Below are 226,414 nucleotides of genomic sequence, written 5' to 3' on the forward strand. Positions count from 1 at the left end.
GGCCAACCCGCGCGCGTATCAGGCGATGCAGGACAGGTTCCGCGCGTTGTTGGACGCGGGCCTTTGGAACACCCGCCGCAACTCGATCCGGGCCGATCTGGAGGGGCTGGGATGAGCGCCCCGGTCGTTCAGGGTTGGTGCCCCGGCGCGCATCGGCCGATGATGTCGGGCGATGGTCTGGTGGTTCGGGTGCGCCCGCGTCTGGCCCGTTTGAGCGCCGAACAAACACGTGGTCTTTGTGAGTTGGCCGAGCAATTTGGCAATGGCACTATCGACCTGACCAACCGCGCCAATTTACAGCTGCGCGGGGTAAAAGAAGACGATCATCAGGCATTGCTGGCCGAACTGGCCGCGCTGAACCTTTTGGATGCTGAGCCCGGTATTGAAATGCGCCGCAATATACTGGTGTCGCCCCTATACAAATCAGGTGATCGAACCGCACGGCTGACACAGGAACTGATCGATCGGTTGGAGGAATTGCCGACTCTGCCCGCCAAATTCGGCTTTGCCATCGACACTGGCCCCAAGCGCCTGTTGACGGCGGATTCGGCCGATATCCGGGTCGAAGCAGGCACTGATGGCCTCATCCTGCACGCCGACGGGGCCAAGACTGGCTGCCGGGTCACAGAAACCAACGCAATTGACCGGCTTATCGCCTTGGCCGGATGGTTTTCCGAACGTTTCACGCCAGAAACCCGCCGCATGGCGCGGGTGGCCGCGACGCAGGATTTGCCAGCGGAGTGGCAAGGCAGCGCGCCTGGTGACATCGGCGCACCGCCACAACCCGGCGCCTGCGATCTGGGTACTCTGTATGGCGCGGCGTTCGGACAATTGCCGGCGCGACAACTCTCTGACCTCATTGCAGACAGCGGGGCGTCTGCCTTGCGGGTCACCCCATGGCGGCTGATTCTGCTGGAAGGCGGGGCGGCGATACAAACACCCGACTTTGTCATAGATGGCAACGACCCGCTGATGACAACCGACGCCTGCCCCGGCGCACCATTCTGCCCGCAAGCACAAGTGGAAACCCGTAGGGTTGCGCGCGAATTGGCGGCGCGGGTTGCAGGCAGCCTACACGTATCCGGTTGCGCCAAAGGCTGCGCCCGAATGGGGACGGCAAATGTCACACTGGTCGGCAATGACGGACGATTTGATCTTGTCAAAAACGGTCGCGCGGGGGATGAGCCGTCCCAACGCGGGCTGACACCTGAAACACTTATGACTATGGACCTCTCCTGATGCCCTATGAATACGAAACCGATGGCGCAGCGATCTATAAGCAAAGCTTTGCCACGATCCGGTCTGAGGCCGATCTGGCGCGCTTTGACGCTGATGAAGAGCAGGTTGCGGTTCGCATGATCCACGCCGCCGGAATGGTCGGTCTGGAAGAATTCGTACATTTTTCGCCCGGTTTCGTGCCAGCCGCAAGGACCGCGTTAGAGAATGGCGCACCTATACTGTGCGATGCGCGAATGGTCAGCGAGGGTGTGACCCGCTTCCGCCTGCCGGCCGATAATGAGGTGATCTGCACTCTGCATGACGAACGCGTGCGCCCACTGGCGGCTGAGATGAGCAACACCCGATCCGCTGCTGCTCTGGAGCTGTGGCGTCCGCATCTGGAAGGCGCTCTGGTCGCGATCGGTAATGCGCCGACCGCTCTGTTCCACCTACTGAATATGCTGGAAGACCCCGATTGCCCACGCCCGGCCGCCATCATCGGGTGCCCGGTGGGCTTTGTCGGTGCCGTCGAATCCAAGGACGCATTGTGGGAGGCGCAGCCCGTGCCCTCTTGCATCATCAAGGGCCGTCTGGGCGGAAGCGCCATCACCGTCGCCGCAATCAACGCCATTGCGAGCCGCGCCGAATGAGTGGCGGCAAGATATACGGCGTGGGCCTTGGCCCCGGTGATCCGGACCTGATGAGCGTGCGGGCCGACCGCCTGCTCCGCAATGCACGTCACGTCGCGTTCTTTCGCAAGCCTGGTCGCAGCGGTCAGGCACGCAAGATCGTCAATGGGATGATCCCGGACAGCGCAGTTGAGTTTCCCATGGAATACCCTGTCACTACGGAAATTCCGCTGGCTGATCCGCGCTATAACGAACTGCTCTCGGCCTTTTACAAAGACTGCGCCGCGCATCTCAAAGCCCTATCGGATCAGGGTGAGGATGTGGTGGTTCTGTGTGAGGGTGATCCGTTTTTCTATGGGTCTTTCATGCATCTTTACAGCCGCTTGCGCGATCAGGCTGATGTAGAGGTCGTGCCAGCCATTACCGGCATGTCCGGCGCATGGACAGCAACGGGTAACCCGATCACCTGGGGCGATGATGTGCTGACAGTACTGGTCGGCACCCTGCCCGAAGAAGATCTGGCAATTCGCATGGCGCAGACCGACGCGTTGGTTGTCATGAAAATCGGACGCAATATCGACAAGGTGAAGCGCGCGCTAAAAACAGCCGGTCTGTATGACCGCGCATGGATCGTCGAGTTTGCACAGATGCCGAACCAGGTGGTGACGAAACTGTCCGAGGCATGCGAAAAGGTGACGCCCTATTTCTCGATCATCATCGTGCATGGTCAGGGACGGCGGCCATGAGTGGTTGGGTCAAGATTGCGGGCTTGGGGCCTGGTAATGAAGATCTCGTAACCCCCGAGGTTTCAGCTGCGTTGACGGATGCCACGGACGTGGTCGGGTACATCCCCTATGTCGCGCGCGTGGCCGAGCGCCCTGGTCTGACGTTGCACGCCAGCGACAACCGGGTCGAGATCGACCGATCCCAACACGCGTTGCAGATGGCGGCGGAAGGCAAACGCGTGGTCGTTGTCTCCTCGGGCGATCCCGGTGTGTTCGCCATGGCGGCTGCGGTGTTCGAAGCCTTGGAAAACGGTCCAGCCGAGTGGCGTAACGTCCACATAGACGTCCTTCCCGGCATAACCGCGATGCTGGCGGCATCCGCGCGGGCCGGGGCGCCGCTGGGTCATGATTTCTGCGCCATCAACCTCAGCGACAACTTGAAACCCTGGTCGCTGGTTGAAAAACGTCTTCGCCTAGCAGCGCAGGCGGATTTCGCGATGGCGTTTTATAACCCGCGCTCGAAATCCCGCCCGGAAGGCTTTGTAAAAACACTGGAAATCCTACGCGAAGAATGCGAGCCCGAGCGCCTGATCCTGTTCGCGCGTGCCGTATCCCGCGCGGATGAGGCGATCCGGATTTCAACACTGGCCGAGGCGACGCCTGACATGGCTGACATGCAAACCGTCGTCATTGTCGGGTCATCCCTGACGCGCGTCATCAACCGTGACAGCGCGCCGATCGTCTATACCCCGAGGTTCACCCCGGAATGAGCCAACCAGTCCAGAACCTGCATCACGTTCGACAATTCGGTCCTTTGCGGAAGGGTCGGCCTGTCGATCATCAGCACCGGTACGCCCAGGGCGCGCGCGGCATCCAGCTTGGCGCGCGCACCGGTGCCGCCAGAGTTCTTGGACACAACCAGTTCAATGCCATGCTGCAGCATCAGCGCCCGGTCCCCTGCTTCGGTGAAAGGTCCGCGCGACACGATCGCCTCGCAATCGGGCAGCGGCAGTGCATCCGGTTCATCCACCAGCCTCAGCAAGAAGTGATGTTGGGGCTGAGCCGCGAAATCTTCAAGATGCAGGCGGCCAACGGCCAGAAAAACGCGCCGTTTAGGACCGCTCAAAGCGGCAACCGCCGCGCCTATATCAGAAACGTGCTGCCAACGATCTCCGTCCTGCGCGCGCCATGCCGGGCGCGTCAAAGCGGCCATGGGCACCCCGGCCTCGCGACACGCGGCAATGGCGTTTGTGCTCATTTGCGCGGCAAAGGGATGGGTGGCATCAACTACATGAGTGATCGCGTAGTCCGTCAGGTAACGGGTCAGGCCTTCGACGCCGCCGAACCCTCCAACGCGCACCGGCAGGGGCTGCGGTCTTGGATTGTCCACCCGACCGGCATAGGAATAGGTCGCCGGGATGCCCTGATCGGCCAAGGTTTTGGCCAGTGCATTTGCCTCGGTCGTGCCACCAAGGATCAGGAGGTTGGTCATGCATGAAGCTCCGTGGCTAAGCGTTTTGGGCTTGGGCGAAGATGGACTGGATGGCCTGTCACCCGCAAGTCGTCAAGTACTGGAGCGTGCCGAAATCATCATGGGCCCGCCGCGCCATTTGTCACTGATCCCCGACACAGGCGCACAGCGCGTAGATTGGCCCGTGCCTTTTTCCGACGGCCTGCCGATCCTGACCGGGTTTCGCGGACGCCCAACAGTTGTTCTGGCCTCGGGCGATCCGTTCTGGTTCGGCGCGGGCTCGGTAATCGCGCGCAACTTCGACGCCGGAGAATGGACAGCCCATCCGGGTCAGTCCACGTTCTCGCTGGCTGCGGCACGTCTGGGCTGGCCGTTGGAAAGCACGCAGACATTCGGTCTGCACGCCGCCCCGCTGACTCGTCTGCGCCCGCATCTTTCGCCTGGATTGCGCGCCATCCTGCTGCTGCGCAACGGCGCTGCGGTGGCCGAGCTTGCGACATATCTGAACGAAACTGGGTTTGCCGATACGCAATTGCATGTCATGGAAGCCCTTGGCGGCCCCCGCGAGCGGTCGCGCAGCGTGTCGCTGACCGAAGCCCTGCTGGGCGGGTTCGACCATCCGGTCTGCGTTGGGCTTGAAGTTGCGGGTGAAGGACAGGCGCTGCCCAAGGCCTCGGGTAAGCCGGATGATATCTTCGAGAATGATGGCCAGATCACCAAACGCCCCGTGCGGGCGCTGACCCTGTCGGCGCTGGCCCCCAAGCGCGGCGAGCATCTGTGGGATATCGGCGGCGGCACCGGCTCGATCAGCATCGAGTGGCTGATGTGCGACCCGACCCTGACCGCAACCACGATCGAACCCCGCAAGGATCGCGCGGACCGCATTCGTCGAAATGCCGACACGTTAGGGCAAGACCGGCTGCAAGTTGTGCATGGCACAGCGCCGACCGCACTGGACGGCCTTGGGTTTCCGGATGTGGTCTTCATCGGTGGCGGCCTGAGTACCGAATTGCTGAGTTGGCTACACGCCGCCCTGCCCGCCGGCACCAGGTTGGTCGCCAATGCAGTGACGCTGGAAAGCGAAGCCTTACTGGCGCAATGGCACGAAAAACTAGGCGGAGAACTTTTGCGCATCGAACTGGCGCAGGCTTCGGCACTGGGACCTCGGCGCGGCTGGAAATCCGCATATCCGGTGGTGCAGTGGAGCGTAATCTTATGATCATCGCAGGTTTGGGGTTTTCATCAACGGCGACCGTGGACAGCCTGCGCGCCGTATTTAAGCGGGCCAGCGTTGGGCAAAACGTCGACGCGCTGGCCACTGTTGCCGACAAGGAAGGTCACGCCGCGCTGTCGGAGTTTGCTGCAGAGACCGCCCTGCCCCTGCATTTCATCGCTGCTGCCGATCTGGCGGGACAGCGCACTCTCACCTGCTCGAACCGCAGCCGTGCCACCTATGGCACCGGCAGCGTAGCTGAAGCATCCGCCCTTGCCGCCGCTGGAACAGGTGCGCGGCTGACCTCACCCAGACAGATTTCGGACGACCGGCTTGCAACCTGCGCCGTCGCCATCGGAGGACAAACATGACCGTTCATTTCATCGGCGCCGGACCCGGCGCTGCCGACCTTCTGACCCTGCGGGGGCGTGATATCATCGCGTCGTGCCCGGTGTGCCTGTATGCAGGATCGCTGGTGCCCGAAGAAATTCTGGCCCACTGCCCCGAGGGCGCAAAGATCATCAACACCGCGCCAATGGATCTGGATCAGATCATGGCCGAGATCGAGGCAGCGCATAAGGCTGGCCATGACATTGCACGTCTGCATTCCGGCGACCTGTCGGTTTGGTCGGCGATGGGCGAACAGATCCGGCGGTTGAAAGAGATGGGCATTCCGGTCAGCGTGACGCCCGGTGTACCGTCGTTCGCCGCAGCGGCTGCTTCGCTGGGAACGGAACTGACCTTGCCCGGATTGGCGCAATCTGTGGTCCTGACCCGGACGCCCGGCCGCGCATCTTCAATGCCCGAAGGCGAAACGCTTGAGAACTTTGCCCGGACCGGCGCGACGCTGGCCATTCACCTGTCGATCGGAAATCTGGACAACGTGATCGCGGACCTTACCCCGGCCTATGGAGCAGACTGCCCGGTGGCAGTGGTATATCGCGCCAGCTGGCCGGACGAACGGATCATTCGCGCCACGTTGGCGACCCTGAAAGACGCACTGGACGAGAGTATCTCTCGCACCGCTCTGATCATGGTTGGCCCGGCACTTGCGGGCGAAGGCTTTGACGAAAGCTGTCTCTATTCAAAAGATTACGACCGCCGGTACCGCCCGCAAAGCGCGGACAGTCCATGGTCAAGCTGGAGCCCCGAGAATGAATGACGGGATGACCAACCCTCCGGGATTACTGATTTCTGCGCCGTCTTCCGGGACAGGCAAAACCACCGTCATGCTGGGTCTTCTGCGTGCGCTTGCCGAGGACGGCCTGACGGTGCAACCGTTCAAGAGCGGACCGGACTATATCGATCCAGCCTTTCACCGTGCCGCAGCCGGACGCGCCTCGTTCAACCTGGACAGCTGGGCGATGGCCGATCCGCTGCTGAACGCGATTTCTGCCCAGGCCGAGGGCGCTGATATCGTCGTGGCCGAAGGTTCGATGGGCCTGTTCGACGGCGTTGCCAAGCCCGGAGAGCTTGGGCACGGATCAAGCGCCGAAACCGCACAGCGTATGGGATGGCCTGTGGTTCTGGTGCTGGATGTGGGCGGTCAGGCGCAATCCGCGGCGGCCACTGCGCTGGGGTTTCGGATGTACAATCCAGACCTGCCCTTTGCCGGGGTGATCCTGAACCGCTGCGCCAGCCCGCGTCACGAACGCCTCACCCGTTTGGGAATGGAGCGCGCGGGCCTGCCGGTACTGGGCGTGTTGCCCCGGCGTGGAGATCTGACCCTGCCCGAGCGGCATCTTGGGTTGATACAGGCGGTCGAGCACCCAGATCTGGAAAGCGCGATTGCCGGATACGCCACATTCCTGCGCGAGCATGTGGATCTTGAGGCGATCAAGGCAGCGGCTTCCTCAGGCCCCAAGGGACCATCGTCAGCCGCGCTGCCGCGGCCTCCGGCACAGCGGATCGCGCTGGCACGGGATGCGGCGTTTTCGTTCACTTATCCACATTTGCTGGAAGGCTGGCGCGCAGCAGGAGCGGAAATCACGCCGTTTTCACCGCTGGCCAACGAAGCCCCGGCTGCGGATGCCGATCTGGTCTGGTTGCCCGGTGGATATCCTGAACTGCACGCGGGCACTTTGGCCGCTGCCGACACATTCCTGAACGGTCTACGCAAACACGCCGAGACAAAGCCCGTTCATGGCGAGTGCGGAGGGTATATGGCCTTGGGAGAAGCGCTGGTCGACAAAGAAGGGGTCCGGCATCAGATGGCGGGTCTGCTTGGGCTTGTGACGTCCTATGAGAAGCGCAAGTTCAATCTTGGGTATCGAAAGGCGCAATTGTTGGCCCCTATGCCGGGTTTTGCTGCCGATGCGACATTGCGAGGCCATGAGTTCCACTATTCCTCGATCTTGGAACAACCCGACGCGCCTTTGGCCCGGGTGTTCGATGCCGAAGGGGTCGAGGGGCCGCAAACCGGATCGGTTCGTGGCAACGTGACCGGAACATTCTTTCATCTGATTGCAGAGGCGCAGGCATGAGCGGTTTCGTTTCGTTCATCGGCTCGGGACCCGGAGACCCGGAGTTGTTAACGCTTAAGGCCGTTGACCGGATGCAAAAGGCGAATGCGGTGCTGTTTGACGACCTCAGCAGTGGTCCGATTCTGGGCCATGCGCATCAGGACGCAGATCTTGTCGGGGTAGGCAAACGCGCCGGGCGACCATCACCAAAACAGGACCACGTCAGCCGCTTGTTGGTGGATTACGCAAAAACTGGCGCGCGCGTGGTTCGACTGAAATCCGGCGATGGCGGTCTGTTTGGACGTCTGGAAGAAGAACTGGTGGCGCTACGCGAGGCCGGGATCGAATATGAGATCATTCCGGGTATCCCGTCTGCGGTCGCGGCTGCGGCAGCAGCTGGCATTCCGCTGACGCGGCGCCTCACAGCGCGTCGCGTACAATTTGTCACCGGCCATGACGTCAGCGGCAAACTGCCCGAAGATCTGAACCTTGCCGCGCTTGCCGATCCAGATGCCACCACGGTTGTGTTCATGGGCAAGCGCACATTCCCTTTGCTGGTAAAGACATTGAACGAACACGGATTGCCGCTGGATACACCGGCGCTGATGGCCGAAGCCGTCTCGACCCCGGATCAGGTGTTGCACCGATCCACGGTCGGTGAGTTGGCGGACAAGCTGGGTGCTGAGATCGGCACGGCCCCCGCCTTGATCCTTTACGGCCCGCTTGCAGAGACTGACGATGTTTGACCTGACCCTGATCGGTATTGGCACCGGCAATCCGGACCACCTGACGTTTCAAGGCGCTAGTGCCATTCGGGACGCAGACCTGATCCTGATCCCACGAAAAGGCGAAAACAAGGCCGATCTGGCCGGTTTGCGGGAAGAGATTATCGCGCAGGTGACCGACACCGCGCCACAGATCGCATATTTTGATATTCCCAAACGACGCGCCGTTGATGGCTATCTGCGCGGTGTTGATGAATGGCACGACGCCATCGCTCTGCGGTGGCAAGAGGCGATCGCGGCGCACCCTGATGCAAAGCGGGTAGCTCTTTTGATCTGGGGCGATCCGTCGCTTTATGACAGTTCGCTGCGCATCGCCTCACGACTGAAGCCCCAACCGGAAACACGTGTGATCCCCGGCATCACTGCGCTGCAGGCATTGACGGCGGCGCATGCGATACCGATCAACGATCTGGGCGCGCCGTATGTCGTGACCACAGGTCGGCGCATTCGGGATGAAGGCTGGCCGCTAAATGCCTCAAAAGTGGCTGTTATGCTGGACGGCGAGTGTTCGTTTCAAAGCCTTGAGATAGCCGACTACGAAATTTGGTGGGGCGCTTATGTGGGGATGAAGGAAGAAATCCTGATCCACGGTCCTTTGGCTGATTTGGCGTCGCAGATTATCGAAACACGGGCAAAAGCGCGGGCGGATCATGGTTGGATCATGGACATTTATCTGCTGAAATGGCGCCTGGCCTGATCCGAAAGCATCCACTGCGGCTGCTACCCACGGGATTGTGACTGCGCGAAATACGAGTTTCTGGCATCAACTTCGCACCCGTACCCATGAGGACAGCGCAATGAAGGCTATTTCGACCGTACTGTGTTTGCTGGCCCTTCCCGCGCTGGCGCAAGAGGCACTGCCAGGCTGGGCCGTTCATTCGACCGCCAAAAGCTATCAAGCGTTGGTCGCGGATACGAAGGCCGCGGTCAAAGAAAACGGTCTGATTGTTGTAACGCAGGCCGGGCCCACCAAGGCGGCAGCGGCTCGTGGCATCATCATTCCCGGAAACTTAGTGATCGGTGCCTTTAACAACGACTATGCAGTTCGGGTTCTGGAAACCTCGGTCAACGCAATGATCGAAGCGCCCATCCGGTTCTACGTGACCGAAAATGCGGACGGCACGGCGACTTTGTCCTACAAAACCCCAAGCCACGTCTTTGCCCCCTATGCCCAGCAAGGCGGTGAGCCACTGCAAGAAATTGCGGCGGAACTGGATGAAAAGTTTCAGGCCGTGGCGGAATCCGCAGTCAATTAGTCACACTGCCGTGAACCTGCTTGCGTCCGGACGCGTCCTCCGCAATCTGCAATGACGTATTATTTCGGAGCATAACTAATGCAGGACCTTTCGCCCCGCGCCGCGGACCTTTTGGCCCAAAGACTTTACGAGGCCGGATGCCGCCATGCCTTTGGTATGCCCGGTGGCGAGGTTCTGACGTTGGTGGATGCGCTGGAACAGGCGGGGATCACCTTTCACCTGACCAAGCACGAAAACGCCGCCGGGTTCATGGCCGAAGCCGTGCATCACCGCGACGGTGCACCTGCCATTCTGGTGGCGACGCTTGGCCCCGGTGCGATGAACGGGATCAACGTGGTCGCCAACGCCTTGCAGGACCGGGTGCCGATGATCGTGCTGACCGGTTGCGTCGATGCGGATGAAGCGCTGACTTATACCCATCAGGTTATGGATCACGCACAGGTCTATCGCTCGATCACCAAAGGAACCTTTAAACTGACGGCACAGGGCGCGGATATCGTGGCAGACAAGGCCGTATCGCTGGCCAACCAGCCGCGCCCCGGACCCGTGCATATCGATGTTCCGATCTCGGTTGCGGATATGCGCGTATCCAGCGTCAAGAAGCGGCGACTGGTCAAGGCTGCCGCCGTCGCGCCCGAGGGCAATTGCCTTGAGAAAGCGCGCCGTTGGGTGGCTGACGCGGAACGTCCCATTGCGATTGTGGGGCTGGACGTGCTGTATGACGGATCGCGCAATGTTGTGCAGGCGTTTCTGGAACATTTCGGCATCCCCTTTGTAACCACCTACAAAGCCAAGGGAGTTGTGCCCGAAGATCACCCCCTGTGCCTTGGCGGGGCCGGATTGTCACCGCTGGCCGACAAACACCTTTTGCCGCTGGTTGAACAGGCCGATCTGGTCTTGTGCCTTGGCTACGACCCGATCGAGATGCGCCCCGGCTGGCGCGAGGTCTGGGACCCTGAAGAAAAGCGAGTCATCGACATCTCGGCTGTGGTCAATGACCACTATATGCATCAGGCCAACCTGAATATGGTCGCCGATACGGGTGCCACGTTGGAGGCCATGGCAAAGGGCAACCCTGCCCGCGATACGTGGCCGGGCGGTGAACCCGCGCAGGTCAAAGCCGCGCTGGCGCAGGCCTTTCCAACGGACGAAGATTGGGGGCCCGCCGCCGTCATCGCCGAAACCCGTGCGACCCTACCTGCCGAAACACTGGCTACAGCCGACAGTGGCGCGCATCGTATCTTGCTGAGTCAGATGTGGGATTGTTCCGAGGAACGCGGACTGATCCAGTCCTCGGCGCTGTGTACCATGGGCTGCGCCGTGCCAATGGCGATTGGCCTGAAACTGGCCGAACCGGACCGCCCAGTCATCAGTTTTTCGGGCGACGCCGGGTTCCTGATGGTAGCCGGAGAGCTGTCAACCGCCGCCGAAATGGGCGGAAACCCGATCTTTCTGGTCTTTGTCGATGCAAGCCTCGCGTTGATCGAGCTGAAACAGCGCCAGCGCCAAATGGGCAACAGGGGCGTGGATTTCGACCATCACGACTTTGCAGCCATGGGCCGGGCGTTTGGCGGCAAAGGTCACACCGTTCGCAACCGCGAGGAACTGCGCAATGCCCTGAATGAGGCGATGAAAGCCAATTCATTCACCGTGATTGCCGCAGAAATTGACCGTGGGGGCTATGATGGCCGGATCTGAAGGACCGCTGAAGGGCGTCAAAGTACTGGACCTCAGTCGCATTTTGGCCGGACCGACCTGCACGCAGTTGCTGGGCGATCTGGGGGCCAGCGTGATCAAGATCGAAAACCCCGCGACCGGCGGGGATGACACCCGCCAATGGGGCCCTCCTTACGTCGAAGATGCGCAAGGCAACCGGTCCGATCTAAGCGCTTATTTCATGTCGGCCAACCGCAACAAGAAATCCGTGGCTATCGACATCACCACGACCGAGGGGCAATCTGAAATCAAACGGTTGGCCTCGCATGCGGACATTCTGATCGAGAACTTCAAACCCGGCGGATTGGCGAAATACGGTCTGGACTACGCCACGTTGTCGCAAGACTTTCCCAGCCTCGTCTATTGCTCGATATCGGGTTACGGCCAGACCGGGCCAAATGCGTCCAAGCCGGGCTATGACCTGATGGCACAGGGGTACGGCGGGATCATGTCGCTGACAGGCGAACCCGATGGCGCGCCGATGAAGGTGGGCGTGGGCATCGCCGATGTGATGTGCGGAATGTACGCAAGTGTCGGCATTCTAGCCGCCCTGCGCCACCGCGATCAGACCGGCGAAGGCCAGCAGATTGATCTGGCGCTGGTAGATGCGCAGATCGCGTGGCTAATCAACGAAGGTGCGAACTATCTAACCTCGGGCACCGTGCCCCAACGGCGCGGCAACGGGCATCCGAACATCGTGCCCTATGACGTTTATGAAACCGCCGATAGCCACGTCATTCTGGCCGTCGGAAATGACAGTCAGTTCCGCCGGTTCTGCGAATTCATCGATCACCCCGTTCTGGCGGATGACCCGCGTTTCGCCACCAACCCAGCCCGGTTGGAAAATCGTGACGCGTTAAACGCCGTGCTGCGTCCGGTGGTGAAGACCCATGCTTCAGAGACTATGATTGCGCAGCTCGAAGCCCGCAAGGTTCCGGTTGGTCCAGTACAGACTTTGGATCAGGTTTTTTCAACCGATCAGGTCGAAGCCCGCCAGATGCAGATCGCGATGCAGGCAGCACCGGGTGACGTTCAACTGATCGGGAATCCGCTGAAACTGTCGCGCACACCTGTAACATATCGGGCTGCTCCGCCCGTCTTTGGGGCCGATACGCAGGCCGTTTTGCGCGCTGAACACCCCTTTGACGATTGAAACACTCTGCCCATTTCGGCGGCATGTTGCTGAAACATGCCATTGAATCGGCGGTTTTTTTCAATTTTTGCCCACACGGCATTTCACCAATTCGAGAGCAGGGCCGATACTGATACGACCCTCCCAGAGTCTCTGCTACATCATTTGTTGTAGATATTCTCGATTGGATCGGAACATGAACATGAAGCAAGACGTTTTCGGACAGATGAACACCCTGAGCCATCCGGCAAGTGCCGAGGCCTGGGATGGTGTTCTGCTTGGGTTCATGGCCCATGCCGCCGTTACGCCGCAGCATCTTGGCAAAGTTCTTGAGCTTGAGCCCGATTTTGCCCTGGGTCATGCAATCAAAGGTCTGTTCATGGTCCTGCTGGGCCGTCGCGAGATGATGCCAGTCGCCGTGGAGGCATTGGCCGCCGCCAACAGCTCCATGGAGCGTCAGCCGGTTTCAGCACGCGAACGGCTATATGTCGAAGCATTGGGTTTGTATCTGGCAGACCTGCCTACACAAGCCATCCAAAAGTTCGAAGAGATTCTGCGCGCCCATCCGCAAGACTCGCTGGCAATGAAGCTGAGCCACGCGACGCGCTTTGTACTTGGCGACTCGCACGGGATGCGCCGGTCGATTGAACGCGTCCTGCCCGCCTATGAGCCCGATCACGCGGGCCGCGGCTATTTGCTGGGATGCCATTCCTTCGCACTGGAAGAAACCGGCGCTTATGAAAAGGCCGAGATCGCGGGACGGCAGGCGCTGTGGATGGTGTCGGACGATGCCTGGGGTTTGCACGCCGTAGCACACGTGCATGAGATGACAGGCAACGCGCAGCTGGGCCTTGATTGGCTGGCTGGACGCGAAGAGGCTTGGACCCACTGCAACAACTTCCGCTATCACGTCTGGTGGCACAAGGCGCTGATGCATCTGGATCTGGGTCAGGTCGATCAGGTGATGGAGCTGTATGACAATTACATCCGTCAGGACAAAACCGACGACTACCGCGATATCTCGAACGCCACGTCCCTGCTGTCACGGCTAGAGCTTGAGGGCGTCGAAGTCGGGAACCGCTGGGAGGAGCTGGCTGATCTCAGCGCCGCGCGGACCGAAGATGGCTGTCTGATCTTTGCCGACCTTCACTATCTTTTGGCGCTGACCGGTGACAACCGCACTGAAGCGACCGGCAAGATGTTGCAGCGTATTCAGAAAGATGCGCAGCGCAATCAGGGGGACACCCCGATCCGCATGTCCGATCCGGGCATTGCAGCCGCCAAAGGGCTTGAGGCCTTTGGCGAAGGCCTTTACGGCGACGCCTTCGACTTTTTATCGAACGCCCGGGCAGGTATGCAACTGGCAGGTGGAAGCCACGCCCAACGTGATGTCTTCGAGCGCATCACAATTGATTCCGGCCTGCGCGCCGGCCGTCTGGATGCTGTCGAGCGCATCTTGGATGACCGTCGCGCCAAAAGAGCCGGGGGCGAAGACAATTACGCTCATGCGCGCCGCACATTGATCGATGCGGCACGCGACAACGGAGACGCACAAAGCGTCCCGGCTGAATAACAAAAACTAAGACCAAGAAGGACAGAATACGTATGGCGACAGTTTCGCCCGCTTCTGATTTTGCGCCGGTGGCTGCCTCTGCGGCGGCCCCTGCCCGCACGCGCGACCCGCGCCTGGATTTCTATCGCGGCATCGCGATGTTCATCATCCTGATCGCCCATATCCCGAACGATCCATGGGCTAAGTGGATTCCCGCGCGGTTCGGATTTTCGGACGCGACCGAGATTTTCGTGTTCTGCTCGGGCATGGCGTCGGCGATTGCCTTTGGCGGAGCGTTCCTGCGCAAGGGGTGGTGGATGGGAACGGCCCGCGTGTCGTTCCGTATCTGGCAGGTCTACTGGGCGCATATCTGTCTGTTCTTCTTTGTCGCCATGTCAATGGCGGCGCTGGATCAATCGGGGCTGTTTGAAAAGACCTACGTTTCGTCTTTGAACCTGCAGCACTTCTTCAACGATCCTGCGCCTCAGATCGTGGGTTTGTTCACGCTGACCTATGTTCCGAACTATTTCGACATCCTGCCGATGTATCTGGTGGTTCTGGCAATGATGCCCATGTTTATGGGCCTCTACCGGTTCGGTTTCTGGGCCGTCGCTGCGACATCCGTCGCGATCTGGCTGGTCGCACAGACCGACATTCTGGACCTCCCAGCCGAACCGTGGTCTGAGCGGCAGTGGTTCTTCAACCCCTTTGGCTGGCAACTGCTGTTCTTTACCGGTTTCGCCTTCATGCGCGGCTGGATACCTGCCCCCCCGGTATCGAAAACCTTGATCTGGGCGGCAGCACTGTTCCTGATCTTCTCGATGCCCTTTGGTTCGTGGAAGGTATTCACATGGATCAACGCGGCGGCCCCCGATCTGGCTGACGAAATCCGCAAGGTCTGGCCCGTGACGAAAGAGTTCCGCGACAAAACCGATTTCGGCCTGTTCCGCTATCTGCATTTCCTGTCACTCGCGTATCTGGGCTGGGTTGTCGCCGGGGAACATGGGCATCGCCTGATTGCAACCGGTCAGGGTACCGCGGCCAAAGTCTGGCAGTTCCTGCTGACCGTCATCACCAAAGTTGGGCAACAATCATTGGCCGTGTTCGTATTTTCGATGGCTGCAGCACGACTTATCGGCGTCGGTCTGGACCTGAGTGGGCGAGATGTTGCCAGTGTTTTCGTCGCCAACATGATTGGCTTTGCGATGATCATCGGCGTGGCATACATGGCCGCTTGGTTTAAGTCACAACCTTGGAAGTCTAAGAAATGAATTTTACACGTCGCGCATTTCTGGTCTCAACGTCGGCGCTTGCATTTGCGCCCGCGACCTTCGCCACCGGCGGTGAGGTCCCATTTGACCGCAATGTCGTCATTGAGATGGCCCGCGATCTGGCCAGCCGGCCTTATGCGGAACGCGAGATGGTGCCGCAGGAATGGCAGGATCTGACATATCAGCAATACCGCTCGATCCGGTTCCGGCTGGACCGCGCGCTGTGGTACGAAACCGAAACACCCTTTAACGTCGATTTCTTTACGCCTGGCCTGTACTTCCCGCGCACTGTTAAAGTCGAAACCGTCGAAAACGGGATGACCACTCCGGTCGCATTCGATCTGGAGATGTTCGACAAATCCGAGGATGTCCCGGAACTGCCGATAGACGACACGCTGGGCTTTTCCGGCCTGCGTCTGCGCACCGAAATGCACCGTCCCGGCAAGACCGACGAGTTCTGCGTCTGGCAAGGTGCCAGCTATTTCCGCGCTATTGGCCTGCATGAGGTTTATGGCCTTTCGGCCCGTGGTCTGGCACTCAAAACCGGCGACCCGGATGGAGAGGAATTCCCTGAATTCATCCGCTTCTGGCTGGAGCGCCCAAAACCCGGCCAGCGCAACATGGTCGTCCATGCGCTGATGGACAGCCCCAGCGTGACCGGTGCGTATCGGTTCAATATCACCGCCGGTGCGGACTGCGTGATGGATATCGAAGCCACGCTGTTCCCACGCGAAGAGCTGACGCATGTGGGTATCGCCCCCGGCACGTCGATGTTCCTGTTCGATCAGACCAACCACAGCCGGTTCGACGACTTCCGCCCTGCCGTACACGACAGCGATGGTCTGTTGGTGCGCAACGGTGCTGGAGAGGTTCTGTGGCGGCCATTGGCGAACCCAACCCGCCTGCAGATTTCGTCGTTCGTCGACACCAACCCGCGCGGCTTTGGCCTGTTGCAGCGCAAGCGTGAATTCTCGGATTACGCGGATCTTGAGGCGAATTACCACAAGCGCCCCAGCCTGTGGGTCGAACCCGGTGCGGATTGGGGCAAAGGTGCCGTCACGCTGGTTGAAATTCCGGCGGATCAGGAAATCTACGATAACATCGTTGCCTACTGGCGCCCTGCCGAACCCTATACGGCTGGCAGCCAGGTCGACCTGTCCTATCGCCTGATCTGGGGGGATGAGCCCCAGCGCACACCGATGGCGCGCGTGATCAACACCGCGATGGGTGACAACACGTTTGGTGAAGGGCGTCTGGCCGTCATCGATTTTGAAGAAAGCGTGCTGTTCGACGACCCAGAGGCGATGACCATTTTCGTGGACTCGCCGCATGCCGAAACATCCGAAGGTGTGCTGCAACGCAACCCCGACACAGGCGGTTTGCGGCTGGCGTTTTCGTTCGAGCCCGGCGACCGCGACCATGTCGAATTGCGCGCGCAGTTGCTGAAAGACAAACAGCCAGCCTCTGAGGTCTGGCTTTACCGTTGGACCTCATGAGCAGCGACCTTCATATCATGCCGCCTGATACGCCTCTGGCCATGCCTGCGCAGGATTTCAGCGCAGGGTTTCGGGATGCACAGGTTCCTGATGCCAAACGTCCCTCGGCCGGGTTCTGGCGTGCGCTGGCGTTTTCGCCCGCAATGGTGGCGACGCTGGGACTGTTATGGGTGATGACGGACTGGTTCGACGCCGAAGGCATCAACCTGATCGAGGCCATCCTTCTGGCACTGATTTCATTCAACTTCTTCTGGATCTCCTTCACGGTCTGCACTGTGTTGCTGGGCATGGTCTCCCTGTCCCGGCAGGAACGCCCAGTGCGTCGGGGTCGCGCCCAACCCCTGCGTGTCGCCCTGTTGACGCCAGTGTACAACGAGGTGCCCTGGAACGTACTCGGCAATGCCCGCACTATGCTTGAAGATTTGCAGGCGCGCGGTGGGCAGCATCACTATGCCATGTTCATCCTCTCGGACACGCGGGACCCCGAGATCGCCGCACAGGAGCAAGCCAGTGTCGAGGCGCTGCGTACCACCCTCGCCCCCGGGCTGGAACTGTATTATCGCCGTCGCGAACAAAACACCGACCGCAAGGTTGGCAACATCGCCGACTGGGTCAGCCGCTGGGGTGCCGAGTGGGATGCGATGCTGGTTTTGGATGCCGACAGTCTGATGACCGGTCGCGCCATCGCCCGATTGACCGATGCGTTGGCGCGCGATCCGGGCGCAGGATTGATCCAAAGCTACCCTCAGCTGATCGGTGCACAATCGGTCTTTGCGCGAATGCAGCAATTCGCCAATGGCGTTTATGGCATCGCCTTCGCCGAGGGGCTCGCGCGCTGGTACGGTCAGGAAGGCAACTATTGGGGCCATAACGCCATTATCCGTACCAAGGCCTTCGCAAATTGCGCGGGGCTGCCAAAGCTTCGAGCCCTGAATGGTCAGGAAAAACTGATCATGAGCCATGACTTCGTCGAGGCCGGTCTGATGCGTCGGGCCGGTTGGGGCGTGCGGTTCCTGCCCCGCATTCGCGGGTCTTATGAAGAAACACCGCCGACACTGATTGATCACGCCCTGCGCGATCGGCGCTGGTGTCAGGGCAATTTGCAGCACCTGAAACTGTTGGGCTCAGCCGGGTTCCAGTCGGTGTCACGGTTCCACATGTTCCACGGCGCAGTCGGATATCTGATGTCGCCGCTTTGGTTTGCGCTGCTGGTGATGTGGGCGCTGATCGGTCAGGGTGAGGATGCCTCGGTCCTGCACTATTTCAGCCCAGACAATCCACTGTTCCCGCAATGGCCTGAGATGACGGAAACCCGCCATGTGCTGATCATTCTGGTCATGTATGCGATGCTGCTTGCGCCAAAGGTCTTGGGTGTTCTGGCCCTGCCACTCAGCGGAGTGCGCTATGCCGAATTCGGTGGCGGGCGCAAATTCCTGACCTCATTCCTGGCCGAGGTTGTTCTGTCGATCCTCTACGCCCCTATTCTGATGGTGCAACAGATGATCGCCGTCATTCGCACCACCTTTGGTATCCAAAAGGGCTGGTCCCCGCAGGCGCGGGATGGCGGCAGCTATGGTCTGCGCACGCTGATCTTCTGCCACACGGTCGAAACGATCAGCGGCGTGGCCCTTAGCGTCGGTATCTTGTCCGGTCTTGTATCAGTCTGGTTGGCCCCGATTGCGATCAGTCTTGCCTTTGCGATTCCTTTGTCCGCGCTCAGTGGCGTATCGGCCGGAGCAGCCCGCCGTATGGTTGGCATGAAAGAGGACTATAACGAGCCCGCAATCACACGCTCGGCCCGTCGCTACAGGGATGAGCTTAAGAAGGTGATCGAAGGCAAGGGCGTAATGACTCCTGCCGAGTGATCACCCACCCGCCAAACCTTCGTACCAATCGATCATCATATCGGCCCAGCCTTTGGGAACCGTATGACCACCGGGAAACAGCGCAAATTCCAGCGCGCTGCCGTCGTCACATCCGCTCCAATATCGGCGCATGAAAGAGCCGGTGGTCGAGAACCCGCTGGGCTTGGTATCGACACATCCATTTGCAACGCGCCAAATCTCAAGTCCGGCAAAGATATCGCCCTGATGAAATCGGCCACCGCCCAACAAGCGCCCTTCCAGCGGCACCACGTTGTCCGTCCAGCCATGAGTGTGGAACATCCGAACCGGGCCATCGCAAGATTCAGGATCAGGGCGCCAGAACCCACCTGAAACGGGCACATAGGCCGAGAACGTATCGGGCGCGGCGCAGGCAAGGTAGTAGACCATGAACGCCCCCGCCGAGAACCCGCCCAGAACGACCCGGTCCGTATCCACGCCAAACCGATCCGCGGCATCCTCAACCGCCTCGGTCAAAAAGGCGGTTTCATCGCGTCCTTCCCAACCCGGAAAGAAGTTCCAGCTTTGTCGCCCGTTGCGCTCCGACCCTTCTGGCGCCATTACAGCGTAGCCGCGCGCTAGCAGCGGTTCCACCATGCCACGGTTTTTCAAAGTACCGGTGGCGGTGCCACCATAGCCGTGCAGAAACACCACCAGCGGAGGGTTCTCATCCTCGGGCAATTCGATATGGTATCCGCCTGAGGCGGTTTCGCACATACCCTCCAGATCGGCACAGGCGGCCAGCCCCGGCTGCCCGACCAGCGCCAAACCCGTTGCCAGTGTTAATTCGCGGATCATACTGCACTCCTGTCGTAGTCGCGAACCGGCAATCCGGCGCGCACCCATCCCGGCCCAGCGGCCGACCCCAACATGCCTTCGGGCACATCAATAATGTTCGTAAATCCTGCCTCGCTCAGCCAGTTGCTTAACCGCGCCGAGCGCACACCCCGCGCACAGATCAACGCAATTGCCGCGCCCTTGTCACCATTGACGAGCTGCGTCAGAGCGGGAATGAAATCATCACGGCGCATATCCAAAGATTGGGCGCCCTCTCCGACCCCGGTGGACTGCCATTCCTTCGGGGTACGAATGTCCAGCAACAATACGTCTCCGGCCACGGCCTGCCTATGCGCATCCTGCACGCTAAGTTGCCGTCCCGCATAGTCAGGCGGAATAAGCCGGTATTCGCGTATCGCAAATCCCCCCGCCACTGCGGCACAGCCTCCAATCAAGATCCACCTGCGGGATCGGTTTAAGTTTCGGGCCACGTCGCACCCTCCTGACCTGACACCGGGTTTCTATCACAGCGCAGATTTGGAATCCGCGCCGAATTTATCCTGGCAGTTCAAGTTCACGTCATTTTTGCAGGCAAAAGCCGCAGCCTCGCTGTGTTGGCGCGCGGCAAATGAGTTGTATTAGCTGGACAGTAAGAAAATTATCCTTACAAAATCAGTACTACTTGACCGCCCAGAACGGAGTATCGCACTTGTCCCTATTCCTCATCGCGGCCCTTCCTTTTCTCGGCGCTGTTTTTCCAGCTCTTCTGATCAGGGCAGGACGAAATGCAGCTGCTTCTGCTGCTGGGTTGACCACATTTCTGGCGCTGATGGGTCTGTTGATCCACATCCCGTCTGTGATGCGAGGCGATGTTGTGACCGCCCGGTTCGAGTGGATACCAGCCCTTGGATTGAACGCAAATTTTATGCTGGATGGCTTGGGATTTTTGTTTGCCTTGCTGATCCTTGGTATCGGGTTACTGATCATCCTCTACGCACGGTTTTACCTGTCGCGCGAGGACCCTATGGGGCAGTTCTACACCTATCTGCTGCTGTTTCAGGGTGCTATGGTTGGGATCGTTCTATCCGACAACATACTGCTTTTGCTCATCTTTTGGGAACTCACATCGCTTAGTTCCTTCCTGCTGATCGGATATTGGAAACACCTGCCCGAAGGACGTCAAGGTGCGCGGATGGCGCTTGCAGTGACCGGCTCTGGCGGGTTGGCGATGATCGCCGGGATGCTGATCCTGGGCAATATCGTCGGGTCTTATGACCTAAGCGTAATTTTGCAGAACAAAGAGCTGATCCAGGCGTCACCCTATTACCTGCCCGCGTTGATCCTGATCCTGCTAGGTTGCTTTACCAAGTCGGCGCAATTCCCATTCCATTTCTGGCTGCCCCACGCCATGGCGGCCCCGACACCGGTTTCTGCCTACCTGCACTCGGCCACCATGGTGAAGGCCGGGTTGTTCCTGATGGCCCGGATGTGGCCCGTTTTGGCCGGCACCGACGCTTGGTTCTACATTGTTGCCACAACTGGACTTATCACCATGCTGATGGGCGCGGTGATCGCTCTGTTCAAGGATGACCTCAAGGCCCTTCTGGCGTTTTCGACCGTGTCGCATCTGGGGTTGGTCACCATGCTGCTGGGCTTTGGCACAAAGATCGCCGCCGTAGCCGCGATATTTCACATCATCAACCACGCCACGTTCAAGGCTGCGCTGTTCATGACCGCAGGGATCGTGGATCACGAAACCGGTACGCGGGATATCAAGCGGCTGGGCGGTCTGCGTCATCTGATGCCGATCACCTTTACGATTGGCACAATCGCTGCGCTGTCGATGGCGGGCATACCACCCCTGAACGGGTTCCTGTCCAAGGAAATGATGCTGGAAGAGGCTGTGCACACGACGTGGCTGCACTCTCATTACCTGGTCCCGGGGCTGGCCTTGCTGGCCGCGCTGTTCTCTGCGGCCTATTCATTCCGCTTTGTCAGCCACGTGTTCATGGGCCCCGAGCGTCATGATTATCCAGCCCACCCGCATGACCCGCCTGTCGGGTTGTGGCTGGCCCCTGCCTTCCTCGTAGTCTTGGTGGTGCTGATCGGATTGAACTCTGCCGCCATCGTGGGCCCACTGGTTGCCGTCGTATCCAGCGCGGTCATCGGCGGTGAAAAGCTGCCGTATTATTCGCTAAAACTGTGGCACGGTTTCACGCCTGCTCTGTACATGTCCGTGGTCGCGACGCTTGGCGGTCTGTTCCTGCTGAGCTTGCACAAGCATGAAGAAAAGCTGTGGAATGCACTTCCACGACCCGAGGCAAAGGTGATCTTTGACGCGGTGATAGCGGCACTGACAAAGATCAGCCAAGTGGTCACCGACACGCTTCATAATGGCGTCCTCAGCCGCTATGCAGTCATCATGATCGCCTTCACTATCGGCCTTGGGTACTACGCTTATACGAGCGGCACGATTGGTCCCGAGACACGTGAGGCGCTGCCCATCCAGATCATTCCGCTGATCGGGTGGATCTGCCTTGTCGGTGCGACACTGGCAATCATGTGGTTCCACCGTAATCGCCTGTTGTCGCTGGTGCTGATCGGTGTTGTGGGTCTGATCGTCTCAATGGCCTTCAACTATCTGTCCGCCCCGGATCTGGCGCTGACGCAGATCTCGGTCGAAGTGGTCACGATGATCCTGCTGCTGTTGTCACTGAACTTCCTGCCCACGGATACGCCCTGGGACAGCAGCGCCGCGCGCCGCTGGCGCGACGCTGCAATCTCAGTCGTGGCAGGCATTGGTTCGGGCGCGCTGATCTATGCGCTGCTGCTGCGGGATTTTGCCTTTCCGACAATTTCCGAATTCCATCTGGCGAATTCATACAAAGGTGGTGGCGGTACCAATGTTGTCAACGTCATCCTCGTGGACTTCCGGGGTTTTGATACCTTCGGCGAAATCATCGTTCTGGGCATCGCTGCGCTGATCATTTTTGCCCTGACCGAGTCGGTGCTGGGCACGAATGTCCGCAGCTACTTGCTGAACCGGAAACCGCATTGGCCGCAGTCCGGAGACTCGCACCCGTTGATGATGGTGGTCGTCACCCGGATGATGATGCCAATCGCGCTGATGGTCGGGGCTTACATCTTTTTCCGGGGCCACAATCAGCCGGGGGGCGGCTTTATCGCGGGTCTTGTCGTCGCCATTGCCTTCCTGATGCAATACATGGCCAGCGGCTATACCTGGGCCATCGAACGTCAGAGGTTCTACTACCACGGGTCTATCGGTTGGGGTGTGCTTATCGCTGCCGCCACCGGGCTGGGTGCTTGGTTTAACGAGCGTCCGTTCCTTACCAGCGATTTTGGCTATATCCATTGGCCACCATTGGAAGAGTTCGAATGGGCCACCGCCATCCTGTTCGACACCGGCGTCTTCCTGGCTGTACTGGGGGCCGTAATGCTGGCGCTAGACAGCCTGTCCCGATTTGCGTGGCAACCGGGTATGGCGCAAGAATTCCCGATGGATATCAACCCATTGCGGGACAATCCGCCGCAAGAAGAAGAAAACAAGGAGCAGGCCTGATGGAAGCGCTCGTAGCCTCTGCCGTTGGCGTCATGACTGCTGCCGGGATATTCCTGATCCTGCGCCGCCGGACCTTCCCTGTCATTCTGGGCCTGTCTCTGCTGACTTACGCGGTGAACGTGTTCTTGTTCGCAACGGGCCGGTTGGCTTTGGACGCGCCTGCCGTTTTGAACAAATACAAAGAGGTACCCTATACCGATCCGCTGCCGCAGGCTTTGGTGCTGACGGCCATCGTGATCTCGTTCGGAATGACCGCTGTGATCGTGATGATCGCGCTCAGCGCCTACCTGTCCTCGAAGGATGACCATATCGACATGAACGCCAATGACAGCGTCGACGCGCCGGGAGAAGACGCATGAACCATTGGATCGTTGCGCCAATCGTCCTGCCCGCGATCCTGGCCCCGTTCATCATCATGGTTCTGCGCTTTCACCTGGACCTGCAGCGCATCTTTTCGGTTGCCGGTGTGGTGGCCCTAATTGGTATTGCCCTGACCATCACCGCACAGGCCGCGGGTGGCGACATTCAGGTCTATGAACTGGGCAACTGGCCTGCGCCCTTTGGCATCGTTCTGGTGTTGGACCGGCTATCGGCCATGATGGTGCTTCTGACTGCACTGTTGGCTTTGCCGATCGTGCTTTATGCTATCGCCTCAGGCTGGGACGACCGGGGCAAACATTTTCACGCCCTGTTCCACTTTCAACTGATGGGCGTCTGCGGCGCATTCCTGACCGGCGATGCCTTTAACCTGTTCGTGTTCTTCGAAGTTCTGTTGATCGCCTCCTATGGCCTGATGACGCATGGGGGCGGTGCAGTACGGCTGAAAGCCGGGGTGCAATATGTGGCCTATAACCTGCTGGGCTCCACCCTGTTCCTGTTTGCTTTAGGCACGCTGTATGCTGTGACCGGAACGTTGAACATGGCCGACTTGGCCGTGCGGGTGGCCGAATTGCCAGCGGATGACACCGCCCTGCTGCGGGTTGGTGCGGTTTTGCTGCTGCTGGTGTTTTGCATCAAAGCCGCTGTCTTGCCGCTGCACTTCTGGCTACCGGCGAGCTACGCCAGTGCACCCATGCCAGTGGCCGCCCTGTTTGCGATCATGACCAAGGTCGGCGCCTACTCGATCCTGCGGATGTACACACTGGGCTTTGGCCCAGAGGTTGAGGCAACGCAGGGCCTTGTTGGCGCTTGGTTGCAACCCGCCGCTTTGGTGACGCTGGCCGTTGGTGCCATCGGCATTCTGGGCACACAACATATTGCGCGTATGGTGGCGTTCTGCGCCATCACCTCGATGGGAACGTTGCTGATTGCGATCTCGCTGTTCACGGAAACGGCCACAGCGGCGGCACTGTATTACGTGTATCATTCCACCTTGGCCACTGCGCTTATGTTCCTGGTTGCCGATCTGGTGATGGAACGCCGGGGCGGCGCGATTGCCCCAACTGCACCAATGCCGCAAATGGGTCTGATATCGGCTCTGTTCTTTGTGGGTGCCATTGCACTGGCGGGTATGCCGCCGCTATCGGGTTTTGTCGGCAAGCTGCTGGTGCTGGACGCCGCACGGGACGCACCGGATGCAAACGCCATCTGGGCCGTAATCCTGATCGGTTCCTTCGTGACTATTGTTGGCCTTGCCCGAGCGGGCTCGTTGATATTCTGGAAAAGCCATGATGCCCAGTACAACACGGAAATGGTCCCTGAAAACGAAGAAGAAACCCCGCTCGCGCCTGCGCCCGAGCCCAACCCCGGGCTGGCTTTCACCGCCGTATGCGCAATGGCGATCGGCCTTGTGCTGCTGACTCTGTTTGCGGGACCTGCGCTGGAGTATACCAATAAAACGGCCGAGCAATTGTTCACACCTGAGAACTACATCGCAGCCGTATTGGGAGGCGACACATGATCAGACTTCTGCACCGAATATTTCCGCACCCGCATCTGACATTCCTGCTGACCATCGTATGGGTCCTGCTGGCCAATAACTTGACGCTGAATTCGCTGGTTTTTGGCCTGATCCTGGGCATCATCATTCCCTTCATCACACAGCCCTACTGGCCTGATCGCCCTAAGCTGCGCAACTGGCCCATGGTCGTTGAATACATCCTGGTTGTGCTTTGGGACATCGTGATCGCGAACATCACCGTTGCCCGGATTATCCTGTTTAAACGCGACGCAGATCGTCAGCCGGCCTGGATCTCGATCCCGCTGGAATTGCGCACACCTGAAGCTATCACAGTGCTGGCGGGTACGATCACCATGACCCCCGGAACCGTCAGCAGCGATCTGTCCGCACAGGGGCATAACCTGCTGGTGCATTGTCTAGATGCCCCCGATCCTGATGCAGTGCGCGACCAGATCAAAAGCCGCTATGAGCGTCGCCTGAAGGAGATTTTCGAATGATCGACATTGCAATCGCCTTTGCATTCGCCTGCTTTGGCGCGGCCATCATGATGTGCCTTTGGCGGATCATCACCGCAGACGGCGTCGGCACCCGCGTTCTGGCTCTGGATACGATGGTCATCAACACGATCGCGCTGTTGATCCTCTATGGTCTGACTCTGGGAACCGAAGTGTTCTTCGAATCCGCCATGATCATCGCCATGCTGGGCTTTGTCTCAACGGTTGCCTACGCGCGCTTCATGCTGCGTGGCAATATCATCGAGTGAGGGTGGTATGAGTTTCATCATAGAACTTCTGATCGCCTTCTTCCTAGTTGTTTCAGGTATCTTCGGCTTTGTCGGGTCCTACGGCATGATCAAGTTGAAAGACCCGATGTCCCGCCTGCACGCACCCACCAAGGCGACGACCCTGGGCGTGGGAGGCGTGTTGCTGGCATCGATCTGCCACTCGGTTCTGATCGAACAGCACCTGTCACTGCACGAGCTTCTGATCACACTGTTCTTGTTCCTGACGGCTCCGATCACGGCCCTGTTCATTGCCAAATGGCACATTCACCGCCATGAAAAACCCAGCGATCTGCCAGATGCGGGCGAGGATGAACTTTGGGCCACGCACGCGGTTGAGCAAGTCGAAGACGTCCCTGATCACAGCAAGTCCTGAGTTTGATGCACCACCCACCGCTGCCCCTAACCCGCGATCTGGTTCTAATCGGCGGCGGTCACACCCATGCATTGTTGCTGCGCAAGTGGGGCATGAACCCCCTGCCCGGCGCGCGGGTGACGGTGATCAACCCCGGTCCCACGGCGCCATATTCGGGGATGCTGCCGGGCTTTGTCGCCGGGCACTACGCACGTCAGGACCTGAATATAGATCTGGTCAAACTAGCCCGCTTTGCCGGCGCGCGGATCATTCTGGGCGCGGTTTCCGGCATCGACCCAGACCGGCGCGAGGTTCATGTGCCAGACCGTCCTCCGGTGGCGTTTGATGTAGCATCGGTCAATGTTGGAATTACATCGGACATGCCAGCCCTGCCCGGCTTTGACCAGCATGCCGTTCCCGCCAAACCGCTGGGTCCGTTTGCTGCCAGATGGGCAGAGTACCTGGAAGGATCAGGTGATGCTGCGGTCGCGGTGATTGGCGGTGGGGTCGCCGGGGCTGAGCTTATCATGGCTATGGCCTTTGCCTTGCGCACCAACGGGCGCACCGCGCATCTGACCCTGATTGACAACGCACATGCCCTGTCGGCGACCCATCCCAAGTCCGCGCAGACCATTCGCAAGGCAATAGCTGATCTGGGTATCGATGTGGTCGAACAGGCATCTGTTTCGCACATCGCCAAGGATCACGTCGCATTGCAAGATGGCCGCCAAATCGCAGCCAGCTTTGTGACCGGTGCGGCCGGTGCAAAACCCTATGACTGGATCGCGAATACAGGGCTGGACCTTCAGGACGGCTTCATCCGCGTCGACGGGCACCTGCAGTCCAGCGATACTGCGATTTTTGCGGCGGGCGACTGCGCACATCTGAGCGAAAATCCCCGCCCCAAAGCCGGAGTTTACGCGGTGCGCGAAGCCCCCGTACTATTCCAAAACTTAAGGGCCGCCTTGGGGTCAGGTGCCATGCGGCGGTATGAGCCGCAAAAGGATTACCTCAAGCTCATATCACTAGGCGGCAAGTCTGCATTGGGAGAACGGCTGGGGACCTCATTCAGCGGGCCGTTGATGTGGAAATGGAAGAACCACATCGATCAAAGCTTTATGGACAAGTTTCGCAACCTGCCGCAGATGAAGCCTCCGCCCTTGCCCCGCCATCACGCGGCCGGTTTGACTGAAGCCTTGGGCGACAAACCCATGTGCGGGGGCTGCGGTGCCAAGGTCGGGCGCGGCGCGTTGCAATCCGCGCTTGCCGATCTGCCAGCCCCAGTTCGTGCGGATGTGACACCACTGCCCGGCGATGATGCTGCCCTGTTACAGACCGGGGGTGCCCGGCAGGTCATGACCTCGGACCATCTGCGCGGCTTCGTGGACGATCCCGCCTTGATGACGCGCATTGCAGCGGTTCACGCGCTCGGGGATATCTGGGCTATGGGAGCCCGCCCACAAGCCGCTACGGCAACGATCATCCTGCCCCGCATGTCGCCAACCCTTCAGCGTCGCACCATGGCCGAGATTATGACCACGGCCAGCGACGTCATCCGTACCGCCGGGGCCGAAATAGTAGGCGGCCACAGCTCGATGGGTGACGAGATGACGATCGGGTTCACCCTGACCGGTCTGTGCGACGCCGACCCGATCACACTGACCGGCGCCAGACTCGGGGATGCCCTGATCCTGACCAAACCGTTGGGCAGCGGCGTTCTGATGGCGGCAGAGATGGCGGGCGCAGCAAAAGGCGAATGGGTTGCGGCGGGCGTTGCACACATGGTGCAGCCACAAGGCCGGGCTTCGGAAGTATTGGCAGATGCACATGCGATGACCGATGTAACGGGATTTGGTCTGGCGGGGCACCTGCTGGGTATGACCGAGGCCTCGGGTTGTGGTGCCACCCTGGATTTGGAGGCAGTTCCGGTAATGGATGGCGCGCGGGAACTGGCCGCGCAGGGCATCCGGTCAACCATATTCGAAGACAATCGCGCGATTACGCCCGAACTACCGACGGGCGGCAAAGCTGACCTGCTGTATGATCCTCAGACGGCCGGAGGCTTGCTGGCCGCGGTACCAGCGGATCAAGGACAGATGATCTGCGAAGCTTTGCGCGAAGCGGGATATTCTGCCGTAATCATTGGGCACATGACCGATGCACCGGGGCTTCGGGTTCAAACCTGATCCAGGATGGCTTCGATCTGCGCTGCTGTTGCAGACAAGCCAGCATGATCCAACGCCGACGCATGGATATTCGCGATAACGTCTGAACTGCGCACTCGTGCAGATTTGGCATATGCAGGATCATAGTGCTGCTCGATCAACGCCTGAGTCAGTGCGCGTTTGTCACCAGCGTCAATCATGTCCAGCCAACCGTCCACCACGTCATGCCCGCGGTGAAACCGCAGCGGGGAAAGGCGGTCGCGCAGGCGGTCAGAGTCCGACAAAACGTCATCATAGGCGGATACCAAGTAGTCCGAACGCGCCTGAACGGAGGCTGTGATCTGGATGCGAGGGGCTTGACGCAAGGCCGCCCAAAGCGTCGGCGGCAAGATCAGAGACCCGATTTTGGACGACTCCGCCTCGACCACCACAGGGCGCGACATGTCCAGACGACATAGCACAGCGGACAGGGTGGACTCGAACGCCTTTTGGCTGGGTTGGCCACCGGGCATATCACCCAGCAAGGACCCACGGTGGTTGGCCAGCCCCTCTAGATCCAGAACCTGAACGCCGCGAGCCGCAAGATGCACTAAAAGTTCGGTCTTCGCCGTGCCGGTATATCCGTCCAGCGCAATCAGGTGATGCGGCAGCGGATCATCATAGAGATACCGTTTCACCAACCGGCGATAGGTGCGATAGCCACCCTCGACCACTTCGGCCCGCCAGCCGATCTGTTGTAGCATCCATGTGAACGAACCCGATCTTTGCCCGCCACGCCAGCAATAAACCAGCGGCCGCCACCCGCCTTCGTGATGAGACAGGCTGTTCTCGATGTGATTGGCCGCATTCCGAAACACCAGCGCGGCCCCCAGTTTGCGCGCCAAAAATGGGCTTTCCTGAACATAGATCGTGCCGACACGGGCGCGTTCCTCGTTGTCGAGAACAGGCAGGCTGATGGCGCCGGGAAGGTGGTCTTCGTCAAATTCCGCCGGGCTGCGCACGTCGATTACCGTGTCGAATTCATGCGCATATAGATCGGGCAAACTGTCGAATTTTAGAACCATGTCAGAGGTCTATCCCGCAAGGCTGCGAATGAAAAGGCAGCGCTAAGTTTCGATCGGTTCAATCAATTCCGGCCCGCTGGCGCGGTTCGAATTCACGGTCGGGTCGACGCGGTGATAGCTGAGGACATCTTCGGCCCCCGGTCGCATCAGACGCGCGGCCCCTTTGCCCGCCTCGCCCAGCCAAAGGGGCCAGTCATCAGGTTCCAAGATCAGAGGCATGCGGTGATGGATTGCGCTGAGGTGACGGTTGGCCAGTGTCGTGACGATGGCGCAGGTGCCCTGTCGCGCATCTTCAGGCCCCCAATCCTGCCAAACACCGGCAAAGGCAATCGGTGCGTTGTCCTGACGGAAAATGTACCACGGCAACCGGTCGCCTTGTTCTGTCTTGGTCCATTCATAGAACCCCGTCGCGGCGATCAGGCAGCGGCGTTCCCGGCATGCAGCGCGAAAGGCGGGCTTTTCGGCAAGCGTTTCCGCCCGCGCGTTGATCAACAGAGGTCCTGCGTTTTCCGCCTTGTACCAATGGGGCAAAAACCCCCAGCGCAGCGGATCAAGCGTGCGCCCAGTTTCCCCGGCGCGCACCACATGCACCTGATTGGTCGGGCAGACGTTGAAATTCGGCACCGCAGGCAAAGTGTTAGCCGGGCGCGCCGAAAAAAGCTGCGCCATTGCATCGTTGGGAAGTGTGACGGCAAACCGTCCGCACATAGGCCTTGTCCCTTTTTCAGAAATTGTAGGTTAATGTCGCCCGCGCCGATACCGAGTGGAACACCATCAAGCCGTTTCTGACCATAAGACTGAAAAGGCCGCGTCAAACGCGGCCTTTTGGTTTGTTCATCGAAGCAGATTTACTTCTGCTTGATCCGCCCATCCAGATAAGGCGTGTAAGGCGCGTTTTCGGCCAGGTATTCCGCGGTTACATCGGCCAGATCAGGGCCAAAGTCATAGGCGTTCTTGTCGTCGCCCGAGAACATCTTGTAGCCGTCGCCGCCATTGCGGACGTAGTTGTTGGTGACCACCAGATAAGTCGCGGCCGGATCGATGGGAACAAACCCGTCTCCGTCGGCAACCATGACCTCAGCGATACGCCCTTCGTTCGGCGCAACGGCCGGGTCCCAGGTGAAGGTCAGGCCAGCAACCTGCGGAAAGCGGCCTTTGACCTCTTCCACCTGGCTGACGCCGTTTTCCAGCGCATCGATGACGCCCTGGCCGCTGATCTCAAAGGTCGACAGCGTGTTCTGGAACGGCAGAACGGTCAGCACTTCGCCCATGGTCACGTCGCCCGGATCGATCGAAGCCCGCAGACCGCCCGAGTTGGCAATCGCAATCTTAACGCCCTGATCCGCGACGCGTGCTAACATTGCGTCGGCCACAAGGTTGCCCATCTGGCATTCCTGAACACGGCAAATAGCGCGGTCGCCTTCGATGGCATCGGCAGAGTTTGCAACCACTTTGTTGCGGATTTCATCCAATGGCACGGCCAGCTCGGCAATACGATCCAGAGCGGCCTGATCCTCGGTAACTGAGTTATCCATGATCAGCGGCTCGCCAGCAGCCTCGACCACGTTGCCGTCATCGTCAAAGGTCACATTCAGCTCACCCAGGAATTTGCCGTAGGCATAGGCCTGAACGATCTGCACGCCGTTTACCACGGTCGGGTACGGGCCGGCGGCCTTGTCCGAGGTGTTCGACAGGTATGTGTTCGAGTGGCCACCTACGATCACGTCAACTCCGGTGGTTTCCTGCGCAACGCGCTGATCCACACCGTAGCCCGAGTGGCTGAGAACGATGATCTTGTTGACGCCTTCACCGGTCAGCTTATCCACCTCAGCCTGAACCGCAGGCACCGGGTCCGAGAACGAGATATTCGGACCGGGCGAGGCAAGCTCATCAGTGTCGATAGGTGTCAGGCCGATCAGGCCGATCTTTTCGCCGCCAACTTCAATCACGGTCGATTTCTTGATCTTATCGGTCAGCAACTCTTCGTCCTCAATATCCGCATTGGACATTAGAACCGGGAAATCGACCGAGTCGATAAAGCCGCGCAGAACCTCGGGGCCGTCGTCGAATTCGTGGTTACCCACCGTCATCGCGTTGTAGCCCAGCTTGTTCATGAACTCGGCCGCGACCTTGCCCTTGTAATAAGTATAGAACAGCGATCCCTGAAACTGGTCTCCGCCATCAACCAGAATCGAGTTTTCGGCACGGCCACGTGCCTCCTCGACCGCAGTGACCAAGCGCGCGGAACCGCCAAAGCACTTGCCTTCGGCATTGTCTTCATCACCGCAACCGCTGTCGTATTTGTTGATCGGCTCAAAACGCGAGTGGAAATCGTTGGTGTGCAGAATCGTCAGTTTGTACTCGGCAAATGCCATGCCTGCGGTCAGGCTGAGCACCGCGGCAGATGTCAAAAGACGGGTGAGCATAGTTTAACTCCCTATTGTTAATTGCGGAGATGTTGCGACGCGCGACGCCGAGAGTCAAAGGGGGAAATCCGGCTTGATTCTACCCGTGGCCCGGTGCATCACGACCGCATGCTGATTTACAAAATTTTTAGGGCCGACGAATGGGCCACGTTACAGGCGCAAGGTGCATCGGATGGCGCGCCAATTGATGTCACTGACGGATATGTCCATTTCTCAACCGCCGAACAGGCCGCAGAAACAGCCGCCAAACATTTCGCCGGTGTCGAAGGTTTGACCCTGCTGGCTTGTGACGTTGATGCGATGGGCGACGACCTGAAATGGGAAGTCTCACGCGGTGACGCGTTGTTCCCGCATCTCTACCGGCAGATTCGTATGACCGATATCGTTTGGTCGCACCCCCTCCCTTTTGATGGAACGGTTCACCAATTTCCGAAGGAAATGAAATGACCGATTTTGTCGATCCGGAGCGTGCCCAATTTGAGGCCTTCAAGGACCTCGATCGAAACCACCCGATCGAAATGCTGAACCTTGTTAAGTTTCGTACCGATGCCGCGTATCCCGCAGGGCACGAACTTGCCGACGCCGGCCTGTCCGGCGCGCAGGCCTATCGCAACTACGGCTCGGAAACAGCACCGATCATTGCCCGCCTTGGTGCCTCGATCCTATGGCGCGGCGAGTTTGAAACGACGCTGATCGGCCCGCGGAACGAAGACTGGGACGCAGTTTTCATCGCCCGTTATCCCTCTGCGAACGCGTTCTTGGAAATGGTGACGGACACTGCATATCAAAAAGCTGTCGTGCACCGGCAAGCCGCGGTTATGACCTCTCGGCTAATAAGATGCACCCCTGCCCAAGTCGGAGAGGCATTCGGATGAAACTGACCGAAAAACTGGGCCTGGCTGCTCTGCACCGCTTGGATCCTGAGACCGCACACAGCCTGTCGATCAAAGCGCTAAAAGCCGGTTTGGCTCCTGCCCCGGGGCCAGTGACGTCGCCTCGGCTGCGCACTCAAGTTGCGGGATTGGATTTGCCAAACCCTGTTGGACTGGCCGCAGGGTTTGATAAGAACGGCGAGGTACTTACGCCCCTGTCTCGCGCCGGGTTTGGGTTTATCGAGGTTGGCGCCGTGACACCGCGCCCGCAGCCCGGCAATCCAAAACCCCGCCTGTTCCGCCTGACCGAAGACATGGCCGCCATCAACCGGTTCGGTTTCAATAACGAAGGCATGGAGGTCATGGCCCGCCGTTTGGCTGACCGTCCAAAGGACGCGGTGATCGGCCTGAACCTGGGTGCCAACAAGGACAGTGATGACCGCGCAGGTGATTTCGCAAAAGTTCTGGCTCATTGCGCCGCGCATTTGGATTTTGCAACGGTCAATGTCTCATCCCCGAATACGGAAAAGCTGCGGGATCTGCAGGGCAAGGCGGCACTTTCTGCCCTGTTAAGCGGCGTGATTGAAACCCGCAACGCTCTGCCCCGTCCGCTGCCGATCTTTCTGAAGATTGCCCCCGACCTGACCGAGACCGAATTGCAGGATATCGCCAAAGTGGCCCGCGAAACCGGCGTCGATGCAGTGATTGCAACCAACACCACCCTGTCACGAGATGGCCTGCGAAGTGCCCATAAGGGCCAAGCGGGCGGGCTGTCCGGCGCACCGTTATTCCAGAAATCGACCCGCGTTCTGGCACGACTTAGCCAGTTGACCGACGGGCAAATCCCATTGATTGGCGTTGGCGGGATCGGGACGGCAAAGCAGGCTTACGCCAAGATCTGCGCCGGGGCTTCGGCTGTGCAGTTCTATACGGCCATGGTCTATGGCGGCATTTCACTGGCCGCAGAAATAGCCGAAGGTCTGGATGAACTGCTGGCGCAAGACTGTTTCACTTCGGTCGCAGAGGCGGTCGGCAGCAAAAGAAAGGACTGGCTGTGATTGAATATTGGCATAATCCGCGCTGTTCAAAATCACGCGCAGGTCTGGCGTTGCTGGAAGAAAAAGGTGCGACCGTCAAGATTCGCAAATATCTGGAGGATGCGCCGTCGGCTGATGAGCTGCGCGCGGTGTTGTCCCAATTGGGAATTCCGGCCATCGAGATGATGCGGACAGGCGAAAAGCGGTTCAAGGAACTGGGCCTGTCAAAAACAACGCCCGATGATGACCTGATCCAGGCTATGGCGGAAAACCCCATCCTGATCGAGCGTCCTTTGGCCATTGCCGGCGACAAGGCCGCGATTGGTCGTCCGCCCGAAAACCTGCTGTCGCTGCTTTAAGCGATCTGCGCTTCCAGCTTAGGGTATCGCCATCCCAACGTGACCCCGCGCACGATGTTCAGGACCATCAGCGCGGCCCAAAGCCCATGGTTGCCGAACGTCGGCACCAACAGGAATAGGGCCACTACATATATCGCGACGGACTGGATCATCGCCTGCCGCATGGCGCGGGTCCAGGTCGCCCCGATATAGATACCGTCGAACATCCAGCTGGCTACGCCGATCACCGGCGCAAGGGCCGCCCAGAGCAGAAACTCCCGCGCGGCAATCCGCACTTCGGGTGAGGTTGACATCAGATCAATCAGGGTTGGTCCGGTCAGAAAAAACACAAGACCCAGGGCAAACGCACCTCCGACGCCCCATTGCGAGGCCATGATCGACGCGCGCCGTACCTGGGCCCGATCACGCGCGCCTACCGCACTGCCCACCAGCGCCTCGGCTGAGAATGCGAAACCGTCCAAGGCAAAAGCCGTGATCTCAAGAAATTGCAGCAGCACCTGATTTGCCGCCAGATTGACGTCCCCCAGATCTGAACCAACAAACAAAAAAGTGGTAAACGCGCCGGTCAAAAGCACCGAACGCACCATGATGTCGCCGTTCACCTGCATCATTCGGCGCAGACGCGCTGGGTCAAAGATCCTGGGCCAGTCGCGCCACTGATTTCCAGCGAAAGCGTCGTGGCACAACCAGAGACCAAGCGCCAACCCGGTCCATTCGGCGATCAGCGTCGCGATGGCGACACCTTCGACGCCCCAGCCAAGGCCAAGAACAAACCAGAGATCCAGAACGATGTTCAGCCCGTTCATCCAGATCTGCAAAACAAACACACCCTTGGTGCGCTCTACCGCGATCAGCCAACCTGTCACGGCAAAAAGCGCAATCGTCGCCGGGGCACCCCAGATACGGATCTCCAGATACGCACGGGTCAGCGACTCGACCTCGGGACTGGCTGGCGACAGGGCGAACGCCCCCCAGAACAACCAAACTTGTGTCAGGATAAAGAACAAACCTGCCGCGCCGCCCAACAATAGCCCGCGCATCAGCAAGGCTCCGGTTTCCGCCGTGTCCCCTGCACCACGTGCCTGGGCAGCAAGACCGGTTGTCCCCATACGCAGGAACCCGAACACCCAGTAGATGGTCGCGAGGATAACGGCTCCCATGCCGACAGCGCCTATCGGGGCCGCCTGCCCCAACTGCCCCACAACACCAGTATCCACCGCCCCTAGTATTGGCACCGTCGCATTGGACAATACGATCGGCGCTGCAATCCGGAGCACCCGCTTATGCGTAATGGGTGCCGAAGCGTCCTGCATAGCGTTCTATTTTCCGTCAGTAGTGGGCTGTGGCATCAGGAAATGCCCCGAAGCCTGTGCAAAGAGCTTCGCGTGATTGTCCTGCCAGGCCTCGACCCGGACAGAGGCATAGCGACGCCCGGCCCGACTGATGAACGCGCGCGCATAAGCATCACGCGGCAGGCCTGACCGCAGATAGTCGACGGTGAAATCGACGGTCTTTGGAAAACGTACTTTTTCGTAGTCGGCGATATCACTGGCATTCAGTTCCCCGCTTTCGATCTTGGGCAGCAAGAACTCCCAACTCAGCGTGATGACGGCCGTGACTTCTAGAAACGCCGCCGTGACGCCGCCATGCAATGCGGGCAGTAACGGATTACCGATCAGTTTCTGGTCGAAGTTCAAAACACCAGTCAGTTCATCACCGCGGCGATCAAAGCCGATGTCGAGGAACCGAATATAGGGCACACCATCGACAATCGCGTTCAGCGCCGCATCCCGGCGTTGTTTTACGACCTGGACGGGTTCCGGGCGAGTACGCGCCATTACAGACCCTCCACCGTGAATGACCCTGCCGCTGTGGCCACCGGAAGACCATCGTCTTCGTCCATCGCCGTCGCGCGCACAAAGGCGACGTTCCGCGTGATGTGGTAGCATGTCGCCTGGGTCGTTATCGTCTGTCCCGGTGTTGCCGCCCGCATATAGTCGATCCTCAGGTCAATTGTCGCCGTACCCCCTGGGGCCGACGGATGGCTCATGACGGCGGCACCACAACAGGTATCCAATGCGGCAAAAACAGCGCCGCCATGAATCACCCCGGTGCGCGGATCGCCAACAAGTTCTTTGCTGTACGGCATTGTAATACCCGCTTCGCCATTTCCGATTGAGGTCAGCTTCAGACCCAACGCCCTTGCATGCGGGATCGCCTCGATGAACTGGCGCGCAATTGCGGCTTTGTCGACCATGTACTTGAATCCGTTCTTTTGGTTTATCCCTTTATGAGCCCGTGTCCGCCAAAAGAGCAAGCCCGTCGGTTGCGCTTGCCGCTGACAGAACATAGGCTGCGCCAGAGGAGATCAGGAATGTCCGACAACCGTTTGTCATTCAAAGAGATGTGCGCCGAGTACGATGTGACTCCACGTACCCTGCGCTACTATGAGTACATCGAATTGCTGCAACCCGATCGGGAAGGCAGATCGCGATATTATGGCCCGCGGGAATGCGCACGCATGACTTTGATCCTTCGCGGCCGCAAATATGGGTTTTCGCTGGAAGATATCCGGCAGTGGCTGCTGATCTATGAAAATGAAGGCAACGAGATCCAAATGCGTGCTTTTGTCAACGTCGCGGACAAGCAGATCGTCGAACTGAACCAGCAAAAACAGCAATTGGACGAGGCAATTGATGCCCTGACCGAGATGCGCGACCAGACTGCCAAATCGCTCGAGTGATTCCGTTGGCGCACCATCGCGCACTCAAAAAATGAAGCGACTCTCGCACACTTCGGCCATGCCTTAAGGTGTGTTGGGTCGCTCTGCGGGAAATGGCACCCACAAATTCCGTTACGTTAATTCCGAAAAAGTCGGAAATCCGCGACTTGACGCGCGCGGAAGTTACGTAAACTTCTGTTGTGACGCAGCGTTCACATTACGTGAACGTCATCTACATGTTGTAACGTGCGCATCGACTGCGCAACTGACTTTCATTGACGCCAGTGACGAGAGTGCTGAAACCATGACCGAAGATCTGATGACCATCCGAGAAATGTGCGAGACATATGATGTCACGCCCCGCACGTTGCGGTTTTACGAGGCCAAAGAGCTTTTGTTTCCGATCCGTGAAGGTCAGAAACGGCTGTTCACCAAAAGTGATCGTGCCCGCCTGAAACTCATCCTGCGCGGCAAGCGCTTTGGGTTCAGCCTTGAAGAAATTCGCCAGCTTCTGGACCTTTACCATGTCGGCGACCAACAGATGACTCAGATATCGCGCACCTATGAAATTGCGTGCGAGCGTCTGGAAGACATGGAAGCGCGCCGTGAGGAACTGACCCAGGCGATCGACGACCTGAAAGAACAGTTGCGCTGGGGCGAGAAAGTCATCGCCTCGGTCAAACAAGACAAAAAGGCTGCCGAGTAACCCCCTCGCCTGCCTACCACCCGGACATATGAATTAAAGGGAGCTTCACATGCCCGTCTACAACGCGCCAACCAAAGATACGCAGTTCATTCTGCACGACGTACTGAAAATCTCGGACTCCGACGTTCCGGGGTACAACGAGCTTGAAGCCGAATTCACAGGCGCCGTTCTGGAAGAAGCAGGCAAAGTGGCCACCAATGTTCTGCACCCACTGAACGTGGTTGGGGACACCGAAGGATGCCGGTTGGAAAACGGTATCGTATACACGCCCACCGGGTTCAAAGACGCCTTTGAGCAGATGAAAGAAGGTGGCTGGACTGGCCTCGACATGCCGGAAGAGTATGGCGGTCAGAATATGCCATACGTCCTGGGCACCGCCGTTGGCGAGATGTTCTCGGCTGCGAACCAGGCATTCGTGATGTATCAGGGCCTGACGCACGGCGCGGCGTCAGCGATCCTGGCGCACGGAACCGACGAACAGAAAGACAAATACCTGCCCAATATGGTCAGCTGCGAATGGACCGGCACCATGAACCTGACGGAACCGCATTGCGGCACCGATCTGGGCCTGATGCGCACCAAGGCAGAACCGCAGGGCGACGGCAGCTATAAGATTTCGGGCCAGAAGATATTTATCTCGTCCGGCGATCACGACATGGCTGACAACATCATCCACCTGGTGTTGGCCAAGATCCCCGGCGGTCCCGAAGGCATCAAGGGCGTCTCCCTGTTCATCGTGCCCAAGTTCATCGTCAATGAAGATGGTACGCCGGGCGAGCGTAACGGAGTTTCGGTCGGCAAGATCGAGGAGAAGATGGGTATCCACGGCAACTCGACCTGCGTCATGAACTATGACGAAGCCACCGGCTGGCTGCTGGGCGAAGAGCACAAAGGCATGCGTGCCATGTTCACCATGATGAACGAAGCGCGTCTGGGTGTGGGCATGCAAGGTCTGTCTCAGGCAGAGGCCGCGTACCAGAATGCCGTCGAATACGCCAAAGACCGCCTGCAGGGCCGTGACGTGACCGGTGTAAAGAACCCGGACGGCCCAGCTGATCCGCTGATCGTGCACCCGGACATCCGCCGCAACCTGATGGATCAGAAAAGCTTCACCGAAGGTGCGCGTGCGTTCATCCTGTGGGGCGCGACCATGATCGACAAGGCGCATCGGTCTGACGACAAAGATGCGGACGGACTGATCTCGCTGCTGACACCGGTCATCAAAGGCTTTTTGACCGATCAGGGCTATGACATGACTGTTCAGGCACAGCAGGTCTATGGCGGTCATGGCTACATCGAAGAATGGGGCATGTCGCAATACACCCGCGACGCACGCATCGCGATGATCTACGAAGGCGCCAACGGCGTTCAGGCGTTGGACCTTGTCGGTCGTAAGCTGGCGCAAGACGGCGGCAAGCACGTCATGGCGTTCTTCGACATGGTCAAGACCTTCTGCAAAGACAACGCTGGTAAAGACGAAGCCTATGACAAGGCCTTCATCGAACCGCTGAAGGCGGCGTCCAAAGACCTGCAGGCCGCTGGCATGTACTTCATGCAGGAAGGCATGAAGAACCCCAACAATGCTCTGTCCGGTTCTTATGACTTCATGCACATGTTCGGACATGTTTGCCTGGGCCTGATGTGGGCGCAGATGGCCAAAGCCGCGCAAGATGCGCTGGATGGCGGCGCGTCGGACGAGGAGTTCTACGAGACCAAGATCAACACCGGGCGCTTCTACATGGCGCGCCGCCTGCCTGCTACAGGTATGCATCTGGCACGCATCCAGACGGGTGGGGACACAGTGATGGCTCTGGACGCGGCGAACTTCTGATCACAGTCTGGGTCCGGGCGATATTGCCCGGACCCAGCTTACCGGAGGAACCACATGCCAAAGCGTTTTCGACTAACCCGCCGCTTTCCCGTCGCAATGACCGAAGACGGGTATCGCAAGCTCAAAGCGTTCGCGCGTGATGCTGGATTGGACGAAGGAGAGGCGCTGTCGTTTCTATTCGAGAATTTCAACAGCGTGATCAACGAGGACAACCTGACCCATCGTCTGCGAATCTTCAATTCCGAGTTGGATGACCGCAAGCGTTAAACACTACAGCCACCTTCACTTAGGTGGGCGTGTTTTCAGCAAGACAATGCCCTTTGGCGCTCAGCTAAGCGGATTGTTTTTCTCGAAACACGCGAGTTTCGACTTCGCACCGTACGCCTTGGGAGGGGCGATCGCATGACAATCGAACTTCATTGCTTCGGAGAAAGCGGAAATAGCTACAAGGCCGCCTTGGCCCTGGAAATGTCCGGGCTGGACTGGGAGCCGGTTTTTGTAGACTTCTTCAAAGGCGTGACACGTACTCCCGAATACCGCGCCGAAGTCAATGAAATGGGCGAAGCGCCCGTGCTGGTCGATGGCGATTTCCGGACCAGCCAATCGGGCGCCATTCAGGCCTATGTGACTGAGAAATCCGGCAAGTTCGGCGGCAAGAACCGGGATGAGAACTACGACGTTCTGCGCTGGGTGCTGTGGGACAATCACAAGCTTAGCTCAATGGCTGGCTTGACCCGTTTCTTGATCAACTTTCTGCCGGAACAGCACCGAAATCTTGATGTCATTGCCTTCAATCAAGGTCGCCTCAAAGCGGCTTATGACGTTCTGAATACTCATCTTGAAGGCCGCAATTGGATTGTTGGTGATGACGTCACGAATGCTGATCTCAGCTGCTGCAGCTATCTGTATTACCCTGAACCATTCGGCTTTGACCGCGCCGACTGGCCGCATATCGACGCCTGGCTGACCCGCTTGTCGGAACTGCCCGGCTGGAAACACCCCTATGACCTGATGCCCGGCAAACCGTCGGATCGAGCTTAAGGAGAGACCCCATGACCGAAGCTTATATTTATGACGCCCTGCGCACACCGCGCGGCAAGGGCCGCAAGGATGGCAGCCTGCACGAGGTAACCTCGGTACGCCTGTCCGCCCTGACCCTGAATGCGATGAAAGAGCGCAACAATCTGGAAGGCCACGCCGTTGAGGACGTGATCTGGGGCAACGTCACGCAGGTGATGGAACAAGGCGGCTGTCTGGCACGCTCGGCTGTTCTGGCCTCGGATCTTGACCAGTCGATCCCCGGTCTGGCGATCAACCGTTTCTGTGCGTCCGGCATGGAAGCTGTGAACCTGGCGGCAAACCAGGTCAAGGGCGGCGCTGGCCAAGCGTACATCGCAGGTGGCGTGGAAATGATGGGACGCGTTGCCATGGGCAGCGACGGCGCAGCGATTGCTGTTGATCCCTCGCTGGCGATGGACACCTATTTCGTGCCACAGGGAATCTCGGCCGATATCATCGCGACCGAATATGGCTTTAGCCGTGATGACGCAGACGCGTTGGCGATGGAATCGCAACGCCGAGCCGCGGAAGCATGGGCAGACAACCGCTTTGAGAAATCGGTTATCACCATCAAGGACCAGAACGGCCTGACCATTCTTGACCGCGACGAATACATGCGCCCCGGCACTGACATGCAAAGCCTTGGCGGCCTGAACCCGGCCTTCCAGATGATGGGCGAACAGATGCCCGGCTTTGATAAGGTGGCGATGCTGAAATACCCGCATCTGGAAAAGATCAACCACATCCACCACGCGGGCAACAGCTCGGGCATCGTGGACGGTGCTGCCGCGGTTCTGATTGGCAACAAGGAATTCGGCGAGAAGTACGGCCTCAAGCCACGTGCCCGCATCAAAGCGACGGCCAAGGTTGGCACCGACCCGACCATCATGCTGACTGGCCCGGTACCGGTGACCGAGAAGATTCTGGCCGACAACGGAATGAAAATCAGCGATCTGGACCTGTTCGAAGTGAACGAAGCTTTTGCCTCAGTCGTTCTGCGGTTCCAGCAGGCGTTTGATGTCGACCCCGGTTTGGTCAACGTCAACGGCGGTTCGATCGCCATGGGCCACCCGCTGGGCGCAACCGGTGCGATGATCATCGGCACTCTGCTGGATGAACTGGAGCGTCAGGACAAGGAAACCGGTCTGGCCACGCTCTGCATTGCATCCGGCATGGGTGCAGCGACGATCATCGAGCGCGTCTGATGCCCAAGCTGGATCTCTCTCAGATCCCGTTTCAGGGTGGCTCGGCCTATCCCGGCAAACTGGCCGAGGCGACCGCAGGTCGTTTCGTCCAGCGTGTGGGCGATGCAGGCGGGCTGTCCCAATACGGGGTCAACATCGTACGGTTGGAACCGCAAGGCATGTCTTCGCTGCGCCATTACCACATGGAGCAGGACGAATTTGCCATCATGCTCAGCGGCACCTGCGTGCTGATCGATGACGATGGTGAGCATGAGATGCAGCCCGGCGATTGCGCCGCTTGGCCCGCAGGTGAGGCCAATGGCCACCACCTTGTGAACAAAACCGATGCGCCCGCGACCTTTCTGGTAGTGGGCACACGGACCCCGACCGAGACCGGCTATTACAGCGACATAGACATGATGGTGAAGGATGACGAGAACGGATTCGCCTTCACCCGCAAGGATGGCAGCCCGCTGACGGCTGACCAGATTGGAGATGACAATGACTGATTTCACTCTGAGCAAAGACGCAGACGGCGTCGCCATTATTACCTGGGACGTGCCCGGGAAAACCATGAACGTGATGTCCTTTGACGGGCTGGCGCAACTGAGCGATCTGGTCGATCAGGCGTTGGCTGATGACGACGTCAAAGGGATCGTTATCACATCCGGTAAAGAAGGCTCCTTTGCAGGCGGCATGGACCTGAACCTGCTGGCCGTGATGAAGGAACAGGCGGGCGACAACCCGGCAAAAGGCTTGTTCGAGGGCACGATGCAGATGCACGCCCTGCTGCGCAAGATTGAACTGGCGGGCATGGACCCCAAGACCAAGAAGGGCGGCAAGCCGATTGCTACCGTTCTGCCCGGCACTGCCGCAGGCATTGGCATGGAGCTGCCGCTGTCTACGCATCGCATTTTTGCGGCCGAAAACCCCAAGGCCAAATATGGCCTGCCCGAGATCATGGTCGGCATCTTCCCCGGCGCGGGCGGCACCACCCGGATGGTCCGCAAGGTTGGCGCGATTGCCGCGGCACCGCTGCTGCTGGAAGGAAAAATGCTGGACGTCAAGAAAGCCAAGGGCGCGGGTTATATTGACGAGATCGCAGCCGAGCCAATGGCCGCAGCCAAGGAATGGGTGCTGAACGCCAAGGACGCGGATATCGTCAAACCCTGGGATGCGAAGGGCTATAAGATGCCCGGCGGTGCCCCCTACCACCCTGCTGGTTTCATGAACTTTGTCGGCGCGTCGGCGATGGTGAACGGCAAAACTCAAGGCGCCTTCCCTGCGGCCAAGGCTCTGCTGAGCGCCGTCTACGAGGGTGCTCTGGTCGATTTCGACACCGCGCTGAAGATTGAAGCGCGCTGGTTTACGTCTGTTCTGATGAACCCGTCTTCGGGCGCAATGATCCGTTCGTTGTTCCTGAACAAGGAAGCGCTGGAAAAAGGTGCCGTTCGCCCCGCGGGCGTACCCGATCAGCGGGTCAAGAAGATCGGTGTTCTGGGCGCAGGCATGATGGGTGCCGGTATCGCGCTGGTCTCAGCTCAGGCCGGTATGGAAGTGGTTCTGATCGACCGTGACCAAGAGGCCGCGGATAAAGGCAAGGCCTACACCGAGAGCTACCTGGACAAGGGTATGAAGCGCGGCAAGGTCACCGCTGAAAAGAAAGAGGCCATGCTGGGTCGCATCACTGCGACGCCGGATCTGGACAACCTCAAGGGCTGCGACCTGATCATCGAAGCCGTGTTTGAAGACGTCGGCGTAAAGGCCGAGATGACCAAGAAGGTCGAGGCGATCATCCCTGAGGATTGCATCTTTGCCTCGAACACCTCGACCCTGCCGATCTCCGATCTGGCCAAGGCGAGCGTGCGCCCAGATCAGTTCATCGGGATTCACTTCTTCTCACCGGTCGAGAAGATGTTCCTGGTCGAGATCATCAAGGGCAAGGAAACCGGTGATCGCGCGGTGGCCAAGGCGCTGGATTACGTGCGCCAGATCCGCAAGACGCCCATCGTGGTCAACGATGCGCGCTTCTTCTATGCCAACCGCTGCATCATTCCTTACATCAACGAAGGTCTGCGGATGATCACCGAGGGCGTCAGCCCCGTGCTGATCGACAACGCCGCGCGTCAGCTGGGCTTCCCCGTTGGGCCGATCCAGTTGAACGACGAGACCTCGATTGATCTGGGTGCCAAGATTGCGCGGGCGACCAAGGCCGCGATGGGCAATGCCTATCCCGAAAGTCCGGGTGACGATCTGATCTTCTGGATGGAAGAACAGGGGCGTCTGGGCCGCAAGGCGAACGCGGGCTTTTTCGACTATGATGAAAAGGGCAAGCGCACCGAATATTGGAAGGGTCTGGCCGACAAATACCCGCATGCCGAAGATCAGCCCGACCTTATTGAGGTGCAGGAACGTCTGATGTTCGCTCAGGTACTGGAAGCGGTCCGCGCGTTGGAAGAAGGTGTTCTGGAAGACATCCGCGAAGGCGACGTAGGTGCGATCCTTGGCTGGGGCTTTGCGCCATGGTCGGGTGGTCCGCTCAGCTGGCTGGACATCATCGGCACGCCCTACGCCGCCGAGCGTTGCGACCAGTTGACGGCACAGTATGGCGAACGTTTCGCCTGCCCGCCGCTGCTGCGTGAGATGGCTGAGAAAGGCCAAAGCTTCTATGGTCGCTTTGACCCCGAAGCAAAAGCTGCCTAAAAAATTGACGCTGGTGCGGGTTACCGCGCCAGCGTCATTTTTAATCAATAGCTTTAAAAAAATTAGAATATCGGAGCAGGCCGCCCCGGCCGCCCAGGACGTCGCGCACCCATGACTGGCCGCGCCGGAAATATCGGGTTCTGCATGATCGGAGCCGGTAATGCGCCCAGTGAATTCGCAAGAACAGCAATGTCCCTGCTATGCGCGACCATGTCGATCAGGTCTTCGGTCCGATCAGCATCGACCACCTTGTATGAGGCGTTCGCGGGCCGGCTGTTCGACCCAAAGCGGCCCGCAGGGCAAAAGGCGCGCAAACCACCCTCGATATAGATCACTTCGTCTTGCTCAAAGAACAACGAACAAACCTCAAACAGCAATGAGGGCGCGCTGGACGAAAGTCGAAACGTTCCACTGAGAACCCGCGCAGGCACCACAGGCATGCTGATCGGCAGCGTGATCGGACCCTGGCTCAGCTTGGTGTTGTCCAACGCCACGCCCTGCTCTGGCATCAACCAGACCGGATCGCCGTTATACAAAGTGTTCGATGGCACACGGACAGGTAAGTTTTCCGACCTGGACTCGCTGGCAGCGATTGCTATGCAATCCGTCGCAACCCGCGAGACTGCCCTGAACCCGTTGTCCATCGTGCGGATCAGATCGCCTGCTTGCAGTCCTTCAACAGGCTGCCAACCGCGATCCGTCGCAATCTTAGTTCCGTGGACAAAACCACCCCGACGCGCGTTCAGCGAAATCGCAGGATTGTCCTGCACTTCCCGGTTCGGAACGGCGTCATAACTCAAAACACTCTGTACATTTAACACGTGTCGCACCCATTTCTGACACAAAAACAACTACTCATAACGACTAGCACGACTTAACCATGGGCGACTTAATTCAGACACATTGCCGCCCAATTTGCGCTCTTAAAGCCGTGAAAAACAACAATTCTTTGAACAACACTGCGCAATTGGTAAAAATTGGCAGGTTTTTGGAAACTATAATTAACACCAGCGGTCATCCGTGCCGCCGAATCTGTCTGAGCCCGTCGGCTGAAATCGCGCGGGTCATGTGACACCCATCGGTATCCGGTCTGAATGATCCCCGCTTGCCCACCCAAAACAAATGGCTGGCCTCAGGATACGGCTAAACCGGTTCTGGCCGGGCAGCCTCGCGCCCTGCACGCCATCCCAACAGGGCACCAGCGATTGCAATCAAACCAATCCCAGCAATCTGCATCGGCCCGATTGCCTGCCCGAAGGCCGCAAAAGCAAAGAGCGGACCAAAGATCATGACCGAGTACTCAAAGACCGCGACATAGGACGGCTCGCCCACCTGATAGGCCTTGATCAACATGAAGACGGCAATCGTGGAACCAACCGCCTGTATTGCGATCCACGGCAATGCAGGTTGCATCTGCCAGACCCAACCCCGCGCGGCGAAGCCGTCGGGACCATCCGGCGCGGCCACCGGAAACAGCTCAAGTACCAGAAGGCCAATCGCCCCGGCCGATCCCAGCGTGATGATCATCGCAGCCAGCAGCGCCACGGTGCTTTCATCGGAACAATGGCTGCGCGTGATAACGGCACTCAGCGCGTAGAACAGACCCCCGGCGACCGGCAACAGGCTGCGAGTATCGAAATCGTAGGGGTCAAGCTGCAGCGCGCACAGAATTCCCGCAAACCCCAGTAGAACCGCAACAATACGCCAAGGGCCAATCCGCTGCTTCATTGCCAGGGCCGAGATCAAAAGGACAAAAATCGGCGATGTGAACAACCCGGCCAGCGCCTGCGCAATCGGCATGACCGCAAGCGATGCGAAATAGAACAACATGGCCAGGGTGATCAGTACGCTGCGCAGAATCACCGGGCCAAATCGTTTCGGGCGCATACTGCCCAGCCCCAATAGCGATAGACCGAAGATCAGCGGCAACATTAGCAAAGCGCGGCTCAGGTGGAATTGCCACAGGCCAACCGTTTCCGCCAACAGGATCACCACATTGTCGATCACCCCGATGATCGCCATGGCGCTGATCATCAGCACCGATGCCAGTATCGGTGAGGTCTGAGTGTCCGCCTGCATCTTTCGCCTCGGTAAAATGGTGGGGCACGACAGGACAACCCTGCACGTGTCGTTGTATCCAGCACATTTATCGCAGATGGCGCAACTGGTTTGCGCCCTTTGAATTTACCATGTTAAGCTGGGGCAAAATAATAACGAGCAAACCTCACCTTGATGACGGCTCTGAAACAGTACCAACGGATCGAAGCCACCGGTCTGTGGCGCCCCTCGCCCGACGTGCAGCGGCGCGAGGTTGTGGTGTCGATTGGCGAAGCAACGCTGACGATTTCTGATTTCAACGATCGGGCATTGACGCATTGGTCATTGGCTGCGCTGGAGCGACAGAACCCAGGACTTTATCCCGCAATCTTCAACCCGGACGGAGACCCCGACGAAACGCTGGAGCTGGAGGAAACCGAGACGACGATGATCGCGGCGATCGACCGTTTGCAAAAGGCTATTGATCGGTCGCGCCCGCATCCCGGACGGTTGCGCTGGCTTAGTGTTGCGGGTGTGGTTGCTACAGTTGCCGCGCTATTGCTGCTTTGGGTTCCGGCCGCGCTGCAAAACCACGTCGTTTCTGTTGTCCCCGAGATCAAGCGATACGATATCGGAGATGCGATCCTGCACCGGATTGAACGGGTTTCGGGTGTTTCGTGCACCTCAGAGGATGCGCAGGCTGCGTTGGACCAACTGGCAGCCCGAACCGGAGTGCGAGAGGTCGTTATTCTGCCCGCCGGGGTGCAAACAAGCCTCGGCCTGCCTGGTGGGATCATTCTGTTGAACCGCTCATTGGTTGAAGATCACGAGGACCCATCCATCGCCGCCGGCTACATCATCGCCGAACGCGCGCGGGCCGCCGCACAGGATCCCTTGGACGAGGTACTGGACCGAACTGGCCCAACCACGGCATTCCGCCTGCTAACAACCGGAGAGCTGACGCCGGAGATCGTTGACGCCTATACCGAACAGGTCCTGTCAGACCCGCGCCCAACTGTGTCCGATCAAGCTTTGCTAGAAGTATTCGCCCAGGCAGCGCTGCCTTCAACGCCATATGCCTATGCTGTGGATGTCACGGGGGAAGACACTCTGGGCTTGATCGAGGCTGACCCGATGGCCGGGCGTCCCTTGCCGCAAGTGCTGCCGGACCGCGATTGGGTCCGACTGCAGAATATCTGTGGCGAGTAAGCCGGTTACTTGGTGCCGAACATCCGGTCGCCGGCATCGCCCAACCCAGGCATGATATACCCTTTTGAGTTCAACTCGCGATCCAGCGACGCCGTGACGATGTTCACGTCAGGATGCGCCTCTTTCATGCGGGCGACGCCTTCGGGCGCGGCCAACAGGCAGAGGAAACGGATATCGGTCGCCCCGGCTTCTTTCAGCAAATCAATCGCTGCGGTCGAGCTGTTGCCGGTGGCCAGCATTGGGTCAACGGCAATGACAAGACGGTCTTTTAAGCCTTCGGGCGCTTTGAAGTAATACTGAACCGGTTTCAGCGTTTCTTCGTCGCGATACAACCCGACAAACCCGACACGGGCCGAGGGGACCAGTTCCAGCACCCCGTCCAGCATCCCATTTCCCGCCCGCAGGATCGACACCAAGGCCAGCTTTTTACCGGCCAGAATGGGGGCGTCCATTTCCTCCATTGGGGTTTCGATGTGCCGGGTGGTCAGCTTCAGTTCACGCGTGACCTCATAGGCCAGCAGCAGGGTGATTTCGCGCAGCAGCTGTCGGAAAACAGCGGTCGAGGTGCCCTTGTCCCGCATGAGCGTCAGTTTGTGCTGCACCAGCGGGTGGTCAACGACGGTCAGGTGTTCGCTCATGTTCTCTCCAGTCTTTTCTTGACCCGTTCGCGGGTGTCATCATCGCAGAAAGCCGCATTCAGGGCTGTGTCGTTCAGGGCCGCAAAATCCTCGGCGTCCCAGCCAAAGGCCTGATGCAGCATCTCATATTCGCGCCGCATGGTGGTATGGAAAAACGGCGGATCGTCGGTGGAAACTGTGACGTTCACGCCCTGATCGCGCAACCGGGCAATAGGATGTTCCGCAAAATCGGGGAACAGGCCCAGAACCACGTTGGAACCGGGGCAGACTTCAAGTGTGACTTCGCGGTCGACAAGTTCCCGGATCAGATCGTCGTCCTCGATGGCCCGCACGCCGTGGCCGACCCGTTCGACACCGAGGTCCCGAACAGCATCGCGTACGCTTTCGGGCCCGCCGAACTCTCCGGCATGGGTGGTCAGGCGCAACCCAGCTTCGCGGGCGCATTCAAAGGCCCATTTGTAATCGCCCTGCGTCCCGACGCCCTCATTACCGCCCATGCCAAACCCGGTGATCCAGTCACCGGCGGTTTCTGCTGCGCAATAGGCGCTTTGTTTCGCCTGTTCGGGTCCGAAATGCCGGACGCACGTGACAACGCCGCGCAAGGTGATATCGAACTTGCGCTCAGCCTCGTCCGCCGCGTCCTGAATGGCGTTCAGATAGTCACGCCAGGCGTGCACATCCCCGCCGCCGCAGAAATCAGGGCTGAGGAAAGTTTCTGAATAGACCACCCCATTCGCCGCACTTTCCTCCAGAATGGCCAAGGTCAGGCGACGGAAATCCTCGGGTGATTTAAGCACCTCGCAGGCGGCCTCGTAGACACTGAGAAAGTGGGCGAAGTCGCGGAAGTCATAACTTCCGTCTGATTTAAAGATACCGCTCAGGTCTATGCGTTTTTCATGCGCAAGTTGACGGATGAATTCAGGCGGTGCTGCCCCTTCATGGTGCAGGTGTAACTCGATTTTGGGTAGGTCTGCGACGGTCATAGAAAACTCTTCCCCAGCCCTTGGGCCGGAATGTTCAGATGGTGGGCGATACTTGCAGCGACATCGGCGAAATCGACTGCCCCGATTTGGCCCGTGCCCTGCCCCGCGATCAGAACGGGCACCTGTTCGCGCGTGTGGTCGGTTCCGATCCAACTGGGGTCATTGCCGTGATCGGCGGTCAAAAGCATGAGATCGCCCGGGCGCAGCTTATTCAGGATCTTTCCAATTTCACGGTCGAACCATTCTAGCGCGCGTGCATAGCCGCTGATATCGCGGCGGTGGCCATACAGGCTGTCGAATTCAACAAAATTGGCGAAGGTCAGGCTGCCTTCTTCGGCCTGATCGACCAAATCGGACAAGTGGCCCATCAACTCGGCATCCGACCCTTTGCGTAGCGTGTCGATCCCCTGCATCGAGAAGATGTCACCGATCTTGCCCACCGCATGGACGCGGCGTCCTGCATCCTGCACCCAATTGGTCAAAACCGGCGCCGGCGGCAGAATGGCAAAATCCTTTCGGTTGGTGGTGCGGGTAAAGCCCTGATCGGGTGAGCCTGTGAAAGGTCGCGCGATGACGCGACCCACTTTCATCTCATGCAACCGCGGGGCAAGCGCCTTGCACATGTCCAGCAGGCGGTCGAGGCCAAAGCTCTCTTCATGTGCCGCGATCTGGAAAACGCTGTCAGCGGAGGTGTAGCAGATCGGCCGACCCGTCCGCATATGCTCGGCCCCTAGTTCGGCGATAATGGTCGTGCCCGAGGCGTGACAATCACCCAGAATACCGTCTGTTCCAGCCGCCTGGGCCGCAGCCTGGCTTAAGTCGGCGGGGAAGGTTGGCGTGGTATCCGGGAAATAATGCCAATCCCACGGCACCGGCAGACCGGCCAGCTCCCAGTGGCCAGAAGGCGTATCCTTGCCCAGTGAATGCTCTCTCGCGCACCCCCAGCGCCCAGACGGATCGACCTCCAACCCCGGCGTTTCCGACCCCGATGCCAACCGCGTTGCGGCCCCCAGTCCCAGCGCATCCAAGTTTGGCAGGTACAGTGGACCTGAGCGCCCGTCATCAGCCCGCCCTTCGGCGCAGGCCTGTGAAATATGGGCCAGTGTGTTTGCACCCGTGTCCGACACATTGCCATTAAAGAACCGATCAGCATCCGGCGCGCCGCCGATGCCAACCGAGTCCATCACCACAAGAAACGCGCGGGTCACGGCGTAATCCTTTCGTGGACAAGAGTGGGCTCTGCCGGGGCATCGGCACCTATCGTGATCGCGCTGAGAACGCTCTGGGCGGCCCGCCGCGCGGCATCCTCCCGCGAAGCGTGGATTACCGCCAAAGGCGCGCCCTTCTCGACTTTGTCGCCCAGCCGGACGATGTCAGACAGACCCACGGCCGGGTTGATGACGTCGTCTTCAACCTGCCGTCCGCCGCCCAGTGCAACAACTGTCAGGCCCAGCGCCTCACCGTTAATGGCAGTGATGTGTCCGTTCGTCGGTGCCGGAACCTCAAGGATCACGCTGGCCTCTGGCAAGTACCGGGACCAGTTTTCAACAAACTGCAGCGGCGCGCCCACGGCTGCCATCATACGCCCAAAGCGATCCGCCGCGCGACCGTCGCAGATGACATCCGTGATCTTGTCGCGCCCTTCATCAGCCGTTGCGAACATCCCGGCATCGGCCAGCAGAACCCCGCCCAACTCGGCCGAGATTTCGGCCAGCGGGGCATAGGGGTCTTGTGTCATGACCTTCATCACCTCGGCCACTTCCAACGCATTGCCCAGCGCAGGCGCCAAAGGTTGGTGCATATCGGTGATGACCGCCGAGGTCCGGCAACCTGCTGCATTCGCAGTTTCCGACAGGGCCTTTGCCAGTTTGCGCGCATCCTCCAGCGTCTTCATAAACGCGCCGCTGCCGACCTTGACGTCCAGCACCAAAGCCTCGGGGCTGGCAGCCAGTTTCTTGGACAGGATCGACGCTGTGATCAGGTCCAGGCTTTCAACGGTCGCCGTCACATCACGGATCGCATAAAGGCGTTTGTCTGCCGGGGCGATCTGCCCCGTGGCCCCGACAATGGCCGCGCCGGTATCCCGCAAAATCTGCGTCAGACGGTCCTGACCGATCTGGGTGCTGACACCGGGAATGGCCTCAAGCTTGTCCAGGGTACCGCCAGTATGACCCAGACCCCGCCCCGAGATCATGGGGACATAAGCCCCCATCTCAGCCAGTGCAGGGGCGAGCACGAGGCTTACGCTGTCTCCCACCCCACCGGTCGAGTGTTTGTCAATTACCGGGCCATCGAAATCCCAGCTGAGCACATCACCGCTGTCGCGCATGGCGATCGTCAGATCGGCGCGCCCTTTGGTGCCCAATCCGCCCATACAGACGGCCATGGCAAAAGCGCCCGCTTGAGCGTCGCTGACACCACCATCGGCCAAACCTTGCGCGAACCAGTTCAGCTCATCTCCGGTCGGCACCTCATTCCGGCGCAGTTTTGCAATGATCGAACGGGCGTCCATGGGGTCACACGTCCTCCATGTGCGAGGCGTCGAAAGCGCCCGGCAGCAATTGTCCAATCGTAGTTACAAACTCGGCTCCATCCATGGTCGCCAGCGTCACCTTGACGTCCCGCTTGCCAAATTCGGCCAGCTTTTGCCGGCAACCGCCACACGGCGGAACCGGTTGCGGGCTTGAGGCAACAATATAGACCTCGGACAGTTCCTGTTCGCCCGCAGCGACCATCGCGGCAATAGCTCCGGCCTCGGCACAGGTGCCCTCGGGATACGCCACATTTTCCACGTTACAGCCGGAATAGACCTCACCGCTGGCTGACCGGATTGCAGCCCCAACTTTGAAGTTGGAATAAGGCGCATAGGCTTTTTCCCGGACAGACAACGCTGCATCTTTCAAAGTCATGGCGATTCCCCATTTTTGATCAACTGGTCAGAAAATCACACCCTAAAGGAAACTGCCCGGGGAGTTGAACCCCCGAGTACAAGATTCCCAGGCAAATTCTCACCTAGCCCAGATCGGTATTGAAGACTCCTGGAAGGGTGACTTCAAGCAATTCGACATCATCGGAAGGTTCGGACAGTTTGGTGCGCATACCGGGCGGGATCACGAACGCATCCCCTTGTTCCAGACGGTAAGGGGCGCGCCCTTCACCTTCCAGAGTTACCTCACCCGTCATGACGAAGGTAAAATGGATATCCGTGTCATGCGTCGCCCAGACCGGTTCACCCTGCCCTTTTCGTACGACCTGGACGCCTGCAACACCCTTGGTATTCTCGGCAATCGTCGTGTCGCGACAGATATATCCTGGCAGGCGAAATGGTCCCCACTTTGAATTCTCGGCTTTGTTATAAACAAAACGCTGCCCTTGCCATTCGCGGTCCGGTCGGAAATTCGGCGTAGGCAGGTCCATTTCGTGGTCTATTTCGGTGACATGTTCGGCGGGAACACCGATTTCGATCACCTGAACATTATCGGAAGCTTCAAGAACGCGGTGGCGGATTTCTGGGGGTTGGATAAAGCAATCCCCGGCTGTCAGGCGCATTTTGTCGCCCTGATCCTCGTAAACGACATCGACCCAACCATGGATGCAGAAAATCAGTTGGAACCCGACCTTGTGGAAATGCACCATATCCGGCACCGGGCCGCCATCGGGGATACGGATATGGCTGGCGATGATCGACCCACCCAGCCGATCTGGCACCAGATCGCGGTAATGCATCCCCGCCCGCCCGATGATCCAGGGCGCCTGATCTTTGAGCCTGCGAACCACAAAGGAATGCACCGTTTCGGGCATCACCATCGGCGGGTTCAGTTCATCAATCTCAACCCGTGTACCATTTGGCGCGACCAGAGTCCGCTGTCCGCCCGCAAAACCGTCAGGATCGTCTGTCAGGATGCGGATCGTGCCTGCCGCTTCAGGCGCGTCCCTCTCAACCCGAAGGCGCAACCCGTGGCCTGAAAACACGGCAACACTCGGATCGTCAGCGGGATAGATCATATCCATCCTCATTCCGAGGGTCTTTGTGAAAAACGGGATATCGTCGCGCAGCTCGCTGGTGGGCAGTCGGATTTCAGCGCGCGTCTGGCTGTTGTTCAAGGTCGAGGTCATTCAGCGTCTCTTCGGCATCGGATTTTGGCCATCCGATCAGAACAGAGGCCAAAATGCCAATCGAAAAGAACATCTCAAGCGTTTCTTCCAGCACAAAGAGCCGCGCTGTCATAAGTGTGGACAGATCTGCCTGGTAAATTCCGGAAACTTCCTCGAGCAGCTGAGCGGTTACCGCCAGCAATCCCGCCAGCACGAAAATTACGAAAAAAGGCGCCCGTCGCTTTGCCGCCCGCCATGCCGTCGGGGCTCCGTGCCAAAGGGCACCTCCGATCACGATGACGGACAGAGCAATCCGGACCGACGTCATATCAAGGACACTGTCCAAACCGTTAAGGACCCAATATGGCAGGCTGCCGACTGGATAGATTTCCGCCTCAAGCTCTCTTTCCGCCAGCAACAGACAGACCAGCGCAATATAAAGACGGGTGACGCCGGGATAGCGCCAGAGCGCGGCCAGACCTGAGGCAAAAAGCGCTGCGGCCGAGATCGTTTCGAACAATCCCCCCTCTTCGTTCAGAGCAAGGGCTTGAACCGGCCAGATACTGACGGCGGCAAGGATAAGGATGGCGATCAGCAAAACCGATACGTAAGCGGCGCGATCCGGACCAACCACAACTTCTTCCGCCGGGAAGGCAATCCCGGCCTGAATTTCGTCTTTATAGCTCATTTATGGCTTTCAGTGCTCGACAGGTCTAAGTTGGCTCCAAAGTTGCCCGAATGTAAAAGCAATGCGACGCTTTTCAACGGGATGTCGGTGAACTTTAGCAAAACTGTTGCAAAATGACGTAGCGTAGCCAAAGCCGGGGAAATAGTTTAACACTAAATCAAATTTTCTGAGGAGTTGAGTCGCCGATGTCGGACACACCCAGCCTGCGGCAGGCCGCGCTAGAATATCACGCCCATCCAAAGCCCGGTAAGCTTGAAATCAAAGCGACAAAACCGATGGCGAACGGCCGCGATCTGGCACGCGCCTATTCGCCCGGTGTGGCAGAGGCCAGCCTGGAAATCAAAGCGGATCCTGCCAACGCCGAGCTGTATACCGCACGCGGGAACCTGGTAGCGGTCGTCTCAAACGGGACAGCTGTTCTGGGGCTGGGAAACATCGGCGCGCTTGCCTCTAAACCTGTGATGGAAGGCAAGGCCGTCCTGTTCAAGAAATTCGCCGGGATCGATTGCTTTGACATCGAGCTCGATCAACCCGACCCCGAGAAACTGGCGGATATCGTTTGCGCATTGGAACCGACCTTTGGCGCGATCAACCTTGAAGACATCAAGGCGCCGGACTGTTTTATTGTCGAAAAGCTGTGCCGGGAACGGATGAACATCCCGGTCTTTCACGACGACCAGCACGGCACCGCGATTGTCGTGGGTGCCGCGGCCAAGAATGCGCTGCACGTCGCCGGTAAAAATTTTAAAGACGTCAAGGTTGTCTCAACCGGTGGCGGCGCGGCTGGAATTGCCTGCCTGATGATGCTGGTCAAACTGGGCGTCAAACGCGAGAATATCTGGCTGTGCGACATTCACGGGCTTGTCTATGAAGGCCGTGAAGAGGACATGAACCCGCACAAGGATCAATTCGCTCAAAAAACGGATTTGCGCACGCTGGACGATGTAATCGGCCATGCAGACCTGTTCCTTGGCCTTAGCGGGCCGAACGTTCTGAAGCCCGAGATGGTTGAGAAGATGGCCAAGCGCCCGATCATCTTCGCGCTGGCCAATCCAAGCCCGGAAATTTTGCCACAAGCCGCACGCGAAGTCGCGCCGGACGCGATCATTGCCACGGGCCGCAGCGACTTTCCCAATCAGGTCAACAACGTTCTGTGTTTCCCCTTCATCTTCCGGGGCGCGCTGGATGTGGGCGCGACCGAAATCAACGACGAAATGCAGATCGCCTGCGTGGACGGGATCGCCGAGATGGCACGCGCCACGACCAGCGCCGAGGCGGCTGCGGCCTATAAAGGTGAGCAACTGACTTTTGGCCCCGATTATCTGATCCCCAAACCCTTTGACCCGCGCCTTGTCGGCGTCGTGTCCTCGGCCGTTGCCAAAGCCGCGATGGAAAGCGGTGTGGCCAAGCGCCCGATCGACGACTTCGAGGCATACAAAGAACGGTTGAATCAGTCCGTCTTCAAGTCTGCCCTGCTGATGCGCCCGGTCTTTGAGGCCGCGGCCGTGGCCTCGCGCCGGATCGTATTTGCCGAGGGCGAGGACGAGCGTGTTCTGCGCGCAGCTCAGGCCATTCTCGAAGAAACAACCGAAACCCCAATCCTGATCGGCCGCCCCGAAGTGATCAATGCACGATGCGAGCGGTTGGGGCTGACGGTCCGTCCCGGCAAAGACTTCCAGATTGTGAACCCGCAAGACGACCCGCGATATTATGATTACTGGAACTCCTATCACGAGATTATGCAGCGCCGCGGTGTCACGCCGGACCTGGCAAAGGCGATCATGCGGACGAACAACACCGCCATTGCGGCCATCATGGTGCAACGTGGTGAGGCAGACAGCATGATCTGCGGCACCTTTGGCGAGTATCGTTGGCACCTGAACTACGTCGAACAGGTTCTGGGCGATGTCGATCTGCACCCGCATGGCGCACTGTCACTGATGATCCTCGAGGACGGACCGCTGTTCATTGCCGATACCCATGTTCGGCAGCTACCAACCCCAGAAGAGCTGGCCGAGTCGACCATTGGCGCCGCGCGTCATGTTCGGCGTTTCGGGATCGAGCCTAAAATCGCCTTCTGTTCTCAGTCGCAGTTTGGCAATCAGGCTGAAGGATCGGGCAAAAGGTTGCGGGCGGCACTGGATATCCTCGACGCCGAGCCGCGCGATTTCACATATGAAGGTGAAATGAATCTGGATCTGGCCCTCGACCCTGAACTGCGTTCGCGGATCTTCCCGAACTCACGCCTGAAAGGAACAGCAAACGTTCTGATCTTTGCCCATGCGGATGCGGCGAGCGGAGTGCGCAATATCCTGAAAATGAAGGCCGATGGCTTGGAGGTCGGCCCGATCCTGATGGGCATGGGCAACAAGGCGCATATCGTGACACCGTCGATCACAGCGCGCGGATTGCTGAATATGGCGGCGATCGCGGGTACACCCGTAGCGCATTACGGTTAATAAACCTGAGCACAGTATTCAGGGCGCCAGTATCGGCGCCCTGTTTGATTCACAGCAGGCAATAATTTGCACGCCAAAATATTCAACTTTGCAAAAGTGCATTATTGATCGCAAAAAGTCAGCAAAAAGGCGATGATTTGCAACAATTTGCAGGCCAGCCTGCGGATTCCTGCAAATTTTTTGCGATAAAGTGACGCTCCGTCACAGCGCTCGCTTGTGCGGTGCCCCCTGGCCACATAACACATTTCTCAAGGAGATTTAGGAGGAGTTCACTGTGGCATATCAGGACATTTACGAAGGTTGGAAATCGGATCCAGAGGCTTTTTGGATGAACGCTGCAAAGGCAATTGATTGGGTTCAACCGCCGACCAAAGCCCTGTTTGACGATAACGCCCCTTTGTATGAGTGGTTCAGCGATGCCAAAGTGAACACCTGCTGGAACGCGGTCGACCGGCATGTCGAAAATGGTCGCGGCGAACAGGCCGCAATCATCTATGACAGCCCGATCACGCACACCAAGCGCGAGATTTCATATGTCGAACTGCGCAATCGCGTGGCCAATCTGGCCGGGGCATTGCGTGCCAAGGGCGTCGAAAAGGGCGACCGTGTCATCATCTATATGCCAATGATCCCCGAAGCGCTGGAGGCCATGCTCGCCTGCGCCCGTCTGGGGGCCGTGCACTCGGTGGTGTTCGGCGGCTTTGCCAGCAATGAACTGGCTGTCCGGATCGACGACGCCAAGCCCAAGGCGATCATCGCCGCATCCTGCGGGATGGAACCAGGTCGCGTCGTGCATTACAAACCCCTGCTGGACGGGGCCATCGACATGGCTAACCACAAGCCCAAATTCTGTGTGGTCTTCCAGCGCGAGCAGGAAGTGGCGCAATTAATTGAAGGGCGCGACTACAACTGGCACGGCTTCCAGTACGGAGTCGAACCGGCCGAATGCGTTCCGGTCGATGGCAATGATCCGGCATACATCCTGTACACCTCGGGTACGACCGGCGCGCCCAAGGGCGTTGTGCGTCCGACCGCAGGCCATTTGGTGGCGCTGAACTGGACGATGAAAAATATCTACGATGTCGATCCGGGCGATGTGTTCTGGGCAGCGTCGGATGTGGGCTGGGTCGTAGGACACTCCTACATTTGTTATGCTCCGTTGATTCACGGCAACACGACGATTGTGTTTGAAGGCAAGCCCGTTGGCACGCCCGACGCAGGCACGTTCTGGCGGGTGATTTCCGAGCATAAGGTCAAAAGCTTTTTCACCGCCCCAACCGCCATCCGCGCCGTCAAACGCGAAGACCCCAAGGGCGAGATGTTGGCGAAGTATGACCTCTCCTGCCTGCGCGCGTTGTATCTGGCGGGCGAGCGGGCTGATCCAGATACGATCGAATGGGCGCAGGACGCGTTGAAAGTGCCGGTGATCGATCACTGGTGGCAGACCGAAACCGGCTGGCCCATCGCCGGCAACCCACTGGGGATCGAGGAACTGCCGGTCAAGCTGGGTTCACCCGCCAAACCGATGCCGGGCTATGACGTGCAGATATTGGACGAAGGTGGTCATCCGATGAAACCCGGTGAGCTGGGCGCAATTGCGGTCAAGCTTCCCCTGCCCCCCGGCACTCTCCCGACGCTTTGGAATGCCGAGGAACGATTCAAAAGTTCGTACCTGAACCAGTTCCCGGGATTTTACGAAACCGGCGACGCAGGCATGATTGATGAGGATGGCTATCTCTACATCATGGCGCGGACGGATGACGTGATCAACGTCGCTGGCCACCGCTTGTCGACCGGCGGAATGGAAGAGGTTCTGGCCGCCCACCCCGACGTTGCTGAATGTGCAGTGATTGGCGTGACGGACCAGTTGAAAGGTCAAATGCCGGTGGGCTTCCTCTGTCTGAACGCGGGCTGTGACCGCGACCATGGCGAGGTGGTTCAAGACGTCGTCAAACTGGTGCGCGAAAAAATTGGGCCGGTCGCTGCGTTCAAACTAGCCGTGGTGGTAGACCGCCTTCCCAAGACCCGCTCGGGCAAGATCCTGCGTGGAACGATGGTGTCGATTGCGGACGGCAAGGACTACAAGATGCCTGCCACCATTGATGACCCCGCCATTCTGGATGAAATCACTGACGCGTTGAAATCTATTGGCTACGCGCAATAACAGATCAGCGGGCGACGATCCGTCGCCCGCCGCCTGTCTTTCCCTTGCAACCTGAAACAAGCCCCCTACTGTCGTCCCAAGACAGCGAGGGCCCATGACACAAACCGATATCTGGCGTCTGAACGCCACCGACCTGACCGCCTTGACCCGCAGCGGTGAGTTGAGCGCGTTGGAGGTCACTCATAATGCAGTCGACCGAATGCATCAGGCCAACCCAGACCTGAACGCGGTGGTCGAAGACCTGAGCACCGAGGCGTTGGAGCGTGCGCGTGAACTGGATGCGGCCGTGGCAGGCGGTGCACCCGCGGGGCCGTTGCATGGCGTTCCCGTCACTATCAAAATTAACGTCGATCAAAAGGGGCACGCGACCTCAAACGGTGTGGTGGCCCTGAAAGACGTAATCGCACCCGACGACGCGCCTGTTGTGCGCAATCTGCAGAATGCCGGAGCCATCGTGATCGGACGGACGAACACGCCCGAATTCTCATTCCGCGCCGATACAGACAACCCACTGCATGGCCGGACACACAACCCTTGGGGCCGCCATATCTCGCCCGGCGGGTCCTCGGGCGGGGCCGGTGCAGGTGTGATGGCAGGGATCGGTGCGCTGGCGCATGGCAACGACATTGGCGGCAGTCTGCGGTTTCCCGCGGCGGCCAATGGCGCGGTCACAGTCAAACCAGGGCTGGGGCGCGTCCCCGCGTGGAACCCCAGCCAACAGGTCGAACGCGGAATTCTGGCACAATCCATGTCGGTCCAGGGGCTGATCACCCGCTCTGCCGCCGACTTGCATCTGTCCATGCCCAGCTTGGTCGCCGCCGACCCGCGCGATCCGTTTCACGTTTCAATGCCGTGGCGCGGGGAAGCCTTGGAAGGCCCCATAAAAGTGGCCTTCACCAAAAACACCTTCGGCTATGCGCTGCACCCCGAGGTCGACAAGGCGCTGGACACGGCCCGCGATGCGTTGGTCGACGCTGGCTATCTGGTGGAAGAGATCGACCCGCCGGATGTATTCGAGTGTGGTCGGTCAGGGTATCGCGCCTTGATGGGCGAAGTTCTGACTCTGATGCAAAGCGACATCAAGGCAGCAGGATCTGAAACCATCCGCGAAATCTTTGATGTCTATTTCCAAGAGTTCCCACCCATCGTGGACACCGACCTAATCCGGATGCTGGCCAAGCGCAGCCACTACGCCCGCGAGTGGTCACTGTTTATGGAAGACTATGCTTTGGTCTTGTCGCCCTTCCTGCCGCAACCATTCTTCAAGCCGGATCGGGACACCGAAGGTGCCGAAGGGGTGCACGAGGTTCTTGGCTGCGCCGTTTATTCCTATGCGATGAACTTCCTTGGCCTGCCCGCCGCTTGCGTTCCGTCCCGGCTGGCGGATTTGCCCAGCGGCCCGCAGCCGATCAATGTCCAGATCGCTGCCCGCCGCTGGCGCGAAGATATGGCCGTGGATGCCGCCGCTGCAATTGAGGCGCGCGTCGGTCAGATGTGCTTGCCGTTGTGGGAGAAGATGGGCACGTAGTGCGACCCAAAACGAAAATAAACCCCGGGTTTTTGTGCCCGGGGTCCGCTTACTAAAATAAGCCCAGATATCATTAACGAGCGTAGCACCACCTACCCTCGCCAGCGCGTAAACTGCGCTATCGTTCGAAAACGTCGTTTGGTGGCCACTCACTCCCACCGAGACGTGTTCTCCGGGCAAGATCAGATTAGCGGAAAGTTAATGAAGCTCATGTGAACTGCTTCACACAACTTCTAAAAAATTCGTAAGTCCCAAAATTTAGGTGAATTGCTCGGATATCAGGCGCTCTTCTAACCCATGCCCTGGGTCGAATAAAATGCGGTGCTGGATTGCAGGTTCAGAGCGGATCTCGACCCAGTCGATATCAGCGAAAGACACCGAATCTGCATCCGCCATGACCGGGCGCTTGTCCGCATCCAGCACATCAAAACGCACCTTGGCGATCTTGGGCAACAGCGCGCCGCGCCACCGGCGTGGCCTGAATGCAGCAATAGCCGTCAGAGCAAGAACATCTGATCCAATTGGCAGAATCGGGCCGTGAGCCGAGTAGTTGTAGGCGGTCGATCCGGCGGGCGTGGACAGCAGTGCACCATCGCAGACCAGCTCATCCATACGAACACGGCCATCGACGCTTATCCTGAGGCGCGCAGCCTGTGGTCCGGCGCGCAGCAGCGACACCTCGTTGATCGCCAGCGCCTCGTGCATCTTACCTGACTGATCCATCGCACGCATGGCCAGTGGGTTGATGACTTCTTCCTCGGCTTCGCTCAGACGGGCCATAAGGTCCCCTTCGTGGAATTCGTTCATCAGAAAGCCGATTGTGCCGCGATTCATGCCATAAACCGGTGTATCCAGGTGCTGCATGCTGTGCAGCGTATGGAGCATGAACCCGTCACCGCCCAGTGCAACGACCACATCGGCATCCCGCGGTGCCGCGTTTCCATAACGTTTCACCAGCACGTCGCGGGCTGTTTGGGCCACTTTGACGTCGCTGGCGAGGAAAGCGATTCTCTGGATCATTTGTTGCGGTTTCCGGTCTTGCACATTTGGTTCCGAAACAACCATACCTTTCCCCGATAAGCCAGACTTGACGCCGCAGCGGGCCAATTCGTCGCTTTAAAGCTTTTGCGCATGTACCGTTTCCGATAGGAAATCCGCAAGATTCTTACCCAGCCATGTGGAGCCCCCATGAACGCCAATCTCCGTGATACCGGATTTTTCACCCAGTCCCTATCTGACCGTGATCCCGAGCTGTTCGGCTCGATCACATCCGAGCTGGGTCGTCAGCGCGACGAGATCGAGTTGATTGCATCCGAAAACATCGTCTCTGCCGCCGTGATGGAAGCACAAGGCTCGGTGATGACCAACAAATACGCCGAAGGGTATCCCGGACGGCGTTACTATGGCGGCTGCCAATACGTGGACATCGCCGAAAATCTGGCCATCGACCGCGCCAAAGAGCTGTTTGGCTGCGGCTTTGCCAACGTTCAGCCGAACTCGGGCTCTCAGGCCAATCAGGGCGTGTTCCAGGCATTGATCCAACCCGGCGACACCATTCTGGGCATGAGCCTGGACGCAGGCGGTCACCTGACACACGGCGCGCGCCCCAACCAATCGGGCAAGTGGTTCAATGCGGTGCAGTATGGTGTCCGCAAAGAAGACAACATGCTGGACTATGATCAGGTCGAGGCGCTGGCAAAAGAACACCAGCCCAAGCTGATCATCGCCGGTGGTTCCGCGATTCCGCGACAGATCGACTTTGCCCGCATGCGCGAGATCGCCGACATGGTCGGCGCTTATCTGCACGTGGACATGGCGCACTTCGCCGGTCTGGTGGCAGCGGGTGAGCACCCCAGCCCCTTCCCGCATGCGCATGTGGCGACCACCACCACGCACAAAACCCTGCGCGGCCCGCGTGGCGGCATGATCCTGACCAATGATGAAGATATCGCTAAGAAAGTGAATTCGGCCATCTTCCCCGGCATTCAGGGCGGCCCGCTGATGCACGTGATCGCGGCCAAGGCCGTGGCCTTTGGTGAGGCGTTGCAGCCTGCGTTCAAGGATTACATCAAGCAGGTCATCGTGAACGCACAGGCCTTGTCGGACCAGTTGATCAAGGGCGGTCTGGACACGGTGACCCACGGCACCGACACCCATGTGGTGCTGGTCGATCTGCGACCCAAAGGCGTGACCGGCAACATTGTCGACAAGGCTCTGGGCCGGGCGCATATCACCTGCAACAAGAACGGCGTGCCGTTTGATCCGGAAAAACCGACCATTACGTCGGGCATCCGTCTGGGCTCCCCCGCCGGCACCACCCGCGGCTTTGGCGAGATCGAATTCCGCCAGATCGCCGACTGGATCATCGAAGTCGTCGACGGTCTGGCCGCCAACGGCGAAGACGGCAATGGCGCGGTTGAAGCCAAGGTCAAAGCCGAGGTTGCAGAGCTTTGCGCTAAATTCCCGATCTATCCAAACCTGTAATCCACACAGGGATCACAAATCAGAACGGCGTCCGATGGGCGCCGTTTTTTTGTTGGAAATGCAGTCAGATGTAACCGCGCCAGCGCAGAACAAACACGGCCAAAGCCGCCAGCGCCAGAAATCCCAAAGCAAGAGCCCCCAGAAAGTTCAGAAACCAGCCCCAGCGGCGATCGGCCAGGTTTATACCGCTCAGATGGGTCTGAACCTCTTCCGATGCCTTGGCCAATTTCTGAGTGTCCAGCACCAACCGCAGTTTAGGGTGCGAGGCCATCTGCTCCGCACCGGCCAGCATCATGGCCTGCTTGTATACGCGGCGCGGCAATCGGCGCTTGGCCTTGCGGACAGAAGCCGTCAGCGTCTGGTCCTTTACACCCAGCTTTTCACGCAGCAATTGTACCGTCTGCGCGATCTGGCTTTGGATATCTGTGGTTTGCGACATGACGTGGCCTCCTGCCTGCGCAATCTAACCTCAGCCCGCAGGGGCGACAATGGGGGCTGGTCGTTTCAAACGCACGCAGGTATCAAACCAGAATGCTGAACACGATCATTCACGGTGAACCGACCTCGAACCCTCCTCTGTTGATTGCGCATGGTTTGTATGGATCTGCCCGAAACTGGGGGGTTATTGCGCGCCGACTATGTGACGAAAGGCAGGTCGTTGCAGTCGATATGCGCAACCACGCCTACAGTGAATGGACCAATGAGCACGGTTATCCCGATTTGGCCGAAGATCTGGCCGAGGTGATCCTGCACCTTGGCGGCAAAGCGGATGTTGTCGGGCATTCGATGGGTGGTAAGGCTGCGATGATGCTGGCGCTGAGCCACGGAGAATTGGTGCACAAGCTGGTTGTGGCGGACATTGCGCCCGTTACTTATACGCACAGCCAAATCCAATTCATCGAAGCCATGCGCGCCGTGGATTTTTCAACGATTGAAAGACGCTCGGACGCCGAGGGACAGTTGGCAGCGCAGGGCGTCGAAAAAGCTTTGCAGAGCTTTTTCACGCAATCTCTGGACGTCAAGGGGAAGCGTTGGCTTCTGAACCTCGACACGCTGGCGGCCGAGATGCCCGAAATCATGGGCTTTCCGGAAACTGATGCATCCTGGGACGGCCCGGCCCTGTTTTTGTCCGGTGGCGATTCCGATTACGTCCTGCCCGAACATCGCAGCACCATCCGCGCGCATTTTCCCGCCGCACGATTTGCGAAAATCCCCGGCGCAGGCCATTGGCTGCACGCCGAGAAACCTCGTGAGTTTGAAGCCGCGGTCAGGACCTACCTGAACGCCTGATCAGGCTGCATTCTGGTACAGTTTCTTCGCCACCAACCAGGACACTGGCAAGGCAGCCACACAGCCAGCTGCGGCTGCTGAAACGATTGCAACCGTAGACACCAATCCCGCGGACAGGACGGCAATAACGCCTGATCCCGCCAGAGCGGTTGCGATCAAAGTATACAGGATAGAGGCAAGGCGTAGCATCATCAGTTGTCCTTTTGTCAGAAGCCCGATTATCGCTTTAGACAACTGGTATGCTATACGCCTTGATCTGCGTCAGATTTCAACGGACAGAGGTTAGAAATCAGGTCACTTCGCCGCCACCGTTGACCCAGTCCGGCAACCCACCGATGTTGTAGACCTTTTCATACCCCATATCTTTCAACAGCTTGCCCGCCAGTGCCGCACGACCACCAGCCGCGCAATACAGCACGATTGCGCGGTCTTTGCGCAGCTCGGGGTCATGAGATTTCAGGGTGTCGTCAGCGCGGAATTCCAGCATACCGCGCGGGATATGATGCGCACCTTGCGCACGGCCGGTTTGCTGCAGCTCTACCGCGTCTCGCACGTCCAGCAACAAAGCACCCTGCCCGATCAGTTCCTTTGCTTTGATTGTGTCAATCCGTTCAACGGCAGCGTTTGCTGCCTCCATCATCTGGCCTACGGTCAATGGCATAAAGCGTCCCCTCTGGTGCATCTCACCAGAGGCTAACACGGCAAACCGGGAAAGAGCAGGTCTATAGAGTGATCAGTGCTCGCGGAAGGCGCGCGACATACTGTCTGTCACAGGCTTTGCAATATAGGCCGCAAAGGTGCGTTCCTCGGTCTGGATCATGATCTCGGCGGGCATTCCGGGTGTGGGAACAAACCCACGCACGCGGTCCATCTCATCGGGTTCCAGCGAGATGCGCGCCAGATAAACCTCTTGCGGAATTCCTCCAGAATCTTCCACTAGCGCGTCCGCCGAGACATAGTAGACCTCGCCGCTCAGCACAGGAGTGGTACGCTGGTTAAGCCCGACCAGTCGAACCGTTGCTTGCTGTCCCATCACGACGCTGTCGATTTCCGTTCGGGGGATCTGCGCCTCGATAATCAGGGGCGCATCCGAAGGCAGGATTTCCGCGATTGGTTCACCGGTTTCGATAACACCGCCAGCCGTATGATAGTGCAATCGCACTACGGTTCCCGTGACCGGAGCGCGCACAACCGCACGGTCCAGAACGCTTCGGGCCTGCCGGGATTTTTCGCGTACGCTTTCCAGATCAGCTGAAATCACGCTCAATTCATCCAACGCAGCCTCGCGATAGGCCGATCGCGTGCGGGAAATCTGTTCTTCGTATTTCAGAAGCATCTGGTTGATTTCAGCCGTTTCAGCCGTCAACCGCGCCAGTTGGCCCTCGGCCTCGGCCTGCACGCGGCGGATCGTGTTGATGTCGCCCTTACGCACCAGCCCTTTTTTGAACAGTACTTGTTTGGTTTCGAACTCTTCCTGCAAAATTTCCGAACGCCGAACCATACTTTCCAACTGCGCCTCAAACCCGCTTGAGCGAATTTTCAGCGCTTCCATGTTGCGTTCCAGCAAAGCGATGTCGTTCAGCAACGTCTTACGGGATACATCGAAGCTGATTTTTTGCCCGTCAAGGATCGCCATCACCTCGACATCATTCGACGCTTCAATCAATTCCGGCGAGAACTCAAGCCGATCACGCTCGTTGTTTTCAGCCGACAAGCGCTGGGACATGGCTTGCAAGCGGATTTTGCGGATGAACAGTTCGCGTTCATTTGACTCGGCCGAGGTCTGGTCGAGGGTCATAAGAACTTGTCCTTTGATAACGGATTGACCCTCGATGACTTTGATATCTTCGATGATCCCACCTTCGAGGTGCTGAACAATCTTATTGCGGCCTGTGGCAACAAAGCTGCCCTGCGCAATGACCGCCGCGGCCAATGGCGCACTAAAGGACCAGATGCCAAACCCGCCAAAGCAGACAACCAGCAAGATCACACCGATGGTAACAAAGCGGTGGATCGACCGCGGCACCTCGGCATACCAAACGGCTGGATCCTTGGGGTCATTGTTTACGGGTACAACTTCGTTCATTTTGGGCCCCCCTGCTGCGACTGAATGCCTGGTTTATTTCCACGCGAGGCGTTCAACTGTTGCAGCACCTGTTCACGGTGACCAAACAGCGCCACACGACCATCTGTCAGCAGCATGATTTTGTCGACAACGCTCAACAGCGTCGGTTTCTGAGTGATCACCACGACGGTAATCTTGCTTTCCTTGGCCTGTTCAATCGCCCGCGACAGCGCCTGATCACCGGCAACGTCCAGGTTCGAGTTCGGCTCGTCCAGAACCACCATGCGCGGATTGCCAAAGAAAGCGCGCGCCAGTGCTATCCGCTGTTTTTGCCCGCCCGACAGCGGAGATCCATCGGCGGAAACTACAGTTTCATATCCTTGCGGCAAAGTGGCGATCATGTTGTGGACGTCAGCCAGAACAGCGGCGTCGTGGATTTGTTCATCTGTCGCGTCGGCACGCATCCGGCCGATATTGTCTTTGATCGTCCCGGGGAACAACTGAACGTCCTGCGGCAGATAACCGATGCTCTCACCAAACTGACGTGGGTCCCAGTTGCGGATATCCATCAGATCCAGACGAACACTGCCGGAGGTCGGCAGGATCGACCCAACCAGCGTTTTGCCCAACGTGGTTTTTCCCGCCCCAGAATTGCCGATAACGGCAAGTGTTTCGCCGGGATTAAGCGAAAAACTGATGCCGTTCAGGACAACACGTTTGGTGCCACCCGGAACATAAAGAAGGCGCTCCACATCCATGCGCCCCTCGGGACGCGGCAGGCGCAACTTTTCAAATTGCAGGGCCGAATTGGACAAAAGGTTCTTGATGCGCCCAAAAGCGGCACGTGTCAGCAGGAATGCATTCCAGCCTTCGATCGACCCTTCGATAGGTGCAAATGCGCGCCCGGCGATAATCGAAGCAGCGATGACCATACCGCCAGTGATCTCGCCCTGCAGCGCCAGATAAGCGCCCCAGCCCAGAATGGCAATTTGTGTCAGCAGGCGTATCGCACGCGAGATGGCCGCGAAAATCACGTTCCGGTCCTGCGCCCGTACTTGCCATGTCAGAGATTGTGCCGTGTCGCGACCCCAGATGCGTACCGCCTCGGGGATCATCGCCAGAGCGTTGATGATCTGGCTGTTACGGGCCATCGAGTCGAGGTGCAGGTTTGCCATTGATTGGGATCTGTTCGCCTCGGCAAATGGCTTGGCAGTCATTTTCTGGTTAATCACCGCGATAATCATCAGCAGCATCGCGGTTACGATAACGATTGATCCCAGCTGCGGATGCACCAGGAAAATCATCAGGATGAACAGCGGTGCGAATGGAACGTCAAGGAATGAAATCAACGTCCCCGACACCAAAAAACCGCGCACTTGCTGCAGATCGCCCAGCGTCTGGTATTCCCGGCCGTTGCCGTGCAGCGACGCATGTGCTGCCGCACTCAGAACGGGCGCGCCCAATCGCGCGGCCACCTCGACCGCTGTACGCATCAGAATAAAACGGCGCACCGCGTCAAATGCCGCCTGAAAAATCACAGCCCCCGCAACAATGGCGGTCAGCATGATCAGTGTATCCAAAGACCTGCTGGTCAGCACCCGATCACTGATTTGAAACAGGTAGATCGGGATCGCAAGGATCAGGATGTTGGTTGCGCAGGTCAGAACCAGGACAAATGCGAGATTGCGCCAGATCGCCTTTAGAGAGGTGCGCAGAGTATTTTGGAAATCCTCAGGAGGTGTGCGTTTGTGGAAAGTCTGGGGTGGCCCGCTGCCGTCTCCTCCGCCCGTTTGTCGGAGTTTCATCGGCTCGTTCGCCTTAGCCTCGATAGTGGCACCTATGCGTTCACCGCCATTCGAGCGCGTTTGGGGGGTCATCCGCGCAGTCGTTTCAGCGGCGGTGGTAGGATCGGGGCCTTGGGCTTCTTCGGCCACCCCAGCGTCGCTGCCCTGAGCATTCTGATCTTGATCGGGCTGCGACTGGTCGTGCCGCGGTGAAGCTGCGGCACGATTTGGTGGTTTCGATCTGGGTTTGGTCGCCTGCTCTTTGGGCTTCACAGCTTTTTCGGCAACCGCATCGTCCTTTTTCGCAGTCATCTTGGGACTGTCCTTTGGATCTGGTACACGCATTTCTTTGTTCAAACGCAAACTTGGCGTCTTAGCTGCTTTAAGTGGGGATTCATCGCTGCCATGCGGCTGCGTGGGCGTAGCAACGCCCTCAAAATCAAGGGGGCGGGCATCAGAAGAACGACGCGACGAAAAAACAAACGACATTTTAAAACTTTCGGAACACTCGTAAAAAATACAGTCTTTACGCTAACACGGATTGACCAAATCAAGTGGAAATTTTACGCCAGCATCGTTTGCATCGCATCGTCGGTGCTAGCATTTCCAGAAGGCGTAAGGTTCGATTGTGCCTGTGCGATAGCGTTATCGCCAATCGCCGCAGTCTCTTCCATTATTATGGCAATGGCTTCATTGGCCAACTCTGAAGCGTCTGGCACTTCGGGGATGTCAATCAGTGCAGCTTGATGCAACAGCAGGTCCGAATATTCGCCGCCAGCTGCCATAATGGTTGAATCGACACCAGTCTTTGTGATGTTGGCTGCATTCAACAGGGCGTTTCCGGCTCCGTTCAGCGCGGCATCAACAGCAGCCGCTGCTTCAAGCGAAATATCGTCCTGATCCTGCAGCAATGTGACTTGTTCAACCGAATTGACCTGCAAAAGATCGCCGTCGATCTTCAGTACGCGAAGCAACTCCATGCCGGCATAGTCCGGATTGGAAGTCAAAGCGTCCTCAAAGGCCTCGCGATCAATCTGCTGCAACGGCATGGCCTCGGCATGGGCCACATCCAGCTCTTCCACGTTGTCTTCGCCGGTGGTCGTTACCGACGCTTGGTTCATGACCAGATTGTCGTCACCCTCAGCTGGCTTGCTGCCGAAGCCGTAGATGTCATCATCCAAAAGCGCGATGGTCTGATGCAGCATATCGACCGAAATCATGTTTCCGCCAATCATGATCAAATCATAGAAGTTACCCAACTGAACGATATTGGTGACGTTACTCAAAACGTTGTCGCCCAACGTGAACAAGCTGGTCGAAGCTGAGATTTCAGTGCTGATCTTGTCGATATCTGTGGCGTCGATCACCTGCTTGATGAAGTTCGTGACCCACAAATCGCCTTGTATCCAAGTGACCGAGACAATCGGCTCCGCACCTGGCTCGGCTACATTGTCGTCCTGCCACCACTCTTCGCTGGCTTCGGTCCCGATAAATGACGCCTGAACCACATTTGTGTCGCTTTGCACGCCGGGTTCACCCTGGTCGATGTCAGACACCACCGCCACCTGACTAACCACAGTCAAGCTAACGGCTTTTCCGCCCACTGCGATGACCGGCGCGTCAACCCAGGCCACAGTGATGTTAACCTCGTTAATCGCAAGGTTTCCGCCCGCGATAACCGTATGGCCCTCGCCGAACTCATCATCATCCGAGCGGTCCCATTCGTCCGGGGTCATGTCTGGCGTATCGTCTTCTTCTTCCTCGTCTTCTGTCTGATGATGCGCGGGCAGAAGATCGTTCCAATCCGGAATTTCTTCGACCACTTCGCCATTCACAATAACGCCCAGCGCGTCCTCGCCGTGGAACTGGTAAATGGTCACGCCTTCGATTTGGGATATCATTGGCGACTGCATCTGCTCAGCCAGGCTTTCGAGGTATTCCAGCGACTTATAGTCTTCAATGTTCAGAGATGGCGTTGCAATGGCGTGCATCGACAACGCGACATCCAGCATCTGCTCGCCTTGCGCAATCTGGATTTCGATATCGCGAAAATCGCCATGACCGATGACATCGTTGTCGTTCAGGACAATCGCCTGGAACGTGTAGGTTACGGCCGAGCCGATGATGAGTGGTGGGACTTGTGGATCTAGAATTAATACTGCCGTCTGCGCCGTCCCCAACTGAACATCCGGAATATAGGGATCGGGTCCGAAGCTGGGACCGACAAATATCTCGGACAACGCAAGCGGCCCATCGGGCACGGGCGGCAACGGAAGATCGGCAGGAGGAGGCAGAAGTTTATAAGGGAGTGGATCATATTCGCCTGGTGGGAGATCTAATTCGGCAGCGATCTGTATGGATATCGGATCGTCGAGTTCATCCAGTTCCACTTTGCGCCGAAGCGCCGTAAATTCTTCGTACTGATCTCTCAGCCGGGCCTGTTCAATCGTAAGCTCAAAGGTTCCAATAAAATGCGCTATCGTTTCTGTAATACTGTCGAGAGACATATCGGTTTCCTTTTCCCCGCCCCGGCCTAAAATTTCCGCTTTGGGTTTGTTGTGCCGAGGCCACTTGTCGCGGCCTCGGCGGTTTCGTCAGAAAGGTCGGGGCCCGATAATTCGGGCCCTGACTGCGACTTATACGTCGGTGTCGTCGCTGTTGTGGGTCGCGGTCATCGAACCGCCAACCATTGTCGTATCGACCGAGTTGCCAAGAACGTTGGCACCCATGACGATCGACTGGTTGAATGCCGATGTATCGACCACGGCAGCTGCCGAAGCATAGGACTCGCCGTTAACGATTCCGTCACCGCCGTTGCCTGAACCCCACGATCCAGCATTGCCGCCAGCTCCGCCAGCACCCGAATAGGCGCCCGACGCATCGCCACCGTCGACGTTTGCACCGTTGGTGTCACCAAGCGTCGCCATACCGGAAGCGTCACCAGAGGTTCCGCCGTATCCGGCACCGGCACCGCCGCCGCCGCCAACGCCCGACGTTGCTGTGCCAGTGGCACTGCCCGCTGCGGTCGAGGTTGCGTCGTTGTCCGACATAGCGTCGCCGCCATATCCAGCGATGGCCTCTGCCATGCTGTCTGCCGAACCATCGGTTTCCGCTGTCGAGAAGACCTCGGACAATCCGCCGTCGCCTGCGTTGTTGGTCGCGTCAGCAGAACCTTCACCGGTTCCTGTGGATGCAGCGTCTTGCTGAACGGCTCCGCCGCCACCGCCGACGCCGTCAGCCATCGCGGTCCCGGTTCCGGTACCCGTCGCTGAACCATCAACGTCATTGGTCCCACCAGCACCGCCATTGACTTGGGCATCCTGGTTATTGTCGGCTTCGCCGGTCACGTCACCCGGAGCTTGAGTGACCGCTGGACCCGTAGCGTCCTGATCACCTACACCTTGAGCATCGGCAGCCGCGTCAGCTGTACCACCATTACCGGATGCACCATTGCCGTCACCGCCGGGGCCGTTGCCGCTGTCGGCGTTGCCACCGTCACCGTCGCCACCGTCACCGCCGGCACCTGCAGCACCCATGCCGTCACCGCCAGGGCCGTTGCCGCTGTCAGCGTTGCCGCCGTCACCGTCACCGCCACCAGCACCTTCGCCACGAGCACCGTTGCCGTCACCGCCGTCACCGCCGTTCCGGTTGCCGCCGTCGCCACCAGTACCGTCGCCACCAGTGCCGTCGCCGCCGTCACCGCCAGGGCCGTTGCCAGCATCTGCGTTGCCGCTGTCGCCGTTACCGCCATCGCCGTCACCGCCGTTACCGCCGTCACCGTCACCACCAGGGCCGTTACCGCCATCTGCGTTGCCGCTGTCGCCGTCGCCGCCATCGCCGTCACCACCGGTGCCGTCTGCATCCGCGCCAGCCAGACCTGCTGCAAGACCTAGTCCGATGTTGCCACCAGATGTCGCGTCATTGGCTTCGGTGTCGCTGTCACTCTCGTTTGCAGCGAGACCAAGGTTACCAGCCAGACCGCCGCCGCCGTTTGCATCGTCGGATTCGGAATCGTTGTCGGTATCAACGTCTACGTCGTTGTCGGCGTCCGAGTCGTTGTCGCCGCCGGCCGATTCACCGTCATTGCTGGCATCCGACGAGCCAAAGCCCAGACCTAGGCCGATGGAACCGGCATTTCCGCCATCACCACCGTCACTATCGCCATCCGAGTCGGCACTACCGTCATTGTCAGCATCGGAGTCGCTATCGGCGTCACCGCCGTCACCAGCACTGCTGCTGCCATTCGATTCAGCGTTAGAATGCCCAACGCCCAGACCGAAGTTGGTTGCCTCGCCGGAATCTCCGCCGTCTCCGCCTTCGCCGTCACCGTTGGCATCACCGGAATCTCCTCCAGCGGCATCAGCCCAACCACCTTCTGTGTCACCGCGAGCATCGCCGCCCACTGTTCTGCCACCATTTCCAGAATCGCCGCCATCCGCATTCGCGCCGATACCTTCTGAAGCATTTGCGGTTCCGCCATAGGCGTCACCCTTCTGCTCGAAGGTGCCGTCATTGGAAACTTCGGCACTTTCCAGAATGTCGTTGTCTTCCAGTGTAGCAACCTGATTGTTGATTGCTGCCATAGCGGTCGTTGTGCCGCTCATGTCAATATCCAGGTTCATGTCATCGCCGGGATCATAGTCAATGTCGCCACCAGCAGTGATGACGTCACCTACGCTCGCATCGTCGCCCAGATCCAGATCGACCTGATCGTCATCGCGCGGAATCCACTCGCCGCCACCAAAATCGATGTGAACTGAGTTGGAATTGTCGTTGCTGTCATCGCCACCATTGTGGTTCTGCTGGTTCTGATCCTGACCCTGATCCTGGTCCTGACCTTGGTCCTGATCTTGGCCCTGATCCTGGTCCTGACCTTGGTCCTGATCTTGGCCCTGATCGTTATCTACGCTGTTGTCGTTGGTTTGCTCTTGCTCATTCAGATTTGCGTCAATCTGAGCTTCTTCGACTGTAATATCGGCATCGATATCAACATGGGCCTCTTCGACCCCAACTTCACCGATTGCAGTAATGTCGTTGTACGGTTGGTTGCGTCTACTCATAATAGTTCTCCACTTAAGAAGCGCGCTGACCGTCACTCATCTCTAAAACGGTTACTGGCGCAGTTGAAAAATAGGAGCCGCACCCATGCGAAAACGCGCGTGTGCGGTTTCGTCCAGTGAATTTTACCCACCCTCCTTTCTCGGCTTAGCCGACACCGTGTCTGCGGAAGTAGCTCGCGGTAATGCGCGATTCGCGGACACATCAGGAATTAAGGCTTCAAAATAGAAGCAAGATCATGGTTACAGGCGGAGCGCTTCGTGAATAGCTACCTTAAAGGACTAGAACGTCCAGAGCTTTGATTTCATTGCTGTAATGCTTGTGTGATCGAATAGCAGTTGCAGCAACGGCCAATCGCGCGGCTCAAAACTCACAGTTTGGGAAACCCATTGTTTTCCTCCACTTACGCGAGAGGAAGTACTGCCCACCTAAACGAAAGCATTAGAACTGAATTTTCGGAACGGCGCACATAATTGAAAAAACTTGTACTTTCAGCTATAGTAATGCCTCAATAGCAAAAGTTTCTTTAATTCTGTTCTACAAGTACTGGTTACAATTTCGCCGCTATTTTTCGCGGCTTGGGTTAATTAATAAGAGGGGCGTGGCTATGGGCATTCCAATTCAGGAAGATGCTGTTCAAAACGATTACAATCCCGAAGAATTCTCGATCAATTTCGTCGGCAAAGAACTCTTCTATTCAGATCAAACAATCGATGATGTCCAATCCGAATTCGGCGTGGTCACGCGCCGGATCGAAACAATTGACGTGCTGCCTGCACCAAGCCGCTTGGACGTTGGAGCGGGAAAGGTGGTCGTCGTCGACCAGATGATGCTGGACGATCTGTTGAACCGACCGCAGACCTATATGGAAATCGCGGGATCAGGCAGCTTGGCCTTTGCTTATCGCAAGGAAGAAGCTGCCCGGCTCGCATTCGAAAAGTGGGATCGCAGCAAATTCGGCGACATCGGATACCTGCCGATGAACGTCGCGCCGGATGTATGGCGGTCTATTTTACGCCTGCTGTTACATGAAGAGCTGTACCTGCCGTGTTTTCTTGCGGATTGCGTGGCGCATGCACCGACGCCGTCAAACCGCGCGCCGGTAGCGACATCAAGGCCCAGCGATCTCCACCCGACATATTCAAAGCTGACGCACCGGGAAAAGCAGGTGCTCAAACTGGTGTCAAAAGGTCAAAGCAACAAGATCATCGCATCGAACCTGGGTATCACCGAACACACGGTCAAACTTCATATGCACAACGTGGCGGGTAAGATCGGTGTCAGTAACCGAACTGCAGCCGCGCAGTTTTTTTTCGAGGTTGCGCCGGACGAAGCGAGAGAACTGCCCGTTGACTGACGATTTCGAAGCCCGGTTTGACCGCCTGATCCTGCTAGTCGGAAAGTTGAACTACATGTGGACCAACACGGAAAGCCTGTTGATTCACCTGATCGCCGGGTTGACCCGCACCAACAAGGATATCTCGGTCATCATCTTTCTGACGCTGAACACGACCCGCGCCAGAATTGATCTGGTCGAGCGGCTGGCCAAGATGGAAGGCCGTCCGCCTGACATCCGTGACCCAATCCTTAAGCACACACAGCGTCTCAGCAAGCTTTCGGGAATTCGGAACAGATACAACCATTGCATCTATTCCTTCGATCCCGACAGCGGCAATCCAAAGACCATCCTGATGCGCATTGCGGACCGGAAGACAGACATCAAACTGGGCCGCCAGGATACGGTTGATGAGGGTGCGATGAAAGAAATCGAAAAGGTGGTCGACCAGCTTTCTGTGGCGAATCGGGATTTGTGGAAGCTGATTAACGATCTTGGGTTTCCGGCTTAACAATGCACTGGTGCGGGCGGTGTAAACCACAGAAACAATTTTCTTCAACAACTTAACAGGCACAATGCGTAATATTACTCGGCGCAAATGGCCCTAATTCGCTAGGTATTCAATGATTTTACGGTAATTATAAGCCCATACCTGCCGTTCCAGAGCTATTTGATCGCTGTGTCTGCGTTCGTCAGGTTGGAGTTCACTACAGACATTTGAAGCCATTTTTTTGAGCAACCTCCGCTTGCGCCAGTAACACATGGGATAGGACGACGATCCGAAGTGAGTTTCACTATTGTGCCCTAAGATTAACTGGAATTTGTGAATACATCCTTCAACCTAACAAAATTCCGCTGGCTGTTTTTGGAAAGTTGGAGTTTCGCTGGCTAAGATTGCCGAAGCGATGATAGCAAGTTTGTCCGACGATAGACGTTGCCGACCACTAAAGTGGATGCCGGGTCCAAGACAAATATAGAATTGGTTTTTCGACATTGGCTTCGAAGTCGCACAAGTCAAATAGCGAAAAAGGCTTCAAAATATTGTGGATCGGGTATCTATATGTTGTTCGACACACCAGTATTCCTTCTGTGCTCGCAATGCCGACATCTTAGTAGGGAGAGTTCAATGTCCATGACGGCCCGCCGTGCAAACACTGCTGCGCATTCCATCCAGAAAGTCGAAGCCTTCTTTACAACCTACAATGCTGCGGTGAAGGAAACGCCAGCTGTCGCGGATTTCACATTTGGCAATCCCCACGAAATGCCTTTGCCCAGTGTCGTCGATGCGCTGAAGACCCACGCCGAACCTCAGAGTGTGGATTGGTTCGCGTATAAAACCAACGAAGCGGATCCGTGCGCGTTTCTGGCTGACGCCCTATCTGAGGAGTTGGGACTTCCATTCGAGGCAGATGACATTGCGCTGACCAAAGGCGCTTTTGGGGCCATCAAGATGTGTTTCACCATGCTTCTTGAACCCGGAGACGAATGCATCGTGCCGCTGCCCGGCTGGTTCTGCTACGGGCCGATGCTAGCCGCTGCCGATGCAAAAGAGGTGCAGGTGCCTTTGGATCCAGACAATTTTGACCTTGATATGGAGGCCATTGCCCGTGCCATTACCCCGCGCACCAAGATCGTGGTTGTTAATACGCCGCACAACCCGACGGGTCGCATATACTCGCGTTCTGATCTGCAACAGCTTGCCGTCCTGCTCGAGGCTAAGTCAGCTGAGATCGGTCATCGAATTTGGATATTGTCTGACGAACCCTACCGCCGCATACGGTTCGACGACATTGGCTTTACGACACCAGCAGCCGTCTATCCGCACACATTGGTCGACTATTCTTACGGGAAAATTCTCCTCGCGCCCGGCCTGCGCCTTGGCTACCTTGCGATCTCACCAACCTTGCCGGCAGCGGAACGAAAAGAACTTCAGACTCTGCGGTTTGCCGTGCAGATGGCGGATGGTTGGAATGTCCCGGATGCTCCATTGATCTATGCGCTGCCGGACCTTGAAAACGTCTCAATCGACATTGCCGCCCTGGCTCGCCGGCGCGAACGTATGCTTGATGCTTTGGGTCAGTGGGGATACAGGATGACAAGGCCAGAAGGCACCTTTTATCTATGGGGGAGAGCCCCGGGCGGTGACAGCGATGCCTTTGCTGAATGTCTTCAAAAGCAAGGCGTTTATGTGATGCCAGGAACAGTTTTCGACCGCCAAACGGATTTTCGTATTTGCCTTACCGCTACTGACGAAATGATAGAAAACGCAATGCCTGCATTTCAGGCGACCGCAAACCAAATGCTGAAATGAAAACTGGCGTCAGATCGAATTAAAGGCATCTCGATTGTGTGACAGCATTGTTGCGCATATCCGAAACCAAACGATCCTCAGTGTTGACCTTTGAAGGACCTCTCTGAGACCTTTGCAGACATTGGGCACCTTTTGGCGTCTGGTCCGTGTCGCAATCCAAAAGCCCCACAAAGCTGACATGGTCGGTTCGCTCCTCGCTCGGGGGGCCGACATTCGATGCGAGTATAGCAAAGGTCTGCTGTGCGGCCAACCCAATCGGCTAGGCCTGATCTTTTTTGGGATCGATGCGCAAGCCCAACTCGTCTCTCGATCCGTAAGTTTTGCGTAAACAAGGAAAAACCATATCAAATGGCCTTTTTGGGGGGGCGATTCACCTAAGTCATTGTCTTTTGCTATAAAAACAACCTATTGTTAGGTGTGGTGCGGGCGGTGGGACTCGAACCCACACGGGCGTACGCCCTTCAGATTTTAAGTCTGATATGTCTACCATTCCATCACGCCCGCTCAGCGTGCCAAGCCTCTGTTGGGCCTCAGGAACTCAGTAAGGCCAACAGATCACGAATTCAATGCGTTTCACCTGAGAAACTTCGGCGTCAAAACGTCCGGGTATCCCCTTCATTACCCATGCCGTTCCATCACCGCGATGCATCAATCACTTTCTCTTGGGTTGCATGACTCTTGCTTAACCTCCACTTGGAGTTAGGCTACGCTGCAAAGCAGAAAAGCAATTGAGTTACATCGTGAGCACTGAGCAAAAATCCTTTGATGATCGTATCGCGCAGATAAATAAACGCACAAAAGAAACGGCAAGTAGGAATCCCAAACCCAATACTGATAGCATATGGAAACGCCTCGCCTATCCAGGCGCGTTCATTGGGGCTTTTGTGCTTGGCTCCATAGTGGTTTTCCTGACCCGTTTTATTCAGTTTCAAATGGTAGGTGTGCCGGAAGCTGGCAAAGTAAACACACAGGATTTTATCGGTATCGCGATGGCCAGTATGGCGGGTATGGTCATTTCGATGTTTCTCAGGGACAAGCAAAAGGAGTTCGCAAGCGCCAGTACAGTTGGCGTCTTGTTAACTACTTTCACGTTCCACAATCTGGTTTGGGCCTATCCCGTTCAATTCGAACGGATGTATAGTGAGGACTGGGTTGAGTTCATGCAAAAGATTACCGAGCCCTCCAGCCTTTACGTCTTTGGTATCACTATCGGCTTAACCTGAACATCAAGCGCCGATAAGGTCGCCTTTTTTGGCGAACTGCTCCTGCAAGAACTCAAAGCTCGATACATTTACTTTGCCGCGCATCCATCGTTATCTTGGGAGGTTTGGTGAACCCGGAAAACCTATGTACCGAGGGCAGACGGATCGATGCTAACTTCTGTGGCTAAGCGTGTCGCGTCCCATTCGAAGTGGAATTTTGTTTCACCGTATCAACCGCCAACCAGAATCTAGGGCATGCGCGCTGACGGCGCCCCAATCCGAATGGGACAGATTCGATCTGTTCACACGGTCGTTCTGGCAAGCTATAGAGATTTAGTGGTGCCCCCACACCGCGATGAATACTTGTGTCTTAGTGGTTCGCCATATACCGTATTCTCTTTAATATAATCACCTTACCTAATATTAGCTGTATCAAAACGTCTCATCTTAGGTCATATTAATCCACATATAGTGGGTGGACAGAAGGGTGGATAGATGCCACGGACTATCAACCGCCTTACCTCGCTGACCGTGAATGCTGCCAAGCCTGGAAAGTACAATGATGGCGCTGGTTTGTGGTTGCACAAGCGGCGTGACGGTGGAGGACAATGGTTCCTGCGGTTCACCCATCATGGCCGTCGTCGTGAGATGGGACTAGGGGCGCTCCAGCATGTCACCTTGAAAGAGGCTCGGGAAGCTGCTGACCAAGCACGATCTTTGGTGCGGCAGGGTATCGACCCAATCAAAGATAGGCAAAACAGAGAGCGTGAAGCAATCAAGAACATGCATTGCCTACGCGACGTGGCACTTGATGCATTGGAAAGCCGCAAAGCAGAACTCAAAGATGAGGGAAAGGCGGGCCGGTGGCTTAGCCCTCTTGAACTTCATGTTCTGCCGAAGCTCGGAAAGATGCCAATCGCCGAGATAGATCAGATCGACATTCGCGATACCTTGCGACCTATTTGGCACAAGAAAGCGGATACTGCACGCAAGGCTCTCAACCGGCTTTCAATCAGTTTTCGTCACGCAGCAGCATTGGGTTTGGACGTTGACCTTCAGGCTCCCGAAAAGGCTAAGGCTTTACTTGGCAAACAGATGCACACGCCCACGCACGTTCCGTCCCTGCCCTGGCAAGATGTACCTGCTTTCTACGCCTCTATTGATGACGGTTCGGTTACACATCTCGCGCTGCGACTGCTTATCTTGACGGGCGTCAGGACTAAGCCCCTGCGCTTCATGCGCTACGAACACATTTCTGATGACATATGGACAATACCTGCTGAATTGATGAAGGGACGAAAGGGAAGTACTTCGGCGTTTCGCGTACCCTTGTCCGATGCCGCATTGGCCGTACTCGATCAGGTCAGTCCATTCGAGCGGGATGGCTATGTTTTTCCAAGTGTGCGAAAGGGCGTGATTTCCGATGCGACGATGTCTCGCCTGATGGAGCGTCGCCAAATGATCGCTCGTCCGCATGGTTTTCGTTCGAGCTTTCGAGATTGGATCGCCGAGACGACTGATACGCCCTACGAAGTCGCAGAGACCTGCCTTGGGCACGTTATCGGCGGGCGAGTTGAAAGGTCGTATCGCAGAACTGACTATTTGGATAGTAGGCGAACCGTACACGATCTGTGGTCGGACTATGTCACAAGCTTTCAAGCGACTGGAACAAAGCAGTGATCGTCAAGGTACATCATCAAAAGCATGAACCAACTAGCTCGTCCGAAATATCCAAACTGGAAAAATCGTACCAAAACGGCGATGTCGTTGCCTTGCTGCAAATCATTAGGTTGGGACGAGAAGGTGTTTGCGACCTACCTGAGTGGGCGTACATACCAATTGAGAATGTTTTCTTTGATATCCTGACAAAAGATACCTTGGGAAAAGTGGGAAAGGGTAACGGACCCTTTGGAGATTTCCGCAAACATCTGAAGAAGACTGTCAGGGCATCCGCTTACAGCTATATCAGGGCGTGGCAAAGCGACCCTACTCGTTACTCAAACATGCCACGTCATACAATCCAGCTTTGGTTCGATGGTGTGATTAACTGGCCTATCCCAGGTTACCTCGAAGCACTCAGGCTCGCAAACAACGCTCTCAAAGGAACGAAGTACCAGGCTCATTCAACAACTATCCGGAAAGCCTCAATAGGTATGCAAATCGAGGCCACTCAGAGCCGCCAATCAATAGAATTCGAACTGGGTTTGAGAGGTCCAATCGGCATTTTTGGCCCTCCATCAGATCGCCTGCCAAAACACGTGGCAGAATTGCTGTCAAAACATCAGGCACCCTCCAAGCAGTAAACGGGTGCACCAATCTCAGTGAATGAACTTAGTTCACTAAAAAATGTACCGTTTAACATAGGGTTTTGAGGACCAGCATTCGAATTAGCTTTGTGATGTTCTTGCTCCAACACGCACTAAGGAGCACCATCATGAAGTATCTTTCTTTTAGACAATTGCGCCAAAATCTCGGTGGCCGCAGCAGGTCATCCATCTATCGCGATATCAAATCCGGGCGGCTTCCAATGCCAATGAAAGTCGGTAGCCGCCTATACTGGGACGAGGCGGAGGTTCGGGCTGCGATTGAATTGCATCGCCTGCCACAAGTCTGACACTGGCAAAGTCCGTCAAAATTGCATGCTCCTCGCCTGTTCCCGCAATTGTACGTAAGTTCACTGAACTCGAGCGCGATCATTTCTCAACTGCCACATTCACTAGGTTGCTCCAATGAGCTGTTACTTCAAATCCCATCAGTGCAATGCTTTTCAAGACCAGCTCGGATACAAGCTTCCCGTTCACGCAAACGAGCTTGGACAGTTGAATGATCAAGTCTCTCGTGCAAAGAAAGCGAAAAAACGCGCAAAAAAACTTCTCGCCCGCGTATTGAAACATGCGTCTGAAGGCGGTGTGAAATATCGAAAGGCGTGTCGAGAATACCTCGGTTCTTTCGCCGCCCGTCTCACCGCAGTTATTGATGTGAACATCTCAAGACCGTTTCGCCACCGCCTCAGCTTATATCAGTGCTTTGTCATCGCAGAGGGATTGGACCTATCCGGTAAACTCATCGACACTGCTAAGATCAGTCGCAGAAAACGGTCTACTCCAGGCAAATTCCGGTTCGTTTGGGCCTTCGGCATCAGGTCGGCGGCAGCTCAGAAATTGCTCGCTGATTGTATCCGAGCTCTTGTGCCGCAAAAGGTCGATCAACCGAACTGGTTATTCACGGATCGCGGCGTGCCGAAAGCAATTTGTCGGCTACTGCACATCATCGAACAAGGAAACACTTGGGTAGCAGAAATCGACATCAGCGAATTCTTTCCAAGCGTATCCCAAAAGGCTCTCCTGCCATTGTTGCCGACACCTCAATCGGTAACAAAGGAAGTGGCATTCGCCACGAACGTGCACCTCATCTACCCCGATGGGAAGCCTATCATTGGTAAGCACGTATCATCAATCCGTCAGGGAGTGCCCCAAGGGGCCCGGACCTCTGCGGCGATCGCGCTATGGATTATGACATTCCTCGAACCCGAGTTGTCTGATCAGGTGCATCTGATCGTCTATGCGGACAACCTGTTCTTGGTTGGTCCGACACGGCAGGAGGTAGAGGCTGCGGCGAAGCCCTTGGCCGAGGCGGTAGCCTCGCTCCCTGGCGGAACTTACTCGACGAAGCAACCCGTTGTGTCGAGCGCGGAGAAGAGCATCTACGCGCTCGGGCACGAAATTCGTCTTTGCAATGGGCAAGTTTATGACTGGCCCAATCAATCAAACCAGCAGGCATACGAAACGACCATCGCTCGGGGATTAAAGAGAGCCACCGACCTCTACGCGAAACACGTCGAAACCGGGGAGGATAGTTGGCTTGCCTACGTTCTTGCCGAACTGGCAGGCCTCCGGCGGTACGTGAATATGTGGATTAAATTGTTTAAGGACAGTCCTTATGACGGCCTTCTTGAGCTCATGGACCCGGCTCACGACATCTCCATTTTTATGACCCAGCGCGGCATCAACGACTTTGACCTCAAGGGTTGGGAAAACGGCAAAGTCAAAGTGCTCCACAACCCGTCAAATCGGCTGCTGGAATGGTCGCAGTGAACGTCAGCACCGGAGCCGCCAACCTATTGGTTTTGGGAGAAAAGCGTTAGCGACTGGCCCAAAACCAACCCAAGTTCACCGGACCAAACTGCAAGTGCCTTTGAAGGCAGAAAAATCCACAAATTTCGGTGAACTTGAGTTCATTTATTCTGCCCAAACGTGGTCCAACTTGGCTTGCATGTCGCGCAGGAAATTGCGTTCCCACTAAGTCAGTTTGGACGAAACTAAGGCCAGTTCTATTTGCGCCACTGCGCTTCGACGGAGTTAGTGAACTTGAGTTCACTAATTGCAAATCAGTGCTGTCCGCGTGGATTGTCGCGCGCATGCGGTAGCAGTTCGTAGCTTTCCAGTTTCGCCATATCCAAAAAGTACTGTGGTTTCCGTCGAGGGGCGGACCGAAGCCATTCTGCCAGTTCAGACTGCGCCAGCTTTAACCACTCAGGAAACTCCTCGGGGCTGGCGTGATCGCCACGAATAAATCCGTAAAGCGCTTCGATGTATATCACTCGCCCAACCCAAGGAACCTTGTACACCTCTTCGCCGCGTTTCTGGTTCAAGCGCTCTTCCAGCAGTTTGCAGGCAGCTTCGAGCAGTTTCTCATCTCCAGGAAACCGTTCATCGGCAAGGAACCAGTTGGCTATTTCCCCACGCCGGTCGTTGTTGTCCTTTCCGTGATACGCTCCAAGACCCATGTTGCAAATCGTGCAGCACGGCACCAAAAGGCACTCTCCAAATTGGTTCCGGATTGCTTTCTTGGTGACTAAACCACCATCTGCAAATCGATGGAGTACATACACAGGCGGCTGGTGGTCATACTTGTTGTCATTTGGTATGCCGCAGTAGATGCAGCGATTTCCATCTACCGTCTGGTAAACCCGAGCAAACCGTTTTTCCGCTTTGTAACGGTTGTATTTCTCCTTTACGCGCGCCATTGGCTATCCAAGTCAATCGCTTGGGGAAACTCTCTGCTTAATTCTAACTCGACACATCACTTACGATTTGAATGCGGTTTGATTATGGCACCAAAGCCTGCTGACTAAACTCAGTGAATTCAAAGTGTGTATCTGGTGCACTCAAGTTCACTGACCTACGCCAAAGCCCACTTGCAATCCATCGGCACAGCGCTTACGCGCCCTCAGATTGGCGGGGCGGCGCGTTCCGTAATCAACTTTCGGGCTGTGACCCTTTCGCGATGGATCATGTAAAGCCCCGCGCCAATGATGATCGCTATGCCGGTCAGGGTCAGAGTGTTAGGGAAATCGCGAAAGACCAGATAGCCCAACAAGGTGGCCACCGGCAATTCGAGATATTGCAGTGGCGCTAGCGTGGCCGAGGGCGCAATCGATAACGCATAAGTCATCATCATATGGCTCAGAGTGGCGAAAAATCCGACCCCTAAAAGCCATAGCCACGCGATGCCTTCAGGCCAAACCGGATCAAGCAGCTCAGACCCTGTACCTTGGGCCAGCAGCAAAGCGGGCAGACAGAACAGGCTGGCGATCAGGCCGGTGTAAAACTGAAGAGTGACAGGATGCAACCGCCGCGACAGCCCACGTGTTACGAGAATGTAGAACGCGAAGCCAACCGCGGTGCCCAGCGGGAACAGCGCCACAGCGCCAAAGACTTCAAAACTAGGCTGGATCACGAACAAGACGCCGACGAAGCCCACGATCGCCGCTCCGACGCGGCGAGGACCAACATCTTCGCCCAGGTAAAACTTGCCGACCAGTAGCACGATGAATGGGGCGACGAATACGATAGCCAGCGCATCGGCCAGCGGCATTACGCGGATCGCGGCAATGAAGCAAAAAGTCGAGACGAGTAAAAGCAACGCGCGAAATAGAAGCGCCAGCCATTGCCCTTTTGCGATCCGCATAGAGAGCCCCATGATCCAGACAAACGGCGCCATCAGTACGCATTGAACGACAAAGCGCGCAGCCGTGACCTGTCCGACCGGAACGCTGCTCGATGCCAGCTTGGCCGCCACATCGAGCAAGGGGGCCGTCACGCAAAACCCCAGCATCAACGCAACACCGGCAAGGATGCGGTCGTTGGAGGGGGTGGAAGAGTTCACGCTTGTCATAAGCCCCGCATAAGTGCCGTAGCCTGCACGCGTCTATTCTCTTTGCGACGCATGTTTCAGCGTCATAGAATTCAACCAGTTGTCTCGGGCTGAATTTGGTGCACTCAAGTTCACTCGGCTTGTATACTGCCACTTTTGTATTTCGCGACAAGTCGCTTAATCCTATCCGCCATCATCTTTTCATAGTGCTCTACTTGTTGACGCCCTTTATCAGTCGACTTCCAATACTCGAAGAGTTCATCGTGTGTTGTTCCACGCGCCATCGGTCTGCGTTTTTCGTGAGGATTGTCAGCGAGAAATGCATCAATGATCGCATCGTCCCTCTGGATATCTTTGTCTGCGTCGAATAGGGCAGCGGCAGGTTCGTGCGGCGTCATTGTCTGCTGGGTTTCTGACTTTGTCCCAAGTGCATCTCTGGCCGCTTTCAATGACAGTGTTATCTCGTTGAGTGGGGTTGGGTCAGTCCACTTAGCCCAGGCTCGGTCTTCCTGACGACGTACCGCGGATAGGTAAAGGCTTCGAGGAATTGCAAGACGCTTGCGAAGCTGCGCTAAGCGGGCCCTACCAGCGTTAGCCATCAAGTAACTCCACGCGGCTCTGTAGTTCATCGAGTTCTCGATGCAGTTCTTCAGTTTCAAATGCCTTTCGAGCAGCCTCCACCGTTCGTAGCAGTGCATCTGCCTCGTCAGTGGTGATATTGCCGCTCGAAACGGCTTTGAGGACAGCATTCACAGCATTCAATATGTCGCCAGGCTCTTCGATCTTCGGGAAGGTAACGTTCAGTGGGCGACATTTACGCGGAGGCAGAACACGGTCCAGGCAGAGCCGGATCGCCGTCATATCCCCTGCCTTCGCCAATTCGATAGCCTTTTTGGTGATGGCCGCAGCGTCGTTATCCATCAAAGCCTCGGCAGCGAGAGTGGCCTTGTTGCGCGCGCCTTTTGGCCGCCCTTTAGGATTTCCGCTTTTCCCTTTAAGGAATTTGCCAGCCTGAGAAGGCGGCGCCTGTTTCGAACCTGTTTTATCAGGCTGCGGTTCTAATTTCGGTACGGTCACAGCTAACGGCTTTCATTACAGATAAAGGTCAGCTTAGTTTACCTAAAATTAGTCAAATCGTATAGCTGAAATTGACCTTGAGACATCAATCATTCGAATTTCTTGAATGGCAGTATTTGGCAAGAGCCGTTGCGTCTGCCAATGCGCTTTGAGCACTCGTCAGTGAACTTGAGTTCACTCACCCCGATGCGCTTGCATTGATCACAGCATTAAAAGCAGCCATTCATCCAACCCGCAGCGAATTACCGCTTCGAGCCCAGAACAGACAGCCAGATTGGATCGTACTCTTAAAAGATCAAGTAGCTTGACCCGCAGCGAGTTTGCAATCAGGGTCACCGGAAATTCGGAAACGTTCAGATGGGGCGGAAATTATGCTCAACTTCAGAAAGGCCATTGCAACAGTTTGGTTGGCATTCACCGCTTTGCTTTCCTTGGGCAATTTCACCATCGCTCAGACCGCAACAGAGGGAACGTCCACAAGCAAACCTGTCTTTGTTATGGTTCATGGGACGTTTCAGTGGGCCGGTCAGTATGAACCTTTAAGCATATTGCTTAGGGATGAGGGCTTTGAGGTGGTCGAGTTGACCCTGACGGGTCTTGGCGAGAGAGAGCACCTTCTTTCAAAAGAAACGGGTTTGTCTACGCACGTGCATGATGTTGCAAACGTGCTTAGCTGGCGGGACCTCGAGAACGTAATCCTCGTCGGCCACAGCTATGGGGGAACTGTTATCACCGGTACCGCAGCAGAACAGCCGGATCGTATCAAACATTTGGTGTATCTGGATACTGTGCCTGCGGATGACGGTGAAAGCCTGATGACCAGTTTTTTCGACGAGGCCACAAGAGACGAAGTGTATGCTATGGTTGAGAAAGACGGGGATGGATGGCTTATTCCAAAGGATGGATTGCGCGAAGCCCTGCCAACTATGAGGCCGCATCCCTTCAAGTCCTATACTGATCGGTTGGCGCTGCCCGACGGTACGCCGGACTTTGAGGGCACAATCATTGTGGCCAACGACAGCAACCCGTTCTTTCAATACATGCGCGAAGTCGAGGCACCTGCTCGTGTCGAAAAACGCGGCTGGAACCTGATCACGGTCGAAGGCCCGCATCAGTTAATGGAAGTGAGCCCGGCGAAAGAAGCTGTAGCCGAAATTTTGCTGGGGATTGCCAGAAACTAAGGACACGGCGAGTGTCTGCTTCGTCCGCTCAGCGGACCTAGCTACTGGAAAATTCAATGTCCGCATTGGCGAATATGTTGCAGGTGAGTAACCGCCGAAACTGTGGATTGACCTTGAAATGGATCAAACGTGCTTCGACTGTAATCGCTCTGCAGCGTATTGCAGCCATATTGCGAAAGCATTCAATATCCGTGCGATGCTGCTCCGAAGGAACCTGGCTCTTTGTTGGTGCTTGAGCTGACGTGCCGTTTTGGCTTCCAGCGCCAGAGTGCGGCGGCGGTCCGCAAGGTATGCATCCTGAGCGACCTCGAAGCGGCTTCTGGTTAAAGTTTGTCGACGCATCTCAGAAACATTAGTGTTCAGATCGAATACCATAGCGTGCTCTTGTGTTTGAATTATCGGTTCTACTTGTATCCTGCTGCCTTTCAAAAAGTTTCGTAATCCACTAAAAATGCAATGGACTGTTCCATAATTCAAAACGGTTATTGAAATGAACAAGCTCAATGCGATCAAGGTTAGCCGTGAAGTGGCACGGCAAGGTGGCTTTGCGGCCGCAGGACGACGCTTAAACATTTCCACCCCTAGTGTAAGTCGTCTTGTTTCTGAACTGGAAGATTACCTAGGCGTGCGACTGTTTCTACGCTCAACGCGTCAGATTAGCCTGACCGAAGAGGGCGATGAATTCTTAAATCGCGCCTGTAATCTGGTTGACGAGCTCGACGCCATCAGCGCTGATATCAAAGATCGTCGTTCGGCCCCACGCGGACACCTAGTCGTTAGTAGCGTCGTCGCCTTCGGACAGGAAATGATTGCGCCCGCCATTCCGGGATTTCTGGCCAAGTACCCTGATGTAACAATCGACTTGCGTCTCGAAAACCGTCACACCGACCTAATCCAGGAGAACGTTGACCTCGCAATAAGGGTCGGAGGTAGCGACGGACTGAAAATCTCGGAGTTGAAGTCGCGGTTACTATTCTCACAAAAGTTAATCTTTGTCGCGACGCCTGAGTTTGTCGAACGGTATGGCGCACCAGAGAAATTGGAGGATATTGCGGACCGTCCCACCGTGAAGCAGATGACCGGCAATTGGGGCGTGGTAAATCGGCTGAGCAGCGGCGGCAAGCTTATCGACTTTAGGATGCCGGATACATTTGTGGTGAACTCGCCAAATGCAGCAATCAATGCCGTGAAATCAGGGCACGTCATGGGATTGGTCGGTGACTATCTTGTGCAAGACATGCTGGCACAGGGTAAACTCCAAAGGCTTTTGCCAAGCTATGAGACAGAGGAGCAACCTGTGTATGCGGTTTTCGTTCATCGCAATTATATGCCTGCGAAACTAAGGGCTTTTATTGACCATTTGGTCGAAGTCCTCAGGTGAACTGCAATTACGCGCGCACAGTATCCGCTTACGGAGAGAGCGGTTTCATGGGGCACTGGTCGTCTTACGCGGCGAACGGGCACGGAGGCAACCGATTGCTTGTAAATCGACCAAGAGTAAACTTCTTCGTTTCAATCTTGGAGGTTGCATCGCCTGACATGTCGGCGTCGGACATAATCCACCGAGAAGGCGCTTGGAAAGTTAAGCTCGGCAGTCGGTCGCATGGCTTGAATGCAAACTAGGCATCTGTTGGAAAGCGGTCGTTCGTGCAAGGCTCAGCGAGTTACCGCTTTGAGCCCAATGCGGACGGAGATGTTGGTTTCTCAGGAGCCCTATTTTTCTTTGATTTTTCGTCGAAACGCGTCCGGAGACATACCTGTCCAAGTCTTAAATGAACGTGAAAACACTGACGGATTAGGAAGTCCAATTGCTGCACCTATTTCAGATGCGGAAAGGTCGGTTGTTTGCAGTAGCTGGGCGGCTCGTTCTAGCTTGCAATTGGCAAGTTCCGTTCTGAAATTGGTACCCTTATCGGCGAGTTCAGACTGAAGAAATCTTGGCGTCACGGCAAATACACTGGCAACCTCGGTTAGCGTCAATGAGGGATCGGAAAGCCTTCTGTTAAGTTCTGCGCGAACGCCTTCAATCAAATCGAAACCGGGTACGGCATCCACAGCAACGTTTCTGTTTTCGCGCCCGCCTTTTCCAATCAACAGCCAAGGTGCAGGAAAACGAAAGAGCATTCCGGTAGATCGTCCCGTTACGATCGGTACTATGGCTCGAACGCTACTTGGTAACACGGCGGCATCTTTAAGTGAAATCTGGAACTGGCCGGCAGCCCAATCTGAACCCTGTGTTTCATTCAATAGTTTCACAATAAATCCAGCGAAAAACCCTTCGGCTTGCTTAGGATGCCTGGCAGGTCTGAAATTGCGTGTTTGCCGAAGCAAGGCATACTGGCTGTCATGAGACAAATCATAAGTCGCTTGGTTCGTCAGTCGCGCCGCATCCACCACGAGTTTTGAAAGCCGTTCACCCAGTGTGATTTCCGTTGGCTCAAGAACCGACAGGTTAGGCATCTTGGGTGATGGTGTCTCGATGCCGATACTGTATCCCAGTGTGGTATCCTTCGCAGCCTCAGAAGCGTATTCCAAAAAATCCCACGCCTTTGCTGCCGGAATGAATTGTCGCTCCAGATCTTCAAAGCTTAAACGCGCTGCCGCCATGATCGGATCAGCATCCAATCCCCGGTCCTCAAGTTCTGCAAGGATCGGTGCTGTCATCCTGCTATAAACCATTGCTATGGAGGAGGCATTTTTCATCGTTCAAGCTCACCATAGATCGCGACGGTTTCGTAGAATATCATCTCGGGACTTTGCATTTTACGCGACAAATCAACAAGCAAAACGGAAAACATCAAGGACGCCTCGCGTGCCCTGTGCAACATTTGACGAAGGACCGATAGCCGACTTGCTCGAAAGGGAGCCAATATAATGAAACGTCTGATTATTCTTTTGGTAGCAGTTTTGTTCCCGGGAGCAGTCAGTGCGCAGGATTGCGACCTGGCTATCTTGAACGGTCGCGTCATGGATCCGGAAAGCGGTTATGATGCGATCGCCAATGTTTGTGTGGTTTCAGATCGCATTGTCACGATTACTTCAGATGACATATCCGGCTCCGAAACACTTGATGCGACGGATCACGCGGTCGTCCCGGGCTTCATCAACACGCACTCGCATTCGTTTGCACCATTTGAACAAGCCATGATGGCACGGGATGGCACAACAACTCTGCTCGACATCGAAGTTGGTGTGGCAAACGTTCCATTCTTTTATGACCGCTACGACGGTAATTCGCTGCTGAATTATGGTGTTGGTGTCAGCCATGAGGAAGTACGCCGCGTGATTATGGATGGCCTGAGCCCGGAGGACACGTCTGACCCGACCTACGTATTGAACTCTCGGGCTTGGGCTGAAGAACTGGCCCGACGCATTGGTGGCGCTTCCAAGTGGGCGGTCGAGGTGCCAACGGACGAACAGCACAAAGAGATACTCCGCATGTTCGAACAGGGCATCCGTGATGGGGCTGTCTCAGTCAACACGACTGTTGGCTACATGGGGTATGGAACACCGACGTATGAAATTTTTGACCTGCAGAAACTTGCCAAGAAATACGACCGGATCTTTGGCGCCCATACTCGATTTGGTCCAACTGAAAGCCTGCCCACTGACTACACAATCGGTGTCAGGGAAGTTGTTGCAAACATGGTTGTACTGGATGGCGCAGCCGTGATGTCGCACATGCAAAATTCCGAATGGCAGGAAACGTATGAGATATGTCAGCGCCTTCAGGAAAAAGGCTACACCATCTTCTGTGAATACTATCCTTCGGTGTTCGGTAATCCGAACATTGCGACACCGCAATTGATGTCACCGGAGCTACGCGCCGCAAACAATATGGATCCCACCACGACCATCTTTAATCCATTGACCGGAAAACCCTTCGCGTCAGAGGAAGAATTCGAGGCCATGCAAGCCGACGACCCGGGAATGGGCGTCTTCGTGTTGGTGCGCGAAGAGGAATGGCTCAATCAATGGCCGTTTATGAAGGATGTGGCCATCGCAAACGACGTGATCACTTACTTCGACGAAAACGGCGAGGTTCTGCCCGAGGGTGCCGATACGGAGCTTTATGGCGGACACCCGCGAAATGCGCGTTCGTACAGCTACGTGTTCCGGCTATCGCGTGAACTCGGTATTCCTTTGATGCATACTGTGAATAATGCGTCTTACACCCCCGCGAAATACTTGTCCCGACTTGGTCTTGAGGCCATGCAGGAACGTGGCCGGATGCAAGAGGGCATGATCGCAGACATCACGATCTTCAATCCGGACACCATCGCAGACAATGCGGACATGAAAATTGGAAACAGAGCGACGCCGCCAACAGGCATCCCGCACGTTATCGTCTCAGGGCAGTTTGTAGTTCGTGATGGTAATTCACTATTGGGTGCGCGTCCGGGCAAACCCGTGCGCTATGAACTGATTTCGAACGGAGACATTGTGATCGATTTTGATGACAAACGGTATCAATGGCATGCTGATCTGCCCGATTTTGAAGACCCGCGTCGGGACAACTAGTTTGCAATTGTGTCTCTTCGTTTCACGTCTGACCTGTACGATTGCCCTGACTGCCTGTGCGGTGTCAGCCTTCGCAGACACCTCTGTCGCAAACCGATTGGAGGCCACAGCGCAAGCATCGATCGGCGGGCCGGGTTCCGCTCCTGCGCAGCTCGAAGAAGATCGGCTGCGGCGATTGGAAGACAGTCGCTCGCCAGGATTGGACCGATGGTTTGATCCCATCGAAGCGGCTCGCGAACGGCTCAGAGACAGCACGGGTTTGAACCTGAGCTTTGACTATCAGGCGCTCTATCAGAAATCTTCCGACAGTCTGAGTGGCACCGACGAGGCCGCATCGGGACAGTTCCGCATTTTAGGGAACTGGGACCTCCTGAACCGCGGCGGCGACAACACCGGCAGCTTGGTCTTCATCTTGGAGAACCGTCACCGCCTTGGACAACCTATTGCGCCGTCTGGGCTTGCAGGCGAAATCGGTTACGTCGGCGCCACCGGTGTTACCTTCTCAGCCACGGAAACCACACTCTCCGTGGCTTATTGGGCGCAGGCACTAGCTGGTGGGCGCGCCGGTTTCGTAGCTGGTCGCATTGACCCTGGCGACTACAGCGACATTCTCGGCTATGTGAACCCGCGTACAACGTTTTCCAACTTTTCGATCCTATTCAGCCCGGTCCTTCCAATCCCTGACCCTGGGTTCGGTATCGCGGGAGGCGGCTTTCTGACGGATCAGATTTATGCGCTTGGCCTCGTCAGTGACGCCAATGGATCGCTGACAGATATTGACTGGTTCCCGGGCGGCTCTGAGTTCTTCACCTACGGCGAGATAGGATGGACGCCCGAGCCCTCAAAGCGATACCTGACCAACCTGCATCTCGGTCTTTTTCATGTCGATGAGCGCAGTGACGCCGGAGTTCCCTCTGCCAAAGGAGCGATGCTGTCGGCCAATCACACGTTTGAGAATGACCTAATGGTCTTTGGGCGATTGGGCTGGTCGGACGGCACCGCACCTATCGCCAACCGCGCGGTCAATGCGGGTGTGCTATGGCGACCCGGTTTTTATGACGACCTCATTGGCCTTGGCGTTACGATCGCCGACCCGAGCGACAGTGCGTTGGACACACAAACGACGGTCGAGGCATTCTACCGCTTCGACGTGTCCGACAACATTGCCATCACAGGTGACCTTCAGCACATCAACAATCCCGGTTTCAGTAATGAAGATCCTTGGGTCATCGGGTTGCGTGTGCGGATTAACTTGTAGCTTTGTAATCTCGCTGTCAGGCAAAACAATCGAATTGCGTCGAAAGTACTTTTGCCCGGTCGTCAGTTGATTTCGGAGGGCTGGTTTGTCCGCATAGCAGTCGTTCATTCCAGGCGATACGAAGGTCCGCATTTTCTTCAGCCAGAATGTGAAGTCGGTGAACTTGAGTTCACTTCACCTGGTTGAGCTGAACTAGTTTTGCGTCAAGTCGTTCGCTAGGCGAGCTCTGCACTCGTCTTCGTGGATAGAATGCGGTAGACAGAGGCTCGCCCAATCCCAAGTCTTTTGGCTATCTCCGTGGCTCCCGCGCCCGCTCTATGCAGTTCTAAAACTTCCTTAGACCGAGCCATGGCAGTTGGCTTCCGTCCTTTGTATTTTCCGGCGGCCTTCGCTTTGGCGATACCCTCTCGTTGCCGCTCCAACATAATCTCACGTTCGAACTCGGCGATACCGCCCAAGACTGTCAGCATCAGCTTACCAGTAGGTGTGCCCGTATCAATGCCCATACCCAGGATGCGGAGTGTAGCGCCCTTGGTTGTGAGCTTGTCCAGTATCTTCAAGAGGTGCGGCACTGATCGCGCTAGCCGGTCCAGCCGCGTAACGATGAGCGTATCGCCTTCGCGCACGTAATCTAACGCTTCAGCGAGCCTTTCGCGCGCTCTTACATCGACAGATGATACCTGCTCCTCAAACAACTTTTCGCAACCAGCCGTCTCAAGTTCGCCACGTTGCGCTTCCAGACCGGCTTTTTGGTCTAGTGTCGAAGTTCGGGCATAGCCGATAAGCATTTTGGCGCTCCTGTCTCACACGGTTCTCAAACCATATGAGGCATTGTGTCTCAAAAATCAATACCTAGTCTAATGAGACATCCCTTCCACAGATCATTCCTGTCTCACTAGGGCAAGCCCTATTGGAAAACCATTGAAAGGGCAAAGCGGACGTTCGTACAAGACGCAGCTAATGGCGGTTTCGAGCCCAGAGCGGACTTGATCCTGTAACCTTAGTGCTGCAAGCGCATCAGGCCGCACTCAGCCCGAAGCGGACACGCTCATTTGTAGCGTTGTTTGAAAAGCTGACAATCACTTTCACTTTCAATTGTTACCGGTCTTGAGCTGGATTTTCTTTTGTCCTGCGCTCACGAAACCATTCCCGAATTTGCAGGTCTTTTTTGTTGGCGGCGATTTTTGGTATACCAAACACCAAATACCTGATACATCATCCTCGTGAGATTGCGAATCGGCCCGTTGGGAGAGGTCGGTTCGGTACCCTGAGGAGGATCAGAATGAAGAAGTTTCTCGCCACCGTATCCGTGGCGGCAATGGCCCTGACAGGCGCTGTGGCCAATGCTGACGAATACCCGTCCAAGACCATTGAAGTCGTGACCCACGCCGGCAATGGCGGCGGCACGGACGTCACCACCCGGATGATGATGCTCCGCGCCCGCCGTGAGCTGAAAACCGACATGGTCGTGGTCAACAAGAAAGGTGGCGGTGGCGCCGTTGCCATGGACCACTATCTCGAAGTTCCTGCCGACGGTTACACCATCCTGACCTTCACCATCGGCCACGCGGCCACCGTGGCCAAGGGCAAGACTAAGATGACGCTGGACGATATCCGTCCGATCGCCCGCGGCACCGACGACCCGCAGATCCTGATGGTCCGCTGTGGCGCCTATGACAACGCCGAAGCCTTTGTCGCGGCTCAGAAAGAAGCGCCGATTTCCTACGGTACCACCCACCTGGGCAATATCGACGACGTCTCGGCCTTCATGTTCACCAAGAAGGGCGGCATGCAGACCCCGAAGATCGTTCCGTTTGACGGCGGCGGTGAACTGGCAACCCAGTTGGTGGCCGGTGCGGTTGACGCAGCCGTGCTGAACCTGGCCGAGGCCGGGTCTCAGATCGACGCAGGCGATGTCTGCCCGATCGTGGTTCTGGCCGATGAGCGCATGTCCGGCCTGCCGGATACCGCCACCGCCAAGGAACTGGGCATCGATGTCAGCTTCTCGACCGTGCGCGGCTTTGTGGTTCACAAGGACACGCCCGATGATGTTGCCGCCATGATCGAGGACGCACTGATGAATTCGATGAACCACGGTGTCTACCAGGGCTTCCTGGACAGCGTTGGGCTCGACAGCACTTCGGTCGTCGGATCGGAGGCCTGGGGCAACCAGATCACCACTATGGTCACCGACATGGAAGCGGCTCTGAAAGAGCTCGGCTTCATCGAGTAACCTGACCATTTGCGGCGCGGCGGTTCCGGTCGCTGCGCCCTCTTTCCCTTTCGAGATCTGACATGCAGACCCCCACCGAAAACCCCGTTTCGCAGCGCCGCGCGATCTCGCGCATGGCGATTCCGCTGGGCATCATCGCGTTCTGCGCCTGGGCCTGGTGGCTGAGCACCCAGTTCGAGCGGGTTCCCCCGATCCTGAAACGCGGGATGCAGCCATCTGATTTCCCGCAATTGGTGCTCGGCCTGATCATCTTTCTGTCGATCTGGCTGCTGTTCCGCGACCGTTCCGAAGCGCCTGAACGCCTCACCAAGATGGTGCAGATGACGATGGGCCTGCTGATCGGTTTCGTGCTGGTGGGCGAGATCGACCTGTTCCTGGCCCTTAGCCTTTTCGCCGCCTCGCTGGCCGCCCTCTGGGGCGAACGCCGGATCTGGGCGATCGTGCTGGTCGGCCTCATCGCCCCCACCGCCGTGTTCTTCCTGTTCGACGGCATTTTCGAAGTCCGCTTTCCGCGCGGTCTGCTGACCAACTTCTGGTATGAGTAACTGACCCATGGACGCAGCTATCCTCAACGGCCTGATGGCCCTCGCCGATCCGCAGCTCCTGGTGCTGATCTTTGCCGCGACCCTGGGCGGTGTTCTGGTGGGCGCCCTGCCGGGCCTGAACGCCACCACAGGCGTCGCCCTGCTCTTGCCCTTTACCATCACGATGGACCCGATCCCGGCCATCGCGATCCTGACCACGATCTATTGCGCCGCGACCTTTGCCGGGGCAATCACCGCCATTCTCATCAACACGCCGGGGACATCGGCCAGTGCCACCACTTGCCTAGACGGCTATCCCCTGGCCCAAAGGGGAGAGGCAGGCCGCGCGCTGGGGATGGCGGCGGTCTCCTCGACCATCGGCGGCATCATCTCGGTCGTAGCCCTAATGGCGGCCGCCCCGCTGATGGCGCGGGCCGCCTATAACTTTGCCCCGCCGGAATATTTCGCGCTCACCGTGTTCGGCCTGTCGATGCTGGCCACCATCGGGGACGGATCTCCGGTCAAGAATATCGTCTCGGGTGCCTTCGGCGTGCTGCTGGCTACGGTCGGCATCGACCTGCTGACCTCGATCGAACGTTTCACCTTCGGCATGAATGAACTCAGCGAAGGCATTCCGTTTGTGCCGGTGATGATCGGCGTGTTCGGCATCTCGGAACTGCTGATCCAGGCCGACAACCTGCATGTGGAACGCAAGCAGGTGATCATGAAGGCGATCAAGCTACCGAGCCGTGAAGATTACGCCCGTGTCTGGAAGACCATCCTGCGCTCGTCCGGCATCGGCACTTTCATCGGCATACTGCCGGCAGAGGGCGCCACCGTGGCCTCGATGATCGGCTATAACGAGGCCAAACGCTGGTCCAAGAAGCCCGAGGAATTCGGCAAGGGATCACTGGAAGGCATCGCAGGCTCCGAAGCCGCCAACAACTCGGCCACCGGCGGTGCCATGGTGCCAACCCTGGCACTGGGGATCCCCGGCAGCCCAACGGCGGCAGTGATCCTGGCCGGCCTGATGGTCCATGGTTTGCGCCCCGGCCCCACCATGTTCACCGAACAGGCCGATTTCGCATTCGCCATCTTCTGGTCGATGATGCTGGTCAACGTGATCTTCTTCTTCATCGGTCTCTGGGGCGCCAAGATCTTTGCCCGCGTCACCCTGATCCCGATCCAGATCCTGTGGCCCATCGTGTTCATTTTCTCGATCGTTGGCGCCTATGCGCTGGAACAGTCGATGATGGATGTGTGGATTGCCATCGGCTCGGGCATCGTCGGCTTCTTCATGCGCCGCCACGGCTTCTCGGTGGTGCCCATGGCCATCGGCCTGATCCTGGGCGGCATGCTGGAAACCCGCCTGGGCCAGTCCATGGTGATGTTGGACGAACAGTGGTGGCTGATGTTCACCCGTCCGCTGGCCCTCTTCTTTTTTGTCCTGACCGGACTGGCCCTGTTCGGCCCGATGGTCTGGGGACTGCTCTTCAAACAACGCTCGCCCGTCGAGTCGACCGGAGAATAAGCAATGACAAGAGTAAAATCCGTCCGCACGCGCGTCTGGAACTGGAAAGGCAAGACTGTTCCTCCGCAAGGCAATTTCTGCACCAATGCCAGTGATCTGCTGTGGGAGAAAGGCGATGCGATGTCGTCCTTCCGCTTCCACCAGTGGCTGACCTGCGAGATTGAGACCGAAGACGGAACCATCGGGATCGGCAATGCAGCCCTTGCGCCGAGCGTGGTGAAACAGGCGATTGACGAGTGGTTTGCACCTATGGTGATCGGCGAAGATCCGTTTGATTACGCCTATCTCTGGGAAAAGATGTACCGCCGGTCACACGCCTGGGGCCGCAAGGGCATCGGCATGACCGCGATCTCGGCGGTGGACCTCGCGATCTGGGACTTGATGGGCAAGCTGACCGGCAAGCCCGTTTTCAAACTGCTCGGCGGCCGCACCAAGGAAAAGATCCCGGTCTATTACTCCAAGCTCTATTCCGGGCCCATCGAGTCCATGCAGGCCGAGGCCGAAGAAGCCAGCAAGAACAACTACCAGGGATACAAGATGCGCTTTGGCTGGGGCCCCAAGGATGGGCCGGCAGGAATGCGCGAAAATCTCAAGCGGGTCGAAGCGGTGCGCGAAGTCATTGGCTATGACGTGGATCTGATGCTGGAATGCTATCAGGGCTGGAATGTCGATTACACCAAGCGCATGCTGCCCAGGCTGGCCAGATATGAACCCCGCTGGCTGGAAGAGCCGGTGATTGCTGACGACGTCGAAGGCTATCGTGAACTGAACGCCATGAACATCGTGCCCATTTCGGGCGGCGAGCATGAGTTTTCCGTGATCGGCTGCAAAGACCTAATCGAGAAAAAGGCCGTCAGCGTCCTGCAATATGACACCAACCGCGTGGGCGGCATCACCGCGGCGCAGAAAATCAACGCCATTGCCGAAGCCTTTCAGGTGCCGGTCATTCCGCATGCCGGGCAGATGCACAATTACCATCTGACCATGGCCAATGCGAATTGCATGATTTCGGAGTATTTCCCGGTCTTCGATGTCGAAGTAGGTAACGAGCTGTTCTATTACATCTTCGATGGCGACCCGGATGCAGTGGACGGGTTCCTTGATCTGGATGACAACAAGCCTGGTCTGGGGATCGAGATCACCGACAAGTACCTGAGCGATTTCGAGGTGACGGAATGAGCGGCCCCTACACCGGCATCTGGCCCGTTGCGCCAACCCCGTTCAACGAAGACGGCTCACTTGACCTCGAAGGAATGAAAAGGGCATTGGATTGCCTGATCGATCAGGGCGCAGATGGCATCTGTGTGCTGGCCAATTTCTCCGAACAGTTCCTGATTTCGGATGCTGAACGCGAGGTTCTGGCGCGCCTGTCGGTGGAACACGTAGCGGGCCGCGTCCCGGTGATTGTCACCATCAGCCACTACGCGACGCAGATCGCAGTGGAACGCGCACAATTCGCCAAGGATCTGGGTGCCGATGTCGTCATGATGATGCCGCCCTATCACGGCGCGTTGCTCAAAGGCACGCCCGAGCAGAGTTTCGAGCAGTTCGCGGCGGTGGGCGAGGTCGGCATCCCAATCATGGTGCAGGATGCGCCGCTCTCCGGCGTGGACCTGCCGATTTCGCTTCTGGTGCGCATGGCCAGAGAAATCGAGGCGGTCAAGCTGTTCAAGATTGAATGCCCCCGCGCCGCAAACAAGATCCGCGCACTGATCGAACAGGGGGGCGACGCCATCGAAGCCCCCTTTGACGGGGAAGAAGCCATCACGCTGCTGGCCGACCTGGACGCGGGCGCAACCGGATCCATGACCTCGGGCATGATCGTCGATCAGATCAAGCCCGTCCTCAACCACCACCATGCGGGTCGCATCGAAGAGGCGACCGCCGCATATGGTCGCGTGGCCATGGCAATCAACCACGAAAACCGGCAATGTGGCTGGCAGTCATGCAAGGCGGCCATGGTCGAGGGCGGCGTGATCAAATCTGATTTCTGCCGCCACCCGATCCCGCCCTTGCACCCGGCAATCCGCGCCCGCCTGATAGACCTGCTGAGGCCGCTGGATCCGCTGGTTTTGAATTGGGGAAAGTAAATTGAGCGACGCCTGGCTGGATACATTGAAACAGGAAGGCGGGGTGCGCCCCCGCCGGACCCTTGCCGAGGAAGCTGCGGACAATCTGCGTGAGTTCATTCTGCTTGGAAAACTGGCGCCGGGTACCGCGATTCCCGAGCGTGATCTAGCCGAGGCGTTGGGTGTGTCACGCACGCCCTTGCGCGAGGCGCTGCGCCTGCTCGAAATCGAAGGGCTGGTGGAATATTCCGCCACCCGCCGCCCGCGTGTGGCCGATCCGTCGCTGCACGAACTGACACAGTATATCTCGGTTCTTGGCGCGCTTGAGGCGCTGGCAGGCGAAACCGCCTGCCGCGAGGCCACCATGGCCGAAATTGCTGATATCGTACGGCTGGCCGCACGGATGGCTGAAGGGTCAGACACGCTCAAACCCCTGGACTTTTTTCGCCTCGACATGCAGTTCCACGCCGCCATTGTCGAGGCCAGCCGGAACGAGCCGCTGATCGAAACCCACCGGCAATACAACGCCCGCCTCTGGCGTGCCCGGTTCCTGTCGTCACAACAGGTGGACCGGCGCGACAACACCCTGTCTCAACATGCAGAAATCACCGACGCCCTGCAAAAACGCGACGCCAAGGCCACACGCCGTGCATTGCGAGACCATCTGAAAAGCACGATCGAGAATATCGCCCGTATCCGCTCACAGGACAACGAAGAAGCCCCAGAGGACTGAACATGAAACCCAAAATAGGCATTATCCCCGGTGACCCCAGCGGCATCGGGCCGGAACTGATTGCGCGTCTGCTGGCTGACGAAGGCGTGGCCGAGGCCGCAGATATCCTTCTGATCGGCGATGCGCATGTGTTCCAAGCCGGACAGGCCGTGGCCGGGCAGGACTTCGACATGACTGCAGTTGATGCTGAAACATCGGACTGGACCGAGGTCGAAGCGTTTGCCTTTCACGCCATGGACACGATTTCGGCGGACAAGGTGCAGGTCGCCGAAGTGACCGAGGCCGGGGGCGCATCGGTTCTTCGCACGCTGGATCAGGCACTCGAGTTCGCGCAAACCGGCGTGATCGATGCGATCGTCTTTGGCCCGTTCAACAAGGCGTCCATGCATCTGGCCGGTCTGGGGTATGATGACGAGTTGCATTACATGGCCGAAAAGTTGGGCGTGACCAACTACATATCGGAGCTCAACACGCTGGACGGCATGTGGACCAGCCGCGTCACCAGCCATATCCCGCTACGCGACGTGGCCGACACGATCTCCGAAGAGCGCGTGGCCGAAGCGGTACACCTGATCCACAACACCCTGCGCCGCTCGGGCCTTGAACGCCCCCGGATTTCGGTGGCCGCGATCAACCCGCATGCAGGCGATGGCGGCAATTTCGGCACCGAAGAGATCGACATTCTCGAACCGACTGTGCGCAAACTTGCCCAGGGCCAGATGGCCGTCGATGGCCCGTGGCCCTCTGACACCGTGTTCCTCAAGGCGGTGGCCAAGGAAATCGACGCGGTGGTCACCATGTATCACGACCAGGGCCAGATCGCCCTCAAACTGCTGGGCTTTGATCGCGGCGTCACCGTGCAGGGCGGCTTGCCGATCCCGGTCTCCACCCCCGCACACGGCACCGCCTTTGACATCGCCGGACAGGGCCGCGCTGATGTTGGCGCCACACGTGCCGCTTTCGACATTGCGTGCAACATGGTTACACACTGGGACAAGTAAGATGACATTCACACCACACGGAAAACACCTGATTGCCGGGAACTGGGTCGCCGGAGATGCCACCTTCACCTCTGATCCCGCCCACGGACCCGCGCATGACTTCTCGGTCGGCACGCCTGGCCATGTGGATGCCGCCGTCGAGGCCGCCGAAGAGGCGTTCTGGTCCTTTGGTTATTCCACCCGCGAGGACCGCGCTGCCTTTCTCCACACCATTGCCGACGAGATCGAAGCCCGCGCTGAGGCGATCACCGAGATTGGCACCCAGGAAACCGGCCTGCCCGAGGCGCGCCTGCAGGGCGAGCGCGGCCGCACCACCGGGCAACTGCGCCTCTTCGCCTCGCATATCCTTGCTGGCGACTATCTCGATCAGCGCCATGACGAAGCCTTGCCGGATCGCGCGCCCCTGCCACGCCCGGACCTGAAGATGATCCAGCGCCCCATCGGCCCGGTCGCGGTGTTCGGTGCCTCCAACTTCCCGCTGGCCTTCTCCACAGCCGGCGGCGACACCGCCGCCGCGCTGGCCGCAGGCTGCCCGGTGGTGGTCAAGGGCCACTCCGCCCATCCCGGCACCGGCGAGATCATCGCCGAGGCAATCCATACTGCTATCGCCAAATGTGGCGTGCATCCCGGCGTGTTCTCCCTTGTGCAGGGCGGCAAGCGCGATGTGGGCACCCGCCTAGTGCAGCATCCACTGATCAAGGCGGTCGGATTCACCGGCAGCCTCGCCGGAGGCCGGGCGCTGTTCGACCTCTGCGCGCAGCGCCCCGAGCCGATCCCGTTTTTTGGCGAGCTGGGCTCGGTCAACCCGATGTTCCTGCTGCCCGCCGCCATGGAGGCGCGGGGGGGTGAGATTGGCACCGGCTGGGCCGGATCTCTGACCATGGGCGCGGGGCAGTTCTGCACCAATCCCGGCATTGCCGTGGTGCTGAAAGAGCAGGCCGAGACGCTCGCCGACAGCGCCAGCGCCGCGCTGAAAGAGACCGGCGCCCAGACCATGCTGACCGACGGTATCGCGGCGGCCTATCGCGACGGGCAGGCCCGTGTGTCCAAAGGCACCGGCGTGCGCGAGGTGCTGACCACTATGTGCGACCAGCGCGACACCAAGCCTTTTCTCTACCGGGTCTCCGCTGCCGACTGGCTGGCGGATGAGGCGCTGAGCGAGGAAGTGTTCGGCCCCCTCGGCCTGATCGTCGAGGCCGACGACCTCGACCAGATGCGTGCCGTTGCGACTGCCCTTGAGGGCCAACTCACCTGCACGCTGCACATGGACGACGCCGACCTTAAGGCGGCACAATCGCTAGTGCCGATCCTCGAACGCAAGGCGGGACGCATCCTCGCCAACGGCTTCCCTACCGGGGTCGAGGTCTCCGATACCATGGTCCACGGCGGCCCCTACCCAGCCTCCACCAATTTCGGCGCCACCTCGGTCGGGACTCTGTCGATCAGACGCTTCCTGCGCCCCGTCTGCTACCAGAATATGGCCGACGCCTTGCTGCCTACCGCCTGATCCGGCGTGGTCCGGGCGCTCAGTTTGACACCGATCTCCCAAATCTGCCACTGTATCCTGCGGGAATAGATGGCGGCTTTGGGCGACTCGTGGGACTTTGCAAAGACCGCTTTATGCGCCTTCCAGAAATTCGGAACTGACCAAGCTGCAGGTGCAGCGAACGGTGACTTCGTTGTCCGCAAAGCAATCATACGAACAAATAGCAGCGAATGACTGCATGGGGCCACAAATCTACCAATTGCTGCGCAACGATCAAATGGCTGGTTCTGCGCCATTCCGCCTCTGAACGGTCTCAGGGCAAAGGCGCAACATTTTAGGCACCCGGGGTGCTGACTATCTGCATCTGCGCTTACTGATATTGCCTCGTGCCAACTATAACACCATGAATCCGGCAACAGTCTTTGATTTTTACCCGTCGAGCATCGCGAGCACGGCGTCGCGTTCGGACAGGACCAACAGCAAGGCAAGATCACCCGGTTCCAGCTTTTCCAATATCATCGAGGCAGCTAGAGAGGGCGAAGATGCTCTCAGGACTTGTTGCGCGTCATATCCCTGTTCTAAGGCGGATTTTTTGATCAGGTCCGGGATTTCTCCCAATTCGCGACCTCTTAAATACCCTTCCAGTTCGGCTGCGACGACTACGTCGGGCTGGAAATTTAACGCCGTCGCGGTAACGTCTCGGATATCCTGATTCGACCGATCGCCAGCATGGCTGAGCATAATGAAACGCCGTTTCGCCGGTAGGCTTGACAGCGCATCGCAAACGGCCGAAATCGAGTGCGGGTTATGCGCAAAATCCACAAAAACACGCGCATTATTGTAACTAAACTCGTTGCAGCGTCCGGGGTTGTCCTTGGCGTCGGGTTTGAACCCGGCCAACCCATCCCGAACCCCCTGAACGGGCAAGTCCAGTGCCAAGGCAAGGCACAGGGCCGCCAGCGCGTTCAGGATATTGTATTTCGCAGCGCCGTCCATGGTCAGGGGAACATCGGAAACTGCAATAACTACCTGTTCGGCCGCACCGTCGAAAAAGACGATATCTCCCTCCTGCACATAGGCGCAGCACTTGCCCGCATCACGCGCCTGACGGACAAGGTTGTTCTGCACATCCAGCGAGAACCACCAGATATTTGCGGATGTATTTTCCGCTTCTGCGCGGACATACAAGTCATCGGCATTCAGTGCCAGCACGCCCCCCTCGGCCAGCGTGCGATGCACGGCGAATTTGGCCTGAGCCAGTTCCGGCACCGTGTTGACCCCGTATTGCCCCAGATGGTCGTTTGCCACATTGGTGACCGCCGCTGCCGTTGCGGCGCGGGTCGGCAGACCCCGGCGCAGGATACCTCCGCGCGCGACTTCCAGACAGGCGACCTCCAGCCTTTTGTCACGCAACAGCATTCGCCCGCCGCCGGGGCCGGAATAATCGCCACGGTCGAGAATGTCGTCTCCCACCCGCACAAATTCGGTCGAGGTCAGCCCGGCAACCTTGCCTGAAGCGCGCGCGATCGCCTCAAGTAAACGGGTTGTGGTTGTTTTGCCGTTGGTTCCGGTAATGAAGGCCACCGGGATATTGTGCAGAGCCGACCAGTCCAAGTCATCGGGGGTAGGCAGCGCATCGACCGGCCAGGTCTGACTGCCAGTACCGTACCCGATCGACACTTCGTCATCATCGCACAGGATATCCACACCATACGCTTCTGCTGCCGCAATCAGGGCGATCAGCGCGGGATTGGCTTCCTTCTCCATGACGCTTTTGACATCCGCAACCATCTGATCGAAATCGCCGGGCTCGGATGCCAACAGTTCGGCAGCACAGAAATGCCAGACGGTTTGCACCGCGAAGATCGCGGAATAGAGCTGATCCATCGGTGCTGAAATCGCCAGATTGACGCCACCGGTGAAACTGCGGTGGGTTACGTCCTGATCCTGCCAGCCAAGTGCGTCCAGCACGCGGCGCGCGTGTTTTTCCCACAAAGCAGTGACCTGCGCGGTGCCGGTATCGGTGAAAAACACATCCATCACCGCGCCGGGGCGGTTCCACAACAGTCCCGGCCCGGTCAAGCGTCGGGCATCGTCTACCCGGATATGATCGGCGTACGCGCTTTCAATTGTCAGCGCGTTTTCAAGCTCTTCGATCCGGTCCATTCCGGTACCCCCGCTTAATCCGCGTCTTCGCTGATGTCGCGGGCCAGGCGCACGCCGCGCGCATCCCGGATCAGGTTCTGGTCGCTTTCGAACATGTCCTCGAACGAGGTGTCGATGGGGCTTGCCACCGGCGCAGCCTCTGTGACTGGCGCTTCGCTATCGGAGTTGAAATAGATGATCTGCTTCCAGCAGCGCGTTGTGTCATCACCGAAAATCACCAGCAGATCGCCCGGTGCGGCCTGTTCCAACGCTGCAGTCACCGCTTCGACCTCATCCGGGATGATCGTGATCGCGGCATCATCGACGCCGTTGTCGATCAGGGCCTGCCGCATCATTTGCGGTACTTCGTCGTGTCCACGGCCCCGGCGGCGGTCATCTGCCTTGCAGATGAAATGATCAAAATGCCCGGCCAATGCGGCGGCCCCGTCGATGATATCCTCATCGCGCCGGTCGCCGGGCATCGCAACAACGCACAGCCTTCGGCCCTTGACCTCCAACTGATCGGCCAGCGCCGCCATCGCCTTGAGCGCGGCAGGGTTGTGGCCATAGTCGAGGATCACCTTGAAGGGATGCTCGTCATAGACATTCATCCGCCCGGGTGCTTGGAAATAGCTGGTGTCGAAGGTGCGCAGCCCATGGCGGATATTGTCCAGGTCCACTCCGAAACTATAGGCCATCGCGGCGGCGAACATCGCGTTCTGGACGTTGAAAATGGCCTTACCTTCCAATGCCGCCGGGATCAGATGCGACCACAGCACCGGGATATGAAGACCGTTGTCATAAATGGTCAGCATGTCACCATTCATGCCCTTTTCAAGCACAATTGCCTTGCCGCCTGCCTTGATATGTTCCTTGACCAGGCTGTGCCCCGGATTGGTGGTGACATAAAAGATCTGATCCGCAGTGGCATAGTCGGCCATTTTCAAACAGTTGATGTCATCGGCATTCAGAACTGCCGTGTCGGTGGCGCTTTCCACCACCACGCGTTTGACAACGGCCAGTTCCTCAACCGTGTTGATGCCGCCAAGACCCAGATGATCTGCCGAGACGTTCAGGCAGGCCGCTACGTTCGAGCGCTGATAGCCCAGACCCGAGCGCACAAGTCCGCCGCGTGCGGTTTCCATCACCGCAAAATCGACAGCCGGGTCGCGCAGAACGATCTGTGCCGACTTAGGTCCCGTCATGTCGCCCTTGACGCTCAGCTTGCCGTCAACATAAACGCCATCGGTCGAGGTCATGCCAACGGTCTTGCCGCTGGTTTTCATGATGTGCCCCAGCATCCTTGAAGTGGTCGTCTTGCCGTTGGTTCCGGTGATTGCCGCGATGGGAATGCGGGTTTCCTCGGTGGCCGGAAACAGCATGTCGATCACTTTGCCCGCCACGTCGCGCGGCTGACCTTCGGACGGTGCCACGTGCATCCGGAAACCAGGGGCGGCGTTCACCTCGACAATCGCGCCGCCGATATCCTTGTAGGATTTGGTGATGTCGTCGATCAGGAAATCGACGCCGCCCACATCCAGCCCGACGGCCATGATGGCACGCTCGGCCATGTCACGGTTGTCAGGGTGCACCACATCCGTCAGATCAATGGCCGTGCCGCCAGTCGACAGGTTCGCGGTTGATCGCAGATAGAAGACCTCGCCGTCAGGCAGCACAGTTTCTTCCGTCACGCCCGCATTTTCCATCAGGCGGTTGGCCTGATTGTCGATCTCCAGCATGGTCAGCACTTTTTCATGCCCGATGCCACGGCGCGGATCCTCGTTCACGATATCGACCAGTTCGGCAATCGTGTGCGTGCCATCGCCTACCACATGGCCCGGCACGCGCTTGGCTACAGCGACCAGCTTGTTGTTCACCACCAGCATCCGGTGATCGAACCCGGTGATGAAGCTTTCCACCAGAATGGCGCGGCTGCGGGAATGTTCCTTGGCTTCGGCAAAGCCTGCCTCGACCTCTTCATCCGAGTTCAGGTTGATCGAAACACCACGCCCATGATTGGCATCGAGCGGTTTGACCACCACCGGGTGCCCGATCCGTGCGGCGGCGCGCACGGCTTCACGCGCGGAATAGACCATGCGTTGCTGCGGCACAGGCAGGCCCAGATCGTTCAGCAGATTGTGGGTGTCTTCCTTGTCGCAGGAAATCTCGACCGAGATATGCTTGGTCTCAGAGGTTATGGTTGCCTGAATGCGTTTCTGGTATTTGCCGTGCCCGAACTGAACCAGTGACCCAGAATTCAGCCTGATCCAAGGGATGTCACGCTCTTGCGCGGCCTTAACCAATGAGCCGGTTGAGGGACCAAACTCCTTGCGCTGCGCCCGCAGCACAAAGCTACGCAACTCGTCATCCCAGTTGAATTCCGGGTCGAAGTCGTAGTCCACCTGTTCCTTGAGGGATTGCGGCAATAGATGCATCAGCAGCCGCATTGCCAGCTTGCCTGCGTCCAGACCAACATCGCGCTGGCGGTATTCGTAAACCATGTTGTATTGGCCGGGTTTGCCTGTGCCGCGCGTGCGGCCAAAGGTTACATCCGAACCGGCCACGTTCTGCACTTCGATGGCACAATGTTCCAAAACATGACCAAGCCAAGTACCTTCATCTTCGCGCAATCGGCGGATGAAACCACCGGGTTCGCGGTAGGAACAGCCATGTTCCGCCAGACCGGGAAGGGCCTGGGTCAATGCATCAATAAACTCGGAACCAATTTTGGCCGAAGGCCAATCTTCCAGAACGCCCAGATCAATGACGTGGCGAATGACCGGAAAACTTGCCCAGACATTCGGGCCGACAAAGACATTGGTCGAGATTATTTTCATGAGGCTCCCCGTTGGTTAGCTTATTGTTTCCCCCCGCTGGCGGCCTCATCCTCGGACAGATCCGGCAATGTGCAGAACGCCATATGCTCATCCGGCGGAAAAGCCTGGCGAGCCGTCAGATCATAACGGCACCCTTCACCCAGAACGTCAAGCCGAAGTCCAAGAAGGCTGAGTGCTTCGCCGCGACGGGCATCCCACATCGAAGAATGGGTCAAATGGCTGGCATCCACCACGGTAACCGTTCCGCTGCCGATTACTTCAAAGACGTTATCAGGCCCAATGAAGGCCGCCGTGTCTTCGTCAACGCCCAACCCGATTAGAAAAGGGTTAAAAGATGAAGCGGTTAGCAATCGACCCAGGCGGTTGCGTTGGGTGAAATGCTGATCAATGATGACGGCGTTGGTCAGACCCATACCGGGAGCCAGCGTTATGTTACCTTCGGCTGGACCAGAGTTACTGCTGCCGCCTGCTACCATATGCTCCGACATGATCGAAGCACCAGCCGAGGTTCCTGCAACCGGCACACCTGCCGCGTTTCGGCGCCGGATTTTCTGGGCGACCAGAGTGCCTCCAAGAATCGCTGACAGGCGCAACTGGTTCCCACCGGTCATAAAAATTCCGGTAGCACGATCCAGCATCCCCGCATAATCCGGGTTGTCGCAATCGGCGCGGCGCGAGATAGGCAGGAATTCAACCTTGCCCGCACCAAGCTCGGAAAAGATGCGGTTATAATCCGGCCCGGTCTCTTCCAGCATCGAGGCTGTTGGGATCACGACGATATCAGCGTCGGCACCGCCTGACAGTTCTACGAACTTTCGGTGAATCTGCATTTCCTTGACGCGGTCTTCACCGCCGCCGATCGGAATTATAAACCCGCGCGGGGTTTCTGCATCAACGGGTGCAGGGCACATAACTTAACTACCTTCCGGTGCTATAGCGGGCAGCCACCGGGGACCGCGCGGACGCTCAAACCTGTTCATACATGCCGCGTTGGGCTATCTGACCATCGCGGACATGCCATTCCCCCCGGGCCATCACATGCCGCACAGCAGTGTTTTCGTCAAGAACCACCAAATCCGCGTCCATACCCACGTTCAGACGACCTTTTCGGTGTAGCTTCAGCAAGTCGGCGACATTTGAGGTCAGCGGAGCCAGCGCTTCGGGCATCGGTACCCCTCTATTGGTTAGTTCGCGCAGCGTTTCCGGCAAAGTGTCCGACAAACCAACACCGAACCGTGTCAGATTACCTTCATGGTCAAAGGCGGGCAGGCAGCCACCACCGTCAGAGCTGATGGTGAACCGGTCCGCGTGACCGCCCAAGTCGCGGAATTGAATGTAGGCCTCAGCCGCAGAGATGCCAGGCTCGATATGCCCGCAGGGGAATGCGGTAGCGTCAATAAAACACCCGTGCCGGGCCAGTGCGATGGCCTGTTCAAAGAGTGGCTTGTTACGATTGACATGGGTTGGATTGAAGACACGCGCGGGGATTTCGCAGGTCGCGATAGCTTGTTCCAACATTGACAGCCCTCGCTCGCCATCTCCCATATGGCAATGCACAATCCCCGCCTTGCCAGTCATCAGGCCTGCGACATGCGCTTCGCTTGCGATCCGCAGAAACTCGTCCAATGTCGGTTGGCTCGACCGGTGATCACTGATCGCCAGTTCCCCAACCCCGATGACCGGATCAAGGAACACAATGTCTCCACGGGCTGAACCGGTGAGGGTGGTCAGTGGGACGTGATAGCCACCGGTGTGACACCAGGCTGAAAGTCCTTCTTCGCGCAACCCATAGGCCTGTTGCACCAGCGTCTGCGTGTTGCGGGTCAGATCGTCCGTCCCCAATACTCCAACGACTGAAGTGACACCGGCACGCGTGAAAGAGGACAGGACAAGCGGCGGCACCCGACTGGCTGGTCCGGTTTCACCGCCACCGCCAGTTATATGCGCATGCCCATCAATAAAACCCGGAACAACCGCTGCACCTTCGACGTCAATGATCTCTGCCTGAAGCTGGTCAGGCAATTCGGGTTTTTTGCTGCCGAGGTAAACGATGCGTTCACCCGCGGTGAGAATATGGCCCAAACCAACAGGTTCAGGTGAATAGAGGCGCGCATTCTTGATGAGCTTCAACACATTTCATTTCCGTCAGTAGGAGCGAAGACATTTTTTCTTGCACTAAAAACCAGCAGAAGAACCATCCCCTACAGCGGAAAAAGCACAGATGCCAGACTCAAGCACTAGCGGATGGTGAGAAAAGGAAGCGGATGGAAAATTTGTCCGCTTGGCTGACGTTACCGTACACCCTAGCGCATGTTCACCTTCTGCCGATCAAATTGGAACGCAGCAAAACCACAGCGATAGTTTAAGGGTGGGCTAAAAGGTGGATAGAATCGAAGCATTTTCGATTAAGAAACTGATATATTTTTATTTTTTAAAGATTTAGTGGTGCCCCCACACGGACTCGAACCGCGGACCTACTGATTACAAATCAGTTGCTCTACCAGCTGAGCTATAGGGGCGCTGGGTGTCGATTACTTTCTCTTTTAACGGACTGCAAGCCTCAATTTTCATCCAAACTCAGGGATTTTGGATTTTCGTTGTGATGCGACCGATCACCTTTAAGTGGGGGCTGTGGATTTGACTGTCCTTGGCACAGACTGTAACTCGACAGGCAGGTTCAGGGATGCAAGGACAAGAACCAAACATGCAGGTTGCTATCCACGCAGGCGCGACTTTTACAGATGAAGGGCGACTGCTCAGGTCGTTGCAAGCCAATGGAGACTTACTGGCTCGAAATGGTGCGACTTTCTTTGGTCCTCGTCGTTACCGGCAAGTGTTCAAACCCGCATTTCAGGCCTTGAATACGCGCCCTCCATTACCGGATGAGATTGAAAGGATGCGGGGCAGTCTTCCAATCCACCCTGAGGTAAAGCGCGCCATTTTCACCAGTGACGAATTCATTGGCGAGAAAGACGTGGTTCTTGCCGATGGGCAATTCTATCCTTCCGCGGGCAAACGCTTATCTGTTCTGGAAGAGTCCTTTAGCGATTGTCAGTTGGAATTGTATCTGGCGCTCAGGAACCCCGGTAGTTTTATCCCAAAACACCTGATGTCATTACCGGAACAGGCGCGCGAGGACGTGATCCGCAACAATGATCTAAGTCACCTCAGCTGGGTTGAGATGATCGAAGATGTTCGCGACTTTGCCCCCGCAGTGCAGATCACCCTGTGGTGCAATGAGGACATCCCGCTGCTATGGGGGGACGTTGTGCGCAGCGTCGGCGGGCTTGCTGCGGACGCTGCGATCCAAGATGAGTATGACCTGCTGATCTCTTTGCTGACCGAAGAAGGTCAATCACAAGCGCAGGCGATTCTGGACCAGGTTTCGACGCTTTCACAGGCTGAAACCCGAGACATTCTTGCAGACATTCTGGCAAACCATGCTCAGCCGGACAAAATGGAAGAAGAGCTGGACCTGCCCGGCTGGAGCGATGAGATCATCGACGCATTTTCCGAACTGTACGAGCAGGATCTGACCAGGTTGGAAACGATGGCCGGGGTGAAGGTTCTGAAACCCTGACCCCAGGCGCGGCTCACATGCCCAACGCTTCCTTATACATTTCGAGTACCGCCTCTTCTTCGGCGATATCGTCCTTGTCGCGTTTGCGCAGCGCGATGACCTTGCGCATCACTTTTGTGTCGTAACCGCGGGCTTTGGCTTCGGCCATGACCTCTTTCTGTTGTTCCGCCAGATCCTTTTTTTCGGCATCCAGGCGTTCAATCCGCTCCACGAACTGACGCAGCTCGCCCGCTGTCACACGGTAGTTGGCGGCGGCCTGATCTTCGGTCACGTCTTCCATATTTATCTCTCCAAAAGGCTGCGATCTGATGCATTAGCAACGGCAGTTAGCCGGATACATTGCCGCCGCGTGAGCTGCAAGCATCCAATCCTCGATGGGCTTGTGCGCGGTCGGTCGATCCGCTAAGCGCAACCAGGATTTGCGGAAAAATGTGGGGAACCATGTTCGAAATCATCACCTGGGGCGGTGCCGCCCTGTCACTTGCAGGCCTGCTGGGTCTGGTTTGGTGTATCCTGCGTGTGATGAAAGCGCGCAAATCCGGCCTGTCGGACGATGAATTGCGCGCCGCTGTTCAAGGCGTCCTGCCGTGGAATCTGGCGTCGCTTTTTCTTTCGGTGATTGGCCTGATGCTGGTGATCTTGGGAATCTCGTTCAGCTGACACTTCGCCTCAGACCGGCATATTGTCGAACTGCGCCTCGATGACATCTTCGCACAAAGCCGCATCCAGGTGTCGCAGGCGCGATGGCACGTGCATGCCTTCCTGACGCATCCGATCAATCACTTTGGTTACACTGGGCTGAAGCGCAAGCCGGGTCTCAAAACAGGCATTCTGCAGCTTTTGCTCCAGGTGTTCGGCTTCGGAATACAAACTTTTTGCAGACATTTTATTCCTCCCAATTTCTATCACTGTCGCCGATATAGGTAACGGTTTTAAGACCTGGTTATCGTGACGAACAAACGCGCGGAAATCTGCCTGTCGCCCACCCGGTATCGGCAACCTAAGGCAGAATGATTAAATTCTAATCGGATTTGGATTAACTTGCCTTGACACGCATCAAATCAAAGAATGCCGGTTGCATCATATTCTGAAAAACATATATGATAAACTGCGCGCAGACGGAGAGCCAGATGACACCAATTGTGAAAGCGTTTTTCGACCCTGAAACCAATACGGTCTCATACCTTGTGCAAGAACCCGAAGGAACGGCCTGCGCAATCGTCGACAGTGTTCTGGACTTCGATCACGCCTCAGGGCGAACGAAAACCAGCTCGGCGGATCAGATCGTCGCTTATGTTCGCGACAATGAGCTAAGGGTCGAGTGGATTCTGGAAAGCCATGTGCATGCCGACCACCTTTCAGCGGCACCCTATCTGCAGCAGGAACTGGGCGGAAAAATCGGCATCGGTGAACAGATCGTAACGATACAGGAAACCTTCGGGAAAATCTTCAATGAAGGGACCGAGTTTCAGCGCGACGGCAGTCAGTTCGATGCTTTGTTCCGTGATGGCGGCAGCTTCCATGTTGGGCAGATGCGTGGCGATGTTTTCCACACGCCCGGCCATACGCCCGCCTGCATGACATATGTGATCGGAGACGCGGCTTTTGTGGGTGACACGCTGTTCATGCCGGATTTCGGCACCGCGCGGTGCGATTTTCCCGGCGGGTCTTCGGAAATGCTGTTCGAGTCGATCCAGAAGATCCTGGCACTGCCGGATGAGACACGCATCTTTGTTGGCCATGACTACAAAGCTCCGGGGCGTGATAAATTTGCCTGGGAGACCACTGTCGGAGAGCAAAAAGCCCTGAACGTCCATATCGGACAAGGCAAATCAATCGAGGAATTTGTCGAGATGCGTGATGCCCGCGATGCGACCCTGCCCATGCCGCGCCTGATCCTGCCGTCCCTGCAGGTCAATATGCGAGCCGGGCAGATGCCGCCTGCTGACGAACAGGGCGACGTATTCCTGAAGGTGCCGATCAACAAGTTGTGACGCAGACCCATCAGGCGAACTGAGGATAACGAATGTACATTGAATGGATTTGGGGGCTTGCCGGTGGCCTGCTGATCGGCCTGGGCGCCGCAGTCTACCTTCTGGGCAATGGGCGCATCATGGGCGCCAGTGGGATTCTAGGCGGGCTGGTTGATGGCAGTGACCGCACGTTAGAACGCCTAAGCTTCATCGCAGGCGTCATCGCGACACCGCTTGTTTTGAGCCCCCTGCTCTCTTCTGCGCCCATGACACATCTGACCGACAATTTCGCAGTGATCGTCATCGCCGGCCTTTTGGTTGGCGCAGGAACGCGCATTGCCAATGGATGCACCTCGGGGCACGGGGTATGTGGTATTTCTCGATTCTCCGTCAGGGGCATCATCGCGACGTTGATCTATATCGGCGCAGGTGGGGCAACAATTGCGCTGATGCGCCATGTATGGGGGCTGATTTGATGCGGGTTCTCGTATCAATGCTGGCTGGATCTCTGTTTGGCGCCGGCCTTTTGATCTCGGGCATGACCGATACCACCAAGGTTCAGGGGTGGCTGGATGTGTTCGGGAACTGGGATCCCACCCTGGCATTTGTGATGGGCGGCGCGATCCTGCCGATGCTCATCGCGTGGAGAATGACGGCCCACCGCAGGCCGCTGACCGGTGGTCAGTTTCCTAAGATGAGCCCGCCCGAGTTGGACCGTCGCCTGATTATCGGTTCCGTGATGTTTGGCATGGGCTGGGGCTTGTCCGGGCTTTGTCCAGGACCTGCCATCGCGTCCATCACCTATGGCGGCCTTGGAGGCCTCGTGTTTCTGGCTGCGATGATCGCGGGAATGTTTGCGGCGCCCGGGCTTGGTGCACAACTGGACAGATCCGCAAACGCGGCCTAAGCAATTGCCATGGAGATTCGACCAATAACCCCCCGCTATGCCGTCTCGCCCCAAATCACGGTCGAGGACGTCCCAGCCATCGCCGCAGCAGGTTTCGTTAAGGTCATCTGCAACCGTCCCAATACGGAAGTTCCACCAACCATGCAGTCGGATGCAATCGGACAGGCCGTCCGGGCAGCCGGGATGGAATATGAGGTTCTGGAACTGACCCACCAGACCATGACACCCGGCAATGTTGCCCTGCAACGAGAATTGGCTGAAAGCTGCTCTGGCCCCGTTTTGGCCTATTGCGCATCGGGCACCCGCTGCTCAGTGGTTTGGGCTTTGGGTCAGTGCGACCACATGAGCGCGGATGAGATCCTCGAGGCCACAACCAAAGCCGGTTATATGCTGGACAACCTGCGCCCCGCGCTTGAGCATATGCGCGGTTCTGACGGCTAAGGACCTTTGGCGCTCAGGTCAGGTTGGATCGGGAACGTCGTCCAATCCCGTCAGACCTGCCAGTTGCGAAATCTCGGCCGCCATCTGATCCGGGCTGCCAAAGCCTAGATCGCCCTCCAATTCGTTCAATGCCACTGCATCTATTGGCATGACCTCATGTGAGGGATCGATTGGCATCGGATCTTTCAGAGTGTCCGGCACTGGCGCGCGGCTTCGCGCCTCCAGAAACTCGGGCATTTCAGCTTGCTCCAGCGCCGCAGCCGAAGCACATTCGTTCAACCGTACTGCGCGCATCCCACCGCATTGCCCCAAACGTCCAATTGCAGCCCGCGTTCGACCAATTGTCAGGATTTCCGCGCGGTCCAGCCGTGATCCGGTCAACGGTAGAACGTCCCCAACTGACAGCCCGGACAGGGTTGCCAATGGCACTGACATCCTGCCGATCACCGTATTCAATTCGGCCCGGACAACCCCCGACGCTTGCTCAAGCTTCGGGCCGGCGGCAACTTGAATTTCATCATCGGCCCCCTGCTCTGTCGGTGTATCGGGCAACAGAACTGTGATCTGCCCCTGTCGCAACCCACCGCCAAGTTCTACCGTCAAGTCAAACACGCGATATGCGTCTTCGACCATGGCCAGCGACAAAGAGCGCAGATCTGCCAACCGCGCCCGGAATTCATAACCGGCAAGACTGGATTGATCGGCGGCTGTATCGACCAGCGCGACAGCCCTGGCCAAAGCGTCTTCGAACAGCGGCGCCACCAATGCGGCATCCGTATCTGTGTACTCCCGTGCCGTTGGCGGGTTCGGCATAACTTCACCAATTGTCTGCACTTGCACGATCGCTGACACGACCCCCATATCCAAGCAAATCGCAGCTGACATCCCATCCGCGTTGCCAAGGCGCAGCAGCATCCAGTCCGCATCAACCACCTCAGCCAGCGTGTCCTGAGCTTTGAGAGACTGCCTTGCACCGATCACCGATAGCGGCAGCTGGAACTGATCCCCTGCCGTTCGCGCAAAGGCCAGTCGAAGGGCACGAAGAACGGAACGCGGCTTTTCACCTTGTTCCTCTTGCCCTGCCGAAAGTTTGCGCGCCAAAGCTGTGCTGACAGACTGCGTCATGCCCGATACCGATTTGAGTTTCTGAACCTGGTATCCGGTCTAACCCGAGGCGGGTTACCAATGTCTTTATGCTCGTATCATTGCGCAGCTTGCCGGTGCGCCAGCGGAAGGCGGACGCGAAAGGCCGCACCGCCCTGCCCAGGAAGATAACTGATCTCGCCGCCCAGACGCTGCATGATCTCGCGACAGATCGCCAGCCCCAAACCAGCGCCACCCGCCTTGTCCCCACCGACACGGGCAAACTTTTCGAACACCATCGATTGCGCTTCGGGTGGGATGCCACTGCCGTTATCGGTGAAATCAATGACGAGCTGCCCCCCGACATCATGGGCCGAAATGGTCAGAACGGGTTCATCCGCGTCGCAATATTTCTGCGCGTTCGAAATCAGATTGATAAAGACCTGCCCCAACCGATCGAGATCAGTGTTCAGCGGAATACGCTCGGACGACCGCGCGCGCCGAATCCTGAGTTTTGGATGTGACCCCGCCAATGCGCTTGAGACCGCCCGATCCAGGATCGAACCAAGGGTATCCCCACCCATATTCAGGCTCACACGACCGCTTTCCAGAACGCTCAGGTCCAGCAAATCGTCCAGCAGGCGCGTCAGCCGCAGGGCCTCATCATGGATAATCGCGGCATAGCGCGTTTGCTCTTCGGCACTCAGACCGTCCGTATCGCGCATGATCTCGGAAAAGGCTCGGATTGAGGTCATCGGCGTCCGAAGTTCATGGCTGACCTGACTAAGGAACCCGTCTTTTTGTTCGGAGATCTGCGTCAGCTTGGTATTCGCCTCCCGCAATTGGCGCGCGGTACGGCTGAGCTCGGCGGATTTGGCCTCAAGCTGGCTGGAATATTCCAACAGTTCCGCCGACTCGTCAGCCACCGCAAGCAAGTCCTCGACCGAAACGGACGATCCACCGACAATCTGCCCGATCATCGCATGGGCCGTGGCCGCGCCGACCGAGCCGCTGAGTTCACGTTCCAGTCTTTCCAAAAACCCCGGCGTGGGTTCCGGCAGGCTTGTCCGTCCGCCCTGCGCTTCGGCCTCGTGCTGAAAGAACTCCTGCGCCGGGCCAGAGCCCAGAATGCGCTGTGTCATGATCATCAGGTCTTCGCTTTGCGCCACCGACCCGGTCCAGCCGGCCGGTGAGACCGAGTGGTCAAAAACATTGACGAACTGCGCACCCTGAAGACGCTCCAACGGGCTGGGAAAGCTCAGCAGGGACGCGGCGCAGAATGCAGCCGTGTTCAACGCCAATGACCACATAACCGAGTGGACCATGGGGTCCATTCCTTCGATCCCGAACAGGGCCCGTGGACGCAGCCAGCCCCAACCGAAGGGGCCGTTTTGCAATACCGAGTCGGGCATTATTGCGCCGCCCATCCCCGGTAGTAACAAGGTGTAAATCCACAGCACAAAACCAACCGTCAGCCCAACCAACGCCCCGGTTCTCGTGGCCCCACGCCAAAACAGTCCACCGACCAGCGCTGGCAGGATCTGAGAAATGCCCGCAAAGGCCACCAGCCCGATCGACGCCAGCGCCGCCCCACCGCCCGACAAGCGGTAGTAGTAGTAACCCAGCGCCATGATGACTGCGATGGACACGCGCCGCGCCATCAGCACCACGTTTCGCACGTCACCCGAGACAGATCCCGCCCCCCCTTGCGTGCTTAGCCAGATTGGCATGACCAGATGGTTCGACACCATGGTCGACAACGCCATTGCCGTCACGATGACCATAGACGTGGCCGAGGAAAACCCGCCGATAAACGACAGCATCGCCAGCCAGTCGTTCCCCTGCGACAAGGGCACCGTCAGCACAAACAGGTCGGGATTCGAGCCTTCGGGCATCAAATCCAGCCCCACGACGGCGATGGGCACGACAAACAGGCTCATCAACAGCAGATATAGCGGGAAAGCCCAGGCCGCGGTTCTCAGATGCCCCTCATCCGCATTTTCAACGACCATCACCTGAAACATCCGCGGTAAACAGATGAAAGCGGCGGCCGAGAGGAAGATGAAGGTCGTCCAACGTCCGGCATCCACGTTCCATTGCCCGATTTCTGAGGCATCGATGCGAGCCATCATCGGGCCAATCCCACCCGCAACGCCCCAAACAACAAAGACACCAACCGCAAGCAAGGCGAACAGTTTGACGACCGATTCCAACGCAATGGCGGTGACCACGCCGTGGTGACGCTCATTCGCGTCAAGATTTCGAGTGCCAAATAGGATTGCAAATACCGCTAGACCCGCAGCCACCCAGAACACGCTGGAACCTTCTCGGTAGAGACCCGAGGGATCAGCCTCGGCAAAGATGGAAAAAGACAGTGTAATGGATTGCAGCTGCAACGCGATGTACGGCGTTCCACCCAAAACGGCCAGAATGGTCACGCAAATGGCCAGCGTGTTGGATTTTCCGTATCGCGAGGAAATCAAGTCTGCGATGGATGTTACGCGCTGGGTGCGTCCGACCCGAACGAGCTTGCGCAGACCCCACCACCAGCTGAGCATCACCAGCGTTGGCCCAAGGTAGATCGTAACAAATTCCAACCCGGACCGCGCAGCATTTCCGACCGCGCCGTAAAAGGTCCAAGCCGTGCAATAAATCGACAGCGACAAGGTATAAATTAGCGGAGACCGCAACCACGCCCCTCGGCCAGCGGCCGCCATCCGGTCAGCGGCAAAAGCCACCCCGAACAACAGAACGACATAGCCGAGGCAAACCAGGATCAGAACGTTTAGTGTGGCCATCAATCCGACTCTGCCTCGGCATCGTCACTTACAACCATTCGTCTGGCTGCAAATCCAAAGATCAGACTGATTATGATCAGCAAAGCCCAGCACGTGAAGATATACAGAATTGCTGAAGACAGCGGCACGCCATCATCAGATGAGCCTTGGCTTGGCCAGAGCAGCGGAATGGCAACAAGAGCCGCCCCCAGAATGGGCAAAAGACGCGCGGCATCCATCAACCTGCGGCGGCGATAACTTTGACGCTCGAGAAATAGCGAAGGCCGGACCCCTTGGGGTTTGCGATCTTCGCCCGAGTTCATGACCGCGTTGCCTGCGCGTGCAGGTCTCGCACCGCTGTCAGCACTTCGGCGTTGGAAAACGGTTTGGTCATAAAGCGGCTGACCCCGGCATTTTCAGCCATTTCACGGTCGCGCGATTGCCCGCGCGCGGTCAGCATCAAAACGGGCAAATGCTGCATGCCCTCAAGCTCTCGCAGGTTGCGCAAAATCTCCATCCCGCTTTTGCCGGGCAGCATAACGTCCAGAATGACCAGATCAGGGTTTGCGCCCTGAATGACTTCTATCGCATCCGACCCTTCTGCGTGCGTTTCAACCTGCCATCCCTCGCGGGTCAGCAAAAATCGAATGGCCTCAGCGATGTTGGGCTCATCCTCAATTAACAGAACCTTACGGCTCATATGTTCCATTCCTCCCCATGACAGGTTCTGTCCGTGAACCTGTCGGCGTCAGCTTAAGCCTTCTGTCAGGAAACTGTCAAAAACCTTCGCTCAAAATCGACGGCTCACGGCGCGATGCACAGGCGTCATTCGGGCAAACCCGGCAGCTTGGGCCGACCCGGGTCACGGATTGCGCGCTCGGAGCCCCCTCTTCCACCGCTCGGACAAGCATGACTGAATGATAGGCCGGCGCATCGTCATATCCTGAAACCGCCTGCGGCCACGCGTAGGCATAGCAGTCGAACTCGGCCGCCGTTCGCCCCAATTGCACAACACGTTTACGGATCGGAACCAAAGGTCTGTTCAGCGCCTGAAAGATCGGCCAGAACGGGCAGGCTTCGCCAAAGCGTGGCATGGCGAAACCCGGCACGGATTTACTGAACAAGATACTGCCGGATGCGTCACAGACCACCAACCCGGTCGGCCGCCCCAGATATCCTTCGGGCAATGTCGCCAGCCGCCGCAGGACTGTCGGGATATCTACTGAAAACCGTGCCGCCAGAGCCAGCGGATCAGGCTCGGCCTCGGTCAGAGCCTTCTGCACGTCGTCCAGAGGCATGGCTCTGACATCTGCGGCGTAGGTATCCAGATATCCCTTGGTCACAGTCCGCGCTGCCGCCGATTCAATCGCGCTCAGGTCAATGTCCGCACCGCTTCCGCCTGCTTCGATCTGCGGGAAATGGTGGCTGTTGGCCTGAAAAAAAGCCTCAGCATCCTCCGAGGGAACACCGCGGCGGTCATCGGCCGCCTCAGAATCATCCAAATATGCCACCAGAGACTTGGAACTGTCAGCTAGCCTTTCAGCATCCTGGTGCAGATTGCGGTGAAACCGATCGCGCCACTCGGGCTCGATTTCCTGCGTGTCGGCCAGAATCGCTGCCGTTGAACGAATGGCAGCGGCCGTTGACAGCACCTCGTGCATCGACGCGGCAAGATGTGGATCATGCGTCAACCGATCGGACAGGGTTTCAACCGTGCGCTCAAGCGAGACGACCCGGCGATGCATCTGCGCCAGAACTCCGGCCCATCCGGGAAACCGGCCTGCGAACTCTTCCAGCGCGTCCACTTCGGCCTGCTGTCCGACCGCATCTGCAGCAGCCTCGCGCAGCGCCGAAATCAGCGTAGCCTCAATCCCTTGGGTGAGCAGCGAAGGCTCAACAGACAGGGCATTGGCGATGTCCACCAGCAGCTTGCCCCCGATCCGACGGCGATTGTGTTCGATTAGATTTAAGTAAGACGCCGAGATCCCAACTTGACGCGCAAGCTCGGCCTGCCGCAGACCTGAGATTTGGCGTCGCTCGCGAATGCGGCTACCCGTCAGCGTGTTGCGCATGTTACATCACCCAATTCGATCGATTCTTTTCAAAACTCCTATTAAATTTCTAATGCTTAACGGCCAATTTTCATAGCCAATTTACAGCATTCACAACTGCGATTACGGATGGCCCGTACCTTCCACCCCAGCAATCGGTGCCCAATCTGCCAAATCTGCATCCACCCTCTTCTAATTTTCCCGAATTCCTTGCACGATAGCCAGATGAGCGACCCAGCTTTCGAATATGCCCCCATCGGATTGGTCGAGTTGGAAAACCGCATCATCCGACGCTGCAATCTGCAATTTGCCCGCACCTTTGGCGGCGAGGAGGCAGAGTACCGCAATATGCCTCTGCTGCATCTCTACCCGTCGGTCGCGGACTGGGAGAGGATCGGGCAGCGCGGCCTGAAAGCGATGCAGGACACAGGATATTATACTGACGAACGAGTTATGCGCCGTCGCGACGGTGACCTGTTTTGGTGCCGTGCACGCGGACGATCCCTGACGCCGGACGACCCGTTTCGCCATGGCATCTGGAGCTTTTCTGATATCTCCGAAGACCGCCCGCTGGTCGAACTGACAACCCGCGAACGCGAAGTTGCAATCATGTCCTGCCGTGGTCTGTCCGCCAAGGAAATCGGCGTCGAGTTGGGGCTGAGCTATCGCACAATCGAGGCTTACCGCGCCCGTTTGCTAGAGAAGTTCGGCGCGCGCAAACTACCTGAACTTGTGGCAAAACTCTCAGGCATGCCCCTTTAATCCGTTTCCCCCCGAAATATTGGGCAAAACCCCCATCTGACATGCCGAGACTGCGCTTTTCATGACCGTCCGCATAGCTTATAACGCTGCGTAATCAGACCAAAGCCCGCGAGAACAGACGGGCCAAAGGGGAACCGTCGAGGACACTCATGACAGATACCAAACACGAAGCGGATGTGGCATTCATCAAGGCACTGGCCGAACTGCTGCGCGAAAATGACCTGACCGAACTGGAAGTCATGCGCGAATATGGTGACGACGACAGTTTGAATGTCCGCGTCAGCCGCATGTCGCAGGTCGCGCCCGCCCCTGTTCAGGTGGCCGTACCATCTGCCCCTGCGGCTGCACCCGCAGCAGCCGCTGCACCTGTCGAGGCCCCCGCTGCTCAGGAAGATCCGGCCAACCACCCGGGTGCCGTCACTTCGCCCATGGTTGGAACCGTGTATATGCAGCCCGAACCGGGCGCACCTTCCTTCATCAGCGTCGGTGCATCGGTGTCCGAAGGCGACACTCTGCTGATTGTCGAAGCGATGAAAACCATGAACCACATTCACGCGCCCAAATCCGGAACCATCAAACGCATTCTGGTCGGTGACGGTGATGCGGTGGAATTCGGCACCCCTCTGGTCATCGTTGAGTAAGGCGGTCCCATGTTCGACAAGATCCTGATTGCCAACCGAGGCGAGATCGCCCTGCGGGTCATCCGCGCTGCCCGCGAGATGGGGATTAAGACGGTCGCCGTCCATTCCACCGCCGATAGCGACGCGATGCATGTGCGCATGGCGGACGAATCGGTCTGCATCGGCCCTCCGCCCAGCCCGCAAAGCTACTTGTCGGTGCCCGCGATCATCTCGGCTTGTGAAATCACTGGGGCACAAGCGATCCACCCCGGCTATGGCTTCCTGTCCGAGAATGCCGAATTCGTGCAGATCGTCGAAGATCACGGCATCACCTTTATCGGCCCCACTGCCGAGCACATCCGTGTCATGGGCGACAAGATCACCGCCAAGGACACGATGAAAGCACTGGGTGTGCCTTGCGTTCCAGGTTCCGACGGCGGCGTGCCCGATCTGGAGGCGGCCAAGAAAATCGGCGAGGAATTTGGTTATCCCGTCATCATCAAAGCCACCGCCGGCGGCGGCGGTCGCGGTATGAAAGTCGCGATGAGCGCGGATGAGATGGAAAGCGCATTTATGACCGCACGTGCCGAGGGCAAAGCCGCCTTTGGCAATGACGAGGTCTATATCGAGAAATACCTGACCACGCCCCGCCATATCGAGATCCAGGTCTTTGGTGACGGCAAGGGCAAGGCTGTGCATCTGGGCGAACGCGACTGCTCGCTGCAGCGCCGCCACCAGAAGGTGTTTGAAGAGGCCCCCGGCCCCAGCATCAGCCCGGAAGAGCGCGCCAAGATCGGTAAAGTCTGCGCAGACGCCGTGGCCAAGATCAACTATATTGGCGCCGGAACCATCGAGTTCTTGTATGAGAACGGCGAGTTCTACTTCATCGAGATGAACACCCGCCTGCAGGTGGAACACCCGGTGACCGAAGGCATCTTTGGCGTCGATCTGGTGCGCGAACAAATTCTCGTCGCAGCTGGCGAACCGATGTCGTTTGGTCAGGACGATCTTGTGATCAACGGCCATGCCATCGAGGTCCGGATCAATGCAGAAAAGCTGCCGAACTTCTCACCCTGCCCAGGCAGAATCTCTGCCTTTCATGCCCCCGGCGGTCTGGGTGTGCGGATGGATTCGGCGCTGTATGATGGGTATTCGATTCCACCATATTACGACTCGCTGATTGCCAAGCTGATCGTACACGGCCGCGACCGGGCCGAGGCGCTGGCACGACTAGATCGCGCATTGGGCGAACTGATCGTAGACGGTATTGATACAACTGTGCCGCTGTTTCATGCATTGCTGCAAGAGCCGGAAATCCACAACGGTGATTACAACATTCACTGGCTGGAACACTGGCTTGCGACGAATATGGCCCAATAAAACCAAGGGACCAGAGGGCGCTTGCGCTCTGGTCCCCAGGTATCGCGCATGAGCCTGACCCCGGAACTTTTGCTACACGGCTATTCCATTGGAATTTTCCCGATGGCCGAGCACCGCGATGACCCGGAATTGTTCTGGGTCGATCCCAAGTTTCGTGGCGTTTTTCCGTTAGATGGCTTTCATATCTCGCGCAGCCTTGCACGCCGCATTCGAAAGTCCGGTTATGCTATCAGCATCAACCGAGATTTTGCCGGAGTGGTCGACGGCTGCGCCGATCGGGCAGACACCTGGATCAATGCCGAGTTGCGCCGCCTTTATCAACAACTCCACCTCTCGGGTCGGGCCCATTCACTAGAGGTTTGGGAAGAAGATGTACTGGTCGGCGGCGTCTACGGCGTTTCGCTAGGTGCGGCGTTTTTCGGCGAAAGCATGTTTTCCCGCCGAAAGGATGCCTCGAAAATCGCGCTGGCCTATCTTGTGGACCGCCTGCGCCAAACCGGATTTCGGCTGTTTGATACGCAATTTCTGACCGCTCATCTGGCGTCTCTGGGGGCGATCGAAATTCCGCGCACGCAATATCGGAATACGCTTGAAGAGGCGATCAATGCCAGTGCGGATTTCGAGGCAGCAGTGCCTCAGTCACCGGACGCAGTGATACAGCGCATCACCCAGACGTCATAACGCGCATGGTCCAGCGCGTTCAGCGCGGGCGACGTGGCAATCATCCAGCCGTCAAACAGTTGATCTGTCCCGCCTTTTTCCCAGATCGTCAGGTAGGCAAACGCATCACCGGTCGGGTTGTCCGCTGGATAGCGGCAATCGCCCAAGGCCACATCCAACCCAAAAACCGGCAGTGTCTGACCATTCCGCATTTCAACATCGACGGTCTGACCGCTGACCTTGTCCAGACCACGCAGCATTGCGCCAGGACCGGATTGGGCTTTTTGCTGGGCCGTGGCCCCCGTCGCGACCAGCAACGCTACAATCAGGGCAAATCGCTTCATTCGCTTCCGTCCCCGGCCACAAACTTGACCAGCAGGGAAATCAGACTGACGGCACCTTGCGTATCTTCGACTTGATCGCCCGCTTCAAAGTAGAAAGGCGAACCACCCGGCATAACCTCGACAAAGTTGCCGCCCAACAGCCCTTCGGATGAGATGACAATCGCGCTGTCGTCCGGCACCAGAATTCCGTCAGAGATCGAGAAGGTGGTATCGGCGCGATAGGTTTCGGGATTCAGGTCTACACCGGTTACAGTGCCGATCTTGACACCAGCAAGGCGTACGTCAGTGCCGACGCCTACCCCTTCTAAGGAACGGAAAGAGGCGCCCAGTTCATAGCCGCCACTGCTTTGCGACAGGCCGGTGGATTGGCTGGCGTAAACGCCAAATGCGACGGCACAGGCTAAGACGACCCCACCGACCAGAACTTCGGTTGCATTATAACTCGACATTGCTCGCCTCGTGTTATTCCGGGCTCCAGGCCTCGTAGTCCTTACGCTCGACCGGGTCCGGGCGGCGCAAAGAACCTGCTGGTGCATAAGCCAAAGCAGAGCCTGTCAGATTTTCCTGATGCGGTTTTTCCCAGGATTTGTGTTTCAGCGGTTTGTCCGTCGGCGGCTCATCCCAGGTGCGGTGCAGCCAGCCATGCCAATCGGGGTCAACTCGGCTTGCCTCGGCCTCACCATTGAAAATAACCCAGCGTCTGCTGTCGTCGGCATTGTGATAGAACACGTTGCCTTCGTCGTCTTCACCGACCTTGATACCCTTACGCGATGTGTAAATCTGCGTGTTCAATGTGGATCCGTTCCACCAGGTCACGGCCCGCAAAAGACTGTTTAGGATTCCCATCAGCTGCCTCCGGCATTTCTGTACCCGCAGATATGGACCAAAGGCGGGCTAAGGTCCAGTGTCACAAAAACCGCACCCTCTATTGCGGCAGAGCCGCGGTCACTTCGATTTCGATGCGGTCCTCGGGTGTTATGAGATTGCATTCGATCACCGTCGCTGCCGGTGGGTTGTCACCAAAAGCTTCTACCAACAACGGCCAGCAAAGTTCGAACTCATTCATGTCCGGCAAATAGTAATTGACCCGAACTACGTCCGCAAAACCGACTCCAGCCTCGGCCAGCGCTTTTCCAATCGCCTCCAAGGACGACTTGCACTGCCCTACAATGTCCTCCGGCACGTTGTCACCTTGGGCGCAAGTCCCGGCGACAAAGACGAAACCATTTGCAACCACAGCACGACAATAGCCGATTTTGGCCTCGAATTCTCCGCCAGATGAAATGCGCCTGATTTTCATGCTTCCCTCCAAATGAAAACGGCGCGGTCAATGCCGCGCCGTCTTGGTAATTCTTGTTGTGCCTTATCCTGCCGAAGCTGATTCCGCGGCATCTGCGTAGATGATCAGGGGCTGCTTGTCAGACGACACCGCCTCTTCGTTCACCACCACTTCGGTTACGTTCTTCATGCCCGGAAGTTCGAACATGGTGTCCAGAAGGATATCTTCCAAAATCGAGCGCAACCCGCGCGCGCCGGTTTTGCGTTCAATGGCCTTCTTGGCGATCGACTTGAGCGCATCATCGGTAAAGGCCAGCTCGGCATCTTCCAGTTCGAACAGACGCTGATACTGCTTGACCAGAGCGTTCTTGGGCTTTGTCAGGATGGTCACCAGTGCATCTTCGTCCAGATCTTCCAGCGTAGCCAGAACCGGCAGACGTCCAACGAATTCCGGAATAAGGCCGAACCGCAAAAGATCCTCGGGCTCGAGATCCTTGAAAATCTCCCCCACGCCGCGTTCATCATTGTCTCGCACGTCCGCGCCAAAGCCCATGGCCGAGCCTTTACCGCGCTGTGCGATGATCTTATCCAGACCTGCAAAAGCACCACCGCAGATGAACAGAATGTTCGTGGTGTCCACTTGCAGGAATTCCTGCTGCGGATGCTTGCGTCCGCCCTGCGGCGGCACACTGGCCACGGTGCCTTCCATCAGCTTAAGCAGCGCCTGCTGCACACCCTCACCCGATACATCGCGCGTGATGGACGGGTTTTCGGATTTGCGGGTGATCTTGTCGACCTCGTCGATATAGACGATGCCGCGCTGCGCGCGTTCGACATTGTATTCGCTGGACTGCAGCAGCTTGAGGATGATGTTTTCAACATCCTCACCCACATACCCGGCTTCGGTCAGTGTGGTTGCGTCTGCCATGGTGAACGGCACATCCAGAATGCGCGCCAGCGTCTGCGCCAGCAGCGTCTTACCGCAGCCGGTCGGACCGATAAGCAGAATGTTGGACTTGGCCAGCTCAATATCGCTGCCGGCCTTTTGGGCGTGGTTCAGACGCTTGTAGTGGTTGTGCACAGCAACCGACAGAACCCGCTTGGCGGTGGCCTGACCGATAACGTAGTCGTCCAGCACCTCACAAATGTCTTTGGGCGTCGGAACGCCATCGCTGGACTTCAGGCCGCTGGCCTTCGTCTCTTCGCGGATGATGTCCATACACAGTTCGACGCATTCATCGCAGATGAAAACGGTCGGGCCGGCAATCAATTTGCGCACCTCATGCTGGCTCTTGCCGCAGAAGCTGCAGTAGAGCGTGTTTTTGCCGTCACCGCCTGAATTCGTCGCCATGTTCTACCTTTCGGGCTTCGTCCCTGCGGTCCGTGTGGAACCGCGCATGCCACATGTTGGTGCAGCTTAGGCCACCACCGGGGCGGCTACAATCTCAAAAATGGCCCCCACGCCTGGGACGTGGGGAGATATTCTTAGGCCTCGTCACCGTCCATTTTGGCGCGGTTTTCGACGATTTCGTCGATGTGACCCCAGTCTTTCGCCTCTTCCGGGCTCATGAAATTGTCACGGTCCAGCGCTTTTTCAACCGCCTTTTTGGTCTGACCTGTATGACGCACGTATATGTCATAAAGGCGATCCTTCAGCTTTTGCGTCTCGGCCGCGTGAATCATGATGTCGCTGGCCTGGCCCTGATAGCCACCGCTGGGCTGGTGCACCATGATCCGGCTGTTGGGCAGCGAGAAACGCATTCCCTTCTCGCCACCGGCCAGCAAAACCGACCCCATCGAGGCTGCCTGACCGATTACCAATGTCGAACATTTGGGCTTGATATACTGCATTGTATCGTAAATCGACAAACCGCTGGTAACCACGCCGCCAGGCGAATTGATGTAGATCGAGATTTCTTTGTTTGGATTTTCGGCCTCGAGGTGCAGCAATTGCGCGACGATCAGGTGGCTCATCCCATCGTGGATCGGACCGTTGATGAAAATGATCCGCTCTTTCAGAAGGCGCGAGAAAATATCATACGCGCGTTCACCCCGGCTGGTCTGCTCGACGACCATGGGAACGAGCGTATTCATATAGGTGTCAACGGGATCGAACATGAGAACCTGCCTGTTTTGCTATGGATCGGGACATTACCCGAAGAAACGTTACCCGAGTCTTAGTGTCGCCACGGGGGGGCTGCAAGGGGGGCTCAACAGATCGCACTCCAACCGTCCAAAATAGGTGGATAGTCTGATGTCGAACGCACCGAGGCCGCCGATGTCAATGCGCGGTTTGATGCTTTAAACAATAAGTTCCCCTTTTCCCATCACGGCATTTTGATCCATGCATATGGAAATTCATGCACAGAACGTGTAGCAATGCGAACCGCTTTAGCGAACCACTCACAAAAGTGCCCACTCACAAAAGTGCCCACTCACAAAAGTGCCCACTCACAAAAGTGCCCCCACACCAGGGCCCAAAAGGAAAACACCAATGGCATTGCCTCAGATTTCACAGAATATGACGTCTGACGATTTCGACCGGATGGCGGGAAATGCGACCCGCGCATCGAATTTCCTCAAGGCGATCAGTCACGAAGGCCGATTGATGATCTTGTGCCATCTAGTCTCTGGCGAAAAATCCGTGACCGAGCTTGAGGATCTACTGTCCGCACGACAGGCTGCTGTTTCGCAGCAGCTGTCCCGCCTTCGTCTGGAAGGCCTTGTGATTCCCCGACGCGAAGGCAAAGCAATTTACTACCGTCTTGCTGATGACAGACCGCGCCGTATGCTTGAAGTGGTGTACGAACTGTTCTGCGCGGGCGATAAGGACTGATTTCGTTCATCTTTCCACCGCACCCGACGCGTAAGTCCAATCTTTTCGATCGGAACGATCCGTCGTCGATGCGGCCACGCCCCACCTTCACAATCCATGCGGTCAATTGGCTCGGCAGCTTCGTGTTTCTACGCCCGTTGCAAGCACGGTAAAATACTGGTTCCAGCAAATAAAAGCTGCTACGCCATGTATAGAAAATCAAATGGAGGTACTGATGATCCGAGCAATTCTAGTAGGGCTGGCAGTGTTTACCCTTGCAGCGTGCGAGACGACCAAGGGTGCAGGCAAAGATATCGAAAAAGCAGGCGATGCCATCCAAGAAGCCGCGACTGACGTTCAGCAAAATATCTGACGCAATTCAGGATGTTGTGAAGGCGCAACTTCCTCATACAAGATATGGTTGAAGATTGCAGCCAACCAAGGTACACTCCTTGGCACAGGTGCATAGACGCGGCATTGCATATCTGACACTTCGGGGTTCTTGTGCATCCACAAGAACCCCGTTCCCGTTTTGCGGGGGGTGACAGAGTGGTAGCCTGGATAGACCTGAGAAAAGGAAAAGGCGTCAGGTGCGCAGACGCGGTCCATGCATGTACCCTCACGGATACTCCTGACGCCTTGCCGGGTCGATGCGCCCGAGGGACGCCCCGATCCAGTTGCCCCGACCCTGTTACAGGCCACGGCCGCTGCACGGCACCCTAAGATGCTTAACAGCACGCATCGACCTTCTGAGAGTCTGATCATCTGACCCGGGTCTGACACCCAATTCAGCTAACCATCCACCGGTAAGCCTTTGCATATAAAAGCCAATCCTAAGACTTGCCTTTATTGCCTCGACCCCCTTTGGCCTTTGCGTCCCACCCTGGTTCCTAAGAACCGTTGCGGTGATAGAACTGTTACATCCGGATCATGTTCCGACAAGGAAATAGCACTGCAGCATGAGAATTAGACGGGGATAAAGTGTTGATATCCGCTGGGAGAAAATTGTGGATAACTCCGGAAATTGAAACACCGTGCGGTCTTGGCAATGGAAAACGCTGAATTCGACGAAATGACGCGATTTTCCCGGTTTTCTGCACCTGCAAAAGCCATTTTGCTGCCAATTGTGGATATTCACAGCCTCAGAGCATCGAATCAGGCGTATCTTGTGATTGCCCAGCCAGAGATGACCAGAGAATCCGGGGCCGGACGGCCCTCAGACCACAAGCAAAGCCGCGCTGAAGGTTCGCGAGAGCCTAAACCACAGGTGCCAGGGAACGCCGCAATCCGGCGCCGTGTGTTCAGGACCTTGTCACTTGCAGCCAAGATGCCGCCCGACCCGTCCCCCCTGAGGAGACGCTGTGTCCGTTTATGAGAAGCGTTCCGACCCGACCGAGATTACCTACTACGCGCTGCAACACGGTGCAGCCAGTACCCCCTACGGCCGGCCGGGCCGGAGACGCTTCAGTTCACCTGACGTTCGAGTACAACGCTGTACGTTGTCCCGCGACGCAGGCTACGGAAATCCGCGAAAATCTTGCCATCCTGATAGCGCGCATCCACCAGCGCATTCACACCCACCTGCGGATCGGCCGAGCTTTCAACGATGCCGATGGTGCCTGACCCATCCAGACTGATGGTGCCGGTGGCGTCAAACACGCGCCAATCTGTGCCAGCATCCGGCCGCCACATGCTGGGCCCCCAGAACAAGTTGTCCTGCTGCTGCTGGATATCCAACACCCACTCTCCCTGATGAAAGCGCGGCGCATCGCCGGTGGTCACCCGAGACGGCGAGACCTTGGTATAAGTGCCTGTCCAGGCACCACGCAGATCGGGTGTGGTCTCGGCCATCGAGGCCGTGGCAAGGCTGAGGCTTGTCGCCAGAGCGGCTGCTCCGGCAGTCATATATCTGGTCATGGGCTCTCCTCCAAAGTTCAGGGCCGTTGCTGGCCTGTTGAACAGATTGGAAGGGAGTGCGCGGGTTGCAACTTACCTAAGGGAAACTTCACAAACCGGTAATGTTTGCCTCAGGCCCAGGCCAGCGCGGTGCCGAGGATGACCAGACCAATGCCTGCCGCCTCGCGATACGAGAAGTTCTCGCCGAACAGAAAGAATGAGGCGATGGCGATCAGAACAACCTCGGCCCCCAGAATGCCGGTATAGATGATGCCCAACCGTTCTTCGCGCAGCGCGGCGAGTTCGAGCGTTGCGCCAGCCAGCAGGGTCGCGACGATCAGCAGGCCAAGACCCACACCGGGGAGTTTCCACCAGAACTTCATCGCGATCATGGCCACGGAATAGAGACCCGCTGACCCGAGGGCGATAAGGGGGATCATGGATGTGGACATCTGCGCCTCCTGCAGAGGGTTCCGTTCGGTCAAGTCTAGCAGGAGGGTGCGGTTGGGGCTGTGAGGTGGGTCACAGGTGTTAGGTGGACGACCGATAAACCACTGATACGATACTATTTAAACGTTCGAATTAGATAAAATGCTATGTGAAACATGCTGTAGAATCCCCAGCCACCAACAATGAGAAACAGTTCCCAACCGGGGTTAAATTCCTGCTGATCAAAGGCGCGGAAAGTGTGGTCCGCAATGCTTTGCAAAACAAAGTAGGAAAGAAATGTCAGGCCAATCGTCGCGACGGGCCAACGCTCCAAGATAGTTCGATAGTTCATTGTCATAACGACAACCTAATGAGGTGATCTGTCGGCGACTAGTCAAAGATATCCAAGTGATGATGGTCGCGACCGACCCGAGGGGAGGCCCAACGCGCCGCCCGGTTTTTGGAAGGTAAACCCTGAGGTTAAAGCAGGAAGGTCATCCCAAAGGCAGGCACTCGTGTTTTTACGTCACTGACGGACCTCACTTTAGGCCCACAAAACGAGAACACTTGTTTTTCGCTTCAAAGGTTTACTTTCCATCGCTTCAACAGTTTAACGAAAACTTCGCGTGTAATGTAGCTAAAGGGTTTCGAGGAAAAGTACTGTGTCTTCCAACTTCCATCCTTCAGATTATGACGATCTCTTGTCCTCAGCACAGTGGAACGAAAACCTGCGCGATCTCAATCAGTATGTCGCACATTCGCTTGAACAAGTGGGTGAACCACCTGCGCTGAATGGCAATCTGTTCTACGAACACCGCGCGACGGGTTTTCAAACACAGCCATTTATTGAAAGATTCGAACCCAAACGAAGAAATTTCTTTGATTTGGCCCGACATTCAACATGTCTGTTCGAAATAGGCGTGAATGCGGGCCACAGCATGTTGTTGGCGCTCATGGCCAACCCTGAACTCAAATGCGTCGGCGTGGATGTTTGCCAGAGATTGAACCGCCGGTGGGCCCACGTGGACATTTACGTGCCGGCAGCATTCAACTGGCTAAGGTACAAGTTTCCTGACCGGGTTGAGCTGATAAAAGGAAACTCTCTGATCGAAGCTCCGGCATACGCCCTGAGGCACCCTGATGCAAAAATCGATTTCCTGCACCTGGACGGGGCCAAGGACACGCACCTCAGAGAGGTTCTGGCGCTCCACGCTCTAATGCCGTCCGGTGCATTCATCGTGCATGACGATTCCAACCTCAGACCGGTTCGAATTGCAGACAGACAGTTGAGGCGCCTGAACTTTTCCAGGCCGATTGACTACAGCGAATTCGGCCTGACGGACTGCGAATTCCATTTGGTTCGAGCCGCCACCTGATCAGGAGGCATCAAGCTCGAACCCAAAAGCAAGCCTGTCAGTGACTGTTCAAAACGGACAGCCTTAGCTGTCCATCTTCAACGCTGAAATAAACGCTTCCTGCGGGATATCTACCTTCCCGAACTGGCGCATCTTCTTCTTACCCGCCTTCTGCTTATCCAGCAGTTTGCGTTTCCGAGTGGCGTCGCCGCCGTAGCATTTGGCGGTCACGTCCTTGCGCAGGGCCGAGAGGGTCTCGCGGGCGATGACCTTGCCTCCGATGGCGGCCTGGATCGGGATTTTGAACATGTGGCGCGGGATCAGGTCCTTGAGCTTTTCGCACATCGCCCGGCCCCGCATCTCGGCCCGGTCGCGGTGAACCATGGTCGACAGCGCATCGACGGGTTCGTCGTTCACCAGCACCGACATCTTGACCAGATTATCCTCGGTATAGCCGGTCATCTGATAATCGAACGAGGCATAGCCTTTGGTCACCGATTTCAGGCGGTCGTAGAAGTCAAAGACGACCTCGTTCAGCGGCAGGTCATAGACGACCATGGCGCGGCTGCCCGCATAGGTCAGGTCCAGCTGGATGCCGCGGCGGTCCTGACACAGTTTCAGCACGTCGCCGAGGAATTCGTCCGGAACCAAGATGGTCGCCTTGATGCGCGGTTCCTCAATATGGTCGACTTTGGAGGGGTCGGGCATGTCAGCAGGGTTGTGCAGCTCGATCATCACGCCGTCTTTCATGTAGACGTGATAGATCACCGACGGCGCGGTGGTGATCAGCTCGATATCGTATTCACGCTCGATGCGGTCGCGGATGACCTCAAGGTGCAGCAGGCCCAGGAAGCCGCAACGGAAGCCAAAACCCAGCGCGGCCGAGGTTTCCATTTCAAAGCTGAACGAGGCGTCGTTCAGGGCCAGCTTGTCGATCGCATCGCGCAGGTCTTCGAATTCGGAACTGTCGACGGGGAAGAGGCCACAGAACACCACCGGCTGCGCGGGTTTGAAGCCTGTCAGAGCCTCTTCGGTGCCGTTGCGGTCATTGGTGATCGTGTCACCTACGCGAGTGTCGCGGACCTGTTTGATCGAGGCGGTGAGAAAGCCGATCTCACCGGGGCCGAGGCTGTCGACCATCTCCATCTCAGGTCGGAATACGCCGACGCGATCGACATGGTGCAGGGTGTTGTTCGACATGAACTTGACCCGCATTCCCTTTTTCAGCGTGCCGTCCATGATGCGGACCAGCACGATGACGCCGAGATAGGCGTCGTACCAACTGTCGACCAGCATCGCCTTGAGCGGCGCGTCGAGCGTGCCTTTAGGCGCAGGCAGATGGGTGACGATGGACTCCAGTGTCTCGTGGATGCCCTGCCCGGTTTTGGCGCTTACCTGAATGGCCTCAGACGCGTCAATGCCGATCACATCCTCGATCTGTTCGGCCACGCGATCACAGTCGGACGCAGGCAGGTCGATCTTGTTCAGCACCGGAACGATCTCATGATCGGCGTCGATGGCCTGGTAGACATTCGCCAGCGTCTGCGCCTCGACGCCCTGCGTCGAGTCCACAACCAGCAGCGATCCTTCGACCGCGCGCATCGACCGCGAGACCTCATAGGCAAAGTCCACGTGGCCCGGGGTGTCGATCAGGTTCAGCACGTACTGCTCGCCATTGTCGGCGGTATAATCGATGCGAACCGTGTTGGCCTTGATGGTGATGCCACGCTCGCGCTCGATATCCATGCTGTCGAGCAGCTGTTCCTTCATGTCACGATCCTTGACTGTCCCGGTCTCTTGGATGAGCCGGTCAGCAAGGGTGGATTTGCCATGGTCGATATGCGCGACGATGGAGAAATTGCGGATATGAGCGAGGTCTGTCATGGGTTGGGATATGTCCGGAGATTGGGGCCTCGTCAAGCCGTGAAGCGTTGCAGAAAAGGCTGCTATGGTGTCTTTCTGCTCTGACGCATTTACCCAAAATCAGCCAGTGGGTAGGATCGTGGCGCTGAATGGCCGGCGCACCAACAAGAAAGCAGAGTAGTCTTTGGCCAATTATTCGATATTCGTGCTGGGTGAAAGCCAGCTTTCCATCTCTGTTTCGCAGGGGTTGGATGGTTTGGACCAGGGTACAGGTATACACCTTATCGGACAGACCATCACGATTGACACGCGAACCGCTACCGAGGTCTTCATCAGCGATGGCGGTAGCGACACGAATTTTGCCGACAATGATACCAATCAGCTCCTTGACGGTGATCAAACTATCGACGGCGTCAACTTCAACGACGGTACTCGGGTTGAGGCCGAATACGGTATCACGTTGACGGATGGTACAAACACGTGGCAGGCCATCGCGTTCAACGTGAACAACTCGTCCCCATCCTATGCGACGGTGGAAGGGATCGCCTTCATCGGTGGCCCGGGGGAGTTTCCTCCAGCAGGCGTTACACTGACGGTTGTTGACACCCAGGAAGGTCCAAGCTTTGCGGTTGCGGACTACGTCACGCCGATCTGTTATGGCAGTGGCACATTGATAGAAACCCAAAATGGCTATGCCCGTGTCGAAACATTGCGCCCCGGCGACAAGGTTTGGACGCAGGACAATGGCTATCAATCGGTGAAATGGGTCGGATCGCAGGATGTCATAGCGGCAGGACGTTTCAGGTTGGTCGAGGTTCCGGCCGGAATAATACTTAACTTCTCGCCACTAAAGGTTTCGCAACAGCACAGGTTGGTAATCGTGCATCCAGTAGCGGAACTGTTGTTCGCAGCACCCGAGGTGTTTGTGCCAGCGATCAGTTTCGTAGATGCAGGCGTTGCCACCCTATCCAACGAAAAAACCGCCCGCTATCACCACCTACTGCTGGACGACCACAGTGTCATCCGCGCCAATGGCGCCGCATCCGAGAGCCTTCTGTCAACGCCAACGACCCAATGTGATGACCCCGACAGATTGTTCTTTCGTGACCTCGCAGGGTACGCGGCAGGCCCAATGGAAACTGCCCGACCGGCTTTGACCCGAACCGAGGCGGCGCTGTTGCTGCGAAACATCTTGGCCATTGATCACAATTCCAGTTTGATTCATACTCCGCCGCAGACCGAGAGGGGCATCAGACCCGTCCGGGCAGGAAAATACGAGGCATGAGCATGAAAAAGTTCCTCTTAATCGCATTCTGTGCCACGTCGATGGTGGCGGTAGCTCCGGTCGCAGACGCGGCGCAGATCAAACGGGCGTGTCTGGCGTCTGACCGGTCGGCGGCGACGCGGGATCGGTGCAGTTGCATTCAGCGGGTGGCCAATCAGGCGTTGACTCGCAGCGATCAGAAGACCGTTGCCAAGTGGTTCCGCGACCCGCATCAGGCGCAAGAACTCAAGATGTCGAAGACCCAGCGCGACGATGCGCTGTGGGATCGGTATCGGAACTTTGGCCAGATGGCGCAGGCGATCTGCAACTAGGCTGATCAATCCTTGACCTGACCCGAACTGAGCCCCAGAAAGGCGCAGCGAAAGGGATATCTGATGGTTATGAAAGGGCTGACGCTGCGCGGCCTCGAAGTGTTCGAGGCATTGGCGCGGACCGGATCGGTGGCGCAGGCTGCCGAGATCACGGGGCTTAGCCAGCCGTCAGTGTCACAACAGTTGCGCAATCTGGAAAAGGCTGTGGGCACCGATTTGGTGGATCACGCACGACGTCCGATGCGCCTGACCCAGGCTGGGCGCAGCTTTCTGGCCCGCGCGCAGGCTGTTCTGGCCGAACTCCAGATGGCCCAAAGCGAGCTGACTGTGATGGACCTGGGGCACCTTGCAACCCTGTCTGTCGGCCTGATTGACGATTTCGACAATGACCTGACCCCGCGACTGGCCACTCTGTTGGCCGAAAGTCTGACGCGGTCAAAGTTCAAACTGATCACACTGCCCAGTCTTGACCTGTTCGAAGAACTTGAGGCGCAGCGCCTTCAGCTTGTGGTGTCAGCCCATAGCGGCGAGGTGCTGGAAGGCGTGGTCGAGTACCCGCTGGTGCGCGATCCCTTCATTCTGGTGACGCCCAAAGGGGTCGAAAACGCCATGCAGGATCTGCCCTTCCTACGCTATGCCCGCGAGCAGTTGATCAGCCGCCAGATTGAGGCCCATCTGGCGCGCCAGCAGCTGGAATTTGAAGAACGGTTCGAAATCGGTTCTCATCTGGCGTTGATGGCAATGGTCGCGCGCGGCCTCGGCTGGGCGATCACGACGCCGCTGGGCTACATGCGGGCGGCGCGATTCCATGACGGGCTTGAGGCGCACCCTGCCCCGATCGGAGATGTGTCGCGGACGATTTCCTTGTTCACCCGCACCGACTGGTCAGGTCAGGTTCCGCAAGAAGTCGCAGGCATGATGCGCCGCCTAATGGGCAGCCAGATTGTTGACCCGGCCCTTGCGCAATTGCCATGGCTGAACAACCGCCTAAAGTTGATGAACTAGCCGCGTAGATGCGTGTCGAGACCTTCGACCGCTGCCTCGATTAGATCCAATGCTCCATCGAAGTCACGGGTATAGTATGGGTCCGGGACGTGGTCTGTGCCGATATGTGGCGCAAAATCCGTCAGCAGACGCACTGGGGTTTCGTTCCCGGCTGGTCGCAGTGCCTCGATATTCGCGATGTTGTCGGCATCCATCCCGATGATCAGATCGAACCTGTCGAAATCCCTGGCCGTGAATTGCCGCGCCCGTAAATCATCCAGTTTAATGCCGCGCGACTGAGCTGCCTTTTGCATCGGCCCATAAGGTGGGTCACCGATGTGCCAACCCGACGTCCCCGCACTATCGGTGGTGTGATGCGGCGCGCGGGTGCGAAAAACACCTTCGGCGGCGGGAGAACGGCAGATATTGCCCAGACAGACGAACAAGATACGGTGGGTCATGAACCACGGTGTAACGCGAAGGGCCAAGATGGAAAAGATCGTCATTCTGACAGGGGCCGGTATTTCCGCCGAAAGCGGGTTGGGCACATTCCGCGACGAGGGCGGTTTGTGGGCCCAGCACCGGATCGAGGACGTTGCCACGCCCGAAGGGTTCGCGCGTGATCCCGCGCTGGTGCACGGGTTTTATAATGCCCGCCGCGCACAGGCCGCCGAGGCGCAACCTAACGCGGCCCACGATGCACTTTCCCGACTACAGCGGGACTGGCCCGGCGAGGTTGTGATCGTCACACAAAACGTCGACAGCCTGCACGAGGCCGGTGGCGCGCAAGGCGTGATCCACATGCACGGAACGCTGGCCGGGGCGCTTTGCGCGGCCTGTGGCCACCGCTGGGCGGCACCGCCCGAAATGGCCGTGGGCGAGCCCTGCCCTGCCTGCGCAGCCCCCACCGCGCGCCCGGATGTGGTGTGGTTTGGTGAGATGCCTTATCACATGGACGCCATCTATGATCATCTGGCAGACGCAAGTATCTTCGCCGCCATTGGCACTTCGGGTCAGGTCTATCCCGCCGCGGCCTTCGTGCACGAGGCCATGATGTCCGGAGCAAAAACTGTCGAACTGAACCTCGAGCCGTCGACCGGCGCATCCAGTTTCGACGAAGTCATACTTGGCCCCGCAACAGAAACCATTCCGCGCTGGGTCGATCAGATCCTAAAATCGCAATAGGGCGAAACCCGCAGACAAGAGGCGAATTTCCTTGCTATACTAGTGCCCTAACAACCCGAGAGGTCCCCATGACAGACCCAAAAAACCAACAAGGTGAAATCCTTGATGATGACAGCCTCGACACGCGTGGCGCCCTTGGTGATCAGCTAACGGACCTGTGGTGGACATTCTTGCTGCGCGGACTCCTGGCCGGTGCGCTCGGGATCGCAGCGCTATTCTGGCCGACGGGCAGCATCTCTTTGCTGATCCGTCTGGTGGGCCTGCTGCTGGTCCTCGATGGTGGCCTGACGCTGCTGGGGTTTGGTCGACGTGGCCTGATTGGCGGTTTCGGCATCGGGGCGCTTCTGATCGGACTGATCCTGCTGATCTGGCCGGAAGGCGTCGCGCGCCTCGCGTTCTTCCTGCTGGGAGCCTGGGCATTGATTGTCGGGATAGGCTCGCTGATGGCGTGGCGGCAATTGCCCGATGCACATCCGGACGCATCCACCATGCGCAACTCCGGCATTGTCGCGCTGTTGATCGGCCTTGTTTTGTTGTTCTGGCCGGGCAGCGGCATGGTGGCGCTCGGCTGGGCGATTGCTTTCTCGGCGCTGGCCTTTGCCGCAGTAATGCTCTGGCTGGCCATGCGCTTCAAACGCGCCCATGACCGCGTGGCGATGCGGGTGGTCAACCGCTGAGCCTTTTCCACAACGACAACAGGCCGGGAATATCCCGGCCTGACGCATAGATGACGGTCGCAGCGCGGCCCGAATTCAGGCGCAGCTCTAGTTCGAATGCGAACCGTGACCGCCGGTGTCCTTACGCTCCAAATCCACCGGAATTTCGATCTCGACTTCGCCTGCTGTCTCGAAGATCAGCGTAACGGGAACCATTGCATCCTGCTCAAACGGGGCTGTCAGGCCCATGAACATCACGTGGTCGCCACCGCGCTTCAGCATGTGCGTTTCACCCGCCGGGATGGCAATGCCCTCTTCGACATGGGTCATTTTGGCAACGCCATTTTCGTCGACAATATGGGTGTGCAGCTCGACCCGAGCCGCAGCGTCGGATTCCACGCCGATCAAACGGTCATCGGTCGCGCCGGTGTTCTGGATCATCATGAAGGCCGCGCCAGCTTTGGCCGTTTTACCCGATGATCGGGCATAAGCGTCATCGACGGTGATCGTGTCCTGCGCAAAAGCAGCCGTAGCAATAGTTGCGGCGGCAAGGGTGGTCAGCAGTCTGGATGTGAGGGACATAGCGCCTCTCCTGTAGTTTGGTGTTTGATAAGAATTGTTAATGAATCAAACACTTGCAGGAGGTGCCCGGGCTGGCTGAAACGGTATAGGCAGAGCGATCAGATTCTCCGCGATACGCGATGGCATGGGTCGATCGGTGTCCGGGGCAACTGCCAGGGACGGTTCGTCAATGCTCACCGCGCCCAACAGGTTCAACGCATAATCCGGACAGAAGTGCGGGGCCTTTGTCGGCTGCCCTTCGGCATCCATATAGACCACGACCGGACCAGATCCGGTACACAGCACCATATGCCCCACCGCCCGGTCCACACCGCGCGATGCAGCAACGCCCTGCCCGGTCAAAACGACCAGCAGCGACAGCACAAACGGCAGAATTTTGTTCAGAACGGGTTTCATCCTGTCCCCGATATAGGCCAGAGACAAAACGGGCTTCAAGCGCAATCAGACACGCCTGAAGCCCAGGGCCGGGAGGACAATGTCAGCGGTCCAGTTCCGGGCGCTTGACGGACCCTTTTGTCAGGCTCGTATGCAGCCGATTCACCCGACGCTGCATCCGCAGACATGCCCCAAACGTTTTGCCGAAAAAGTCGGCCAGTAGGGAGAAAGAAGGTAATGATTTGAACGACATGAGGTTGAACTCCGCCAGATGAATATGCCTAAACATAATACGGGTAGAGCAAACGGTATGTGAACAATTTCACCCAACGCGGAAATTTAATTCCAAATTGAGAACAGCACTCTGCACAAAACGAAAAAACCCTGCACCAAAAGGTACAGGGCCAGAATTCTTGTAGGAAAAAGGTCTTAGGCCGAAGCTTGCGCCTTGGCGATTTCCTTTTTCACTTTCAATGCGTTGTTGGACAGCTCATCGTCCTTGGCTTTCGCCAGGAACGCGTCCAGACCACCGCGGTGGTCCACCGAACGCAGGGCAGCCGCCGAGATGCGCAGCTTGACGCCACGTCCCAGCGTTTCCGACTGCAACGTAACATCGTTCAGGTTTGGCAGAAAACGACGACGAGTTCTGTTTTTGGCATGACTGACATTGTTGCCAGTCATCGGGCCTTTTCCGGTCAGTTCGCAACGGCGCGACATGGTTTCTTCCTTTGTTTCTGGAGGCCAGGCATTACACCCTCGGCCAAATCACAAGGGGCACAACCCGAAGTCGCGCCCGAAAACTGGTTGGATGCATGTAGTGGGAATCACAGACGGGGTCAAGCCATATGCCAAGGATTCACAGCACCAAGTTTTCATTTAATTCTCCCAGCCGTTTCAGGGCGTGATTTTCCAATTCAGGACGACCTGATTTTGCCGCTGCAGCCGCCAGACGCGCCCAGCAGCGGGGGCTTTTCAGTCGTGCTGCACGATGCAAATGCGCATACCCCGCCTGTATGAAAGTTGCCGCTGACCGGGGTTCCGAAGACTGTCCCGGTTCAGAAACCCGGTGGCGAAAGGTGACATACAAGCGAGGCTGACCTGGATTGAAAAGCGTGGCACGCAGTCGATTTCCATCAAAAATCCGACATTGCTGCATTATTCAACTGCCTTTTTTAGACCGGAGTCGCCTGCCTGATCGGGTAATCTCATTCAGTCACGTGTTCAGGGCGGGTTCAACATGGCTGCTTTTATGGAATTTAAACATCCGAGGGGCGTCCCCTAGGCGTCGTATCCTAAAGCAGTGGTTTTTCATTCTTCAGATGCCGCGCCACGAGGCGCGCCTGTTGGGGACCTTTGGGGATATACCGGGCCGGGTTGGGATTGTGGTTCATATCCGCCAATTCCGGAAAGATATCGAATATCTCACGCCGAGCTTCAAGGCTAAGGGCCTTGAGGGCCTCAGGCCCGGTAAACAGGCTTTCGCTTGGGGCATTTTCGGCAAAGATAACCTCGTGCCGGTCAAAAAGCAGGTGGTAATATTCGACACTGTCCACCGTATCATCGACGAATATGCCTGGCAGGGTGGTCAGTTTTATCGCTGGAATCAGAACTTCGGGTTCTCCAAACATCCGTTCAGCGATTTTCGACTGCACCAGCATTCTGTGCTGCCGTGACACCAGCAGGTCTCGTTTGGGCAACCCATTGCCCAGCGCGCCTGCCAATATGCGGACGGGGCGACGTTTCGGATCGCGCGCCAATGCCACAGAGCCAAATTTACGACGCCCGATCCAGCGGACCGGCTGCATCCCGTTGCCCTGCGTTGGGATCATATCCCCCTGCCGAAGATCCTGAATAAGGACCGGACCACGTTGTGCTTGAATTACTGTATCGCGGGTAAAGCACAAAAAGCCTGTGCCGGACTCAAACCCGCTATAGTTGACCACGATCCCCGAGGGTAATTCGAAGCTGCCGTTGGACAGCGAATAGGATTGTCCGACAACAACGGTGAACGTACCGAAATTGTCGTCTGTTACAGTGGTGCCAACCGGAAGGTTCAGCGCGTCCTGCCCGCCGCCGCCCCGTACATCCCCGGCGACTTGGGTTCGGATAAAGTTCAGGGTATCATTACCCTGCCCCAAACGGATATTGCCGACGCCAACGTCGAAAACCGAGACGGTATCCGCATCGCGGCCCGCATTGATCTGCCCATCGATCTGGGCTTTGGACACGGTGATTTCATCGTTTCCGGCGTTGCCGCGTACGCTTCCGGAAATAGTACTGCTTACAATCGTGATCTCATCGGCGCCGCCGCGGGCGCGAATATCATCAATGGGCGTGCCTTGGGGCGTACCGTTCAGCGTACCTTCGTCGCCGGTGACTTCGATATCGTCGTCACCATTTGTCCCACGTATATTGGGCATGTACGGCTTTCTCCGACGCGTTCATTTGTTGATTTGCGCACCATCGAGACTACCGCCTTGCTCTCGAAATTGCACAATCAGAAATTGCATCCTTGCCCATAATACATGATTTTGGCGTACCCTCCACCACTGACACCAACAGGCGTCTAGTGTGTTGCCAGGATACTAAGCATTCGATCCGCAGCCGCCGTCGGGCTGAGATTGCCTGCGCCAACGGCGGCCCCAAGGCGATCCATTTCTGCGCGGGCGGTCGGCGTATCCAACCGCGATAGCAGCGCGTAACGCAACTCCTGATCGAACCAGAACCGCGCTTGCGCCGCGCGGTTGCCATCCCAATGGCCGTTTTCACGCCGCCAGCCTGACAGGGTGGTCATTTCGTCCCAGGCTTGGTCAAGTCCATGTTCCTCGACCGCGGAAACGGTCATCGCTTTGGGAAAACCTTCTGGGTCCTGCGGGCGTTTTCGCAGCAGGCGCAAAGCCCCCGCATAGTCGGCACAGGTGCGGGTGGCCGTGGCTTTCAGATCTCCATCCGCCTTGTTCACGAGGATCATGTCGGCCATTTCCATGATGCCGCGTTTGACCCCCTGCAACTCATCCCCGCCCGCAGGAGCGAGCAGCAGCAGAAACAGATCGGACATTTCAGAAACGACGGTCTCGGACTGCCCGACCCCTACAGTTTCAATCAGCACCACGTCGAATCCCGCCGCCTCGCACAGGGCAATCGCCTCACGTGTACGGCGAGCCACGCCGCCCAAATGGGATTGGCTGGGGGATGGGCGGATAAAGGCGTTCTTCTCGCGACTCAACCGCTCCATCCGGGTTTTGTCGCCCAGAATAGATCCACCTGAACGGGTCGAGCTGGGGTCGACGGCCAGGACCGCAACGCGCAAGCCCTGCTCGATCAGCATCATGCCAAAGCTTTCGATAAAGGTGGATTTGCCCACCCCCGGAGTACCGGACAACCCAACGCGCAGGGATTGCCGCCCGGCCTTGGCCAAATGCGCCAGCAATTCAGACGCCTGCGCCCGATGATCGGCGCGGCCACTTTCTACCAGAGTGATTGCCCGGGCCAGCGCACGCCGGTCTCCGTCCAAAATCTTATCACCTAGGCTGTCCATATCCATTCCGACCCCGATCTTTTGCGGCACGACTACTTGCCGCCCCGACAGGTGATTTGTCCAGACCGGACCGCGAAGGAAACCTGCCCGATACCTGCATTTCGCACCTATGTGTTGCTGTTGATCCTCTTTGACCGGACCGCTGTTGGCTCTATGCCGTAGCGGCGCGATCATCGTCATTGGGAAACAGCGGAACTGGACGTTGCGCCGTGGTTGGCTGATAAAGCGCCAATGACAACACACCTGCCCATTGATGACGCCATCCCCGAATTGCTTGACGCCCTGAAGGCCAATGGCCGGGCCGTTTTGCAAGCCCCTCCGGGCGCAGGCAAGACAACGCGGGTGCCTCTTGCGATGCTCGAGGCCGGGTTGCGCGACAGCAAGATCATAATGCTCGAACCCCGAAGGCTTGCTGCGCGTGCCGCGGCAGAGCGGATGGCTGAAACACTGGGACAACGTGCAGGCGAAACCGTTGGTTACCGCGTGCGGGGCGATGCGAAAACCTCAAAAACAACCCAAATCGAAGTGGTGACCGAAGGTATTCTGACCCGAATGCTGCAATCTGAACCGGATCTGCCCGGCGTCGGCGCGGTGATTTTTGACGAGTTTCACGAACGATCTTTGAACGCTGATCTCGGGCTTGCCCTGTGCCTTGAGGTTACGGGCGCACTACGCGACGACCTGATCCTGCTGGCGATGTCCGCCACACTCGACGCCGAACCCGTCGGCCAACTGATGGACGCGCCGGTGGTGACGTCCGAAGGGCGCAGTTACCCGGTTGAAACACGTTGGCTGGACCGGCCACTGGGTGCGCAGGCGCGACGCCTGGACGCCCTGATTGATCTGGTCGTCCAGGCCGAGCGTGAAACCGAGGGCGGCATGCTCGTGTTTCTGCCCGGCGAAGGCGAAATCCGCAGGGCCGAGGCCGCGCTATCCAAACGGTTAACCGGCAATTGCGCAGTTAAACCTCTGTTCGGCGCAATGCCCTTTGCCGCTCAGCGCGTAGCAATCTCGCCAGCCGAGACAGGGCGCAAGGTCGTGCTCGCGACGTCAATCGCCGAGACCTCGCTGACCATTCCCGACATCCGCGTGGTTGTGGATATGGGTCAGGCGCGCCGGGCGCGGTTCGATCCGGGCTCTGGCATGTCGCGGCTGGTCACGGAACGGGTGACGCGGGCCGAAGCAACCCAACGCGCCGGTCGTGCAGGGCGCGTAGCCGAGGGCGTGTGTTACCGGCTTTGGTCCAAAGGTGAAGAAGGTGCGCTGGCCGCCTACCCCCCTGCCGAAATCGAAGCCGCCGACCTGACGGGCCTTGCGCTGGAACTGGCGCTTTGGGGGGCCGAACCAGATGAGCTCGCCTTCCTGACACCGCCACCCGAAGGAACGATGGCCGAGGCCCGCACATTGCTGAACATGCTGGGTGCGTTGGATGCAAAAGGGCGGATCACCGACCACGGACGGGCCTTGGCTTCGCTACCCCTGCATCCTCGGCTGGGGCATATGCTGGTGACTGCCGGGGAGAGTGCCGCTTCGTTGGCTGCGCTGATGGCGGAACGTGATCCGCTAAAGGGCGCTCCGGTAGATCTGTTGCTGCGGCTTGAAGCATTGCGTGATGCCCGCGCCTTTCAACGCAACCGGGTGTGGCAGATCAACATGGGCGCGTTGGAACGGATCAAAGCCGAGAGCAAGCGGCTGAAGACTCGAAGCAGCAAGACAGACCTGAGCCCAGCCGCGATGGCCGCATTGGCCTATCCCGATCGCATTGGGCAACGCCGCAAAGGCGATGTGCCGCGTTACGTTCTGTCCGGCGGCAAGGGCGTCGTGCTGGACAACGGTGACACATTGGCGGCCGCGCCGTATCTTGTTGTGACAGATACGGACGGAAACCCGCGCGAAGCCAAGGTGCGCATGGCCGCACAAATCTCAGAGCGTGAAATCCGGGACCTGTTCGCGGATCAGATCGAATGGGTCGACAGCTGCGCGTGGTCGAAACGCGAGCGCCGGGTCATTGCGCGCACGCAGGAACGCCTTGGCGCAATCACTCTGGATGACCGTATCTGGAAGGACGCGCCGGACGAGGCCATCGCCCGCGCCATGCTGGACGGAGTGCGTGATCTGGGATTGCGGCTGGACGGGGCCGCGGCACGATTGGCGGCACGGGTGGAACTAGTACGCGCCGAAGGGATCGACCTGCCGGACTTTTCATTGGGCGGGCTGATGGCCGATCTGGACGACTGGCTGCTACCCATGCTGTCAGGTCAGCGCAATGCAGACGACTGGAAAAAGTTCGACCTGCTGCCCGCCCTGCGCGCCCGGCTGGACTGGTCCCAAACGCAGGAGCTGGACCGCCGCGCGCCGGGATCATTTGAAACACCGCTGGGCCGCAATGTGCCGATTGAGTATGGCGGATCGGTGCCCGAGATTTCGGTCCGCCTGCAGGAACTGTTCGGTGTCACCCGGCATCCGGTTATCGGGGGCGAGGCACTCAAGATCACTCTGCTGTCCCCTGCGCGGCGACCAATCCAGATCACGCGCGATCTGCCGGGATTTTGGGCTGGATCTTACGCGGATGTGCGCAAGGACATGCGCGCGCAATATCCCAAACACCCCTGGCCCGAGGATCCGACGCAGGCCGATCCAACCTTGCGGGCCAAGCGGCGGACCTGACGTTCGTTTGCTTCAGAAAGTGCGTTCGTTCAATAGATGCATTGAAGCCCTAGTTTATAGTTGTTATGTCACTTTTCCTTGAACCTAAGAAAAGTACTGGCACTTAATCGATGGCATCTTGGCTGAACAATATCTGGGAAGAAGTTGGCAAACCCTTCTTTCAACGCCCACACAGGGTACAGTTTGCAGCCTTGTGCGTGCGCGGAACCGGCGACGACAAAAAAGTTCTGTTGATCACCAGCCGTGGCACAGGCCGTTGGGTCATCCCAAAGGGATGGCCAATTGACGGCATGGACGGGGCCGAGACTGCCAAAGAAGAAGCATGGGAAGAAGCCGGCGTAAAAGTGAAACACCTGGGCCGCAAAGCCGTCGGACATTTCACCTATGACAAGATTCTGGATGATGGCACAGCCCAGCCCGTACGCACCAATGTGTATCGCATAGATGTCAAAGATCTGGCCGAGGAATTCCCCGAGGTCAGCGAGCGTGAACGGCGCTGGTTCTCGCCGAAAGAGGCCGCAGAGCTGGTGCAAGAGCCGGAACTGCGCGAAATGCTGCGGCAAATGTAACGCTTTCGCAACAAACTTCTGTGAGGCCGGTTGCCACAAGACCGGGCAACCGTTAACCGCGCCGGTTAAACCGTATCACCCACAGAAAACCGATGTCGAACACGAACAATAAAAACCGCTGGCAAGCCCTGGACAGCGATCTGCACCGAATTTCCCGCCTTGAGCATGCGAACGTACACGTGGCGCGGCCGCTGCTTGCGCCGGGCATCGCACTGGCCTTCATAGTCATTGCCGGATTGATTGCTGCGATACTATTCGGTCGGGCAGACGGTGGGCTGATCGTCATCGCGGCTGCTGGTTTTGGTGCCTACATGGCAATCAACATCGGCGCCAACGACGTTGCCAACAACATGGGCCCTGCGGTCGGTGCCAACGCCCTGACCATGGGTGGGGCAATTGCCATCGCCGCAGTCGCGGAAAGCGCGGGGGCCCTGCTGGCGGGCGGAGACGTGGTCTCGACCATCTCCAAGGGCATCATCGACCCTGCCTCAGTCCAAAATAGCTCGGTCTTTATCTGGGCGATGATGGCAGCGCTGATCTCATCGGCGATGTGGGTCAACCTGGCAACATGGGTCGGCGCGCCTGTTTCCACAACGCATTCGGTCGTTGGCGGCGTGATGGGGGCTGGTATCGCAGCAGCAGGCCTTAGCGCAGTCAGCTGGGGCACGATGAGCGCGATTGCCGCCAGTTGGGTGATCTCTCCGGTTCTGGGCGGCGCGATTGCTGCCGGATTTCTGGCGCTGATCAAGGCGAAAATTCAGTATCAAGACGACAAAATTGCCGCGGCCCGTCGCTGGGTGCCTATTCTGGTGGCTGTGATGGCTGGCGCATTTGCCACCTATCTCTCTGTCAAAGGCCTGAAGCGGATCGTTAAAATCGATCTGGAAATCGCGCTACTGATCGGTCTGACCTCGGGCATTCTGGCTTGGGCCGTGACCGTGCCTTGGGTTCGCCGCAAATCCGAAGGGCTGGAAAACCGCACCAAATCTCTGAAAGTTTTGTTTGGGTTGCCTCTGGTCATCTCGGCCGGTTTTCTGAGCTTTGCACATGGTGCCAACGACGTCGCCAATGCTGTCGGCCCGCTGGCCGCGATTGTGCACGCCGCTGAATTTGGCGATTTTGCCTCGAAAGTCACGATCCCGACATGGGTAATGGTGATCGGTGCCTTTGGGATTTCGTTCGGCCTGTTCCTGTTTGGTCCCAAGCTTATCAGGATGGTGGGTAGCCAGATCACCAAACTGAACCCGATGCGTGCATTCTGCGTCGCTTTGTCGGCGGCAATCACAGTGATCGTTGCAAGCTGGCTTGGGTTGCCGGTCAGCTCGACCCACATCGCGGTGGGTGCGGTGTTCGGCGTCGGGTTTTATCGTGAATGGAATCAGGATCGCCGACGAAAGCAAAGTAATGATCGTCGTCCGCCCGAGTTGCGGCTGGCCCGTGAAGAGCAGCGGCGGCGCAAGTTGGTCCGGCGGTCGCATTTCATGACCATTATTGCCGCGTGGGTGATTACCGTCCCAGCGGCGGCTACAATGTCAGCCGTTATCTTCTGGATTCTGACGGCGTTCACCTGAATGTAATCAAGTCACGGGGTGATCTGATCCGGTGACAGACTTACATTCGGCTTCTGTTCGATCAGAGCCTGTACCCTTGCGCAAATCGGTGCAGGCCGCCCATATTGCTTGCCCAGTCGGACAATCTCACCTTGCAGACTGTCGATTTCCGTCACGCGCCCCGCCGCGAGGTCATAGGCCATCGACGTGCGCGCGCTTGGGTCGATGGTCAGCATGCGCGCGGCGATCCGGGCGAACAGTGGCGTAGGAAGGCGAAGGATATGCGGCGTCATCCAAGCGGGCAAAGGCGTGGTTGATGCGACAGGGTGGCCTGCGGCCTGAAGTACCCTCAAAGCCTCAGCCATCTGGTCGGCCATCAGGCGACGCCACTTGCGATCCAGCAATTGATTTTTCAACGTCAGCCCCGACAATGCGTTCAATGCGTTGTTCAGGTTGATAACCAGCTTACCCCATTGCACGGCTTCGATCTCATCGCTTTCGGTCACCGGCAGGTTAGGTGAGCTAAGTGCTTGCCCCAAACGGCCCGGGCCGGACTGGATCACGATATCGCCGGAAGTGGCGCGGTGAAAGCTGGCGGGCTGGGGCGGCACGACGTTGAAGGGCACCATTCCCGCGCGAACGTCATGATCGGGAAGCGCCGCCCGCAGCACCCGGGCGTTTTCCATCCCGTTCTGCCAGGACAACACCGGCGCAGAGGCCGGGGCGAACCGCGCGATCTGTTCTGCCATATCCGCCGTGGCCGCGGCCTTGACGGCCACGATCACCAACTCTGCGTCTTTCAGGCAATCGGGGGTTTCGGACATCGTCAGCGTCTCGGCCTCCACATGAAGGTGCAGGCCGGAAAAGTCAGTGACGGTCAGGCCCTCCTCACGGATTGGGTCAAGAATGCGTGGGCGACCCAACAGCGTGACCGAGTGACCGGCATCAGCCAAAAAGGCTCCGCAATAACATCCAATGCTGCCCGCGCCTGCGATTATGATCTTCATGGCGACCCTCCCGTTGAGGCGAGGATTGCCGGTATCGCAAGTTCGGACAAGGCCCCCTGACGTCTGGTTAACGTGCCCGTCTTGGGCTTGTGCGCTCCAACTCGTCGGAAATCGGAATGAACTCCTGATCATCGCCGGGGGGCAGGTGGAAGGCACCGTTGGCCCAATCTGCGGCTTTCCATTCACGAGTGGCGTTTTCGATTTTTTCCTTCGAAGAGGACACGAAATTCCACCAGATATAGCGATCCTCATTCAATGTGGCCCCGCCCAGCAGCATCAACCGCGCGCCAAACGGACCCGCCTTGACCGAAAGGCGATCGCCCGGGCGGAACACCATCATGCGACCTTCCTCGAACGTGTCGCCCGCAATCTCAACCGATCCCTGAATGACATAAACCCCGCGATCTTCGTGGTCGTCGGGCAATGGAAAGGCGGCGCCGGGTTCAAGTTGCACGTCCAGATAGAAGGTTTCCGACAGCATCGTCACCGGGCTGGTTTCGCCATAAGCCGAACCAAGGATTAGCCGGGCACTGACGCCATTGTCCTTGATATGCGGCAGCGCGCCCTGCTTGTGGTGCTCAAAATCCGGGGCCATGTCCTCGTACACCTCAGGCAGTGCAATCCAGGTCTGAACACCGAACAGGCTGTGCCGCTTAGCCCGCGTTTCTTCACTGGTACGTTCCGAATGGGTCACGCCGCGGCCAGCCACCATCCAGTTCACTTCACCTGGATAGATCATCTGATGGGTGCCAAGGCTGTCGCGATGCTCAAACTCGCCCTGATACAGGTAGGTCACTGTACCCAAGCCGATATGAGGGTGCGGCCGCACGTCGATGCCACCGTCGGTGATGAACTCGGCGGGGCCCACCTGATCGAAAAAGATGAACGGGCCGACTAATTGCCGTTTGAGCGAGGGCAACGCGCGCCGCACTTCGAAACCGCCCAGATCACGGGCACGAGGGATGATCAGTGTCTCCAGGGGCGAATTCTTGGGGTTTTGGGTAGGATTCCAACTCATGCCTGCTCTCCCGCGATCAGTTCATTCGGTTCACTGATGTAGGTTAGGCCTGACATACTCGCCTTTCAATTTGCAGAAACGCACAGAACGGGTGCGGACCCGGACCATACATCAGGCACGGCGCGGCCAAAGCTGCGGGAAAAACGCCCCATCAATTCGATCACCTTCGCGATATCCTTCGGCTTCGAACTGCGCCCGTTCATCCTTGGCCCAGTCCCCCCGATACCGGATCCTGCCATCCGGAGCGGTCATCCGCAGCGTAAACCGGCGTACCGTTTCCGTTGGGGTGACTGATGACAGCCCACCGTGCAATGTGCGCATGTCGAAGAAGATGCAGTCGCCCAGATTCATATCCCATTGTAAAAGATCGAATGCACCCGGATCGGCATTGACGTCAGGCGGCGGGTGATAGGTCAACCCTGCAACTTCGGTGGGTTCGTAGCTGGGATGCCCGTCGGCGAACCTGACCCGCATGAACAGCTTGTCCCACAGATGCGAGCCTTTGACGAAGGCGATACCGTTTTCTTTGGTAACCGGCTCAAGCGGCAACCACAGGACGCACATCGTGCCTTCGAAGTCGAAATAGGACAGGTCCTGATGAAACGGTGGACGCGAAGTTGATCCAGCCTCGCGCAGGAACCAGTTGTCCATGACAAGATTGATCGATGGTGCACCCAGCAACTGTGCGGCAAGCGGAGCACAAGGTGAGTTGTGAACGAATTGCGTGAATTGCGGGATTTTATTCCAAGCCCAGTAGTCCTCGAAATAGGCAGGTGCGCGAGGGTCCTTGGTATGGCGGGTGAAATTATCGGTTGGGCGGGCCAAATCCGCGTCGATACCGTCTCGCAAAAGTGCCAGCCAATCCTCTGAGAACCTGGAGCGCAGCACAACCGCACCGTCGCGCTTGAACGCCTTGATTTCTTCGTCTGAGACAACGTCTTCGACAATCATAGTGCAGGCCCCCCCGAACTGACGGATTTCAGGATGGCACCTGCGCGGGGGCACGGTCAAAGGAATTCACAATTTGTCACCCCCGCCGCGCGACCCCTCGGAAACTGAAACAATCGTGCTATCTTTCCGCTGAAAGGATGCCCGGCATTGTCGAGGCGTGGTGAAACACTTGAAAAGAGAGGTTTGCATGCCTGGTCTTACGTTCTCTCGTCGTTCTTTGGTTTTGGCGTCTGGGGCTGTTCTGGCAACGGGTGCGACAGGCTTTTTGGTGCCAGCGCGCGCAAGTGGTGTGGCCCCCACCGCATCCATGCGCGGAGGGTCCAACAATTACCGTCCCGGCGCGCCCATCGTTGACCGGATTGGCGGCGGCGGGTTCTGGATGACCGGAACAGTGCGACGCGCCGGGGACGGTGCCCCCCTGCCCGGTCAGCGCATCCAGATCTGGGCGCATACGACGGAAGGCCACGAACGCGACCCGCAGAGCCACGGCGCAACTCTGACCGATGCCAATGGCGAGTTCCGACTGGAGATGCCGCAGATCGTACCCGCCTTTGGCCAGCCACACGGCCATCTAGCTTATGACAGTGGTGAGTTCGAAACGGTTTTCCTGCGCCCAATTATGGGCAGCTCCAAGGACAAAACCTTGGCCGCGCATTTCGTTCTGCAGCCTGCCTAACGACAGTGCGTCGAAGCCTAGTAATCTGGACCTTTGTGATCCTTGCCATGGCCGTACCGATTATCGCGGCTGCGGCGAGCCCTCAGCTGGCATGGCGTGAACCGATCTACATCACCGCCGGGTTTGCCGGTGTTATTTCAATGTGTCTGCTGTTGATGCAGCCGCTACTTGCGGGCCGTTTGTTGCCGGGGCTGACCCCGGTTGCCAGCCGCCATTGGCATAGGTGGTGTGGGCTGGCATTAGTTGCAGCCATTCTGATCCATGTCGGTGGTTTGTGGATCACCAGCCCGCCCGACGTTATTGACGCTCTGTTATTTGTTTCACCGACACCGTTTTCGGCTTGGGGTGTGATTGCGATGTGGGCCGCGTTCGGAGCCGCGTTTCTAGGTCTTTCTCGCAAGCGCCTTGGCTTAAGGTTTCGCGTCTGGAGGTTGGGGCATGCGAGCCTTGCGATCATCACCATTATTGGCAGCGTCGTACATGCCCTGATGATTGAAGGTACCATGGAGGTCATGACCAAGTGGGTATTGTGCGGTCTGGTCGTGTTGGCGAGCGTCGCGACGCTCGCCAAATTGCGGATTTGGGATATCAGGCGACCCACCTGAACAACACAGGATCTGTGACAACCGGACACTGGCTATGGCCCGGCCACCCGTTTCGCGTAGGAAGCGCGGTTCATCTGAACGTCTTGCACTGTGATACTGCCAACCTCGGGCAAGGCCGCCGACAGAACCTCTAATATGGCCACGGTAAGCTCAGAGCGCGTCGCCTCGTCACGACCCTGCATCAGCAGAAGCGTGGCGTGGACAAAGCTCTGGGGATCAGTGCCTAATCGGTAGTATCCTACCGGTGTCGCGCGAATTTTTATCGTTTCTGCGTCGAATTCAGGATGTTCGGCCAGAACGGCAAAAAGCTGATCGCAAATTGTCTGAATATCATGGACCTGCTCTATGCCTTTCGAAAACTCCAGTGTGACATGAGGCATGGTGGACTCCGTTCAGACGCCCAGACACCAGCGCATCACGGCCTTTTGCGCATGCAGACGGTTTTCGGCCTCGTCGAAGATGACCGAGTTGGGGCCGTCCATCACTTCGGATGTCGCTTCTTCTTCGCGGTGGGCAGGCAAGCAGTGCATGAACAGCGCGTCCGGTTTTGCATGTGACATCAGCTCGGCGTTGACCTGATAGGGGCGCAGCATGTTGTGGCGACGTTCCTTGGCGGACTGGGAATCGTGCATTGAAACCCAGGTATCGGCGACCACCAGATCGGCACCCTCAACCGCTTTATACGGGTCTCGTTCGACCACGATTTTCGAGCCCTTTTGACGGGCGAGCCCCATAAACTCTTCTTCCGGATCAAGCTGGGCCGGGCCGGTGAAAGTGAAATCAAACCCGAACTGACCCGCAGCATGTAGGAACGAGGCGCAAACATTGTTGCCGTCGCCGGTCCAGACTACTTTCTTGCCCGCAATCGGACCGCGGTGTTCCTCAAACGTCAGCACATCCGCCATGATCTGGCAGGGATGGGTGCGGTCAGTCAGGCCGTTAATGACTGGTACGTCCGAGTATTCAGACATCTCGGTCAGAATGGTCTCATCGAAGGTCCGGATCATGATCATGTCGACATAGCGCGACAGGACGCGGGCGGTGTCAGCGATGGTTTCACCGTGGCCCAACTGCATGTCTTTGCCCGACAGCACCATGGTCTGCCCCCCCATCTGACGCACGCCTACGTCAAATGACACGCGCGTTCTGGTAGACGGTTTTTCGAAGATCAGCGCGACCATACGGTCTTTCAGAGGCTGTTCGTCATCAAGTGCTGCCTTTGGGCGACCCAGGCGCGCCTGTTTCATAGCGCCCGCCTGATCAATCATGGTCCGCAGATCGCCCGCGTCGGTTTTATGGATATCGAGGAAATGGTTCATTTCAGTTCACTTTTCATTCGGGTGTGCCTTAGGCCGAGGCCATTGACTCTTCGACCTGCGCAGCGGCTTTGTCGAGGCGGATCAGGGCTTGTGCGATATCGTCTTCTGTCAATGTCAGGGGCGGAAGCAGGCGGATCACGTTATCGGCAGCGGGGACGGTAATGACCTCATTGTCATAACCGGCGTTGACCATGTTGATATTGGGCGCTTTGCACTTCAGGCCCAGCATCAGTCCTGTTCCGCGCACTTCTTCGAAAACCTCCGGGTGCTCGGCGATTAGCCCTTCGAGCTTCTGGCGCAGCATCCCGGCCTTGCGGTTGACGCCCTCTAGGAATGCAGGCGTTGCCACCTGATCAATGACGGCGCAACCCACGGCACAGCCCAGCGGGTTGCCACCATAGGTAGAGCCATGCGTGCCTGCCGTCATACCGCTGGCGGCGTCTTCCGTTGCCAGAACAGCACCCAGAGGGAAGCCGCCGCCGATGCCTTTGGCGACCATCATGATGTCCGGGGTAATTCCAGCCCATTCATGGGCGAACAGCTTGCCGGTACGACCTACTCCACATTGCACCTCATCGAGGATCAAAAGCAGGCCGTTGTCATCGCAAATCTGGCGCAAGGCTTTGAGCTCCGCGTCAGGGACGGGACGGATGCCGCCCTCGCCCTGCACGGGTTCGATCATGATCGCGGCGGTTTTATCGGTGATCGCATTGGTGACGCCATCGAGGTCGCCAAACGTGACATGAACAAAGCCCGGCAGCAGTGGACCGAAGCCCTTGGTCATCTTCTCAGACCCGGCAGCGGCAATACCAGCCGACGACCGGCCATGGAACGAGCCATCAAAGGTGATGATCTCGACCCGTTCGGGCTGATCCTTGTCATAGAAATACTTGCGGGCCATCTTGACCGCAAGTTCGCAAGACTCGGTGCCCGAGTTTGTGAAGAACACGGTATCGGCAAAGGTGTGCTCGACCAGTTTGTCGGCCAGGGCTTGCTGCTGCGGGATGTGGTAGAGGTTTGAAACATGCCACAGCGCGTGCGCCTGCTCGGTCAGGGCATTGACCAGCGCGGGATGGGCATGGCCCAAGGCATTCACGGCAATCCCAGCGCCCAGGTCCAGAAAACGTCGGCCATCCGCCTCGGTCAGCCAGGCGCCTTCACCCTTCACGAAAGTCAGGGGCGCGCGGTTATAGGTCGGCAGAACGGACGGGATCATGGGATCATCCTTTTCAGGTAGTTTGAGCCTTGTGAGTGATACACTCGGCCTGTGTTCGTCAACTGATTTGGTGGAAATTGCACCGATTTGAACAGCGCAAATAGATCAAAGAGGCCGGTTACGCGGCGAAGCGTCGGCGTCGGAGTCGCAGGATATGTGCTTTTTTGATCATGAGCCGCCGTATAGCGCTGCCCGAAGCATCTGAAAACCCTGAAATTGGCAACCAGCGAAAATACTTGGGTCGACGCATTTGCCGCTTGCCATTTGGCATGCGCTGACGCACCGCTGACATATGTTTGTCGCCAAAGCCCACAATCCGCCTCTTGCGGCAGTGCTGATAACCGTCGCCAGTGCGTTGCTGGCCGGGACCACCCTGCTGGCCAAAGCCTTGGGGACGGACACGTTGGGTCCTGCGCTGCATCCAATGCAGATCAGCCATGGGCGGTTTCTGTTTGCCTTTATCGTGATCGTCACCGCCGTCGGCGTGATGCGGCCGCGCTTGCAGCGTCCGCATTGGGGCCTGCATATTGGGCGTACAAGTTTCGGCTGGGTCGGTATTACGCTGATGTTCGCCTCGGTGGCATTCATCCCGATCGCGGATGCGACGGCGATTTCCTTTCTGAACCCGGTCTTTGCAATGGTGTTGGCAATCCCGTTGCTGAAAGAAGGCGTCGGCCCTTGGCGCTGGCTGGCGGCAGCGGTGGCGCTGGCTGGGGCGCTGATACTGTTGCGCCCGACACCCGATAGCTTTCAGCCAGCTGCCCTGTTGGCACTGACCGCAGCCGCAGTCATCGGGATGGAGCTCATATTCATCAAGAAACTCTCGGGTCGAGAAATCCCGATCCAGATCTTGCTGATAAACAACGCAATGGGCCTGACGATTGCCTCTGTCGCGGTGAGCTTTGTATTCCAGATGCCAACTCTAGAACAATGGGCAGCGCTGGCGGGTATCGGCGCGCTGATGGCCTGCGCGCAGGCGTGTTTTGTGAACGGCATGGCCCGGGCAGACGCCTCATTTGTTGCCCCAATCAGCTATGCGACGCTGATTTTCGCCGCTTTCTACGATTTCGCGATATTCGTCGTGATTCCGGACGGGATCAGTATGATCGGCTCAGCCATAATTCTGACCGGCGGGCTTATTCTTGTCTGGCGAGAAGCGCGGGCGCGGCAGGCCTGAAACTCCAAAAACTTTTCCTGACATGGCCCGGGGGCGACCTGTATGTCGCAAACTCCGAAGAACGAGGATTGATCCGGCGCAACGTGTTCTCAGTTGATTTGAGAGTTTACCCATGCACGAACGCCGTATCCCCGAATGGGTGCGCCACGCCCCAGCACCCTCAGTCCGCGACTTCGGTATCCTTGCCGGGTTCGAGGCGATTGTCCGCGGCATTCTGATATCGGTCTTTCCACTGGCCATGTACCGGGCGCTGGGCGACGCGTCTTCGGTATCATTCCTGTATTTTCTGGTCGGCGTTATCTCGTTAATTGCGGGGCTGATGGTGCCGTTCCTGATCCGCTTCATACCGCGCAGATGGGCATATACAGTGGGTTGCCTCATGTTCATCGGCAGCGCCCTACTTGCAATTGAGGGCAGCCCTGTGGCGGTGGTTGGCGCCTTGGCCCTGAACACAGTCGCGACAGTTGTAACATTCATTTGTTTCAACGCCTACGTTCTGGATTACATCAGCAAAATCGAGCTGGGCAAATGCGAGACCAGCCGCATGTTTTATAGCGCGCTGGGCTGGGCAGGCGGACCGATGGCCGGTGTCTTACTGCTAGAGGTCTGGGCCCCTGCCCCCTTTGTCATCAGCGCGGTGGCAGGCGCGGTCATGTTGATTCAGTTCTGGCGCATGCGGTTGGGTAATGGAAAGTTGATCACCAAGGCGCGGGGCGCCGCGAAAAACCCGCTGGCTTTTCTGCCGCGCTTCTTTGCGCAACCCCGTCTGGTCGCGGGATATCTTTTTGCCATGATCCGATCCTGCGGCTGGTGGATCTACGTGGTGTACCTACCCATCTTTGCCATTCAAAACGGGCTGGGTGAGCAACTGGGCGGTATCCTTCTGTCCACAACCAATGCCATGCTGTTCGCGGCTCCGCTTATTCTGCGCTGGGTGCAGGGGCGTTCGATTCGCACGGCTGTTCGCGTTGGCTTTGCTGCCTGCGGAGCCTGCTTTGTCACCGCTGGGGCAATCGCGGGTTGGCCGGTCGCGGCGGTTGCGGCGTTGGTTCTTGGGTCCATCTGGCTTATCGTTCTGGACATTTGCGCCGGTCTGCCTTTCCTCATGGCAGTGAAACCATCCGAACGCACCGAGATGTCAGCGATCTACTCCAGTTACCGCGACGTTTCCGGCATTCTGACACCCGGAGTTGCATCACTGGTCCTTCTGATCTCACCGGTCGCCGGGGTATTCGCAGTCGGAGGCTTGGCCTTGTTCGGGGCCTGGGCCGTGGCCGCAAATCTGCACCCCCGATTGGGAAAGCCCAGAATGACTTTTCAACCCGGTTCACTGGCCGAGACAAGTTAAGCCTTAAGGCGATACCCCGTTCGCAGCATCTGCCAGGTCAGCGCACCGACCAACAGCGTGGCACCGGTGCATACTACTATTCCCAACCAAGGTGAGCTGTCGGACACACCGATCATCCCGTACCGCAGGCCGTCAATAAGATAGAAAACCGGATTCACGTGACTTAGGCGGTTCAAAACCGGAGGCAGCGCCTGGACCGAATAAAACGTACCCGACAGGAAAGCCAATGGCGTCACGATGAAGTTCGTGATGGCCGCCATCTGATCAAACTTGTTGGCAAAAATCCCGGCGAACAGGCCCAAGGCCCCCATGAATGCGCCACCCAGAACAACGAAGATCAGGGCAAACAACAGGTTTTGCGGGTATATGCCCAAAACCAGCGCAAGCGCGACCGCAACCACACAAGCGATCAGAACGCCGCGTGCGACGCCACCGGCCAGATAGCCCAGCAGTATCTCAAGCGGTGACAAAGGCGGCATCAGCGTATCGACGATGTTTCCCTGTACTTTGGCGATCACCATCGAGGATGAGGTGTTGGCGAACGCATTCTGGATCACGGTCATCATCATAATGCCGGGCGCCAGAAAGGTCAGGAACGGCACCCCCATCACATCCGGACGCCCCGGACCGATGGCGATATTGAAGATCAGCAGGAACAGCCCCGCAGTCACAAGCGGCGCCAACAGGGTTTGAGTCCAGACCGCCAGAAACCGCAATGTTTCGCGTTGGGCCAACGTGTAAAGCCCCATCCAGTTTACCGTTCCGAAACGCCGTTCGCTCTGATCTGCGGAAATCTGCATCACCTGCCCTCATCCTGATTCGAGAACCGCTTGTAACTCGGCTCGCAGTGATTAAAATAGGGGGCTGAGACGAATTCCCAAGGCGGCCCGAATCCGGGGCCGCTTTCCGCTTTTGAAAGGCAAATGATGTCCTGGACTGACGAGCGTGTAGAACTGCTGAAAAAAATGTGGGGCGAGGGCCAGTCGGCCAGCCAGATTGCCAAGGAACTGGGCGGCGTAACCCGCAATGCGGTGATCGGCAAGGTGCACCGTCTGGGCCTGTCGAACCGCGCAACCGGTGCCTCTCCGGCCAAATCCGAACCTAAAGACAAACCGGCACCCGCGCCCAAGGCCGAGGCCAAGCCAAGGCCCGCGCCTAAGACCGAACCGGCGCGCCCAACGCCGGCACCTGCAGCCGAGACAAAACCAGCCGTTCCGGCGCGCCGCCAGATCATACCGGCAGGTCAGCCACTGCCGCCGCAGCCTTCGGCCAACGAAATCAGCCCCGAGGCGCTGGCCAAGGTCAACGAGATCGAGAAGAAGGCCAAGAAGCTGACGCTGATGGAACTGACCGAGAAGACCTGCAAATGGCCCGTTGGCGACCCCGCGACCGAGGATTTCTGGTTCTGCGGCCTGCCGGTTGAAGCGGGTAAACCTTATTGCGAAGCGCATGTTGGCGTAGCCTTCCAGCCAATGAGCTCGCGTCGCGACCGCCGGCGGTAGAAATTTAGTTATGCACGCCGGTAATTTCGGTGTGAAAGTTACAGTTTTTTCTGACTACCCACCCGTCGCAAGACAGGTGGGTGGTAATTTTTTGACTAGAGAGATTTCGCTATTCAGCCAGACCTAAAATACAAAGCACTGTTCTGTGCGTATGCTGTGTTGATCTTTGCTGCCTACATTCAGCCCTTAGACCCGTACCTGTTCGAAGCTGACACGGACAAGAAAGCTCGGCTATTGCTCTTTCAAAGTTTGTTTTTTTCTTTGTGGCTCATTCCCGCTATACCCGCAATCGTTGGAGGCCTTGCCTTGCTGGGAATGTTTCCGATCCCGCGACTTCTTGCCAGAATTCTTGCGGGTTTCTCAGTCGTTCTGGGACTTTTTCTGACACTGGCATCTGGCGCTTTTGGGCCCTTTACTGACACTCAGGCCCTGCATGGTGTGAGCTTGACCATTGCCCTCGCATCCAGCTTCCTCATCTGGTCTGGTCTCAATGGGAAACCACAACCTTCATGGGCGGCAAAGATTGGGATATCGGTTGCGACCGTGACTGCGCTTTGGTCTCTGTTAACAGTTCCGGTGGTTCTTGTTCAGGCGCGCACAATCTCAGACGGCGCACACTATTGCATCGCCGAACATGCAGAGAATTCTCCAGTCAAAGCCCTGTACGAATTGCGCGGATTTTCTTTCTACACCACCAAGACCGGATACAAATCTACATCCGCGTGGTACTTCCACGGCCTGATGATCGTCGATTACCCTGAAGAGCAACGTGTCTACAACTGGTCACCACGAAGATGGCGTTTCGATCAGGTTGAACGTCCGGATGGATTTATCAAACCCGTTAGAAACGTTTGCACGCCAGCCTGACCCGTTATTGCGCCGGGTGGGACGGCAAGTCCGGCATAGGCACCCAGCCCGGCAGTTCATCTGGCGACACCGAGACATGCAGTTTCTCTGACCGATCCCGCCCCACTTTGCGGTGCTTGCGCAGCAGGAAAATCTTTCCCCAGCCACGCCACGTGCCGACTGAACGAGCCGACGTGTCTGTTGGGTAACGGTCGCGCCACCCTTCGGGCAACGGCAAGCCGTGCAACTCGGCCTTGTCCAGCATCCAAACCAGAGAGATGTTACTAAGCGGACGCGCCTCTTCGAACCCGTTCAATTGGCCACCGACATCGCCATGTGTGCCGCGGAACCAGACCTGCTCGACATGACCTTTGAATTCGGGCGTACATTTCCACAAGACCGGCTCAAACACTTCGCGAGTCTCGTCCAGTGCCATTGCGTGGTACCCGTGGCGCGTCGCCGGTCCAAGCTGGTGGGAGTGAAAGGCGTGACGCTCTTCGGCCCAGCGCCACAGCAGCGGCAGACGCATGCCCAGCGCTTTGACCGTATCCCAGACGCCAACCATCTCAATCGCCACATCTTCGTGACAGAATTGCCTCCGGAACTCGGCCGCAGCCGACCCGCTGGCATTGCATTCATAGTGCCGGTAGGCCTGTTTGATGTTGCGCACAGTGGCATGTTCGGCCTTGAGCAGACCGATCATGTCAATCACACCAGCCAAGCTGCGCACACCGTAAGCGCCGCGTGAATAGCCGATGAAAAAGATACGGTCGCCGGGTTTGTAGCGTGAAGCGAGATAGCCATATGCGCGGCGGATCTGGCGGTTGATGCCCCGCCCCATCATCACGTCTAGCGAGGACTTCCAGTTTTCCCATTGCACACCAGATTCGTAAAAGACGGACACTTTACTGCCCATTTCGCGGCATAGTCGCAGGGTCTGGCCCGCATGGGTTTCGTAGCCCGGCTCCAACGTCGACATGGTGCCGTCTAGGATAATCACATGGCTGACGGGCTCGCGGTGAAGCGCCTCGGCGGAATGCTCGGACCGTAAGGGCCGTCCGAGCCATCCCAGTACCTTTCTACTCAGCCGCGACAGAACCATGCGTCAACAATTCCCATACTTTGTAAGGTGTGAAAGGCATATCCGCCTGCCGCACCCCGTAATCCCAGAGCGCATCCTGAACCGCGTTTGCCACCGCGGCCAGCGCGCCCACGGTGCCGGCCTCTCCGCATCCTTTCATCCCCATCGGGTTGGAAGTTGACGGAACCGGCGCCGAGGTAAACTTAATCATGGGTATCTCGGCCGCGCGGGGCAAGGCGTAATCCATCAACGAAGCCGTGAGCAGTTGCCCCTGCGCATCATGCACAACGTGTTCCGTCAGCGCCTGACCAATGCCCTGCACCACCCCGCCATGCACCTGCCCTTCGGCCAGCATCGGGTTGATAAGATTGCCGAAGTCGTCGACGACAGTATAGCGATCCACCCAGGTTTCACCGGTGTAAGAATCAATCACGATTTCGGCAACATGGGCGCCATTGGGATAACTCCGCGCATCCAGATTGGCGCTGGCCTCGTGACTCAGCAGGTCGGCGCGCCCATCGGCGCGGGCCATCTCCGCAGCCTCGGTGAGCGTAGGTGTCAGGTTTGATCCCGGCGCGCGGAAGGTTTCATGGTCGAAACGCACATCACTTTCCTCCACCCCCATCTTATCCGCCAGATACGGCGTGAATGCGGCGATCATGACGTCAATTGTCGCCAGCGTGGCCGTACTTTGCACCGTGACTGAACGTGACCCGCCAGTCCCGCCACCATGTGGCAACTGATCGCTGTCACCCTGGACCACTTTGATCTGGTCCATCGGAACTCCGGTTTGGTCTGACAGAAATTGCGCATAGACCGTCTCATGCCCCTGCCCGTTCGATTGGGTACCGACATAAAGGTTCACCGTGCCATCCTCGCAGAACTCGACTTTCGCGTTTTCCGAAGGGTCACCCAAAATGCTTTCGATATAGTAACACAAGCCCCGCCCCCGGATCAGGCCACGTTCCGCATCTGCAGTTTTTCGCGTCGTGAATCCATCGGTCTGGGCACCTGCACGGGACAGGACCATATCGAAATCACCAACGTCATAGATTTCGCCAGTCGCGGTCTTGTAGGGGAAGTTTTCCAGCTGGATGAAATTCCTGCGGCGCAACTCCCAAGGATCGACGCCCAGTTGGCGCGCGGCGCGATCCATTACACGTTCCAGAACATAGATCGCCTCGGGCCGCCCTGCCCCCCGATAGGCATCGACTTGCGTGGTGTTGGTATAGAACCCCTCAACCCGCAGATACGTCGTTTGAACGTCATAAACCCCCATCAACACCTTGCTGAAAAGACTGGTCTGGATCGCTTGCCCGAAATGACTGCTATACGCACCCAGATTTACCTTGCTGTGCACACGGTAGGCCGTGATTTTCAAGTCCTCGTCAAAGGCGAGCTCAGCCAATGAGGTCAGGTCGCGACCGTGATGATCCGACAGCATCGCCTCGGATCGGTCAGACATCCAATGAACCGGCTGCCCGAGTTTCATCGCAGCAACTGAGACGCAAAAGTACTCAGGGTACGGCATGACCTTCATGCCGAATCCGCCACCCACATCCGGAGTAGTGACACGGATCGCCTCGAGTTCCAGCTTCAGCTTTTGCGCCAACTGCCCCCGCATCGCCCAGACGCCTTGCCCACCATAGGCAAAGTGCAAACGTCCATCGCTCCAATTGGCCTGACATCCCCGTGGCTCGATTGAGGTGATGATCACGCGGTTGTCGGCCACATCCAGCGAAACGGTATGCGCGGCAGCCTGAAAAGCGGCATCGGTTGCTGCTTCATCACCCAACCCCCAATCAAAAGCACGATTGTCGGCCACCCGATCATGCAGTGGTTCGCCACCGGCTTCGACATCCAGTTTTGCGGGCAGATCATCTGTGTCCATCCAGATCATCTCAACAGCATCTCGCGCCTGCAACAGCGTGTCTGCGATCACGACAGCCACAGGTTCGCCAACAAACCGGACGCGGTCTTGGGCCAGCATATGCCTGTCGGGCGCAAGGGTCTGAGAGCCATCGCGGTTCTGCACAGTTGCTGCGTTCATCACAGTGTCGATCCCAGCCGTCGAGAGATCATCCAGTGTCATGACAAGGCGCACCCCTTCCGCTTCACGCGCGGCATCCAAATCCAGCGCCGTGATCCGACCATGGGCAACCGGGCTGCGAAAAAAAGCTGCGAACAGAGCATCTCCGGGTACATCATCGTCCATGTATCGTCCGTGCCCGGTCAGAAACCGCTGATCTTCTGTCCGTTTGACGGGCTGACTTTTGCCGAACTTTTCCATGCGATGATCCTCCTGCGATGGCGACCGTAGCCCAGCCCAAGGCGATGTCCAGTCGAACAGACAGCTTCCCCGTGTCTTGCCAGTCATTTTTTGGTTAACCTACAGGTCATGACATGGGCACATGACAGCGTATTTCCGTTCACCGCCCTGCTAACCAGCAACAGCGAAGCCACCCACGACGTGTATGTCGGTTCCGACGCCCGCGCGGGCATGGTACGGAACGGCCCCGGCCTTCGTCATGCGCTACGCCGATGACAAACTTACCTCAGAAAGGCATATCGGCGTCCTGAAGGATGCTTTCGGTGATCATCTTGAGACGGTGGAATTTGACGGTAACGACCACTCATTGCTGACTTTGGATTTCCATGAACCGGCCTACCAGTGTGTTCAGGACTATTTTCGCGCGCGCTTTGCCCAAGCCGAATAGCATACAACCCTTCCCCTTCCCTTACGCATTCGCTATTGCAGGCGCTGACCCGAATTTGTTGACGCAGGACGCATCCAATGGCGATGGAAAAGACATTCAACGCGGCCGAGGCTGAGGCCCGCATTTATGAGGCCTGGGAACAGGCCGGGGCCTTCAAGGCAGGCGCGAACAGATCGCGCGACGAAAGCTTTACCATCATGATCCCGCCTCCCAACGTGACGGGCGCATTGCATGTGGGCCACGCGTTCAACAACACCTTGCAGGATATCCTGACCCGCTGGCACCGGATGCGCGGCTTCGACACGCTTTGGCAACCCGGTCAGGACCATGCCGGTATCGCCACCCAGATGCAGGTCGAAAAGATGCTGGCCGCCACCCAACAGCCCAGCCGAAACGAGCTGGGTCGCGAGGCGTTTCTGGACAAGGTCTGGGAATGGAAGGGCGAATACGGCGGCACGATCATCGAGCAGCTGAAACGCCTTGGCTCCTCCTGTGACTGGTCGCGCAACGCCTTCACCATGGCGGGCGCACCACGCGATCCGCGCACCGGGCATGAAAACTCGGCCAACTTCCACGACGCGGTCATCAAGGTCTTCGTCGACATGTATGAAAAGGGCCTGATCTATCGCGGCAAGCGGCTGGTCAACTGGGACCCGCATTTCGAGACCGCGATCTCGGATCTGGAAGTCGAGAATATCGAAGTCGCCGGCCACATGTGGAACTTCAAATACCCGCTGGCGGGCGGCGAAACCTACACCTATATCGAGAAGGATGAGGACGGGAACGTCGTTTTCGAAGAAGAACGCGATTACATTTCGATTGCCACGACCCGCCCCGAAACCATGCTGGGTGACGGCGCGGTTGCGGTTCATCCGTCGGATGAACGGTATGCGCCAATCGTTGGGAAACTCTGCGAAATCCCGGTTGGCCCGAAAGAGCATCGTCGCCAGATCCCGATCATCACCGATGACTACCCCGATCCCAATTTCGGCTCGGGCGCGGTGAAGATCACAGGCGCACATGACTTCAACGACAACATGGTCGCCAAGCGCGGTGGTATTCCGATGTACCGCCTGATGGACACCAAAGGCGCGATGCGGGCTGATGGTGCGCCTTACGCCGAAGAGGCGGACAAGGCGCAGGAATACGCACGTGGTCGCGCGTTCACCGAGAACGAGATCGACGCGATTAACCTCGTTCCCGACCATCTGCGGGGTCTCGACCGGTTCGAGGCGCGCGCGAAAGTGGTCGAAGAGATCAACGCCGACGGTCTGGCTGTGACGACCCGTGCAGATGACCCGGTTCTGGGCACCAAGCTGGGCGAGGATGAAGATCCTGCCGCACTGGTGCCGCTGGTCGAGAGCAAACCGATCATGCAGCCCTTCGGCGACCGCTCGAAAGTTGTGATCGAGCCAATGTTCACCGATCAGTGGTTCGTGGATGCCGAAAAGATCGTCGGCCCCGCGCTGGATGCGGTTAAGGACGGTACGGTCAAAATCCTGCCCGAGTCGGGCGAGAAGACCTATTACCACTGGCTGGAAAACATCGAGCCCTGGTGCATCTCGCGCCAGCTGTGGTGGGGCCATCAGATTCCGGTTTGGTATGGGCCAAAGAAAGATGCTTCGAACTCTCGAGGCGTTGACTATGCGTCTGGTGAACTGGTTCCTTTCTGTGGAGCGACTTTCGAAGAGGCAGCAAGCGTCGCTCGGGAATACTACGGTGTTTCCAGTGCGTGGGAGTTTTTCGAGGATCAAACGACCTCACTTGATCCGTCTAAGGTGGACCCGAACGTCAACAGCAACGCTTGGCAAGATGAAGCGTTTGCAACAGCAGTTGAAGGGGGTCGTGACTTCGTTTTGCTCAAAAGAGACCCCGACGTCCTCGACACATGGTTCTCCTCCGGCCTCTGGCCAATCGGCACGCTGGGCTGGCCCGAAAAGACAGATGAGCTGGAACGCTACTTCCCTACGGACGTTCTGATCACCGGCGCGGACATCCTGTTTTTCTGGGTCGCTCGGATGATGATGATGCAACTGGCCGTGGTGAACGAAATCCCGTTCCACACCGTCTACCTGCACCAGCTCGTCCGCGACGAGAAGGGCAAGAAGATGTCTAAGACCACCGGCAACGTCATCGACCCGCTGGAGATCGTGGACGAATTCGGTGCCGACGCGCTGCGCTTTACCAACGCCTCGATGGCGGCGATCGGCGGCGTGCTGAAGCTGTCCCGTGAACGCATCACCGGCTATCGCAACTTCGGCACCAAACTGTGGAACGCCGTCCGCTTTGCCGAGATGAATGAGGTCTTCACCGACGCCGTTCCTCAACTGGACGTGGCTGACCTGAAGCCCAAAGCTGCGGTGAACCGCTGGATCATCGGCGAAACCGCCCGCGTGCGCGAAGAAGTCGACGCAGCGCTGGAAAGCTATCGCTTCAATGATGCCGCCAACGGGCTGTACGCCTTTGTCTGGGGCAAGGTGTGCGACTGGTATGTGGAGCTGTCCAAACCGCTGCTGCAAGGCGACGATGCCGAGGCGCAGGCTGAAACCCGCGCCACCATGCGCTGGGTTCTGGATCAGTGCATGGTCCTGCTGCACCCGATCATGCCGTTCATCACCGAAGAGCTGTGGGGCTTGACCGGCGACCGCGCCAAAATGGCCGTCCACGCGGATTGGCCGACTTACGCAGCCGCCGACCTGATCGACGCCGAAGCGGATCGTGAGATGAACTGGGTGATCTCGGTGATCGAAAACACCCGCTCGGCCCGTGCACAGATGCGGGTTCCGGCCGGTCTTTACGTGCCGATGCTGGTGACCGAGATCGACGCGAATGGGCAAGCCGCATGGGATCGCAACGAAGCGCTGATCAAACGTCTGGCGCGGATCGACAGCCTGACCAAAGCGGATGAGTTGCCCAAAGGTACGATCTCGATTGCCGCCCCCGGCGCCTCTTTCGGCCTGCCATTGGCGGATATCATCGACATTGGCGCGGAAAAGGAACGGTTGGAGAAAGCCAAGGGCAAGCTGGCCAAGGAATTGGGCGGTCTGCGCGGACGTCTGAACAACCCCAAATTCGTGGCCTCGGCCCCGGAAGAGGTCGTCGCGGAAGCCAAAGCCAACCTTGCCGCCCGCGAAGAAGAAGAGGCGAAACTGAATGAGGCCCTCGCCCGTTTGGCCGAAATCGCCTGATCTTGGTCTTTTCGTAAATACTCAAAATCTAACACCCGCCGCTCACCCGGCGGGTTTTTTTTGCGGTGTCGCATTTCACCTTGTTTCTATCCGCTTGCGATTGTTAGCAATCTCTGCAGACAACTCCGAGGAAGTCATGGCGCGCCCTTTCCCTCCTGTGCAGACAATTTCGACTGGCCTTGTGGTGGCCGTTGTCGGCTTTTTCAGCTCTTTCCCGATCGTGCTGCAGGGCCTTATTGCAATGGGTGCCTCGGAGGCTGAAGCGGCCTCGGGTTTGATGATGGCCGCGGTTGCAATGGGGGTGACGGCGATTGTGGTCAGCCTTTGGTACCGGCAGCCGATCAGCGTGGCATGGTCAACACCCGGTGCCGCTCTGCTGGCGGTCTCGGCGACCCCATTGGTCGGATTTTCTGATGCAGTAGGGGCCTTTCTTTGCGCCGGAGCCCTGACTGTTGTTGCCGGAATGTGGCGTCCGCTTGGACGGCTTGCGGCCGCTATCCCGACAACACTTGCACAGGCCATGCTGGGCGGGGTTTTGCTGCCCTTATGCATCATTCCGTTCAAGGCGGCAGTTGAGCTGCCCTGGCAAGCGCTGCCGGTCATTCTGACATGGTTTATCGCTGGGCGGATCAATCGGTTGATCGCAGTTCCTGCCGCGGTGGTCGCCGCGGCAATTGTCGTTGTTCTGAACGCCGGTGACGGTTCGGTCCGGCCCGAGCATTTGGTCGCCGCCCCTGTCTGGACCATGCCGACATTCTCGATCGCATCGGCAATCGGGATTGGCATCCCCCTGTTCATCGTCACCATGGCTACGCAAAACATCCCCGGCATCGCCGTCATGCGCAGCTTTGGGTATACGCCAATTGCTGGCAAGTTGTTCTCAGCCGTCGGAGGAGCCAGTATTCTGTCTGCCCCCTTTGGCGCTCCGGCCACGTGCCTTGCCGCGATTACCGCTGCAATGTGTTCAAACGAAGACAGCTACCCGGACCCGAACCAGCGTTACTGGTCTGCGGTTATGGCAGGCCTGTTTTACTGCGTCTTTGGGGTCTTTGCCGTGGCGATCACCGGGTTCGCGTCCCACGCCGACCCATTGCTCATGGGCACTCTGACCGGCATTGCCCTGATCGGTGTGATGGCAAACGCGACCTTTGCCGCATTAGAGGTTCCCGCCGAACGCGAAGCGGCGATTCTGACATTCGCCATCACCGCATCAGGCATCACTGTCTACGGCCTGGGCGCTGCAGTCTGGGGTTTGACCGCAGGTGGTATCGCCTATCTGGTTACCAACCGATCCAGATGACAGCTTTCCCCCGCTGTGCTGGTCGGGTACTATAAACCTATGTTTGGATCGCTCGGAAAACTGGTCGAACGCCAGATCAAAAAGGCGCAAGCCGAAGGTCAGCTAGAGGGGCTGGAAGGCGAAGGCCAGCCGCTGCCTGACCGTTCGTCCGAGGCTCAGACCGATCCGGCCGTCGCCGCCGGTCATCAGATCATGGCGCAAGCAGGCGTTCTGCCCGAAGAGTTCAGCATCAAGAAAGAGTTGGATGCCGCCCGCAAAACCTATGCGTCGCAGTCCGATGCTGACGAGCGTAAAGTGACTATGGCTAAGATCGCCGAGCTTGAGATGCGATACAATATGGCCCGTGATGCACGACGGGCTTTTATGCGTTAATTGCCGGGCGCAAATGCCCTGCTTGACACGGAAATCGAGTTTCTCGACGGATCCTTGGCATTCGCGAAACTGTAGCCATCCGCCGAGTGGATCGGACCGAATTTCAGCCCGTGCTGCGCGGCTTGTTTGCAAAACTCGGCAACGTCCGCGACATCAAAAACGATTTTGACCGCCGCTTGCCCCTGACGGGCGGCCTTGCTGGCCGGATGCAACAACAGGCGCAACCCGTCCCCGTCAGGCACAAGCTCTACAATTCGGTCCCCTTTGAGTCGGCGCGCTACATAGCCAAAATGCGTCTTATAGAAATGTACCATCTTGTCGATGTCTTTGGTGTACAGGATCAATCGTGTGACAGGTGCCGAGATCATTTGAACTCTGGCTTGCGACCTTGCAAATTCGCCGCAATGACCTCCATCTGGTCGGGTTTGCCGATCAGCTCCGCTTGCTCTGATGACTCCTCCAGCAGCACCTCTGTGCGAGGTTTGGCTTCCGCCACCTCGATCAGGCGTTTGGCCGCGCGGATGGCCGAAGGGCTTTGACCAGCGATGTCTTCGGCCAAGGCCAATGCCTCGGTCAGTGGGTCGTCCGACAGTTTGGTGACCAGCCCCCAGTCCGCCGCCTGCGCGGCACCGATGGGGCGGGCCGAATAGGTCAACAGGCGTAAGACATCCGACCGGACCAGCTTGGGCAGCAGAACCATCCCGCCCATGTCGGGGATCAGGCCCCATTTCATCTCCATCACGGCAAGTTTTGAATCGGGGTGTGCAATACGAATGTCTGCGCCCAGCGCAAGTTGCAAACCGCCGCCATAAGCAACACCCTGAATGGCACAAATGACGGGAACGGGCACGCGTTGCCAAACCAGGGCAACTTCCTGCACCTCATTGGCGTCCTTGTGGCTGCGGGTCATCAACCATTCGGTCGGATCCGTTTGCGCCATGCTCGCGAAGCTGGCCATGTCCAGACCCGCGCAAAAGCTTTTGCCTTCACCCGACAGCACCACCGCGCGCGCATCCGAGGCTGCCACCTCCTGCCCCGCAGAAATGATGGCCTTTATCATCGCATCATCCAGAGCATTCATCTTTTCGCCGCGCGTCAGAGTTACGTGCGCGATGTGATCTTTGTATTCGACGGATACGCGTGACATCTCAGGCCTCCCAATTCCGGTTTGGGGTACAATGCCCCGATGGATCAGACAGTTCCACCTCAACGTTAGGGCAGATTTGACGCAGACATGCGCCCAAACCAGGGCGAATCCAATGTCATGACGTAGAAATGTTCCCCGGCCACCTTGCCACCCGTGGTGATGCCCAACCGACCCCCGGGGTCTTGCAAGGTCTGCAGGATGTTCCCGTCGCCGTCGAACTGCACCATCATCCCGCGATGGATCGGCGCAGGCCGCACCATCGGTCCCAGTCGCCAGATCACCTTGCGCAGGAATGGGTACGGCATAAGCGCCTCGCTCGGCACGCGCGGGCTGGCAAAGGCCATCCAATAGGTGCCATCCCCCTGCGCCTCGATGTTGTCAGGGTAGCTGGGCAGATTGTCCATCAGGACCTCTTGCTGCCCGGCCTTCGGGCCTGTCAGCCAAAGTTTGTGCACTCTGGCGCGCCCGGTTTCGGCGATCAGCAGAAAATCCTCACCCGGCGACAATGCGACGCCGTTCGTGTAGACAAAGCCTTCGGCCAGTTTCTCGGTCGTGCCATCGGGCGCGTGACGGGCAACGTAACCTGTGTCCGATTGCTCCCAGATAGTCAGAACCGAGGTCGGTTTGGTTCCACCCATCGTTTCTGGATCGAACCGATCAGACGAGTTTGAGAAATAGATCGTCCCGTCCTGCGCCACGTCCAATTGATTGGCATAAATCACTGGCGCGCCGTCTATCTCGGACACGACTGGCTGCAGCGTTCCGGGGCCGGTCCATCGCATGATGCCGCGGAAGCTGTTGGCGATGTAAAGCACCCCATCCGGACCGACCGTCAGGCCCAAGGGCCGACCACCGAGGTCGTCAACTTTCACCGGGACCTCGCCGTCTATCTGGTATAGAGCCCCGGACAGGCTGGTCGTGTAGACGGACCCGTCGGGCATGATGGCAATGTCTTCGGGGCCTTTCTCACCGTCAGGCAACGAGATCAGCTCCAGCTGGTCCAACGCATTGTTCTCCGCAAAGTCACCAGTGAAACCCGGTGCTTCGGGTGGGGTCCATGCCACCGGTTGAACCGGGACCGGCCAGAAAACCAGATAGGCGAGGCCGACAATCAACAAGCCCAAAACAATGCGCATGCGCGCTCCTCCCTTTAATCGTTACGCGAACAATGCGGAGCAGCATCCTGCAACGCAAGCTTGCCTGTCGTATGACCTTACGTTTATCTGCCCCCATGACAGAGCCACGCTATACCCCGCTTGCCCAATCCCTGCCTGCAACCGTGCCGTTTGTTGGCCCCGAAACGCAGGAACGCCAGCGTGGCGCGCCATTTGTGGCGCGGCTGGGCGCAAATGAAAGCGTGTTTGGACCCTCTCCGCACGCCATAGCGGCAATGGCAGAAACGGGGATCTGGATGTATGGCGATCCGGAAAACCACGATCTGCGTGCCGCATTGGCGGATCACCATGAAGTCCGGTCGGAAAACATCGTGGTTGGCGAAGGCATCGACGGGCTGTTGGGTTACCTGGTGCGGCTACTGGTCGGATCCGGAGACGCGGTTGTCACCTCAGATGGGGCATATCCGACCTTCAACTACCATGTGGCTGGGTTCGGGGGGACACTCCACAAGGTGCCATATCGCGACGACCACGAGGACCCGGCGGCGCTGTTTGCCAAGGCACGTGAAGTGGATGCCAAGCTGGTGTATCTGGCCAATCCTGACAACCCGATGGGTAGCTGGCATTCCGGAGCGGAAATCGTGGCGGCGCTGGACGATCTGCCTGACGGGTGTTTGCTTGTATTGGACGAGGCCTATGTGGAATGTGCGCCTGAAGGCACCGCCGCCCCTGTGGCAGAAGACGATCCGCGGGTGATCCGGATGCGAACTTTTTCCAAGGTGTACGGCATGGCGGGCGCGCGGGTTGGCTATGCCATCGGCGCACCCGGCCTGATTTCAGCCTTCAACAAGGTGCGCAACCATTTCGGAATGAACCGAGCCGCGCAGGCCGGTGCGCTGGCCGCACTGAAGGATGCCGAGTGGCTAAATCATGTTCAGACCAAGATTACCGAAGCGCGTGACCGGATTGGCCATATTGCACGAGAGAATGGTTTAGCGCCCTTGCCCTCGGCCACCAACTTCGTTGCCATTGATTGCGGGAAGGATGGAGCCTTTGCCAAGGCAGTCCTGGACTCGCTGGTTGCGCAGGGCATTTTCGTGCGTATGCCCTTTGCCGCACCGCAAAATCGCTGCATCCGCGTCAGCTGTGGCGAGGCAGCCGATCTGGATGCCTTTGCGACAGCATTACCAAAAGCGCTTGCCGAGGCGCGGCGTTAGGTCTTCGACGCAAGTACCGCAGCTGCAGCTTCTAACGCGCCTTTGCCGCGAGGGATATCCAGCGCGGCCAAGGCTGTTTCCACACCGCCCAAAGTAGCCATAACCATCTGGCCATTGACGTGACCCATATGGCCAAGACGGAAGCATCCGTCCCAATCGTCCATCCCCAGACCAATACCAAGGGTCAACCCCAGTTGGTTTTCAGTGAACTCGCGCAATGGCGTGCCGCGTCCCTCGGTTAGTCGCAAGGCGGTGACAGCGTGGCTGCGATGTTGACGATCCGCAACATTCAGATACAACGCGTCACCTTGCGCCCACATTTCACACGCTTCCCAGATCGCCATAGCAAGGCGTTCGTGGCGCGCCCAAACCTGTTCCATCCCCTCGGCATGGATCATGTCCAGCGCCGTACGCAAACCGTAGAGGTGATGGGTTGGCGCGGTGCCGTTGAAATACTGATAGAACAGGTCGGGGTTGGATCGTGGCTGCCAGTCCCAATACTGCGAAACTCGTGGCATAGCGGCCCGTTTGGCCTGTGCTTTGTCATTGAAGAAGACAAAGCCGGTGCCAGCGGGTGTCATCAGCCCCTTCTGGCAAGCCGTAACCGTAACATCGACGCCCCAGGCATCCATTTCGAACCGGTCACACCCCAGCGAGGCAATGCAATCTGCCATCAAAAGCGCCGGGTGGTCCAGATCGTCCAACAAGGCGCGTAGTGCTGGAATGTCGTTCCGGATTGAGCTTGACGTGTCCACATGAACGGCCAGTACCGCCTTGATCATGTGGGCTTTGTCGTCACGCAATGCCTCGGCAATACGGTCAAAATCCCAGGCCGAGGACGAGCCGAAGTCTATTAATTGAACGTTGGCGCCGATACCCTCGGCCATCTCGGCCCAGCCATGGGTAAATCGGCCAGATGCGGGGGCTAGAACCGTTTCACCGGGAGCGATGACGTTGGACAGCGCTGCCTCCCACGTCCCGTGGCCGTTAGAGATATAGATAGCAACGCTATGCTCGGTCCGCGCCACGCGGCACAGATCGCGGGTCAGCGCCGGCATCATCTCGATCAGCTCGCCTTCGTAGATATTCGGCGACGGGCGGTGCATGGCCTGCAAAACCGCATCCGGGATGACCGAAGGTCCTGGAATCGCCAGATACTCGCGCCCTTGCGCCAAGGAAATGGGGTCTGTCATGGGATCAACCTGTATGAATTGACGCCCACCCTAGCGCAGCTTTAAGCGGCGTCAATCCATCAGCTTGGAGGCCGCGCGCGCAAGGTTTTCGATACCGGCCCAATCCCCATCAATGACCATCTTTTTCGGCGCAACCCAGCTTCCGCCCGCGCAGACCACATTGGACAAGGACAGGTAATCCTTTGCATTTTCGGGGGACACGCCACCGGTCGGGCAAAACTTGATTTGCGGCAACGGTGCGCCAATCGCTTTCAACGCAGGTGCACCACCCGACGCCTCGGCCGGGAAGAACTTGAGCATGTCGTAGCCCTTTTCCAACAGACGCATCGCCTCACTGGCTGTGGCGGCGCCGGGCAACAAGGGCAGGCCTTCGGCCTCGCAGGCCGCGATCAACTCGTCGGTGGCACCGGGCGAGACGCCAAATTGCGCGCCTGCTTCTTTCGCGGCGCGCACATCTTCTGGCGTGACCAAAGTTCCTGCACCGACGACGCCGCCCGGCACATCCGCCATCGCGCGGATCGCGTCTAGTGCAGCAGGGGTGCGCAGTGTAACCTCAAGCGCGGGAAGACCACCTGCGACAAGCGCCTCGGCCAGTGGGCGCGCCTGAGCCGCGTCATCGACGACAAGGACAGGAACAATGGGCGCAAGTGCGCAGATTTCACGCGTGCGTTGGGTTTTGGACATGGGTCAAACTCCGAAAATACTGGCGCCGGTGTCTGCTGATCCGACATTTTGGCGGAAAGTAGCGAACAGGTCACGCCCCACGCCGTGTTGGTTGGCCGACAGATCAGCAGTGGCAGGGGCACGGTCCAGAACCCCGGGGGTCAGAATCTCCAACTCACCCTTCACCGCATCGACGCGCAAGATGTCGCCATCCTGCAGGTAAGCGATCGGCCCGCCATCCAGCGCCTCGGGGCAGACATGGATCGCCGCAGGGACTTTGCCGGACGCGCCGGACATACGACCATCGGTTACAAGCGCCATCTTTTGCCCACGGCCCTGCAAGATCGACAGGATCGGTGTCAGCGAGTGAAGCTCGGGCATGCCATTTGCTTTGGGTCCCTGGAACCGGACAACAACAATGACGTCGCCGGTGAACTCTCCGGCCTTGAACGCGGCTTTTGCTTCGTCCTGATCATGGAACACGCGTACAGGCGCTTCGACAACCTGATGTTCCGGGTCGACGGCCGAAACCTTCATCACGCCGGTGCCCAAATTGCCAGTCAGGCGCGACAACCCACCAGTGGGTTGGAACGGGTCTTTCGCCGGGCGGACGATTTTTTCGTTCAGGCTGTGGCCAGCCCCGTCTTCCCAAACCAGCTCACCGTTCTTTAGCTTCGGTTCTTTGGTATAATTCTGCAGACCCTGCCCCGCGACGGTTAGAGTGTCGGGGTGCAGCAGCCCGTCTTCCAGTAGCGTTCCAATGCAGTACCCAAGACCACCCGCTGCGTGGAAGTGGTTCACGTCTGCGAGGCCGTTTGGATAAACCCGCGCAACCAAGGGAACCACGGCAGAAATGTCAGAAAAATCCTGCCAATCCAACACGATACCACCTGCGCGCGCCATTGCGATCAAATGGATCAGCAGGTTGGTCGACCCACCCGTGGCCATCAGACCCACGATGCCGTTCACAAACGCCCGCTCATCCAAAACCTGATAGACCGGCGTATAATGATTGCCCAGCGCGCTCAGCGACAGGGCGCGGCGCGCGCCTTCCTCGGTCAGCGCATCCCGCAGAGGCGTGTTGGGATTTACAAAGCTTGACCCCGGCAGATGCAGGCCCATGAATTCCATCAGCATCTGATTGGTGTTCGCGGTGCCATAAAAAGTGCAAGTACCCGGTCCGTGATAAGCGGCCATTTCAGCGGCCATGAGCTCGTCGCGGCCGATTTCTCCGGCGGCGAATTTCTGGCGAATCTTGGCTTTTTCATCGTTGGGCAGACCGCTGGTCATCGGTCCGGCTGGCAGGAAAACAGCGGGCAGATGGCCAAACGCCTGTGCGCCGATAATCAAACCGGGAACGATCTTGTCACAAACGCCCAGGAAAACGGCCGCATCATAGGTGTTGTGGCTCAGCGCCACTCCGGTCGCCAGGGCAATCACGTCGCGGGAAAACAGAGACAACTCCATCCCCGCCTCGCCTTGGGTGACGCCGTCACACATGGCTGGCACGCCACCCGCAACTTGTGCGGTGCCACCTGCCGCTCGGATCGCGTCACGGATCAGTGCGGGATAACGCTCGAACGGCTGGTGGGCGGAAAGCATGTCGTTATAGGCGGTCACGATGCCCAGATTACCGGCCGTATCAGTGGCCATCGCTTGCTGATCCTCACCCGCACCGGCATAGGCGTGGGCTTGACCGCTGCACGACAAATGCGCGCGCGCCGGTCCCTTGGATCGGGCATGTTCCATACGCTCAATATGCGGGCCGCGCAGTTCGGCGCTGCGGTCGATGATGCGTTGAGTGACGTCGGTGATGACTGAATGTACCATGATTACCCTCCGATCTGACGCCAGCGGCGTCCATCGCGATGCATCAGCATCAATGCTTCCTCCGGACCGGAACTGCCCTGATCGTACTTCGCGGGTTTGTCTCCGCGCTCTTCCCAACCGTGGATGATTGGATCGACCCAGGCCCAGGCCGCCTCTGCCTCGTCCCCTCGCATGAACAGTGTTTGGTCGCCACGAATGACATCCATGATCAGTCGTTCATAGGCGTCCGGCGACTGGGCCTCATCACCCAGCGCATCGGCAAAACTCATGTCCAGTGCAACATCTGACAGGCGGAACCCGCCCTGCCCCGGTTCTTTGATCGTCGTGCGCAGGGTAATACCTTCGTCCGGTTGCAGGCGGATCACCAGCACGTTGCCGTGCAGCGGGCCGACATTGGGGAAGATCGTATGCGGCGGATCCCGGAAAAACACTGCGATTTCGGATTCGCGGGCACGCAGGCGTTTTCCAGTTCGCAAATAGAACGGCACACTAGCCCAGCGCCAGTTGCCGATATGGGCCTTAAGAGCGATGTAGCTTTCGGTGCGGCTCGCGGGGTTGCCAACATGATCCAAATAACCGTCGCCGCCCTTGCTCGAACGATATTGGCCGCGTGCGATGTCAGACGGCGCAACGGGCTCCAGCGCTTCGATCACCTTGACCTTCTCGTCACGCACGGCGTTGGGCGAAAACTTGGACGGAGGTTCCATCGCAGTCAGGCACAATAGCTGAACCAGATGGTTCTGCACCATGTCCCGCATTGCACCGGACTGATCGTAATAGGCTCCGCGCCCTTCGACGCCAACAGTCTCTGCCACGGTAATCTGAACATGATCGACATGCGTCGCGTTCCAGAGAGGTTCGAACAGGGAATTGGCAAAGCGCAGCGCCATCAGGTTCTGAACCGTTTCCTTTCCCAAATAGTGGTCGATCCGATATATCTGATGCTCTTCAAAGCAGGCTCGCAACCCGGAGTTCAGCGCCTGGGCCGAGGCGAGGTCGTGGCCAAAGGGTTTTTCGACCACGATACGGCTGTCGGGCGTCGCCATACCATGATCGCTGAGCCTTTTTGCGATGCCGGAGAAAAGGCTGGGGCCAACTGACAGGTAGAACGCGCGTACAACGCCAGGACGCAAGGTTTTGGCAAGGTCTTTCCAGCCGGAGTCCCCCATTGCGTCAACGGGAACATATTCAACATGGCTCAGAAACTGATCCAGAACGTCCTTTTTGAACGCAGGCGCAAATTCTTTCATCGAGGCGCGTATTTGGTCACGGAACCCGTCACTGTTCATGTCAGACCGCGCCGTGCCGATGATCTTTGCCTCTTCGGGCATCTGGCCGACTTCGAACCGATGATAGAGCCCGGGCAAGATCTTGCGCTGCGCCAGATCGCCGGTCGCGCCGAATAGCACCAGATCGAACGGGTCTACCGGGATTACGCGTGAAACCATCTATGGGCTCCTTCAAATCTGCTGGCATCACTCAGGCGCAGTTATCACTGGTCCTTGTGATGCAAGCATTGTTACCGCTAACACTCAGGCACTGAATAGGGAAGCGCAACTGGAAAATCAACCCTGATTCCGCAACCACTCCATAACCGAGGATCGAACCGATTGGTCTCCACGATGGCGGGCGTCGGCGATGATCTTACGCAGTGACTGCAGGTCAGCGCGCAACAACACGCTTTTGACTGGGCCAATCGACGCCGGGCGCATGGATAAGGTTCGAATACCCATTGCTGCCAGACAAAGTGCCTCAACAGGTCGCCCGGCATCCTCGCCACAGAAAGACAACGGCGTGTTCGAGATATTGCAGCGCTCGACAATCCGTTCGATGAAGGAGAGGAAGCTGACATTCAGCGTGTCATAGCGTCGGCGAACCAGCTCGTTTTCGCGGTCAGCGGCAAAAAAGAACTGTTTCAGGTCGTTGCCCCCGATCGAGACGAAATCAACCTCGTCAAAGAACTTCTGCGGGGCAAAGGCGAGAGACGGCGTTTCCAGCATTGCGCCAACTTCGATCGATTCTGGCAGCACATGACCAAGGCGCTTTTCGCGTTCGATGGTCTTGTTCACTTCCCAACGTGCCTCACGGTATTCTTCGGCCTGCGCCACAAACGGGAACATGATTGTCAAAGGCCGCCCATTGGCTGCACGCATCAATGCCTGCAACTGCATCCGCATAACGCCGCGCTTATCCAGACCAACGCGAATAGCGCGCCAGCCCAAAGCCGGGTTGGGCTCTTCGACGTGCTTCATGTAGGGCAGAACTTTGTCCGACCCGATATCCAGTGTGCGGAACACCACGCGCATGTCGCAAGCAGCATCCATGACGCGCTGATATTGTGTCACAAGCTCGGACCGCTTGGGCATCTGATTGCGGATCAGGAACTGAAGCTCGGTGCGGAACAGGCCCACACCCTCGGCCCCTGAATTGCCCAGCGACGGCAGATCCGCCATCAGGCCCGCGTTCATAACCAGATTGATCCGTTCACCATCGCGCGTCACTGTCGGAGTATCGCGAATCGAGGCATAGCGTTCCTGCGCTTTGGCCTGCATTGCGATTTTATCGCGAAACGCGGAGACAACGGTATCTTCCGGACGCAGTTGGACCATACCCTGATCGCCATCGACCAGTATATGATCTCCGTTCAACGCCTCGGTCGTGATGTGCCCAACGTGAACCACCAGTGGAATTGCAAGGGCGCGAGCCACAATCGTTGCGTGGCTACCGACCGAGCCTTCCTCAAGAACGATCCCTTTCAACGAGCGACCATATTCCAACAGATCCCCAGGCCCGATATTTCGGGCAACCAGGATGGGATCCGGTGGCAGGTCGGTCCCGTTGGTGCCCCCCTGCCCGGTCAGAATGCGCAGCAGCCGGTTGCTGAGGTCATCCAGATCTGCCAGCCTTTCCCGCAGATAGGGGTCGGTAACCTGCCCCATGCGCGCCCGCGCTTGCGACTGTTCTTTCTCAACCGCCGCTTCGGCGCTAAGGCCCAGGGCAATGTCCTCTTCCATCCGGCGCATCCAGCCTTTGGAATTGGCAAACATGCGATAGGCTTCCAGAACCTGCAATTGTTCCTTGTCACCGCCCTGCGAAATCTCAAGCATCTTGTCGACGCCCACGCGCAGTTCATCCACGGCCTCATTCAGACGTTCACGTTCGCGGTGGGGGTCGTCAGCAATCGGGTTGGTGACGACAACACGGGGTTCATGCAACCAGACATGCCCTTCGGCAGATCCCTCCTGTGCTGGTCCCCCCTCAAATTGCACCGATTGCTGGTGCCGGGGTGAAAGCGCTGCGCCCTCGCCCACAAAGGCACCAAGCTCGGTCATTTCGGCCAAGACCATGGCGACCACTTCCAGCGCGTAGACCTCGTCAGCAGTATACACGCGCGCATCACGGGATTGCACGACCAATACGCCCAGCTTTTCACCCAAACGCTGGATCGGCACCCCGATGAAGGACGAGAACCGCTCTTCGCCGGTTTCCGGCATATACCGAAACCCTTTGGTCGAAGGCGCGTCTGCGGTGTTCACGACCTTGCCTGATTGCGCAACATGACCAACAAGCCCTTCACCCAACCGCATACGTGTCTTGTGAACTGCCTCTGGCGACAACCCTTCAGTCGCGCAAAGCTCAAGAGTATCGGCATCCCGGAACAGATAGATCGAGCACACCTCGGCCCGAATACTGTCGGCAATCAGATGCGTGATCCGGTCAAGACGTTCCTGACCGGCGGCTTCGCTCGCCATCTCTTCGCGCAGCCGCCCCAGCAGCTTACGGGATTCTGTTTCGGTGCCTTCCGCCATATCCCACCCAAATTACGGAATCAGGCGAGACCTTTGGCTGAAATGCTCAGGCCGCCTTGTCCAATTCAAAGGCATCATGCAGTGCCTGAACAGCAAGTTCCATGTATTTCCTGTCGACTAGGACGGAAATTTTTATCTCAGAGGTTGTAATGACCTTGATGTTGATCCCCTCATCCGAGAGTATCTTGAACATCTTGGCCGCCACGCCCGACTGCGAGCGCATGCCGATCCCCACGACCGAGACCTTGCAGACATCCTGGTCCGCGACCAGTTCGGCATAATTCAGCTCACCCGCATCCTTGATTGCCAGCAATGCCTGTTCGGCGCGGGCCACCTGATCGGTGGGGCAGGAAAAGGTCATGTCCGTGCGCCCTTCGTCCGAGATGTTCTGCACGATCATATCGACATTCACGCCCGCGTCGCTGAGCGCGGTAAAGATGATCGACGCGATGCCCGGGCGGTCAGCCACCGAGACAACGGTCATCTTGGCTTCGTCGCGGGAATAGGCCACACCGGCCACAACATTGGATTCCATGATATCCTCCTCATCGCAGACCAGCGTACCGGCCTCGTCGGATTGTTCCTCAAAGCTTGAAAGAACGCGCAGTTTTACCTTGTAGCGCATCGCCAATTCGACTGAGCGGGTCTGCAGCACCTTTGCCCCCAGCGAGGCCAATTCCAGCATTTCCTCGAACGAAATGCGGTCCAGCTTGCGTGCCTTCTCGCAGATGCGCGGGTCCGTGGTATAGACACCATCAACGTCCGTGTAGATGTCGCACCGCTCGGCACCGAAGGCGGCCGCAAACGCGACGGCGGTGGTGTCTGACCCACCCCGGCCCAAGGTCGTGATACGGCCTTCTGGGCTGATGCCCTGAAACCCGGCGACGACGGCAACCTTCATGCCCTCGCCAAACTTCTGGTTCAGGTTATCGGTCGGAATTTCTTCGATCCGGGCCTGGCTGTGGGCGCTGGTGGTCATCAGCGGAACCTGCCAGCCCTGCCAGCTCCGGGCCGGGACATCCATTTCCTGCAACGTCAACGCCATCAGGCCAGCGGTAATATTCTCACCCGAGGACACGACGGCATCATATTCCCGCGCATCGTACAACGGTGATGTTTCATCGACCCAGCCCACAAGCTCGTTTGTCTTGCCGGACATGGCCGAGACGATGACGATCACGTCATAGCCCTTCGCCACTTCGACGCCGATGCGCTTGGCTGCGCGGCGGATACGGTCAAGGTTGGCAACCGAAGTGCCGCCAAATTTCATCACGAGTAAGGGCATGGGGGCAAGTGTCTCCGCGCCTTGGATTTCTGGTCCCGTGCGTCTTATGCGAGGGGGGCCGCAAGGGCAAGAGTTCAAAACCAGTCGGATGGCCGCACCTGATCGCTTTACAACCGACCAAGAGGCTGTCAGCCTGCAACTCGCATTTATTCCCAGAGGTTCTCCATGATCCGCGCTGCCGCAGCCCTCGTCCTTTTATCCTCATCCGCCTTTGCACAGGTCTCAACGCTGGCTGCAACCGACGGCAAGAATGCACTGGGTACGGTGCCCTGTGCCAAAGGCGGAGCAGCGCTGAGCAGCTGCCACGCCGAGCTGCGCCACCATGACGACGGAACCACGACACTTGCTGTCGGATTGGGCGGCGCCGAAGTACGCAGCATCTATTTCACGGATGGCGTACCGACCTCCAGCAGCTCACCGGCCCGGATCAGTCACGAAACACGGGGTGACCTGACAGTGGTCTTCATCGACCCCGATGAAGTTTACGAAATCCCCACGGCAGCGCTGAAACGTCAATAATCGTGCGGCTGACCGTCCCAGGTTTCAAAACACCCGGTCGTGGCCAGTGACAGTGACTCAAAGCGGCAAAGCAGCCCATTTGTTGCCTGATCCACAGTGATCTCAGCCTGAGTGCCGCCCATATCCGTCTGCACCCACCCCGGATGGTAGATGCCCACCGATATACCATCTGCACGCAGATCAGTGGCCAGATTCCGCCCCAAATTCAGGGCTGCTGCTTTGGACGCGCGATAAATATAGCTGCCACCGGGCGCGCGTGTGTGCGACGCCATCTGCGACGACAGGATCACAACTTTGCCTTGCGCTGCCCGAAGATTGGGCAAAAGCGCCTGCACGGTTAGAAACACGCCCGTCACATTGGTCGCAAAACTCTGCGCCCACATGTCGGCAGGATAGCCGTCTATGCCGTGGCCTTTGTCCAGATAGACCCCGGCGTTGCAGATCAACAGATCAACCGGACGACCCGCAAGCCCTTCTGCCATAGAAGCCTGCTGCTTCGGGTCTGTCACATCCAGTACAAGCTGCGCACTGGAATCCCGCGCGGTTCCGGTTACGTCATGCCCCTGCGCGCGATAACGATCTGCCAGAGCTTGCCCAATTCCGCGATTAGCCCCGGTGATAACGATATGCATGGGTCAGTTCGTTTTACGGGTGGGTAGGAAAGGCAACGGCGAAACTGGCACGCCGTCTTCGATCAGCGCTTTGGCCTCATCGGGCTTGGCTTCGCCATAGATCGCGCGTTCGGGCGCATCGCCCAAATGGATCTTACGCGCCTCTTTGGCAAAATCCTTACCGACATAGTCCGAGTTTTCCTCGACCTTGCGACGCAGATCCGCCAGCACCTTCTCGATGTCTGGCGACGGGGTCGCGACATCCACCTGTTTGCTTTGTGGTTCAGTTGTCTGGGCATTGCGGGCCGGACGAACGCGAGGGGTCATGATAGCCTTATCTACTTGCGCGTCACCACACACAACGCAGGTCACCATACCTGCGGAGGCGAGTTTGTCGTAAGCGGCGGCCGATTGAAACCAACTGTCAAATGTATGGTCGCGGCTGCATTTCAGCGAATATTGAATCATGGTCCGTCCATTTTCCGGTAGGCAAATAGATACCGACAGACATGGCAAGATCAAGCCCTTCGCAAGGCGAGTCAGTGTAGAATCGGGCCAAGACTGCGTAACAAATGGGACAGTTCCGGCGATTTCACCAGAGAGGCCGCTTTTTTGGGCGAAACCCACTTTCGCTTTCGTTGGGCCCGTTCAGGAAATTCAGGCGCAATCGACGTAACACTGAGGGGAAAGACATCCACCAGACACACCATAGGGTTCATACTCGAGCGGGATTTTAGGTATGTGAAACGGCCCATGGGCTTGTTTGCGCAATTGCCTTTAACCCCAGCCTCTTCCCAAGCTTCTCGTCTGGCGGTTTGCGACGGTGTCATATCCTCGATCAGCCAGCCCTTCGGTATGATCCAGCGCTTGGATTTGCGCGTTGTGATCAGCAAAACCCTGAGCTTTCCGTGTTTGATGCGATAGCATAGGGCTGCCGATTGATGCTCAAGTCGCAGGTGCTGTTCGCTTCCCTGCAGACACGTCGGTTGCCTCGCACCGATCACGCCGCACCACCTTTCAAACTGCTTTCATCCTCAATCGCCGACCTTTGAGGTTTTTATACATTTAGCGGCCAGCTGGGGTCAGAATACCATATGGTGCGTTTTCTTCCAAGAGTTTAGACAGGCTTCAGACCCGAGCAGCCAATTTCCGAACCAGATCTTCATGCGGGATATCGGCATCGATTGCCAGTCGCCGCAACCCGAAGTGAACGCGCGCCACCTGTTGATAATATCGGGTGTAGACGTAGTTTGTTCCACCACCTGCGATCGCACCCAGGACCGGTATCGATTGCGCTGCCAGCTTCTGGCCCAGTACAATGGACAGTCGCGGCGCTACCGCTGCAATCAGCTTTTGCATCGCAGGGCCAGTCAACGTCAGGCGGACAGAAAAGAAGCCCAGATCTGCGCCATCGTCAAAAGACAGTGGTCCGGCTGCAGACAGGACCCGAACGCAATCAAATTTGACGCCTTCCTCGGACGGATCGAACCCTTCGCGGAACGCCGCGCCCTGAATGGCACGTAATAGCATGGCAGTCGTAGCAGGCAATTCCATCAGGGCAGTCGACACGCCACCCATGCCGCCAGCAGCCCCCATTGCCGTTGCGACAGCGGTGTTGACCCAGGGCTTTTGATCAGGAACAGCCCGGCGAGACCCCTCGGCTGCATGCATCGCTAGCCAAAGCGCCTGTTCCGTGGCCCCTGTCAGCCCCTCCCGCACAGATGCCGGAAGTTGCTCCAGTAGCGATTCCGCCGAACCTCCCAAACTGTTCAACAGTTTAACGCCGGGACCTCCGGCTGTTCTGTAATATTTGGCCAGCCGATCCAATTCAGCATCGGTATCCAGCTTTTCGACTAGAAGCACGTCCTGCATTTAAGCCCTCCTGCCGTTAAACATCGGGGCTAAATGGCGTGGTTTCAATAGCTCAGCGCGACCAGCGTGTGACCGTGCCACGCACATTCAACCATTCACCGGGGCTCAATTCCACGCCTAAGACCCGGTCAGGGTTTGTTGGGGGCGGCATTTCCACACCGGAAAGCCGGGTGAACCCGAAACGCGCATAATAAGGTGCATCGCCCACCAGCATCACCCTTTGCCAGCCAATTTCGCGACCAGCCTCAAGCCCCTGATGGATCAGGAATCCGCCAAGGCCTTCGCCCTGGTGGGTCGGGTGCACCGCCACGGGACCCAGCAACAAAGCGTCGTGATCGCCCACATGCACGGGCCAGAAACGGATCGCCCCGGCCAGAATGCCCTGCCCGTCGCGCGCAACAAGGGAAAGGCCCGACACCGACGGAACATCATCGCGCAGACGATACGAGGACAGCGCCTCGCGCCCCGGTGCAAAGCACAGGTCGTAGAGGGCCTCGACCTCCCACCAATCATCCGGCTCTTCCGGCCTGATCACGAACTGCTGCACCCTGCCCTCTTTTCCTAGCTGGCAATCGCCCTAGCACTTCGGTACGCCTTGGGCAAACGCTTGGAGACCATATGTTCTATCGCCCCGAAAACGGCCACGGCCTGCCACACAATCCGTTCAACGCCATTATCACGCCGCGGCCGATTGGCTGGATCTCGACGCGTGACACAGATGGGATCAACAATCTGGCTCCGTATTCGTTTTTTAACGGCGTTGCTTACACCCCGCCGCAGGTGATGTTTGCTTCAACCGGAACCAAACACGATCAAGACGGCACGAAAGACAGTCTTGCCAATATCAAGGCAACGGGGGTGTTTTGTGTAAACGTCGTGGCGCACGCACATCGCGACGCAATGAATGCCAGCTCAGCAGGCTTGCCGAAACATGTCGACGAATTTGGCCATGCAGGCCTGACACCCTTGGAATGCGAAACCATCCCATGCGCCCGGATCGATGGGGCTCCGGCAGCGCTGGAATGCAAGCTAACCCAGATCGTGTCCCTTCCGGGCGAGGCCAATCGGGTGGTGTTCGGAGAAGTAACCGGCGTACATCTGCGCGACGATTGCCTGAAAGACGGCATGTTCGACGTCACAACATTCCAACCGCTGGCAAGGCTTGGGTACCGGGACTATTCAGTGGTCACCGAGCTGTTCAGCCTTTCACGACCGGATGACTAATGCCGCTTCCTGACCCCTTACGCAGATACCCGATCACGCTCCCTGATGGGTCTGATCACAAGGGCACAGTTTTCCTGTCTGAAGCGATTGACCATCCCAGGTTTCAGGCCGGAGAATACAGCTACGCATCGGATTTTGAGCCGTCAGACGATTGGGCGCAACGACTTGCCCCCTACCTGTTTCCGTTTTCGCAAGAAAGGCTGGTGCTGGGGAAGTTCTGTCAGATCGCCCATGGCGTACGTTTCATCACATCATCGGCCAATCATTCAATGGATGGATTGACGTGCTTTCCGTTTCCAGTGTTTGACCCGGACGGAATGACCGGGTTTCAGCCGGACACGCGCGACACTCTCATCGGCCACGATGTCTGGATTGGCTATGGCGCGATGATCCTGCCCGGTGCACAGATCGGTTCGGGGGCAATTATTGGTGCCGGGTCTGTTGTTCGCGGGAACGTACCGCCCTATGCGATCATTACCGGGAACCCTGCCGAAGTGCGGCGGTTCCGGTTCGAAAAGGACACCATCGACCGGCTTTTAGCATTGAACTGGTGGGATTGGCCCGCCGAGAAGATCGCCGAAGCCGAAGAGGCGCTTCTGTCTGGTAATACTGAAGAATTGGAACGGATTGCTCCAAAGTAAAAGGCGGCCGAAGTGGCCGCCTTTTACAATCAATGCCCGCCCAGCACACCCGTGCGGACCGAGTAATCGACGGCCAGCTCGTAGTCCGGGTCATCGTCGCTATCGACCATCAGGTGGCCAGCTTTGTTTAGCAACTTGTGGCAGTCTCGGCTGAGGTGGCGGAGCATGACGCGTTTGCCCGCAGCCTCGTATTTTCCAGCGATGTTCTCGATGGCTTGCAGCGCGGATTGATCCACGACGCGGCTTTCGGCAAAGTCCACGATTACAGTGTCAGGGTCGTTCTGAATATCAAACAGCTCAATGAATCCGTCGGACGAACCAAAGAACAAAGGCCCCTGAATCTCATAGACTTTTGCGCCCTCTTCCGTGGCCGAGTCCCGCGTAACCGCGTGGATGCGTTTTGCATTGTTCCAGGCATAGGCAAGAGCTGAGACGATCACACCAACAACCACGGCAACCGCAAGGTCTTCCATCACGGTCACAACAGTCACCAGAACGATGACAAACGCATCCATCAGGGGCACCTTGCGCATGATCTTGAACGAGTTCCAGGCAAAGGTTCCGATTACCACCATGAACATCACACCAACCAGCGCGGCCAGCGGAATTTGCTCAATCAGCGGTGAGGCGAACAAGATGAACACAAGTAGGAACAGGGCCGCAGCAATCCCGGCGATGCGGGTACGACCGCCGGACTTCACGTTGATCATCGACTGACCGATCATCGCACAACCGCCCATACCGCCAAAGAATCCAGTCGCTACATTGGACACACCCTGCGCAATGCATTCTTGCGAGGCCCCTCCGCGTTTGCCGGTGATTTCACCAACGAGGTTCAGGGTCAGCAGGGATTCAATCAAGCCGATGGCTGCCAGAATGACAGCGTAAGGCAGGATGATCTCGAAGGTTTCCCAGTTCAGCGGCACCATCGGGATGTGGAATGCGGGCAGACCACCCTCGATAGACGCCAGATCACCGACGCGCGGCACATCAAGTCCAAAGCCGATAACCAGCGCAGCCACGACAACGATCCCGGCCAATGGCGCAGGCACGATACGCGTGATACGCGGCATGACCCAGATCACCGCCATGGTCAGCGCGACCAGTCCTAGCATCGTATAAAGCTGTAGGCCCGAAAGCCATTCGCCACCGCCCACACCGTGGCCGGTATTTTCCATGGTGCCGGGCACCTTGAACTGCCCCATCTGGGCCAGAAAAATCACGATTGCCAGACCATTCACAAAACCCAGCATCACCGGATGCGGCACCAGTCGGATGAACCGGCCCCAATGCATCGCGCCTGCAATGACCTGCAAAATGCCCATCAAAACCACCGTGGCGAACAGGTATTCCACCCCGTGTTCAGCCACCAACGCCACCATCACAACAGCCAGAGCGCCGGTTGCGCCGGAGATCATGCCTGGACGCCCGCCGATCAGCGCCGTGATCAAACCCACCATGAACGCGGCATACAGTCCGACCAACGGGTGGACACCTGCGACAAAGGCAAACGCCACCGCTTCGGGGACCAGCGCCAGCGCAACGGTCAGGCCCGACAACAGCTCAATCCGCAAGCGCGAGACGGTCAGCCCCTCATCCGGCATCCAGCGGAGATCGGGTTTGGCTATACGATTGGCAAAGCTTGCCAGCATGGCTCGGGGCATGAGACGTCCTGTGGGGTTGTTTGTTCGCGCGAAAGATGCCTTTTACCTGTCATACCTGACATTAGATACTGCACCCAGCGGGACCCTGATATGCGTAAACCGCATAGCTAGCAAGCAAGTTACACAAACCCTTGAAGCCACTTGCCAAACCCGCGGCTGCCACGCAGAACTCTTTCAACAGTTTTTCACGGAGAGCAGCCATGACCCAGACCAAAATCGCCATCATCGGCGGATCAGGCATTTACGACATCGACGGTTTGGAAAAAGCGGAATGGGTCACAGTCGAAACGCCATGGGGCGATCCTTCGGATCAGATCCTGACCGGATCCCTGAACGGCGTAGACATGGCGTTCCTTCCCCGTCACGGGCGTGGTCACGTACATTCCCCGACTGACGTTCCCTATCGCGCCAATATTGACGCGTTGAAACGGCTTGGTGTGACTGACGTGATCTCAGTTTCGGCCTGCGGATCGTTTCGCGAGCACATGGCGCCGGGCGATTTCGTGATCGTCGATCAGTTCATCGACCGGACGTTTGCGCGCGAGAAGAGCTTTTTTGGCACCGGCTGCGTCGCCCACGTCAGTGTTGCGCACCCCACCTGCCCGCGCCTGTCGGACGCGTGTGAGACTGCCGGTCGAACAGCAGGCATCACCATTCATCGCGGCGGCACCTATCTGGCGATGGAAGGGCCGCAGTTCTCGACACTGGCGGAATCCAAGATGTACCGGGAACACTGGGGCTGCGACGTGATAGGCATGACCAACATGCCCGAGGCCAAACTCGCCCGCGAGGCCGAGCTTTGTTATGCCTCGATCGCCATGGTTACCGATTACGACAGCTGGCACCCGGATCACGGCGAGGTGGACGTCACCTCCATCATCGCCACGCTGACCGGCAATGCCGAGAAAGGCCGTGCGCTTGTCAAAGGTCTGCCCGATCTGCTGGGCGCTGACCGCGCGCCCTGCCCTCATGGCTGCGACCGGGCACTGGAATTTGCCATCCTGACCGCACCTGAGAAACGTGATCCCATTTTGCTGGCGAAACTGGATGCTGTTGCTGGTCGGGTTCTCTGACCGGCAGCTTTAATTGGCTTGCAAGGACTGTTGAACCTTATCCCACAACCCGTGCGACCAGAGGTCGTTGTGGGTGCCCTCCGGGATGACATAGATCTGCGCCGTCTCCCCGGCCATCGCGGCCAAAGCTTCGCCGTGATGCAGGGGAACCGTTTCATCCTCGGTCCCGTGGAAGATCAAAGTCGGAACGGTGACGTTCTCGATCAGATCACGGGTCGCGAACTGATCCCGCATCAGGGCATGCACCGGTAGCCAGGGATATCTTTCCGCCGCGACGTCCACCGTAGCCGTAAAGGGTGCCTCAAGCACCAGCAGCTGTGCATTTGGGCGCTGTTCAGCTACGGCAGTCGCAACGGCTGTTCCAAGACTTTGGCCGTGCAACACAACGTCCGCACCTTGGCGATCCAACTGGTCATACATCTGGATGCCGTCGGAAATCAGCGCCATCTCGGACGGTTCGCCCTCGCTGCCCGGATAGCCACGGTAGCTGGGGGCCAGCAGGCCGAAGCCGCTGTTGAGGATCTCTCTCATCCGGTCGGCCCGGTCGGCCAGATTGCCAGATTGGCCATGAAAAAACAAAACCGTCGGCGCGCCTTCTATCGCGGGTGGGGCAGTCCACGCGGTCAGCGTGACACCATCGGACATAGTGAGGGAAACGGTCTCAACATCGGCCAGGCCGATCGAATTGGGCGCAGACAACTCGCCATCTGGTTTGAACAACAGCGATTGCTGGTTCACATACATATACCCCACGATGCCCGCGTAGATCACCGCAAGGACCGGAACCAAAAGGATCAGCGCGCCCTTTACGTGGGCAAGCCGCGAGGGATTGGGTTCAGGTGTCGCGTTCGCGCGTGTTTGATCTGTTTGAACCATCGGCCTCTCCGAAGCGTTGCGTCCGGTCCAAGGTTGGTGGCCCGAGGAACCGTTTCAAGCCGCACGAAGCACACTTAATCCAATCTTAAAACTTGTTGCCGCATTGCACGGCCCCGGCTCTTTTTTGCCCGTCATCTTGAAAAATCGCCTGTGCTGCACCGATCTGTGGTTCGCACGGCACCGTCAAAACGCCGGCGAAACAGAGGGATAGCATGAAGCGACTTGAGGCATTGGACGCAGCGCGATTTCTGGCGTTTTGCGGAATGGTTCTGGTGAATTTCCGCATTGCTGCTGAGGTCGCCCCTGGCAATGACTGGGCCTCGACCCTGATCGATTTGCTGGAAGGCCGCGCCGCCGCTTTGTTCGTCATCCTGGCCGGCATCGGAATTGGGTTATCCTCTGTTTCAACGTCGATGCTGCTACGGCGCGCGGTGTTTCTGTTCGCGCTCGGCCTGATCAACATGACCGTATTTGACGCCGATATTCTGCATTTCTACGCGGTGTACTTCGTTGTTGGCGCTGCTTTCCTGACGGCACCGACCCGTGCATTGTGGTTGGGTTCAGTTGGGGTGGTGGCGCTGGCTGTCCTCGCTGTCATGATTTTCAACTACGACCTTGGCTGGGACTGGGAAACGCTGACATACACCGACCTTTGGACCCTGCCCGGTTTTTTGCGTAACCTGTTTTTCAACGGCTGGCACCCGGTCCTTCCCTGGGCGGCGTTCCTGTTGATCGGAATGGCTATTGGACGATCCGAACTGCACACGATCTGCATTCAACACAGGCTGATCATGTGGGGGTTCGGAGCTGCCATATTTGCCCTGTTTCCGCAAATGTTGGCCTCGGACCCTGATCTGGTGATCTATCTGGGAACCGCGTCCATCCCACCGGGACCGTTCTACATTATTGCCGGAACCGGCTCGGCTTGCGTGGTGATCGGATTGCTGTTGAAGCTGTGGCCCAAGATCGAAAAGTTGCGCATCGGCCCAGCCCTGACCGCGCCTGGTCGGCAGAGCCTGACGCTCTATGTGGTGCACATCCTGATCGGCATGGGCATACTGGAGGAGGCCGGGTTGCTGAACGGGTCACTGAACGCCCCGCAGATCGCGGGTTACGCTGTTGCGTTCTGCGCCGCGTCCTCGATCTTTGCCCTATTGTGGTCCCGCAAATTCAAACGCGGTCCGCTTGAGGCGCTGATGCGTCTGACAACGCAACCACGCAGGGCTTGACCTTGCGCGCTGGTCCGGGCTTGCTGCGGGAAACGTATTCACAGGATTTCCGATGTCCCTTGACCTTTGGCTCGCCTTTGTCGCTGCATCTACCGCCTTACTATTGATCCCAGGCCCGACGGTCTTGCTGGTGCTCAGCTATGCCCTATCCAAGGGGCGCAGCGTGGCTGTCGCCTCGGCGACGGGTGTAGCTGTTGGGGATCTGGTGGCTATGACGGCCTCTCTTTTGGGGCTTGGCGCGCTGGTCCTGGCCTCGGCTACGCTATTCACGGCCCTTAAATGGGTCGGTGCCGCCTATTTGGTCTGGCTGGGGATCAAACTGTTGCGCAGCGCGCCATCAGGCGGGCTTGAGACTGTGGACACCGGGCGCAATGTCACCGCACACAGCGTTTTTGGCCATGCAGCCGCTGTCACCGCGTTGAACCCGAAATCTATCGCGTTTTTTATCGCTTTCGTTCCTCAGTTTCTGCGCCCGGCTGACCCGCTCGGACCGCAATTTGCTATCCTGATCGCAACCTTTGTGGGGCTGGCATGGCTGAATTCGCTGGCATACGCCCTTTTGGCGGACCACCTGCGCAAGATGATCGGCCGTTCAGGCGTCATCACCGCTATGACCCGGTTCGGAGGGCTGGCATTAATCGGGATGGGTGTGGCCACGGCTGTCCTGCGCCGCCCGGCCTGAGGGCTCAGCCCTCAGCGTGTTCCTTCATGAAACCGCGAATGAACCGCCGGATTTCTCGCGCGGCCGACGTGTCCAACTCTTTGCATAGCTGAACAAACTCGTCCCGTTCATCCTTATCCAGCCGCAGGACCAACTGACTGTTTTTCTTGGTTGAAATCTTACCGTCTTTCGTTCCCACGCGTCCCATTCCCATCAAAATCGCAGACCTGCAAGATAGTCTTTGTATATACTTCGCATAGAATTTGTAATTCACGAGCACCTAACAACAAAAGAAGGTTATGGCAACGAACCTTCATGTCGCTCAGGCGATTTTTTCAAAAGATCAAGGCAAGGGGCACAAACCATATCTGACGCGGCCGGTCGATGCACTGTATCGCGACTACCGCCAGTCGAACCGCCGGACGTCTGGGGTGGCAATCTTTCCTTGCATGACTCACACCAATGGGCCAAACAGCCCAGCGTGTTTTGACGCCAGAGGGGATGGCCATGTCCAGAAACAAGTCGGTCAAAGATTACATTCGGACCATCGTTGATTTCCCACATGAGGGGATCATGTTCCGGGACGTAACGACCCTGTTCGCTGATCCGCGCGGTTTCCGCATGGCGATCGATCAAATGCTGCACCCCTATGCCGGTGAGCGCATCGACAAGGTCGTTGGCCTCGAGGCGCGTGGCTTTATCCTAGGCGGCGCAATCGCGCACCAGCTAAGCGTCGGATTCGTGCCCATCCGCAAAAAGGGCAAGCTGCCGGGAACCACGATCAGTCAAGACTACAAGCTTGAATACGGCGAGGCGATTGTCGAAATCCACGACGACGCCATCCAACCGGGTGAAAAAATCCTCGTCGTCGATGATCTGCTGGCGACAGGTGGCACCGCTGCCGCAGGCATCAAACTGATCGAACGGTTGGGGGGCGAGATCGTCTCATGCTCGTTCATTATCGACCTGCCAGAGTTAGGCGGACGCAAGGCATTGGAGGATATGGGTATGGATGTCCAAGTCTTGTGCGAATTCGAAGGCCTTTGACGGCGCGTGCAATCACAAATTCGTGAGTGGAAATCTGAGACCGCGCTGGCTTAGCGCGGTTTTTTATTGGATCAACCCGAACTTATCGGCACAAACAGTGATCTCTTTTCAGTGATGCAGCGTACCCCGAATGATGCCACCAAGGGCATTCCAACCAGGGAAATCATACCATGTTTCGCAAACTCGCAATTGCCGGCGTCGCAAGCCTTTTCGTTTCAACTACGGCTTATGCTGATGGCCATTCCAAAGATATCGTCGACACCGCCGTCGGCGCAGGTAGCTTTGAGACTCTTGTCGCAGCTGTTCAGGCTGCCGAGTTGGTTGATACGCTGAAAGGCGAAGGCCCCTTCACCGTTTTCGCCCCCACGGATGAGGCGTTTGCCGCCCTGCCCGAAGGCACCGTCGAAACCCTTCTGAAGCCCGAGAACAAGGATCAACTGGTCGCCATCCTGACCTACCACGTGGTGCCCGGCAAAGTGATGTCAGGCGATCTGTCCGATGACATGAAAGCCGCAACCGTACAGGGCGGAGAAGTCAAGATTGACCTTGATAACGGCGTAATGGTCAACGACGCGAACGTTGTTCAGGCAGACATCGAAACATCGAACGGCGTCATCCACGTGATTGACAAAGTTATTCTGCCCGCATCGTGAACTCAGCGCGCGGCCTGTATTAAACGGGCCGCGCCTACGCCTTTAGAACGGCACCCGGATTCATGATCCCTTTTGGATCAAGCGCTGCCTTGATCGAGCGCATTGCCGACAGCTTTACCGGATCGCCATAGCGACATAGATCATCCGTTTTCAAACGCCCTATGCCGTGTTCTGCGCTAATCGAACCACCGAACTCATGCACCAAATCATGCACCAAGCGTTTTACCGTTTGCCGCTGTGCGTCATACTCTGAACGGCTATGCCCCTGCGGCGGGAACACGTTGTAGTGAAGGTTGCCGTCACCCAAATGCCCAAAACAGTTAATCCGGAAATCCCCCAACCTGCGTACAATTTCGGACCCTCGCAGGATGAATTCGGGGATTTGCGAGATCGGGACCGAGATGTCATGGCTCGAGACCGAACCGATCAACCGGTTGGCTTCGGGAATATGCTCACGTACGGCCCAAAGCTCCATTCGTTGCGCTTCGCTTTGGGCTATGACTGCATCACCTACAAGCCCGCTCGCCTCCGCTGTTTCGAACAGCGCCATCAGCGCGTCTGACGGTGACGCACCGCCAGAAAGACCCAATTCAATAAGCACCATCCATTCAGGCTGGACGTCAAAGGGCTGGCGGATATCGGGCAAAACCTCGGACAAGAATTGCAGGCCCTGCTTGTGGATCAGCTCAAAGGTGCTGACCCCCTCGCCCACCTGATCGCGTGCCAGCGCCAGCAATTCAATGGCAGCATCCGGAGAGGCCACCTGGAACATCGCGGTGCCGGTCTCGGCCGGACGCGGGTACAGCTTCAACGACGCAGCTGTGATGATCCCCAGCGTGCCTTCCGCCCCGATCAGAAGGTTGCGCAGATCGTACCCAGTGTTGTCCTTGCGCAATCGGCTGAGGCCGTGCCAGATTTCACCATTTGGAAGAACTGCTTCCAACCCAAGACACAGGTCACGCGCATTGCCGTAGCGCAATACATTGACGCCACCCGCATTCATCGCAAGATTTCCACCTATCCGGCAAGACCCTTGCGCCGCCAATGCCAAGGGGAACAATCGATCAGCTTCTTCCGCAGCAGCCTGAACATCGGCCAGAATGGCACCGGCCTCGGCGATAAGAATGTTCTCGGTCGGATAAACCGCCCGGATGGCTGACATCCGCTCCAGTGAAATAAGCAACGGGGCCGGGCCGTCGGTCATCACCTGCCCGCCGACCAATCCGGTGCCGCCGCCGTAAGGCACGACGGGAACCGAAGCATCCGAGGCGAGCCGAACGAGCGTCGAAACCTGTTCCACCGACTTCGGCAGCGCCAAAACGCCGACATGGCCTGCGAACCTGCGGCGCGGCTCTTCCAGGTATCGTTCCTCGACAGGGTGCAGAATATCATCGCCCACCGCAGTGCGGATTAATTGGGCAAAATTGTCATCGGCAGGGTTTAGTTTCATACCCTTTCCTTGCCCAAGTCGTGACGCCCCGACAAGCCTTATTCCAGTTCGATGAGGTATTGCGGCTCAAGCACCACGACCGTCGGGCGATCAGGTAACGTACGCAGAGACACGGTGATCTCAGACACACCTTTGCGCTCAACGGGGAAGTCGTTGCGGATATCGACCAGAAACCGGTCCAGCGAAAAGCTAGAAAACCAGTGCATCGGAATAATGACCGAGCTTTTCAGCCGCTTCAATACCGTGATCATTTCCGGCAGCGGCATCGTCGTTCCACCATCCACCGCAGCCATCACAACATCCAAACGCCCCAGGGCGGCAAATTGTTCATCCGACGGCACATGATGCAGGTGACCCAGATGGCCTATGCACAACCCTTCAACCTCAAACACAAAGATTGAATTTCCGCGCTCTTCCACACCGCCATAAGAGGATCGGATATCGGTCGAGACATTGCGAATCAGCATCTCTCCCAAATCAAGATAGTGTTCGATCCCCTGCCCGAACTCGCCCCACCCCGGCAACACATTCGGAATGGCCGGGTCCGGGTGGGCGGTCCAATGGGTGCTGTGGGCGTGGTTCATTGTGACCACGTCCGGGATAAGATCGGCACTGCCGATGAAACCGGTGAAGTCCGTTACCGCGTTCAACCCGCCCTGCGTCTGAATCATAAACGACGCATGAGCGATATAGCTGATCCGAACCGAAAACTCCGGCACTGGATCCTGCCAGGCTGCTTTGTGAATATACTCAATCCCCGGGGCGGCATCCGCTATGGCAATGCAATGGCTCGGCCGCCGCTCCTGCGCCACAGCCCCGCCCGAGATCACCATCAATACCGCAACAATCCAGCGCATGCCCGGAGTGTAGCGCAGAACACGGGTAAGTCACGCCTGCAGATATCGCGTGAGTGAAACCACGGAATTGGCATTTTCTAGGAGCAGTTCAGAGAACAATGCACTTCCGCAGCTTGAACGGGCGCGAGACTTTCGCCGCACGCAACGCTTGTGCCAACGGATCACTCACAAAAAACGCGTGGCGCATTTGTGTGTCTATCCAGATGTCAGGACCGTCCAGGGCCGAAGCGCTGACCGCAATATCCTTGTCTTGCATTGCCCCAGGCGGCTGCCAGATAGCATAGTTTGGGTACGGCTTTGTGATGCGCGGAGATTGCTCTGTCAGCACGGCAGTCTTTTGTGCGCCGAAGTTCAGACAATAATATTCGCCTTCAACCAGAGAGGCACGGTCATGCTGAAACAGTTTGACAGGGTAGAGATTGCCTTCACCGAGATCAAACTGGTGCAGAACCGCCGCACACGCGGAAGACACCGTCCACAGACCTCCAGCCATAAAGAAATCAGGCTGCTTCTTTTCCTTTTTGTCGTTGTACTTCGCGTACATTTCTTTCGGGAAACAGTCTTCTGACTGCGGTTCTCCAAGTCTGTTTCGCTTCATAGCTTCAACAGCGCGTTCCATATCCCTCAGGACAATGTCTGCCTCAAACCCTTTGATGCTTGAAACGCTCACCATCGCATCACTGATCCAGATCATTGGCTGCTTTGCCCGCGCCATCGACCTACCCCGCGTCGGTCTTTCCGCGCCGGTCCGAGCGCAAGCTGGCATACAGCACATGCGTCCGCCAGCGTCCGTTGATCTGCAGGTATGACTGTGCCACGCCCTCGTATTTGAAGCCCGAGCTTTCCAGCAATCCACGCGACGGCTTGTTTTCGGGCAGACAGGCGGCCTCGATCCGGCTCAGGTCCAGTCGGGTAAAGGCGTGATGAACGATCGCACCAATGGCCTCGCGCATGTAACCCTGACGGGCAAAAGACTGGCCCGTCCAATATCCCAAGGTTCCTGCCTGCGCCGGGCCGCGACGGACATTGTCCAGCGTGATGGCCCCCAAAAGCACATCATCCGTGCGACGGAACAAAAACAGTGGGATCGCCGTCCCACCGGCCACGGAGCGCTGCGCCCAATAAACCCTGTTGGTAAAGGACTTGCGGCTTAGGTGATCCTTGGCCCAGATCGGCTCCCACGGGGTTAGGTATTCCTGTGACGCGCGCCGTAGCGCCGCCCAGTCATTAAAGTCGGAATGTGCGGGCGGGCGCAAGCTCAGGCGCTCGGTTTCAAGTTTCAGCTTGCGTCTGCCCAACAGCATCACGCCGCACGCCTCTCCTGCAATTGCGCCAGCGTGGGTGCGCCCGAGACAGGACCGTAAAGCGCCAGCGCAGCAGGGGCTTGCACTGCCATCTGTTCGGCGAAGGCACGCACATCTTCGGTGCTGACGGCGTCGATCTTGGCCACGGCATCCTCAAGCGAGGGAACCCGATCCCAGATCTGCACCAAACGCGCCAGACGTTCCGCCCGGTTCGACGGGCTTTCCAACCCCATCAGCATACCGGCTTTCATCTGCGCGCGGGCGCGGGCAACCTCTTCGGCGCTCATGTCTTCGGCGGCGCGCTTCATCTCATCAATCGTTATGCTGGCCAGCTCTGCGACCTGATCCGCCGACGTTCCGGCGTAAATCGTCGTCGTGCCGGTATCGGCATAAGCTCCGGTCTGCGCAAAGATCGTGTAGCACAACCCGCGTGTTTCGCGCACTTCCTGGAACAGGCGAGAGGACATGCCGCCGCCAAGCGCCGTCGAATAAATCTGTGCGGTATAGATCGCATCGTCGCGATAGCCGGGGCTTTCCAGCGCCAGCGCGAAATGCGCCTGCTCCAGCTCTTTCTCCTGCCGCGCTTCGCCGCCAGTGAAACGGGCGGTTTCCGGGATCAATCCCTTGCGCGGCTGCAGATGACCAAACATCTCCTCGGCGGCTTTCATAAGCGCGTCGTGATCGACGGCACCGGCGGCAGACAGGATCATCTGCTCGGGTCCATAGTGTTCAGCCACAAACCCGGACAGATCTTCGCGAGAAAACGCACTGACCCGTTCGGTCGGACCCAGAATGGTGCGACCCAGCGGTTGATCGTGGTAGCTCTGCTCTTGCAACCAGTCAAAGATCACATCGTCGGGCGTGTCATAGGCCTGACCGATTTCCTGTAGGATCACACCGCGTTCAACTTCGATCTCACGCGGGTCGAAGATCGGGTTCAGAACGATGTCACCGATGACATCCATCGCCAGCGCCACATCGTCTTTGAGAACACGCGCGTAATAAGCCGTTACTTCGCGCGACGTGTAGGCGTTGATATACCCGCCCACGTCCTCAATCGCCTCGGCGATTTGCAACGCCGAACGGCGCTTGGTTCCCTTAAAAGCCATGTGCTCAAGGAAATGCGCGATACCGTTCTGCTCAATCCGCTCATGCCGCCCACCGGCGGTCACCCAGATGCCGATGGCCGCCGATTGCAACCCCGGCATGTGTTCACTGACGATACGAAATCCGTTCTTCAGTTGGTCTTGTCTGACAGTCACTCAGCGATATGCCTTCTGATATGATCCTCGAGGGCGCCCAGATCGTTGGCGATGCGGGTCACCCGTTCCGGACGTTCATACAGATCAGACATGCGGGATGGAAGAGGCGGATGTTCCCCGCTTGCCTCCTCAACCGCGGCCGGGAATTTCGCGGGATGTGCGGTGGCCAGCGTGATCATCGGCACATTGGCGGCGCGATGCTCTTCTGCGACCTTAATTCCAACGGCCGTGTGAGGGCATACCAACTCGGCGCTGTGGACCAGCGTGGACTTGATCGTGGCCAAGGTCTCATCCTCGGAGACCCTCCCTGAGTCAAAGCTCTCGCGCAGCGCTTCCATTGCGCCCTGACTGACATTGAAGCCGCCGTTCTTAAGCTCATCCATCAACTGCGCAATAGCCGCACCATCCTCGTCATAGGCATAGTACAGAGCCCGCTCAAAGTTCGAACTGACTTGGATATCCATCGAAGGGCTGATCGAGGGGATCGTGTCACCTTTGAAATACCCTTCACCCGACAGGCATCGGTGCAGAATGTCGTTTTGGTTCGTGGCCACCACCAGACGGTCAATCGGCAGGCCCATACGCTTGGCCAGATAGCCCGCAAAGATGTCGCCGAAATTGCCGGTCGGCACCGTAAAGCTGACCCTGCGATGCGGTGCGCCGAGGCTGACAGCAGCGGAGAAGTAGTAGACGATTTGCGCCAGAACACGGGCAAAGTTGATCGAATTCACGCCAGCCAGCTTCACGCCGTCGCGGAAGTCGAAATCGTTGAACATGTCCTTTAGCGCGGCCTGACAATCGTCAAAATCGCCATCCACGGCCAACGCATGCACGTTGCTGTCCGCAGGCGTGGTCATCTGACGGCGCTGCACTTCCGAAACACGCCCATGTGGGAACAGGATGAACACGTCCACGGCGTCGAGCCCCCGGAACGCTTCAATCGCAGCCGAACCGGTGTCGCCACTGGTCGCGCCAACGATGGTTACACGGTCACCACGGCGCTTCAGCGCCACCTGGAACAGCTGACCGATCAGCTGCATGGCGAAGTCTTTGAAGGCCAAGGTCGGCCCGTGGAACAGCTCCAACAAGAAGTGGTTTTCGTTCAACTGCTTCAATGGCGCGCGGGCATCATGGCCAAAGCCCTCATAAGCACGGGCAATGATTTCTTTGAACTCACCCTCACCAAAGGACCCGCTAACATAGGGCCACATCACCCGGAACGCGATTTCCTCAAAGGGCAGTCCGGCCAGTGCTGCGATCTCATCCTGCGTCATCACCGGGATCTCGGCAGGCAGGTACAGACCACCGTCACGTGCCAATCCGGTTAGCATCGCCTCTTCAAACGTCAGTTCGGGCGCCTGCCCGCGGGTCGAGATGTATTTCATGTCGCGTCACTCTCAGAAGGGGCGCGGCTGCGCCACAGAAAATATCCGGTCATCGCGGCCCAGACCAAAGCCAGGCCAAACCATGTTATTGCATATTGCAAGTGATCATTCGGGATACCCGTCGCCGAAACAGGCAAGGGTGTGATGTTGGGGTCGGTTTGCGACCGCGCGATTAGCAGAACTGGCTCAGCCCCAAGTGCGGCGGCCAGGTTCGGTACATCGCGGGCAAACCATATATTGTCGTCAATATCCGGCTCAGGCGTGTAGCCGTCAATTTCGTCCGGCCAGTGCAGATTTCCAGTGATCTCCATCGGTCCATTCAGCCTTTGATCGTGCTTCGCGGTCACAGGAACAAAGCCCCGGTCCACAAGAATTGTCCGGTCATTTGTGCTAAAAGACTGGATGATGCGATAGCCCGCCCCAACCTGTTTGACCGAGACAAGAACGTGGATCTCGCCCGGCTCGACCTCGCCCGCAATTGTGACCGGCAGGTACTTATCAGCATCAGGCAACACGGTGTCAGGCAAATCAACCGGATCGGCTGAAATCCGATTTTCAATTTCGGCTAAAACGCCTTGTTTCCACGCCAACCGCTGCATTTGCCAGACACCCAGGGACACAAGGATCGCCAGACCGGCAATGCCAAAGATCATCAGAAAGAGAATGCGGCGCATGTCAGGACCAGGTTGTGTTGTTCGAAGGCTCTGCAAGAGCCGGCGTCTTGTTAAGGGCTGCAGCCGCAGAAAGGCAACCTTGCAATTGTATGGGGCGCAATCTTGCGCCCCGAATAGAGAAAAAGCCGCCCCAAAAGGGCGGCTTTTGCAATTTGTTCGCCCGTCTGGCGCTACATCAACGGCGCCTGGCCCCAGATGTATACTGCGAAGAACAGGAACAGCCAGACAACGTCAACGAAGTGCCAGTACCAGGCAGCCGCCTCAAACCCGACGTGTTTCTCAGGTGTGAAGTCACCCTTGAGCGCCCGGATTAAGCACACTGAAAGGAAGATGGTACCGATAAGAACGTGGAAACCGTGAAAGCCCGTTGCCATGAAGAAGTTCGAATAGAACTGATCACCGCCGAATTTCCAGCCTTCATGCGCCAGCAGCTCATAGTATTCAAATGCCTGCAGACCTGTGAATGCGACGCCCAGAGCGATACCGATGGCCAGCCCCTGGACCAGCGCCTTGCGATCATTGCCGTGCACCAGCGCGTGGTGCGCCCAGGTGATTGCACAGCCCGACAGCAGCAGGACCAGAGTGTTGATCAGCGGCAGGTGGAACGGGTCAACAGCATGAATGTCAGGTTGGATGTATTCGGTACCGGCATAGTCGTACATCGGGTACATGCGATGTTTGAAGAACGACCAGAACCAGGCAAAGAAGAACATCACCTCGGACATAACGAACAGGATGAAGCCATAGCGCAGGCCGATGCGGACAACCGGCGTGTGATCGCCCTGGCGGCTCTCGACCACAACCTCGGACCACCATGCGAACATGGTGTATAGAACGGCCACCAGGCCGGCCCAGAACATCCACGAGGTAACCCCGTGCATCCACAGGACGGCTCCGAACAGCATCACAAAGCCGCCGATCGCGCCGATCAGAGGCCAGATCGACGGGGCCAGAATGTGATAATCATGGTTTTTTGCGTGTGCCATCAGCGTCCCTCACCTACAGGCGTTAGTTCGTTGTTATATCAGCCTGCGTCTCAAGGGCGGCAACGCCCTCGGGCAGGTCAATTTCGTAGAATGTATACGACAGCGTGATCGTATGAACATACTTAGCTTCAAGATCCTCGACCATTTCAGGGTCGACGAAAAAGGTGACCGGCATCTCAACACGTTCACCCGGTTGCAGCACCTGCTCTTCAAAGCAGAAACAGGCAATTTTCTGAAAGTACCCGCCGGCCGAATACGGTGTCACGTTATAGGACGCCTGTCCCGCGATGGGACGGTCGGTCGGGTTGTAGGCTTCATAAAAGGCCAGTCCGGTTTCGCCGATACGCACTTCCATCTCGCGAGCGACCGGCTTGAATTCCCATTCCATGCCTTTTGCCTTCGAGGCGTCAAAGCGGACGGTAACCTTGCGATCCAGAATATCCTCGGGCGCAGTCGCAGCAACACCGGTGGTGCCACCAAAACCGGTGACGCGACAGAACCAATCGTAAAACGGAACGGATGCCCAGGCCAGGCTGCCCATAAGGACAACCACGCCAACTGTCTGCGCAACAGTTTTCTGAGGACCTGACAGAGCCATCAGTTCTGTACCTCTTGCGTCGCCAAGCTGAAATCTGTTCCTGAAACCTTTACGACCGTCAGACCAAATATGATCACGATAAAGGCGGCCAGCGTCAGGCCGACCCCAAGGTTACGGCTGAACCGGCGTTGGTGAAGTTCGTGGCTCTTGCGCAGGCTCATGACCAACCTCCCAGCCCATAGGGTTTCAGCAGTGCTTCGACCAAGATAGCACCGAAATGCAGGAACAGATACAGCAGCGACAGCTTGAAGAACGCGCGTTCGACCTTGAAATTGTCGGCCTCGGAATCATCCTCGTTCCGGCGTGAAATCTGCCACGCTCCGCGCAGGAACAGCGCGTTCAAGACCACAGCGACGGTCAGGTAGATCGGACCGCCAATACCCGAGAATGCGGTTCCAACAGCCAGCATGGCCAGCAGCCCGGTATAGACCAGAATGTGCCAGCGCGTGGCGCGACGACCATGTGTGACGGTCAGCATCGGAACGCCCGCGTCGTCGTAATCCGAGCGCATGAACAGCGCCAGAGCCCAGAAATGCGGCGGGGTCCACATGAAAGTCAGGGCAAACATCAGCCACGGCTCGATCGACATCGACCCGGTTGCAGCAACCCAGCCGATAACCGGCGGAAAAGCCCCAGCAGCTCCGCCGATGACGATGTTCTGCGGCGTCGAGCGTTTCAGCCACATCGTATAGACGACAACGTAGAAAAAGATCGTGAAGGCCAGGAAAGCGCCGGCAAACCAGTTGGTTGCCAGACCCAGCATAATAACGGACAGCCCCGACAGGGCCAGCCCGATTGCCATCGCCTCACCCTCCTGGACCTTGCCAGAGGGGATCGGGCGGCCTTTGGTACGCTTCATCACGCGGTCGATATCGGCATCCCACCACATGTTCAAAGCGCCGGATGCGCCGCCGCCAATGGCGATGAACAGAATGGCGCAAAAGCCGACGAATGGATGAACAGGGACCGGTGCCGCAAGAAGGCCGACCAAAGCGGTGAACACGACCAGCGACATCACACGCGGCTTCAGCAGGGCAAAGAAATCGCCAAAGCTGGCCTCATCCGCGTGGGATTGGGCGCTTACTGTGCTGGCATTGATGCTTGCGTCGCTCATTTCCGGTCCTTCTGGGGCGAAAACTGCGCGGATACCGCGCAGCCTGCATTACCTTTGGCGCGAGCTTTTCAGCCCGCGCGGGTCATTACTTAGATGCAACCTGATAGGCTGCGGGCTGACCTGCATACTCTTCCAGTGCGCCTTGCAGCCACTGCTCATACGCCTCTTCGCTGACCACTTTGACGGTGATCGGCATGTAAGCGTGATCCTTGCCGCACAGTTCGGAACACTGACCGAAATAGATGCCTTCCTTTTCGGCCTCGAACCACAGTTCGGCCAGACGACCAGGAACACCGTCCTGTTTTACACCGAAGGAGGGGATGGTCCACGAGTGGATCACGTCCGAAGCGGTAACCTGCATGACGATGATCTTGCCAACCGGAACCACAACTGCGGTATCGGTGGCCAGCAGCCATTCGTCATCGCTGTAGCCCGCATCCGCCAGCTTGGCACGCATCGCATCGTTCAGAACAAATGGGGTCACGTCCGCATCGGCCGGGCGTGCGCCTTCGTCCAGTGTGGCCGGGTGGCCCAGCAGATAGCTGTCAAAGGCGAAATCGTGATCAACGTATTCGTAGGTCCAGTACCACTGGTTCCCAACGACTTTGATGGTGATGTCGCCTTCGGGGATTTCCTGCTGATTGAACAGAACTGGCAGCGAGAAGGCACCGATGAATACCAGAATCAAGATCGGGCCAAGGGTCCAGGCGATCTCAACCGGGGTGTAGTGCGAGAATCGCGCCGGTTCAGGGTTGTTACGCGAATTGTAGCGAATGATGCAGTAGATCAGCAGACCCGCAACAAACAGGCAGATCGCGGTGATGATCACCAGAATCATATCATCCAGCCGGTGAATCCCCGAGGCCAGGCTGGTGGCCGCGGGCTGGAACCCAAGGCCGCCATCAACCGGCTTACCAATAATCTCAAGCTCCTGAGCCATTGCGGGAAGGCTGGAGAGGGCTGTCATCAACCCCGAAAGCATCAAAGCATTCTTCATTTTCTGTCCTGATCGTCTGATCTTTGCTTCTCTGGCGAAAAGGTGTGAATCAGTCGCACCTCTCCCGTTGTCTTTGGCCGCGTTAAAAACCATATTCCGTCGGGTAGATAAAGCAAAATGCTTGCGTCAAACAGACGCTATTTTTGATCTGGATCAAACTCGGAAGGTCCCAACAGATGTCCAATGACCCGTTTCGCCCATTTGATAGCGCTATTCCGCATGACGAGGCGCTTGCGGTTTTGCAATCCGCCACCTCTGGGGCAGAAGACGGAGAGCTGTTTGTCGAGCGGCGAAAATCCGAGGCTTTGGTCTTTGACGACGGGCGCTTGAAGACGGCATCTTATGACGCATCCGAAGGGTTTGGCCTGCGGGCGGTGCAGGGCGAAGTTGCCGGGTATGCGCATTCCACCGATGTCTCAATTCCGGCGCTGAAACGGGCGGCAGAAACCGCGCGCCTTGCGGTCGGAGACGGTGGCGGCACGCTGGCCGATGGTCCGCACGCTACCAATACCCGCCTTTATACGGACGAAGACCCGATTGAATCCGCTGATTTCCCGGTCAAGATCGAAACACTGCGCGAGATCGACGCCTATGCCCGCGACATGGATCCCCGCGTCGTGCAGGTTAGCGCGACAATCGCCGCAGCCGTGCAAGAAGTCGAGATTTTGCGCCCGGACGGCGTACTGATGCGAGACGTGCGGCCAATGACCCGCCTCAATATCTCGGTCATCGTCGAACAGAACGGTCGCCGCGAAAGTGGCTCGGCCGGGGGTGGCGGGCGCGTCGGGCTAGACGGCCTGATCGATCCGTCGGATTGGCAGGACAAAGCGCGCGAGGCGTTGCGGATCGCCTTGGTCAATCTCGACGCGATCCCGGCCCCTGCCGGCGTGATGGAGGTCGCGCTTGGCCCCGGTTGGCCAGGCATCCTCTTGCACGAGGCAATCGGACACGGTTTGGAGGGTGACTTTAACCGCAAGGGAAGCTCGGCCTTTGCCGGTTTGATGGGACAGCAGATCGCATCCAAAGGCGTGACCGTTGTTGATGACGGCACAATCCCGGATCGTCGGGGCTCGATCTCTTTGGATGACGAAGGCACACCCAGTTCCAGGACAGTCTTGATCGAAGATGGCGTCCTGACCGGCTATATGCAGGATCGCCAAAACGCGCGCCTGATGGGCGTGGCCCCCACCGGAAACGGGCGGCGGCAAAGCTATGCGCACAAACCCATGCCGCGGATGACGAACACTGTGATGCTGGGCGGTGAGGCTGATCCGGCCTCTTTGGTTGCGGACATCCAGGACGGAATCTGGGCCGTTGGTTTCGGCGGCGGTCAGGTGGATATCACCAACGGCAAATTCGTGTTCTCGTGCACCGAGGCGTACCGCGTTGAAAACGGTAAAATAGGGGCACCCGTCAAAGGCGCGACCCTGATCGGCGACGGCCCATCCGCCCTTAAACGCATTCGGGGATTGGGCAACGACATGGCGCTGGATCCGGGCATGGGAACCTGTGGCAAAGACGGCCAGTGGGTACCGGTCGGCGTTGGCCAGCCTACCGTTCTGATGGATGGCCTGACAGTCGGCGGATCGGCCGCATAGCCGGGAATCGCTTGGCGGGAAATCGAGAGCGCAGGGTTAACACTGCGCTTTCAGCCCGCCGGCGCCTTAACATCCTGTCAGGCGAGCCCGTTGAAGGCAGTTATTTTTATTCCATATATTTCAACGCACTAGATAACTCTCAATTACAAACGTCGAAAATTTTCCGAATAATTTGAAGAGATTCACAAGCTGTTAACCCCGGCAATCGTAAACCAGTTCTGCAATCAGGCGGAGCATCGGATGACCGAAGAGCAGCATTCTTCCTATCACCCCACACTCCCACCCACCACGGAAGAGGATCGATTTTCCTGGCTTCGTCTGTTGCGCTCTCGCAAGGTTGGTCCGGCGACGTTTCGTCGGTTGCTGCGGGAACATGGCTCGGCGCAGAACGCGCTGGCCGCGCTGCCGGAAATGGCACGCGCTGCCGGAATTGGTGGGTACGAAGTTTGCCTCCCCGGCGTGATTGAGGCGGAACTCAAGGCCGCAAAAGCCGCGAACGCGCACCTTTTGTGCCTTGGCTCCGCCGACTATCCAGATGCCTTGAACGATCTATCCGACGCCCCGCCAATGCTTTGGGCGATTGGAGATAGCTCTCTGCTGCAGCGCCGGTCGATTGCACTGGTCGGCGCGCGGAATTGTTCGTCCCTGGGGGCGCGGATGGCGCGGGGGCTTGCGACAGATCTCGGCAAGCAAGGCTATGTCGTTGTGTCCGGCCTGGCACGCGGCATTGATACAGCGGCCCATATGGCCGCGCTTGAAACGGGCACCGTCGCTGTGATGGCGGGCGGCGTGGATGTCGTCTATCCCACCGAAAACACAGTGCTGGCCGAAAAGATTGTCCAAACTGGGTTGCGTGTCTCGGAGCAGCCCATGGGCGTCACACCGCAGGCCCGGCACTTCCCGCGCAGAAACAGGATTATCTCAGGTCTGGCGCAGGCGGTTGTCGTCGTCGAAGCTGCCGCAAAATCCGGTAGTCTTATTACTGCGCGGGACGCCTTGGATCAGGGGCGCGAGGTTCTGGCCGTACCCGGGCACCCTTTCGATGCACGCGCTGCCGGGTGCAACATGCTGATCCGGGACGGCGCGATATTGGTACGAGCCGCCGAAGACGTCATTGAGGCGCTACCGAAACGGGCACCTACCAGTCAGGTCGAGGGCCCCGCCATGCACGACGTTGTAACCAAACCAGTGATAGCAGGTACCGCACTGCATCGTGAAATCCTGTCGCGATTGGGCCCCTCCCCGATTGCAGAGGATCAGTTGATCCGCGACATTGCCGCAACGGCCGGAGAAATCGGGCCGGCGTTGATTGATTTGGAACTCGAGGGACAGATCCAGCGCCAGCCCGGCGGCCTCCTGTCGCTGTCAGCATAATCTTCATCGTTGAGGCCTGGTTTCTGCCCAAGTCCTTTTTATGCACAGGTTACGTGGTTGTAATTACCACATAATTCCTGTGTTCAAAGGAACGCATTGACAATTCGCCCTTGCCCTCCACATCTTGCACGATCATAGAAGGCGCCAATTCCGTCGAGCGAGGTTTTCCCTTAAATGCCTGTAGTTGTTGTAGAATCCCCTGCCAAGGCCAAAACAATCAACAAATATCTTGGCCCTGACTACACGGTGCTGGCCTCATATGGCCATGTCCGGGACTTGCCGCCCAAGGACGGATCCGTCGATACCGAGCATGAATTTGAGATGAAATGGGAGGTCGGCAACGACAGCCGCAAACATGTCAAAGCCATCGCCGATGCGCTGAAAGAAGACAACGCTCTGATTCTCGCGACTGACCCTGATCGTGAGGGTGAGGCTATCAGCTGGCACCTGCAAGAAGCCCTGACCAAGCGCCGCTCGATCAAGAAAGACACGCCCGTCAGCCGCGTGACCTTCAACGCGATAACCAAGGATGCGGTGACCGAGGCGATGCAGAACCCGCGCCAGGTCGACATGCCTTTGGTCGAGGCCTATCTGGCCCGCCGCGCGCTGGACTATCTTGTGGGTTTCAACTTGTCACCGGTTCTGTGGCGCAAGCTGCCCGGCGCGAAGTCTGCCGGTCGCGTTCAGTCAGTCTGTCTGCGCCTGATCGTCGAGCGCGAGATGGAGATCGAAGCGTTCAAACCAGTCGAATATTGGTCTGTGAAGGCAGTGTTCGAAACACCGCGCGGCCAGACTTACGAGGCGCGCCTGGTCACGCTGGCCGGTAAAAAACTGGACAAACATGATCTGGCCAACGCCACGCAGGCCGAACTGGCGGTGCAGGCCATCACCAGCCGCGCGCTAAGCGTTACTTCGGTCGAGGCCAAGCCCGCCGCACGCAACCCCAGTGCACCCTTCATGACCTCTACCTTGCAGCAGGAAGCAAGCCGCAAGTTCGGAATGGGCGCGCGTCACGCGATGCAGGTTGCTCAACGCCTCTACGAGGCGGGCTACATCACATATATGCGGACCGACGGCATCGACATGGCGCCCGAAGCCGTGACCGCCACCCGCGATACCATCGCGGACCGTTACGGTGCAGAATACGTGCCGGACAGCCCTCGTATCTATAAAAACAAGGCCAAGAACGCCCAGGAAGCGCACGAGTGTATCCGCCCGACGGATATGTCCCGCGATACCAAGGCCCTGAAGGTCACAGATGAGGATCAGCGCAAACTGTATGACCTGATCTGGAAACGTACCATTGCCTGCCAGATGGCTGCTGCGCGACTGGAGCGCACGACGGTCGAGATTGGCAGCGATGACGGCCAGGTCGGCCTTCGCGCCACCGGTCAGGTTGTTCTGTTCGACGGGTTCATGCGCGTTTATGAAGAAGGCCGCGACGACGTGGCCGATGATGATGAAAAGCGCCTGCCGCAAATCATGCAAGGCGATCCAGCTCGGTTTGCCAAAACATCCCTGCGCGATCAGTTCACCAAAGCGACCAGCGAGGGCACTGAAAAAGCCGCGAAAGAGGCCATTCTGTCCGAGAACGAATCTATACTGGCCCTGCAGCACCACACTCAACCGCCGCCGCGCTACACCGAGGCTACGCTGGTCAAGCGGATGGAAGAACTGGGGATCGGGCGACCGTCGACCTATGCCTCGATCGTGACCACGATTCAGGACCGGGAATATGTGCGCAAAGACAAGAACCGGCTGATCCCAGAGGAGAAGGGCCGGATCGTTACGATCTTTCTGCTGAACTTCTTCCGGCAGTACGTGGGGTATGAGTTCACCGCTAATCTGGAAGAACAATTGGACGACGTCAGCGCCGGTGGGCGTGACTACAAGGAGTTGCTGAGCAAGTTCTGGCGCGATTTCTCGGCTGCTATCGGCGAGACGTCCGAATTGCGGATCTCCGAGGTTCTGGACAAACTCGACGAAGCCCTGGCGCCGCAGCTTTATCCGCCGCGTGAAGACGGCTCGGACCCGCGTGTCTGTCCGAAATGCGGAATGGGTCAATTGCACCTGAAAACGTCGCGAACCGGCGGGTTCGTTGGGTGTGGAAACTATCCTGAATGCACCTATACCCGCCCCATCGCCGGCGAAGGCGCTGAAGGCGAGGAACGTCTTCTGGGCGAAGATGCAGGGGATGATATCTGGCTGAAATCCGGCCGCTTTGGCCCCTATGTTCAGCGCGGCGAACCGACGCCCGAGAACAAGAAACCCCCGCGTGCGTCTCTGCCGCGTGGCTGGAGCAAGGATGACATGGATCTGGACAAGGCGCTGACGCTGTTGTCCCTGCCCCGCCAGATTGGTGAGCATCCAGATGGTGGTATGATCAGTTCGAATTTTGGGCGGTTTGGCCCCTATCTGATGCATCAGTTGGCGGATGAGGCCAAGCCGGTCTACGCAAACCTCAAAGACCCCAACGACGTGTTTGAGATCGGCATGAACCGCGCTGTCGAGTTGCTGGCTGAAAAGCGCGCCAACCCCGGGCGGGGCCGTCGCGCAGCGGCAAAGGCGTTGAAGGAATTGGGCGAGCACCCAGATGGCGGCGCGATGCAGGTTCTGGATGGGCGCTATGGGCCATACGTGAAATGGGAAAAGGTCAACGCGACAATCCCCAAGGACATCAAGCCCGAGGATGTGACACAGGAAATGGCCATCGAACTGGTCAACGAACGCGCAGCCAAAAAGGGCACCAAGAAAAAAGCGGCTCCGAAAAAGAAAGCTGCTGCCAAGAAAACAACCAAAAAGGCGGCCACCTAACGACTGGCTAGGTAGAAATACCACCTACCCCTTGGTTTCATTGACTTCCCCGTGACGTGGCGGCACAACCTGCGCCATCACCATGTCATTGGGGGAGTTTTCCATGAAGAAAGTCTATGCCAATGCCACCGAAGCGCTCGATGGAGTGATTTCGGACGGCATGATGATCGCGGCGGGCGGTTTCGGCCTGTGCGGTATTCCCGAATTTCTGCTTGAGGCCATTAAGGACTCGGGCGCTCAAGATCTGACGTTCGCCTCGAACAACGCCGGCGTTGACGATTTCGGCATCGGCATCCTGTTGCAGACCAAGCAGGTCAAAAAGATGATCAGCTCTTACGTCGGTGAAAACGCCGAGTTCATGCGCCAGTATCTGGCCGGAGAGCTGGAGCTGGAATTCAACCCGCAAGGAACCCTTGCCGAACGCATGCGCGCTGGTGGTGCAGGCATCCCCGGGTTCTATACCAAGACCGGTGTGGGCACAGTGATCGCCGATGGTAAAGAGCACAAAGACTTCAATGGCGAGACTTACATCTTGGAAGAAGGCATCTTTGCCGATCTGGCCATTGTCAAAGCCTGGAAGGCCGATGACACCGGCAACCTGATCTTCCGCAAGACCGCGCGCAACTTTAACGTACCTGCTGCGACCTGTGGCAAGATCTGCATTGCCGAGGTCGAGGAAATCGTGCCGCGTGGTTCGCTGGACCCCGATATGATCCACCTGCCCGGCATCTACGTGCATCGCATCATTCAGGGTCAGCATGAAAAGCGCATCGAACAACGCACCACCCGTAAGAAGGAGGAAGCATAATGCCCTGGGATCGTAATCAGATGGCCGCACGTGCGGCGCAAGAGCTGGAAGACGGCATGTATGTAAACCTCGGCATCGGTATTCCGACGCTGGTGGCAAACTATGTTGGTGACAAGGACATCACCCTGCAATCCGAGAACGGAATGCTGGGTATGGGCCCCTTCCCCTTTGAAGGCGAAGAAGACCCGGATCTGATCAACGCTGGCAAGCAGACGATCACGGAACTGTCCCGCACCGCCTATTTCGACAGTGCCACATCGTTTGCCATGATCCGCGGCGGTAAGATCGCGGCCGCCGTTCTGGGCGCGATGGAGGTCGATGAAGAAGGCGATCTGGCCAACTGGATGATTCCAGGCGTGCTGGTGAAGGGTATGGGCGGCGCGATGGACCTGGTTGCAGGTGTTCGTCGCGTGATCGTCGTGATGGACCACACCAACAAGCACGGCAAGTCCAAGCTGCTGAAGAAGTGCACCCTGCCCCTGACCGGCAAGAAGGTGGTGAACCGCATCATCACCAACCTTGGCGTTCTGGACGTGGTTGATGGCGGCCTGAAGATCATCGAGATTGCCGAAGGCGTGACCGAAGACGAGATCCGCGCTGCGACCGAAGCCAACATCGTCAACTAATTCACACTAATGAAAAGGCCCACCGTTTCGGGTGGGCCATTTTCAGTTCAACGATTGGAATACACACCCATCCGTAATCAGCTGAGGCGGTGTCGAACACAACGCCCGCGCCACCTGAAACGCTGCAAGAACTTTGGGTACGTAATCACGGGTCTCTGCGTAAGGCGGGACGCCTTCGTGCTTACGTACGGCCCCTTCCCCGGCGTTATACCCCGCAAGGACGAGGATCGGGTCGTTACCGAATTCTTCCATCAGCCAGTTTAGGTACTTCACACCTCCCGCGATGTTTTGCGACGGCTGCGTACTGTCCTGAACCCCAAAACGTTTGGCGGTTGCAGGCATCAGCTGCATCAATCCTTGTGCCCCTGCCGAGCTAACAGCGTCGGTGCGCCCGGCGGATTCCACGGAAATGACCGCCAGAACCAATGCCGGTGAGACATTTGTTCCCACGGTCGAGCGCAGAATATCCACGCGGCGCTGTTGGGCGATATTTTGCAGGGTCTGTAAACGGGGTGCCGCGACATTGATCGCAGCCAGCGCATTCATGGCATCGTGCAGTCGTCCGGATCCGGCCTCGGCCAAGGACGGCGACACCCTTTCCCAGAAAGCCTTGTACGAACCAACCGGTTTTTTGCCCGCACCGGGAAGAGTTGGCGGTACGACACGCGTGCGCGCGATGATTTCAGGTTCGACTAATTCTACGCCTGTACTAGGGGCAGACGGCGTCTTCGCATGCTCATCGGGCGTAATCTGGACTGTGACGCGTGGCCGCGTGCCAGGCTTTGGGGCCTTGACCCGTTTGTAAACGCCTCTTGGCTCAACCTCGTTCGCCACGACTGGCACTGGGCCAGACAGCATCAACGCCGCCAAACCGGCGCAAGTCATTGCGAGCCGGAGATTCATTTGCCTGCCTCATGTTTTTCTTTTGGTTGAGTTGAACCTCGAATCTGCCCGCAAGGCCAGAAAAACAATGCGAAATGGGGCAATTTCGCCTCATTTGCCGCAAATTTGCATCGGGGCGGCCAGACAACCTCTGTTAGGTTTGTTTTTTTATTATTTATTTTTAAGTAGTTACCAGAAAAACTACCAAAAAGTTAAACTTCACCAAAAAAAAATAGGGTTTGGCCCAATTCCTGCCATGCACAGCGGTCAATCATAGTGCCATACCGAGACGATCGGGAGCGGACTGAGAGAGGAAGCTCTGATAGACGCCTAGGTTTAATTGACTTTTTTAGATCCTTTAGGAGGGACGTAACATGATCAAGTTCATCAAGAACTTCCGCAAAGACGAAGACGGCGCCGTAACAGTAGACTGGGTCGTTCTGACCGCAGCCGTTGTTGGCCTGGCCGCAGTTGCATACACCGCAATCGGTGACGGCACCAAAGGTGTTGCGGACAGCGTTGGTTCTGCACTGACCACCACCGCAGGCAACGTTGTTTCCGACGTAAAAATCAACCCAACTGACTAATAGCCAACCCGACAGAGGCGTAGTACGCGTCTGATCGTTTTGACGAGGCGTAACGGGGCTGGGTTGTAAAACTTGGCCCCGAAACTTTTCAAACACTTGCCGTGGTGCTCCCATGTTTAGAACAATCTCAAATTTCTGCAAATGTGAAGACGGGGCTGTGACTATTGACTGGGTGGTGTTGACGGCGTTTGTTGCATTTATGGCCAGCGTAGTAGCCATCTACATTTCGGGCCCGGTCAGAGATATCGACACAAAAAACGGTGCTGCGATGCTTACCGTCGCCGATCAAGTAGACACTATGGAAATCACGGTAAGTTTCAGCGACTAAGAACTGTACGAGTTGGATACCCAGTTCGATCCCGGGCATCGGGCGCGAATAAAATCCAACATTGTCCCCCTTTTCGACACAATCTACATTTAAACTAGGGTCAAATGTTGTCGCATTCTGTGCGACGCAAAACCAGAATAATGTAACGTGAGGGGACTTGGATGCGTGCGGTATTTGGACTTGTTCTGATTATTGGAGTCGCTCTGGCCGGTGGTGCCGTGTACATGGCAAAAGACTATATCAGTCAAACGCAGGCGGAACTTGAGCGGGAGCGCTTGGCTACCCAAAACGCTTTGGCAAATGTAAAAACAATTCCGACCGTGGACGTCGCGGTCGTTAACCGGCGCATGAAGTACGGAGAACGCCTTACCGCAGAAGATGTGCGAATCGTACAGTGGCCCGAGGACGCGATTCCTGAAGGAACCTTTGCGGACTTGGCAGTCTTATTCCCGGAGGGCGGTAAAGGAGATCGCTTTATCCTTCGCACAATCGAAAAAGATGAAGCCCTTCTGGAGGTTAAAGTTACGCAACCCGGCGAATCGGCTGGACTTACCTCGCGCCTGAAAAAAGGCATGCGTGCCTTTGCAATCAGCGTAGATGTAGCATCGGGTGTGTCTGGTTTCCTGAGACCGGGTGACAATGTCGACGTATACTGGACTGGATCCCTGAGAGGTGCCGGCGGCGAAGGGGAGATCACACGTCTTATCCAAACCAACATTGAACTGATCGCAATCGATCAGACCGCTGGATCGGACGTGACCGGCACAACTATCGCCAGGACGGTCACTGTTGCCATTACCCCGGAACAGGTCGCCGCTCTCGCCCAGGCACAAAACACCGGGCGGTTGTCTCTGGCGCTGGTCGGTACACAAGATGAGACCATTGCGACTGCGATCGAAGTGGACCAAAGAAAACTGCTGGGAATCGAAGAAGCTGCGCCCGCGCCCGTCAAAATCGAGAAACAGATTTGCACAGTTAAGGCGCGCCGCGGCGGAGAGATTGTCGATACCGGAATAATAACGCCCTGCACAAACTAACGTAAAATCAAAACGTTAAAGCCTCAAGCCGCGCCGTCAGCGCGGCTTGTTTCGTTTCGATTGTTGCGCATTACCCACATAAGGAAAATTCCAGAAACCATTGATTATTGCAATAAAATCGTAATTCGCGCAGTGTTGTCACACATAAGGCGTTAGACCTAAAACGAGGCGTGATCGGAGAGGCAGGTCACATGAAAATAAAATCTTGGTTCAACGCAACCCTACTGGGGTTGGCGTTAGTTATCAGTTCGGCCAGCACTGCTGTCCAGGCTGAAACACTTCGCGTGGTTAAGAACGGAACAGCGGAAACGCTGGACGTTCCGATGAACCGCGCAATTGTCGTTGAAAGCGAAACACCATTTGCGGAACTCAGCATCGCCAACGCAGGCATCGCTGACATTTCGTCGCTTTCTGATCGTACCATCTATGTTTTGGGTAAGGCACCTGGCCTGACCACGCTGACTTTGTTCGACGGGGCCGGCAACCTGCTGGCCAATGTTCGGGTCCGTGTATCACCGGATGTGTCTGAATTCAAAGAAAGGCTGCGGCAAATTCTGCCGAGCGAGCCAATCGAAGTGCGTACTGCCAACGACGGCATCGTTCTTTCTGGCACGATTTCCAGCTCGGCCAAATTGGCCCGTGCTCTGGAACTTGCAGAACGTTACGCGCCCGAGCGCGTCTCGAACCTGATGTCTGTTGGTGGTGTTCAACAGGTCATGCTGAAAGTTCGATTTGCCGAAATGAATCGGTCGGTTGCCAAAAGTCTGACCGCATCGCTGGGTTTTGGTGGTGGTGACGCAACGGGCGGCATCAATACATTGAACAGCGCCGGTTCTTTGGCGAACGCCCTCGCCGACAGAATTCCCTTCCAGCAGACAAATACAGGTGCCATCCTGTTTGGCTTTGGTGCCGGTTCAACACAGGTACGCTTGCTGTTGGAGGCGCTCGAAACCAAAGGGCTTGCCCGTACTCTTGCAGAGCCCAACTTGTCAGCCCTGTCGGGTCAGGAAGCTGAATTCCTGGCGGGTGGCCAAGTCCCGATTCCGGTTCCGGCCGATGACGGCCAAATTGCAATTGAATACCGGAATTTTGGTGTTCAGGTCCTGTTTACGCCTCGCGTGGTGGATGGTGATCTGATCAACCTTGAGTTGGGAACATCGGTGTCAACTATTGACCCGAACTCCAACTTTTCAATTGCCGGCAACAACGTGCCGACATTCATTGCGCGTCAGACGAAGACGACAGTTGAATTGCGAGACGGAGAGAGCTTTGCAATTGCAGGGTTGATTCAGGACAACTTCGCGGACTTGAACAGCCAAATCCCATGGGTCGGCGACATTCCTGTACTGGGTGCTTTGTTCCGCAGCGCGGAATACCAGCGTCAGCAATCTGAACTGGTTATCATCGTCACAGCCCATCTGGTATCACCCACCCGTGGTGAAGCCCTGGCCCTGCCGACAGACCGTGTCAAACCTCCTACTGAGTTTGATTTGTTCCTGAACGGAAGAACAGCGCGAACCACACGCGTTGGTTCGGGAGGAGCGTCAGAAGTCGCCAGACAGGACTTTGGCAGCTCCTACGGCTACATCCTGGAATGATTGAGAGGATAAGACCAATGCAGAAGTGGATCATAACACTGGGTCTGTCGGTCGCCGTTGCCGCGTGTACGCGTGAAGCGGGGTACGAAGTTGACCAAGGCGCTTTTGGCAACGCGACGCTAAACAACATTCAGGTCATGAACGGTGAACTGACATACGCACAAATCCTGGGTCAGCGGTTTGCCGCAGAGGTGCCGACGCAGATCAATTTTGCGTTTAACAGTTCACAGCTAGATGCTCAGGCGCAACGCGTCTTGTTGCGGCAAGCGGCATGGATCAAGCAGTTCCCCGAAGTGAGGTTCCGCGTTTATGGCCATACCGATGCTGTCGGCTCTAGTGCGTACAACCAGTCGCTTGGGCAACGCCGTGCAAACGCAGCCGTTGCATTCCTGACACAGCAAGGGATCTCGCGGTCTCGTTTGGAAGCTGTAGTTTCCTTTGGGAAAACACAGCCTCTGATTGACACTCCGAACCGAGATCGCCGCAACAGGCGCACAGTGACAGAAGTGTCGGGCTTTTTGGACCGCAACCCGCTTGTACTGGATGGCAAATACGCCGAAATCGTGTACCGCGAATACGTCGGCAGCGCTACGAGGGAAAGCTACATCCAGCGTGAAGACACTGACTCCGGCGGATCTGAATAATCCATAAGAAATGGGCGGCATCGTCGCCCATTTCCCTACAATTGGTTCTTTTGCGCCAAAATCTTGCCTAAGTTCCAAGCCATCTTTTCAACAATTAGGTGAAGTGCGGCCCGAATTGGCCGCGACCGGGCAACAGCGAACTGAACCGAACCAAACATGTCGGGCAGTGAGCAGGCCCAGACGACGAGGATTGTGTGAATGACAAGCGCCAAAATGCATGATGACGGAACTGCAATTCTGGCTTGCACGATCAGCCGAGACGTCCAAAACTTCGATCTTCTGATCGAAGACATGGAAACCATTTTGGGCGAACGTTGGGGCGACCTTGGGTTTGCCGAAGCCTTGGCTTTTTTCAGCCAACCAGAGGCGGAAAGCCTTGAATTCGTTGCGCTTGCTATTGACGGAGAAGATGAAGACAACCTTTCCCTGATGGGCGAGATTATCTCGCAGGCCAAAGAGAAAAAGATCAAGATCGTTCTGATCGCCGAGGACGTAACACCTGCGTCTCTGCACCAACTGCTTCGCAAGGGCGCGGACGAGTTTGTCCCCTACCCTCTTCCCGAAGGAGAGTTGCAGGAAGCCATTGAGCGCATGAACAAACCTGAACCGGTGGCAACGACTGCTGTGGCAGCTCAGGTCGCTCAGGGTGATTCGAAAGAAGGCGCGCTGTTTGTGGTCCATGGGCTGGCAGGCGGTGTGGGATCAACGACCATGGCGGTTAACCTCGCCTGGGAGCTAGCAACCGCGTCGGACAAAGAGGCGCCTTCTGTGTGCGTCATCGACCTGGATCTGCAGTATGGCAGCGTGTCGACATATCTGGACCTTCCTCGACGCGAAACCATATTTGAGATGCTGTCAGACACAACTTTGATGGATGACGATGTCTTCTCGCAGGCCTTACAAACCTATGAGGAAAAGCTTGAGGTCCTGACTGCACCGTCCGATATGGTTCCGTTGGACCTGATCACACCCGATGACATCGAGCGCGTCATCGAAATTGCCCGCAGGAAATTCGACTACGTGGTCGTCGACATGCCGACGACCCTTGTTCATTGGTCGGAAACGGTTCTTCAGGCTGCGCATGTGTACTTTGCCATGATCGAGCTGGACATGCGATCCGCTCAGAATGCGCTGCGGTTGAAACGCGCCCTCCAGGCCGAGGAACTGCCGTTCAACAAACTCCGATTCGCTCTGAACCGAGCCCCGAAATTCACTGACTTGAATGGCAAAGGCCGGGTCAAGCGCATGGGCGAAAGCCTGGGCATTTCAATTGACCTGCAATTGCCGGATGGTGGCAAACCCGTCATGCAAAGCGGTGATCACGGATTGCCGCTGGCCAAATCCGCCGCCAAAAACCCGCTGCGTCGGGAAATCGCAAAACTTGCAAAATCGCTTCACAGTTTGGGCAGCAGCAGCGCCGAGGCCGCGTAACCGTATTTCAGAGGGGTAGTCGCCGTGTTTTCAAGATACAAGAAGCAGCCAGCAGCGCAGCCGGTCGAGGCTGCTCCAACGCCTGAGGCTGCGGCACAAACGCCTGCTCCGAAAAAAGCATCCACTGACAACGCCGTCGCACGCCGCCCAATTCAAAAGAAGGCTGCAGAACCGATAAGATCGGACCGGGATCGCAAGCGCAAAGAGCGCTTGGGTGAGATCAAGATCGAGATGCACCGGGAACTGCTGGAAAACCTAAATCTTGCGGCACTTGAAAAGGCCGGAGAATCTGAACTTCGGGCGGAAATCAGCGCGATCTCGAGCGAAATCCTCGAATCCCGCGATATCGTTCTGAACCGCGAAGACCGGTCACAGCTAAACAAAGAACTGTATGATGAAGTCACTGGTCTGGGTCCGCTTGAGACGCTGCTTCAAGACGACAGCGTAAACGATATCTTGGTAAACGGTCCTCAGCAGATTTTTGTCGAACGGTTCGGCAAGCTTGAAATCAGCGACGTCACGTTCAAGGACGAAAGACACCTGATGCGGATCATCGACAAGATCGTATCCGCCGTGGGTCGCCGGGTCGATGAATCCAACCCCTATGTTGACGCCCGCCTGGCTGACGGGTCGCGTTTCAACGCAATGGTGCCACCTATCGCCGTTGATGGGTCGCTGGTTTCCATTCGTAAGTTCAAAAAAGACAAGCTGGCCATCGATGATCTGGTCAATTTCGGCGCCTTTACCGAAGAAATGGCCGCCTATTTGCAGGCAGCTGTTTCCACGCGTCTGAATATCATTGTCTCGGGCGGTACAGGCTCGGGTAAAACGACAACACTAAATGCATTGTCCAGCTTTATTGATGACGCCGAACGCATCCTGACGATCGAGGATACGGCGGAACTTCAGCTGCAGCAGACCCATGTGGGACGGATGGAAAGCCGCCCCCCTAACGTCGAAGGCAAAGGCGAAGTCAGCCCGCGCGACTGTCTTAAAAACGCTCTTCGTATGCGTCCTGACCGCATCATCGTGGGTGAGACGCGTGGCGCCGAGGTGATCGACATGCTGCAAGCCATGAACACTGGCCACGACGGTTCGATGACCACGATCCACGCCAACTCGGCGCGTGACGGGATTTCGCGCCTTGAGAACATGATCGCGATGGCCGGGATCGAGATGCCTATCAAAGCGGTACGCAGCCAAGTCTCATCCGCTGTGAACCTGATTGTGCAGGCCAGCCGCTTGCAGGACGGCTCGCGTCGGATGACCTCGATCACCGAGATTACGGGGATGGAAGGTGACGTGATTTCGATGCAGGAGATTTTCAAGTTCCAACGCGTTGGTCTGACACCGGACAACAAGATCATTGGCCATTTCACCGCAACTGGTGTTCGCAGCCACTATTCCGAACGCTTCCGTCTGTGGGGCTTTGATCTGCCTCCATCCATCTACGAACCTACGACCGTCTAAGGAGACCCGGATATGCAACTGCCCGTAGAGGCCCTTATCTATGTTGTGATCTTCGTCGGAGTTCTTCTCCTAGTCGAGGGCATTTATCTTGTGGCATTTGGCAAGTCCATCAGCTTGAACAGCCGGGTAAACCGGCGCCTGGATATGCTTGAGAAGGGCGTCGGGCGCGAACAGGTTCTGGAACAGCTGCGCAAAGAAATGCAGCAGCATATGAAATCCCAGAGCATTCCGCTCTATTCGCTGTTGGCTGACAAAGCACAAAAAGCAGCCATCGCCTTTTCGCCGCGCCAATTGATCATGATCATGATGCTGGTTTCTGGCTTTGCCTATGTCGGATTGAGTATCGGCACAGGAACTGAGATCGTTTTACGGATTGCGCTTTCGATCGCGATTGGCGTGGGCGGTGTGTATGCGTGGGTGAGTAGCAAAGCTAAGAAACGCATGAGCCTGATGGAAGAGCAACTACCAGACGCGGTCGAATTGATGGTTCGTTCGCTTCGTGTCGGCAACCCATTTGTCTCGACTATTCAAATTGTTGCCAATGAGGTGCAGGATCCGCTTGGGACTGAATTTGGCGTCATCGCAGACGAATGCGCCTATGGCCGTGACGTCGGTGAAGCCCTGAAAGACTTGGCCGAACGCCTGGGAATGCAGGATTTGCGCTTTTTGTCTGTAGCGGTTGGTATTCAGCAGCAGGCTGGTGGTAACCTAGCCGAAATTTTGGCTGGTTTGGCCCAGGTGATCAGAGCGCGGTTCCGGCTATTCCGCCGTGTCAATGCGATCACCGCCGAGGCCAAGTGGTCCGGCAAGTTTCTATCTGGTTTCCCCGTGTTCTGCTTGTTGTTCATTTTGGTGAAATCTCCGAACTACTATGACGAAGTTCTTGACCATCCATGGTTCATTCCGTTGTGTTTCTTTGTCGGCATCATGCTGACCTTGAACCTTATCGTCATGCGCGTTCTTACGAATATCAAAGTCTGAGGGCTCTAGTATGGAATTTCTTTCCCACATCAATGAAGTCCTGACCGAGAATTTGGGGCCGTTCGGGCCACTTATCGTCGTCGGGGTTTTGGGATTGTTCATGATCCTTGTGGCCCTGCCACTGATGCTGAACCAGCCTGAGGACCCCCTCAAGAAACTTCAGCGCTCTAACGCGCCCTCCAAGGAAAGCAAAAAGGGCAACAAGGACAAACTGCGACAATCCAGCCGCAACGAGCAACTTCAGAAATTCGCGAACTTCCTGGAACCACAAAACCAGGAAGAACTGTCCGCGATGGAGCTTAAGCTGCGCCAGGCGGGTTATCAGTCCAAAGACTCTGTTCGCTTTTTCCATTTTGCCCAATTTGCACTTGGCTTGATCGGCGTCGCGATTGGTGTGCTGTTGGTCACGGTTTTTGCAGGTGATCAGGAATTTACCCCGGCACAGTTGGGCATGCGCGTCTTGATCCCGGCATGTGCGTTCTATTTCCTCCCACGCTATTGGATCACACGGCGCGTTGCAGAACGGCAAGAAGCCATTGTTGCAGGTTTCCCGGACACTCTGGACCTTATGTTGGTCTGCGTCGAAGCGGGTCAGTCGCTGGATCAGGCGATTGTTCGCGTCGCGGCCGAGATGAAGGTCTCTTACCCGGACATCGCATCGGAGTTCGAAGTTGTCGCGCACGAACTGAAGGCCGGTAAGGACAGAGACAACGTCCTCAGAGACTTTGGTACACGTTGCGGCGTTCAGGACGTCAGCTCGTTCGTGACGGTCATGATCCAGTCGGCAACATTTGGTACGTCAATCGCCGAAGCTTTGCGGGTTTATGCCAGTGAAATGCGTGACAAACGCGTGATGCGCGCCGAAGAGGCCGCGAATAAGTTGCCAACCAAAATGACACTTGCCACAATGATGTTGACGGTGCCGCCGTTGCTGGTCATTCTGGTCGGCCCGTCGGCAAAAGGTATCGCGGACTTTGCAAAAGCCGGTGGATAACATCCCGATGAATTCAAGTTTCAGGTGTATCCGGTTCAGGCTACGCCGCATGTTTCAGGCCACCTTGGTTCTTTCCATGGTGGCCTCTTGTACAGAAACGGGTCCTTCGAATGACCTGGATGCTCCTGGTTTCGACCCAAAAGCTGAAGCTGTTGATCCGGTTACGGTCGGAAACCGGCTGATGGCATCGGGAGAATATGAGCTGGCGCTGACATCCTTTTCCCGCGCCGCGCTGGATCAGGGGATGACAACGGAACTCCTGACCTCAATGGGAACTGCAAACCTGGGCCTCAGGCGTTTGGGGCAAGCAGAAGAACTGCTGCGCCGCGCGATAGAGGATGAACCCGACTGGCCCATTGCGTGGAATAATCTGGGTGTTGTGCTGATGGAAAAGGCCGAATACCCCGAGGCAGAACAGATGTTCCGGCGCGCCTTTGCTTTGGACAATGGCGAAAGTGACGCAATCTTGGACAATCTGCGCTTAGCACTCGCAAAAATGGAAAATCCTGTTAATACTACCCCGGAAAAACAAGAATATACACTGGAGCAGCAAGGCGACGGGCAATTCATGCTGCGCAAGCTCCCGTAACATAGGCAAGAGCAGTAAGGGACGCAAAAAATGCGCCAACAATTCTTGATTCCGACGATGGTAATCTGCGGGATGGTTCTGTCCGCCTGCGAAAAAGAAACCGAAGAAGAAAAGGTCGAACGCACCTATCAGGAGGTGAACGTCATAGACGAAACCAACCTGAACGAGGTTCTTCTGACCGCGGCTGACCCAAACGAGGCTGTAACTTATTTCAAAGGGGCCGCCGCAAAAAACCCCGGCCGGATCGACCTGCAACGGGGCCTCGCGATTTCTCTTACGCGCGCTAAACGCACGACCGAGGCCGCTTCGGCGTGGAAAAAAGTAACGACTATGAAGGGCGCAAGCAACGTCGATCGGGTCGAATACGCCGCCGCTTCGGTCCGCGCAGGTGACTGGTCAACAGCCAAGTCGACGCTGGATTCCGTTCCTCCAACCTATGAAACGTTCCAACGTTACCGTCTTGAGGCTGTCGTCGCAGACTCCAGCAAAGACTGGAAACGCGCGGATCACTTTTACGAAACAGCCGTCGGTCTGACCACGCGCCCTGGCAGCGTTATGAACAACTGGGGCTACTCCAAACTGTCGCGCGGTGATTACGCCGATGCCGAAAGATTGTTTTCCGAAGCAATCCGTCAGGACAAATCGCTGTTCACCGCCAAGAACAACCTCGTGTTGGCCAGGGCTGCACAGGGGAACTATAACATGCCAGTTGTTCCTCTGACACAAGTTGAGCGGGCCATGCTGCTGAATACAATGGGTATTTCTGCGATCAAACAAGGCGATATCACGACGGCCAAAAACCTGTTCCGTGAAGCCATCGCAACCCACCCCCAACACTATGAGGAAGCCGTTCGATCGCTTCGCGCGCTTGAAGAGGCCTGATTCATGAATATCCCTGCCACGGCAGCCGCATGGTTTTTGCCGTTTGTGTTGCCGATCTGTTTTTATGTGGCCTTCACCGATCTGCGTAGCATGCTGATCAAAAATCATGCCGTGATCGCTTTGGCCGCGGTTTTTGCTGTTGTCGGGTTGATTGCACTGCCACCCTGGGCCACCGAGTGGACGACCGGCAGCGTGGGTCCGATTGCCCTGACACTTCCGCCCTATCTGTGGCAATTGCTGCACATCGTTGTCGTTTTGTTTTTCGGCATCCTGTTGAACGCGGCCGGCGTCATGGGGGCAGGTGATGCCAAGTTTCTGGCTGCCGCCTCAGCCTTTGTCTGGGCCGGTGACTATCTGCTTATGACGCTGATCGCCACTTGCGCCATGCTTGGTGCATATGTGACGCACAGGCTGGCCAAGCACACACGCCTTCGGGCGATCGCCCCGGACTGGGAGAGCTGGGATCGGGGCAAGAAATTTCCGATGGGTTTCCCGTTAGGGGCCAGTTTGGCGATCTATTTGATTTTCGGAACTGTTTCCGGCTCATAAACTATCATCAGTCCGCCTTTTCAATGCCTTTGTGCTGACACAAAGCAGGTTAAGATTTTATCCAAGCAGCCCTTGTGGGGCTTTTCGCGTGATTAGTGGATAGACGGGCAACGCTCATGAATATGCAGACGACCTCGGTTATGGCCCCACCTGCCCCCAAGGGTATGGCCGAAATGAAACTGCCCATCGTGATGATGCGGGACATTCTGCTTAAGACGATATTCCGAAAGAACGTGGATACGGTCACGGAAATCGCGGAAGCGATCTGTTTGCCAGGTGCGGTCACGCAAGAACTTGTAGACATTGCACGCGAACAGAAACTGCTCGAAGCGACGGGCACACTGAACGCCAACAGTGGAAACGAGATGGGCTATCAGCTTACCGATGCCGGCAAAGCCCGTGCACTGGACGCGCTGAGCCAATCTGAATACTTCGGCGCTATGCCGGTTCCGCTGGACGTATACCGGGAACAGGTCAAGCGTCAGTCAATCCGAAATATTCAGGTGACCCGCGATCAGCTAACTGGTGCGATGGGACATCTTGTTCTGCCCGACAGCCTGCTGGACCATCTGGGCCCCGCAGTCAGCGCCGGCCGGTCAATTCTGATGTATGGCCCTCCGGGTAACGGTAAATCCTCAATCTCGAACGGTATTCGCGACGCGCTGGGGGACAACGTCTATGTTCCCCGTGCCATTGAGTATGCAGGTCAGGTGATCACGGTCTATGATCCGATCGTCCACACCGCGATCGAGCAAGAGGCGGATGACCCCAACAGCCTGCGCCGTCGCAAGCGGTTCGACACACGCTATGTTCAGTGCGAACGCCCGACCGTGGTAACGGGTGGTGAACTTTCGCTTTCAATGCTGGATCTGGTCTACAACCCGACTGCACGTACCTATCAGGCGCCGCTGCAGCTGAAATCAACCGGCGGCATCTTCATCGTGGACGACCTTGGTCGTCAGCAGGAACCGCCACAGGCGCTGATCAACCGCTGGATTGTTCCTTTGGAAGAGAACAAGGACATTCTTGGCCTGCAGTCTGGCGAAAAGTTCGAAGTGCCTTTTGACACACTGGTTATCTTCTCGACCAACTTCCACCCGAATGAGATCTTCGACCAAGCGGCCCTGCGCCGGATCTTCTTCAAGATCAAGATCGGTGGTCCCGTTCAAGAAGACTTCCTAAAAATCTTTGCAATGGTGGCGCGGAAACGCGGCATGCCGCTGGATGAATCCGCTCTGGTGCATTTGCTGAAGGTCAAATACCCGACCATCAACAACGTCTATGCCAACTATCAGCCGATCTTCCTGATCGACCAGATGATCTCGATCTGCGAATTTGAGGGCATCCCCTATCAGATGAGCCCCGACCTGATCGACAGGGCCTGGGCCAACATGTTCGTCAAAGACGAGGTAATCGTAAATTAACGCCGTGCCATTTCCGGGACAGGCCGGGTAGTCTGCGTTCATGACGCAGATTCCCCCCCGGATCACGGATTGGTTTGACGCCAAAGGCTGGTCCATCCATCCACATCAGCAAGAGATGTTTGACCGGGCTGCGGACCCGGCAACTTTGCTCATTGCGCCGACCGGCGGTGGCAAAACGATGGCCGGTTTCCTGCCGACACTGGCCGAACTGGCGGAAAATGATCGCCCCGGCCTGCACACGCTCTATGTTTCCCCACTCAAGGCTTTGGCCGCCGATATCCGCCGCAACCTGCGCGGCCCGGCGGACGATATTGGCCTGCCCATCCGCATCGAAGACCGAACAGGCGATACCTCGGCCACGCAAAAGAAACGTCAGCGCGTGGACCCTCCGCACATCCTGCTGACCACGCCTGAAAGCCTGGCCTTACTGACGTCGTACGAAGACGCCCCGCGGATGTTTGCAGGCGTCCAACGCGTGATCGTGGACGAAATCCACGCCTTGGCCGAAAGCAAACGAGGCGATCAGTTGATGTTGGCGCTGGCCCGTTTGCAGAGCTTGTGCCCTGACCTGCGACGCGTCGGCCTGTCGGCCACAGTCGAAGACCCCGATGCCATCGCGCAGTTTTTGGCCCGCCACCCCGATCCTTGCAAGATCATTCAGGCTGATCCCGGCGCCGACCCCGATATCCAAATGCTTGAGACGCAAGAGATGCCGCCCTGGTCCGGTGGAGGGGCGGCCTATTCGATCCCTGCGGTGCTGGATCAGATCAAACAACACAAAACCACGCTTATCTTTCACAACACCCGCGCGCAGGCCGAAATATTCTTTCACAACATTTGGCTTGCTAATGATGACGGGCTGCCCATTGGCATTCACCACGGCAGCCTGGATCGGCAACAGCGCGAACGGGTCGAGGCTGCAATGGTCCGCGGTGACCTACGCGCCATTGTTTGCACCGGCAGTCTGGATCTGGGCATCGACTGGGGCGATGTGGATCTGGTGATCCAGATTGGCGCGCCCAAGAACGTCAAGCGTCTGGTTCAGCGCATTGGTCGTGCCAACCACCGTTACAACGCCCCGTCCAAAGCCCTATTAGTGCCAGCGAACCGGTTTGAAGTGGTCGAGTGCGTCGCCGCGTTGGAGGCGGCAAAGGCCCATGATCTGGATGGCGAACCGCGCGGACCGGGCCCAAGGGATGTCTTGTGCCAGCATATGCTCATCGCCGCTGCGGCAGGTCCGTTCGATGCAGAAGCCCTGTTCACCGAAATGACGGCAGCAGGGCCATATTCTGATCTCAGCCGCGCTGAGTTAGACGCCTGTTTGGATTTCTGTGCAACCGGCGGCTACGCGCTGCGCGCCTATGATCGCTGGCAGCGGCTGTTGCAGCGGCCAGATGGGAAATGGCAGCTAAGAGACCCACGGGCAGCACAGCGTATTCGTATGAACCTGGGCACGATACAGGACACAGACACGCTGAAAGTCCGCCTAAAGCGCAATCGCGGGGGCAAACCGCTGGGTGAGGTCGAGGAGGCATTTGCAGCCTCTCTGACGCCCGGAGACACGTTTCTGATCGGCGGACAGATCGTTCGGTACGAGGGGCTGCGAGAAATGGTGGTCGAGGTCAGCCGCCGGGCGGACAAGAAGCCCAAGATCGCTACATTTTCGGGCACCAAGTTCGCGACCTCGACCCAACTCAGCGACCGTATCCTGCGCATGTTCGCTCAGCCGGACTGGCCACAACTACCTGCCCACACGGCCGAATGGTTAGCGTTGCAGCGGGATATGTCCCGATTGCCTCAACGGGATCGCTTGCTAATCGAAAGTTTTCCCAATGACGGTCGTGAACACCTGTGTGTTTACGGCTTCGCTGGGCGCAATGCGCAACAGACCCTTGGGCTTTTATTGACCAAGCGGATGGAGGAAACCGGGTTGGCGCCGCTTGGTTTTGTTGCCACCGACTATGCGACGCTGATTTGGGGCATGGATGCTGTGACCGACCCAAGCCCATTGCTCCAATTGGACAATCTGCGTGACGGGCTTGAGACATGGCTGGCGGGCAACGCTGTCATGAAACGCACCTTTCGCGCTTCCGCCACAATAGCAGGCCTGATCGAGCGCAATACAGGCGGGCAACGCAAAAGCGGGCGTCAGGCTACGTTTTCCTCGGATATTCTTTACGATACGCTGCTGAAGTATGACCCCAACCACCTTCTGATGCAGATCACCCGCGAGGAAGCAATGCGCGGACTAGTGGATTTTGGACGTATCGAGACAATGATTGAACGAATTGGTGACCGGATAGATCTGGTTCGGCTGGATCGGGTCTCTCCCCTCGCCGCGCCGTTGTTTCTGGAGGTTGGCAAAGTACCGGTCAAAGGTGCCGCCGAAGAACGTCTGTTGGCCGAGGAAAGCGCCCGGTTGCTACAGGCTGCGGGACTAGACGCGAAGTAATTCAGCTTGCGCCAAGGATCAAAACAGGTGAAGAACGTACCATGAACGAGCTGGCGTTTTCCTTTGCTGAACAAGACCTGCGCGCATTGGGATCTGGTGCGTTGTGGTGGCCAAGCCAGAAACTGTTATGCGTCAGCGATCTGCATCTTGGCAAATCCGAACGTATGGCGCGGCGCGGTGGTCCCTCTTTGCCGCCCTATGACAGTCAGGACACCCTGACCCGGCTGGCAGCCGACATCGACAGAACCGGCGCGCAAACTGTCATCTGTCTGGGCGACAGCTTTGACGATTTGGATGCATTGGCTGCATTGGGCACTGCCGAGAAGCTTTCGTTGACGGCCCTGCAAGCAGGCCGACAATGGATTTGGATCGAAGGAAACCACGACCCGGGTCCAATAGACCTGGGCGGAACACATCTGGCTGAATACGCGGTAGGTCCACTGGTTTTTCGTCATATCGCCCAACCCGGTGATCACAGCGAAATCTCGGGGCACTATCATCCCAAGACCCGCATTAGGGCACGCGGTCGGACGATCACACGCCCAGCGTTTTTGATGGATAATGCACGACTTATCCTACCGGCCTATGGCACCTATACAGGTGGGCTACGAAGTTCCGAGAAAGTTGTAAGTGACTTGATGAGCGACCGGGCAATGGCCATCCTGACCGGCCCTCATCCACAAATCATCCCAATGCCGCGCTGAGATCATATCAACCCGTCGCCTTCAAGCATCGGCTTGTACTTCCGGCTGACCGGTATCAGGTCACCATTCACCAGCTTCAAGTAGATTCTGTCGGCTACCTTCTCAGTGCCTGTGACTGCGTCATCCACGATCCAATGGGACCGGTGCGCACAATGCCCGCGCAAAGGCTCCATTTCCCCAACCGCATCAGAGAGCCGTAACCGGATCGCAAAGGTGCCCTCTGATGTGACCACATCCACATAGTGATTACGCGAGCTCAGGCGGTAGATCTGCCCTTGAAAAGACGCAGGCAACCGTCGCGCAAGCCGCGGCGCCGGGGATGATGGTGGAGCGCTTTTGGGTTCTGCCCGGCTGGTCAGAATCAGGCCAGCTGTAAACAAGGCGCTGTATCCAATAACCCGCGGGATGCCGGGTGCGGAGTGGCCCCCAATGGAAAACAGAACCACGGCCAGCACCCAAAGGGACGGGATAAACAACAGCAAAACAAACAGGGCGATTGCCAGATCACGCACCGGCAGGTTTAGAACAGTCCCGGATTCGCGGATCAGTTTTCGGGCCATCCAGGTCGACGTCACGGCGATTCCCATCACCCCGAACCAAAATAAGAAGCATATGACAAAAGGCAAATCAGACATCTGGAACGGCGGAAAAGCGTAAGCCAGCATAGGAAGGAAGAACGCTCCGGCCACCACACGTTGTGGGCTGCACAGGCTTAAGATGGGTCTTAGCTTTGAAGTCATACCATATCAAAAACCACTTTCAGGGACCCAGCCAAAAGCCCCGGAAAGCTAAAATTCACACACTGTAAACGGCTGGGATACCCTGGCTACCACGCGCCATTCAGACATTCAAACCTTAAAGGGGGGAATTTTAGCCCGTTGACATCATGGTCAAATTTGGCGCTTGGACAATTTACTGGTGCGTTGGGGCGCATTTAGTGCGCCCCAGTGAAACAGGTCAGGCTGTGAGGCCTTCTGGTTCTGGCAGTTTGTTTGCGCGGCAGCAGGCGGTGAGGGTGTTGGCCAGCAGGCAGG

At 57.6% G+C, this 226,414-nt stretch carries 221 protein-coding genes and 2 tRNA genes (1 of these 223 running past the window's edge); 123 read left to right on the forward strand and 100 right to left on the reverse strand.

Annotated elements, in window-relative coordinates; translation table 11 throughout:
• The 5 genes in view from cobN to cobJ are tightly spaced (each overlapping or abutting the next) and all read left to right on the forward strand, a layout consistent with a single transcriptional unit that may run on beyond the window.
• Window positions 1-115: the 3' end of a cobaltochelatase subunit CobN gene (gene cobN, locus AC2FIB_RS10640; RefSeq protein ID WP_496842011.1), read on the forward strand. 3,179 nt of this gene lie to the left of the window's left edge; the window shows 115 of its 3,294 coding nt (coding positions 3,180-3,294); the start codon falls outside the window, past its left edge; the stop codon is at window positions 113-115.
• Window positions 112-1,239: a ferredoxin-like domain-containing protein gene (locus AC2FIB_RS10645; protein ID WP_496842013.1), complete on the forward strand. Its 1,128-nt coding sequence runs from the start codon at window positions 112-114 to the stop codon at window positions 1,237-1,239. Before cobN ends, AC2FIB_RS10645 begins: the two co-directional genes overlap by 4 nt.
• Entirely contained in the window at window positions 1,239-1,868 is a 630-nt protein-coding gene (locus AC2FIB_RS10650) for a precorrin-8X methylmutase (RefSeq protein ID WP_496736295.1), read from the forward strand. The genes AC2FIB_RS10645 and AC2FIB_RS10650 overlap by 1 nt, the downstream gene beginning before the upstream one ends.
• Window positions 1,865-2,593, forward strand: coding sequence for a precorrin-2 C(20)-methyltransferase (locus tag AC2FIB_RS10655; protein WP_282119910.1), 729 nt, complete (start codon window positions 1,865-1,867; stop codon window positions 2,591-2,593). The genes AC2FIB_RS10650 and AC2FIB_RS10655 overlap by 4 nt, the downstream gene beginning before the upstream one ends.
• Entirely contained in the window at window positions 2,590-3,342 is a 753-nt protein-coding gene (gene cobJ, locus AC2FIB_RS10660; RefSeq protein WP_496736294.1) for a precorrin-3B C(17)-methyltransferase, read from the forward strand. The genes AC2FIB_RS10655 and cobJ overlap by 4 nt, the downstream gene beginning before the upstream one ends.
• Here the strand turns inward: cobJ and AC2FIB_RS10665 are convergent.
• On the reverse strand, window positions 3,315-4,064 hold the full coding sequence (locus AC2FIB_RS10665) for a cobalt-precorrin-6A reductase (RefSeq protein ID WP_496736293.1): 750 nt from the start codon (window positions 4,062-4,064) through the stop codon (window positions 3,315-3,317). The genes cobJ and AC2FIB_RS10665 overlap by 28 nt on opposite strands.
• Between AC2FIB_RS10665 and cbiE the strand changes: the two genes are divergently transcribed.
• The 13 genes from cbiE to mdoH all read left to right on the forward strand — a co-directional run bounded on the left by cbiE (window position 4,063) and on the right by mdoH (window position 18,791).
• Window positions 4,063-5,262: a precorrin-6y C5,15-methyltransferase (decarboxylating) subunit CbiE gene (cbiE, locus tag AC2FIB_RS10670; RefSeq protein WP_496842015.1), complete on the forward strand. Its 1,200-nt coding sequence runs from the start codon at window positions 4,063-4,065 to the stop codon at window positions 5,260-5,262. The genes AC2FIB_RS10665 and cbiE overlap by 2 nt on opposite strands.
• Complete coding sequence (locus AC2FIB_RS10675) at window positions 5,259-5,627, forward strand: cobalamin biosynthesis protein (protein ID WP_496736366.1); 369 nt, start codon at window positions 5,259-5,261, stop codon at window positions 5,625-5,627. Before cbiE ends, AC2FIB_RS10675 begins: the two co-directional genes overlap by 4 nt.
• The gene (gene cobM, locus AC2FIB_RS10680; RefSeq protein ID WP_472724120.1) at window positions 5,624-6,418 is read left to right on the forward strand and encodes a precorrin-4 C(11)-methyltransferase; all 795 of its coding nucleotides are present in this window, start codon (window positions 5,624-5,626) and stop codon (window positions 6,416-6,418) included. The genes AC2FIB_RS10675 and cobM overlap by 4 nt, the downstream gene beginning before the upstream one ends.
• Complete coding sequence (locus AC2FIB_RS10685) at window positions 6,411-7,739, forward strand: cobyrinic acid a,c-diamide synthase CobB (RefSeq protein ID WP_496736290.1); 1,329 nt, start codon at window positions 6,411-6,413, stop codon at window positions 7,737-7,739. The genes cobM and AC2FIB_RS10685 overlap by 8 nt, the downstream gene beginning before the upstream one ends.
• Complete coding sequence (cobA, locus tag AC2FIB_RS10690; protein ID WP_496736289.1) at window positions 7,736-8,464, forward strand: uroporphyrinogen-III C-methyltransferase; 729 nt, start codon at window positions 7,736-7,738, stop codon at window positions 8,462-8,464. Before AC2FIB_RS10685 ends, cobA begins: the two co-directional genes overlap by 4 nt.
• Complete coding sequence (gene cobF / locus AC2FIB_RS10695) at window positions 8,457-9,200, forward strand: precorrin-6A synthase (deacetylating) (RefSeq protein ID WP_496842016.1); 744 nt, start codon at window positions 8,457-8,459, stop codon at window positions 9,198-9,200. Before cobA ends, cobF begins: the two co-directional genes overlap by 8 nt.
• Before the next feature lie 100 nt (window positions 9,201-9,300).
• Window positions 9,301-9,759: a DUF302 domain-containing protein gene (locus tag AC2FIB_RS10700; RefSeq protein WP_496736286.1), complete on the forward strand. Its 459-nt coding sequence runs from the start codon at window positions 9,301-9,303 to the stop codon at window positions 9,757-9,759.
• A 78-nt stretch (window positions 9,760-9,837) separates the two neighbouring features.
• On the forward strand, window positions 9,838-11,457 hold the full coding sequence (locus tag AC2FIB_RS10705) for a thiamine pyrophosphate-binding protein (RefSeq protein WP_496736285.1): 1,620 nt from the start codon (window positions 9,838-9,840) through the stop codon (window positions 11,455-11,457).
• The gene (locus AC2FIB_RS10710) at window positions 11,444-12,628 is read left to right on the forward strand and encodes a CaiB/BaiF CoA transferase family protein (protein ID WP_496736283.1); all 1,185 of its coding nucleotides are present in this window, start codon (window positions 11,444-11,446) and stop codon (window positions 12,626-12,628) included. Before AC2FIB_RS10705 ends, AC2FIB_RS10710 begins: the two co-directional genes overlap by 14 nt.
• Window positions 12,629-12,809: 181 nt before the next feature.
• Window positions 12,810-14,180 (forward strand): tetratricopeptide repeat protein, encoded by a 1,371-nt coding sequence (locus AC2FIB_RS10715; protein WP_496736281.1) that lies wholly within the window; start codon window positions 12,810-12,812, stop codon window positions 14,178-14,180.
• Window positions 14,181-14,212: 32 nt separating this feature from the next.
• Window positions 14,213-15,430, forward strand: coding sequence for an OpgC family protein (locus tag AC2FIB_RS10720; RefSeq protein ID WP_496726117.1), 1,218 nt, complete (start codon window positions 14,213-14,215; stop codon window positions 15,428-15,430).
• Window positions 15,427-16,926 (forward strand): OpgD/OpgG family glucan biosynthesis protein, encoded by a 1,500-nt coding sequence (locus AC2FIB_RS10725; protein WP_496736277.1) that lies wholly within the window; start codon window positions 15,427-15,429, stop codon window positions 16,924-16,926. The genes AC2FIB_RS10720 and AC2FIB_RS10725 overlap by 4 nt, the downstream gene beginning before the upstream one ends.
• A complete protein-coding gene (gene mdoH / locus AC2FIB_RS10730) occupies window positions 16,923-18,791 on the forward strand; it encodes a glucans biosynthesis glucosyltransferase MdoH (RefSeq protein ID WP_496736275.1) in 1,869 nt (622 codons plus the stop codon). Before AC2FIB_RS10725 ends, mdoH begins: the two co-directional genes overlap by 4 nt.
• Here mdoH and AC2FIB_RS10735 read toward each other — a convergent pair whose 3' ends face one another.
• The gene (locus AC2FIB_RS10735; RefSeq protein WP_496842019.1) at window positions 18,792-19,607 is read right to left on the reverse strand and encodes a CE1 family esterase; all 816 of its coding nucleotides are present in this window, start codon (window positions 19,605-19,607) and stop codon (window positions 18,792-18,794) included.
• Entirely contained in the window at window positions 19,604-20,077 is a 474-nt protein-coding gene (locus tag AC2FIB_RS10740; RefSeq protein ID WP_496736273.1) for a rhodanese-like domain-containing protein, read from the reverse strand. Before AC2FIB_RS10740 ends, AC2FIB_RS10735 begins: the two co-directional genes overlap by 4 nt.
• A gap of 218 nt (window positions 20,078-20,295) precedes the next feature.
• Between AC2FIB_RS10740 and AC2FIB_RS10745 the strand changes: the two genes are divergently transcribed.
• Genes AC2FIB_RS10745 through selD form a run of 7 tightly spaced genes read left to right on the forward strand, consistent with a single transcriptional unit; the run spans window position 20,296 to window position 28,388 of the window.
• Window positions 20,296-23,166: a monovalent cation/H+ antiporter subunit A gene (locus AC2FIB_RS10745; RefSeq protein ID WP_496842021.1), complete on the forward strand. Its 2,871-nt coding sequence runs from the start codon at window positions 20,296-20,298 to the stop codon at window positions 23,164-23,166.
• A complete protein-coding gene (locus AC2FIB_RS10750; protein WP_058274194.1) occupies window positions 23,166-23,525 on the forward strand; it encodes a Na+/H+ antiporter subunit C in 360 nt (119 codons plus the stop codon). The genes AC2FIB_RS10745 and AC2FIB_RS10750 overlap by 1 nt, the downstream gene beginning before the upstream one ends.
• Window positions 23,522-25,066 (forward strand): monovalent cation/H+ antiporter subunit D, encoded by a 1,545-nt coding sequence (locus AC2FIB_RS10755; protein ID WP_496736269.1) that lies wholly within the window; start codon window positions 23,522-23,524, stop codon window positions 25,064-25,066. Before AC2FIB_RS10750 ends, AC2FIB_RS10755 begins: the two co-directional genes overlap by 4 nt.
• Window positions 25,063-25,563: a Na+/H+ antiporter subunit E gene (locus AC2FIB_RS10760; protein WP_370247519.1), complete on the forward strand. Its 501-nt coding sequence runs from the start codon at window positions 25,063-25,065 to the stop codon at window positions 25,561-25,563. Before AC2FIB_RS10755 ends, AC2FIB_RS10760 begins: the two co-directional genes overlap by 4 nt.
• The gene (locus tag AC2FIB_RS10765; RefSeq protein WP_058274196.1) at window positions 25,560-25,829 is read left to right on the forward strand and encodes a K+/H+ antiporter subunit F; all 270 of its coding nucleotides are present in this window, start codon (window positions 25,560-25,562) and stop codon (window positions 25,827-25,829) included. Before AC2FIB_RS10760 ends, AC2FIB_RS10765 begins: the two co-directional genes overlap by 4 nt.
• A gap of 7 nt (window positions 25,830-25,836) precedes the next feature.
• On the forward strand, window positions 25,837-26,223 hold the full coding sequence (locus tag AC2FIB_RS10770; RefSeq protein WP_282119930.1) for a Na+/H+ antiporter subunit G: 387 nt from the start codon (window positions 25,837-25,839) through the stop codon (window positions 26,221-26,223).
• Between the two features lie 5 nt (window positions 26,224-26,228).
• Window positions 26,229-28,388, forward strand: a complete 2,160-nt coding sequence (gene selD, locus AC2FIB_RS10775) for a selenide, water dikinase SelD (protein WP_496842023.1) — start codon at window positions 26,229-26,231, stop codon at window positions 28,386-28,388.
• Here the strand turns inward: selD and mnmH are convergent.
• The 3 genes from mnmH to AC2FIB_RS10790 all read right to left on the reverse strand — a co-directional run bounded on the left by mnmH (window position 28,379) and on the right by AC2FIB_RS10790 (window position 31,857).
• Complete coding sequence (gene mnmH / locus AC2FIB_RS10780; RefSeq protein WP_496736265.1) at window positions 28,379-29,431, reverse strand: tRNA 2-selenouridine(34) synthase MnmH; 1,053 nt, start codon at window positions 29,429-29,431, stop codon at window positions 28,379-28,381. The two genes, selD and mnmH, sit on opposite strands and share 10 nt — an antisense overlap.
• 42 nt (window positions 29,432-29,473) lie before the next feature.
• Complete coding sequence (locus tag AC2FIB_RS10785; RefSeq protein ID WP_496726107.1) at window positions 29,474-30,139, reverse strand: SOS response-associated peptidase; 666 nt, start codon at window positions 30,137-30,139, stop codon at window positions 29,474-29,476.
• 140 nt (window positions 30,140-30,279) lie between these two features.
• A complete protein-coding gene (locus tag AC2FIB_RS10790; protein ID WP_496736263.1) occupies window positions 30,280-31,857 on the reverse strand; it encodes a bifunctional metallophosphatase/5'-nucleotidase in 1,578 nt (525 codons plus the stop codon).
• A 108-nt stretch (window positions 31,858-31,965) separates the two neighbouring features.
• Here AC2FIB_RS10790 and AC2FIB_RS10795 point away from each other — a divergent pair, with 108 nt between their 5' ends.
• From AC2FIB_RS10795 to arsC, 4 genes are read left to right on the forward strand one after another with little or no spacing between them, the layout of a single operon-like run.
• Entirely contained in the window at window positions 31,966-32,304 is a 339-nt protein-coding gene (locus AC2FIB_RS10795; protein ID WP_496726105.1) for a DUF952 domain-containing protein, read from the forward strand.
• On the forward strand, window positions 32,301-32,732 hold the full coding sequence (locus tag AC2FIB_RS10800; protein ID WP_496736261.1) for a DUF1330 domain-containing protein: 432 nt from the start codon (window positions 32,301-32,303) through the stop codon (window positions 32,730-32,732). Before AC2FIB_RS10795 ends, AC2FIB_RS10800 begins: the two co-directional genes overlap by 4 nt.
• Entirely contained in the window at window positions 32,729-33,787 is a 1,059-nt protein-coding gene (locus AC2FIB_RS10805; protein WP_496736260.1) for a quinone-dependent dihydroorotate dehydrogenase, read from the forward strand. Before AC2FIB_RS10800 ends, AC2FIB_RS10805 begins: the two co-directional genes overlap by 4 nt.
• Window positions 33,784-34,125: an arsenate reductase (glutaredoxin) gene (arsC, locus tag AC2FIB_RS10810; protein ID WP_496736258.1), complete on the forward strand. Its 342-nt coding sequence runs from the start codon at window positions 33,784-33,786 to the stop codon at window positions 34,123-34,125. Before AC2FIB_RS10805 ends, arsC begins: the two co-directional genes overlap by 4 nt.
• On the opposite strand, the gene AC2FIB_RS10815 is transcribed toward arsC, so the two are convergent.
• From AC2FIB_RS10815 to AC2FIB_RS10825, 3 genes are read right to left on the reverse strand one after another with little or no spacing between them, the layout of a single operon-like run.
• Window positions 34,122-35,438 (reverse strand): MATE family efflux transporter, encoded by a 1,317-nt coding sequence (locus AC2FIB_RS10815; protein WP_496736256.1) that lies wholly within the window; start codon window positions 35,436-35,438, stop codon window positions 34,122-34,124. The two genes, arsC and AC2FIB_RS10815, sit on opposite strands and share 4 nt — an antisense overlap.
• Window positions 35,439-35,444: 6 nt before the next feature.
• Window positions 35,445-35,963, reverse strand: coding sequence for a PaaI family thioesterase (locus AC2FIB_RS10820; RefSeq protein WP_108860205.1), 519 nt, complete (start codon window positions 35,961-35,963; stop codon window positions 35,445-35,447).
• Window positions 35,963-36,382 (reverse strand): PaaI family thioesterase, encoded by a 420-nt coding sequence (locus tag AC2FIB_RS10825; RefSeq protein WP_108860423.1) that lies wholly within the window; start codon window positions 36,380-36,382, stop codon window positions 35,963-35,965. Before AC2FIB_RS10825 ends, AC2FIB_RS10820 begins: the two co-directional genes overlap by 1 nt.
• 117 nt (window positions 36,383-36,499) lie before the next feature.
• On the opposite strand from AC2FIB_RS10825, the gene AC2FIB_RS10830 reads away from it, so the two are divergent.
• The 8 genes from AC2FIB_RS10830 (at window position 36,500) to AC2FIB_RS10865 (ending at window position 44,330) form a co-directional block, all read left to right on the forward strand.
• Window positions 36,500-36,868 carry a MerR family transcriptional regulator gene (locus AC2FIB_RS10830; protein WP_496736253.1) on the forward strand — a complete coding sequence of 123 codons (369 nt, stop codon included), beginning with the start codon at window positions 36,500-36,502 and terminating at the stop codon, window positions 36,866-36,868.
• Between the two features lie 283 nt (window positions 36,869-37,151).
• Window positions 37,152-37,553, forward strand: coding sequence for a MerR family transcriptional regulator (locus AC2FIB_RS10835; RefSeq protein ID WP_058274210.1), 402 nt, complete (start codon window positions 37,152-37,154; stop codon window positions 37,551-37,553).
• A gap of 49 nt (window positions 37,554-37,602) precedes the next feature.
• A complete protein-coding gene (locus AC2FIB_RS10840) occupies window positions 37,603-39,384 on the forward strand; it encodes an acyl-CoA dehydrogenase C-terminal domain-containing protein (RefSeq protein ID WP_496842025.1) in 1,782 nt (593 codons plus the stop codon).
• Between the two features lie 54 nt (window positions 39,385-39,438).
• Window positions 39,439-39,651 (forward strand): hypothetical protein, encoded by a 213-nt coding sequence (locus AC2FIB_RS10845; protein ID WP_058274212.1) that lies wholly within the window; start codon window positions 39,439-39,441, stop codon window positions 39,649-39,651.
• 135 nt (window positions 39,652-39,786) lie between these two features.
• On the forward strand, window positions 39,787-40,425 hold the full coding sequence (locus tag AC2FIB_RS10850; protein WP_496842026.1) for a glutathione S-transferase family protein: 639 nt from the start codon (window positions 39,787-39,789) through the stop codon (window positions 40,423-40,425).
• 11 nt (window positions 40,426-40,436) lie between these two features.
• Window positions 40,437-41,648, forward strand: coding sequence for an acetyl-CoA C-acetyltransferase (locus AC2FIB_RS10855; protein WP_282119941.1), 1,212 nt, complete (start codon window positions 40,437-40,439; stop codon window positions 41,646-41,648).
• Window positions 41,648-42,136: a cupin domain-containing protein gene (locus AC2FIB_RS10860; protein WP_170560902.1), complete on the forward strand. Its 489-nt coding sequence runs from the start codon at window positions 41,648-41,650 to the stop codon at window positions 42,134-42,136. Before AC2FIB_RS10855 ends, AC2FIB_RS10860 begins: the two co-directional genes overlap by 1 nt.
• On the forward strand, window positions 42,129-44,330 hold the full coding sequence (locus AC2FIB_RS10865) for a 3-hydroxyacyl-CoA dehydrogenase NAD-binding domain-containing protein (RefSeq protein ID WP_496842027.1): 2,202 nt from the start codon (window positions 42,129-42,131) through the stop codon (window positions 44,328-44,330). The genes AC2FIB_RS10860 and AC2FIB_RS10865 overlap by 8 nt, the downstream gene beginning before the upstream one ends.
• A 62-nt stretch (window positions 44,331-44,392) precedes the next feature.
• Here the strand turns inward: AC2FIB_RS10865 and AC2FIB_RS10870 are convergent, their stop codons facing one another.
• A complete protein-coding gene (locus AC2FIB_RS10870; RefSeq protein ID WP_496736246.1) occupies window positions 44,393-45,151 on the reverse strand; it encodes a Hint domain-containing protein in 759 nt (252 codons plus the stop codon).
• A gap of 322 nt (window positions 45,152-45,473) precedes the next feature.
• Window positions 45,474-46,409: a DMT family transporter gene (locus AC2FIB_RS10875; protein ID WP_496736245.1), complete on the reverse strand. Its 936-nt coding sequence runs from the start codon at window positions 46,407-46,409 to the stop codon at window positions 45,474-45,476.
• Window positions 46,410-46,562: 153 nt separating this feature from the next.
• On the opposite strand from AC2FIB_RS10875, the gene AC2FIB_RS10880 reads away from it, so the two are divergent.
• On the forward strand, window positions 46,563-47,576 hold the full coding sequence (locus AC2FIB_RS10880; RefSeq protein ID WP_496736243.1) for a hypothetical protein: 1,014 nt from the start codon (window positions 46,563-46,565) through the stop codon (window positions 47,574-47,576).
• A 5-nt stretch (window positions 47,577-47,581) separates the two neighbouring features.
• On the opposite strand, the gene upp is transcribed toward AC2FIB_RS10880, so the two are convergent.
• The 7 genes from upp to AC2FIB_RS10915 form a co-directional block, all read right to left on the reverse strand.
• Window positions 47,582-48,214, reverse strand: a complete 633-nt coding sequence (gene upp, locus AC2FIB_RS10885) for a uracil phosphoribosyltransferase (protein ID WP_496736242.1) — start codon at window positions 48,212-48,214, stop codon at window positions 47,582-47,584.
• On the reverse strand, window positions 48,211-49,197 hold the full coding sequence (locus tag AC2FIB_RS10890) for an adenosine deaminase (RefSeq protein ID WP_496736240.1): 987 nt from the start codon (window positions 49,195-49,197) through the stop codon (window positions 48,211-48,213). Before AC2FIB_RS10890 ends, upp begins: the two co-directional genes overlap by 4 nt.
• Entirely contained in the window at window positions 49,194-50,405 is a 1,212-nt protein-coding gene (locus AC2FIB_RS10895) for a phosphopentomutase (RefSeq protein ID WP_496736238.1), read from the reverse strand. Before AC2FIB_RS10895 ends, AC2FIB_RS10890 begins: the two co-directional genes overlap by 4 nt.
• Window positions 50,402-51,709: a thymidine phosphorylase gene (locus AC2FIB_RS10900; protein ID WP_496736237.1), complete on the reverse strand. Its 1,308-nt coding sequence runs from the start codon at window positions 51,707-51,709 to the stop codon at window positions 50,402-50,404. The genes AC2FIB_RS10895 and AC2FIB_RS10900 overlap by 4 nt, the downstream gene beginning before the upstream one ends.
• A gap of 4 nt (window positions 51,710-51,713) precedes the next feature.
• A complete protein-coding gene (locus tag AC2FIB_RS10905) occupies window positions 51,714-52,106 on the reverse strand; it encodes a cytidine deaminase (protein ID WP_496736235.1) in 393 nt (130 codons plus the stop codon).
• Window positions 52,107-52,209: 103 nt separating this feature from the next.
• Entirely contained in the window at window positions 52,210-53,313 is a 1,104-nt protein-coding gene (locus AC2FIB_RS10910; RefSeq protein ID WP_496842029.1) for a cupin domain-containing protein, read from the reverse strand.
• Window positions 53,276-53,980: a hypothetical protein gene (locus AC2FIB_RS10915; protein ID WP_496842031.1), complete on the reverse strand. Its 705-nt coding sequence runs from the start codon at window positions 53,978-53,980 to the stop codon at window positions 53,276-53,278. Before AC2FIB_RS10915 ends, AC2FIB_RS10910 begins: the two co-directional genes overlap by 38 nt.
• A 185-nt stretch (window positions 53,981-54,165) precedes the next feature.
• Between AC2FIB_RS10915 and AC2FIB_RS10920 the strand changes: the two genes are divergently transcribed.
• The 3 genes from AC2FIB_RS10920 to AC2FIB_RS10930 all read left to right on the forward strand — a co-directional run bounded on the left by AC2FIB_RS10920 (window position 54,166) and on the right by AC2FIB_RS10930 (window position 60,131).
• Window positions 54,166-56,439 (forward strand): NADP-dependent malic enzyme, encoded by a 2,274-nt coding sequence (locus tag AC2FIB_RS10920; protein WP_496842032.1) that lies wholly within the window; start codon window positions 54,166-54,168, stop codon window positions 56,437-56,439.
• A gap of 274 nt (window positions 56,440-56,713) precedes the next feature.
• Entirely contained in the window at window positions 56,714-58,603 is a 1,890-nt protein-coding gene (gene prpE, locus AC2FIB_RS10925; protein WP_496736231.1) for a propionate-CoA ligase PrpE, read from the forward strand.
• A gap of 94 nt (window positions 58,604-58,697) precedes the next feature.
• On the forward strand, window positions 58,698-60,131 hold the full coding sequence (locus AC2FIB_RS10930; protein WP_496842033.1) for an amidase family protein: 1,434 nt from the start codon (window positions 58,698-58,700) through the stop codon (window positions 60,129-60,131).
• Window positions 60,132-60,389: 258 nt separating this feature from the next.
• Here AC2FIB_RS10930 and AC2FIB_RS10935 read toward each other — a convergent pair whose 3' ends face one another.
• Complete coding sequence (locus AC2FIB_RS10935) at window positions 60,390-61,151, reverse strand: NAD kinase (RefSeq protein ID WP_496736228.1); 762 nt, start codon at window positions 61,149-61,151, stop codon at window positions 60,390-60,392.
• Between the two features lie 168 nt (window positions 61,152-61,319).
• Here AC2FIB_RS10935 and glyA point away from each other — a divergent pair, with 168 nt between their 5' ends.
• Window positions 61,320-62,615 carry a serine hydroxymethyltransferase gene (glyA, locus tag AC2FIB_RS10940; protein WP_496782479.1) on the forward strand — a complete coding sequence of 432 codons (1,296 nt, stop codon included), beginning with the start codon at window positions 61,320-61,322 and terminating at the stop codon, window positions 62,613-62,615.
• A gap of 64 nt (window positions 62,616-62,679) precedes the next feature.
• On the opposite strand, the gene AC2FIB_RS10945 is transcribed toward glyA, so the two are convergent.
• The gene (locus tag AC2FIB_RS10945; RefSeq protein WP_496699756.1) at window positions 62,680-63,054 is read right to left on the reverse strand and encodes a hypothetical protein; all 375 of its coding nucleotides are present in this window, start codon (window positions 63,052-63,054) and stop codon (window positions 62,680-62,682) included.
• 92 nt (window positions 63,055-63,146) lie between these two features.
• On the opposite strand from AC2FIB_RS10945, the gene AC2FIB_RS10950 reads away from it, so the two are divergent.
• Window positions 63,147-63,905, forward strand: coding sequence for an alpha/beta fold hydrolase (locus tag AC2FIB_RS10950; RefSeq protein WP_496736225.1), 759 nt, complete (start codon window positions 63,147-63,149; stop codon window positions 63,903-63,905).
• Here the strand turns inward: AC2FIB_RS10950 and AC2FIB_RS10955 are convergent, their stop codons facing one another.
• The 6 genes from AC2FIB_RS10955 to AC2FIB_RS10980 form a co-directional block, all read right to left on the reverse strand.
• Window positions 63,906-64,094, reverse strand: coding sequence for a hypothetical protein (locus AC2FIB_RS10955; protein ID WP_058272333.1), 189 nt, complete (start codon window positions 64,092-64,094; stop codon window positions 63,906-63,908).
• Window positions 64,095-64,194: 100 nt separating this feature from the next.
• Entirely contained in the window at window positions 64,195-64,566 is a 372-nt protein-coding gene (locus AC2FIB_RS10960) for a rhodanese-like domain-containing protein (protein ID WP_282119957.1), read from the reverse strand.
• Between the two features lie 72 nt (window positions 64,567-64,638).
• Window positions 64,639-65,991 (reverse strand): HlyD family type I secretion periplasmic adaptor subunit, encoded by a 1,353-nt coding sequence (locus tag AC2FIB_RS10965; RefSeq protein ID WP_496736223.1) that lies wholly within the window; start codon window positions 65,989-65,991, stop codon window positions 64,639-64,641.
• Window positions 65,988-68,066, reverse strand: coding sequence for a type I secretion system permease/ATPase (locus AC2FIB_RS10970; protein WP_496736221.1), 2,079 nt, complete (start codon window positions 68,064-68,066; stop codon window positions 65,988-65,990). The genes AC2FIB_RS10965 and AC2FIB_RS10970 overlap by 4 nt, the downstream gene beginning before the upstream one ends.
• A 251-nt stretch (window positions 68,067-68,317) precedes the next feature.
• A complete protein-coding gene (locus AC2FIB_RS10975; RefSeq protein WP_496736220.1) occupies window positions 68,318-70,261 on the reverse strand; it encodes a type I secretion protein in 1,944 nt (647 codons plus the stop codon).
• Between the two features lie 129 nt (window positions 70,262-70,390).
• Window positions 70,391-72,814: a hypothetical protein gene (locus tag AC2FIB_RS10980; RefSeq protein ID WP_496736218.1), complete on the reverse strand. Its 2,424-nt coding sequence runs from the start codon at window positions 72,812-72,814 to the stop codon at window positions 70,391-70,393.
• Between the two features lie 605 nt (window positions 72,815-73,419).
• Between AC2FIB_RS10980 and AC2FIB_RS10985 the strand changes: the two genes are divergently transcribed.
• The 3 genes from AC2FIB_RS10985 to AC2FIB_RS10995 all read left to right on the forward strand — a co-directional run bounded on the left by AC2FIB_RS10985 (window position 73,420) and on the right by AC2FIB_RS10995 (window position 76,459).
• Window positions 73,420-74,169, forward strand: a complete 750-nt coding sequence (locus AC2FIB_RS10985) for a helix-turn-helix transcriptional regulator (RefSeq protein WP_496842035.1) — start codon at window positions 73,420-73,422, stop codon at window positions 74,167-74,169.
• Window positions 74,162-74,659, forward strand: a complete 498-nt coding sequence (locus AC2FIB_RS10990) for a hypothetical protein (RefSeq protein WP_058272340.1) — start codon at window positions 74,162-74,164, stop codon at window positions 74,657-74,659. Before AC2FIB_RS10985 ends, AC2FIB_RS10990 begins: the two co-directional genes overlap by 8 nt.
• A 615-nt stretch (window positions 74,660-75,274) precedes the next feature.
• Window positions 75,275-76,459 carry an aminotransferase class I/II-fold pyridoxal phosphate-dependent enzyme gene (locus AC2FIB_RS10995; RefSeq protein WP_496736216.1) on the forward strand — a complete coding sequence of 395 codons (1,185 nt, stop codon included), beginning with the start codon at window positions 75,275-75,277 and terminating at the stop codon, window positions 76,457-76,459.
• Window positions 76,460-76,877: 418 nt separating this feature from the next.
• Here the strand turns inward: AC2FIB_RS10995 and AC2FIB_RS11000 are convergent.
• Window positions 76,878-76,963, reverse strand: a tRNA-Leu gene (locus tag AC2FIB_RS11000).
• A gap of 236 nt (window positions 76,964-77,199) precedes the next feature.
• Here AC2FIB_RS11000 and AC2FIB_RS11005 point away from each other — a divergent pair.
• The 5 genes from AC2FIB_RS11005 (at window position 77,200) to AC2FIB_RS11025 (ending at window position 81,755) form a co-directional block, all read left to right on the forward strand.
• Window positions 77,200-77,682, forward strand: a complete 483-nt coding sequence (locus tag AC2FIB_RS11005) for a hypothetical protein (RefSeq protein WP_282169172.1) — start codon at window positions 77,200-77,202, stop codon at window positions 77,680-77,682.
• 474 nt (window positions 77,683-78,156) lie between these two features.
• Window positions 78,157-79,341 (forward strand): tyrosine-type recombinase/integrase, encoded by a 1,185-nt coding sequence (locus AC2FIB_RS11010; protein WP_496842037.1) that lies wholly within the window; start codon window positions 78,157-78,159, stop codon window positions 79,339-79,341.
• On the forward strand, window positions 79,338-79,964 hold the full coding sequence (locus AC2FIB_RS11015) for a hypothetical protein (protein ID WP_496842038.1): 627 nt from the start codon (window positions 79,338-79,340) through the stop codon (window positions 79,962-79,964). Before AC2FIB_RS11010 ends, AC2FIB_RS11015 begins: the two co-directional genes overlap by 4 nt.
• Window positions 79,965-80,095: 131 nt before the next feature.
• Window positions 80,096-80,275 carry a helix-turn-helix transcriptional regulator gene (locus tag AC2FIB_RS11020; RefSeq protein WP_496842039.1) on the forward strand — a complete coding sequence of 60 codons (180 nt, stop codon included), beginning with the start codon at window positions 80,096-80,098 and terminating at the stop codon, window positions 80,273-80,275.
• A 115-nt stretch (window positions 80,276-80,390) separates the two neighbouring features.
• Window positions 80,391-81,755 (forward strand): reverse transcriptase domain-containing protein, encoded by a 1,365-nt coding sequence (locus AC2FIB_RS11025; RefSeq protein WP_496842040.1) that lies wholly within the window; start codon window positions 80,391-80,393, stop codon window positions 81,753-81,755.
• A gap of 293 nt (window positions 81,756-82,048) precedes the next feature.
• Here AC2FIB_RS11025 and AC2FIB_RS11030 read toward each other — a convergent pair whose 3' ends face one another.
• The 4 genes from AC2FIB_RS11030 to AC2FIB_RS11045 all read right to left on the reverse strand — a co-directional run bounded on the left by AC2FIB_RS11030 (window position 82,049) and on the right by AC2FIB_RS11045 (window position 84,894).
• On the reverse strand, window positions 82,049-82,687 hold the full coding sequence (locus AC2FIB_RS11030) for a hypothetical protein (RefSeq protein ID WP_496842042.1): 639 nt from the start codon (window positions 82,685-82,687) through the stop codon (window positions 82,049-82,051).
• A gap of 203 nt (window positions 82,688-82,890) precedes the next feature.
• Window positions 82,891-83,838 (reverse strand): DMT family transporter, encoded by a 948-nt coding sequence (locus tag AC2FIB_RS11035; protein ID WP_496842043.1) that lies wholly within the window; start codon window positions 83,836-83,838, stop codon window positions 82,891-82,893.
• 110 nt (window positions 83,839-83,948) lie between these two features.
• Window positions 83,949-84,416: a hypothetical protein gene (locus AC2FIB_RS11040; RefSeq protein WP_496842044.1), complete on the reverse strand. Its 468-nt coding sequence runs from the start codon at window positions 84,414-84,416 to the stop codon at window positions 83,949-83,951.
• The gene (locus AC2FIB_RS11045; protein WP_496842045.1) at window positions 84,409-84,894 is read right to left on the reverse strand and encodes a DUF5681 domain-containing protein; all 486 of its coding nucleotides are present in this window, start codon (window positions 84,892-84,894) and stop codon (window positions 84,409-84,411) included. Before AC2FIB_RS11045 ends, AC2FIB_RS11040 begins: the two co-directional genes overlap by 8 nt.
• Before the next feature lie 371 nt (window positions 84,895-85,265).
• Here AC2FIB_RS11045 and AC2FIB_RS11050 point away from each other — a divergent pair, with 371 nt between their 5' ends.
• Both AC2FIB_RS11050 and AC2FIB_RS11055 read left to right on the forward strand, forming a co-directional pair.
• Complete coding sequence (locus tag AC2FIB_RS11050; protein ID WP_496842046.1) at window positions 85,266-86,075, forward strand: alpha/beta fold hydrolase; 810 nt, start codon at window positions 85,266-85,268, stop codon at window positions 86,073-86,075.
• A 490-nt stretch (window positions 86,076-86,565) separates the two neighbouring features.
• A complete protein-coding gene (locus AC2FIB_RS11055) occupies window positions 86,566-87,456 on the forward strand; it encodes a LysR family transcriptional regulator (protein ID WP_496842047.1) in 891 nt (296 codons plus the stop codon).
• A 332-nt stretch (window positions 87,457-87,788) separates the two neighbouring features.
• Here AC2FIB_RS11055 and AC2FIB_RS11060 read toward each other — a convergent pair whose 3' ends face one another.
• A complete protein-coding gene (locus AC2FIB_RS11060) occupies window positions 87,789-88,778 on the reverse strand; it encodes a helix-turn-helix transcriptional regulator (protein WP_496842048.1) in 990 nt (329 codons plus the stop codon).
• 171 nt (window positions 88,779-88,949) lie between these two features.
• Between AC2FIB_RS11060 and AC2FIB_RS11065 the strand changes: the two genes are divergently transcribed.
• On the forward strand, window positions 88,950-90,596 hold the full coding sequence (locus AC2FIB_RS11065) for an amidohydrolase family protein (RefSeq protein WP_496842050.1): 1,647 nt from the start codon (window positions 88,950-88,952) through the stop codon (window positions 90,594-90,596).
• A complete protein-coding gene (locus tag AC2FIB_RS11070; RefSeq protein WP_496842051.1) occupies window positions 90,532-91,854 on the forward strand; it encodes a carbohydrate porin in 1,323 nt (440 codons plus the stop codon). The genes AC2FIB_RS11065 and AC2FIB_RS11070 overlap by 65 nt, the downstream gene beginning before the upstream one ends.
• Before the next feature lie 215 nt (window positions 91,855-92,069).
• On the opposite strand, the gene AC2FIB_RS11075 is transcribed toward AC2FIB_RS11070, so the two are convergent.
• The gene (locus AC2FIB_RS11075; RefSeq protein WP_496842052.1) at window positions 92,070-92,642 is read right to left on the reverse strand and encodes a recombinase family protein; all 573 of its coding nucleotides are present in this window, start codon (window positions 92,640-92,642) and stop codon (window positions 92,070-92,072) included.
• A 494-nt stretch (window positions 92,643-93,136) separates the two neighbouring features.
• On the opposite strand from AC2FIB_RS11075, the gene AC2FIB_RS11080 reads away from it, so the two are divergent.
• The 8 genes from AC2FIB_RS11080 (at window position 93,137) to AC2FIB_RS11115 (ending at window position 101,452) form a co-directional block, all read left to right on the forward strand.
• Window positions 93,137-94,087, forward strand: coding sequence for a Bug family tripartite tricarboxylate transporter substrate binding protein (locus AC2FIB_RS11080; protein ID WP_496842053.1), 951 nt, complete (start codon window positions 93,137-93,139; stop codon window positions 94,085-94,087).
• A gap of 62 nt (window positions 94,088-94,149) precedes the next feature.
• On the forward strand, window positions 94,150-94,632 hold the full coding sequence (locus tag AC2FIB_RS11085; RefSeq protein ID WP_319544653.1) for a tripartite tricarboxylate transporter TctB family protein: 483 nt from the start codon (window positions 94,150-94,152) through the stop codon (window positions 94,630-94,632).
• 7 nt (window positions 94,633-94,639) lie between these two features.
• Window positions 94,640-96,142 (forward strand): tripartite tricarboxylate transporter permease, encoded by a 1,503-nt coding sequence (locus AC2FIB_RS11090; RefSeq protein ID WP_496842055.1) that lies wholly within the window; start codon window positions 94,640-94,642, stop codon window positions 96,140-96,142.
• A gap of 3 nt (window positions 96,143-96,145) precedes the next feature.
• Window positions 96,146-97,321 carry an L-rhamnonate dehydratase gene (locus AC2FIB_RS11095; RefSeq protein WP_496842056.1) on the forward strand — a complete coding sequence of 392 codons (1,176 nt, stop codon included), beginning with the start codon at window positions 96,146-96,148 and terminating at the stop codon, window positions 97,319-97,321.
• On the forward strand, window positions 97,318-98,232 hold the full coding sequence (locus AC2FIB_RS11100) for a dihydrodipicolinate synthase family protein (protein WP_496842057.1): 915 nt from the start codon (window positions 97,318-97,320) through the stop codon (window positions 98,230-98,232). The genes AC2FIB_RS11095 and AC2FIB_RS11100 overlap by 4 nt, the downstream gene beginning before the upstream one ends.
• 1 nt (window position 98,233) lies before the next feature.
• Window positions 98,234-98,944: a GntR family transcriptional regulator gene (locus AC2FIB_RS11105; RefSeq protein WP_319544656.1), complete on the forward strand. Its 711-nt coding sequence runs from the start codon at window positions 98,234-98,236 to the stop codon at window positions 98,942-98,944.
• A 2-nt stretch (window positions 98,945-98,946) separates the two neighbouring features.
• Window positions 98,947-99,945: a 4-hydroxythreonine-4-phosphate dehydrogenase PdxA gene (locus AC2FIB_RS11110; protein ID WP_319544657.1), complete on the forward strand. Its 999-nt coding sequence runs from the start codon at window positions 98,947-98,949 to the stop codon at window positions 99,943-99,945.
• A gap of 1 nt (window position 99,946) precedes the next feature.
• A complete protein-coding gene (locus tag AC2FIB_RS11115; RefSeq protein ID WP_496842058.1) occupies window positions 99,947-101,452 on the forward strand; it encodes an aldehyde dehydrogenase (NADP(+)) in 1,506 nt (501 codons plus the stop codon).
• 408 nt (window positions 101,453-101,860) lie between these two features.
• Here the strand turns inward: AC2FIB_RS11115 and AC2FIB_RS11120 are convergent, their stop codons facing one another.
• From AC2FIB_RS11120 to AC2FIB_RS11140, 5 genes are all read right to left on the reverse strand, one after another.
• Complete coding sequence (locus tag AC2FIB_RS11120) at window positions 101,861-103,597, reverse strand: Mur ligase family protein (protein WP_496842059.1); 1,737 nt, start codon at window positions 103,595-103,597, stop codon at window positions 101,861-101,863.
• A gap of 14 nt (window positions 103,598-103,611) precedes the next feature.
• Window positions 103,612-106,413: a cyanophycin synthetase gene (gene cphA / locus AC2FIB_RS11125; RefSeq protein WP_496842060.1), complete on the reverse strand. Its 2,802-nt coding sequence runs from the start codon at window positions 106,411-106,413 to the stop codon at window positions 103,612-103,614.
• A 20-nt stretch (window positions 106,414-106,433) separates the two neighbouring features.
• Window positions 106,434-107,324: a cyanophycinase gene (locus AC2FIB_RS11130; protein ID WP_170353282.1), complete on the reverse strand. Its 891-nt coding sequence runs from the start codon at window positions 107,322-107,324 to the stop codon at window positions 106,434-106,436.
• Between the two features lie 55 nt (window positions 107,325-107,379).
• A complete protein-coding gene (iadA, locus tag AC2FIB_RS11135) occupies window positions 107,380-108,546 on the reverse strand; it encodes a beta-aspartyl-peptidase (RefSeq protein WP_496842061.1) in 1,167 nt (388 codons plus the stop codon).
• A gap of 310 nt (window positions 108,547-108,856) precedes the next feature.
• Window positions 108,857-108,932 (reverse strand) — tRNA-Thr (locus AC2FIB_RS11140).
• A gap of 185 nt (window positions 108,933-109,117) precedes the next feature.
• On the opposite strand from AC2FIB_RS11140, the gene AC2FIB_RS11145 reads away from it, so the two are divergent.
• A complete protein-coding gene (locus tag AC2FIB_RS11145) occupies window positions 109,118-109,993 on the forward strand; it encodes a hypothetical protein (RefSeq protein ID WP_496842063.1) in 876 nt (291 codons plus the stop codon).
• 13 nt (window positions 109,994-110,006) lie between these two features.
• Here the strand turns inward: AC2FIB_RS11145 and AC2FIB_RS11150 are convergent, their stop codons facing one another.
• On the reverse strand, window positions 110,007-110,273 hold the full coding sequence (locus tag AC2FIB_RS11150; RefSeq protein ID WP_058272185.1) for a DUF2312 domain-containing protein: 267 nt from the start codon (window positions 110,271-110,273) through the stop codon (window positions 110,007-110,009).
• A gap of 161 nt (window positions 110,274-110,434) precedes the next feature.
• Between AC2FIB_RS11150 and AC2FIB_RS11155 the strand changes: the two genes are divergently transcribed.
• Window positions 110,435-110,653, forward strand: coding sequence for a hypothetical protein (locus tag AC2FIB_RS11155; RefSeq protein ID WP_170565420.1), 219 nt, complete (start codon window positions 110,435-110,437; stop codon window positions 110,651-110,653).
• Between the two features lie 9 nt (window positions 110,654-110,662).
• Here the strand turns inward: AC2FIB_RS11155 and AC2FIB_RS11160 are convergent, their stop codons facing one another.
• Window positions 110,663-110,878 carry a hypothetical protein gene (locus AC2FIB_RS11160; RefSeq protein WP_496726068.1) on the reverse strand — a complete coding sequence of 72 codons (216 nt, stop codon included), beginning with the start codon at window positions 110,876-110,878 and terminating at the stop codon, window positions 110,663-110,665.
• Window positions 110,879-111,123: 245 nt separating this feature from the next.
• On the opposite strand from AC2FIB_RS11160, the gene AC2FIB_RS11165 reads away from it, so the two are divergent.
• The 4 genes from AC2FIB_RS11165 to AC2FIB_RS11180 are packed head-to-tail and all read left to right on the forward strand — an operon-like array spanning window position 111,124 to window position 113,314.
• Window positions 111,124-111,987, forward strand: a complete 864-nt coding sequence (locus AC2FIB_RS11165; RefSeq protein WP_496736848.1) for an MBL fold metallo-hydrolase — start codon at window positions 111,124-111,126, stop codon at window positions 111,985-111,987.
• A gap of 32 nt (window positions 111,988-112,019) precedes the next feature.
• The gene (locus AC2FIB_RS11170; RefSeq protein ID WP_058272188.1) at window positions 112,020-112,442 is read left to right on the forward strand and encodes a YeeE/YedE family protein; all 423 of its coding nucleotides are present in this window, start codon (window positions 112,020-112,022) and stop codon (window positions 112,440-112,442) included.
• Complete coding sequence (locus tag AC2FIB_RS11175) at window positions 112,442-112,873, forward strand: DUF6691 family protein (RefSeq protein ID WP_496736847.1); 432 nt, start codon at window positions 112,442-112,444, stop codon at window positions 112,871-112,873. Before AC2FIB_RS11170 ends, AC2FIB_RS11175 begins: the two co-directional genes overlap by 1 nt.
• A gap of 9 nt (window positions 112,874-112,882) precedes the next feature.
• Complete coding sequence (locus tag AC2FIB_RS11180) at window positions 112,883-113,314, forward strand: protein tyrosine phosphatase family protein (protein ID WP_108861797.1); 432 nt, start codon at window positions 112,883-112,885, stop codon at window positions 113,312-113,314.
• Between the two features lie 18 nt (window positions 113,315-113,332).
• Here the strand turns inward: AC2FIB_RS11180 and AC2FIB_RS11185 are convergent, their stop codons facing one another.
• The 5 genes from AC2FIB_RS11185 to AC2FIB_RS11205 all read right to left on the reverse strand — a co-directional run bounded on the left by AC2FIB_RS11185 (window position 113,333) and on the right by AC2FIB_RS11205 (window position 119,246).
• Window positions 113,333-114,439, reverse strand: a complete 1,107-nt coding sequence (locus tag AC2FIB_RS11185) for a FliM/FliN family flagellar motor C-terminal domain-containing protein (RefSeq protein ID WP_496736845.1) — start codon at window positions 114,437-114,439, stop codon at window positions 113,333-113,335.
• A gap of 77 nt (window positions 114,440-114,516) precedes the next feature.
• Window positions 114,517-117,195: an ATP-binding protein gene (locus AC2FIB_RS11190; RefSeq protein WP_496736843.1), complete on the reverse strand. Its 2,679-nt coding sequence runs from the start codon at window positions 117,193-117,195 to the stop codon at window positions 114,517-114,519.
• Window positions 117,195-117,497 carry a hypothetical protein gene (locus tag AC2FIB_RS11195; protein ID WP_282153489.1) on the reverse strand — a complete coding sequence of 101 codons (303 nt, stop codon included), beginning with the start codon at window positions 117,495-117,497 and terminating at the stop codon, window positions 117,195-117,197. Before AC2FIB_RS11195 ends, AC2FIB_RS11190 begins: the two co-directional genes overlap by 1 nt.
• Window positions 117,494-117,874, reverse strand: coding sequence for a response regulator transcription factor (locus tag AC2FIB_RS11200; protein ID WP_058272302.1), 381 nt, complete (start codon window positions 117,872-117,874; stop codon window positions 117,494-117,496). Before AC2FIB_RS11200 ends, AC2FIB_RS11195 begins: the two co-directional genes overlap by 4 nt.
• A gap of 76 nt (window positions 117,875-117,950) precedes the next feature.
• On the reverse strand, window positions 117,951-119,246 hold the full coding sequence (locus tag AC2FIB_RS11205) for a helix-turn-helix domain-containing protein (RefSeq protein ID WP_496736841.1): 1,296 nt from the start codon (window positions 119,244-119,246) through the stop codon (window positions 117,951-117,953).
• Window positions 119,247-119,450: 204 nt separating this feature from the next.
• On the opposite strand from AC2FIB_RS11205, the gene AC2FIB_RS11210 reads away from it, so the two are divergent.
• The 4 genes from AC2FIB_RS11210 to aat all read left to right on the forward strand — a co-directional run bounded on the left by AC2FIB_RS11210 (window position 119,451) and on the right by aat (window position 122,668).
• Entirely contained in the window at window positions 119,451-119,987 is a 537-nt protein-coding gene (locus tag AC2FIB_RS11210; RefSeq protein WP_058272193.1) for a LuxR C-terminal-related transcriptional regulator, read from the forward strand.
• A gap of 149 nt (window positions 119,988-120,136) precedes the next feature.
• Window positions 120,137-120,628 (forward strand): acetyl-CoA carboxylase biotin carboxyl carrier protein, encoded by a 492-nt coding sequence (accB, locus tag AC2FIB_RS11215; protein WP_496736839.1) that lies wholly within the window; start codon window positions 120,137-120,139, stop codon window positions 120,626-120,628.
• A 9-nt stretch (window positions 120,629-120,637) separates the two neighbouring features.
• A complete protein-coding gene (accC, locus tag AC2FIB_RS11220; RefSeq protein ID WP_496842064.1) occupies window positions 120,638-121,987 on the forward strand; it encodes an acetyl-CoA carboxylase biotin carboxylase subunit in 1,350 nt (449 codons plus the stop codon).
• Window positions 121,988-122,035: 48 nt separating this feature from the next.
• Window positions 122,036-122,668 carry a leucyl/phenylalanyl-tRNA--protein transferase gene (gene aat, locus AC2FIB_RS11225; protein WP_496736835.1) on the forward strand — a complete coding sequence of 211 codons (633 nt, stop codon included), beginning with the start codon at window positions 122,036-122,038 and terminating at the stop codon, window positions 122,666-122,668.
• Here the strand turns inward: aat and AC2FIB_RS11230 are convergent.
• The 6 genes from AC2FIB_RS11230 to AC2FIB_RS11255 all read right to left on the reverse strand — a co-directional run bounded on the left by AC2FIB_RS11230 (window position 122,623) and on the right by AC2FIB_RS11255 (window position 126,387).
• Window positions 122,623-122,991 carry a DUF2155 domain-containing protein gene (locus tag AC2FIB_RS11230; RefSeq protein ID WP_496736833.1) on the reverse strand — a complete coding sequence of 123 codons (369 nt, stop codon included), beginning with the start codon at window positions 122,989-122,991 and terminating at the stop codon, window positions 122,623-122,625. The two genes, aat and AC2FIB_RS11230, sit on opposite strands and share 46 nt — an antisense overlap.
• Window positions 122,988-123,440 (reverse strand): outer membrane lipid asymmetry maintenance protein MlaD, encoded by a 453-nt coding sequence (gene mlaD / locus AC2FIB_RS11235; protein ID WP_058272198.1) that lies wholly within the window; start codon window positions 123,438-123,440, stop codon window positions 122,988-122,990. Before mlaD ends, AC2FIB_RS11230 begins: the two co-directional genes overlap by 4 nt.
• Before the next feature lie 13 nt (window positions 123,441-123,453).
• Window positions 123,454-123,837, reverse strand: coding sequence for an NADH:ubiquinone oxidoreductase subunit NDUFA12 (locus AC2FIB_RS11240; RefSeq protein WP_058272199.1), 384 nt, complete (start codon window positions 123,835-123,837; stop codon window positions 123,454-123,456).
• Window positions 123,838-123,916: 79 nt separating this feature from the next.
• A complete protein-coding gene (locus tag AC2FIB_RS11245; RefSeq protein ID WP_496736832.1) occupies window positions 123,917-124,291 on the reverse strand; it encodes a RidA family protein in 375 nt (124 codons plus the stop codon).
• 63 nt (window positions 124,292-124,354) lie between these two features.
• Window positions 124,355-125,620: an ATP-dependent Clp protease ATP-binding subunit ClpX gene (gene clpX / locus AC2FIB_RS11250; RefSeq protein ID WP_058272201.1), complete on the reverse strand. Its 1,266-nt coding sequence runs from the start codon at window positions 125,618-125,620 to the stop codon at window positions 124,355-124,357.
• Between the two features lie 134 nt (window positions 125,621-125,754).
• Window positions 125,755-126,387: an ATP-dependent Clp protease proteolytic subunit gene (locus tag AC2FIB_RS11255; RefSeq protein ID WP_108861785.1), complete on the reverse strand. Its 633-nt coding sequence runs from the start codon at window positions 126,385-126,387 to the stop codon at window positions 125,755-125,757.
• Between the two features lie 376 nt (window positions 126,388-126,763).
• Between AC2FIB_RS11255 and AC2FIB_RS11260 the strand changes: the two genes are divergently transcribed.
• Window positions 126,764-127,105 (forward strand): ArsR/SmtB family transcription factor, encoded by a 342-nt coding sequence (locus tag AC2FIB_RS11260; RefSeq protein ID WP_109313386.1) that lies wholly within the window; start codon window positions 126,764-126,766, stop codon window positions 127,103-127,105.
• 214 nt (window positions 127,106-127,319) lie between these two features.
• Window positions 127,320-127,457 (forward strand): entericidin A/B family lipoprotein, encoded by a 138-nt coding sequence (locus AC2FIB_RS11265; protein ID WP_186437378.1) that lies wholly within the window; start codon window positions 127,320-127,322, stop codon window positions 127,455-127,457.
• A 1,091-nt stretch (window positions 127,458-128,548) separates the two neighbouring features.
• Here AC2FIB_RS11265 and AC2FIB_RS11270 read toward each other — a convergent pair.
• Entirely contained in the window at window positions 128,549-129,001 is a 453-nt protein-coding gene (locus tag AC2FIB_RS11270) for a hypothetical protein (RefSeq protein WP_496736830.1), read from the reverse strand.
• 110 nt (window positions 129,002-129,111) lie between these two features.
• Window positions 129,112-129,432: a hypothetical protein gene (locus AC2FIB_RS11275; protein WP_058272206.1), complete on the reverse strand. Its 321-nt coding sequence runs from the start codon at window positions 129,430-129,432 to the stop codon at window positions 129,112-129,114.
• 639 nt (window positions 129,433-130,071) lie between these two features.
• Between AC2FIB_RS11275 and AC2FIB_RS11280 the strand changes: the two genes are divergently transcribed.
• Window positions 130,072-130,785, forward strand: a complete 714-nt coding sequence (locus AC2FIB_RS11280) for a class I SAM-dependent methyltransferase (RefSeq protein ID WP_496736828.1) — start codon at window positions 130,072-130,074, stop codon at window positions 130,783-130,785.
• A 63-nt stretch (window positions 130,786-130,848) separates the two neighbouring features.
• Here AC2FIB_RS11280 and lepA read toward each other — a convergent pair whose 3' ends face one another.
• Window positions 130,849-132,648, reverse strand: coding sequence for a translation elongation factor 4 (gene lepA / locus AC2FIB_RS11285; RefSeq protein WP_496736826.1), 1,800 nt, complete (start codon window positions 132,646-132,648; stop codon window positions 130,849-130,851).
• Window positions 132,649-132,811: 163 nt separating this feature from the next.
• On the opposite strand from lepA, the gene AC2FIB_RS11290 reads away from it, so the two are divergent.
• The 3 genes from AC2FIB_RS11290 to AC2FIB_RS11300 all read left to right on the forward strand — a co-directional run bounded on the left by AC2FIB_RS11290 (window position 132,812) and on the right by AC2FIB_RS11300 (window position 135,228).
• The gene (locus AC2FIB_RS11290; protein ID WP_496842066.1) at window positions 132,812-133,912 is read left to right on the forward strand and encodes a Hint domain-containing protein; all 1,101 of its coding nucleotides are present in this window, start codon (window positions 132,812-132,814) and stop codon (window positions 133,910-133,912) included.
• A gap of 2 nt (window positions 133,913-133,914) precedes the next feature.
• Complete coding sequence (locus AC2FIB_RS11295; RefSeq protein WP_058276999.1) at window positions 133,915-134,223, forward strand: hypothetical protein; 309 nt, start codon at window positions 133,915-133,917, stop codon at window positions 134,221-134,223.
• A 63-nt stretch (window positions 134,224-134,286) separates the two neighbouring features.
• Entirely contained in the window at window positions 134,287-135,228 is a 942-nt protein-coding gene (locus AC2FIB_RS11300; RefSeq protein ID WP_496699777.1) for a LysR family transcriptional regulator, read from the forward strand.
• Here AC2FIB_RS11300 and AC2FIB_RS11305 read toward each other — a convergent pair.
• Window positions 135,225-135,668, reverse strand: coding sequence for a low molecular weight protein-tyrosine-phosphatase (locus AC2FIB_RS11305; RefSeq protein ID WP_496736863.1), 444 nt, complete (start codon window positions 135,666-135,668; stop codon window positions 135,225-135,227). The genes AC2FIB_RS11300 and AC2FIB_RS11305 overlap by 4 nt on opposite strands.
• A gap of 28 nt (window positions 135,669-135,696) precedes the next feature.
• Here AC2FIB_RS11305 and AC2FIB_RS11310 point away from each other — a divergent pair, with 28 nt between their 5' ends.
• Window positions 135,697-136,392 (forward strand): NAD-dependent deacylase, encoded by a 696-nt coding sequence (locus AC2FIB_RS11310; protein WP_496842067.1) that lies wholly within the window; start codon window positions 135,697-135,699, stop codon window positions 136,390-136,392.
• 68 nt (window positions 136,393-136,460) lie between these two features.
• The gene (locus AC2FIB_RS11315; protein ID WP_496736821.1) at window positions 136,461-137,069 is read left to right on the forward strand and encodes an HdeD family acid-resistance protein; all 609 of its coding nucleotides are present in this window, start codon (window positions 136,461-136,463) and stop codon (window positions 137,067-137,069) included.
• An 87-nt stretch (window positions 137,070-137,156) separates the two neighbouring features.
• Here AC2FIB_RS11315 and AC2FIB_RS11320 read toward each other — a convergent pair whose 3' ends face one another.
• The 5 genes from AC2FIB_RS11320 to meaB all read right to left on the reverse strand — a co-directional run bounded on the left by AC2FIB_RS11320 (window position 137,157) and on the right by meaB (window position 141,549).
• Window positions 137,157-137,630, reverse strand: coding sequence for a copper chaperone PCu(A)C (locus AC2FIB_RS11320; RefSeq protein ID WP_472724685.1), 474 nt, complete (start codon window positions 137,628-137,630; stop codon window positions 137,157-137,159).
• Between the two features lie 45 nt (window positions 137,631-137,675).
• Window positions 137,676-138,071 carry a hypothetical protein gene (locus AC2FIB_RS11325; protein ID WP_496736820.1) on the reverse strand — a complete coding sequence of 132 codons (396 nt, stop codon included), beginning with the start codon at window positions 138,069-138,071 and terminating at the stop codon, window positions 137,676-137,678.
• Between the two features lie 363 nt (window positions 138,072-138,434).
• Entirely contained in the window at window positions 138,435-138,722 is a 288-nt protein-coding gene (gene rpmB, locus AC2FIB_RS11330; RefSeq protein WP_058272217.1) for a 50S ribosomal protein L28, read from the reverse strand.
• 575 nt (window positions 138,723-139,297) lie between these two features.
• Window positions 139,298-140,425, reverse strand: coding sequence for a Hint domain-containing protein (locus AC2FIB_RS11335; RefSeq protein ID WP_496736818.1), 1,128 nt, complete (start codon window positions 140,423-140,425; stop codon window positions 139,298-139,300).
• 146 nt (window positions 140,426-140,571) lie between these two features.
• Window positions 140,572-141,549: a methylmalonyl Co-A mutase-associated GTPase MeaB gene (gene meaB, locus AC2FIB_RS11340; protein WP_282169410.1), complete on the reverse strand. Its 978-nt coding sequence runs from the start codon at window positions 141,547-141,549 to the stop codon at window positions 140,572-140,574.
• Between the two features lie 225 nt (window positions 141,550-141,774).
• On the opposite strand from meaB, the gene hrpB reads away from it, so the two are divergent.
• The 3 genes from hrpB (at window position 141,775) to AC2FIB_RS11355 (ending at window position 146,350) form a co-directional block, all read left to right on the forward strand.
• Window positions 141,775-144,210, forward strand: a complete 2,436-nt coding sequence (gene hrpB, locus AC2FIB_RS11345; RefSeq protein ID WP_496736816.1) for an ATP-dependent helicase HrpB — start codon at window positions 141,775-141,777, stop codon at window positions 144,208-144,210.
• Window positions 144,211-144,320: 110 nt separating this feature from the next.
• Window positions 144,321-144,779, forward strand: coding sequence for an NUDIX hydrolase (locus AC2FIB_RS11350; protein ID WP_108861772.1), 459 nt, complete (start codon window positions 144,321-144,323; stop codon window positions 144,777-144,779).
• 92 nt (window positions 144,780-144,871) lie between these two features.
• Window positions 144,872-146,350, forward strand: a complete 1,479-nt coding sequence (locus AC2FIB_RS11355; RefSeq protein ID WP_282153507.1) for an inorganic phosphate transporter — start codon at window positions 144,872-144,874, stop codon at window positions 146,348-146,350.
• Between the two features lie 11 nt (window positions 146,351-146,361).
• Here the strand turns inward: AC2FIB_RS11355 and AC2FIB_RS11360 are convergent, their stop codons facing one another.
• From AC2FIB_RS11360 to AC2FIB_RS11370, 3 genes are all read right to left on the reverse strand, one after another.
• A complete protein-coding gene (locus AC2FIB_RS11360; protein ID WP_496736814.1) occupies window positions 146,362-147,336 on the reverse strand; it encodes a 2-dehydropantoate 2-reductase in 975 nt (324 codons plus the stop codon).
• 67 nt (window positions 147,337-147,403) lie between these two features.
• A complete protein-coding gene (locus AC2FIB_RS11365) occupies window positions 147,404-148,354 on the reverse strand; it encodes a pirin family protein (protein WP_282169148.1) in 951 nt (316 codons plus the stop codon).
• Window positions 148,355-148,465: 111 nt separating this feature from the next.
• On the reverse strand, window positions 148,466-149,305 hold the full coding sequence (locus tag AC2FIB_RS11370; RefSeq protein ID WP_058272224.1) for a phytanoyl-CoA dioxygenase family protein: 840 nt from the start codon (window positions 149,303-149,305) through the stop codon (window positions 148,466-148,468).
• 187 nt (window positions 149,306-149,492) lie between these two features.
• On the opposite strand from AC2FIB_RS11370, the gene AC2FIB_RS11375 reads away from it, so the two are divergent.
• Together AC2FIB_RS11375 and AC2FIB_RS11380 are read left to right on the forward strand one after the other, a co-directional pair.
• Window positions 149,493-149,981, forward strand: a complete 489-nt coding sequence (locus AC2FIB_RS11375) for a peptidase associated/transthyretin-like domain-containing protein (RefSeq protein WP_058272225.1) — start codon at window positions 149,493-149,495, stop codon at window positions 149,979-149,981.
• Window positions 149,982-150,028: 47 nt separating this feature from the next.
• Window positions 150,029-150,586 carry a ferric reductase-like transmembrane domain-containing protein gene (locus tag AC2FIB_RS11380; RefSeq protein WP_109313404.1) on the forward strand — a complete coding sequence of 186 codons (558 nt, stop codon included), beginning with the start codon at window positions 150,029-150,031 and terminating at the stop codon, window positions 150,584-150,586.
• 32 nt (window positions 150,587-150,618) lie between these two features.
• Here the strand turns inward: AC2FIB_RS11380 and AC2FIB_RS11385 are convergent, their stop codons facing one another.
• The 3 genes from AC2FIB_RS11385 to AC2FIB_RS11395 are packed head-to-tail and all read right to left on the reverse strand — an operon-like array spanning window position 150,619 to window position 153,121.
• Window positions 150,619-150,966 carry a 5-carboxymethyl-2-hydroxymuconate Delta-isomerase gene (locus AC2FIB_RS11385; protein WP_496736800.1) on the reverse strand — a complete coding sequence of 116 codons (348 nt, stop codon included), beginning with the start codon at window positions 150,964-150,966 and terminating at the stop codon, window positions 150,619-150,621.
• Window positions 150,967-150,978: 12 nt separating this feature from the next.
• Entirely contained in the window at window positions 150,979-151,905 is a 927-nt protein-coding gene (gene argF, locus AC2FIB_RS11390; protein WP_058272227.1) for an ornithine carbamoyltransferase, read from the reverse strand.
• 28 nt (window positions 151,906-151,933) lie between these two features.
• A complete protein-coding gene (locus tag AC2FIB_RS11395) occupies window positions 151,934-153,121 on the reverse strand; it encodes an aspartate aminotransferase family protein (protein WP_496736798.1) in 1,188 nt (395 codons plus the stop codon).
• A gap of 292 nt (window positions 153,122-153,413) precedes the next feature.
• Between AC2FIB_RS11395 and AC2FIB_RS11400 the strand changes: the two genes are divergently transcribed.
• Both AC2FIB_RS11400 and AC2FIB_RS11405 read left to right on the forward strand, forming a co-directional pair.
• Entirely contained in the window at window positions 153,414-154,298 is an 885-nt protein-coding gene (locus AC2FIB_RS11400) for a DMT family transporter (RefSeq protein ID WP_496736796.1), read from the forward strand.
• A gap of 112 nt (window positions 154,299-154,410) precedes the next feature.
• Window positions 154,411-155,646 carry an MFS transporter gene (locus tag AC2FIB_RS11405; RefSeq protein WP_496842071.1) on the forward strand — a complete coding sequence of 412 codons (1,236 nt, stop codon included), beginning with the start codon at window positions 154,411-154,413 and terminating at the stop codon, window positions 155,644-155,646.
• On the opposite strand, the gene AC2FIB_RS11410 is transcribed toward AC2FIB_RS11405, so the two are convergent.
• Window positions 155,643-156,446: an ABC transporter permease gene (locus tag AC2FIB_RS11410; protein ID WP_496736793.1), complete on the reverse strand. Its 804-nt coding sequence runs from the start codon at window positions 156,444-156,446 to the stop codon at window positions 155,643-155,645. The two genes, AC2FIB_RS11405 and AC2FIB_RS11410, sit on opposite strands and share 4 nt — an antisense overlap.
• A gap of 126 nt (window positions 156,447-156,572) precedes the next feature.
• On the opposite strand from AC2FIB_RS11410, the gene AC2FIB_RS11415 reads away from it, so the two are divergent.
• Window positions 156,573-157,148 (forward strand): GcrA family cell cycle regulator, encoded by a 576-nt coding sequence (locus AC2FIB_RS11415; protein ID WP_058272305.1) that lies wholly within the window; start codon window positions 156,573-156,575, stop codon window positions 157,146-157,148.
• Between the two features lie 306 nt (window positions 157,149-157,454).
• Window positions 157,455-158,015 carry a hypothetical protein gene (locus AC2FIB_RS11420; protein WP_496736791.1) on the forward strand — a complete coding sequence of 187 codons (561 nt, stop codon included), beginning with the start codon at window positions 157,455-157,457 and terminating at the stop codon, window positions 158,013-158,015.
• A 4-nt stretch (window positions 158,016-158,019) separates the two neighbouring features.
• On the opposite strand, the gene AC2FIB_RS11425 is transcribed toward AC2FIB_RS11420, so the two are convergent.
• Together AC2FIB_RS11425 and AC2FIB_RS11430 are read right to left on the reverse strand one after the other, a co-directional pair.
• On the reverse strand, window positions 158,020-159,096 hold the full coding sequence (locus AC2FIB_RS11425; protein ID WP_496736789.1) for a T6SS phospholipase effector Tle1-like catalytic domain-containing protein: 1,077 nt from the start codon (window positions 159,094-159,096) through the stop codon (window positions 158,020-158,022).
• The gene (locus AC2FIB_RS11430; protein WP_496736788.1) at window positions 159,074-161,365 is read right to left on the reverse strand and encodes a xanthine dehydrogenase family protein molybdopterin-binding subunit; all 2,292 of its coding nucleotides are present in this window, start codon (window positions 161,363-161,365) and stop codon (window positions 159,074-159,076) included. The genes AC2FIB_RS11425 and AC2FIB_RS11430 overlap by 23 nt, the downstream gene beginning before the upstream one ends.
• A gap of 184 nt (window positions 161,366-161,549) precedes the next feature.
• On the opposite strand from AC2FIB_RS11430, the gene AC2FIB_RS11435 reads away from it, so the two are divergent.
• The 4 genes from AC2FIB_RS11435 (at window position 161,550) to AC2FIB_RS11450 (ending at window position 166,652) form a co-directional block, all read left to right on the forward strand.
• The gene (locus AC2FIB_RS11435) at window positions 161,550-161,792 is read left to right on the forward strand and encodes a hypothetical protein (protein ID WP_496736786.1); all 243 of its coding nucleotides are present in this window, start codon (window positions 161,550-161,552) and stop codon (window positions 161,790-161,792) included.
• Window positions 161,793-161,869: 77 nt separating this feature from the next.
• Window positions 161,870-164,980 (forward strand): valine--tRNA ligase, encoded by a 3,111-nt coding sequence (locus tag AC2FIB_RS11440; protein WP_496736785.1) that lies wholly within the window; start codon window positions 161,870-161,872, stop codon window positions 164,978-164,980.
• Between the two features lie 136 nt (window positions 164,981-165,116).
• Complete coding sequence (locus AC2FIB_RS11445) at window positions 165,117-166,280, forward strand: benzoate/H(+) symporter BenE family transporter (protein ID WP_496842075.1); 1,164 nt, start codon at window positions 165,117-165,119, stop codon at window positions 166,278-166,280.
• A gap of 39 nt (window positions 166,281-166,319) precedes the next feature.
• Window positions 166,320-166,652, forward strand: coding sequence for a DnaJ family domain-containing protein (locus AC2FIB_RS11450; RefSeq protein ID WP_496736782.1), 333 nt, complete (start codon window positions 166,320-166,322; stop codon window positions 166,650-166,652).
• On the opposite strand, the gene AC2FIB_RS11455 is transcribed toward AC2FIB_RS11450, so the two are convergent.
• The 3 genes from AC2FIB_RS11455 to AC2FIB_RS11465 form a co-directional block, all read right to left on the reverse strand.
• A complete protein-coding gene (locus AC2FIB_RS11455) occupies window positions 166,649-167,020 on the reverse strand; it encodes a VOC family protein (protein ID WP_496736781.1) in 372 nt (123 codons plus the stop codon). The two genes, AC2FIB_RS11450 and AC2FIB_RS11455, sit on opposite strands and share 4 nt — an antisense overlap.
• On the reverse strand, window positions 167,017-167,799 hold the full coding sequence (locus tag AC2FIB_RS11460) for a crotonase/enoyl-CoA hydratase family protein (protein ID WP_496842078.1): 783 nt from the start codon (window positions 167,797-167,799) through the stop codon (window positions 167,017-167,019). The genes AC2FIB_RS11455 and AC2FIB_RS11460 overlap by 4 nt, the downstream gene beginning before the upstream one ends.
• A gap of 65 nt (window positions 167,800-167,864) precedes the next feature.
• Window positions 167,865-168,935, reverse strand: a complete 1,071-nt coding sequence (locus AC2FIB_RS11465) for an SMP-30/gluconolactonase/LRE family protein (protein ID WP_496842080.1) — start codon at window positions 168,933-168,935, stop codon at window positions 167,865-167,867.
• Window positions 168,936-169,030: 95 nt separating this feature from the next.
• Between AC2FIB_RS11465 and AC2FIB_RS11470 the strand changes: the two genes are divergently transcribed.
• On the forward strand, window positions 169,031-170,131 hold the full coding sequence (locus tag AC2FIB_RS11470) for a pyridoxal phosphate-dependent aminotransferase (RefSeq protein WP_496842082.1): 1,101 nt from the start codon (window positions 169,031-169,033) through the stop codon (window positions 170,129-170,131).
• Here the strand turns inward: AC2FIB_RS11470 and AC2FIB_RS11475 are convergent.
• From AC2FIB_RS11475 to AC2FIB_RS11500, 6 genes are all read right to left on the reverse strand, one after another.
• Entirely contained in the window at window positions 170,128-171,324 is a 1,197-nt protein-coding gene (locus AC2FIB_RS11475; protein WP_496842084.1) for a pyridoxal-phosphate-dependent aminotransferase family protein, read from the reverse strand. The two genes, AC2FIB_RS11470 and AC2FIB_RS11475, sit on opposite strands and share 4 nt — an antisense overlap.
• A 51-nt stretch (window positions 171,325-171,375) precedes the next feature.
• Entirely contained in the window at window positions 171,376-172,008 is a 633-nt protein-coding gene (locus tag AC2FIB_RS11480) for a bifunctional 4-hydroxy-2-oxoglutarate aldolase/2-dehydro-3-deoxy-phosphogluconate aldolase (RefSeq protein ID WP_113790523.1), read from the reverse strand.
• A gap of 3 nt (window positions 172,009-172,011) precedes the next feature.
• Window positions 172,012-173,817 (reverse strand): phosphogluconate dehydratase, encoded by a 1,806-nt coding sequence (gene edd / locus AC2FIB_RS11485; protein WP_496736774.1) that lies wholly within the window; start codon window positions 173,815-173,817, stop codon window positions 172,012-172,014.
• A 2-nt stretch (window positions 173,818-173,819) separates the two neighbouring features.
• Window positions 173,820-175,265: a glucose-6-phosphate dehydrogenase gene (gene zwf / locus AC2FIB_RS11490; RefSeq protein WP_496736772.1), complete on the reverse strand. Its 1,446-nt coding sequence runs from the start codon at window positions 175,263-175,265 to the stop codon at window positions 173,820-173,822.
• Between the two features lie 117 nt (window positions 175,266-175,382).
• On the reverse strand, window positions 175,383-177,626 hold the full coding sequence (ptsP, locus tag AC2FIB_RS11495; RefSeq protein ID WP_496736770.1) for a phosphoenolpyruvate--protein phosphotransferase: 2,244 nt from the start codon (window positions 177,624-177,626) through the stop codon (window positions 175,383-175,385).
• 46 nt (window positions 177,627-177,672) lie between these two features.
• Window positions 177,673-178,911: an aspartate kinase gene (locus tag AC2FIB_RS11500; protein ID WP_058272246.1), complete on the reverse strand. Its 1,239-nt coding sequence runs from the start codon at window positions 178,909-178,911 to the stop codon at window positions 177,673-177,675.
• 165 nt (window positions 178,912-179,076) lie between these two features.
• On the opposite strand from AC2FIB_RS11500, the gene AC2FIB_RS11505 reads away from it, so the two are divergent.
• On the forward strand, window positions 179,077-179,430 hold the full coding sequence (locus tag AC2FIB_RS11505; protein ID WP_058272247.1) for a hypothetical protein: 354 nt from the start codon (window positions 179,077-179,079) through the stop codon (window positions 179,428-179,430).
• Here AC2FIB_RS11505 and AC2FIB_RS11510 read toward each other — a convergent pair.
• The 5 genes from AC2FIB_RS11510 to AC2FIB_RS11530 form a co-directional block, all read right to left on the reverse strand.
• Entirely contained in the window at window positions 179,424-180,062 is a 639-nt protein-coding gene (locus AC2FIB_RS11510) for an SDR family NAD(P)-dependent oxidoreductase (protein ID WP_496699803.1), read from the reverse strand. The genes AC2FIB_RS11505 and AC2FIB_RS11510 overlap by 7 nt on opposite strands.
• Window positions 180,063-180,065: 3 nt before the next feature.
• Window positions 180,066-180,509, reverse strand: coding sequence for a DUF1178 family protein (locus tag AC2FIB_RS11515; RefSeq protein WP_108861745.1), 444 nt, complete (start codon window positions 180,507-180,509; stop codon window positions 180,066-180,068).
• Between the two features lie 71 nt (window positions 180,510-180,580).
• Window positions 180,581-181,045 carry an NUDIX hydrolase gene (locus tag AC2FIB_RS11520; protein WP_496736766.1) on the reverse strand — a complete coding sequence of 155 codons (465 nt, stop codon included), beginning with the start codon at window positions 181,043-181,045 and terminating at the stop codon, window positions 180,581-180,583.
• Between the two features lie 124 nt (window positions 181,046-181,169).
• Window positions 181,170-181,913, reverse strand: coding sequence for an EcsC family protein (locus tag AC2FIB_RS11525; protein WP_496736764.1), 744 nt, complete (start codon window positions 181,911-181,913; stop codon window positions 181,170-181,172).
• Window positions 181,914-181,965: 52 nt separating this feature from the next.
• Window positions 181,966-182,460 (reverse strand): GNAT family N-acetyltransferase, encoded by a 495-nt coding sequence (locus AC2FIB_RS11530; RefSeq protein WP_496726009.1) that lies wholly within the window; start codon window positions 182,458-182,460, stop codon window positions 181,966-181,968.
• A gap of 71 nt (window positions 182,461-182,531) precedes the next feature.
• Between AC2FIB_RS11530 and AC2FIB_RS11535 the strand changes: the two genes are divergently transcribed.
• Both AC2FIB_RS11535 and AC2FIB_RS11540 read left to right on the forward strand, forming a co-directional pair.
• A complete protein-coding gene (locus tag AC2FIB_RS11535; protein ID WP_496842090.1) occupies window positions 182,532-183,137 on the forward strand; it encodes a flavin reductase family protein in 606 nt (201 codons plus the stop codon).
• Complete coding sequence (locus tag AC2FIB_RS11540) at window positions 183,137-183,778, forward strand: CatB-related O-acetyltransferase (RefSeq protein WP_496842092.1); 642 nt, start codon at window positions 183,137-183,139, stop codon at window positions 183,776-183,778. The genes AC2FIB_RS11535 and AC2FIB_RS11540 overlap by 1 nt, the downstream gene beginning before the upstream one ends.
• A gap of 29 nt (window positions 183,779-183,807) precedes the next feature.
• Here the strand turns inward: AC2FIB_RS11540 and AC2FIB_RS11545 are convergent, their stop codons facing one another.
• Entirely contained in the window at window positions 183,808-185,442 is a 1,635-nt protein-coding gene (locus AC2FIB_RS11545) for a SulP family inorganic anion transporter (RefSeq protein ID WP_496736761.1), read from the reverse strand.
• Window positions 185,443-185,642: 200 nt separating this feature from the next.
• On the opposite strand from AC2FIB_RS11545, the gene AC2FIB_RS11550 reads away from it, so the two are divergent.
• A complete protein-coding gene (locus tag AC2FIB_RS11550) occupies window positions 185,643-186,515 on the forward strand; it encodes an S-methyl-5'-thioadenosine phosphorylase (RefSeq protein ID WP_496736760.1) in 873 nt (290 codons plus the stop codon).
• Between the two features lie 9 nt (window positions 186,516-186,524).
• Here the strand turns inward: AC2FIB_RS11550 and AC2FIB_RS11555 are convergent, their stop codons facing one another.
• Entirely contained in the window at window positions 186,525-187,391 is an 867-nt protein-coding gene (locus AC2FIB_RS11555) for an alpha/beta hydrolase (protein ID WP_496736758.1), read from the reverse strand.
• 212 nt (window positions 187,392-187,603) lie between these two features.
• Here AC2FIB_RS11555 and AC2FIB_RS11560 point away from each other — a divergent pair, with 212 nt between their 5' ends.
• On the forward strand, window positions 187,604-188,620 hold the full coding sequence (locus AC2FIB_RS11560) for a DUF418 domain-containing protein (protein ID WP_496736757.1): 1,017 nt from the start codon (window positions 187,604-187,606) through the stop codon (window positions 188,618-188,620).
• A 52-nt stretch (window positions 188,621-188,672) separates the two neighbouring features.
• The gene (locus AC2FIB_RS11565; protein ID WP_282120023.1) at window positions 188,673-189,302 is read left to right on the forward strand and encodes a LysE family translocator; all 630 of its coding nucleotides are present in this window, start codon (window positions 188,673-188,675) and stop codon (window positions 189,300-189,302) included.
• Window positions 189,303-189,306: 4 nt separating this feature from the next.
• Here AC2FIB_RS11565 and AC2FIB_RS11570 read toward each other — a convergent pair whose 3' ends face one another.
• Complete coding sequence (locus tag AC2FIB_RS11570) at window positions 189,307-189,480, reverse strand: hypothetical protein (RefSeq protein ID WP_496739544.1); 174 nt, start codon at window positions 189,478-189,480, stop codon at window positions 189,307-189,309.
• A 308-nt stretch (window positions 189,481-189,788) separates the two neighbouring features.
• Here AC2FIB_RS11570 and AC2FIB_RS11575 point away from each other — a divergent pair, with 308 nt between their 5' ends.
• Both AC2FIB_RS11575 and AC2FIB_RS11580 read left to right on the forward strand, forming a co-directional pair.
• Entirely contained in the window at window positions 189,789-190,328 is a 540-nt protein-coding gene (locus AC2FIB_RS11575) for an adenine phosphoribosyltransferase (RefSeq protein WP_109313474.1), read from the forward strand.
• Window positions 190,329-190,498: 170 nt separating this feature from the next.
• The gene (locus AC2FIB_RS11580; protein WP_496736755.1) at window positions 190,499-190,981 is read left to right on the forward strand and encodes a fasciclin domain-containing protein; all 483 of its coding nucleotides are present in this window, start codon (window positions 190,499-190,501) and stop codon (window positions 190,979-190,981) included.
• Window positions 190,982-191,015: 34 nt separating this feature from the next.
• On the opposite strand, the gene AC2FIB_RS11585 is transcribed toward AC2FIB_RS11580, so the two are convergent.
• The 12 genes from AC2FIB_RS11585 to coxB all read right to left on the reverse strand — a co-directional run bounded on the left by AC2FIB_RS11585 (window position 191,016) and on the right by coxB (window position 201,608).
• The gene (locus tag AC2FIB_RS11585; protein ID WP_496842097.1) at window positions 191,016-192,431 is read right to left on the reverse strand and encodes an FAD-binding oxidoreductase; all 1,416 of its coding nucleotides are present in this window, start codon (window positions 192,429-192,431) and stop codon (window positions 191,016-191,018) included.
• Window positions 192,432-192,469: 38 nt separating this feature from the next.
• Complete coding sequence (locus tag AC2FIB_RS11590) at window positions 192,470-193,288, reverse strand: MBL fold metallo-hydrolase (RefSeq protein ID WP_496736751.1); 819 nt, start codon at window positions 193,286-193,288, stop codon at window positions 192,470-192,472.
• Between the two features lie 88 nt (window positions 193,289-193,376).
• On the reverse strand, window positions 193,377-193,982 hold the full coding sequence (locus AC2FIB_RS11595) for an imm11 family protein (RefSeq protein WP_496842099.1): 606 nt from the start codon (window positions 193,980-193,982) through the stop codon (window positions 193,377-193,379).
• Window positions 193,983-194,007: 25 nt separating this feature from the next.
• Window positions 194,008-194,592 (reverse strand): GNAT family N-acetyltransferase, encoded by a 585-nt coding sequence (locus tag AC2FIB_RS11600; protein WP_058272263.1) that lies wholly within the window; start codon window positions 194,590-194,592, stop codon window positions 194,008-194,010.
• Complete coding sequence (locus AC2FIB_RS11605; RefSeq protein ID WP_496736747.1) at window positions 194,592-195,854, reverse strand: M16 family metallopeptidase; 1,263 nt, start codon at window positions 195,852-195,854, stop codon at window positions 194,592-194,594. The genes AC2FIB_RS11600 and AC2FIB_RS11605 overlap by 1 nt, the downstream gene beginning before the upstream one ends.
• Window positions 195,851-197,239, reverse strand: a complete 1,389-nt coding sequence (thrC, locus tag AC2FIB_RS11610) for a threonine synthase (protein WP_496736745.1) — start codon at window positions 197,237-197,239, stop codon at window positions 195,851-195,853. Before thrC ends, AC2FIB_RS11605 begins: the two co-directional genes overlap by 4 nt.
• On the reverse strand, window positions 197,236-197,913 hold the full coding sequence (locus AC2FIB_RS11615) for an SURF1 family protein (protein ID WP_496736743.1): 678 nt from the start codon (window positions 197,911-197,913) through the stop codon (window positions 197,236-197,238). The genes thrC and AC2FIB_RS11615 overlap by 4 nt, the downstream gene beginning before the upstream one ends.
• 170 nt (window positions 197,914-198,083) lie before the next feature.
• Window positions 198,084-198,899 (reverse strand): cytochrome c oxidase subunit 3, encoded by an 816-nt coding sequence (locus AC2FIB_RS11620; protein ID WP_058272267.1) that lies wholly within the window; start codon window positions 198,897-198,899, stop codon window positions 198,084-198,086.
• A gap of 22 nt (window positions 198,900-198,921) precedes the next feature.
• The gene (locus tag AC2FIB_RS11625) at window positions 198,922-199,497 is read right to left on the reverse strand and encodes a cytochrome c oxidase assembly protein (RefSeq protein WP_496736741.1); all 576 of its coding nucleotides are present in this window, start codon (window positions 199,495-199,497) and stop codon (window positions 198,922-198,924) included.
• Window positions 199,497-199,658 carry a cytochrome c oxidase system small membrane protein gene (locus tag AC2FIB_RS11630; protein WP_170561014.1) on the reverse strand — a complete coding sequence of 54 codons (162 nt, stop codon included), beginning with the start codon at window positions 199,656-199,658 and terminating at the stop codon, window positions 199,497-199,499. Before AC2FIB_RS11630 ends, AC2FIB_RS11625 begins: the two co-directional genes overlap by 1 nt.
• Window positions 199,655-200,611, reverse strand: coding sequence for a heme o synthase (gene cyoE / locus AC2FIB_RS11635; protein ID WP_058272269.1), 957 nt, complete (start codon window positions 200,609-200,611; stop codon window positions 199,655-199,657). The genes AC2FIB_RS11630 and cyoE overlap by 4 nt, the downstream gene beginning before the upstream one ends.
• A gap of 85 nt (window positions 200,612-200,696) precedes the next feature.
• Complete coding sequence (gene coxB, locus AC2FIB_RS11640; RefSeq protein ID WP_496736739.1) at window positions 200,697-201,608, reverse strand: cytochrome c oxidase subunit II; 912 nt, start codon at window positions 201,606-201,608, stop codon at window positions 200,697-200,699.
• Window positions 201,609-201,784: 176 nt separating this feature from the next.
• Here coxB and tldD point away from each other — a divergent pair, with 176 nt between their 5' ends.
• The 5 genes from tldD (at window position 201,785) to AC2FIB_RS11665 (ending at window position 208,828) form a co-directional block, all read left to right on the forward strand.
• Window positions 201,785-203,206, forward strand: coding sequence for a metalloprotease TldD (tldD, locus tag AC2FIB_RS11645; protein ID WP_496736737.1), 1,422 nt, complete (start codon window positions 201,785-201,787; stop codon window positions 203,204-203,206).
• 240 nt (window positions 203,207-203,446) lie between these two features.
• Entirely contained in the window at window positions 203,447-204,580 is a 1,134-nt protein-coding gene (gene dprA, locus AC2FIB_RS11650; protein ID WP_496736735.1) for a DNA-processing protein DprA, read from the forward strand.
• A 174-nt stretch (window positions 204,581-204,754) separates the two neighbouring features.
• Window positions 204,755-207,394, forward strand: a complete 2,640-nt coding sequence (gene topA, locus AC2FIB_RS11655; RefSeq protein WP_496736733.1) for a type I DNA topoisomerase — start codon at window positions 204,755-204,757, stop codon at window positions 207,392-207,394.
• Window positions 207,395-207,497: 103 nt separating this feature from the next.
• Window positions 207,498-208,202, forward strand: a complete 705-nt coding sequence (locus AC2FIB_RS11660) for a CoA transferase subunit A (protein WP_496842102.1) — start codon at window positions 207,498-207,500, stop codon at window positions 208,200-208,202.
• Complete coding sequence (locus tag AC2FIB_RS11665; RefSeq protein ID WP_058276937.1) at window positions 208,202-208,828, forward strand: CoA transferase subunit B; 627 nt, start codon at window positions 208,202-208,204, stop codon at window positions 208,826-208,828. The genes AC2FIB_RS11660 and AC2FIB_RS11665 overlap by 1 nt, the downstream gene beginning before the upstream one ends.
• A gap of 42 nt (window positions 208,829-208,870) precedes the next feature.
• On the opposite strand, the gene AC2FIB_RS11670 is transcribed toward AC2FIB_RS11665, so the two are convergent.
• Window positions 208,871-209,731, reverse strand: coding sequence for a lytic transglycosylase domain-containing protein (locus AC2FIB_RS11670; RefSeq protein WP_496736731.1), 861 nt, complete (start codon window positions 209,729-209,731; stop codon window positions 208,871-208,873).
• A gap of 353 nt (window positions 209,732-210,084) precedes the next feature.
• Between AC2FIB_RS11670 and AC2FIB_RS11675 the strand changes: the two genes are divergently transcribed.
• The 15 genes from AC2FIB_RS11675 (at window position 210,085) to pdeM (ending at window position 225,380) form a co-directional block, all read left to right on the forward strand.
• A complete protein-coding gene (locus AC2FIB_RS11675) occupies window positions 210,085-210,297 on the forward strand; it encodes a Flp family type IVb pilin (RefSeq protein ID WP_496736729.1) in 213 nt (70 codons plus the stop codon).
• A 157-nt stretch (window positions 210,298-210,454) separates the two neighbouring features.
• Window positions 210,455-210,625 carry a hypothetical protein gene (locus AC2FIB_RS11680; protein ID WP_368040282.1) on the forward strand — a complete coding sequence of 57 codons (171 nt, stop codon included), beginning with the start codon at window positions 210,455-210,457 and terminating at the stop codon, window positions 210,623-210,625.
• A gap of 161 nt (window positions 210,626-210,786) precedes the next feature.
• Window positions 210,787-211,662 carry a Flp pilus assembly protein CpaB gene (gene cpaB / locus AC2FIB_RS11685; RefSeq protein WP_496736727.1) on the forward strand — a complete coding sequence of 292 codons (876 nt, stop codon included), beginning with the start codon at window positions 210,787-210,789 and terminating at the stop codon, window positions 211,660-211,662.
• Between the two features lie 191 nt (window positions 211,663-211,853).
• Window positions 211,854-213,260 carry a type II and III secretion system protein family protein gene (locus AC2FIB_RS11690; protein ID WP_496736725.1) on the forward strand — a complete coding sequence of 469 codons (1,407 nt, stop codon included), beginning with the start codon at window positions 211,854-211,856 and terminating at the stop codon, window positions 213,258-213,260.
• A 17-nt stretch (window positions 213,261-213,277) separates the two neighbouring features.
• A complete protein-coding gene (locus tag AC2FIB_RS11695) occupies window positions 213,278-213,904 on the forward strand; it encodes an OmpA family protein (RefSeq protein WP_496736723.1) in 627 nt (208 codons plus the stop codon).
• 198 nt (window positions 213,905-214,102) lie between these two features.
• A complete protein-coding gene (locus tag AC2FIB_RS11700) occupies window positions 214,103-215,335 on the forward strand; it encodes a CpaE/TadZ family protein (RefSeq protein ID WP_496736722.1) in 1,233 nt (410 codons plus the stop codon).
• 24 nt (window positions 215,336-215,359) lie between these two features.
• Complete coding sequence (locus AC2FIB_RS11705) at window positions 215,360-216,805, forward strand: TadA family conjugal transfer-associated ATPase (RefSeq protein ID WP_496736720.1); 1,446 nt, start codon at window positions 215,360-215,362, stop codon at window positions 216,803-216,805.
• Window positions 216,806-216,817: 12 nt separating this feature from the next.
• Complete coding sequence (locus AC2FIB_RS11710; RefSeq protein ID WP_170561030.1) at window positions 216,818-217,786, forward strand: type II secretion system F family protein; 969 nt, start codon at window positions 216,818-216,820, stop codon at window positions 217,784-217,786.
• A gap of 10 nt (window positions 217,787-217,796) precedes the next feature.
• Window positions 217,797-218,780 (forward strand): type II secretion system F family protein, encoded by a 984-nt coding sequence (locus AC2FIB_RS11715; protein WP_496736718.1) that lies wholly within the window; start codon window positions 217,797-217,799, stop codon window positions 218,778-218,780.
• A gap of 49 nt (window positions 218,781-218,829) precedes the next feature.
• Window positions 218,830-219,369: a tetratricopeptide repeat protein gene (locus AC2FIB_RS11720; RefSeq protein WP_496736716.1), complete on the forward strand. Its 540-nt coding sequence runs from the start codon at window positions 218,830-218,832 to the stop codon at window positions 219,367-219,369.
• A 30-nt stretch (window positions 219,370-219,399) separates the two neighbouring features.
• A complete protein-coding gene (locus AC2FIB_RS11725) occupies window positions 219,400-220,251 on the forward strand; it encodes a tetratricopeptide repeat protein (protein WP_496736714.1) in 852 nt (283 codons plus the stop codon).
• A 3-nt stretch (window positions 220,252-220,254) separates the two neighbouring features.
• Complete coding sequence (locus AC2FIB_RS11730; protein WP_109313458.1) at window positions 220,255-220,800, forward strand: prepilin peptidase; 546 nt, start codon at window positions 220,255-220,257, stop codon at window positions 220,798-220,800.
• Window positions 220,801-220,916: 116 nt separating this feature from the next.
• Complete coding sequence (locus tag AC2FIB_RS11735) at window positions 220,917-222,224, forward strand: DUF8689 domain-containing protein (RefSeq protein WP_109313459.1); 1,308 nt, start codon at window positions 220,917-220,919, stop codon at window positions 222,222-222,224.
• A 40-nt stretch (window positions 222,225-222,264) separates the two neighbouring features.
• Window positions 222,265-224,676, forward strand: a complete 2,412-nt coding sequence (locus AC2FIB_RS11740) for a ligase-associated DNA damage response DEXH box helicase (RefSeq protein ID WP_496842104.1) — start codon at window positions 222,265-222,267, stop codon at window positions 224,674-224,676.
• A 41-nt stretch (window positions 224,677-224,717) separates the two neighbouring features.
• Window positions 224,718-225,380 carry a ligase-associated DNA damage response endonuclease PdeM gene (gene pdeM / locus AC2FIB_RS11745; RefSeq protein ID WP_496736710.1) on the forward strand — a complete coding sequence of 221 codons (663 nt, stop codon included), beginning with the start codon at window positions 224,718-224,720 and terminating at the stop codon, window positions 225,378-225,380.
• Window positions 225,381-225,382: 2 nt separating this feature from the next.
• Here pdeM and AC2FIB_RS11750 read toward each other — a convergent pair whose 3' ends face one another.
• A complete protein-coding gene (locus AC2FIB_RS11750; RefSeq protein ID WP_496736709.1) occupies window positions 225,383-225,967 on the reverse strand; it encodes a LytTR family DNA-binding domain-containing protein in 585 nt (194 codons plus the stop codon).
• Between the last annotated feature and the right edge of the window lie 447 nt (window positions 225,968-226,414).

The sequence above is a fragment of the Ruegeria sp. YTSA072 genome, from assembly GCF_059610285.1.

Bases quoted from the DNA above. Each gene is read 5' to 3' on its own strand.
- cobA (WP_496736289.1), top strand. From the start codon at position 7,736: ATGAGCGGTTTCGTTTCGTTCATCGGCTCGGGACCCGGAGACCCGGAG.
- AC2FIB_RS10815 (WP_496736256.1), bottom strand. From the start codon at position 35,438: ATGCAGGACGCTTCGGCACCCATTACGCATAAGCGGGTGCTCCGGATT.
- AC2FIB_RS11305 (WP_496736863.1), bottom strand. From the start codon at position 135,668: ATGACCCACCGTATCTTGTTCGTCTGTCTGGGCAATATCTGCCGTTCT.
- cphA (WP_496842060.1), bottom strand. From the start codon at position 106,413: ATGAAAATAATCTCGACCAATGTCTTTGTCGGCCCGAATGTCTGGGCA.
- AC2FIB_RS11585 (WP_496842097.1), bottom strand. From the start codon at position 192,431: ATGAAACTAAACCCTGCCGATGACAATTTTGCCCAATTAATCCGCACT.
- AC2FIB_RS11310 (WP_496842067.1), top strand. From the start codon at position 135,697: ATGGAAAAGATCGTCATTCTGACAGGGGCCGGTATTTCCGCCGAAAGC.
- AC2FIB_RS11670 (WP_496736731.1), bottom strand. From the start codon at position 209,731: ATGAATCTCCGGCTCGCAATGACTTGCGCCGGTTTGGCGGCGTTGATG.
- AC2FIB_RS11550 (WP_496736760.1), top strand. From the start codon at position 185,643: ATGACCCAGACCAAAATCGCCATCATCGGCGGATCAGGCATTTACGAC.
- AC2FIB_RS11080 (WP_496842053.1), top strand. From the start codon at position 93,137: ATGAAGAAGTTTCTCGCCACCGTATCCGTGGCGGCAATGGCCCTGACA.
- AC2FIB_RS11575 (WP_109313474.1), top strand. From the start codon at position 189,789: ATGTCCAGAAACAAGTCGGTCAAAGATTACATTCGGACCATCGTTGAT.
- AC2FIB_RS10665 (WP_496736293.1), bottom strand. From the start codon at position 4,064: ATGACCAACCTCCTGATCCTTGGTGGCACGACCGAGGCAAATGCACTG.
- AC2FIB_RS10705 (WP_496736285.1), top strand. From the start codon at position 9,838: ATGCAGGACCTTTCGCCCCGCGCCGCGGACCTTTTGGCCCAAAGACTT.
- selD (WP_496842023.1), top strand. From the start codon at position 26,229: ATGCACCACCCACCGCTGCCCCTAACCCGCGATCTGGTTCTAATCGGC.
- AC2FIB_RS10960 (WP_282119957.1), bottom strand. From the start codon at position 64,566: ATGCCATTGACCGTAGGCCAGATGATGGAGGCAGCAAACGCTGCCGTT.
- AC2FIB_RS11195 (WP_282153489.1), bottom strand. From the start codon at position 117,497: ATGAACTCGGGCGAAGATCGCAAACCCCAAGGGGTCCGGCCTTCGCTA.
- AC2FIB_RS10965 (WP_496736223.1), bottom strand. From the start codon at position 65,991: ATGAACGAAGTTGTACCCGTAAACAATGACCCCAAGGATCCAGCCGTT.
- AC2FIB_RS11730 (WP_109313458.1), top strand. From the start codon at position 220,255: ATGAATATCCCTGCCACGGCAGCCGCATGGTTTTTGCCGTTTGTGTTG.
- AC2FIB_RS10860 (WP_170560902.1), top strand. From the start codon at position 41,648: ATGCCCAAGCTGGATCTCTCTCAGATCCCGTTTCAGGGTGGCTCGGCC.
- dprA (WP_496736735.1), top strand. From the start codon at position 203,447: ATGACCGAAGAGCAGCATTCTTCCTATCACCCCACACTCCCACCCACC.
- AC2FIB_RS10735 (WP_496842019.1), bottom strand. From the start codon at position 19,607: ATGATCCGCGAATTAACACTGGCAACGGGTTTGGCGCTGGTCGGGCAG.
- AC2FIB_RS11475 (WP_496842084.1), bottom strand. From the start codon at position 171,324: ATGACAGACCCCATTTCCTTGGCGCAAGGGCGCGAGTATCTGGCGATT.
- AC2FIB_RS11505 (WP_058272247.1), top strand. From the start codon at position 179,077: ATGATCCGCGCTGCCGCAGCCCTCGTCCTTTTATCCTCATCCGCCTTT.
- AC2FIB_RS11515 (WP_108861745.1), bottom strand. From the start codon at position 180,509: ATGATTCAATATTCGCTGAAATGCAGCCGCGACCATACATTTGACAGT.
- AC2FIB_RS11600 (WP_058272263.1), bottom strand. From the start codon at position 194,592: ATGCTGTTGGGCAGACGCAAGCTGAAACTTGAAACCGAGCGCCTGAGC.
- AC2FIB_RS11180 (WP_108861797.1), top strand. From the start codon at position 112,883: ATGGAGATTCGACCAATAACCCCCCGCTATGCCGTCTCGCCCCAAATC.
- AC2FIB_RS11275 (WP_058272206.1), bottom strand. From the start codon at position 129,432: ATGTCCACATCCATGATCCCCCTTATCGCCCTCGGGTCAGCGGGTCTC.
- AC2FIB_RS10700 (WP_496736286.1), top strand. From the start codon at position 9,301: ATGAAGGCTATTTCGACCGTACTGTGTTTGCTGGCCCTTCCCGCGCTG.
- AC2FIB_RS11565 (WP_282120023.1), top strand. From the start codon at position 188,673: ATGTCCCTTGACCTTTGGCTCGCCTTTGTCGCTGCATCTACCGCCTTA.
- AC2FIB_RS11020 (WP_496842039.1), top strand. From the start codon at position 80,096: ATGAAGTATCTTTCTTTTAGACAATTGCGCCAAAATCTCGGTGGCCGC.
- AC2FIB_RS11500 (WP_058272246.1), bottom strand. From the start codon at position 178,911: ATGCCCTTACTCGTGATGAAATTTGGCGGCACTTCGGTTGCCAACCTT.
- AC2FIB_RS11095 (WP_496842056.1), top strand. From the start codon at position 96,146: ATGACAAGAGTAAAATCCGTCCGCACGCGCGTCTGGAACTGGAAAGGC.
- AC2FIB_RS10760 (WP_370247519.1), top strand. From the start codon at position 25,063: ATGATCAGACTTCTGCACCGAATATTTCCGCACCCGCATCTGACATTC.
- AC2FIB_RS10970 (WP_496736221.1), bottom strand. From the start codon at position 68,066: ATGACTGCGAAAAAGGACGATGCGGTTGCCGAAAAAGCTGTGAAGCCC.
- AC2FIB_RS11560 (WP_496736757.1), top strand. From the start codon at position 187,604: ATGAAGCGACTTGAGGCATTGGACGCAGCGCGATTTCTGGCGTTTTGC.
- AC2FIB_RS11150 (WP_058272185.1), bottom strand. From the start codon at position 110,273: ATGGAAGACGTGACCGAAGATCAGGCCGCCGCCAACTACCGTGTGACA.
- upp (WP_496736242.1), bottom strand. From the start codon at position 48,214: ATGAGCGAACACCTGACCGTCGTTGACCACCCGCTGGTGCAGCACAAA.
- AC2FIB_RS11160 (WP_496726068.1), bottom strand. From the start codon at position 110,878: ATGTCTGCAAAAAGTTTGTATTCCGAAGCCGAACACCTGGAGCAAAAG.
- AC2FIB_RS11405 (WP_496842071.1), top strand. From the start codon at position 154,411: ATGCACGAACGCCGTATCCCCGAATGGGTGCGCCACGCCCCAGCACCC.
- AC2FIB_RS11365 (WP_282169148.1), bottom strand. From the start codon at position 148,354: ATGAGTTGGAATCCTACCCAAAACCCCAAGAATTCGCCCCTGGAGACA.
- AC2FIB_RS11265 (WP_186437378.1), top strand. From the start codon at position 127,320: ATGATCCGAGCAATTCTAGTAGGGCTGGCAGTGTTTACCCTTGCAGCG.
- AC2FIB_RS10955 (WP_058272333.1), bottom strand. From the start codon at position 64,094: ATGCTACGCCTTGCCTCTATCCTGTATACTTTGATCGCAACCGCTCTG.
- AC2FIB_RS11355 (WP_282153507.1), top strand. From the start codon at position 144,872: ATGTCGAACACGAACAATAAAAACCGCTGGCAAGCCCTGGACAGCGAT.
- AC2FIB_RS11300 (WP_496699777.1), top strand. From the start codon at position 134,287: ATGGTTATGAAAGGGCTGACGCTGCGCGGCCTCGAAGTGTTCGAGGCA.
- AC2FIB_RS11370 (WP_058272224.1), bottom strand. From the start codon at position 149,305: ATGATTGTCGAAGACGTTGTCTCAGACGAAGAAATCAAGGCGTTCAAG.
- AC2FIB_RS11720 (WP_496736716.1), top strand. From the start codon at position 218,830: ATGTTTCAGGCCACCTTGGTTCTTTCCATGGTGGCCTCTTGTACAGAA.
- AC2FIB_RS10890 (WP_496736240.1), bottom strand. From the start codon at position 49,197: ATGACCGTCGCAGACCTACCCAAAATCGAGTTACACCTGCACCATGAA.
- AC2FIB_RS10845 (WP_058274212.1), top strand. From the start codon at position 39,439: ATGCCAAAGCGTTTTCGACTAACCCGCCGCTTTCCCGTCGCAATGACC.
- AC2FIB_RS10805 (WP_496736260.1), top strand. From the start codon at position 32,729: ATGAAACTGACCGAAAAACTGGGCCTGGCTGCTCTGCACCGCTTGGAT.
- AC2FIB_RS11580 (WP_496736755.1), top strand. From the start codon at position 190,499: ATGTTTCGCAAACTCGCAATTGCCGGCGTCGCAAGCCTTTTCGTTTCA.
- argF (WP_058272227.1), bottom strand. From the start codon at position 151,905: ATGAACCATTTCCTCGATATCCATAAAACCGACGCGGGCGATCTGCGG.
- AC2FIB_RS11415 (WP_058272305.1), top strand. From the start codon at position 156,573: ATGTCCTGGACTGACGAGCGTGTAGAACTGCTGAAAAAAATGTGGGGC.
- AC2FIB_RS11395 (WP_496736798.1), bottom strand. From the start codon at position 153,121: ATGATCCCGTCCGTTCTGCCGACCTATAACCGCGCGCCCCTGACTTTC.
- tldD (WP_496736737.1), top strand. From the start codon at position 201,785: ATGTCCAATGACCCGTTTCGCCCATTTGATAGCGCTATTCCGCATGAC.
- lepA (WP_496736826.1), bottom strand. From the start codon at position 132,648: ATGACAGACCTCGCTCATATCCGCAATTTCTCCATCGTCGCGCATATC.
- AC2FIB_RS11350 (WP_108861772.1), top strand. From the start codon at position 144,321: ATGGCATCTTGGCTGAACAATATCTGGGAAGAAGTTGGCAAACCCTTC.
- AC2FIB_RS10850 (WP_496842026.1), top strand. From the start codon at position 39,787: ATGACAATCGAACTTCATTGCTTCGGAGAAAGCGGAAATAGCTACAAG.
- AC2FIB_RS10840 (WP_496842025.1), top strand. From the start codon at position 37,603: ATGCCCGTCTACAACGCGCCAACCAAAGATACGCAGTTCATTCTGCAC.
- AC2FIB_RS10905 (WP_496736235.1), bottom strand. From the start codon at position 52,106: ATGACTTTGAAAGATGCAGCGTTGTCTGTCCGGGAAAAAGCCTATGCG.
- AC2FIB_RS10820 (WP_108860205.1), bottom strand. From the start codon at position 35,963: ATGGCGCGTACTCGCCCGGAACCCGTCCAGGTCGTAAAACAACGCCGG.
- AC2FIB_RS11465 (WP_496842080.1), bottom strand. From the start codon at position 168,935: ATGCGCATTGTTTTGGGCTTGTTGATTGTCGGCCTCGCCTATCTGGTT.
- AC2FIB_RS11665 (WP_058276937.1), top strand. From the start codon at position 208,202: ATGCCCTGGGATCGTAATCAGATGGCCGCACGTGCGGCGCAAGAGCTG.
- AC2FIB_RS11455 (WP_496736781.1), bottom strand. From the start codon at position 167,020: ATGATCTCGGCACCTGTCACACGATTGATCCTGTACACCAAAGACATC.
- AC2FIB_RS11385 (WP_496736800.1), bottom strand. From the start codon at position 150,966: ATGCCTCATGTCACACTGGAGTTTTCGAAAGGCATAGAGCAGGTCCAT.
- AC2FIB_RS11480 (WP_113790523.1), bottom strand. From the start codon at position 172,008: ATGTCCAAAACCCAACGCACGCGTGAAATCTGCGCACTTGCGCCCATT.
- AC2FIB_RS10765 (WP_058274196.1), top strand. From the start codon at position 25,560: ATGATCGACATTGCAATCGCCTTTGCATTCGCCTGCTTTGGCGCGGCC.
- AC2FIB_RS11400 (WP_496736796.1), top strand. From the start codon at position 153,414: ATGTTTGTCGCCAAAGCCCACAATCCGCCTCTTGCGGCAGTGCTGATA.
- AC2FIB_RS11240 (WP_058272199.1), bottom strand. From the start codon at position 123,837: ATGGGAATCCTAAACAGTCTTTTGCGGGCCGTGACCTGGTGGAACGGA.
- cyoE (WP_058272269.1), bottom strand. From the start codon at position 200,611: ATGAGCGACGCAAGCATCAATGCCAGCACAGTAAGCGCCCAATCCCAC.
- mlaD (WP_058272198.1), bottom strand. From the start codon at position 123,440: ATGTCGAGTTATAATGCAACCGAAGTTCTGGTCGGTGGGGTCGTCTTA.
- AC2FIB_RS11090 (WP_496842055.1), top strand. From the start codon at position 94,640: ATGGACGCAGCTATCCTCAACGGCCTGATGGCCCTCGCCGATCCGCAG.
- AC2FIB_RS11255 (WP_108861785.1), bottom strand. From the start codon at position 126,387: ATGTTCGATCCCGTTGACACCTATATGAATACGCTCGTTCCCATGGTC.
- AC2FIB_RS11625 (WP_496736741.1), bottom strand. From the start codon at position 199,497: ATGGCTCTGTCAGGTCCTCAGAAAACTGTTGCGCAGACAGTTGGCGTG.
- AC2FIB_RS10855 (WP_282119941.1), top strand. From the start codon at position 40,437: ATGACCGAAGCTTATATTTATGACGCCCTGCGCACACCGCGCGGCAAG.
- coxB (WP_496736739.1), bottom strand. From the start codon at position 201,608: ATGAAGAATGCTTTGATGCTTTCGGGGTTGATGACAGCCCTCTCCAGC.
- AC2FIB_RS11555 (WP_496736758.1), bottom strand. From the start codon at position 187,391: ATGGTTCAAACAGATCAAACACGCGCGAACGCGACACCTGAACCCAAT.
- AC2FIB_RS10995 (WP_496736216.1), top strand. From the start codon at position 75,275: ATGTCCATGACGGCCCGCCGTGCAAACACTGCTGCGCATTCCATCCAG.
- AC2FIB_RS11065 (WP_496842050.1), top strand. From the start codon at position 88,950: ATGAAACGTCTGATTATTCTTTTGGTAGCAGTTTTGTTCCCGGGAGCA.
- AC2FIB_RS11205 (WP_496736841.1), bottom strand. From the start codon at position 119,246: ATGCGCAACACGCTGACGGGTAGCCGCATTCGCGAGCGACGCCAAATC.
- AC2FIB_RS11010 (WP_496842037.1), top strand. From the start codon at position 78,157: ATGCCACGGACTATCAACCGCCTTACCTCGCTGACCGTGAATGCTGCC.
- AC2FIB_RS11510 (WP_496699803.1), bottom strand. From the start codon at position 180,062: ATGCATATCGTTATCACCGGGGCTAATCGCGGAATTGGGCAAGCTCTG.
- AC2FIB_RS11130 (WP_170353282.1), bottom strand. From the start codon at position 107,324: ATGTGCCCTGCACCCGTTGATGCAGAAACCCCGCGCGGGTTTATAATT.
- AC2FIB_RS10975 (WP_496736220.1), bottom strand. From the start codon at position 70,261: ATGTCTCTCGACAGTATTACAGAAACGATAGCGCATTTTATTGGAACC.
- AC2FIB_RS10900 (WP_496736237.1), bottom strand. From the start codon at position 51,709: ATGGACGCCCGTTCGATCATTGCAAAACTGCGCCGGAATGAGGTGCCG.
- AC2FIB_RS11085 (WP_319544653.1), top strand. From the start codon at position 94,150: ATGCAGACCCCCACCGAAAACCCCGTTTCGCAGCGCCGCGCGATCTCG.
- clpX (WP_058272201.1), bottom strand. From the start codon at position 125,620: ATGGCGACGAATTCAGGCGGTGACGGCAAAAACACGCTCTACTGCAGC.
- AC2FIB_RS11315 (WP_496736821.1), top strand. From the start codon at position 136,461: ATGACAGACCCAAAAAACCAACAAGGTGAAATCCTTGATGATGACAGC.
- accC (WP_496842064.1), top strand. From the start codon at position 120,638: ATGTTCGACAAGATCCTGATTGCCAACCGAGGCGAGATCGCCCTGCGG.
- AC2FIB_RS11425 (WP_496736789.1), bottom strand. From the start codon at position 159,096: ATGGTTCTGTCGCGGCTGAGTAGAAAGGTACTGGGATGGCTCGGACGG.
- AC2FIB_RS10770 (WP_282119930.1), top strand. From the start codon at position 25,837: ATGAGTTTCATCATAGAACTTCTGATCGCCTTCTTCCTAGTTGTTTCA.
- AC2FIB_RS10725 (WP_496736277.1), top strand. From the start codon at position 15,427: ATGAATTTTACACGTCGCGCATTTCTGGTCTCAACGTCGGCGCTTGCA.
- mdoH (WP_496736275.1), top strand. From the start codon at position 16,923: ATGAGCAGCGACCTTCATATCATGCCGCCTGATACGCCTCTGGCCATG.
- topA (WP_496736733.1), top strand. From the start codon at position 204,755: ATGCCTGTAGTTGTTGTAGAATCCCCTGCCAAGGCCAAAACAATCAAC.
- cobM (WP_472724120.1), top strand. From the start codon at position 5,624: ATGACCGTTCATTTCATCGGCGCCGGACCCGGCGCTGCCGACCTTCTG.
- AC2FIB_RS11725 (WP_496736714.1), top strand. From the start codon at position 219,400: ATGCGCCAACAATTCTTGATTCCGACGATGGTAATCTGCGGGATGGTT.
- AC2FIB_RS11025 (WP_496842040.1), top strand. From the start codon at position 80,391: ATGAGCTGTTACTTCAAATCCCATCAGTGCAATGCTTTTCAAGACCAG.
- AC2FIB_RS10950 (WP_496736225.1), top strand. From the start codon at position 63,147: ATGCTGAACACGATCATTCACGGTGAACCGACCTCGAACCCTCCTCTG.
- AC2FIB_RS11545 (WP_496736761.1), bottom strand. From the start codon at position 185,442: ATGCCCCGAGCCATGCTGGCAAGCTTTGCCAATCGTATAGCCAAACCC.
- AC2FIB_RS11245 (WP_496736832.1), bottom strand. From the start codon at position 124,291: ATGAAAATCAGGCGCATTTCATCTGGCGGAGAATTCGAGGCCAAAATC.
- AC2FIB_RS11185 (WP_496736845.1), bottom strand. From the start codon at position 114,439: ATGACGCAGTCTGTCAGCACAGCTTTGGCGCGCAAACTTTCGGCAGGG.
- rpmB (WP_058272217.1), bottom strand. From the start codon at position 138,722: ATGTCGCGCCGTTGCGAACTGACCGGAAAAGGCCCGATGACTGGCAAC.
- AC2FIB_RS10750 (WP_058274194.1), top strand. From the start codon at position 23,166: ATGGAAGCGCTCGTAGCCTCTGCCGTTGGCGTCATGACTGCTGCCGGG.
- AC2FIB_RS10910 (WP_496842029.1), bottom strand. From the start codon at position 53,313: ATGACCTCGACCTTGAACAACAGCCAGACGCGCGCTGAAATCCGACTG.
- zwf (WP_496736772.1), bottom strand. From the start codon at position 175,265: ATGGTTTCACGCGTAATCCCGGTAGACCCGTTCGATCTGGTGCTATTC.
- AC2FIB_RS11710 (WP_170561030.1), top strand. From the start codon at position 216,818: ATGCAACTGCCCGTAGAGGCCCTTATCTATGTTGTGATCTTCGTCGGA.
- AC2FIB_RS11675 (WP_496736729.1), top strand. From the start codon at position 210,085: ATGATCAAGTTCATCAAGAACTTCCGCAAAGACGAAGACGGCGCCGTA.
- AC2FIB_RS10920 (WP_496842032.1), top strand. From the start codon at position 54,166: ATGTCGGACACACCCAGCCTGCGGCAGGCCGCGCTAGAATATCACGCC.
- AC2FIB_RS10830 (WP_496736253.1), top strand. From the start codon at position 36,500: ATGTCCGACAACCGTTTGTCATTCAAAGAGATGTGCGCCGAGTACGAT.
- AC2FIB_RS11200 (WP_058272302.1), bottom strand. From the start codon at position 117,874: ATGAGCCGTAAGGTTCTGTTAATTGAGGATGAGCCCAACATCGCTGAG.
- accB (WP_496736839.1), top strand. From the start codon at position 120,137: ATGACAGATACCAAACACGAAGCGGATGTGGCATTCATCAAGGCACTG.
- AC2FIB_RS11630 (WP_170561014.1), bottom strand. From the start codon at position 199,658: ATGAGCCTGCGCAAGAGCCACGAACTTCACCAACGCCGGTTCAGCCGT.
- AC2FIB_RS11525 (WP_496736764.1), bottom strand. From the start codon at position 181,913: ATGCAGGACGTGCTTCTAGTCGAAAAGCTGGATACCGATGCTGAATTG.
- aat (WP_496736835.1), top strand. From the start codon at position 122,036: ATGAGCCTGACCCCGGAACTTTTGCTACACGGCTATTCCATTGGAATT.
- AC2FIB_RS10825 (WP_108860423.1), bottom strand. From the start codon at position 36,382: ATGGTCGACAAAGCCGCAATTGCGCGCCAGTTCATCGAGGCGATCCCG.
- AC2FIB_RS11270 (WP_496736830.1), bottom strand. From the start codon at position 129,001: ATGACCAGATATATGACTGCCGGAGCAGCCGCTCTGGCGACAAGCCTC.
- AC2FIB_RS10755 (WP_496736269.1), top strand. From the start codon at position 23,522: ATGAACCATTGGATCGTTGCGCCAATCGTCCTGCCCGCGATCCTGGCC.
- AC2FIB_RS11050 (WP_496842046.1), top strand. From the start codon at position 85,266: ATGCTCAACTTCAGAAAGGCCATTGCAACAGTTTGGTTGGCATTCACC.
- AC2FIB_RS11060 (WP_496842048.1), bottom strand. From the start codon at position 88,778: ATGAAAAATGCCTCCTCCATAGCAATGGTTTATAGCAGGATGACAGCA.
- edd (WP_496736774.1), bottom strand. From the start codon at position 173,817: ATGGTACATTCAGTCATCACCGACGTCACTCAACGCATCATCGACCGC.
- AC2FIB_RS11260 (WP_109313386.1), top strand. From the start codon at position 126,764: ATGGCATTGCCTCAGATTTCACAGAATATGACGTCTGACGATTTCGAC.
- AC2FIB_RS10655 (WP_282119910.1), top strand. From the start codon at position 1,865: ATGAGTGGCGGCAAGATATACGGCGTGGGCCTTGGCCCCGGTGATCCG.
- AC2FIB_RS10800 (WP_496736261.1), top strand. From the start codon at position 32,301: ATGACCGATTTTGTCGATCCGGAGCGTGCCCAATTTGAGGCCTTCAAG.
- AC2FIB_RS11335 (WP_496736818.1), bottom strand. From the start codon at position 140,425: ATGCCCAATATACGTGGGACAAATGGTGACGACGATATCGAAGTCACC.
- AC2FIB_RS11470 (WP_496842082.1), top strand. From the start codon at position 169,031: ATGACAGAGCCACGCTATACCCCGCTTGCCCAATCCCTGCCTGCAACC.
- AC2FIB_RS11445 (WP_496842075.1), top strand. From the start codon at position 165,117: ATGGCGCGCCCTTTCCCTCCTGTGCAGACAATTTCGACTGGCCTTGTG.
- AC2FIB_RS11660 (WP_496842102.1), top strand. From the start codon at position 207,498: ATGAAGAAAGTCTATGCCAATGCCACCGAAGCGCTCGATGGAGTGATT.
- AC2FIB_RS11120 (WP_496842059.1), bottom strand. From the start codon at position 103,597: ATGGACCGGATCGAAGAGCTTGAAAACGCGCTGACAATTGAAAGCGCG.
- AC2FIB_RS10785 (WP_496726107.1), bottom strand. From the start codon at position 30,139: ATGTGCGGACGGTTTGCCGTCACACTTCCCAACGATGCAATGGCGCAG.
- AC2FIB_RS11100 (WP_496842057.1), top strand. From the start codon at position 97,318: ATGAGCGGCCCCTACACCGGCATCTGGCCCGTTGCGCCAACCCCGTTC.
- AC2FIB_RS11165 (WP_496736848.1), top strand. From the start codon at position 111,124: ATGACACCAATTGTGAAAGCGTTTTTCGACCCTGAAACCAATACGGTC.
- AC2FIB_RS11695 (WP_496736723.1), top strand. From the start codon at position 213,278: ATGCAGAAGTGGATCATAACACTGGGTCTGTCGGTCGCCGTTGCCGCG.
- AC2FIB_RS10875 (WP_496736245.1), bottom strand. From the start codon at position 46,409: ATGCAGGCGGACACTCAGACCTCACCGATACTGGCATCGGTGCTGATG.
- cbiE (WP_496842015.1), top strand. From the start codon at position 4,063: ATGCATGAAGCTCCGTGGCTAAGCGTTTTGGGCTTGGGCGAAGATGGA.
- cobF (WP_496842016.1), top strand. From the start codon at position 8,457: ATGTTTGACCTGACCCTGATCGGTATTGGCACCGGCAATCCGGACCAC.
- AC2FIB_RS11450 (WP_496736782.1), top strand. From the start codon at position 166,320: ATGTTTGGATCGCTCGGAAAACTGGTCGAACGCCAGATCAAAAAGGCG.
- AC2FIB_RS10795 (WP_496726105.1), top strand. From the start codon at position 31,966: ATGCTGATTTACAAAATTTTTAGGGCCGACGAATGGGCCACGTTACAG.
- AC2FIB_RS11430 (WP_496736788.1), bottom strand. From the start codon at position 161,365: ATGGAAAAGTTCGGCAAAAGTCAGCCCGTCAAACGGACAGAAGATCAG.
- AC2FIB_RS11230 (WP_496736833.1), bottom strand. From the start codon at position 122,991: ATGAAGCGATTTGCCCTGATTGTAGCGTTGCTGGTCGCGACGGGGGCC.
- AC2FIB_RS11380 (WP_109313404.1), top strand. From the start codon at position 150,029: ATGGCCGTACCGATTATCGCGGCTGCGGCGAGCCCTCAGCTGGCATGG.
- AC2FIB_RS10645 (WP_496842013.1), top strand. From the start codon at position 112: ATGAGCGCCCCGGTCGTTCAGGGTTGGTGCCCCGGCGCGCATCGGCCG.
- AC2FIB_RS10865 (WP_496842027.1), top strand. From the start codon at position 42,129: ATGACTGATTTCACTCTGAGCAAAGACGCAGACGGCGTCGCCATTATT.
- AC2FIB_RS11435 (WP_496736786.1), top strand. From the start codon at position 161,550: ATGTCGGTTCCGACGCCCGCGCGGGCATGGTACGGAACGGCCCCGGCC.
- AC2FIB_RS11030 (WP_496842042.1), bottom strand. From the start codon at position 82,687: ATGGCGCGCGTAAAGGAGAAATACAACCGTTACAAAGCGGAAAAACGG.
- AC2FIB_RS11035 (WP_496842043.1), bottom strand. From the start codon at position 83,838: ATGACAAGCGTGAACTCTTCCACCCCCTCCAACGACCGCATCCTTGCC.
- AC2FIB_RS11175 (WP_496736847.1), top strand. From the start codon at position 112,442: ATGCGGGTTCTCGTATCAATGCTGGCTGGATCTCTGTTTGGCGCCGGC.
- meaB (WP_282169410.1), bottom strand. From the start codon at position 141,549: ATGGATATGGACAGCCTAGGTGATAAGATTTTGGACGGAGACCGGCGT.
- AC2FIB_RS10720 (WP_496726117.1), top strand. From the start codon at position 14,213: ATGGCGACAGTTTCGCCCGCTTCTGATTTTGCGCCGGTGGCTGCCTCT.
- AC2FIB_RS10650 (WP_496736295.1), top strand. From the start codon at position 1,239: ATGCCCTATGAATACGAAACCGATGGCGCAGCGATCTATAAGCAAAGC.
- AC2FIB_RS10710 (WP_496736283.1), top strand. From the start codon at position 11,444: ATGGCCGGATCTGAAGGACCGCTGAAGGGCGTCAAAGTACTGGACCTC.
- AC2FIB_RS10685 (WP_496736290.1), top strand. From the start codon at position 6,411: ATGAATGACGGGATGACCAACCCTCCGGGATTACTGATTTCTGCGCCG.
- AC2FIB_RS11115 (WP_496842058.1), top strand. From the start codon at position 99,947: ATGACATTCACACCACACGGAAAACACCTGATTGCCGGGAACTGGGTC.
- pdeM (WP_496736710.1), top strand. From the start codon at position 224,718: ATGAACGAGCTGGCGTTTTCCTTTGCTGAACAAGACCTGCGCGCATTG.
- AC2FIB_RS10980 (WP_496736218.1), bottom strand. From the start codon at position 72,814: ATGAGTAGACGCAACCAACCGTACAACGACATTACTGCAATCGGTGAA.
- cpaB (WP_496736727.1), top strand. From the start codon at position 210,787: ATGCGTGCGGTATTTGGACTTGTTCTGATTATTGGAGTCGCTCTGGCC.
- AC2FIB_RS11360 (WP_496736814.1), bottom strand. From the start codon at position 147,336: ATGAAGATCATAATCGCAGGCGCGGGCAGCATTGGATGTTATTGCGGA.
- AC2FIB_RS10945 (WP_496699756.1), bottom strand. From the start codon at position 63,054: ATGTCGCAAACCACAGATATCCAAAGCCAGATCGCGCAGACGGTACAA.
- glyA (WP_496782479.1), top strand. From the start codon at position 61,320: ATGAACGCCAATCTCCGTGATACCGGATTTTTCACCCAGTCCCTATCT.
- AC2FIB_RS11110 (WP_319544657.1), top strand. From the start codon at position 98,947: ATGAAACCCAAAATAGGCATTATCCCCGGTGACCCCAGCGGCATCGGG.
- AC2FIB_RS11170 (WP_058272188.1), top strand. From the start codon at position 112,020: ATGTACATTGAATGGATTTGGGGGCTTGCCGGTGGCCTGCTGATCGGC.
- hrpB (WP_496736816.1), top strand. From the start codon at position 141,775: ATGACAACACACCTGCCCATTGATGACGCCATCCCCGAATTGCTTGAC.
- AC2FIB_RS10790 (WP_496736263.1), bottom strand. From the start codon at position 31,857: ATGCTCACCCGTCTTTTGACATCTGCCGCGGTGCTCAGCCTGACCGCA.
- AC2FIB_RS11715 (WP_496736718.1), top strand. From the start codon at position 217,797: ATGGAATTTCTTTCCCACATCAATGAAGTCCTGACCGAGAATTTGGGG.
- AC2FIB_RS11040 (WP_496842044.1), bottom strand. From the start codon at position 84,416: ATGGCTAACGCTGGTAGGGCCCGCTTAGCGCAGCTTCGCAAGCGTCTT.
- cobJ (WP_496736294.1), top strand. From the start codon at position 2,590: ATGAGTGGTTGGGTCAAGATTGCGGGCTTGGGGCCTGGTAATGAAGAT.
- AC2FIB_RS10880 (WP_496736243.1), top strand. From the start codon at position 46,563: ATGACGGCTCTGAAACAGTACCAACGGATCGAAGCCACCGGTCTGTGG.
- AC2FIB_RS11375 (WP_058272225.1), top strand. From the start codon at position 149,493: ATGCCTGGTCTTACGTTCTCTCGTCGTTCTTTGGTTTTGGCGTCTGGG.
- AC2FIB_RS10935 (WP_496736228.1), bottom strand. From the start codon at position 61,151: ATGATCCAGAGAATCGCTTTCCTCGCCAGCGACGTCAAAGTGGCCCAA.
- ptsP (WP_496736770.1), bottom strand. From the start codon at position 177,626: ATGGCGGAAGGCACCGAAACAGAATCCCGTAAGCTGCTGGGGCGGCTG.
- AC2FIB_RS11070 (WP_496842051.1), top strand. From the start codon at position 90,532: ATGACAAACGGTATCAATGGCATGCTGATCTGCCCGATTTTGAAGACC.
- AC2FIB_RS10985 (WP_496842035.1), top strand. From the start codon at position 73,420: ATGGGCATTCCAATTCAGGAAGATGCTGTTCAAAACGATTACAATCCC.
- AC2FIB_RS11410 (WP_496736793.1), bottom strand. From the start codon at position 156,446: ATGCAGATTTCCGCAGATCAGAGCGAACGGCGTTTCGGAACGGTAAAC.
- AC2FIB_RS11740 (WP_496842104.1), top strand. From the start codon at position 222,265: ATGACGCAGATTCCCCCCCGGATCACGGATTGGTTTGACGCCAAAGGC.
- AC2FIB_RS11620 (WP_058272267.1), bottom strand. From the start codon at position 198,899: ATGGCACACGCAAAAAACCATGATTATCACATTCTGGCCCCGTCGATC.
- AC2FIB_RS10835 (WP_058274210.1), top strand. From the start codon at position 37,152: ATGACCGAAGATCTGATGACCATCCGAGAAATGTGCGAGACATATGAT.
- AC2FIB_RS11535 (WP_496842090.1), top strand. From the start codon at position 182,532: ATGTTCTATCGCCCCGAAAACGGCCACGGCCTGCCACACAATCCGTTC.
- AC2FIB_RS10675 (WP_496736366.1), top strand. From the start codon at position 5,259: ATGATCATCGCAGGTTTGGGGTTTTCATCAACGGCGACCGTGGACAGC.
- AC2FIB_RS11690 (WP_496736725.1), top strand. From the start codon at position 211,854: ATGAAAATAAAATCTTGGTTCAACGCAACCCTACTGGGGTTGGCGTTA.
- thrC (WP_496736745.1), bottom strand. From the start codon at position 197,239: ATGAAATACATCTCGACCCGCGGGCAGGCGCCCGAACTGACGTTTGAA.
- AC2FIB_RS11750 (WP_496736709.1), bottom strand. From the start codon at position 225,967: ATGGGAATCGCCGTGACGTCGACCTGGATGGCCCGAAAACTGATCCGC.
- AC2FIB_RS10930 (WP_496842033.1), top strand. From the start codon at position 58,698: ATGACACAAACCGATATCTGGCGTCTGAACGCCACCGACCTGACCGCC.
- AC2FIB_RS11055 (WP_496842047.1), top strand. From the start codon at position 86,566: ATGAACAAGCTCAATGCGATCAAGGTTAGCCGTGAAGTGGCACGGCAA.
- AC2FIB_RS11190 (WP_496736843.1), bottom strand. From the start codon at position 117,195: ATGGCCACACTAAACGTTCTGATCCTGGTTTGCCTCGGCTATGTCGTT.
- AC2FIB_RS11735 (WP_109313459.1), top strand. From the start codon at position 220,917: ATGAATATGCAGACGACCTCGGTTATGGCCCCACCTGCCCCCAAGGGT.
- AC2FIB_RS11615 (WP_496736743.1), bottom strand. From the start codon at position 197,913: ATGCGCCGCATTCTCTTTCTGATGATCTTTGGCATTGCCGGTCTGGCG.
- AC2FIB_RS10915 (WP_496842031.1), bottom strand. From the start codon at position 53,980: ATGAGCTATAAAGACGAAATTCAGGCCGGGATTGCCTTCCCGGCGGAA.
- AC2FIB_RS11595 (WP_496842099.1), bottom strand. From the start codon at position 193,982: ATGATCTGGATCAGTGATGCGATGGTGAGCGTTTCAAGCATCAAAGGG.
- AC2FIB_RS11590 (WP_496736751.1), bottom strand. From the start codon at position 193,288: ATGCGCTGGATTGTTGCGGTATTGATGGTGATCTCGGGCGGGGCTGTG.
- AC2FIB_RS11075 (WP_496842052.1), bottom strand. From the start codon at position 92,642: ATGCTTATCGGCTATGCCCGAACTTCGACACTAGACCAAAAAGCCGGT.
- AC2FIB_RS11440 (WP_496736785.1), top strand. From the start codon at position 161,870: ATGGCGATGGAAAAGACATTCAACGCGGCCGAGGCTGAGGCCCGCATT.
- AC2FIB_RS11210 (WP_058272193.1), top strand. From the start codon at position 119,451: ATGAGCGACCCAGCTTTCGAATATGCCCCCATCGGATTGGTCGAGTTG.
- AC2FIB_RS11155 (WP_170565420.1), top strand. From the start codon at position 110,435: ATGTTCGAAATCATCACCTGGGGCGGTGCCGCCCTGTCACTTGCAGGC.
- AC2FIB_RS11320 (WP_472724685.1), bottom strand. From the start codon at position 137,630: ATGTCCCTCACATCCAGACTGCTGACCACCCTTGCCGCCGCAACTATT.
- AC2FIB_RS10715 (WP_496736281.1), top strand. From the start codon at position 12,810: ATGAAGCAAGACGTTTTCGGACAGATGAACACCCTGAGCCATCCGGCA.
- AC2FIB_RS11295 (WP_058276999.1), top strand. From the start codon at position 133,915: ATGAAAAAGTTCCTCTTAATCGCATTCTGTGCCACGTCGATGGTGGCG.
- AC2FIB_RS11540 (WP_496842092.1), top strand. From the start codon at position 183,137: ATGCCGCTTCCTGACCCCTTACGCAGATACCCGATCACGCTCCCTGAT.
- AC2FIB_RS11700 (WP_496736722.1), top strand. From the start codon at position 214,103: ATGACAAGCGCCAAAATGCATGATGACGGAACTGCAATTCTGGCTTGC.
- mnmH (WP_496736265.1), bottom strand. From the start codon at position 29,431: ATGGTTCTAAAATTCGACAGTTTGCCCGATCTATATGCGCATGAATTC.
- AC2FIB_RS11145 (WP_496842063.1), top strand. From the start codon at position 109,118: ATGCAGGTTGCTATCCACGCAGGCGCGACTTTTACAGATGAAGGGCGA.
- AC2FIB_RS11460 (WP_496842078.1), bottom strand. From the start codon at position 167,799: ATGTCACGCGTATCCGTCGAATACAAAGATCACATCGCGCACGTAACT.